Source organism: Novosphingobium malaysiense, from assembly GCF_000802225.1.
GTDB classification, from domain to species: domain Bacteria; phylum Pseudomonadota; class Alphaproteobacteria; order Sphingomonadales; family Sphingomonadaceae; genus Novosphingobium; species Novosphingobium malaysiense.
Map to the genome: position 1 here is coordinate 57,672 of NZ_JTDI01000006.1, position 230,686 is coordinate 288,357.

General features: G+C 63.2%; 200 protein-coding genes, 1 tRNA gene and 2 pseudogenes (2 of these 203 only partly in view). 109 read left to right on the forward strand and 94 right to left on the reverse strand.

Translation table 11 applies throughout. From position 1 onward, the window contains the following. Positions 1–483, reverse strand: partial view of a malate synthase G gene (locus tag LK12_RS18025; RefSeq protein WP_039287184.1) — the start only. It extends 1,584 nt beyond the left edge of the window; the window shows 483 of its 2,067 coding nt (coding positions 1–483); it begins with the start codon at positions 481–483; the stop codon falls past the left edge of the window. 462 nt (positions 484–945) lie between these two features. Between LK12_RS18025 and LK12_RS18030 the strand changes: the two genes are divergently transcribed. The 7 genes from LK12_RS18030 (at position 946) to dmpG (ending at position 6,869) form a co-directional block, all read left to right on the forward strand. Next, the gene (locus tag LK12_RS18030; protein WP_039287187.1) at positions 946–1,269 is read left to right on the forward strand and encodes a 2Fe-2S iron-sulfur cluster-binding protein; all 324 of its coding nucleotides are present in this window, start codon (positions 946–948) and stop codon (positions 1,267–1,269) included. A 3-nt stretch (positions 1,270–1,272) separates the two neighbouring features. Next, positions 1,273–2,487, forward strand: a complete 1,215-nt coding sequence (locus tag LK12_RS18035; protein WP_039287190.1) for an NAD(P)/FAD-dependent oxidoreductase — start codon at positions 1,273–1,275, stop codon at positions 2,485–2,487. A 94-nt stretch (positions 2,488–2,581) separates the two neighbouring features. Further along, positions 2,582–3,604, forward strand: coding sequence for a zinc-dependent alcohol dehydrogenase (locus tag LK12_RS18040; RefSeq protein WP_052223585.1), 1,023 nt, complete (start codon positions 2,582–2,584; stop codon positions 3,602–3,604). After that, the gene (locus LK12_RS18045; RefSeq protein WP_197063588.1) at positions 3,601–4,104 is read left to right on the forward strand and encodes a flavin reductase family protein; all 504 of its coding nucleotides are present in this window, start codon (positions 3,601–3,603) and stop codon (positions 4,102–4,104) included. The genes LK12_RS18040 and LK12_RS18045 overlap by 4 nt, the downstream gene beginning before the upstream one ends. Continuing rightward, on the forward strand, positions 4,101–4,877 hold the full coding sequence (locus LK12_RS18050) for a fumarylacetoacetate hydrolase family protein (protein WP_039287193.1): 777 nt from the start codon (positions 4,101–4,103) through the stop codon (positions 4,875–4,877). The genes LK12_RS18045 and LK12_RS18050 overlap by 4 nt, the downstream gene beginning before the upstream one ends. Before the next feature lie 10 nt (positions 4,878–4,887). Next, positions 4,888–5,832: an acetaldehyde dehydrogenase (acetylating) gene (locus tag LK12_RS18055; RefSeq protein WP_039287196.1), complete on the forward strand. Its 945-nt coding sequence runs from the start codon at positions 4,888–4,890 to the stop codon at positions 5,830–5,832. Then, entirely contained in the window at positions 5,829–6,869 is a 1,041-nt protein-coding gene (gene dmpG, locus LK12_RS18060; RefSeq protein ID WP_039287199.1) for a 4-hydroxy-2-oxovalerate aldolase, read from the forward strand. The genes LK12_RS18055 and dmpG overlap by 4 nt, the downstream gene beginning before the upstream one ends. Before the next feature lie 70 nt (positions 6,870–6,939). Here the strand turns inward: dmpG and LK12_RS18065 are convergent, their stop codons facing one another. After that, positions 6,940–7,863 (reverse strand): alpha/beta hydrolase, encoded by a 924-nt coding sequence (locus LK12_RS18065; protein ID WP_052223586.1) that lies wholly within the window; start codon positions 7,861–7,863, stop codon positions 6,940–6,942. A 104-nt stretch (positions 7,864–7,967) separates the two neighbouring features. Further along, positions 7,968–8,780 carry a metal-dependent hydrolase gene (locus tag LK12_RS18070; RefSeq protein ID WP_039287203.1) on the reverse strand — a complete coding sequence of 271 codons (813 nt, stop codon included), beginning with the start codon at positions 8,778–8,780 and terminating at the stop codon, positions 7,968–7,970. A gap of 260 nt (positions 8,781–9,040) precedes the next feature. Here LK12_RS18070 and LK12_RS18075 point away from each other — a divergent pair, with 260 nt between their 5' ends. The 3 genes from LK12_RS18075 (at position 9,041) to LK12_RS18085 (ending at position 11,939) form a co-directional block, all read left to right on the forward strand. Further along, positions 9,041–10,777: an N-acyl-D-amino-acid deacylase family protein gene (locus LK12_RS18075; RefSeq protein ID WP_039287206.1), complete on the forward strand. Its 1,737-nt coding sequence runs from the start codon at positions 9,041–9,043 to the stop codon at positions 10,775–10,777. Between the two features lie 195 nt (positions 10,778–10,972). Continuing rightward, positions 10,973–11,179: a helix-turn-helix domain-containing protein gene (locus tag LK12_RS25380; RefSeq protein WP_407938172.1), complete on the forward strand. Its 207-nt coding sequence runs from the start codon at positions 10,973–10,975 to the stop codon at positions 11,177–11,179. A 79-nt stretch (positions 11,180–11,258) separates the two neighbouring features. Continuing rightward, positions 11,259–11,939, forward strand: coding sequence for an SDR family NAD(P)-dependent oxidoreductase (locus LK12_RS18085; RefSeq protein WP_039287212.1), 681 nt, complete (start codon positions 11,259–11,261; stop codon positions 11,937–11,939). Positions 11,940–11,983: 44 nt separating this feature from the next. Here the strand turns inward: LK12_RS18085 and LK12_RS18090 are convergent, their stop codons facing one another. Both LK12_RS18090 and LK12_RS18095 read right to left on the reverse strand, forming a co-directional pair. Then, on the reverse strand, positions 11,984–12,721 hold the full coding sequence (locus tag LK12_RS18090) for a DODA-type extradiol aromatic ring-opening family dioxygenase (protein ID WP_052223587.1): 738 nt from the start codon (positions 12,719–12,721) through the stop codon (positions 11,984–11,986). Positions 12,722–12,824: 103 nt separating this feature from the next. Continuing rightward, positions 12,825–16,271, reverse strand: coding sequence for an indolepyruvate ferredoxin oxidoreductase family protein (locus tag LK12_RS18095; RefSeq protein ID WP_197063590.1), 3,447 nt, complete (start codon positions 16,269–16,271; stop codon positions 12,825–12,827). A 175-nt stretch (positions 16,272–16,446) separates the two neighbouring features. Here LK12_RS18095 and LK12_RS18100 point away from each other — a divergent pair, with 175 nt between their 5' ends. Then, the gene (locus LK12_RS18100; protein WP_082010633.1) at positions 16,447–17,184 is read left to right on the forward strand and encodes an IclR family transcriptional regulator; all 738 of its coding nucleotides are present in this window, start codon (positions 16,447–16,449) and stop codon (positions 17,182–17,184) included. Positions 17,185–17,289: 105 nt separating this feature from the next. Next, positions 17,290–19,851 carry a TonB-dependent receptor gene (locus LK12_RS18105; protein ID WP_082010634.1) on the forward strand — a complete coding sequence of 854 codons (2,562 nt, stop codon included), beginning with the start codon at positions 17,290–17,292 and terminating at the stop codon, positions 19,849–19,851. Between the two features lie 171 nt (positions 19,852–20,022). Here the strand turns inward: LK12_RS18105 and LK12_RS18110 are convergent, their stop codons facing one another. Beyond that, positions 20,023–20,580, reverse strand: coding sequence for a nuclear transport factor 2 family protein (locus LK12_RS18110; protein ID WP_039287222.1), 558 nt, complete (start codon positions 20,578–20,580; stop codon positions 20,023–20,025). 439 nt (positions 20,581–21,019) lie between these two features. Here LK12_RS18110 and LK12_RS18115 point away from each other — a divergent pair, with 439 nt between their 5' ends. The 3 genes from LK12_RS18115 to LK12_RS24720 all read left to right on the forward strand — a co-directional run bounded on the left by LK12_RS18115 (position 21,020) and on the right by LK12_RS24720 (position 24,746). Then, positions 21,020–22,801 carry a flavin-containing monooxygenase gene (locus LK12_RS18115; protein ID WP_039287225.1) on the forward strand — a complete coding sequence of 594 codons (1,782 nt, stop codon included), beginning with the start codon at positions 21,020–21,022 and terminating at the stop codon, positions 22,799–22,801. Between the two features lie 75 nt (positions 22,802–22,876). Continuing rightward, complete coding sequence (locus LK12_RS18120) at positions 22,877–24,523, forward strand: thiamine pyrophosphate-binding protein (protein ID WP_197063591.1); 1,647 nt, start codon at positions 22,877–22,879, stop codon at positions 24,521–24,523. 52 nt (positions 24,524–24,575) lie between these two features. Beyond that, a complete protein-coding gene (locus LK12_RS24720) occupies positions 24,576–24,746 on the forward strand; it encodes a hypothetical protein (RefSeq protein WP_156135554.1) in 171 nt (56 codons plus the stop codon). Positions 24,747–24,831: 85 nt separating this feature from the next. On the opposite strand, the gene LK12_RS18125 is transcribed toward LK12_RS24720, so the two are convergent. The 4 genes from LK12_RS18125 to LK12_RS18140 form a co-directional block, all read right to left on the reverse strand. After that, positions 24,832–26,442: a GMC family oxidoreductase gene (locus LK12_RS18125; protein WP_039287231.1), complete on the reverse strand. Its 1,611-nt coding sequence runs from the start codon at positions 26,440–26,442 to the stop codon at positions 24,832–24,834. A 97-nt stretch (positions 26,443–26,539) separates the two neighbouring features. Next, on the reverse strand, positions 26,540–27,619 hold the full coding sequence (locus tag LK12_RS18130) for an ABC transporter substrate-binding protein (RefSeq protein ID WP_039287234.1): 1,080 nt from the start codon (positions 27,617–27,619) through the stop codon (positions 26,540–26,542). Further along, on the reverse strand, positions 27,616–28,470 hold the full coding sequence (locus LK12_RS18135; protein ID WP_156135555.1) for a TauD/TfdA dioxygenase family protein: 855 nt from the start codon (positions 28,468–28,470) through the stop codon (positions 27,616–27,618). The genes LK12_RS18130 and LK12_RS18135 overlap by 4 nt, the downstream gene beginning before the upstream one ends. After that, the gene (locus tag LK12_RS18140; RefSeq protein ID WP_052223590.1) at positions 28,467–28,934 is read right to left on the reverse strand and encodes a nuclear transport factor 2 family protein; all 468 of its coding nucleotides are present in this window, start codon (positions 28,932–28,934) and stop codon (positions 28,467–28,469) included. Before LK12_RS18140 ends, LK12_RS18135 begins: the two co-directional genes overlap by 4 nt. Before the next feature lie 249 nt (positions 28,935–29,183). Between LK12_RS18140 and LK12_RS18145 the strand changes: the two genes are divergently transcribed. Both LK12_RS18145 and LK12_RS18150 read left to right on the forward strand, forming a co-directional pair. Then, a complete protein-coding gene (locus LK12_RS18145; RefSeq protein ID WP_039287240.1) occupies positions 29,184–30,320 on the forward strand; it encodes an acyl-CoA dehydrogenase family protein in 1,137 nt (378 codons plus the stop codon). Next, a complete protein-coding gene (locus LK12_RS18150; RefSeq protein WP_039287243.1) occupies positions 30,317–31,576 on the forward strand; it encodes an acyl-CoA dehydrogenase family protein in 1,260 nt (419 codons plus the stop codon). Before LK12_RS18145 ends, LK12_RS18150 begins: the two co-directional genes overlap by 4 nt. Positions 31,577–31,734: 158 nt before the next feature. Here the strand turns inward: LK12_RS18150 and LK12_RS18155 are convergent, their stop codons facing one another. Continuing rightward, positions 31,735–32,391 carry a TetR/AcrR family transcriptional regulator gene (locus LK12_RS18155; RefSeq protein WP_039287245.1) on the reverse strand — a complete coding sequence of 219 codons (657 nt, stop codon included), beginning with the start codon at positions 32,389–32,391 and terminating at the stop codon, positions 31,735–31,737. Between the two features lie 147 nt (positions 32,392–32,538). On the opposite strand from LK12_RS18155, the gene car reads away from it, so the two are divergent. Then, positions 32,539–36,081, forward strand: coding sequence for a carboxylic acid reductase (car, locus tag LK12_RS18160; RefSeq protein WP_039287248.1), 3,543 nt, complete (start codon positions 32,539–32,541; stop codon positions 36,079–36,081). 835 nt (positions 36,082–36,916) lie between these two features. Continuing rightward, on the forward strand, positions 36,917–39,838 hold the full coding sequence (locus tag LK12_RS18165; protein WP_052223591.1) for a TonB-dependent receptor plug domain-containing protein: 2,922 nt from the start codon (positions 36,917–36,919) through the stop codon (positions 39,836–39,838). A 396-nt stretch (positions 39,839–40,234) separates the two neighbouring features. Here the strand turns inward: LK12_RS18165 and LK12_RS18170 are convergent, their stop codons facing one another. Further along, entirely contained in the window at positions 40,235–41,944 is a 1,710-nt protein-coding gene (locus LK12_RS18170) for a tannase/feruloyl esterase family alpha/beta hydrolase (RefSeq protein WP_052223592.1), read from the reverse strand. 234 nt (positions 41,945–42,178) lie between these two features. Continuing rightward, positions 42,179–43,075 carry a LysR family transcriptional regulator gene (locus LK12_RS18175; protein ID WP_197063592.1) on the reverse strand — a complete coding sequence of 299 codons (897 nt, stop codon included), beginning with the start codon at positions 43,073–43,075 and terminating at the stop codon, positions 42,179–42,181. A 91-nt stretch (positions 43,076–43,166) separates the two neighbouring features. Here LK12_RS18175 and LK12_RS18180 point away from each other — a divergent pair, with 91 nt between their 5' ends. The 5 genes from LK12_RS18180 to LK12_RS18200 all read left to right on the forward strand — a co-directional run bounded on the left by LK12_RS18180 (position 43,167) and on the right by LK12_RS18200 (position 50,805). Continuing rightward, positions 43,167–44,375, forward strand: a complete 1,209-nt coding sequence (locus LK12_RS18180; RefSeq protein WP_039287254.1) for a CaiB/BaiF CoA transferase family protein — start codon at positions 43,167–43,169, stop codon at positions 44,373–44,375. Continuing rightward, a complete protein-coding gene (locus LK12_RS18185; RefSeq protein ID WP_039287256.1) occupies positions 44,372–45,688 on the forward strand; it encodes a serine hydrolase domain-containing protein in 1,317 nt (438 codons plus the stop codon). Before LK12_RS18180 ends, LK12_RS18185 begins: the two co-directional genes overlap by 4 nt. Before the next feature lie 3 nt (positions 45,689–45,691). Further along, positions 45,692–47,008 carry a CitMHS family transporter gene (locus LK12_RS18190; RefSeq protein WP_039287258.1) on the forward strand — a complete coding sequence of 439 codons (1,317 nt, stop codon included), beginning with the start codon at positions 45,692–45,694 and terminating at the stop codon, positions 47,006–47,008. Positions 47,009–47,128: 120 nt separating this feature from the next. After that, positions 47,129–49,354, forward strand: a complete 2,226-nt coding sequence (locus LK12_RS18195) for a beta-glucosidase (protein ID WP_039287260.1) — start codon at positions 47,129–47,131, stop codon at positions 49,352–49,354. Between the two features lie 134 nt (positions 49,355–49,488). Then, entirely contained in the window at positions 49,489–50,805 is a 1,317-nt protein-coding gene (locus tag LK12_RS18200; protein ID WP_039287262.1) for a sugar MFS transporter, read from the forward strand. 237 nt (positions 50,806–51,042) lie between these two features. Here LK12_RS18200 and LK12_RS18205 read toward each other — a convergent pair whose 3' ends face one another. Next, positions 51,043–53,469 carry a TonB-dependent receptor gene (locus tag LK12_RS18205; RefSeq protein WP_039287263.1) on the reverse strand — a complete coding sequence of 809 codons (2,427 nt, stop codon included), beginning with the start codon at positions 53,467–53,469 and terminating at the stop codon, positions 51,043–51,045. Between the two features lie 157 nt (positions 53,470–53,626). Here LK12_RS18205 and LK12_RS18210 point away from each other — a divergent pair, with 157 nt between their 5' ends. The 4 genes from LK12_RS18210 to LK12_RS18225 all read left to right on the forward strand — a co-directional run bounded on the left by LK12_RS18210 (position 53,627) and on the right by LK12_RS18225 (position 59,044). Continuing rightward, complete coding sequence (locus tag LK12_RS18210; RefSeq protein ID WP_082010636.1) at positions 53,627–54,316, forward strand: TetR/AcrR family transcriptional regulator; 690 nt, start codon at positions 53,627–53,629, stop codon at positions 54,314–54,316. 303 nt (positions 54,317–54,619) lie between these two features. Then, positions 54,620–55,831, forward strand: coding sequence for a DUF1254 domain-containing protein (locus LK12_RS18215; RefSeq protein WP_197063593.1), 1,212 nt, complete (start codon positions 54,620–54,622; stop codon positions 55,829–55,831). 65 nt (positions 55,832–55,896) lie between these two features. Continuing rightward, positions 55,897–57,285, forward strand: coding sequence for a DUF1254 domain-containing protein (locus LK12_RS18220; protein WP_197063594.1), 1,389 nt, complete (start codon positions 55,897–55,899; stop codon positions 57,283–57,285). 595 nt (positions 57,286–57,880) lie between these two features. Beyond that, positions 57,881–59,044 carry an isovaleryl-CoA dehydrogenase gene (locus tag LK12_RS18225; protein WP_039287265.1) on the forward strand — a complete coding sequence of 388 codons (1,164 nt, stop codon included), beginning with the start codon at positions 57,881–57,883 and terminating at the stop codon, positions 59,042–59,044. Positions 59,045–59,511: 467 nt separating this feature from the next. Here the strand turns inward: LK12_RS18225 and LK12_RS23965 are convergent, their stop codons facing one another. Both LK12_RS23965 and LK12_RS18235 read right to left on the reverse strand, forming a co-directional pair. Then, a complete protein-coding gene (locus LK12_RS23965) occupies positions 59,512–60,195 on the reverse strand; it encodes a TetR/AcrR family transcriptional regulator (protein ID WP_052223596.1) in 684 nt (227 codons plus the stop codon). Beyond that, the gene (locus LK12_RS18235; RefSeq protein ID WP_039287268.1) at positions 60,192–61,934 is read right to left on the reverse strand and encodes an N-acyl-D-amino-acid deacylase family protein; all 1,743 of its coding nucleotides are present in this window, start codon (positions 61,932–61,934) and stop codon (positions 60,192–60,194) included. Before LK12_RS18235 ends, LK12_RS23965 begins: the two co-directional genes overlap by 4 nt. A 331-nt stretch (positions 61,935–62,265) precedes the next feature. On the opposite strand from LK12_RS18235, the gene LK12_RS18240 reads away from it, so the two are divergent. From LK12_RS18240 to LK12_RS18255, 4 genes are all read left to right on the forward strand, one after another. Next, complete coding sequence (locus LK12_RS18240) at positions 62,266–63,300, forward strand: hypothetical protein (protein WP_039287271.1); 1,035 nt, start codon at positions 62,266–62,268, stop codon at positions 63,298–63,300. A 252-nt stretch (positions 63,301–63,552) separates the two neighbouring features. Then, a complete protein-coding gene (locus tag LK12_RS18245) occupies positions 63,553–64,323 on the forward strand; it encodes a helix-turn-helix domain-containing protein (RefSeq protein ID WP_197063595.1) in 771 nt (256 codons plus the stop codon). Between the two features lie 40 nt (positions 64,324–64,363). Further along, positions 64,364–65,509, forward strand: a complete 1,146-nt coding sequence (locus LK12_RS18250) for a sulfotransferase family protein (RefSeq protein ID WP_052223597.1) — start codon at positions 64,364–64,366, stop codon at positions 65,507–65,509. A 28-nt stretch (positions 65,510–65,537) separates the two neighbouring features. After that, a complete protein-coding gene (locus LK12_RS18255; RefSeq protein ID WP_039287274.1) occupies positions 65,538–66,731 on the forward strand; it encodes an MFS transporter in 1,194 nt (397 codons plus the stop codon). A 73-nt stretch (positions 66,732–66,804) separates the two neighbouring features. Here LK12_RS18255 and LK12_RS18260 read toward each other — a convergent pair whose 3' ends face one another. Both LK12_RS18260 and LK12_RS18275 read right to left on the reverse strand, forming a co-directional pair. Then, positions 66,805–69,336 (reverse strand): TonB-dependent receptor, encoded by a 2,532-nt coding sequence (locus LK12_RS18260; protein ID WP_052223598.1) that lies wholly within the window; start codon positions 69,334–69,336, stop codon positions 66,805–66,807. A gap of 407 nt (positions 69,337–69,743) precedes the next feature. After that, on the reverse strand, positions 69,744–70,355 hold the full coding sequence (locus LK12_RS18275; protein ID WP_197063596.1) for a TetR/AcrR family transcriptional regulator: 612 nt from the start codon (positions 70,353–70,355) through the stop codon (positions 69,744–69,746). Between the two features lie 77 nt (positions 70,356–70,432). Here LK12_RS18275 and LK12_RS18280 point away from each other — a divergent pair, with 77 nt between their 5' ends. Continuing rightward, complete coding sequence (locus LK12_RS18280) at positions 70,433–71,701, forward strand: cytochrome P450 (RefSeq protein WP_039287284.1); 1,269 nt, start codon at positions 70,433–70,435, stop codon at positions 71,699–71,701. A gap of 16 nt (positions 71,702–71,717) precedes the next feature. Here the strand turns inward: LK12_RS18280 and LK12_RS18285 are convergent, their stop codons facing one another. The 3 genes from LK12_RS18285 to LK12_RS18295 form a co-directional block, all read right to left on the reverse strand. After that, complete coding sequence (locus tag LK12_RS18285) at positions 71,718–72,812, reverse strand: LLM class F420-dependent oxidoreductase (RefSeq protein WP_197063597.1); 1,095 nt, start codon at positions 72,810–72,812, stop codon at positions 71,718–71,720. Beyond that, on the reverse strand, positions 72,752–73,747 hold the full coding sequence (locus LK12_RS18290) for an NAD(P)H-dependent flavin oxidoreductase (RefSeq protein ID WP_039287285.1): 996 nt from the start codon (positions 73,745–73,747) through the stop codon (positions 72,752–72,754). The genes LK12_RS18285 and LK12_RS18290 overlap by 61 nt, the downstream gene beginning before the upstream one ends. A gap of 96 nt (positions 73,748–73,843) precedes the next feature. Next, positions 73,844–74,851, reverse strand: coding sequence for a zinc-dependent alcohol dehydrogenase (locus LK12_RS18295; RefSeq protein WP_039287287.1), 1,008 nt, complete (start codon positions 74,849–74,851; stop codon positions 73,844–73,846). A 500-nt stretch (positions 74,852–75,351) separates the two neighbouring features. On the opposite strand from LK12_RS18295, the gene LK12_RS18300 reads away from it, so the two are divergent. Beyond that, the gene (locus LK12_RS18300; protein WP_039287289.1) at positions 75,352–77,811 is read left to right on the forward strand and encodes a TonB-dependent receptor; all 2,460 of its coding nucleotides are present in this window, start codon (positions 75,352–75,354) and stop codon (positions 77,809–77,811) included. Positions 77,812–77,983: 172 nt separating this feature from the next. Here LK12_RS18300 and LK12_RS18305 read toward each other — a convergent pair whose 3' ends face one another. Further along, the gene (locus tag LK12_RS18305) at positions 77,984–79,231 is read right to left on the reverse strand and encodes an acetyl-CoA C-acetyltransferase (RefSeq protein ID WP_039287291.1); all 1,248 of its coding nucleotides are present in this window, start codon (positions 79,229–79,231) and stop codon (positions 77,984–77,986) included. Between the two features lie 360 nt (positions 79,232–79,591). Here LK12_RS18305 and LK12_RS18310 point away from each other — a divergent pair, with 360 nt between their 5' ends. The 4 genes from LK12_RS18310 to LK12_RS18325 are packed head-to-tail and all read left to right on the forward strand — an operon-like array spanning position 79,592 to position 83,076. Continuing rightward, positions 79,592–80,716, forward strand: coding sequence for a hypothetical protein (locus tag LK12_RS18310; RefSeq protein WP_039287293.1), 1,125 nt, complete (start codon positions 79,592–79,594; stop codon positions 80,714–80,716). 46 nt (positions 80,717–80,762) lie between these two features. Continuing rightward, the gene (locus LK12_RS18315; protein ID WP_039287295.1) at positions 80,763–81,596 is read left to right on the forward strand and encodes an SDR family oxidoreductase; all 834 of its coding nucleotides are present in this window, start codon (positions 80,763–80,765) and stop codon (positions 81,594–81,596) included. A 17-nt stretch (positions 81,597–81,613) separates the two neighbouring features. After that, entirely contained in the window at positions 81,614–82,642 is a 1,029-nt protein-coding gene (locus LK12_RS18320; RefSeq protein WP_039287795.1) for a phosphotransferase family protein, read from the forward strand. Further along, positions 82,639–83,076, forward strand: a complete 438-nt coding sequence (locus tag LK12_RS18325; RefSeq protein WP_039287297.1) for a hypothetical protein — start codon at positions 82,639–82,641, stop codon at positions 83,074–83,076. Before LK12_RS18320 ends, LK12_RS18325 begins: the two co-directional genes overlap by 4 nt. A 26-nt stretch (positions 83,077–83,102) precedes the next feature. On the opposite strand, the gene LK12_RS18330 is transcribed toward LK12_RS18325, so the two are convergent. The 10 genes from LK12_RS18330 to LK12_RS18375 are packed head-to-tail and all read right to left on the reverse strand — an operon-like array spanning position 83,103 to position 93,765. Then, positions 83,103–84,650, reverse strand: a complete 1,548-nt coding sequence (locus tag LK12_RS18330; RefSeq protein ID WP_039287298.1) for an acyl-CoA synthetase — start codon at positions 84,648–84,650, stop codon at positions 83,103–83,105. 13 nt (positions 84,651–84,663) lie between these two features. Next, a complete protein-coding gene (locus LK12_RS18335) occupies positions 84,664–85,725 on the reverse strand; it encodes a phosphotransferase (protein WP_039287301.1) in 1,062 nt (353 codons plus the stop codon). Then, positions 85,722–86,933 carry an acyl-CoA dehydrogenase family protein gene (locus tag LK12_RS18340; protein WP_039287303.1) on the reverse strand — a complete coding sequence of 404 codons (1,212 nt, stop codon included), beginning with the start codon at positions 86,931–86,933 and terminating at the stop codon, positions 85,722–85,724. Before LK12_RS18340 ends, LK12_RS18335 begins: the two co-directional genes overlap by 4 nt. Beyond that, positions 86,933–87,481 (reverse strand): VOC family protein, encoded by a 549-nt coding sequence (locus LK12_RS18345; protein ID WP_039287306.1) that lies wholly within the window; start codon positions 87,479–87,481, stop codon positions 86,933–86,935. Before LK12_RS18345 ends, LK12_RS18340 begins: the two co-directional genes overlap by 1 nt. After that, a complete protein-coding gene (locus tag LK12_RS18350; protein ID WP_039287309.1) occupies positions 87,478–88,914 on the reverse strand; it encodes a 2-oxo acid dehydrogenase subunit E2 in 1,437 nt (478 codons plus the stop codon). The genes LK12_RS18345 and LK12_RS18350 overlap by 4 nt, the downstream gene beginning before the upstream one ends. 13 nt (positions 88,915–88,927) lie before the next feature. Next, on the reverse strand, positions 88,928–89,941 hold the full coding sequence (locus LK12_RS18355) for an alpha-ketoacid dehydrogenase subunit beta (protein ID WP_039287311.1): 1,014 nt from the start codon (positions 89,939–89,941) through the stop codon (positions 88,928–88,930). A 17-nt stretch (positions 89,942–89,958) separates the two neighbouring features. Beyond that, entirely contained in the window at positions 89,959–90,948 is a 990-nt protein-coding gene (locus LK12_RS18360) for a thiamine pyrophosphate-dependent dehydrogenase E1 component subunit alpha (RefSeq protein ID WP_039287315.1), read from the reverse strand. A 50-nt stretch (positions 90,949–90,998) separates the two neighbouring features. Continuing rightward, positions 90,999–92,207 carry an acyl-CoA dehydrogenase family protein gene (locus tag LK12_RS18365; protein ID WP_039287318.1) on the reverse strand — a complete coding sequence of 403 codons (1,209 nt, stop codon included), beginning with the start codon at positions 92,205–92,207 and terminating at the stop codon, positions 90,999–91,001. A 5-nt stretch (positions 92,208–92,212) separates the two neighbouring features. After that, positions 92,213–93,373 (reverse strand): thiolase family protein, encoded by a 1,161-nt coding sequence (locus LK12_RS18370; RefSeq protein ID WP_039287320.1) that lies wholly within the window; start codon positions 93,371–93,373, stop codon positions 92,213–92,215. After that, the gene (locus tag LK12_RS18375) at positions 93,370–93,765 is read right to left on the reverse strand and encodes a Zn-ribbon domain-containing OB-fold protein (protein ID WP_039287322.1); all 396 of its coding nucleotides are present in this window, start codon (positions 93,763–93,765) and stop codon (positions 93,370–93,372) included. Before LK12_RS18375 ends, LK12_RS18370 begins: the two co-directional genes overlap by 4 nt. A gap of 134 nt (positions 93,766–93,899) precedes the next feature. Between LK12_RS18375 and LK12_RS18380 the strand changes: the two genes are divergently transcribed. Continuing rightward, complete coding sequence (locus LK12_RS18380) at positions 93,900–95,525, forward strand: GMC family oxidoreductase (RefSeq protein ID WP_039287324.1); 1,626 nt, start codon at positions 93,900–93,902, stop codon at positions 95,523–95,525. A gap of 20 nt (positions 95,526–95,545) precedes the next feature. On the opposite strand, the gene LK12_RS18385 is transcribed toward LK12_RS18380, so the two are convergent. Next, on the reverse strand, positions 95,546–96,319 hold the full coding sequence (locus LK12_RS18385) for a helix-turn-helix transcriptional regulator (RefSeq protein WP_039287326.1): 774 nt from the start codon (positions 96,317–96,319) through the stop codon (positions 95,546–95,548). 147 nt (positions 96,320–96,466) lie between these two features. On the opposite strand from LK12_RS18385, the gene LK12_RS18390 reads away from it, so the two are divergent. Next, positions 96,467–97,585 carry an acyl-CoA dehydrogenase family protein gene (locus LK12_RS18390; protein WP_039287329.1) on the forward strand — a complete coding sequence of 373 codons (1,119 nt, stop codon included), beginning with the start codon at positions 96,467–96,469 and terminating at the stop codon, positions 97,583–97,585. A gap of 84 nt (positions 97,586–97,669) precedes the next feature. Here the strand turns inward: LK12_RS18390 and LK12_RS18395 are convergent, their stop codons facing one another. Further along, positions 97,670–98,485, reverse strand: coding sequence for a ThuA domain-containing protein (locus LK12_RS18395; RefSeq protein ID WP_052223599.1), 816 nt, complete (start codon positions 98,483–98,485; stop codon positions 97,670–97,672). Further along, on the reverse strand, positions 98,482–99,921 hold the full coding sequence (locus LK12_RS18400; protein ID WP_039287332.1) for an aromatic ring-hydroxylating oxygenase subunit alpha: 1,440 nt from the start codon (positions 99,919–99,921) through the stop codon (positions 98,482–98,484). Before LK12_RS18400 ends, LK12_RS18395 begins: the two co-directional genes overlap by 4 nt. Positions 99,922–100,068: 147 nt before the next feature. Between LK12_RS18400 and LK12_RS18405 the strand changes: the two genes are divergently transcribed. The 4 genes from LK12_RS18405 (at position 100,069) to LK12_RS18420 (ending at position 103,098) form a co-directional block, all read left to right on the forward strand. Continuing rightward, complete coding sequence (locus LK12_RS18405) at positions 100,069–100,851, forward strand: SDR family NAD(P)-dependent oxidoreductase (protein WP_039287335.1); 783 nt, start codon at positions 100,069–100,071, stop codon at positions 100,849–100,851. Positions 100,852–100,855: 4 nt separating this feature from the next. Continuing rightward, positions 100,856–101,674: a glucose 1-dehydrogenase gene (locus tag LK12_RS18410; protein ID WP_039287338.1), complete on the forward strand. Its 819-nt coding sequence runs from the start codon at positions 100,856–100,858 to the stop codon at positions 101,672–101,674. A gap of 110 nt (positions 101,675–101,784) precedes the next feature. Continuing rightward, positions 101,785–102,564 (forward strand): SDR family oxidoreductase, encoded by a 780-nt coding sequence (locus tag LK12_RS18415; protein WP_039287341.1) that lies wholly within the window; start codon positions 101,785–101,787, stop codon positions 102,562–102,564. A 30-nt stretch (positions 102,565–102,594) separates the two neighbouring features. After that, positions 102,595–103,098 (forward strand): VOC family protein, encoded by a 504-nt coding sequence (locus tag LK12_RS18420; RefSeq protein ID WP_039287344.1) that lies wholly within the window; start codon positions 102,595–102,597, stop codon positions 103,096–103,098. Between the two features lie 116 nt (positions 103,099–103,214). On the opposite strand, the gene LK12_RS18425 is transcribed toward LK12_RS18420, so the two are convergent. Then, a complete protein-coding gene (locus tag LK12_RS18425) occupies positions 103,215–103,973 on the reverse strand; it encodes an SDR family NAD(P)-dependent oxidoreductase (protein ID WP_039287347.1) in 759 nt (252 codons plus the stop codon). Between the two features lie 156 nt (positions 103,974–104,129). Between LK12_RS18425 and LK12_RS18430 the strand changes: the two genes are divergently transcribed. Continuing rightward, positions 104,130–104,492, forward strand: coding sequence for a putative quinol monooxygenase (locus LK12_RS18430; protein ID WP_039287350.1), 363 nt, complete (start codon positions 104,130–104,132; stop codon positions 104,490–104,492). A 19-nt stretch (positions 104,493–104,511) separates the two neighbouring features. Here LK12_RS18430 and LK12_RS18435 read toward each other — a convergent pair whose 3' ends face one another. The 6 genes from LK12_RS18435 to LK12_RS18460 all read right to left on the reverse strand — a co-directional run bounded on the left by LK12_RS18435 (position 104,512) and on the right by LK12_RS18460 (position 111,162). Further along, complete coding sequence (locus tag LK12_RS18435; protein ID WP_039287352.1) at positions 104,512–104,946, reverse strand: nuclear transport factor 2 family protein; 435 nt, start codon at positions 104,944–104,946, stop codon at positions 104,512–104,514. A gap of 87 nt (positions 104,947–105,033) precedes the next feature. Beyond that, a complete protein-coding gene (locus LK12_RS18440) occupies positions 105,034–106,383 on the reverse strand; it encodes an aromatic ring-hydroxylating oxygenase subunit alpha (protein WP_039287354.1) in 1,350 nt (449 codons plus the stop codon). 72 nt (positions 106,384–106,455) lie between these two features. Beyond that, entirely contained in the window at positions 106,456–107,010 is a 555-nt protein-coding gene (locus LK12_RS18445; protein WP_231568416.1) for a VOC family protein, read from the reverse strand. A 5-nt stretch (positions 107,011–107,015) separates the two neighbouring features. Beyond that, a complete protein-coding gene (locus LK12_RS18450; protein ID WP_039287357.1) occupies positions 107,016–108,353 on the reverse strand; it encodes an aromatic ring-hydroxylating oxygenase subunit alpha in 1,338 nt (445 codons plus the stop codon). Positions 108,354–108,367: 14 nt separating this feature from the next. Then, positions 108,368–108,922, reverse strand: a complete 555-nt coding sequence (locus LK12_RS18455; RefSeq protein ID WP_039287360.1) for a nuclear transport factor 2 family protein — start codon at positions 108,920–108,922, stop codon at positions 108,368–108,370. 20 nt (positions 108,923–108,942) lie between these two features. Then, positions 108,943–111,162: a TonB-dependent receptor gene (locus LK12_RS18460; RefSeq protein ID WP_039287363.1), complete on the reverse strand. Its 2,220-nt coding sequence runs from the start codon at positions 111,160–111,162 to the stop codon at positions 108,943–108,945. A 176-nt stretch (positions 111,163–111,338) separates the two neighbouring features. Here LK12_RS18460 and LK12_RS18465 point away from each other — a divergent pair, with 176 nt between their 5' ends. From LK12_RS18465 to LK12_RS18475, 3 genes are all read left to right on the forward strand, one after another. Next, positions 111,339–112,016 (forward strand): TetR/AcrR family transcriptional regulator, encoded by a 678-nt coding sequence (locus tag LK12_RS18465; protein ID WP_039287366.1) that lies wholly within the window; start codon positions 111,339–111,341, stop codon positions 112,014–112,016. Between the two features lie 149 nt (positions 112,017–112,165). Further along, the gene (locus LK12_RS18470; RefSeq protein WP_039287367.1) at positions 112,166–112,852 is read left to right on the forward strand and encodes an SDR family oxidoreductase; all 687 of its coding nucleotides are present in this window, start codon (positions 112,166–112,168) and stop codon (positions 112,850–112,852) included. Positions 112,853–112,865: 13 nt separating this feature from the next. Beyond that, positions 112,866–113,300 carry a nuclear transport factor 2 family protein gene (locus LK12_RS18475; RefSeq protein WP_039287370.1) on the forward strand — a complete coding sequence of 145 codons (435 nt, stop codon included), beginning with the start codon at positions 112,866–112,868 and terminating at the stop codon, positions 113,298–113,300. Positions 113,301–113,321: 21 nt separating this feature from the next. On the opposite strand, the gene LK12_RS18480 is transcribed toward LK12_RS18475, so the two are convergent. Genes LK12_RS18480 through LK12_RS18490 form a run of 3 tightly spaced genes read right to left on the reverse strand, consistent with a single transcriptional unit; the run spans position 113,322 to position 115,634 of the window. Further along, on the reverse strand, positions 113,322–113,681 hold the full coding sequence (locus tag LK12_RS18480; protein ID WP_039287373.1) for an EthD domain-containing protein: 360 nt from the start codon (positions 113,679–113,681) through the stop codon (positions 113,322–113,324). After that, the gene (locus tag LK12_RS18485; RefSeq protein ID WP_039287376.1) at positions 113,678–114,469 is read right to left on the reverse strand and encodes a sugar phosphate isomerase/epimerase family protein; all 792 of its coding nucleotides are present in this window, start codon (positions 114,467–114,469) and stop codon (positions 113,678–113,680) included. Before LK12_RS18485 ends, LK12_RS18480 begins: the two co-directional genes overlap by 4 nt. A 28-nt stretch (positions 114,470–114,497) precedes the next feature. Further along, complete coding sequence (locus LK12_RS18490; RefSeq protein WP_052223618.1) at positions 114,498–115,634, reverse strand: aromatic ring-hydroxylating oxygenase subunit alpha; 1,137 nt, start codon at positions 115,632–115,634, stop codon at positions 114,498–114,500. A gap of 180 nt (positions 115,635–115,814) precedes the next feature. Here LK12_RS18490 and LK12_RS18495 point away from each other — a divergent pair, with 180 nt between their 5' ends. Then, the gene (locus LK12_RS18495; protein WP_039287382.1) at positions 115,815–117,449 is read left to right on the forward strand and encodes an AMP-binding protein; all 1,635 of its coding nucleotides are present in this window, start codon (positions 115,815–115,817) and stop codon (positions 117,447–117,449) included. Between the two features lie 124 nt (positions 117,450–117,573). Here the strand turns inward: LK12_RS18495 and LK12_RS18500 are convergent, their stop codons facing one another. Beyond that, complete coding sequence (locus tag LK12_RS18500; protein ID WP_052223600.1) at positions 117,574–119,043, reverse strand: FAD-dependent oxidoreductase; 1,470 nt, start codon at positions 119,041–119,043, stop codon at positions 117,574–117,576. A gap of 5 nt (positions 119,044–119,048) precedes the next feature. Next, positions 119,049–119,852, reverse strand: coding sequence for an SDR family NAD(P)-dependent oxidoreductase (locus tag LK12_RS18505; protein ID WP_039287385.1), 804 nt, complete (start codon positions 119,850–119,852; stop codon positions 119,049–119,051). Positions 119,853–120,012: 160 nt separating this feature from the next. Here LK12_RS18505 and LK12_RS18510 point away from each other — a divergent pair, with 160 nt between their 5' ends. From LK12_RS18510 to LK12_RS18520, 3 genes are all read left to right on the forward strand, one after another. Next, positions 120,013–120,774: an SDR family NAD(P)-dependent oxidoreductase gene (locus tag LK12_RS18510; protein WP_039287387.1), complete on the forward strand. Its 762-nt coding sequence runs from the start codon at positions 120,013–120,015 to the stop codon at positions 120,772–120,774. Positions 120,775–121,036: 262 nt separating this feature from the next. Then, positions 121,037–122,437 carry an aromatic ring-hydroxylating oxygenase subunit alpha gene (locus LK12_RS18515; protein ID WP_039287390.1) on the forward strand — a complete coding sequence of 467 codons (1,401 nt, stop codon included), beginning with the start codon at positions 121,037–121,039 and terminating at the stop codon, positions 122,435–122,437. Between the two features lie 12 nt (positions 122,438–122,449). Beyond that, positions 122,450–123,634 (forward strand): aromatic ring-hydroxylating oxygenase subunit alpha, encoded by a 1,185-nt coding sequence (locus LK12_RS18520; protein ID WP_039287393.1) that lies wholly within the window; start codon positions 122,450–122,452, stop codon positions 123,632–123,634. A 72-nt stretch (positions 123,635–123,706) separates the two neighbouring features. Here LK12_RS18520 and LK12_RS18525 read toward each other — a convergent pair whose 3' ends face one another. The 4 genes from LK12_RS18525 to LK12_RS18540 form a co-directional block, all read right to left on the reverse strand. After that, positions 123,707–124,399, reverse strand: a complete 693-nt coding sequence (locus LK12_RS18525) for a hypothetical protein (RefSeq protein ID WP_052223601.1) — start codon at positions 124,397–124,399, stop codon at positions 123,707–123,709. A gap of 93 nt (positions 124,400–124,492) precedes the next feature. Continuing rightward, entirely contained in the window at positions 124,493–125,059 is a 567-nt protein-coding gene (locus LK12_RS18530) for an EthD domain-containing protein (RefSeq protein WP_156135556.1), read from the reverse strand. Positions 125,060–125,106: 47 nt separating this feature from the next. Further along, entirely contained in the window at positions 125,107–125,820 is a 714-nt protein-coding gene (locus LK12_RS18535; RefSeq protein WP_039287399.1) for an SDR family NAD(P)-dependent oxidoreductase, read from the reverse strand. After that, complete coding sequence (locus LK12_RS18540; protein WP_039287401.1) at positions 125,817–126,830, reverse strand: NADP-dependent oxidoreductase; 1,014 nt, start codon at positions 126,828–126,830, stop codon at positions 125,817–125,819. The genes LK12_RS18535 and LK12_RS18540 overlap by 4 nt, the downstream gene beginning before the upstream one ends. 155 nt (positions 126,831–126,985) lie before the next feature. On the opposite strand from LK12_RS18540, the gene LK12_RS18545 reads away from it, so the two are divergent. Both LK12_RS18545 and LK12_RS18550 read left to right on the forward strand, forming a co-directional pair. Then, entirely contained in the window at positions 126,986–129,253 is a 2,268-nt protein-coding gene (locus tag LK12_RS18545; RefSeq protein ID WP_039287403.1) for a TonB-dependent receptor, read from the forward strand. A 118-nt stretch (positions 129,254–129,371) separates the two neighbouring features. Continuing rightward, a complete protein-coding gene (locus LK12_RS18550; protein WP_039287406.1) occupies positions 129,372–130,136 on the forward strand; it encodes an SDR family NAD(P)-dependent oxidoreductase in 765 nt (254 codons plus the stop codon). Between the two features lie 4 nt (positions 130,137–130,140). Here the strand turns inward: LK12_RS18550 and LK12_RS18555 are convergent, their stop codons facing one another. After that, complete coding sequence (locus LK12_RS18555) at positions 130,141–130,941, reverse strand: ThuA domain-containing protein (protein ID WP_039287408.1); 801 nt, start codon at positions 130,939–130,941, stop codon at positions 130,141–130,143. Next, the gene (locus LK12_RS18560; RefSeq protein WP_039287410.1) at positions 130,941–131,948 is read right to left on the reverse strand and encodes an NADP-dependent oxidoreductase; all 1,008 of its coding nucleotides are present in this window, start codon (positions 131,946–131,948) and stop codon (positions 130,941–130,943) included. The genes LK12_RS18555 and LK12_RS18560 overlap by 1 nt, the downstream gene beginning before the upstream one ends. Positions 131,949–132,098: 150 nt before the next feature. Here LK12_RS18560 and LK12_RS18565 point away from each other — a divergent pair, with 150 nt between their 5' ends. Further along, on the forward strand, positions 132,099–134,576 hold the full coding sequence (locus tag LK12_RS18565; protein WP_039287414.1) for a TonB-dependent receptor: 2,478 nt from the start codon (positions 132,099–132,101) through the stop codon (positions 134,574–134,576). Between the two features lie 219 nt (positions 134,577–134,795). On the opposite strand, the gene LK12_RS18570 is transcribed toward LK12_RS18565, so the two are convergent. The 3 genes from LK12_RS18570 to LK12_RS18580 all read right to left on the reverse strand — a co-directional run bounded on the left by LK12_RS18570 (position 134,796) and on the right by LK12_RS18580 (position 136,666). Next, positions 134,796–135,224, reverse strand: a complete 429-nt coding sequence (locus LK12_RS18570; RefSeq protein WP_039287417.1) for a nuclear transport factor 2 family protein — start codon at positions 135,222–135,224, stop codon at positions 134,796–134,798. Positions 135,225–135,305: 81 nt separating this feature from the next. Beyond that, on the reverse strand, positions 135,306–135,662 hold the full coding sequence (locus LK12_RS18575; protein ID WP_039287420.1) for a Rieske (2Fe-2S) protein: 357 nt from the start codon (positions 135,660–135,662) through the stop codon (positions 135,306–135,308). Next, positions 135,659–136,666: an NADP-dependent oxidoreductase gene (locus tag LK12_RS18580; protein ID WP_039287422.1), complete on the reverse strand. Its 1,008-nt coding sequence runs from the start codon at positions 136,664–136,666 to the stop codon at positions 135,659–135,661. Before LK12_RS18580 ends, LK12_RS18575 begins: the two co-directional genes overlap by 4 nt. 112 nt (positions 136,667–136,778) lie before the next feature. On the opposite strand from LK12_RS18580, the gene LK12_RS18585 reads away from it, so the two are divergent. After that, positions 136,779–137,189, forward strand: a complete 411-nt coding sequence (locus tag LK12_RS18585) for a nuclear transport factor 2 family protein (protein ID WP_331454153.1) — start codon at positions 136,779–136,781, stop codon at positions 137,187–137,189. 53 nt (positions 137,190–137,242) lie between these two features. Beyond that, positions 137,243–138,211, forward strand: a complete 969-nt coding sequence (locus LK12_RS18590; RefSeq protein ID WP_039287425.1) for a quinone oxidoreductase family protein — start codon at positions 137,243–137,245, stop codon at positions 138,209–138,211. Between the two features lie 45 nt (positions 138,212–138,256). Here the strand turns inward: LK12_RS18590 and LK12_RS18595 are convergent, their stop codons facing one another. The 3 genes and pseudogenes from LK12_RS18595 to LK12_RS18605 form a co-directional block, all read right to left on the reverse strand. Then, positions 138,257–139,111 carry an SMP-30/gluconolactonase/LRE family protein gene (locus tag LK12_RS18595; protein WP_039287427.1) on the reverse strand — a complete coding sequence of 285 codons (855 nt, stop codon included), beginning with the start codon at positions 139,109–139,111 and terminating at the stop codon, positions 138,257–138,259. Between the two features lie 13 nt (positions 139,112–139,124). Beyond that, positions 139,125–140,922, reverse strand: a pseudogene (locus tag LK12_RS18600) (IlvD/Edd family dehydratase). A 17-nt stretch (positions 140,923–140,939) separates the two neighbouring features. Next, entirely contained in the window at positions 140,940–142,088 is a 1,149-nt protein-coding gene (locus LK12_RS18605; protein ID WP_039287429.1) for an aldose epimerase family protein, read from the reverse strand. 138 nt (positions 142,089–142,226) lie between these two features. Between LK12_RS18605 and LK12_RS18610 the strand changes: the two genes are divergently transcribed. Continuing rightward, entirely contained in the window at positions 142,227–143,549 is a 1,323-nt protein-coding gene (locus LK12_RS18610; RefSeq protein ID WP_039287432.1) for a sugar MFS transporter, read from the forward strand. Positions 143,550–143,632: 83 nt separating this feature from the next. Here LK12_RS18610 and LK12_RS18615 read toward each other — a convergent pair whose 3' ends face one another. Continuing rightward, complete coding sequence (locus LK12_RS18615) at positions 143,633–144,400, reverse strand: FadR/GntR family transcriptional regulator (RefSeq protein ID WP_197063598.1); 768 nt, start codon at positions 144,398–144,400, stop codon at positions 143,633–143,635. A 114-nt stretch (positions 144,401–144,514) separates the two neighbouring features. On the opposite strand from LK12_RS18615, the gene LK12_RS18620 reads away from it, so the two are divergent. The 10 genes from LK12_RS18620 (at position 144,515) to LK12_RS18665 (ending at position 158,834) form a co-directional block, all read left to right on the forward strand. Then, positions 144,515–146,041 (forward strand): aldehyde dehydrogenase (NADP(+)), encoded by a 1,527-nt coding sequence (locus LK12_RS18620; protein WP_039287436.1) that lies wholly within the window; start codon positions 144,515–144,517, stop codon positions 146,039–146,041. 59 nt (positions 146,042–146,100) lie between these two features. Next, a complete protein-coding gene (gene araD1 / locus LK12_RS18625; protein ID WP_039287837.1) occupies positions 146,101–147,096 on the forward strand; it encodes an AraD1 family protein in 996 nt (331 codons plus the stop codon). Positions 147,097–147,099: 3 nt separating this feature from the next. Beyond that, positions 147,100–148,026 carry a Gfo/Idh/MocA family protein gene (locus LK12_RS18630; RefSeq protein WP_039287438.1) on the forward strand — a complete coding sequence of 309 codons (927 nt, stop codon included), beginning with the start codon at positions 147,100–147,102 and terminating at the stop codon, positions 148,024–148,026. A gap of 24 nt (positions 148,027–148,050) precedes the next feature. Next, complete coding sequence (locus LK12_RS18635; RefSeq protein WP_039287440.1) at positions 148,051–149,616, forward strand: alpha-N-arabinofuranosidase; 1,566 nt, start codon at positions 148,051–148,053, stop codon at positions 149,614–149,616. After that, on the forward strand, positions 149,613–150,503 hold the full coding sequence (locus LK12_RS18640; protein WP_039287443.1) for a 2-dehydro-3-deoxygalactonokinase: 891 nt from the start codon (positions 149,613–149,615) through the stop codon (positions 150,501–150,503). Before LK12_RS18635 ends, LK12_RS18640 begins: the two co-directional genes overlap by 4 nt. Next, entirely contained in the window at positions 150,500–151,132 is a 633-nt protein-coding gene (locus tag LK12_RS18645; protein WP_039287445.1) for a 2-dehydro-3-deoxy-6-phosphogalactonate aldolase, read from the forward strand. The genes LK12_RS18640 and LK12_RS18645 overlap by 4 nt, the downstream gene beginning before the upstream one ends. Before the next feature lie 2 nt (positions 151,133–151,134). Next, positions 151,135–152,166, forward strand: a complete 1,032-nt coding sequence (locus LK12_RS18650; protein ID WP_039287448.1) for an arabinan endo-1,5-alpha-L-arabinosidase — start codon at positions 151,135–151,137, stop codon at positions 152,164–152,166. Positions 152,167–152,267: 101 nt separating this feature from the next. Continuing rightward, complete coding sequence (locus LK12_RS18655; protein WP_039287450.1) at positions 152,268–153,701, forward strand: glycoside hydrolase family 43 protein; 1,434 nt, start codon at positions 152,268–152,270, stop codon at positions 153,699–153,701. 182 nt (positions 153,702–153,883) lie between these two features. Further along, positions 153,884–156,673 (forward strand): TonB-dependent receptor, encoded by a 2,790-nt coding sequence (locus LK12_RS18660; protein ID WP_039287453.1) that lies wholly within the window; start codon positions 153,884–153,886, stop codon positions 156,671–156,673. 139 nt (positions 156,674–156,812) lie between these two features. Further along, positions 156,813–158,834, forward strand: a complete 2,022-nt coding sequence (locus tag LK12_RS18665) for an MGH1-like glycoside hydrolase domain-containing protein (protein WP_039287456.1) — start codon at positions 156,813–156,815, stop codon at positions 158,832–158,834. A 20-nt stretch (positions 158,835–158,854) separates the two neighbouring features. On the opposite strand, the gene LK12_RS18670 is transcribed toward LK12_RS18665, so the two are convergent. From LK12_RS18670 to LK12_RS23970, 3 genes are all read right to left on the reverse strand, one after another. Next, positions 158,855–160,627, reverse strand: a complete 1,773-nt coding sequence (locus LK12_RS18670; protein WP_039287460.1) for an adenylate/guanylate cyclase domain-containing protein — start codon at positions 160,625–160,627, stop codon at positions 158,855–158,857. A 27-nt stretch (positions 160,628–160,654) separates the two neighbouring features. Further along, positions 160,655–161,668, reverse strand: a complete 1,014-nt coding sequence (locus LK12_RS18675; protein ID WP_039287463.1) for a toll/interleukin-1 receptor domain-containing protein — start codon at positions 161,666–161,668, stop codon at positions 160,655–160,657. A 135-nt stretch (positions 161,669–161,803) separates the two neighbouring features. Then, complete coding sequence (locus tag LK12_RS23970) at positions 161,804–162,382, reverse strand: TetR/AcrR family transcriptional regulator (RefSeq protein ID WP_052223602.1); 579 nt, start codon at positions 162,380–162,382, stop codon at positions 161,804–161,806. A gap of 200 nt (positions 162,383–162,582) precedes the next feature. Here LK12_RS23970 and LK12_RS18685 point away from each other — a divergent pair, with 200 nt between their 5' ends. From LK12_RS18685 to LK12_RS18700, 4 genes are all read left to right on the forward strand, one after another. Beyond that, positions 162,583–163,743 carry an LLM class flavin-dependent oxidoreductase gene (locus LK12_RS18685; RefSeq protein WP_052223603.1) on the forward strand — a complete coding sequence of 387 codons (1,161 nt, stop codon included), beginning with the start codon at positions 162,583–162,585 and terminating at the stop codon, positions 163,741–163,743. A gap of 32 nt (positions 163,744–163,775) precedes the next feature. Next, positions 163,776–164,999: a cytochrome P450 gene (locus tag LK12_RS18690; protein WP_197063600.1), complete on the forward strand. Its 1,224-nt coding sequence runs from the start codon at positions 163,776–163,778 to the stop codon at positions 164,997–164,999. Between the two features lie 36 nt (positions 165,000–165,035). Then, positions 165,036–165,986: an SDR family NAD(P)-dependent oxidoreductase gene (locus LK12_RS18695; RefSeq protein ID WP_052223604.1), complete on the forward strand. Its 951-nt coding sequence runs from the start codon at positions 165,036–165,038 to the stop codon at positions 165,984–165,986. 165 nt (positions 165,987–166,151) lie between these two features. Continuing rightward, on the forward strand, positions 166,152–167,711 hold the full coding sequence (locus tag LK12_RS18700) for a tetratricopeptide repeat-containing sulfotransferase family protein (protein WP_052223605.1): 1,560 nt from the start codon (positions 166,152–166,154) through the stop codon (positions 167,709–167,711). A gap of 156 nt (positions 167,712–167,867) precedes the next feature. On the opposite strand, the gene LK12_RS18705 is transcribed toward LK12_RS18700, so the two are convergent. After that, complete coding sequence (locus LK12_RS18705; RefSeq protein ID WP_331454155.1) at positions 167,868–170,231, reverse strand: TonB-dependent receptor; 2,364 nt, start codon at positions 170,229–170,231, stop codon at positions 167,868–167,870. Between the two features lie 211 nt (positions 170,232–170,442). Next, a complete protein-coding gene (locus LK12_RS18710; protein ID WP_082010642.1) occupies positions 170,443–171,444 on the reverse strand; it encodes a sterol desaturase family protein in 1,002 nt (333 codons plus the stop codon). Between the two features lie 693 nt (positions 171,445–172,137). Here LK12_RS18710 and LK12_RS18715 point away from each other — a divergent pair. The 12 genes and pseudogenes from LK12_RS18715 to LK12_RS18770 all read left to right on the forward strand — a co-directional run. Beyond that, positions 172,138–172,581, forward strand: a pseudogene (locus tag LK12_RS18715) (CopG family ribbon-helix-helix protein); the annotation flags it as partial. 402 nt (positions 172,582–172,983) lie between these two features. After that, positions 172,984–174,066 (forward strand): putative urea ABC transporter substrate-binding protein, encoded by a 1,083-nt coding sequence (locus tag LK12_RS18720; protein ID WP_039287472.1) that lies wholly within the window; start codon positions 172,984–172,986, stop codon positions 174,064–174,066. A 35-nt stretch (positions 174,067–174,101) separates the two neighbouring features. Beyond that, the gene (locus tag LK12_RS18725) at positions 174,102–174,917 is read left to right on the forward strand and encodes an ABC transporter permease (protein WP_039287474.1); all 816 of its coding nucleotides are present in this window, start codon (positions 174,102–174,104) and stop codon (positions 174,915–174,917) included. After that, a complete protein-coding gene (locus LK12_RS18730) occupies positions 174,914–175,696 on the forward strand; it encodes an ABC transporter ATP-binding protein (protein WP_039287477.1) in 783 nt (260 codons plus the stop codon). The genes LK12_RS18725 and LK12_RS18730 overlap by 4 nt, the downstream gene beginning before the upstream one ends. A gap of 12 nt (positions 175,697–175,708) precedes the next feature. Then, the gene (locus LK12_RS18735) at positions 175,709–176,188 is read left to right on the forward strand and encodes a CopG family ribbon-helix-helix protein (RefSeq protein ID WP_039287479.1); all 480 of its coding nucleotides are present in this window, start codon (positions 175,709–175,711) and stop codon (positions 176,186–176,188) included. After that, on the forward strand, positions 176,185–177,009 hold the full coding sequence (locus LK12_RS18740; protein WP_039287482.1) for an urea amidolyase associated protein UAAP1: 825 nt from the start codon (positions 176,185–176,187) through the stop codon (positions 177,007–177,009). Before LK12_RS18735 ends, LK12_RS18740 begins: the two co-directional genes overlap by 4 nt. Before the next feature lie 14 nt (positions 177,010–177,023). Further along, a complete protein-coding gene (locus LK12_RS18745) occupies positions 177,024–177,659 on the forward strand; it encodes an urea amidolyase associated protein UAAP2 (RefSeq protein ID WP_039287483.1) in 636 nt (211 codons plus the stop codon). Further along, positions 177,656–181,252, forward strand: a complete 3,597-nt coding sequence (uca, locus tag LK12_RS18750) for an urea carboxylase (RefSeq protein WP_039287486.1) — start codon at positions 177,656–177,658, stop codon at positions 181,250–181,252. Before LK12_RS18745 ends, uca begins: the two co-directional genes overlap by 4 nt. Continuing rightward, entirely contained in the window at positions 181,249–183,018 is a 1,770-nt protein-coding gene (gene atzF, locus LK12_RS18755; protein ID WP_039287488.1) for an allophanate hydrolase, read from the forward strand. Before uca ends, atzF begins: the two co-directional genes overlap by 4 nt. A 44-nt stretch (positions 183,019–183,062) precedes the next feature. Next, entirely contained in the window at positions 183,063–184,001 is a 939-nt protein-coding gene (locus LK12_RS18760; protein WP_039287490.1) for a Vgb family protein, read from the forward strand. A gap of 227 nt (positions 184,002–184,228) precedes the next feature. Continuing rightward, complete coding sequence (locus LK12_RS18765) at positions 184,229–184,558, forward strand: antibiotic biosynthesis monooxygenase family protein (RefSeq protein ID WP_039287492.1); 330 nt, start codon at positions 184,229–184,231, stop codon at positions 184,556–184,558. 37 nt (positions 184,559–184,595) lie between these two features. Beyond that, positions 184,596–185,006 carry a group II truncated hemoglobin gene (locus LK12_RS18770; RefSeq protein ID WP_039287501.1) on the forward strand — a complete coding sequence of 137 codons (411 nt, stop codon included), beginning with the start codon at positions 184,596–184,598 and terminating at the stop codon, positions 185,004–185,006. Between the two features lie 69 nt (positions 185,007–185,075). Here LK12_RS18770 and LK12_RS18775 read toward each other — a convergent pair whose 3' ends face one another. Further along, positions 185,076–185,549 carry a hypothetical protein gene (locus LK12_RS18775; protein WP_052223606.1) on the reverse strand — a complete coding sequence of 158 codons (474 nt, stop codon included), beginning with the start codon at positions 185,547–185,549 and terminating at the stop codon, positions 185,076–185,078. A gap of 103 nt (positions 185,550–185,652) precedes the next feature. Then, positions 185,653–186,642, reverse strand: a complete 990-nt coding sequence (locus LK12_RS18780; protein WP_039287503.1) for a sterol desaturase family protein — start codon at positions 186,640–186,642, stop codon at positions 185,653–185,655. A gap of 179 nt (positions 186,643–186,821) precedes the next feature. Between LK12_RS18780 and LK12_RS18785 the strand changes: the two genes are divergently transcribed. The 4 genes from LK12_RS18785 to LK12_RS18800 all read left to right on the forward strand — a co-directional run bounded on the left by LK12_RS18785 (position 186,822) and on the right by LK12_RS18800 (position 191,682). Further along, positions 186,822–187,877: a MaoC/PaaZ C-terminal domain-containing protein gene (locus LK12_RS18785; protein ID WP_082010644.1), complete on the forward strand. Its 1,056-nt coding sequence runs from the start codon at positions 186,822–186,824 to the stop codon at positions 187,875–187,877. A gap of 274 nt (positions 187,878–188,151) precedes the next feature. Continuing rightward, positions 188,152–188,385, forward strand: coding sequence for a hypothetical protein (locus tag LK12_RS18790; RefSeq protein ID WP_039287505.1), 234 nt, complete (start codon positions 188,152–188,154; stop codon positions 188,383–188,385). 88 nt (positions 188,386–188,473) lie between these two features. Further along, on the forward strand, positions 188,474–190,654 hold the full coding sequence (locus LK12_RS18795; protein ID WP_039287507.1) for a TonB-dependent receptor: 2,181 nt from the start codon (positions 188,474–188,476) through the stop codon (positions 190,652–190,654). Next, positions 190,654–191,682 carry a PepSY-associated TM helix domain-containing protein gene (locus tag LK12_RS18800; RefSeq protein ID WP_039287509.1) on the forward strand — a complete coding sequence of 343 codons (1,029 nt, stop codon included), beginning with the start codon at positions 190,654–190,656 and terminating at the stop codon, positions 191,680–191,682. The genes LK12_RS18795 and LK12_RS18800 overlap by 1 nt, the downstream gene beginning before the upstream one ends. A gap of 125 nt (positions 191,683–191,807) precedes the next feature. Here the strand turns inward: LK12_RS18800 and LK12_RS18805 are convergent, their stop codons facing one another. Further along, entirely contained in the window at positions 191,808–192,077 is a 270-nt protein-coding gene (locus LK12_RS18805; RefSeq protein ID WP_039287512.1) for an usg protein, read from the reverse strand. 488 nt (positions 192,078–192,565) lie between these two features. On the opposite strand from LK12_RS18805, the gene LK12_RS18810 reads away from it, so the two are divergent. From LK12_RS18810 to LK12_RS18830, 5 genes are all read left to right on the forward strand, one after another. Beyond that, on the forward strand, positions 192,566–192,880 hold the full coding sequence (locus tag LK12_RS18810) for a co-chaperone GroES (RefSeq protein WP_039287515.1): 315 nt from the start codon (positions 192,566–192,568) through the stop codon (positions 192,878–192,880). 51 nt (positions 192,881–192,931) lie between these two features. Further along, positions 192,932–194,551 carry a chaperonin GroEL gene (gene groL, locus LK12_RS18815; protein ID WP_039287517.1) on the forward strand — a complete coding sequence of 540 codons (1,620 nt, stop codon included), beginning with the start codon at positions 192,932–192,934 and terminating at the stop codon, positions 194,549–194,551. Positions 194,552–194,998: 447 nt separating this feature from the next. Beyond that, complete coding sequence (locus LK12_RS18820) at positions 194,999–195,655, forward strand: SRPBCC family protein (protein ID WP_039287519.1); 657 nt, start codon at positions 194,999–195,001, stop codon at positions 195,653–195,655. Beyond that, positions 195,655–196,836, forward strand: a complete 1,182-nt coding sequence (locus tag LK12_RS18825) for a zinc-dependent alcohol dehydrogenase (protein ID WP_039287521.1) — start codon at positions 195,655–195,657, stop codon at positions 196,834–196,836. Before LK12_RS18820 ends, LK12_RS18825 begins: the two co-directional genes overlap by 1 nt. Positions 196,837–196,838: 2 nt before the next feature. Continuing rightward, entirely contained in the window at positions 196,839–197,630 is a 792-nt protein-coding gene (locus LK12_RS18830) for an SDR family NAD(P)-dependent oxidoreductase (RefSeq protein ID WP_039287529.1), read from the forward strand. A 432-nt stretch (positions 197,631–198,062) separates the two neighbouring features. Here LK12_RS18830 and LK12_RS18835 read toward each other — a convergent pair. Continuing rightward, positions 198,063–198,153 (reverse strand) — tRNA-Ser (locus tag LK12_RS18835). 77 nt (positions 198,154–198,230) lie between these two features. On the opposite strand from LK12_RS18835, the gene LK12_RS18840 reads away from it, so the two are divergent. Both LK12_RS18840 and LK12_RS18845 read left to right on the forward strand, forming a co-directional pair. Beyond that, positions 198,231–199,241, forward strand: coding sequence for a peptidylprolyl isomerase (locus tag LK12_RS18840; protein WP_039287530.1), 1,011 nt, complete (start codon positions 198,231–198,233; stop codon positions 199,239–199,241). Further along, the gene (locus LK12_RS18845; RefSeq protein ID WP_231568417.1) at positions 199,238–199,567 is read left to right on the forward strand and encodes a DUF1905 domain-containing protein; all 330 of its coding nucleotides are present in this window, start codon (positions 199,238–199,240) and stop codon (positions 199,565–199,567) included. Before LK12_RS18840 ends, LK12_RS18845 begins: the two co-directional genes overlap by 4 nt. Positions 199,568–199,586: 19 nt before the next feature. Here the strand turns inward: LK12_RS18845 and LK12_RS18850 are convergent, their stop codons facing one another. After that, the gene (locus tag LK12_RS18850) at positions 199,587–201,680 is read right to left on the reverse strand and encodes a RelA/SpoT family protein (RefSeq protein ID WP_039287532.1); all 2,094 of its coding nucleotides are present in this window, start codon (positions 201,678–201,680) and stop codon (positions 199,587–199,589) included. A gap of 282 nt (positions 201,681–201,962) precedes the next feature. Here LK12_RS18850 and LK12_RS24985 point away from each other — a divergent pair, with 282 nt between their 5' ends. Further along, entirely contained in the window at positions 201,963–202,376 is a 414-nt protein-coding gene (locus tag LK12_RS24985) for a PilZ domain-containing protein (RefSeq protein ID WP_052223608.1), read from the forward strand. A 58-nt stretch (positions 202,377–202,434) separates the two neighbouring features. Here LK12_RS24985 and LK12_RS18860 read toward each other — a convergent pair whose 3' ends face one another. Together LK12_RS18860 and hemF are read right to left on the reverse strand one after the other, a co-directional pair. Further along, positions 202,435–203,709, reverse strand: coding sequence for an MFS transporter (locus LK12_RS18860; protein ID WP_039287534.1), 1,275 nt, complete (start codon positions 203,707–203,709; stop codon positions 202,435–202,437). A gap of 354 nt (positions 203,710–204,063) precedes the next feature. Next, entirely contained in the window at positions 204,064–204,927 is an 864-nt protein-coding gene (gene hemF, locus LK12_RS18865; RefSeq protein ID WP_039287535.1) for an oxygen-dependent coproporphyrinogen oxidase, read from the reverse strand. 44 nt (positions 204,928–204,971) lie between these two features. On the opposite strand from hemF, the gene pdeM reads away from it, so the two are divergent. Continuing rightward, positions 204,972–205,664, forward strand: a complete 693-nt coding sequence (gene pdeM, locus LK12_RS18870; RefSeq protein ID WP_039287540.1) for a ligase-associated DNA damage response endonuclease PdeM — start codon at positions 204,972–204,974, stop codon at positions 205,662–205,664. Between the two features lie 169 nt (positions 205,665–205,833). After that, positions 205,834–206,355 (forward strand): translation initiation factor IF-3, encoded by a 522-nt coding sequence (gene infC, locus LK12_RS18875; RefSeq protein ID WP_039287543.1) that lies wholly within the window; start codon positions 205,834–205,836, stop codon positions 206,353–206,355. A 91-nt stretch (positions 206,356–206,446) separates the two neighbouring features. Here the strand turns inward: infC and LK12_RS18880 are convergent, their stop codons facing one another. Further along, positions 206,447–207,979, reverse strand: a complete 1,533-nt coding sequence (locus tag LK12_RS18880) for a DUF1570 domain-containing protein (RefSeq protein WP_156135558.1) — start codon at positions 207,977–207,979, stop codon at positions 206,447–206,449. Between the two features lie 393 nt (positions 207,980–208,372). Between LK12_RS18880 and LK12_RS18885 the strand changes: the two genes are divergently transcribed. Beyond that, positions 208,373–209,788, forward strand: a complete 1,416-nt coding sequence (locus LK12_RS18885; protein WP_039287550.1) for an SLC13 family permease — start codon at positions 208,373–208,375, stop codon at positions 209,786–209,788. A gap of 6 nt (positions 209,789–209,794) precedes the next feature. Here the strand turns inward: LK12_RS18885 and LK12_RS18890 are convergent, their stop codons facing one another. The 15 genes from LK12_RS18890 to hisB form a co-directional block, all read right to left on the reverse strand. Next, positions 209,795–210,328 (reverse strand): J domain-containing protein, encoded by a 534-nt coding sequence (locus LK12_RS18890; RefSeq protein ID WP_039287552.1) that lies wholly within the window; start codon positions 210,326–210,328, stop codon positions 209,795–209,797. 85 nt (positions 210,329–210,413) lie between these two features. Further along, entirely contained in the window at positions 210,414–210,932 is a 519-nt protein-coding gene (gene pal / locus LK12_RS18895; RefSeq protein WP_407938173.1) for a peptidoglycan-associated lipoprotein Pal, read from the reverse strand. 129 nt (positions 210,933–211,061) lie between these two features. Then, the gene (tolB, locus tag LK12_RS18900) at positions 211,062–212,435 is read right to left on the reverse strand and encodes a Tol-Pal system beta propeller repeat protein TolB (RefSeq protein ID WP_039287554.1); all 1,374 of its coding nucleotides are present in this window, start codon (positions 212,433–212,435) and stop codon (positions 211,062–211,064) included. Continuing rightward, entirely contained in the window at positions 212,432–213,340 is a 909-nt protein-coding gene (locus tag LK12_RS18905; protein ID WP_039287556.1) for a hypothetical protein, read from the reverse strand. Before LK12_RS18905 ends, tolB begins: the two co-directional genes overlap by 4 nt. Positions 213,341–213,365: 25 nt before the next feature. Then, on the reverse strand, positions 213,366–213,809 hold the full coding sequence (locus LK12_RS18910) for an ExbD/TolR family protein (RefSeq protein WP_039287560.1): 444 nt from the start codon (positions 213,807–213,809) through the stop codon (positions 213,366–213,368). After that, positions 213,809–214,519 carry a protein TolQ gene (gene tolQ / locus LK12_RS18915; RefSeq protein ID WP_039287563.1) on the reverse strand — a complete coding sequence of 237 codons (711 nt, stop codon included), beginning with the start codon at positions 214,517–214,519 and terminating at the stop codon, positions 213,809–213,811. The genes LK12_RS18910 and tolQ overlap by 1 nt, the downstream gene beginning before the upstream one ends. Then, the gene (locus tag LK12_RS18920; protein WP_039287566.1) at positions 214,519–214,977 is read right to left on the reverse strand and encodes a YbgC/FadM family acyl-CoA thioesterase; all 459 of its coding nucleotides are present in this window, start codon (positions 214,975–214,977) and stop codon (positions 214,519–214,521) included. Before LK12_RS18920 ends, tolQ begins: the two co-directional genes overlap by 1 nt. 113 nt (positions 214,978–215,090) lie before the next feature. Further along, complete coding sequence (locus tag LK12_RS18925; protein WP_039287568.1) at positions 215,091–215,468, reverse strand: histidine triad nucleotide-binding protein; 378 nt, start codon at positions 215,466–215,468, stop codon at positions 215,091–215,093. A 20-nt stretch (positions 215,469–215,488) separates the two neighbouring features. Next, the gene (locus LK12_RS18930) at positions 215,489–215,815 is read right to left on the reverse strand and encodes a phosphoribosyl-ATP diphosphatase (RefSeq protein ID WP_039287571.1); all 327 of its coding nucleotides are present in this window, start codon (positions 215,813–215,815) and stop codon (positions 215,489–215,491) included. A 53-nt stretch (positions 215,816–215,868) separates the two neighbouring features. Beyond that, positions 215,869–216,042: a PEP-CTERM sorting domain-containing protein gene (locus tag LK12_RS18935; RefSeq protein ID WP_039287872.1), complete on the reverse strand. Its 174-nt coding sequence runs from the start codon at positions 216,040–216,042 to the stop codon at positions 215,869–215,871. Positions 216,043–216,175: 133 nt separating this feature from the next. After that, a complete protein-coding gene (gene hisF, locus LK12_RS18940) occupies positions 216,176–216,937 on the reverse strand; it encodes an imidazole glycerol phosphate synthase subunit HisF (RefSeq protein WP_039287574.1) in 762 nt (253 codons plus the stop codon). After that, entirely contained in the window at positions 216,934–217,176 is a 243-nt protein-coding gene (locus LK12_RS18945; protein ID WP_039287577.1) for a DUF2542 family protein, read from the reverse strand. Before LK12_RS18945 ends, hisF begins: the two co-directional genes overlap by 4 nt. Next, a complete protein-coding gene (hisA, locus tag LK12_RS18950; RefSeq protein ID WP_039287578.1) occupies positions 217,173–217,904 on the reverse strand; it encodes a 1-(5-phosphoribosyl)-5-[(5-phosphoribosylamino)methylideneamino]imidazole-4-carboxamide isomerase in 732 nt (243 codons plus the stop codon). Before hisA ends, LK12_RS18945 begins: the two co-directional genes overlap by 4 nt. Before the next feature lie 4 nt (positions 217,905–217,908). Then, on the reverse strand, positions 217,909–218,538 hold the full coding sequence (gene hisH, locus LK12_RS18955; protein ID WP_039287580.1) for an imidazole glycerol phosphate synthase subunit HisH: 630 nt from the start codon (positions 218,536–218,538) through the stop codon (positions 217,909–217,911). A gap of 15 nt (positions 218,539–218,553) precedes the next feature. Then, positions 218,554–219,147: an imidazoleglycerol-phosphate dehydratase HisB gene (gene hisB / locus LK12_RS18960; protein ID WP_039287583.1), complete on the reverse strand. Its 594-nt coding sequence runs from the start codon at positions 219,145–219,147 to the stop codon at positions 218,554–218,556. Between the two features lie 172 nt (positions 219,148–219,319). Here hisB and LK12_RS18965 point away from each other — a divergent pair, with 172 nt between their 5' ends. The 7 genes from LK12_RS18965 to LK12_RS18995 all read left to right on the forward strand — a co-directional run bounded on the left by LK12_RS18965 (position 219,320) and on the right by LK12_RS18995 (position 223,115). Continuing rightward, positions 219,320–219,823, forward strand: coding sequence for an SspB family protein (locus tag LK12_RS18965; protein WP_039287586.1), 504 nt, complete (start codon positions 219,320–219,322; stop codon positions 219,821–219,823). A gap of 29 nt (positions 219,824–219,852) precedes the next feature. Next, positions 219,853–220,287 carry a hypothetical protein gene (locus LK12_RS18970; RefSeq protein ID WP_039287588.1) on the forward strand — a complete coding sequence of 145 codons (435 nt, stop codon included), beginning with the start codon at positions 219,853–219,855 and terminating at the stop codon, positions 220,285–220,287. Between the two features lie 88 nt (positions 220,288–220,375). Next, positions 220,376–221,062 carry a guanylate kinase gene (gmk, locus tag LK12_RS18975; RefSeq protein ID WP_039287590.1) on the forward strand — a complete coding sequence of 229 codons (687 nt, stop codon included), beginning with the start codon at positions 220,376–220,378 and terminating at the stop codon, positions 221,060–221,062. A gap of 93 nt (positions 221,063–221,155) precedes the next feature. Next, complete coding sequence (gene dapD / locus LK12_RS18980) at positions 221,156–221,989, forward strand: 2,3,4,5-tetrahydropyridine-2,6-dicarboxylate N-succinyltransferase (protein ID WP_039287593.1); 834 nt, start codon at positions 221,156–221,158, stop codon at positions 221,987–221,989. Between the two features lie 100 nt (positions 221,990–222,089). Then, positions 222,090–222,305, forward strand: coding sequence for a hypothetical protein (locus tag LK12_RS18985; RefSeq protein ID WP_039287596.1), 216 nt, complete (start codon positions 222,090–222,092; stop codon positions 222,303–222,305). A 19-nt stretch (positions 222,306–222,324) separates the two neighbouring features. Continuing rightward, positions 222,325–222,762, forward strand: coding sequence for a DUF1810 domain-containing protein (locus LK12_RS18990; protein ID WP_039287599.1), 438 nt, complete (start codon positions 222,325–222,327; stop codon positions 222,760–222,762). A gap of 149 nt (positions 222,763–222,911) precedes the next feature. Beyond that, complete coding sequence (locus LK12_RS18995) at positions 222,912–223,115, forward strand: hypothetical protein (protein WP_039287602.1); 204 nt, start codon at positions 222,912–222,914, stop codon at positions 223,113–223,115. Positions 223,116–223,404: 289 nt separating this feature from the next. Here LK12_RS18995 and LK12_RS19000 read toward each other — a convergent pair whose 3' ends face one another. Beyond that, complete coding sequence (locus LK12_RS19000) at positions 223,405–223,935, reverse strand: SRPBCC domain-containing protein (protein WP_197063602.1); 531 nt, start codon at positions 223,933–223,935, stop codon at positions 223,405–223,407. Next, positions 223,932–224,798 (reverse strand): LLM class F420-dependent oxidoreductase, encoded by an 867-nt coding sequence (locus LK12_RS19005; protein WP_039287607.1) that lies wholly within the window; start codon positions 224,796–224,798, stop codon positions 223,932–223,934. The genes LK12_RS19000 and LK12_RS19005 overlap by 4 nt, the downstream gene beginning before the upstream one ends. Before the next feature lie 153 nt (positions 224,799–224,951). Between LK12_RS19005 and LK12_RS19010 the strand changes: the two genes are divergently transcribed. Further along, on the forward strand, positions 224,952–226,538 hold the full coding sequence (locus tag LK12_RS19010; RefSeq protein WP_039287610.1) for a GMC family oxidoreductase: 1,587 nt from the start codon (positions 224,952–224,954) through the stop codon (positions 226,536–226,538). Here the strand turns inward: LK12_RS19010 and LK12_RS19015 are convergent. After that, positions 226,535–227,341, reverse strand: a complete 807-nt coding sequence (locus tag LK12_RS19015) for a sugar phosphate isomerase/epimerase family protein (protein WP_039287612.1) — start codon at positions 227,339–227,341, stop codon at positions 226,535–226,537. The two genes, LK12_RS19010 and LK12_RS19015, sit on opposite strands and share 4 nt — an antisense overlap. Positions 227,342–227,418: 77 nt before the next feature. On the opposite strand from LK12_RS19015, the gene LK12_RS19020 reads away from it, so the two are divergent. Together LK12_RS19020 and LK12_RS19025 are read left to right on the forward strand one after the other, a co-directional pair. After that, positions 227,419–227,865 carry a cupin domain-containing protein gene (locus tag LK12_RS19020; RefSeq protein ID WP_082010647.1) on the forward strand — a complete coding sequence of 149 codons (447 nt, stop codon included), beginning with the start codon at positions 227,419–227,421 and terminating at the stop codon, positions 227,863–227,865. 64 nt (positions 227,866–227,929) lie between these two features. Continuing rightward, positions 227,930–229,030, forward strand: a complete 1,101-nt coding sequence (locus LK12_RS19025) for a potassium channel family protein (RefSeq protein WP_039287618.1) — start codon at positions 227,930–227,932, stop codon at positions 229,028–229,030. Here LK12_RS19025 and LK12_RS19030 read toward each other — a convergent pair. The 3 genes from LK12_RS19030 to LK12_RS19040 all read right to left on the reverse strand — a co-directional run. Further along, complete coding sequence (locus LK12_RS19030) at positions 229,021–229,368, reverse strand: Rieske (2Fe-2S) protein (protein WP_052223609.1); 348 nt, start codon at positions 229,366–229,368, stop codon at positions 229,021–229,023. The genes LK12_RS19025 and LK12_RS19030 overlap by 10 nt on opposite strands. A gap of 186 nt (positions 229,369–229,554) precedes the next feature. Then, complete coding sequence (locus LK12_RS19035) at positions 229,555–229,890, reverse strand: hypothetical protein (protein ID WP_039287622.1); 336 nt, start codon at positions 229,888–229,890, stop codon at positions 229,555–229,557. A gap of 294 nt (positions 229,891–230,184) precedes the next feature. Beyond that, positions 230,185–230,686: the 3' portion of a DUF72 domain-containing protein gene (locus LK12_RS19040; protein WP_039287625.1), read on the reverse strand. Its footprint extends 245 nt past the window's final position; only the last 502 of its 747 coding nucleotides appear in the window; its start codon lies beyond the right edge, outside the window — the gene reads right to left on this strand; it ends in the stop codon at positions 230,185–230,187.

Consider the following 230,686-nt stretch of genomic DNA (forward strand, 5'->3'; position numbering starts at 1 on the left):
AGCGCCACGCGCCTTGTCGTATCCACCCGGCCGCGCAGCCGGCGCGTCGAGGGCATCCGTCCCGTAGAAGGCATCGTAGAGGCTGCCCCACCGGGCATTGGCCGCGTTGAGGACGAAACGCTCATTGAGCGCAGGCACGACCAGTTGCGGTCCCGCCATCGTCGCGATTTCAGGATCGACGTTTGCAGTGGAGATCGAAAACGGCGCGGGTTCCGGGAGAAGATAGCCGATCTCTGCCAGGAAATCGCGATAGGCCGCCATGTCCGTCACCGGGCCGGGGTGCGCGGTGTGCCATTCGTCAAGTTGCCGCTGAAGCTCGTCTCGCTTGGCAAGAAGCGCCTGATTTTCAGGAACGAACTTCTCGAGGATTTCCGCAAGGCCGTTCCAGAAAGTTTCCGGGTCGAGGCCCGTGCCCGGCAACGCCTTTTGCTCGACGAATTCTGCGAGCTGATCGAATACTTGCAGTCCTGAACGCTCAACCATGGATGTTTCGGCTTCCTGTTTTCTGTCTCTCGAGGGCGTGGCCAAATGCCGTTCGCACTGACGCGATCGGACGGTTGGCCTGAAGCGGCAGGCATAGGAAGCCGCATCGACCAGTGCGTCGTCTCAAAGGACGATGGGAATAGGCGGCGACAGATCGCCGGACCTCCCATTTCCGGTCAGCTTTCATCGTCCATCTGGACCATGCGGGCCGTTTCCGCTCGGGATAGTCGGTGGAGACTTACTTTTGGGCAGGTTCGGGAAAGCCTCTGGCGCGGTTCCTGAAGCTGATGAGGCTGCAAGCAAAGGGCGCCACTTGACTGAAACGGGCGGATTGGATTTGGCGGGATTGCGCCCTGCGCCACTTGCGAGATGCTGGCCAATGGACAAGAGCTGGCGGATTGCCGTTCAGGATGTCTGGCGGCGATAGTTCTATTCTATTTCAACATGTTACGGAATATTTTGATGCCGAAAATAGTTTACAAGACACATGAGGGGAAGGTCTACGAGGTCGATGTTCCCAGTGGCCGTTCGGTAATGCTGGGGGCCACCAGCCAGGGCGTTCCGGGGATTGATGCCGACTGCGGGGGGACGCTTTCGTGCGCGACCTGCCATGTTTACGTGGCTCAGGAGTGGGCGGAGAAGTTACCGCCCGTCGAAGAGATGGAAGACGAACTGCTCGAAAACACCGCTTGCGAGCGCAAGAGCAACAGCCGCCTGTCGTGCCAGATCGACGTAACCGATGAACTGGACGGGCTGGTCGTCGAGATTCCCGAGCGGCAGTTCTGAACCATGGCCGGCCTTGTCATCGTCGGCGGATCCTACGCGGGCCTGAACATGGCGCAGGCGGCAAGGCAGCATGGCTATGGCGAACCCATCGTCATGCTGACCGACGAGCAATATCTGCCCTATCACCGCCCACCCCTGTCGAAGGGATTTCTGACGGGCGATAGCGACGTGGAAAGCCTGCTGATCAAGGGCGAGAAGTTCTACGAAGATCAGCAGATAAATGTCGTGCTTGGCGCGCGCGCGGAGGCCGTGGAGCGCGAAGGCCGGGTGGTGACCAAGCGGGGAGTGTTCGCCTTCGATGCGCTCGGTATCGTGACGGGAACCCGCGCGCGGGAAATCCCGGTCCCGGGGACCGATCTCGATGGCGTGGTGTCCCTGCGCTCGCTGGCCGACGCGGAAGCGATAAAGGCGCGGATGGACAAGGTACGCGCGGTCGCCATCGTCGGCGGCGGCTTCATCGGTCTGGAGCTGGCAGCCTCGTTCGCGAAGTCCGGGATCGATGTACAGATTTTCGAAGCTGCGCCGCGGGTCATGGCACGCATCGTGGGCGAAACGATATCGGACTATGTCGAGCAGCGTTTCGCGAGCGAAGGCGTTGCCTTGTGCTGCGGCCTTGGGATCGAGGAAATCGAAGGGCGTAACGGCAAGGTCGCCGCCGTTCGTGACACCAAGGACAAGCGGCACCCGGTCGATATGGTAGTCATGGCCGTCGGCGCGACACCCAATACCGAACTTGTGGAACCGCTCGGTCTTGCCGATCAGTTCGGTGTGCGGGTCGACGTCAATGGCCGGACGTTGCATCCCGGCATCTACGCCGCCGGCGACTGCGCCTTTGGTCCCAATATCTTTGCCGGTCGCGACATGCGGCTTGAATCGGTCCAGAACGCTACCGATCAGGCCAAAGCCGCCGGGGCAGCGATTGCCGGTGCCGAGTTCGTGAACGACGCCGTGCCCTGGTTCTGGTCCGACCAGTTCGACATGAAACTGCAGATGGTGGGCTTCGTGGAGGGCGCCAATCGGCAGGTGGTGCGTGGCTCCATAGAGGACGGAAAGTTTTCGGTGTTCCACCTGAAGGACACGCGGATCGTCTGCATCGAATCGGTCAATGCAGTTTCGGACCATGTCGCGGGCCGAAAGTTGCTGAAACTTCCCCATTCGGTGGATCCGGAGATGCTGCGCGACACCTCGGTCAAGCTGCGCGACCTCGTCTCGACTTGAGGCCGGTAGTCTGCACAGACGATGGAAAACGGCGCATCAGCGGCGACATGTGTGATCGATAGATCAAGTAGTTCGAACGTTGGAGAGTGCCTCAATGCGGGCAGCCGTTTTTGAAGAGGCGGGCAAGCCCCTCAAGGTCGAACGCCTGCCGGACCTGGTGCCGGGGGCAGGGCAGTTGCTCCTGCGTGTGGCCCGATGCGGGATATGCGGCAGCGATCTGCATATGACGCAAGGCCATGGCTATACCGTTCCCGGTGGCACGGTGCTCGGTCATGAGTTTACCGGAGAAGTTATTGAAACCGGCGCGGGCGTCGAAGGGTTCGCAAAGGGCGAGCGTGTGGTCGCCATGCCGATCGCGGGCTGCGGGAAGTGCCGCTACTGCCTGGCCGGGGAGCCGGCCTGGTGCGAGGCCCTGGAGTTCCTGTCGGGCGGCTATGCCGAATATGCGCTGGTCAATGCGGCGACCGCCATGCGCTTGCCTGCCACGCTTTCGGATGCCGATGGGGCCCTGGTCGAACCGCTTGCCGTGTCGTTGCACGGCATCGCGATGGCGGGGATCAAGCCTGGCGCGCGCGTCCTTGTTCAAGGCGCAGGGCCTATCGGGCTCGCGGCCTTGTTCTGGGCCCGGCGCGTCGGGGCAGGTCGCGTCGACGTGATCGAAGGGGCGCCGGTGCGCGCGGCCATTGCGGATCGGATGGGCGCTGACAGCGTCACCGCTCCCCAGCCGCTCGATCCGGCAGGGTTTGCCCAGCGACCCGATCCGGAAAAGCTCTACGATGTCGTCGTCGAATGCGTCGGCCGTCCGTCGCTGCTGATGCAGGCCGTTTCCTTCCTGCGCCCGGGTGGGACCGTCGTCTCGCTGGGATACTGCTTCGAGCCGGACGGGATCGTTCCGGCCGTCGCGGGAGGGCGCGAGGCCAGGATGCTCTTTCCGCAACTCTATACCGTGGCAGAGTTCCGGCACGCGCTGGCGGTGCTGGATAGTGGCGCGGTCGAGCCACGGCACATGGTGACGCGTTCGGTGTCGCTCGATGTCTTGCCCGATGTCTTCGATACGCTTCGCAGCAATCCGGGCGAATGCAAGGTTCTCATCGATCCCTCGGCGGTTCTGAATTGACCGAGGCAGGCAAACTTCCAGCCGTCGACGAAGCCACGGTGGGCGAAATGTTTCGGCAATCTATGCGGCGCCTTGCCTCGTCGGTATCGGTCGTGGCCTGCCTTGCCGATGGCGAATGGGTGGGCATGAGCGCGACTTCGGTTACGTCACTGACCATGGACCCGCCGGCTCTGCTGGTATGCGTGAACAAGCAGGCGAGCATGGCTGCGCACCTCACGTTGGGAATGCATTTCTCGGTCAACCTTCTCAACCGCGAACACGAAGGGCTCTCGGCAGCGTTCGGCTCTTCCAAGCTGCGTGCCGAGCGGTTCAAGGATGGCGGCTGGGCTGCCGGCTCGTCGGGCGTTCCGGTGATGGGTGAGGCGCTGGCGGCCATCGAATGTACAGTCGACAAGATGGTCGAATACGGCAGCCACGTCATCGTGATCGGGCGCGTGGAAGAAGTGAGAATGGGCAACGAGGCCCATCCCCTGGTCTATTTTGATGGGAAATACAGATGAAGACATCGGTCCAGTTCGGCGAGCAACTCTTCGAAGCCTTGCGCGGCCGGCACACCATCACTCCGCTGATCGAGCAGTCGCCGGAACTGACGATCGATGACGCCTATGCGATCAGCCTCGATTTTCTTGCCCGCCGCATCAAGGACGGGGAGAAAGTCGTCGGCAAGAAGATCGGTGTGACCAGCAAGGCCGTGCAGGACATGCTGGGCGTGCATCAGCCGGACTTCGGTTTCCTGACTGACTGGATGTTCGTTGAAGGCGATATAGACGTCGATGCCAAGAAGCTTATCGCGCCGCGCGCGGAGGCAGAGATTGCCTTCATCCTGCAGGACAGTCTCAATGGCCCCGGCATCACGCCTGAGCAGGTGATCGCCGCTACCGAATTCATCGCGCCGTGTTTCGAGATCGTCGACAGTCGCATCGATGACTGGAAGATCTCGATCGTCGATACCGTCGCGGACAACGCATCCTGCGGCGTCTACGTCCTGGGTGAGGCGCGCGCGGATCCGCGCGGGCTGGACCTGCCCAATCTTCGCGTGACTGTCGAAAAGAACGGCGAGCCTCTGTCCGAGGGCCACGGCCACGCGGTGCAGGGCGACCCGGCCATGGCCGTCGCCTGGCTCGCGAATACGCTCGGTGCCTACGGCGTCACGCTTGATGCCGGCGACGTGATCCTCTCCGGATCGGTGGTCCCGTTGGCCCCGGCCGCGAAAGGGGATCGGTTTGAAATGACGCTGCACGGGATCGGTTCCTGCGTCGCCCAATTCGTCTGAAGGAAGAGCAATGACACCAGTCAAGGCAGCCATCATCGGTTCCGGCAACATCGGCACGGACCTGATGATGAAGATGATCAAGTATCCGCAGAACATGGAGCTTGCGGCAGTCGTCGGGATCGATCCGGATTCGGAAGGTCTCGCCATGGCGCGCGAGCACGGTATTGCCACCACCCATGAGGGCATTGACGGCCTCAGGAAGCTGCCGTGCTATCCGGAAATCGGCATCGCCTTCGATGCCACCAGTGCCTATGCCCACAAGGTCCACGACGAGGCCCTGCGCGCCGATGGCATTCAGGTTGTGGACCTCACTCCCGCGGCTATCGGCCCGTTTACGGTGCCACCGGTGAACATGGGGGCCAATCTCGATGCCCCCAACGTCAACATGGTGACCTGCGGCGGCCAGGCGACGATCCCGATGGTTGCTGCCGTCAGCCGCGTTTCAAGCCGCGTTCCCTACGCCGAGATCGTCGCCTCGGTGTCCTCGCGCTCTGCCGGACCGGGCACGCGCGCCAACATCGACGAGTTTACCCGTACGACAGCCAACGCCATCGAGAAAGTGGGCGGGGCCGAGAAGGGCAAGGCGATCATCATCCTCAACCCGGCCGAGCCGCCGATGATCATGCGCGATACGGTCTTCACCCTGTCCGAAGGCGCGGACGAGGACACCATTCGCCAGTCGGTGAAGGACATGGTCGCCGAAGTTCAGAAGTACGTGCCCGGCTATCGCCTCAAGCAGGAAGTTCAGTTCGAGCGGTTCGGCGACAACAACAAGCTCAAGATCCCCGGCCGCGGGGAGTTCACCGGTCTAAAGACCATGATTATGCTGGAGGTCGAGGGCGCGGGCGATTATCTGCCAAGCTATTCCGGCAACCTCGACATCATGACCGCCGCCGCCAAGGCCACCGGCGAACTGCTGGCCGAGCGGCGTATGGCCGCCAGGGAGAATGCATGATGGCCAAGTTCGATGTGAACGCAGGCGACAAGCTCTACATCCAGGACGTGACCTTGCGTGACGGCATGCACGCGATCCGTCACATGTATGGCATCGATCACGTGCGCGACATTGCCCGCGCGCTCGACCGTGCAGGCGTTGATGCGATCGAGGTCGCCCATGGCGACGGCCTTTCCGGAATGAGCTTCAACTACGGCTTCGGCGCGCATACCGACTGGGAGTGGATCGAGGCGGTCGCCGAGGTGCTGGACCAGAGCGTGCTGACCACGCTGATCCTGCCCGGCGTCGGCACCGTCGAGGAACTGCGCCGTGCCTATGATCTGGGCGTTCGCTCGGTTCGTGTCGCCACGCATTGCACGGAAGCCGACGTTTCGAAGCAGCATATCGGAATTGCCCGCGATCTGGGCATGGACGTCTCGGGTTTCCTGATGATGAGCCACATGATCGAGCCCGATGCACTGGCGCAGCAGGCTCTGCTGATGGAAAGCTACGGCGCGCAGTGCGTCTATGTGACCGACAGCGGCGGTGCGCTCGACATGGACGGCGTGCGCGATCGTCTGCGCGCCTACGACAAGGTGCTGAAGCCAGAAACGCAACGGGGTATGCATGCCCACCATAATCTCTCGCTGGGCGTCGCCAACTCGATCGTCGCGGCTCAGGAAGGCGCGGTGCGGATCGATGCCAGCCTTGCCGGTATGGGCGCCGGCGCGGGCAATGCCCCACTCGAAGTCTTCATTGCCGCTGCCGACCGCAAGGGCTGGAACCACGGCTGCGATGTCATGACGCTGATGGATGCGGCCGAAGACCTCGTGCGCCCGCTGCAGGACCGTCCGGTCCGCGTCGACCGGGAGACTCTCGCTCTGGGCTATGCCGGGGTCTATTCCAGCTTCCTGCGCCATGCCGAGAAGGCCAGCCAGGAATACGGCATCGACACCCGCGCGATTCTCGTCGAGCTCGGCCGCCGCAAGATGGTGGGCGGGCAGGAGGACATGATCGTCGACGTCGCGCTCGACATGGTCAAGGAACGTTCCGCCTGAAAGAAACTGGCGATTTCGGCGCAACTGGATGGGCCGGAATCACCCATTCTCCATGCGGAAGGGATCAGCTTCACGCCAGTTGCGCGATTGCCCTGCCAATCTCCTCGAAGGCGCTTCCGGCACTCGGGGCGAACTGGTAGAACGTCAGGAAACCGTGGGGCTGATCGCCGAAATGCAGGCATTCTGCAGTCACACCTGCATCCTTCAGCCTTTTCACGTAGGCCTGCCCTTCGTCCCTAAGGGGATCGAATTCGGCAGTGACCACGAGAGCGGGCGGCAGGTTTGACAGGTCTTTCGTCCGAGAAACCGACGCCCGGGGATCGTCGCGCATGGAGACGTCGGGGACATATTGATCCCAGAACCAGGCCATGTCCTTGCCGGACATCATTCCGCCGTTACCGCGTGTTCGGTAGGATTGCGTCTGCATGCCGGCGTCGGTGGCCGGATAGATCAGTACCTGGCCATCGAGCTCGGGGCCGCCGTGGTCACGGGCATGGATGGCCACCGCCGCAGCAAGGTTGCCGCCGGCGCTATCGCCGGCGATGAGCAGCGGCTTCCGCGTGCCGACAAGTTGTCCGGCATTGGCTTCGGCCCAAGCCGTGGCGGCTACCGCATCCTCGAGCGGGCCGGGGAAAGGCGTTTCAGGGGCCAGGCGATAGTCGATCGCCAGGAACGCCGCGCCAGAGCGAAGCGCGAGGCCGCGTATCGTCTTGTCATGGCTGGAAAGGCCGCCGAGCGCCCAGCCTCCGCCATGTAGGAACACGATCAGGGCGGTGGGATCTGCAGAGGGCAGGTACAGCCGCGCGGCAATTGGACTTGCCGGCCCCGGTATGACCAGATCGCGCACCTCGTGAAGCGGCTCGGCCTCGCCGAAGTCCATCATGTCCCAGCGAGCCCGGGCCTCTTCCAGCGAGAGGTCTGAAAGAGCCGGTGCTTCTGCCAGCTGCGCCAGCAAAGGGGTATAGTCTTCGGAGAGCTTCGGTTCGTCGGTCATGGACATCCTCGCCTGCGGTCGACCCGTCTCGATGCGGGCATCGTCCTGCCTATTGGCACGTATGAAGCGAGAAATCGTCTCGAAAGACTACCGGGGCCGGGCCATCACGCCAGTCGGGCTTCGATGGAATCCCGGTAACTGCGGAACATCTTCGGCTCTGCCACCTTGCGCGGCGTATACCAGGGCAGCATCGCCTTGAGCAGACGCGGCGCCATCGCCAGGCCCAGCCGCCACGTCACGCGCCGCAGCCTGCGCTTGGAGGCCTTGACTTCGGCGGGTGACATCGCCGCCCGGTCGCGTTCCAGCAGATGGGCCATCACCTTTCTGGTGAAACCGGACAACTGGAAGAACTGAAACCAGAAGCCGTACACGCGCAGGAAGTAGCCACCGTGGACGGCATGGAAGACGTCATGGCACACAGTGCGGTGCTCGTACTCTTCCATCAGGTGCCATTTCCAGAGCCGGACGACTTCAGCATCGGCGCCTTCCAGAAGGTCTTCCATTTCATCGAGCCAGGCGAGGGCGCCGGGAGGCCCCATCGTTTCGAACCCTTCGCAGTACGCACATAGAAAGCCCAGCGACTTGGTTTCGTACAGACGATCGAACTCAGCCTTGGCCTCATCGACGAATGGTTCGATGTCGTATCCGCTTCTGCTCAAGACTTCGTTGAAGGCTTCATGAGTCGCAAGATGGACCGACTCCTGCCGGATGAAGATCTTGATGTCCTGCTTCACGGCGCGCTCTTCAGGAGTCGTGTCGCCGAGATCCCGCGAAGCCCTGGTCAGCACCCTGTTCAGGAAACGCTCGAGGGAGGGGATCCACACCGAAGGGGCATTCACGTATTGTGCAAACTCGGGGTTTGCTGCCCAGTGTGCAGGCGTTGATGTGAAGTCGAATTTCGGTCTGCGAACCTGCATGTTCAATGTCCTTGCCAAGCCTCTCACCGGTCGCGGGAGGAGCCGCTTTTTCGCGTACAGGAAACCAAACGTAAGCGGGCCGATGCAACGTCCGGGGGGACTATGGGAAACGCTGGCCCAGTGCAGCCCCGCGCCTGCATAGTCTGCGAGGGTGATGGCAACCGGGTCGCCGCGGCCTAGGTCGGCAATCTGAAATTCAATGATCGCAAAGCCCGCAGCCGGCCTCGCCCCGGATGCGGCGCATGAGAGAGGTTTGCAACGTGTCGAAATTCGATTTGGTCATTCGCGGAGGAACTGTCTTCGACGGATCCGGAGGAGAACCGTTTGCCGCAGACGTCGGCGTCAACGGCTCGATCATCGCAGCTGTCGGTCAGGACCTGGACGGCAAGGAAGTGATCGATGCGAAAGGCTGCATCGTCACTCCCGGCTTCGTCGATCCGCACACGCACTACGACGGGCAGATCACCTGGGAAAACCGGCTTTCGCCGTCTTCCGATCATGGCGTGACGACGGTGGTAATGGGTAACTGCGCCGTAGGTTTCGCTCCGTGCCGCAAGGAAGACCGCCAGATCATGATCGAGGTCATGTCCGGAGTGGAAGACATTCCCGAAGTCGTCATTACGGATGGCGTTCCCTGGAAGTGGGAGACATTTCCCGAATATCTCGACTTTCTCGAGAAGCGAGAGTCCGACATCGATTTCGCGACCCTCGTTCCCCACGGCGCAGTACGGGTCTACGCAATGGGCAAGCGCGGTGCGGATCGCGAACTGCCGTTCATCGACGATCTGAGAGAGATGACGCGGCTGGTCAGGGAGGGGGTCGAGGCCGGTGCGCTGGGGGTTTCCAGTTCCCGGACCATGGCACATCGCGACAACAAGGGAAGGCTGGCGCCGGTCGAAACATCCGGCGATGCCGAGCTTCTCGCTCTGGCACGGGGCGTCAAGGAAGGCGGCGGAAGCTGTTTCGAACTCGTGGCCGATTTCAACGATGTGGAACTGGGCGGCCTTTCCGAGTTCGAGATCATCAGGAAGGTAGCCGAAGTCAGCGATTGCCCCGTGAATTTCACCCTCGTGCAGGGGCCGCACATGCCCGATGGCTGGCGCGTGATCCTCACGGAAACCGAAAAGGCCAGAAAGGAAGGTCTCGAACTCTTCGGCAATGTCTCGCCGCGCGGCGTCGGGATGTGTTTCGGCCTGAACCTGTCCTTCATTCCCTTCAGCTTCTGCGATGCCTATCGGGAAATTGCGAACCTGCCGCTGGAGGAGAAAGTGGCGAGGATGCGTGATCCCGAAGTGCGCAAGGCGATCCTCTCCGCGAAGATGGAGGATGCCAATCATACCATGGTCTGGCTCGCCGGCATGTTCGACAAGATGGTGCCGATGGACGACTCCTTCACTTACGAACCGACACCCGAGCAGACCGTCGAAGGGCGCGCGAAGGCGCAGGGACGGGACCCGCGCGAAGTCGCCTATGACCTCTTGCTCGAAGAGGATGGCAACCGGATCCTCTACCTTCCTGTCACCAACTACGTCGATGGGACGCTGGATGTCGCCCGCGAGATGATCGACAGTGACGCCACGGTGATCAGCCTCGGCGACGGCGGTGCGCACTATGGCCTCATTTGCGATGCCAGCTATACGACCTTTACGCTGACCCACTGGGGGCGTGATCGCAAGGAAGGCCGTTTCCCTCTGAACCGCCTTATCAACGAGTTGACCCGGCGTCCCGCGCTCGCAGTCGGCCTGACCGATCGCGGGTTGATCAAGCCGGGGATGAAGGCCGATCTCAACGTGATCGATTTCGACAACCTGACGCTTCACAATCCGGTCGTGCGCAACGATTTGCCGCATGGTGGGCGCAGAATGGTCCAGAAGGTCGATGGCTACGTGGCCACTATGGTTTCCGGACAGGTGACCTATCGTAATGGGGAACCGACCGGAGCTCTTCCGGGGCGGCTCGTGCGCGGCGGTTCGGCTAAACAGAGCAAGGCTGCCTGAGCAGGCCTTCATCGCCGGTCGGCACCCAAACCGGCCGGCGCGCTCACTTCGATAGCGACGGCGCTGCGCGGCGCCTCGCTCGTCTTCTCTCGATGGCATGCTTCATGCCGTCCTGCAGGGTTCTGCCGGGGCAGGGAGGCACGCTGTGCGCGCCACGGCGCCGTCCTTCGGTTCCGGTGTTTTCGGAGAGCAGAATTGATAGTCGTATGCCCAGCCAGGCTGCGTGCCTTGCGCAATCATCGTCGGCTTACCCTTGTTCAATTGGCGGAGCGCGCCCGTCTGGATCCCGGCACGGTCTATCGGATCGAGCACGAGGCTCCGAAAGCCCGGCGAACATTCACGGTCAGAAAACTCGCCGAGGCCCTGGACGTCGGGGAGCATGACATCGTCTTGCCGCACTGACGTCCGTCACGGGCTGATGGTCCTCCGTACCGGATTGGGCGAACGGGCTGACAGGCTCTGGAAAAGGTGAAAGAAATTCATGGCACAATCGATCGCTGTCACTGGCGGTTTCGGCGCTCTCGGCCGCGCGGTTGCAGAGCATTTTCTCTCTCTCGGCGCCTCGGTAGCCTGCATCGACTATGCGGCTCAGCCCACTGAGGCCCTGGCAGGCGCGCTCGATATCGGCGGCATTGACCTCACCGATCCGCAAGTGACCCAGGCCGCCCTGGAGACGGTGGCGTCCCGCCATGGCGGCCTCGACGTTCTCGTCAACGTGGCGGGAGGGTTCGCCTGGGAATTGCTGGAGAGCGGCTCCATCGAAACCTATGATGTCATGCACCGCATGAATCTGATGACATGCGTCACGGCCACCAAGCTTGCCTTGCCGATGATCAAGCATTCGGCGGCAGGGCGCATCATCAACATAGGCGCATGTGGCGCCATCAAGGCTGGCGCCGGGATGGGGGCCTATGCGGCCTCGAAATCAGGAATCCACAGACTGACGGAATCGCTGGCCGAAGAGCTGGCGGGTACGACCGTCACGGTGAATGCAGTGATGCCCACGATCATAGACACGCCAGCCAACCGCACCGCGATGCCGGATGCGGACGTCTCCGACTGGGTTTCGCCCCATGCCATCGCCCAAGTGATTGCGTTTCTGGCATCCAGCGCAGCGCGCTCAGTTTCGGGTGCGCTTGTTCCAGTCAACCGCGGAGGATAGCGGCGCCAGGTTGGTCCGCAAGACGGAGCTCTGTCACTCAACCGTCAGTCGAAGCGGAACCCCGACAGCGCTACCCGACCGGCAAGCTTCTCGCGGTAGATAACAGTCCCCGGCAGGTCTGACGTTCCGGCAGCGACCATGAGAGGTAGCAGGTGTTCCTCGCGCGGATGGCTGATCCGGGCGTTGGGGGCGCGTTCCCAGTTGCGCAAGGCCACATCGCGCCTGTCCGGCTGACTGGTCACGGCGTCATGCAGCCACGCATCGAAGTCGATCGAGCATTGTGCCAGAGCCGAGTCTGCCATAGCGCGCATGTTGTGGAAGCTCGAACCCGAGCCGACAATCACCACTCCTTCATCGCGCAAGGGCGCCAGCGCTCTCCCCGCGCGCAAGTGCAGGTCAGGGTCAAGGCTCCTGTCCAGTGACATGGCAAGGCAGGGAATGTCTGCATCGGGGAAGGCGACCTTCATCGGAACGAAGACGCCGTGATCCCACCCCCGCACGCAGTCGATGCTTGCGGTCAGGCCCGACACGTCCAGCATTTCCACCGCCCGCTGGGCAAGGTCTGGGTCCCCGGCGGCCGGCCAGGTGAGTGCATAGGTTTCCGGTGGAAAACCATGGTAGTCGTAGAGCAGGCCGGGGCGGTCGCATCCGCTGACTGCAAATCCGGCTGTTTCCCAATGGGCGCTGACCACCAGAAGTGCCCGGGGCGTTTGTGGTAAGGCCGGCGAGATGGCGCGCAGATGGGCGGCCAGTTGGGTCCATACCCCGCCGGTATCCGGCATGAAGAAGCACGGTCCGCCTCCATGCGTGATGAAGAAGGCTGGTTGGCGGACCGGCGTGCTTTGGCGTTCCAAGATCAGGTCGCTCGGGGGACGGTGCTTGTCGTCATGCTGCGACTGCGGTTTCGCGGCAGTTGTCGAAGGCTGCCCGCAGTTCAGGAAGTGATGCCAGCGTCTGCGCCATCGCCTGTTCCTTTACAGGGCCATAGCCGCGGATGGCTTCGGGCCAGCGCGCCAGGGCAAGCGCGGCGTCCATGTTTGCAGGAGAGAGGCGGTCCACGATGTCCTCGATCAGGCCTTCGTAGCGGTCCATTAGGGCACGCTCCGCACGGCGTTCCCGGGTGTAGCCGAAGGGATCGAACAGGGTGCCTCGCAACACCTTGCCCTTGGCCAGCCATCGCATGGCATGGAGCATCCATGGCCCGAACGAACGCTTCTTCGGGCGGCCGGTGGCCGGATCGATCCGCGACAGGACGGGCGGCGCCATGTGGAACCGGAGCTTGTAGTCTCCTGAAAACCCTTGCTTTACGGTGTCGAGGAAAGCGCCGTCGGAGAACAGGCGTGCTACCTCGTACTCGTCCTTGTAGGCGAGCAGCTTGTAGAAATTGCGCGCCACGGCATCGGTAAGATCGGTCGAACCGGGGACTGCCGCCTGTTCGCGTGCGCGAACGGCATCGACCAGCTTGCGGTAGCGTTCGGCCAGCGCGGCATCCTGATAGGAGACAAGATCGCTTTCCCGCCGCACTACGCGGTCTTCGAGGCTTTCCGACAGGATCACGCTGGCGCTTTCGGGTTTGGCCGCATCGGCGAGGGCCTGTACCGCCGTTCGATCATGGGCAAGCAGGCGGCCAAGCGCGAATACCTTGAGATTGGCTTTCACCGCGACGCCATTCGCTTCGATGGCCCGTTCGAGCGCATCTACCGGGACCGGCAGCCAACCCATCTGGCAGGCAAAGCCAAGCAGCATTACATTGGCTCCGATCGTATTGCCCGTCAGGCGCTCGGCGAGTTCGGTCGCTTCCACGAAGGTCACGCGTCCGCTTCCGCAGAAGCGTTCGATGGCTTCGCGCTGCGCTGCGACCGGCAGGGCGAAGTCCCTATTGCGGGTGAAGGCGCCGGTAACGGTCTCATGTTCGTTCACGACCGCGCGGGTCGAACCTTCGCGCAAGCGTGACAGCGATTCGTCCGATGCAGCGGTGACGATGTCGGCGCCGATCAGGAGATCGCATTGCCCGACCGACAGGCGCGTAGCCAGCAACTGCTCGGCATTGTCGGCGACTTTCAGGTGGCAGTAGACTGCACCGAACTTCTGCGCGAGGCCGGTGAGAGCGAGGGCCTGAACCGACTTGCCCTGCTCCTGGGCGGCGGAACCGATCAGATTGGCGATGGTCACAACCCCGGTGCCGCCGATCCCCGTGACCATGACTCCGAACGGTTTCTCGGTCGTGCAGACCTCCGGCGCCGGCAGGCCTGCGAACAGCGCGTCGTCAAGGACGACGCCAGAGGGCAATGCCAGGGAGCCTCCCTCGATCGTCACGAAGGACGGGCAGAACCCCTTTATGCAGGAGAAATCCTTGTTGCAGGCAGACTGGTCGATCATGCGCTTGCGGCCGAATTCTGTTTCCAGCGGCTGCACCGACAGGCAGTTGGACTGCACCGAACAGTCTCCGCAACCCTCGCAGACCCGATCGTTGATGACGACGCGGCGGGCAGGATCTTCGGCCAGCTTCTTGCCCCGCCGGCGCCGCAGTTCCGTGGCGCAGGTCTGTTCGTAAATGATGACCGATACGCCCTTTTCCTGGCGAAAGCGCATCTGGACGAGTTCGAGCTCATCGCGGTGGTGCAGCGAAGTTCCCGGCGCGAACTGGGATACCTCGAACTGTTCCGGACGGCTGGAGACGACTGCTACGTGATGCACGTCTTCGCCGCGCAATTCATGCGTGATCTGCGCGACGCTGATGGGCCCGTCGATGGGCTGCCCGCCGGTCATGGCCACGGCGTCGTTGTAGAGAATCTTGTAGGTGATGTTCACGCCGGCGGCGACCGCCTGGCGAATGGCCATCGATCCCGAATGGTACCACGTCCCGTCACCGAGATTGACGAAGATGTGTTCGTCTTCGAGGAAGTGCGCGGCGCCGGCCCACGTGGCTCCTTCGCCGCCCATCTGCGGGTATGTCACCACATCCCGGTCCATCATATTCGCCAGCCAGTGACAGCCGATGCCCGCCAGTTGCTTCGATCCCGAAGGGACCTTCGTCGAGGTGTTGTGCGGGCAGCCGGAGCAGAAGTGCGGCGTGCGCAACACGTTGTTGCGCGGGCGTGCAAGCTCGTGATCGACATGGTCGAGGTAGCCGACCCAGGCATCCATCGCTTCGGTGCGATGCACAGGCTCCAGCCAGCGATGGAGCACGCGCGCGATGATCACGGGGTCCAGCTCGCCATGGGACGGCATCCACGTCTCGCCCTGCGCATCGGTCTTGCCCAGGATGCGCGGCCTCCGGTCCGGGGGGAGGTTGAACAGGATGTCCTTGACCTGGGGCTCCAGTACCGGTCGCGATTCCTCGACAATCAGCAGTTCCGACAGGCCTTGCGCGAACTCGCTGACAGTCTCCGGCTCGAGAGGCCAGACCAGTCCGACCTTGAAAAGCGCCAGCCCCGAAGCCTCCATCTGCGCCTTGTCGATGCCTAGATCGGCGAGCGCTTCGAGCGTGTCCGACCAGCTCTTGCCCGCAGCCATGATGCCGACCCTCGGGCGCGAAGACCCATGGGTCACGCGGTTGAGCCGATTGAGCCGGGCAAATGCGTGAACGGCGGGGAGCCGCAGCTGCAGCATGCGCTGGTCCTGATCGACGGACCGATCCGGCCAGCGGGTATGGACGCTGGCTGTCGGCGGCGGAGGCAGGGTGATTGCCGTGCGCCCCGGATCGACGTCGATCGCCAGCCACGATTCGTAGATGTCGGAAACGCCCTTCACCGCGGTCCAGACACCGGCGTAGCGGGAAAGCTGCCAGCCGATCAGCCCGAAATCGTGGATGTCCTGCACGTTGGCCGCGTTGAAGGTCGGGATACACATCGATGCCAGCGTGTGTTCCGATTGCTGCTGGATCGAACTGGACCGAGCCATGGGATCGTCGCCCACGGCCATCACCACGCCGCCCTTGGGCGATGTGCCCCAGAGGTTGGCGTGGCGGAGTGCATCGCCCGATCGGTCGATACCCGGCCCCTTGCTGTACCAAAGACCGAAGACGCCCTCGAACTTGGGGGCAAAGAATCCGATCTGCTGGGTGCCCCAAACGGCAGTGGCGGCCATGTCTTCGTTGACGCCAGCCTGGAAGCGGACATCCAGGGAATCGAGGAGCGGACCGGCGCGAGTGAACTCCTGATCGAGGTGGCCCAGGGGCGAGCCGCGATATCCGGAGACGAAGCCGCCGGTGTTCAGTCCTGTCAGGCGATCCCGCCGCGCCTGCTCCACGGTCATGCGCACGAGCGCCTGATTTCCAGAGAGGTATACTTTCCCGTCAGTGGAGCTGTACTTGTCGTGTTCCGAGCTCATTGCCGATCCCATCCGTTCTTTCATTCGGGCGTCAAACTTACTGGCCGGAACATGGGAGAACCGGAAAGTCGACGACACGTCTGCATGCAGTACGATTGCTTCGGGATGGGCTTCTCGACAAACAGGTAAATGACCTTTACTCCCGCGAAGTGGGAATAAGGGGTTTTTTGGTGCCGTGCCTGAATTGATCGACAAGACCCTCGATGTGGTCGATTGCATCAACGAGGCGGGCGTGTGCTCGCTGGCGGATATCGCTGCTCGCTGCGGGCTGCCGTTCAGCACCGCGCACCGCATCGTTTCCGCCCTGGTGGCGCGCGGCTATCTGGCAAGCGCCAAGCGCGGGCAATACAGATTGGGCGGCCGGATATTGCTCGCCGGGAGCCGCCAGTCGCTCGCCTCCCTGATCGAGACGATCAGCCGTCGGCCTTTGCGCGATCTCGCGAGAATGACTCGGGCACACGCCCATCTTGCCGTCCTGGATGAGGACATGGTGACGTATCTGGTGAAGCAGAGCTGGGGGAGGGCGGTCGTCCATTCGCAGGAACACATGCAGTTGGAGGCCTACTGTACTGCGATTGGCAAGGTCCTGCTGGCCAACCTGCCACCGGATGAAATCGAAGCGTACCTGGAGGCCGGAGACTTCGTTCGGCTTACGCCTTTTACGATCACCGACGTGGAGACGATCCGGAACCACCTGTTGGAAACGCGCCGCTGCGGTTGGGCAACGGAAGTCGAGGAGACCGCGCCCCATCTCATGTGCCTCGCCGTGCCGATCGCCGATCCCAAGGGACAGGTGCATGCGGCCATTTCCGTCAGCATCGTGACCCGGCAGCCATCACATGCAGCGTTGCTAGATCGCCTTCCGGCCTTGCAGGAAACGAAGTCCGGGATCGAAGCCGCCTTGTTTCCATGACTTAGCGCCGTGCGGCGATGCTCGTCCGCCCGCCCCGGCAAGCACGTCAGCTTCCGTCTACGAATCCGAAATCGCGTGATGTGACGGACATAATCCTCAAGGACGATGGTTTCGATTCCAGAGCTGGCTAATTCGACACACGCAAAAGGTAAATGCCCTTCGCTCGGGGCGATCATGGGAGGATGCGATATGTCGAAGATTGGTGCGGCGACGTTGTTGCGGCAGGGGCGCTGCAGTTCTTTGATCGCTTTGGCCGCCGGATTTCTTGCTGCAACGCCTGCATTGGCTCAGGAGGTGTCTCCGCAGTCATCCGAAGGGCCGAAGGTTAGCTCCGGCGATATCATCGTTACTGCGCGTAGGGTCGAGGAACGGCTTCAGGACGTGCCGATCGCCTTGACCGCGATTTCTGGCGACGATTTCAGCAAGCTCAACATTCAGGGGGCGACCGACCTCCAGAATCACACATCCAATCTCTACATCCGCGCAGACTCGTTGGGTGGCAACTTGCAGCCCAGCTTCGTCCTTCGCGGCCAGGTCCAGACGCTTACGACGGACGAAAACGTCGCGCTTTACGTTGCCGACGTTCCACAATCGACGCGCAGTCTGTCTGGTTCGATGTACGATCTTGCGCAAATTCAGGTCCTGAAGGGGCCGCAGGGCACACTGTTCGGCAAGAATTCTAACAGCGGCGCCATCGTCGTCACGCCCAATCGTCCCACCTACGAGTTCGGGGGCTGGGTAGAAGGTCAGTACGGTGACTACGATTTCTACCAGTTAACCGGCATGTTGAATGCGCCGATCATTCAGGAGAAGGTTGCGCTTCGTCTCGCGGGACGCGTTACCCGTCAGGATGGGACGGTGAAGAATACGCTGCCCGGATATGCCGACTGGGATAACCAGCGCTACGAAAGCTTTCGTGCGTCGTTGTTGATCGAGCCCGCTTATGGTATCTCCAACCTGACGGTCTTTGACTACCTGCACCGCAGGGAAGTCCCCACGCCGTTTGTTACGCTGGCGTCAGGCACGTCTGCACTGGCTTTTGTATTCGACCAAGTCGTGCCGCAGCAGGAAGCCTTGGGGCCGTTCGCCCGGCCCGGCGTGACGGGCCTGAATGCCCGCGGACCGGACGGCGGCTATATCACCAACGCTCTGTACGCGAAGGTCTGGGGCGTATCCAATACGACTACCTTTGATGTCAGCGATGCGATCACGATCAAAAACATCTTCGGCTACCGGAGGGAGAAGGCATCGTCTGCCCTCGATCTTTCCGGTGCCCACGGTTACACCATTTATGCACCAGATCCGGTTCTGGTATCGCTGAACAATACTGTCGTCAGTCACGATTTGACTGCAAAATCAGACGAATTGCAGGTCATAGCCAATCTCTTTGGCGGCAAGTTGAATTTGATTGCGGGCGGTTTCTATTCGGATTCCGACGATCCCACCCGCACGTGGTCGGACTTGCAGATCGGCTACGAACTGCCAGGGCGTCCGGGGATCGATGACGATATCCAGTACTATAAATCGCGCGCCCTGTTCGCCGAGGGAACGGTGGATCTTTCCTCGCTCGTCGACGGTCTGAAATTCACATCGGGCGCTCGGTATACCTGGGACAAGCGCTCGATCGACAAGAGCTACTTCGTGGCGTCGAGGAGCAATTATTCACTTCCAAACGCGCTACCGCTGGATGCCCAGTATCCCGCCATGGGCGAATGCAGCCTGATCGATCCCAATACCTTTGGCTATCTGCCGGGTGTCGATCCCGCAACGTGCCGTTATACGGTGTCCGACAAGTACCATGGGTTCACGTACAACGAAACGCTGGCCTGGCAGGCCACGCGGGGTCTCAATCTCTACGCTTCGTACAAGAAGGGCTACAAGTCGGGCGGCATGAACCAGTACGCCGCGCGGACGGACCCCGACCTGACCTCCTACAAGCCCGAAACCCTGAAGGTATGGGAAATTGGCGCCAAGGCGGAAGGGTACTTCACCAACGGGCGCTGGAACTTCAACGCGGCCTACTTCAACGGCCGCTACAAGAACCTGCAGACTCAGGCCATTCCCGACTTCTCGGCAGACTTCGGACTGCCGCCGCAGAGCCAGATCATCCTGACCATCATCAACAGCGTAAAAGCCAAGATGCAGGGTATCGAACTCGATGGCGGGGTGACTGTAGGCAATCTGTCGGTGAATGGCGCTTTTTCCTGGCTCGATCAGAAGTACACGGCAGGTGCAATTCCTTCGAACGCCACGGAATTCCGCAACGGAACCGGGTACGATCTGGCCGGTACGACGTATCCAGGTGCGCCGAAGTATACCGCGAGCGGAACGGCGACTTATCGCATGTCGTGGATCCCGGAATCTGCCGGCGACGTGGCCCTCACCGGAAGCGTTTCGCATCACAGCCGTGCACCGGGCAGCGACGCCCCCGGTGCCAGCGTGTCCTTCGTGCCGGCCTACACCATTTTCGACCTGAATCTTGCATGGAACAACTTCATGCGGTTGCCGGTCGATCTTGGGTTCTGGATGAAGAACGTGACGGATGAGGCCTATGAGACGACCTGTCTCGATAATCGGGAGTCGCTCGGGTATCGCAGTTGCCAGTTCGGTCGCCAGCGGACTTTCGGTTTCTCGCTGAAGTATCGCTTTGGTGCGGAAGCCTACTGAGGCTTACGGCTCTGCCGTTTCGACAAAGGACAGGGGCGCCGCAATAGCGCCCCTGTTTTTTGCGTCCGGGGAAACGGGAAAATGTTCCGGTCGCATACGTAAAACGCGGCGGATCGGGTCCAGCAGTGTGCCGGGCCGATCCGTCGGAGCCCATGTCAGGCTGCCCGTGCTCTAGGCATGGCGATCGCGAACCAGGGGGCGCTGGTAGGAGACGTCCGATTTGTCCCAGGTGTTCGGCCCGGTGGACATGAGCTTCTCGCGCCATTCCTCCGGAATAGGCGCCTTTTCATAGTTTCCGGTAAGATCGTTGACGCAGACCCGGTAGGCGATGGCCCAATGGCCTTCCCGTTTTTCGAAACGATCGACGTATCGGCCGAAGGCAATCGTGGGCGGTCCTTCGATATTGTCGGCAAGAAACAGATAATAGGTTTCGCCATGGGCGACGTCGCCCTCGATCTCCACGGTATGGTTGGTGATGACGTGTTGGTGATGGGTCTGCCCCGCCTCATGCCATCCCAGTGCCCAGTCCACGAACTCGGGCGGCTCGTAACTCGCGACACCATGGTCGTCGAATGCGTCGGGATGATAGGCGGATAGCATCAGTTCGCGGTCATGGCGGTCCACGCCGCGGGTGTAGCGCAGCAGGCAGTCCATGATCTCCTTGCGGTCCTTCATTTCCTGCAGGAACGCCAGCAGATCGGGTGTAATGGCATCGGGGCTCTTCGACATTTCTTTCTCCCAAAAGGTCAAGGGCTTCGTATTGCGAAAAAGGGGTATCCGGCCCGGTTTGGCCTTCGCCAGGAGGCTGAATTTCTAGGATAATTCAATGGTTTGATTTTTCTGCCTGCGGAGTTTGTCCGCGTGTGTAGGGGGAGGATCGGCGTCGCCGGATGCCAGCCAGGATAGCCGCTGTTTCGTCATCTATCGGTGCGATCCGCCTGCAGGTAGCGCTGCAGGATAGGGAATCGCAATCAAGGCTCATCCTCTTGCCGGACTAGGGGTTTTTCTCGCGAGGCGAGGCGCGGCATGCTTTGGTTGCGGGAGGTTGTCAGTTCGATCTCATCCTGTGAGACGATGCTGCCGGAGCCGTGAATACCATAAGAAGCGCCGCGGGACTGCATGCAATGCCATGCCTCTACCGGTACGCAGCAAAAATTAGGGTGAGTGGATGACTGATTCGAATGAAAATCTGGGTTTCGACCCGGAGGAACTCGCGGCGAAATACAAAGCTGAACGCGACAAGCGCCTGCGGACCGACGGCAACGATCAGTATCTGCACATGCACGGGCAACTGGCCCGGTACATCGAGGACCCCTACACCGAACGGACGGAACGGGCGCCCATCGAGGAGGACGCCGAGGTCGTCATCATGGGCGGCGGTTTCGGCGGGTTGCTCGCCGCTGCGCGCCTCAAGGAGGCGGGCGTCGAAGACATCCGGATCATCGAGAAGGGCGGCGACTTCGGAGGAACCTGGTACTGGAACCGCTATCCGGGCGCCGCGTGCGACACCGAGTCCTACATCTATCTCCCGCTCCTTGAAGAGCTGAACTACATGCCGACCGAAAAGTACGCGCGTCGGCCAGAGATTTTCGCGCATGCCCAGGCGATCGGCCGTCACTATGACCTCTATCCCAAGGCGATTTTTCAGACGGCCATTACCGAGTTCCGCTGGGACGAAGACCGCTCCCGGTGGTTGACGCTGACCGATCGTGGCGATGAAATCCGCGCCCGCTTCGTAGTCATGGTGCCCGGTCACTACCAGGAGCCCAAGTTGCCCGGCATCGCCGGCGTAGAAAGCTTCGAGGGCCACAGTTTCCATACCAGTCGCTGGGACTTCGAATATACCGGGGGCGACGCGCTCGGTGGTCTGGACCGGCTGCACGACAAGCGGGTGGGCATCATCGGTACGGGGGCCACGGCGATCCAGTGTGTGCCGCACGTCGCGCGGTCCGCAAAGAAACTGTACGTGTTCCAGCGCACCCCGTCCGCCGTGGGCGAGCGCAACGACCAGCCAACCGATCCGGACTGGTTCAACCAGTTCAAACCGGGTTGGCAGAAGCGCCGCATGTTGAACTTCACCGGAGTATTCGCGGGCCGGATCGGGGACGCCGATCAGGTCAGCGACGGATGGACCAAGCCCTTTATCGAAATGCTGCGGTCGGCTGCACCGGACATGAGCGAAGAGGAGCGTGCAGAAGCCTTCCAACTGACCGACTACAAGATCATGGAGGGTATCCGGCACAGGGTAGAGGAAACCGTAAAGGACAAGCAGACCGCCGAGGCGCTGAAGCCGTGGTACAATCGCGTCTGCAAGCGCCCCTGTTTCCACGACGACTATCTTGAAAGCTTCAACAACCCCAATGTCGAACTGGTCGATACCGAAGGCCGGGGTGTGGAGCGCATCACGGAAAACGCCGTGATCGTTGGCGACAAGGAATACGAGGTCGATTGCCTGATCTACGCAACCGGGTTCGATCTTTCGCAGGCGGCGGGTTTTCCCGTCCCGATCATTGGGCGGCACGGTGAAGCCCTTTCGCAGAAGTGGAAAGACGGCGCGATTTCGCTGCACGGATTCCACACGCACGGGTTTCCCAACCTGCTGATCATGAGCACGATCCAGAGCGCGCTCGATGCCAATTTCCCCAATATGCTCGAGGAACAGTCGCGCCACATCGCCTATATTCTTTCCGAAGCGAAGAAGCGCGGGGTCACCGAAATTGAAGTAACGGAGGAAGCCGAGGAGGCCTGGCTGGAAGAGCATGAGCGGCATTCGCACATCACTATCCAGACATGGGAAAACTGCACGCCGAGCTACTACAACGACGAAGGGCACGTTTCGCGCCACCTGGCCCGCAATGGCGCGTTTGGACTGGGCCCTCTCGCCTTCATCGACATACTCGAAAAATGGCGCGCGGACGGCAAGTTGGAGGGTCTCGAGTTGCGCAAATGACGTGCTTATTTCCAGGCGTCGGTGCAGCGTCTTTGAGGCTCAATCCACATCGGCACGTAGCACGGGATGCCCACGGTGGCTGAGGTGGATGATGCGGCTGCTGTCAGCGGCAAGCGGGAATTGATCCGCCACCTCGTTGCGACGGGGCAGCGCCATCTTTTCGGCTTGCCGGGCAGTTCGATGGTGGCGCCACTGAACGAACTCCAGAGCACGGACATAGAGTTCGTTCCCGCAATTCATGAATCCGTCGCAGTGGCCGCTGCGGATGGCTATGCCCGCGTGGCAGGTCATGCGACGGTCTTGCTTTACATGCTACCCGGGATGGCGAACGGTCTGGGCAACCTCTACAACGCGTGGCGGGACGAATCTCCGCTGACGGTGATTGCCTCCCAGCAGGCCACGCGGCACCGCAGCATTGATGCTACTGTTGGCGAGGCTGATTTGGTCGGCCTGGCCCGGCCATTTACAAGACTGGCTCACGAGATAGCTCCCGGCATGGACCTCGGCTTCTGGCTGGAAAGGGCGCGCGCAGTGTCCACGGGACAGGTCCCGGGCCCAGTTTTCCTGTCGATCCCAGAGAACGTGTTCGACGAACCTGTCACGGTGACGAACTCCCGAGCATCCCGCAATGATTGCGCCATCGTGCCGGACGTGGCGAAAGTGGCCGAAGCCCTTGGAGAGGCAGAACGACCGTTGATTGTGGTTGGTGGCCAACTTCGCCGGTTCGGTGGTGCTCAGGTGCTCGAGGATCTCTCCGAAAAGCATGGTATCGCTGTGGCTTATGAGCCCGGCTTTCAGGACAGGTTGGGCATCGCGCCCGGCCATGAGAACGCCTTTGGCAATCTGTTGCTGCTGCCCGAAATGGAAGCGGAAGCAGATGTTGTCGTCGTGCTCGGTGGCCGCCTTTTGCTTGAGGCCCATCCACGCCCCGCTTGGTTTGCAGGTGCAACGTTTCTGGCCCATGTGAACGCCGACCCGTTCAAGCTCGAGGAGACAAAAGTCGCCGACTGGGCTTGTGCATGCGATCCTGCTCAGTTCGTCCGGACGCTGCACGGCACCATGACAGAATTTGAAGGGCAGGAGGCTGTTCGGGCGCGGCGAAAGGCTTGGCTCGATACACTTCGCGCTCAATCCGGATCAGGGTCAGGCGATCAGGCCTTTGCCAGCTATGCCTGCGTCGTCGGTGCTTTGCACGACGCGCTTGACCAGGGCTGGGTGGTAGACGAGGCGGTCATGGCCTCGCCTGTCCTGCACGCGGCCCTTTCGTCTCTCGACGGCCGGCGTTACGTGGGGACGGCGGGTGGTTCACTTGGCTGGGGGCCGGCTGCTGCTGCGGGCGTGGCTATTGCCTCAGGTGAGCCGGTAACCTGCATCGTAGGTGACGGAGCGCTGCGGTTCGGCGCGCTGGGATTGTGGACCATTCGGTCGTGCAACCTTCCTGTTACGATCGTCGTGCTGGACAATGGTGGCTATGGGTCGACCCGATTTTTCGAGCGTCAATATGTAGCCCGCTTGCAGGAACGGGGAGGGGGAAACCCGCCCGGATACTTGGGTAGTAATCTACGCGATGCAGGGTCAACGGTGGAAAGCATTATTGAGGGGTTTGGCATCCCGGTATCAGTGGTCCGTGAAGGGGAGGACCCGCGAGAGGCCGTGGAACGGGCTTGGGCCGCGCGCATTCGAGGACCCAATGCGGTCGTTGTCCAGATGGGTTTTGAGTAGCCCCTAGATTTCTGGACGCCTTCTATCCTAATTTTGAGGACAGGAGACGACGATGGGGAAGCCCGATTTCAGCGATGAGTTCAAGCGTGACGCGGTGGCACAAATCACCGAACGTGGGTACGCTATTGTCCCGCGAGATCCGACTGCACAGGCGGCACGTGACCAGCACAAGCTGGTTGATGAGAAAATGCTTGGCGCTGTTCCCAGAAATGAGGAGCCCTGACGACTGGACCTCTCCTTGACGTCGGGCGCGCCATCAAGCCTGTCGTCTGGAAATTTCGGTTTTCAGGCTAATCCGGTGGGGCTTCCTATGCGCGGGTGCCGAGGATATGCGCGGCGCCCTTCTCGCCGATCATGATCGTGGCGGCATTCGTGTTGCCCGAAGTGACTGTTGGCATCACTGATGCATCGATCACGCGCAGTCCTTCCACGCCGTGAACGCGCAGTTCGGGATCGACGACGGCGCACGCATCGCTGCCCATGCGGGCCGTGCCCGAGTAGTGCAGCGCGGTTCCGGCGACGCGGTCGATGTGCGCGTCGAGGGCGTCGTCATCCTCGCCGGTGAGGTCCGGCGTCACTTCCGCAACGCCCAATGCGCGCAAGGGCGCCGCGGCGGCGATGCGCCCGAGCAGCCGCAGACCGGCGCGGAGCACGGTGCGGTCCTCGCCGGAGGACAGCGAGTTGAACACGATCTTGCCCTCGACGCGCGGGTCTGCGGAAGCGATGCGGACATGCCCCCGGCTTTCGGGCCGCAAGTGATAGGCGGACAGCTGAAATCCCGAACCGGAGGCCAGCCCGCTGGGCGAGGCGGGATCGATCAGGAACGGGCTGAACCCGATCTGGAGATCGGGCGCTTCCAGTCCCGCCCGGCTCTTGACGTAACCGCCGACCAGCGAAGCGCCAAGCGCAAGCGGGCCGCTGCCGCTGGCGAGATAGCGCAGGCCCGCGCCGAGCATCTTCGCTCGGCTCGCCATCATCGCATTGACGGTATGCGGACTGTCGACACGGAAGCTGCGGCCGGCCTGGAGGTGGTCCATCAGGTTGGCGCCGACACCGGGCAGATCGTGGACGAGGGGAATACCATGTTCCACGAGCAGGTCGCCGGGCCCGATGCCCGAACGCTGGAGCAGTTGCGGCGAATGCAGCGCCCCGGCGCTGACGATGACCTCGGCCCCGGCTTGCGCGGTGATGTGCTCGCCATGGCGCTCGTAGACGACGCCGGTGGCGCGGCGACCGTCGAAGGTCACGCGCTCGACGAAGGCCTCGCTGACGATCGTGAGGTTGGGGCGGTTGCAGTTGGGGGCGAGGTAGGTCTGCCAGGTCGAGGAGCGGCGGCCGCGCCAGGTGGTGAGATGGTGGTAGCCGACACCGCCATGGCTGCCGGCGGCATGGTCGTCGTTGCGCGGAATGCCGACTTCCCCGGCCGCCGCGATGAAGGCATCGCCGAGTGGGGTCCGCCACCGCGTCGCCTCGACACCGAGCGGGCCCTCGCCGCCGTGCCAGGCGTCGGCGCCGGCGGCATAGCGCTCCGCCTTGCGGAAGTAGGGCAGGACCTCGTCGTAGTCCCAACCGACCGCGCCGAGCTGGCGCCACAGCGCATAGTCGTAGGGGAAGCCACGCACATAGACCATGCCGTTGACCGCGCTCGATCCGCCGACGATGTTCCCGCGCATCACCGATAGTCGGCGACCGCCAAGCGCGGCTTCGGGCTCGGACATGCCGGTCCAGACGTAGCGCGGGTCGCGCAGGATCTTGCCGAAGCCGAGCGGCACCTTCGACCAGGTGCTGCGATTGTCGGGGCCGACTTCGAGCAGCAGCACGCGTCGGCGCGGGTCCTCGCTCAGTCTTGCGGCAACGACCGCACCAGCAGAGCCCGAGCCGACGACGATGTAGTCGAAGCTTGCCGTCGTTTCGGTCATCCCATTCTCCCGGATTGGTCGTCCTGATCGGCGTGACATTCCGCGCCTTCGCGTGGCCTCGCCACGTCCATGGCCTGTTGTCGAAGGACTTGAACGGTCACGCCGGCACCGGGTGGAGGCCGTCGGCGGCGATTGCGCTGAACAGGAACAGGCGCGGCCCCTTGAGCGCCTTGCGCTCGTCCGGACCAAATCCCATCCAGCTGCCGGCGCCGCCGGTGGCGCAGGGAAGGCCGCGAACCGCTTCGAGACCGGCCCGGATGCCCGCGCGTGTCAATGCGGGCGCATGGGCCACCCCGGCGAGCATGAGCTGCATGAGGTCATAGCCGAAGCAGGCCGACGCGCCGGCAGGCCGGGTCCCGTGGTGTGCCGCGTAACGGTCGAACATGTCCGTAGCTACGGAATTGCAGGGATCTACCATGTCTGTCGCGATCCAGCCGGAAAGCGCCGCGCGCGCCTCGGCATCGCGGGCAGCGGCGAGCGCAAAGCCGCAGTTCCCGAAGCAGGGCACTTGCCAGTCCTGCGCGGTGATGGCGCGGGCCAGCGGCACGCCGAGGAAGAACAGTCCCATCGCCACGACCGCATCGGCGCCGCTAGCGCGAGCGGCGGCAACGGCCGCATCGATATCGCTTCCGTCCGGCGCAAGAGAAAGTTCGGCGGCGATGGCGATGCCGAGTGCTTCGGCCGCACGGCGGAACGGGCCGAGGTAGGCGGCGCCGTAATCACCGCTGCCGCGAAAGCAGGCGACCTTTCGCAGCCCCTTGTGCGCGGCAAGATAGGCGAGGGCAGGGCCTTCTTCGGAGAGCGATCCCGCCTGGAACTGGAAAGTCCACGGCCCGCAGGCGCGGTCGGTACCCGCCCAGTGGATCGCCGGCATCTCGCGCGCTTCGATCGAAGGATGGAGCGCGAGGATGCACGGTGTCGTCGAAGGGCCGATCATGGCCAGCACGCGCGGATCGTCGGCCAGCGCCTCCCACGCGGCCTGCGTCGCGGCGACGTTGGCATGGCTCCCGGCGGCGCTGCGCTGCGCCTCGGCAACGACCAGTTCGATGGGCCTGCCGTGCAGCCCCCCCGATGCGTTTGCGGCGTCGAGCGCGAGCCGCATCGCGTTCATGCCGAGATCGTGCTCGGGCGGCGTGGGCACATCGCGCAGCACGCCGATGCGGACCGGCGCGGTCACGCCGGGCCGATCGGGCGCTCGCCGGCGACGTAGCTTTTCTGCAGAACCCGCTCGCCGTGATAGTCCTGCACCGCGTAGTGCTGGAACGAGCGGTTGTCCCACAGCGCGAGGTCGTTGACGCGCCATTGCCAGCGCATGGTGAACTCTGGCGATTCGGCATGGCGCCACAGCATCCGCAGCAGGCTGTCGCTCTCGTGCGCGGAGAGGCCGACAACGGACTCGGTCCACAGTTCATTGACAAACAGCGCCTTGCGCCCGGTCTCGGGATGGACACGCACCACCGGATGGATGCTGCGCAGCTCTTCCTGCAGGTGGCCGGTGGCCTTGCCGCCGAGGAGCGGCAGCGTCTTGTAGGCCGAGTGCTCGGCCTGGAGCCCGTCGATCAGCCGCCTGATCGGTTCGGACAGCGTCTCGTAGGCGGCGATCATGCTGCCCCAGCAAGTGTCGCCGCCGCCGCTTTCGGGCAGCCGCAGCGCGCGCAGCGCCAGGAAGGCGGCCGGCGCCGGGGCCAGCGTCGAATCCATGTGCCAGATCGCCGTCGCACGGCGCTGCTGGTAGGTGGGCATGTCGTGGACTGTGGTCGCCTCGCTTGGCGGACTCAGCGCGGCGGTCGAGAACGGGTCGGTGGCAAGCTCGCCGAAATTGCGCATGAATGCGGCGTACTGCTCGCGCGTGAGATCCTGGTCGCGAAAGAACACGACGCCGTGCTCGATCACGGCGCGGCGGATGCGTTCGACCGTCGCGCCATCGAGCGTCTCGCACAAGTCCACGCCGGAGGCCACGGCGCCCACGGCAGGGGTGATCGGAGCGATGTCGAGCTGCGAGACGGCCGTGGTCATTGGCTTGCTCACCGGTTCGTACCGCCCATCAGATCGTCCTGGACGGCGTGCTTCTCGCTCCAGAGGAAGCGGATGTCGCGCGTGGCGATGAACCAGGCGTCGCCCTCGCGGGCGTAAGTGTCGTGGTAGCGGATGACCACGTTAAGCGAGGCGGACCGGTCGGCCAGCAGATGCCGCGCCGTGCACAGCACTTCGCCTTTGGCCCGGTCGCCAGAGACCTCGAAAAGGTAGTTGGTCATCATGTGCGTGGTATCGGCGTAGGCCCCGCGCATAGCTCGCGGGATCTCGGCCAGCTGCTCGTGGCCGGAGAGATCCGCGAATGGCTGTTCGGCATTGGGGTGAAAGCTTCGCAGACGCGCGTCCGGGAGGAACAGAGCCTGCAGTGCAGGTATGTCGCAGGCGTCGATAGCGGCCGCGTAACGGAAGGCGAGTTGATTCAGGGCGACGATGTCCTCGGTTTGGCCAGTCGACGTCATCGCATCCCCTCCTTCACGGTTCTTTCGGAGCAAGATGCAGATTGACCTCGGGGATGCAATATGGGGGCATCTTCCGGTACAGAAAAATCGCGGCAAAGCGGCCCTTCAGCGGTCTTGCTTGTCTTTCCGAAACTAACCCATGCTCAGCCACAGTACAGTTTCCACAACTTCCCACTGGCGTATCGGCAATCTCGCACCCTATGCTCTTTTGCAAAGAAAAGAATGGCGGTCTGGAGGGGCTGAAAGGCAATGCGTCATGTACTGACACCCGATCAGGAACTATTTCAGGATACGACGGCGCGCTTCCTCGCCGATCGCGCACCGCTAAGTCGGCTGCGCAAATTGCGGGACGACCCGGCAGGATATGAACCCGATTACTGGAGGGATGGAGGCGAGCTCGGCTGGTGCATGCCACTGGTCGGCGAGGACGAGGGGGGCGGTTCCGTCAGCGGGAGAGGCATAGTCGATCTCTCGCTGCTGGCATACGAGTTCGGACGCCACGCCGCGCCCGGCCCGCTCGTGGATTGCAACGTGGTTGCAGCTGCGCTCTCCGGACAGCCTGGCGAAATGCAGCAGAACGCGCTGGGCGAAGTGCTAACCGGCAAGGCGATTGCCGCATCCTGTCTTGGGGCTGCGCCATGGCAAGAGCTTGGCAAAGCCGGCGTGACAATCCGCAAGGATGGGAGCCAGCTGGTCATCTCGGGCTCTGTACGTCCGGTTGAATCGGCCTCGCAGGCGAGCTGGCTGCTGGTTACCGGGGCGAGTGATGGGGGGCGTACCCAGGTGCTCGTTCCCGCGTCCGCCACCGGCCTCGAGGTGAGGCCGCTCAAGAGCATCGATGTCACTCGCCGTTTCGGTCAGGTTACTTTCGCTGACGTGCATGTGCCCGAAAGCGCTATTGTCGGAACATTTGCCGAAGCCGAGGCGCAGATCGCCCAACAAATTCGCCATGCCGCAGTCATTCTCACTGCCGAATCGGTAGGGGCAATGGATTCGGCATTCGACATGACGGTGGACTGGGCGTTCGAGCGCTATACTTTCGGCCGGGCGCTTGCATCCTATCAGGCGCTCAAGCACCGCTTCGCGGACATGAAATCATGGTTGGAGGCCAGCCATGCGATCAGCGACGCTGCGGCCGACGCCGTGGCCGACGCGTCAGATACTGCGGATGAGGTGTGCAGTGCGGCCAAGTCCTATGTCGGCCAACAGGGAGTCGAACTGGCGCAGGATTGCGTGCAGTTGCACGGCGGCATTGGCGTTACATACGAACACGATCTGCATTTCTACTTGCGCAGGGTAACGCTGGACCGACTACTCTATGGAACACCGGCCGAGCACCGGCGCATGATCGGGTCAATGCAGATCAAGCAGGACGTGATGGCATGAGCGAAGAGATCGAACCTGTCGAGGCGTTCCGGCTGCGCGCGCGCGAATGGATCAAGGCCAATCTCGGGCCCATGCAGCGTTGGGACATGAGCCAGCACTGCGAATCCGATGAAGAGGAACTTGAAGCCGTCGCGCGTGACCGGATGCTGCAGCGCAAGCTCTACGACGGGGGATTTGCCGGAATATGCTTCCCGAAGGAGTATGGCGGCCAGGGCCTGACCCCGGACCACAACCGGGCCTTCAGCGAGGAACTGTCAGGGCACGAGTATCCTTCGCGTTTTTCTGTGCCGACCTTTTCTCCTTGCGCGTCGGTCCTGCTGGAATTCGGTACGCCCGAACAGAAGGCGGCCCATCTGCCGGCAATCCTAAAGGGAGAGGAAGTCTGGGTGCAGCTGTTGTCCGAGCCGGGCGGCGGATCGGATGTCGCGGGCATCACGACGCGGGCCACCCGGGATGGTGATCACTGGGTTCTCAATGGATCGAAAGTCTGGACTTCCCGCGCTTGGTGGGCGGACTGGGGGCTGATCCTCACGCGCACGAACTGGGACGTGCCCAAGCACCGGGGCATGACCGTGTTCATTCTGCCGCTGCAGCAACCGGGCGTCGAGATCTCACGTATCGAACGTCTGAATGGCGAATCCGAATCCTGCGAGGAATTCTTCACCGACGTGCGCATTCCGGACAGCGACCGAGTGGGAGAAGTCGATGCCGGTTGGACCATCGGTACGCGCTGGATGTATCATGAACGGCTGGGCCACAATTCGCCATATGTGACCACGCCAGTGGGTTCGAAAGGCCAAAAGTCTCACGAACCTTCGGTCGTCGAGATCGCTCGAAAGGCCGGCCGCCTCGACGATCCGGCCGCTCTCGAGCTTATCGGGGAGCATCGGGCCCTGGGGATCGTCACGCACGAGTTGCAGCGCCGCATCGGCGATGCCGCTGCGTCGGGCAAGGGCAACAAGGATCTGTCTTCCGTCGATCGCGTGTTTCGCGGCCTCGCCAGCGTGCGCCGCGCAACGATCGCCTTCGACCTTGCCGGCTCCGATGCGAGCGTGTGGGACGAAAACTGTGAGAATCCGACCGACGCCGTCGGCATGCAGTTCCTGATGCGGCAGGTGTCATGCATCGGCGGTGGCACGACTGAAATCTCGCGAAACGTCATTGCCGAACGCGTGCTGGCGATGCCGCGCGAACCTTCGGGCGACAAGGGAGTACCGTTCCGCGACGTGCCCAAGGGACCAAACCGGAGCCGCTAGCTCATGTGTCGCCTGCCCTCGTAAGGTTCGGCGGTGGCCAGGCCCGAGTGTCTAATGCGGTTTGGCGGGCCGAATGCGGACAAACCGCACCCGCGTCGGGCTGTCGGAAAGCTGCGCTCCGTTCATCCGATCGGGCCGGACCGGTATCGGCGAGCGGGTCATTTCTGGCTGGCGATGTATTCAGGTTTTCTGCGAGCGAAACCGGTGGTGTAGAGTTGGTTGAACTGTCTTGCGGTCGTTGACAGGTCCTCGCCGCGTTCGCTGAACCAACGCTGCAATGCCATGGCGAACATCATGCCGAAGCTGGCAAGGCCGAGGAATTCGGAAGATAGTCCTTCTTTCGCCAAAGGAGCGATGACTTCCCCTCGAGCGCGGATCAGCGGCTCCAACTGTTCCCTGAAGACCTGACGGCCGGATTCCAGGTCTGAAAACAGCGCAGTCGTCAGCAAGGGCAAAATTCGCTCCATGTCCTCAAGATGACGAATGGTGGATTCCTCGGCCAGCTTGCCCATCTGCTCCGCGGTCTCGGCGGTTTCGTATTCCTTTATCCGTCCGTGCATGCCCTGCATCGCTTCGATGAGCGGCTGCATCACCGCTGCCTGAAACAAATCGTCCTTGGTGGGGAAATGCTTGAACAATGTCGCCTGGTTCACGCCCGCGGCATTGGCGATGTCGCGCGTACGCGCGCCGGCGAAGTTGGAGCGGACGAATTCGGTTTGGGCCGCGGCAATGATTTCGACCCGACGCTCAGCGGCAGGGCGATAGTCGCGTCGGGCGTCAGCGGAACGTTTCAAGGGCGCGGATTTGGCTGGCATACTGTCCCTGTCATGCACGGAAGCTTGTCCAGGCCAGATCTAGAAAGCTTGCCGCTCAAACACAAGTAACCAGTTGCTTGTTTTTGTTCCACTGCCCGCTAGGACAAGGACAAACCAGCAAGAATCAAGCGATCGACGGAGAGCGACATGACCACCGCAGTTGCCGAAAATCCCAAGAAAACTGCCATCTTCACTGGCGGGAAGCAGACCAAATGGGCTGAAGAACGGCTGGAGAAGCTCAAGTCGGAAGATCGCCAGTTCATCGCCGCCCTCCCCGATCCGGCAGTGGTCGAGGCCAAGCGCCAGCCCGGATTGCGGCTCTCGCAGGTCGTCCAGACGATCTTCGAAGGCTATGCGGAGCGGCCAGCCATCGGTCATCGCGCCAACGAGCTTGTGTCGGATCCGGCCACCGGACGAATGAGCCTGCGCATGCTCGATCGGTTCGAAACCACCTCGTTCGGAGAGCTGTGGGCGGACGTGCAGGCAACCGCCGCCGAATGGCACCACGACACGCGCGCGTCCGTGAGGGCAGGCGATTTCGGGGCCGTGCTCGGCTTTGCCAGTGCGGGTTATGCCACCATGCAACTCGCCAATATTCATCTCGGCGTCGTGAACGTGCCGCTCCAGGCCAACGCCCCGACCGAGCAGCATGTCGCGATCATCGCCGAAACCGAGCCGCGGGTGCTGGCGGCCAGTATCGAACTGATCGATGCAGCCGTGGATGCCATTCTGGGGGGAACAGTCCCGCCCCGTCTTGTCGTGTTCGACTACGAACCGCGCGACGACGACCAGCGCGAACGGTTCGAGGCGGCCCGCACGCGACTGGAGGCCGCGAACTGTCCCATCGTGATGGATAGCCTCCAGGACGTCATTGCCCGTGGCCGGACCTTGCCTGCGCGTCCTGCCCATGTTTCCGAAGATCCGGACCCGCTCGTCTGGTTGTTCTACACGTCGGGAACGACCGGCACGCCCAAGGGGGCGATGTACACCGAGGAGACCGTCCGCAACACTTTCCTGTATTCCGCAGAAAAGCCGGCCATTACGCTTAGCTTCATGCCGATGAGCCACGCTGTCGGCTATGGCTATCTCTACCTGGCGCTGGCCAACGGCGGCTGCAGCTACTGCTCGCCCAAGAGCGACCTTTCGACGCTGTTCGACGATCTGGCTCTGGTGCGCCCGACCATGTCCTCGCTTGTCCCCCGGGTCTGCGAGATGCTCTACCAGCATTACCTCGGCGAAGTGGATCGCCGCATTGCCGCAGGCGCCGAAGAAGCCGAAGCACAGGGAGCGGTGAAGCTCGACATGCGCGAGAACCTGCTGGGCGGCCGCCTGCTTTCGGTCGGCTGCGGATCGGCGGTGCTCGCACCGGAAGTGCACGAATTCATGCTCTCGATGCTGGGCGTGCACATGGCCATCGGCTATTCCTCCACCGAAATGGCGACCGCGACAGTGACGGTCGACGGCAAGATCCAGCGTCCACCGGTGATCGACTACCGGCTCGAGGACGTGCCTGAGCTGGGCTACTTCACCACCGACAAGCCCTATCCGCGCGGGGAATTCCTGGTGAAGATCCCCAAGTTCATGGCCGGCTACTACAAGCGCCCGGACCTGACGGCGGAGAAGTTCACCGAAGATGGCTTCTACCGGTCGGGCGACGTGATGGCGCTGATCGGTCCCGACGAACTGGCCTATGTCGACCGCACGAACAACGTGCAGAAACTCTCCCAAGGCGAATTTGTCGCCATCGCCCGACTGGAGGCGCTGTACACGCAGAGCCCCGCCATTCGGCAGATCTACGTCTACGGCACCAGCGAGCGCGCGTTCCTGCTTGCCGTCGTCGTTCCCGCCGACGACCTGCTGTCCGACTTCGAAAAGGGCGGTGAGGCGGCCGAGCAGGTCAAGGCCAGCATCCGCCGCGGGCTGCATCAGGTCGCGGAGGAGCACGGCCTTGCCAGCTACGAGATCCCGCGCGATTTCCTGATCGAACCGGAAGGCTTCAGCCCTGAAAACGGATTGCTTACGGGCATCGGCAAGTTCAGCCGTCCCAACTTCAAGGACCGCTTCGGCGCGCGGCTGGAAGCCCGCTTTGCCGAGATCGCGCAGGAGCAGGTCGACGAATTGCGCGCGTTGCGGCTGGGCGGCGCCGACCGCCCCGTGATCGAAACCGTGTCACGCGCGGTACGGGCGACGCTGGGCGTTGCCGAAACGGATATATCGCCGCAGGCGCGCTTCACCGATCTCGGCGGAGACTCGCTGTCAGCCCTGTCGTTTTCCATGCTGCTCGAGGAGATCTTCGGTCTGGAGGTTCCCGTGGGCGTGATCATCAATCCGGCGGGCGATCTGGCCCTGGTGGCCGACTTCATCGAGGCCGCGCGGTCCGGCAACAAGCGCCCCAGCTTTTCGACGGTGCACGAGCCGGACAGCACCGTGGTCCACGCCAAGGATCTCAAGCTATCGAAGTTCATCGATCCTGATTTGCTGGCGGCGGCGCCGTCTCTCCCTCCGCCAGCCGATACCGTGCAGACCGTGCTGATGACCGGCGCCACCGGTTGGCTCGGCCGCTTCCAGGCGATGTCCTGGCTTGAACGGCTGGCAAAAACGGACGGCAAGCTGATCCTCGTGGTGCGGGGGGCAAACCCCGAGCAGGCGCGGCAGCGCGTGGAGGAGGTGCTCGATACCGACCCCGAACTCATCGATCACTTCCGCAAGCTGGCGGACGATCACCTCGAAGTACTGGCCGGCGACCTGGGCCGCGAAAGGCTGGGTCTCGACGAGGATACATGGAACCGGCTCGCGGGCGAGGTGGACCTCATCGTCCATCCGGGCGCCCACGTGAACCACAGGCTACCCTACAACCAGCTCTTCCCGTCCAACGTGGCGGGAACGGCCGAGCTGATCCGGCTGGCGCTCACCACGCGGCGCAAGCGTTTCGACTACGTTTCCACGATGGGCGTCATGCTGTTCGGCCCCGCGGACGAGGAATCGGACATCCGCGAGATCGCGCCTTCGGCGCAGCTCGATGACAGCTATGCCAATGGCTACAACGTTTCAAAGTGGGCCAGCGAAGTGCTGATGCGCGAGGCTTTCGACCTCGCCGGCATTCCGGTCGGCGTGTTCCGCCCCGGCATGATCCTCGCGCACAGCCGCTATGCGGGCCAGCTCAACGTGCCTGACATGTTCACCCGCATGCTGTTCAGCCTCGCGGTAACTGGAATCGCGCCGGCCACGTTCTACGCGCAGGATCTGTCGAACGGGCGCCCCAAAGCCCGCTACGAAGGCTTTGCGGTCGATTTCCTTGCGGACGCGATTACCGGCATCAGCGCGGCGCTGCCCGAGGGTTTCCGGAGCTACAATCTCGCGAACCCGGATGCGGGCTTTGTCGCCTTCGACGACTTCGTCGACTGGATGATAGAGGCGGGATGCGAAATCGAGCGGATCGACGACTACGACGACTGGTTCCGGCGCTTCGAAACGGCGCTCCAGGGCTTGCCGGAGGATCAGCGGGCGCAATCGCTCCTGCAGATAATCGAGCCCTACCGCCATCCGCAGCACCCGGGCATGGGCGAGGGCGTGGTCTGCCGGCGCTTTGCCAGGGACGCTGAAGCGGCGGGCTATCCGGTCGCGCGCCTCGATGCCCCGTTGATCCACAAGTACGTTGCCGATCTCAAGCACGTCGGGCTGTTGAAGTGAGTGTGTTGGAAGATGCTAGGTGTAGCAGTGCCCAGATGAGGCGAGTCCGCGACCACATGTGGCCGGTAGCTGGGAAAGGAACCTTGCATCTCCGCCGGGCAATTATGGAAATGCAACCAGCTTTCATCGCCCCATAACGGACCGCTGTCACCCCGGGTGATCCGACCGGCGTTGCGGCATCCAAGCGGAACAGCCAGGATCGTGCAGTGCTTGCCGTTCGGAAGATGGCGTGATCCCATTCAGGTGCGGCCAGAATGGGATACTCGTAACCCGGCGAAGCCGGGCACGAATGCAAGCGCTGCAAGGAGTTTTGGCATTTTTCATGAAAGTGCCTCTCGCCGCTAAACCCGGTTGCGTCGCGCACACCATTGGATGGCGGAAATTCAGGCCGTTTAGCGTTGCAGGTGAAGGGGGCGCGCGTGAAAATAGCGCCACAGTCCCTCCGCGTCTCGCGGAACGCTGGCAGTGCGATTGCGGACATTTTCGGTTTGTAGGTCGTGTCCGTTCAGCGGATCACGCCGACGCCGAAAAACCTATCACAAATAGCAGGGTAATTGTCTTGGACGCCCCTTCCGGGACTGCCTGATTCGTGATACGGGCGCAGAAATCATAAGAAAATTATATTATATTTATAGCTTAATAAGTAATTCGTATAAATGAGGGGCCTGGAAATTCATCACCTCCACACTGACGCCATGCGCGCTCCCGCTTCGGCGGCGCATACGCACTTATGCATTGCAGCATTGCTCCTGCCGGCGCTGTCGCGCGGCAATGTGGGGCGCTCCAAGAAGCTAGTGGAAAATTTTTGCGATACGGGATCTATGGGAGACAAATCATGAACCGTAACCTCTTGATGCTGGCCACTTCCAGTGTCCTGTCATTGGCCTGGTCAGCACCGGCTTGGGGTCAGGAAGCAGCCGATGCGACTGAAGCGACGGGCCAAGTTGTCCCCGCCGACGCAACCCCGAACGCCATCGTCGTGACCGGTTCTCGCATCGCGCGCGACGGCTATGAGCAGCCCACCCCGGTGACGGTGGCATCGACGGATGAGCTTATGCAGAGCACGCCGACGAACCTGCCGGACGCTCTTAACAAGCTTCCGCAGTTCCTCGGTTCATCCAGTCCGACCAACAACACCCAGACCAATGCCAACGTCCCGAGCCATGGAAACATTCTGAACCTGCGCAATGTTGGTGGTATTCGCACGCTGATCCTGCAGGACGGTGTGCGCGTTCCGCCCACGGCCTACACGGGGACGGTCGACACGAACATTATTCCGCAGATGCTGGTCGAGCGCGTTGACGTAGTGACCGCCGGTGCCTCCGCGGCCTATGGCTCGGATGCCGTAAGTGGTGTCGTCAACTTCGTGCTGGACAAGGACTTCACCGGTGTGAGGACCATTTCGCAATACGGCATCAGCGATCGGGGGGACAATGCCAACTGGCGTCTGGGCGGGGCCGTAGGCTTCGACGTCGGCTCGCGAGGTCACATCATTGCCAGTTACGAGCATTTTGACACCAAGGGTATCAAGAAGACTGACCGCCCACGCCTTGTCGGCGGCACGATGGCAGTGGGCAGTGTCCCCAACTGCGCGGCAGAGAATCCCGGTTTGACGGCCGACACGGCATTCCGGTGCAACCCTGGTGGCAGTCTCAATCCCTATAAGTTCTACGATGATCTCGGATTTGGCATCGCCACGTTTGGCGGCCTCGCGCTTAGCGGCCCCTTCGCCTACACGACGTGGACGAACCCGGGCGACTACGGGACCGTAAACTTCGGCACACCGACGGGCTCGGGCGGCTTCTTCCGTGACAGCGGATTCTACTACATCGCTGGCGACACGTCCCTCTCCTCGCCCCTGACAACCGATCAGGCCTTTGCGCGGGGCAGCTACGAGTTGACCGACGACATCACCGCCTTCGTTTCAGCCAGCTATGGCCGCTCGAAGGTTGACTACGACGTTCTTCCCAACCTCGTATTCTCGAGCATCTTCAGCGGAAATGCATTCCTGCCGCAGACACTGCAGGATCAGCTCACCGCCACCGGCACGCCGGCGTTCGTGTTCTCCAAGTCCTATCTCGACCTGCCGCTGCCGCATGCGGAGGAAGACAGCGAGAGCTACAACATCATCGGCGGCCTCGAAGGCAAGGTCGGTCGTTTCGACTGGAATGTGTCATATGTCTATGGGCACTCCAAGATGAAGATGGCCCAGTCCAACGTGCTGGAATTGGTGCCCTTCGCAGCGGCGCTCGATGCCGTGGTAGACCCGTCGACGGGCAATGTCGTCTGCAATGCATCGCTGAGCAGCGATCCGGCCGTTGCATCGCGGTATTCCAATTGCGTGCCCTCCAACCCGTTCGGCGTCGGTGCGGCAAGCGATGCGGCCATCAACTATGTCACCGGCGTTTCGCGTTACAAGGCAATCAACGAGAGCCACGATGTCATGGCCTCGATCTCTGGCGATCTTGTCGACCTGTGGGCAGGTCCCCTGTCGGTCGCCGTAGGTGCCGAGTATCGCGAGCAGTCGCTGAACATGACCAGCAACGCCGACCCGGCTGTCCAGTTGGACACAACGGGCGTGCGCGGCATCTCCCCAACGACCTCGCGGTTCTTCCTCACTAACCTGGGCGTCGCCGATGGGAGCTTCAACGTGAAGGAAGCGTTCGCGGAAGTCGCGCTGCCGTTAATGGTAGATGCTCCGTTCGTCCGCAACCTCGACATCAACGGCGCCGTGCGTGCGACCGACTACAGCACGAGCGGCACCGTCGTCACCTGGAAGGTCGGCGGCACCTGGAGCCCTGTCGATGACCTGACGTTCCGCATCACCCGGTCTCGCGACATCCGCGCACCAACCCTGTTCGATCTCTTCGCGGGCGAACAGTCCAACATTCAAGGTGCGTATGATCCGCATACCGACACATCGGGCAGTCTCCCGACAACGACTGCGGGCAACCCCAATCTCGATCCCGAGATTGGCAATACGCTGACATTCGGCGTCGTCTTCCAGCCAGCGTTCCTGCCAGGGTTCAGCGCCGCCATCGACTGGTACGACCTGAAGATCACTGACGCCATCGGCCTCCTCTCGGCGAGCCAGATCCTGCAGACCTGCGAGGATAGCGGTGGCACCTCCTCCGTGTGTGACCTGATTACACGTCCCAACGGTTTCGATGACCGCAGTCCGGACAATTATCCGACCGAAGTGCGCGTTGCCGGGGCGAACATCGCCAAGCTTGAAACCAGCGGTTTCGATGCCGAGGCGAGCTATCGCACCATGGTTGGCAATGGCAATCTCGCAATGCGCCTCTTCGTGAACTACACTGACCGCTATCGCACCCAGCAGACGGTTAGCGACCCGGTCATCGAAACTGCCGGTTACGGCGCACAGCCCAAGTGGCGTGGCACGCTCAACCTAAACTATGAGAATGGTCCTTTCGGGCTCTTCCTGCAGGAACGGTATATCGGCAAAGTGAAGTTCGGCAATCGCCGCCTCGGCGTCGCCGATGAAGACCAGACCGCGGTCTATGCCGAAGATCCCATCGATCCGGTGTTCTACACCGACCTCACTCTGACCTGGAAAGTCGAGCACGGAACCACCGGGCAGTACGAATTCTTCACCACGGTCAACAACCTGTTCGACAAGAAGCCCCCCTTCGCACCGCCAGCCGGTGGTGCTCCGGGCCTGCTTTATCCGACGATTCCCGCGCTCTACGACGTCGTGGGTCGTCGCTTCACGTTCGGTGTGCGTACGCAGTTCTGATCCACCGCAAACGACAGGTTCCAATATGCGAAAGGGGCGGCTCGAGGGCCGCCCCTTTTTCGTGCCTCGGTCCGGGCCACATTTCGTGGCCCTTGGCCCATGGGCGATGCAAGCTCCAGTCTCCCGTCATTTGCAGGGACCTGTTCGGAGCCTGCGACGACTGGCATAGCGATGAAGGATTGCTACATTCCGGGTCGTTGCCGACCATCGTGCCACTGGAACGCGCCGCCCCATGCCCGATGCGCGGGAGCATGTTTGGCCAGGGAATGGCGTTTTCCGCGCGGCAATATTCGGACTTCGGGAATTACAGTGCCCCACCAGTGCGTTGGGAGGAGAGTTGGCACTGGCGGGACACTGCTATCGCGACGGGCATGCATCGACACTCCGCACGAAAGCTCAATAGGCAGGATCGGTCCGCTTCCAGACGCGCAAGTATTCCGGCGCGGGCAATTCGTAGCGAGCCGAAGGGGCCTTGCTGCAGGTGAAGCTGGCGGCTTGCGAGGGATCGCCCTTGCCGTCGTAGCGGGCAACCAGAGGATAGGCGCAAAGCGGCCGGGAGGCTGTAACCCGCGGTTCGGCAGGCTCGGACGGCTCTGCGGCTGCCTCCTCCCCGTTATGCGACGCGACTGCAAATTTGCGGGCAATGACTTGATCGGGGGCCTTGCCGGTCTCGACCCAGCGATCGAGAGCGGCGAGCAGGTCGTGCCCGGCATCTGCGGCCGGAAATTCGGCGCCCTGGCCGAAGACGTCGGGCCCTTTCCCGCTCGTGCAATGCGACATGCCCGGGGCCATGAACAGGCGCGCATATTGCTGCTTCTTCATGCCGGACGCGTGCATGCGGTCGAAATAGATGATCGTATCGAGCGGACTGACGACCATGTCGGCCCAGCCGTGAAACAAGATGATCTTGCCGCCATGCGCCGCGAAGCGGGACAGGTCGGTATCCAGCGCGTTGACATAGGGCCCGAGCGCTTGATCCTCGCGGGCCATGTCCTTGTCGAAATCGAATGTCGCAGGATCCCACCCCGGACCGAACACCCAGCGAGAGAGATCCGCCGGCTCGGGCTGATCGGCCATCGCCGGATTGGTGAAAGCATAGGCCAGCATGGCTTCGGTACCGCGCACGGCCGGCGGATAGATCAGCGCGCCAGTGCGCGGATTGCGGGTGCCGTCATAGACCGAGGCCAGCGCATCGGCCTGTGCCTTTGTAAGGCAGGTCTCGCTCTTTTCACCCGGCTTGCAGATGAGCGCACGGGGCGAAAAGAGACACTGGGTAGGATCCGTCAGGAAAGCGTCCGTCGGCGCGCCGCCGTCCTTGCCCACGCATGCGCCCAGCATGGCCGCGTGCCAGGCATTGAACTGGCCGGGCGTGAAATAGGCACCGGGCCGCGACGCCTTGCGCTTGATATCGGCGAACATGGCATGGAGGTGCGTGCGATTGTGCCCGGGCGCGCCGGCTAGGATGGCGTCGAAGTCCTCGGGAAACTGCTGCGCCTCGGTCAGCCCCTGATGGCCACCGGTGGAGCAGCCTGAATAGTATGCCCTGCTCGCCGCACGATCATAGTAGGTGCTTACGATCTTCTTGGCGAGCTTGGCCATCTCGTGCGTGGCGCGATAGCCCCAGTCCTTCTGGATCTCAGGCCGGCCATTGCCCGCATTGTAGCCAATTCCCGGCAGCGAAGCCGGATAGGTCCCCATATCCGTGTTCGCCGTCGCGTAGCCGCGGCGGATGCCTCCTGCCAGGGCATCGTAACGCACGGCGCCGGCAAAACCGCCATTGCCGGTTGCCAGCAATTTGCCGTTCCAGTCCCCGGCATCGGGAAGCCATATCTCAATGACGATGTTCGAGGCGGAAGACGGGCGGGCCGTGGCGATGACCCGGCAGAATCCCGGCAAATCCTTGAATTCACGCTTGTCGGGCGTCGAAAACGATCCGCCTGCGACAGCCTTCGCGTCCAGTACTATGGCGTCGCCGATGCGCGTGCCCTCTCCCAGCGAGCGGCAGGAGGAAGTGGATGCAGGCGCCGCCAATGCCAACGTCGGCCAAAGGAACAGGAGGGCAAGGCAGAAACGGACAAACTGGCGCAAGGCGGGATCCTCATTCATTTTCTAATTATATAAAATGATATTGTTTTTTGATTTCCTTAATGATTCTGGTCCGCATATCACGAGTTCACGGGATAGAGAAGGATGTTGGCAATCAAGTTCACCCACGGCCCTTTCGCGCAGGATGCCGGCCTGCAGGCCAAGGCTGTTGCACGGCCCTTGCGGGCATGCACGGCCCGACGGGGGTGTGCGCAACGCGGGTACAAAGCAGCCGCTGCGATAGCGGAGCCGCGATCAAAGCGACTTCGAATGATCCAGCAGCATCTTGGTGAAGGCCGCGCTTGCCGGGGATTCCTGGACACGGCTTGCACGGAACACCGAAATCGTGCGCCGCGCTTCCGGATCGTCGATAGGACGGCAGACGACATCGGAGGGAAGCGTTTCCGGGATGCCGAAACCCGGCAGAATCGCAGCTCCGAGCTTTGCCGACGCAAAAGTGATCGCAGTCTGCATCTGGTTGGCTTCCAGCACGTTGCGAAGCACCACACCGGCAATCCCGGCCCGCTCGTCGGTGAGGCGGCGGACGGTCGTGCCATGGCTCATGGCAATCACGTCATGCTCGCTGATGTCCGCCCATTTGAGCGCCTTGGCCTCGGCAAGCGGATGCGAGGCGTGCATCACGACCTGCAGCGCATCTTCGAGAATGGGCGTGTGATGGAAATCGTCGCCGACCGGCAGATACCCGATGGCGACGTCCACCAGCCCGCTTTCGACCATTTCGAGCACGCCGTCGCCATGGGCATCGGAAAGGCTCAGCGCGATCGACGGGTAGGTTTCGCGAAACGCCCCGATGACGGGAGGCAGCACCCGGCAGCAGATCGACGGCAAGGCCGCAATGCGCAGCCGCCCCGCACGCAAAGCTGCCAGATCGGAAACGCGGGCAATGGCACGCTCGAAGCTGCTGAGCGTCTGGTTGCCTTCGACCAGGAAAGTGCGGCCGATCGGCGTCAGTTCCACCGAACGGGTGCTGCGGTTGAGCAAGGCAATGCCGAGATCGTCCTCGAGTTGCTTGATCAGGGTACTCAGCGCAGGCTGCGAAAGCCCCAGCGACGCGGCGGCGCGGGTGAAATGGCGATAGTTCGCGACCGCACGCAGCGCCTGCAGGTGCTTGATATTGATTCTTCTGCTCATTGCGGAACTTATAGCGAAAAAATATGAAACTACGAATAGACACTCGGTCGCGCCCACACCTAGCGCGCCGATCAGCAGAAAGCGCAAATGCATGTTGAAACTGCTCGCCGGTGTACGCGTGCTCGACCTTACGACAGTCGTTCAGGGGCCCTATGCCACGCAGATGATCGGAGACTTCGGAGCGGAAGTGATAAAGGTCGAGCCCCCCGCGGGCGACGCCTTCCGTGCGGTGAGACCGGGACGCAGTCCGTCGATGGGGGCGGGCTTTCTCAACTGCAATCGCAACAAGCGCTCGATCGTCCTCGACCTGACGAAGGACGAGGGCCGCCAGGCCTTCCTGCGGCTGGCAAAGAACGTCGACGTCATCGTCCACAACATGCGCGAAAGGTCCGCCCGCAAGCTGGGCATCGACTATGAAGCCGTCCGCGCCATCAATCCCGGCATTCTCTACTGCTACGCCAGCGGATACGGACAGAACGGCCCGCTGGCCGATCAGCCCGCCTATGACGACATCATCCAGGCCGCCTCGGGACTGGCCTATATCAATGCCACGCCCGATGGCACGCCGCGGTTCGTGCCCACCATCATTGCCGACAAAGTCGGCGGTCTCCATCTCGCTCTGGCCGTGCTGGCCGCCCTCGCCGCGCGGGGGCTCGACGGACAGGGCCGGTGTATCGAAATCCCGATGTTCGAAGGTCTCGTCTCGTTTCTGATGATGGAACAGCTCTCGGGCCGCTCTTTCCGGCCGGACCTCGGGGCGACCGGATACGCGCGGCTCAATTCTCCCAACCGCAAGCCGTTTCCGACCGCCGATGGCTTCATCAGCATCATTCCGTACACCACGGTGCACTGGAAGCGCTTCTTTTCGCTGATCGATCGTCCCGACATGCTGGAAGACATGCGGGTGATCGACCCCGTGACGCGCAGCGGCCACATCGACGAACTCTATGCCATGATCGACGCCGTCGCGCCGAAATACACGACCAAGCAATGGATCGCGATGCTGGAGGAAAACGACATTCCCTGCTCTCGCGTCAACCGGCCCGACGACCTGCTCGACAACGAACACCTCAGGGCCGTTGGCATGTTCCGGGAATTCGTTCACCCCAGCGAAGGGGACCTTGTTGGCGTCCGGTCGCCGTTCGTCATCGCCGGCGATGAGACCGAAGGGCAGGATCTGCCGGTCCCGCTGCAGGGGCAGCACACCGATGAAGTCCTGCTCGAATTCGGGTTTTCGGACGAGGAAATCGCACAAATGAGAGCGGCAGGCGCTCTCGGTCGAACAACGGAGACAGCATGATAAATCGGCGCACCCCCTTGTTCGCGGGCGTAGCCTGCTCACTCCTAGCGCTGCTTCCCGGTTGCACCGCCAGCGAAGGCGTGCCGCCGGTGGCCGCCGCCTCGCAAACCGCCGCTGCCAAGCCTTCCACCAATGATCCGCAGTTGCGCGCCGACGTGGAAAAGGCAGTGGCCGAAGGCAAGATTCCCGGGGCCATCGCGATCATTGCCAAGGACGGTAAGATCGTTTCGCGTGCCCGCTATGGCTACGCCAACGTCGCGACCAGGAAGCCGCTCGCGGAAGATACGCTTTTCCGCCTCTACTCTATGTCCAAGCCGATCACGAGCGTAGTCGTGATGAAGCTCGCAGAGCGCGGCCTGCTGGATATCGACGCCCCCGTCAGCCGCTATCTGCCGGAATTGAAGGACATGCGCGTCTATGTGTCCGGCGATGTCGACCACATGAAGACCAAGCCGGCCGAGCACGAGATAACGACGGCCGAGCTGCTTTCGCACAGCTCCGGCATCGTATACCACTTCACTGGAAACACGCCGGTGCACCAGTACTACCGCAAGCACGGCGTGCTACGCGATACCCCGGTGGGGCGCCTGCCCGGCGATGGCGAGCCCGCGCATTCGCTCGAACAGCTTGTGACCCGCATCGGCAAGGCGCCGCTTCTGTTCGAGCCCGGAGAACGGTTCCACTACAGTTATTCAACGACCGTACTGGGCCTGCTGGTCCAGCGCATCACCGGAAAACGGCTCGACGAGGCGCTGGCTGACGAATTGTTCCTTCCGCTCGGCATGACGGACACCGGCTTTTTCGTCGAGGATCAGGACCTGTCCCGTTTCCCGGTTCTCTACAAATTCACCGAAAGCGGCCTCGAGCCGGTGGAGACCCCGCAGGATTCCGACTACCGCGACCACGATCGCCTGCTCGACGGTGGCGGCGCCCTCGTCTCGACCGCTGCGGACTACCTTCGCTTTGCCGAAATGCTGGCGAATGGCGGCTCGCTCGATGGTGTGCGCATCCTCTCTCCGCAGAGCATCAAGCGGATGTTTACCCCGCGCGTGCCTATGGGCAGATTTTCGCCCTACCCCATGGAATTCGGTCTCGGATTTGCGATCGGCACGCCCGAGACTGAGAAGAATGACCTCATTCCCGCGGGAAGCTACAGTTGGTCAGGATCGGGCAACACGTACTTCTTCGTGAACCCGCAACACAATTCGGTCGGCCTGTTCATGACCAGCGTTCTCGGCAACAGCGAACAGGCGCCCACCTGGACGATCCATCGAATCATGGCGGCCGCCGCCCACCGCGACGGAGCCCTGTGATTCATGCTGGCGCTGGCGGGCCTACTGACAATCGCGATCGTCCTCGCCGCGATCCTGAGCAAGAAGGTTACGCCGCTCGTCGCGCTCGGCGCGATCCCGCCTGTCATGGCCCTCCTGCTCGGTTTCGGCAGCGAGACCGGCGCGATGATGGGGCAGGGGATGGTCAAGGTCGCGCCCATGGCCGCGATGTTTCTCTTTGCCATCCTGTTCTTCGGCATCCTGTCCGATGCCGGCCTTTTCCGTCCGGTCATTGCGGCGATCGTGCGGATGGCGAAAGACCATCCCGCGCGGCTCTCCATCGGCACAGCCGTGCTCACCAGCATCGTGCACCTGGATGGTTCGGGGGCCGCGACCTTTCTCATCGTCATCCCCGCTCTCGCGCCGGTCTATGACAGGCTCGGGATCGACCGGCTTACCCTGACCGTCGTGGTCGCCATGGCCGCCGGCGTCGGCAACATGCTGCCGTGGGGCGGCCCGACGATCCGCGCGGCAACGGCGCTCGACGTGCCGGTGATGACCCTCTTCAAGCCGATGCTCCCGGTGTACCTGACCGGCGTCGTGACCATGCTGGCGGTGTCGTGGTGGCTCGGGCATCGCGCCCTGCGCAGTGGCGCGGGCATTGACGGCCGGTCGCCGGATGCGGGCGGTTCCGCCTTCGCCGCCCCTGTGACCGCCGATGCCGAGAGCGACGCCCCGATGTCGCGCACGCGGCAGGCCATCGGCTGGTTCCTCGTGGTCTCGGTCCTGGCGGCAATGCTCAGCGAGGTTCTGCCTCCGGCTGCGGCCTTCATGCTCGGAACGATCGCGGCACTGCTGCTCTGCGCCGGAAGCGAAGCGCGGCAGAATGCGGCCTTGCGCGACCATGCTGCCAGCGGGATCTCGATGGTCGCGATACTCTTTGCGGCGGGATGCTTCACCGGCATCCTCAACGGTACCGGAATGATCGAAGCGATGGCGCATGGCGGAGCGAATTTGCTGCCCTCCGGCAGCGCCGCGCACCTCCCGGTACTTATCGGCGTCCTGGCAATGCCACTCAGCCTGCTGTTCGATCCGGATTCCTTCTACTTCGGCATCCTGCCGGTCTTGGCCGGCATAGCCGGCGCTTCGGGAGGAGACCCTTTAGCCGTTGGCCAGGCTGCGATCGTCGGGCAGATGACCACCGGCTTTCCGATCAGCCCGCTTACGCCCGCCACCTTCCTGTTGGTCGGTCTGGCCGGGGTGAACCTTGCCGATCACCAGCGTGCTGCCTTCGGCTGGCTGTTCCTACTGTCGCTGGTGATGACGGCGGCGGCCTACATGCTCGGAATTCTTGCGCCATGACGCCCATCTCCTCGACCGCCCCCTCGGGGAAACCGCCCGGCACGCAACGAGGCTGCCCACGTGTGAGACCGGGCACGACACCAAACACCACGACAGAATGAACGGATGGGAAGAGATACCATGATACTTTCGCGCGGCGCCCTGCTCTCGGGAGCAGCAATTCTCATGTCAGTTGCGACGGCGCCACTCCTGGCGGACGACAAGGGCGCCCCCCGCACCGCGCAGGAAGCCAGTGCCAAGGCAGCCGAAGTCGAGGGGCAGATGACGCCCGAGGAAAAGACCAACCTTACGCTCGGCTACATGGCGATGCCCATGCTCGGATCCACCCCGCCAGAGGGGGCCCGTCCCGGTGCCGGCTACGTGAAAGGCGTGCCGCGTCTCAATGTCCCGCCCCTGTGGGAGACTGATGCCAGCCTCGGCGTGACCTGGCTCGACGGGGCTCGGGGCACAGGCGGGACCCAGCTCCCCTCGGGCACGGCGCAAGGCGCCACCTGGAACCCGCAACTGCTGGAAGAAGGCGGCCGGATGATCGGCAGCGAGGCCCATGCCAAGGGTTTCAACGTCCTTCTTGCCGGCGGCATCAATCTCATGCGCGAGGCCCGCAACGGCCGGACTTTCGAGTACCTCGGCGAAGATCCGCTGCATTCCGGCATCATGGGCGGCGCGGTCGTGCGCGGCATTCAGTCGAACCCGGTCATTTCCACGCTCAAGCACTTCACCATCAACCCGCAGGAAACCGGGCGGCAGATCATGAATGCGAAGATCAGCGAGGCCGCGCTGCGCGAAAGCGACCTGCTCGCCTTCGAGATCGCCATTGAACAGGGCGATCCCGGCGCGATTATGTGCGCGTATGATGCCATCAACGGGCCACTCAGCTGCGGCAGCGAGTTTCTGCTGACCAAGGTCCTGCGCGATGACTGGGGCTACAAGGGTTTCGTCATGTCGGACTGGGGCGCGGTGGACGGCCTAGATTTCGCTATGGCCGGCCTCGATCAGCAGTCAGGATCGGAACTCGACCCCGAGCCCTATCTGGGCAAGCCGCTGCTGGAAGCGGCCAGGCGCGATCCAAAATGGGCCGCGCGCCTCAGCGAAATGGCACGGCACGTGCTGTGGCCGATCTACCGCTTCGGGCTCGATACCGATCCACCGACCGTAAGCAAGGTCGATACCGAGGCCGACGCGCGCGTGGCACGCAAGGTGGCCGAGGAAGGCATTGTCCTGCTGACCAATCCGGACGGTGTACTGCCCTTCGGCAGCGACGTGAAATCCGTCGCGGTGATTGGCGGGCACGCGGATGCCGGCACCCTGGTCGGCGGCGGCTCCTCCCGCGTGATGCCGGATGAAGGCCCGTCCATCACGGTGCCCCATCTGCGCGGAGATCACGCGGCATTCGCGGCCTTCATCGATGCGCAGTACAACCGCTCGTCGCCGCTGACGGCCATGCGGGAAGGCCAGCCGGAGGTTTCATTCACCTTCCGCGACGGACGATACACGAGCGAAGCCGCCGCGCTCGCAGCCCGCTCGGATGTGGCGGTCGTCTTCGTGACCCAGTTCCAGACCGAAGGCTACGACGTCCCCGACTTGTCGCTTCCCGGTAACCAGGATGCTCTGATCGAGGCGGTTGCGGCGGCCAACCCCCACACGATCGTCGTGCTCGAAACCGGCGGGCCCGTGCTGATGCCGTGGAAGGACAAGGTCGCGGGCATTGTCGAGGCCTGGTATCCGGGTGCACGCGGCGGCGAGGCGATTTCGGACATCCTGTTCGGCAAGGTGAACCCTTCCGGCCGCCTTCCGATCACGTTCCCGCAATCCGTCGCACAGCTTCCGCGACCCAAGCTGGATGGCCAGGGAACCATCGAGCCGAGTTTCCTCGGCACCGGCAAGCCCGGCGAAACCTTCGACGTGAACTACGACATAGAAGGGTCGGACGTCGGCTATCGCTGGTTCGCGAGAAAGGGCGAAAAACCGCTATTCGCGTTCGGCCACGGGTTGACCTATACGAGCTTCGACTACGGTCCGCTCAGAGTGCAGGGGGGCACTGACGGCATCGTCAAAGCCAGCTTCACAATCACCAACACAGGTGAGCGGGCCGGTGCCGAGGTGGCCCAACTGTATCTCACATCCGTCAATGGAAAACCTCGACAGCGCTTGGCCGGTTTTGCCAAGCGCGACCTCGAGCCCGGGCAGAAGGTCAAGGTCAACCTGACCGTCGATCCGCGCCTGCTGGCCAATTGGGAGGATGGCGGCTGGTCGCTCGCCGGGGGCGAATATGGCTTCGCGCTGGGCAAGGATGCCGAAAGTCTTGGTCAGGTCGTCACTATCCAGTTGGGTGCGCGTCGCTGGTAGGAGCGTCCGCGTTACAGTAGCCGCTTCCCGTCCGCTTGCGCTCGGCGGACCGGTTTCTTGGAATCCTGCCCGCCGCATAAATCTTGCCATCCCTCCATTGAAGGGCTCGGCGACCGTCACGAGAAGGATCTCAAATGGCAATTTCGCCTAGCGAGGCAAACAGCGGTACTCCTCCGATCCTGGAGGAGGCCGGCAGCCCGCATGTCGACGCACCGGAACTGCGCGCATTCGTCATGGCGCTGTTCTTCATTTTTGGCGGGATCACGTCTCTTAACGATGTGATCATCCCGAAACTGAAAGAGCTCTTCACGCTCAATTACACGCAAGCCATGCTGGTGCAGACCGCATTCTTCGCGGCCTATGCCATCGTCTCGATCCCCGGCGCCGCGCTGGTTAAACATATCGGCTACATGCGTGGCGCGGTGTTCGGGCTCGTGACAATGATGGTCGGCTGCCTGTTGTTCATTCCGGCGTCCGCTAGCGCCACATTTGGCGTTTTCCTTTTCGCACTGTTTGTCCTGGCAGCGGGCGTGACCATTGTTCAGGTCGTCGCCAATCCATTGATCTCGCTTCTCGGACCGGTCAAGACAACGCATTCCCGCCTGACGTTCGCGCAGGCGTTCAACTCGCTGGGCACTACGCTCTTTCCCTATTTCGGCACGATCGTGATGCTGGGCGGCCTAGCTACAGTCAGTGCCTCTGAACTTTCGGGACCGGCGCTGGATGCCTACCGGATCGCCGAAACCGCTGCCGTCGAGCGCGCCTATCTCGGGCTTGCAGCCGCTCTCGCCGTGATCGCGGGAGTGGTTTGGCTCAACCGTGACAGGCTCAAGGGTGAACGACACGAGAGTGGCTCCATTATCAAGAACTTCGACCTCCTGCGTCGCAAGCGTTTCGGTTTCGGGGCCGTCTCTATCTTCCTGTATGTAGGAGCCGAAGTCGCGATCGGTTCGCTGATCGTCAATTACCTCATGCAGGATCACGTTCTGGGCCTGGCCGAACGCGATGCCGGCAAGCTCATTCCGTTGTACTGGGGCGGCGCGCTGGTCGGACGGTTCATCGGCTCGGCCGTTTTGCGGGCTGTCAGTCCCGGCAAGGTCCTTGCCTTCAACGCGGTTTGTGCAATCGCGCTCATCCTCGTGTCGACGCTGGGGACAGGCGCCGTTTCGGGCTACAGCTATCTCGCGATCGGCCTCATGAACTCGATCATGTTCCCAACGATCTTCAGCCTCGCAAGCGAGGGCCTCGGCGATCGTCATGCAGACGGATCGGGCGTGATCTGCGTGATGATCGTCGGAGGTGCGATCATTCCGCCGCTGACTGGCCAACTCGCTGACCTTTCAGGCAGCCTCGCGATAGCCTTGGCACTGCCAGCACTCTGCTACGCGACCATCGCCACGTTCGGCTGGTATGCCCGAAAGCCAGTCGACACATATATCCCGAAGGATTGAGATCCGATTGCGATAAACCCCTTGCGCACAGAACCATGAAACCCTCAAGGGGCTTCTGCAACTACAGATCCTGAGCCTGATCAGATGGCTGGCAGCGCAAACTATACCATCCGATGAAGCGTCGGCGCGTGATGCTACGCGGCGCGACCTGGAAGACAACACCGTTAGTGTTGAACAAAAATCGCCCGCCCCGGCATAAGTGCCGGGACGGGCTAGAAGAAACCTGGCGCTGGGAGGTTAGTAGTGCCAGGTCAATTGAAGACTCACGCTGCGGGGGTTCGTAATCAGGCCGATCTGGTCGGCATGGATTCCGGCCGCCGTTCCCGTGCCCGAGCCGGTGCCCGGACCGTCGACTACGCCAGTGGCGATGAAGCGATTGGTGAGATTCTTGCCGATGAGGGCAATGTCCCAGTGTTCGCCGTACGAAAGCTTGGCGCTCGCATCGATGGTGACGAACGCGCTTTGCCGCGAGTAGGGGTTGCCGAAACCGGAAGGCAGGTAGTCATCGCTGTACTTGCTATCGACGGAAAGCGTCAGATCGCTGTTCTCGCCCACCTGCGTGTCATAGGTCACGCCTAATGTTCCGGTCCAGGCCGGGGCCATCGCCGTCTGCGTCCCGCTCAGATCCTGGAAGTTGCCAGCAAGCGTGCAGCCTTCCACCGGTGTTTGGCCTGCGTAGCAGGGCGCAAGGAAGTCTTTATAGCGTGCATGGTTGTAATTGACCGAACCGCGCAACGTCAGACCGGGAGCGGCGTAAGGTGCGTACTCCGCCTCGAACTCGATTCCCTTGGTGCGGACCGCGCCGGCATTGATCGTGTTGAAGGCGATCACGGCGCTGTCGAAGAAGTCGATCTGCAGGTTGGTATACTTGTAGGTATAACCGATCAGGTTGAGGCGAAGCTGCCGGTCGAGCAGCGTCGACTTGATGCCCGCTTCGAAGCCCTTCGCGCGTTCCGGTGCGAAGGTGAAATTGTCGACGGACGCGAGCAGCGAGTTGATGCCGCTGTTGGAAAACCCGCCAGACTTGTATGCGGTCTTGTACGACGCGAAGATATTGATGTCTCTGGTCGGCTGCCAACGGATCGTCGCTTCCGGCGACCAGTCGTCGAACGTCTGGTCTGCTGAAACCACTGCCCCCGGTGCGAATACCGCAAGCGCGGCATAGGGCTGGACGAACTGGCTCTTCTTCGTTTCATGCGTGTACCGCACGCCACCAGTCGCCTGGATGGTATCGGAGATGTCCAGGATCGCCTGTCCGTAGACAGCCAAGGTCTTGCCGTCGGTATAGGAATCCTTGACGAACCCGGCGTAGCGATAGGCCGGGTCGGCCGCCGCGTTCTCGAAACCGCCGTTGATCACGTATTGCATGAAGTCGCGTCGCGTGTCCTGAAACAGTCCGCCGACCATCACGTTGAGCGGGAAGTCGAAATCGGTAAGAGCACGCAGTTCCTCGCTGAAGGCCCGCCAGCGCGAGTCCTCGACCGCCCAGACGGCACCCGCCGTTGACGAGGCGAAGTCGCCGTCCACCAGCATTTCATTCTTATTGTGCTGATAGTTCGTTACCGATGTCACCGTGATGGCATCGCCAGTGTATTCGAGCGTTCCCGTGATCCCCCAGGAAGTATAGGTATTGTACTGGCTGCCATCACCAGCTCCTGGAATGTCGGCCGCAATGTCGGCAGGCATGTCGTTGCTGTAGGCGATGAAATCCTTGCCGCAGGGCAAATCGAGGTTGAACCACGTTCCGCCCTTGGCGCAGGAGTATGGCGTGCGGTTGTAGGCCGGGTTGTTGACCTTGAAGCGCGAGTAGGAGCCCTTGATCGTGGCGGTCAGGCTGTCGGTAAGTTCGCTCTTGACTGTCAGGCGCCCCATGATCGTCTTCTCGCCGGGAACTTCGCGCGGTCCGACCGGTTGCACATGGCTTGTCGCGATCGCCGTGCCCGTGGACCGATCGGTCGTCACGTAAGGCAGTTCCACGCCGTTATTGCGGAAGTAGCCGCCGCTCATCGTGCTGGCGCGCACGGCAAGCCGGACGCCAGTAGTATCGTTGAGCGGCGTGGAGATGATCCCTTCGCCATAAGTGGTCGCGGACTTGAACTCGTGTCCAATACGCGCCTTGGCTTCGAATACCGGGCCGGGGTCGTTGGTGGCAATGTTGATCACGCCGGCAGTGGCGTTTTTGCCGAAGAACAGCGCTTGCGGCCCCTTGAGAACCTCGATCCGACTGGCGTCGAAGAAGCCCTCGTTGATGATGCGGCCCTGGCCGTAATATACGCCGTCGAGCACGACTGCGACCGACTGCTCGATGCCGATCGAACTGGGCGCCGTACCAATACCGCGCAATGTAATCTGCGCGCCGGACCCGGTCGAGTTGCGACCGACGGTGAGCTGCCCCATGCTCGCGGCAACCTTTTCCAGGCTCGTCAGGTCGTAACGGTCGATCTGTTTTTCCGAGATAGCGGTGACTGCCACCGGCACGTCCTGCGAAGTCTCCTTCCGCTTGCGTGCCGTGACGACAATTTCGTCGATGCCGCCTTGGGGCGTATCGGCAGCGCTGCCCTGCGCGGGTGCAGCGGCCTGTTGGGCGTGCGCGCCAGGAGCGGCCAGCAGCGCGACAGGACAGACGGTCGCCAAAAGAATGCGGGCCGTGACGGAATGCCTCATCAAATCTCTCCCTGTTTGGCGGACTGGTTTACCCAACGCCCGCCCTCTGCCTCCCGTTCATACTGAGACACGTTGATTAATCCACCTGTCCTAAAAATGAGGGAGTGGCCGCCAGTGGTCACTGGTCTTTCTTTGTCCGTACCCTTATTCGTCGGACATGGCGAAAATCCTCGAAATGCAACCCGACCCTCCCCGTGAAGAGATCAGTGACACGCGGGTCAAAATCTTGCTGGCGGCTGAGCGCCTTTTCGGCGAGCGCGGAATCGACGCCGTTTCCCTCCGGCAGATCCGCCTGGAAGCAGGCCAGAGCAACAACAGCGCCGTGCATTATCATTTCGAGGACAGGGCGGACCTGATCCAGGCTATCCTGTCGTACCGCGTAGGCCAAATGGAACCTACGCGGCGCAGCATGATCGACAAGGTGGTCTGCGAGGGGCGCGCGCACGACTTGCGTGCTCTCTTGGAAATCCTGCTGCTGCCGCAACTTCAGATCAAAGATGAGCACGGCAGGCGTCCCTATGTGCGCTTCACGTCTGAGTATCTCGCGCGATTTCGTGCGACCGGTATTCAGCACCCCGGCGATAGCGAGAGCGAGGCGCCAGCGCTGGCCCAGTTGATGGAAATGCTCTACGACGCGCTGTTCGGCTTTGACCGGGACATAGCGTTGCTCCGCCTGACCTCAGCCACTCTCCTTTTCCTCAACCTGGTATCGGCATGGGAAGCCGGGCTGTCCTTTGTCGGAAAGCGGCACGAGCTGGACCTCATAGTAGACGAGGCGCTGACAATGGCCACTGCTGTACTCCAGGCGCCTCCAAGCCCCGCACTTCGCAACCGCTATCACAAGTAAGAGGTTTCCCGGTTTTCCACCTGAATAAGATACGTGTCTCAGAGCAGTGACGGATATTCGGGAGAGCGATAATTGCCTTTTAACAAGTCCATAGCGACAGGCGTTGCCCTATGTCTTGCAGCTTTGAGTGGACATGCCTTAGCGCGGGATAGCACCGCGGCCGGTCGAGGTGCCTATGACCCCAACCATGCCGACCAGTTTCAGTGGCCCGCACATCCCGACCTGATGCCGGCGACCGGCGAGAGTCGCCGCATCTATGCACAGACGCTTGCATACGATGCGACGCTTTATGGAACTAGCGCTGTGCTCGAATACGTACAGATGTATCAGCAGGCGATCGATCCGCAGTCGCCCGGTCACACGGGCTTCAACCGGTTTGCGCACGATAGGCGGCTGGCCAAGCCAGGCTATGCGCCGTTCAAGACGCCCAATGCCGATACGCTCTATTCCAACGCCTGGCTCGATCTCACCGACGGGCCGGTCATCCTAACAGTGCCGGACGCGGGAAAGACATATTTCACGGTCAACCTGATCGACATCTACGGCAATTCCTCGAATATCTCTGCACGGACACGGGGCTTCGGTCCGGGACGCTATGCAATCGTACCGGTCGGGTATGACGGTCCGATTCCCGAGGGCACCGAGCGCTTCACTGTTACGACCCCTTATTGCTGGATTCTCATGCGCGTCCTGGCACGCGATCTGGCCAATCCCGTGCGCGCCCAGGCGTTGCAATCCGGTTTCACGCTGTCTCCGACCAAATCGCAAGCAGCGGAAACTGATGCGTTCCCGGAGCCTGACACAAAGAGCGCGGCGGGCTTCATGCACATCCTCGATTGGGTAGTGCGCAATAACGGCTATCCCGAAGCGGAAGGCGCCTATGTGCAACGCCTGCGGATGATCGGCGTCGGCAAAGGGCCTGAGGCCATCGACGAGGCCATGCGCGATCCCGAGATCAGGGCCGGCGTGCAGCGAGGCTACGCCCAGGCTCAAAGTGCAATCAACGACTCTTCCCGGCTGAGTGGATACCCGGCCGGAACATGGAAAGTGCCCGCCGACATCGGAGCCTATGGGTACAACTACTTCTACCGCGCAGCTATCAACACACTGGGCACCGGCGCCAACGTCACGACCGAAAACTATCCCTTCAACACCTTCGCGGACAGCGAGGGTGACGCGCTCGACGGATCGAAGCACAAGTACCGCCTGACCTTTACGACTCCACCGCCTGCAAAGTTCTTCTGGTCGCTGACGCTTTACGATGCCCGCACCCGCGAACTCTACCCCAACGCAATCAACCGCTACATCGTCAACGACCGCACGCCGGGACTGGTGCATGGCAAGGACGGAACGTTGTCGATTGCCATCCAGCACACCAGGCCGGCCGATCCGAAGGCGAACTGGTTACCGGCTCCCGATGGCCCCTTCTATCTCGTCATTCGCGCGCAGGGGCCGGATGCGGATCTGCTCGAAGGGCGCTGGCTGCCACCAGGGGTCGAGAAGGTAGGCCAGTGATGCCGCATCGCCGGAAGCGCCTGTCACTGGTGTCGCCCCTTTTCGCCTCGTTTGCCCTTGCTGCCTTGGCACCCCCTGTCGGGGCGGCAGAGGCGAGCGATGCGCCCGCAACCTCATTGGCCGAAGCGGACAGCAACGAAGAAATCTTCGATCCTCGCCGCTGCGATGCTTATGCATCGATGGTGAAGGCATATGTCTGGGGCAAGCCCTTCGTCGATGCAGCGAAGATCAGGGTATTCTTCACAAGGCCGGCCGATCCGCTGCCACCGCGTGCGCCATCGGTGGCCGGCAATGCTCTCAACCGTTTCGGACATGGCCGCATCTTGGCCGATCCGGCCAACAAGTCGGGAGTAGGGCCGAACAACGATACACTGTACAGCAATGTGACGTTCGACGTGACCACCGGCCCTTTCGTCGTGACGACGCCCGATTTCGGGGACCGTTACTATACCTTCTCGGTCGCCCATCCCGACAGTTCGACGACGGCATCGTATGGCAGCCGAACCCATGGCGGCAAATTGCCTCCCCTGTTTATCCATTCCAGAGGATACGCGGGCCCAGTTCCCGCTGGAATGATCGATATAGAGACTGCGGACCGTTACCTGCATCTCTGGGGCCGCGTCCTGGTTCGCTCATCGCAGGATATTCCAGCGGTGCACAAGCTGCAGGACGCGATGAAGATTCAACGCTACGTCGACGGTCGCCTCGAACCGGTCGGACCACCGCCAGACCAGATACCCTTCCCGTCAGGCGATGGAGCCCGAGCGTTCCTGCGGCAGTTGGCTATAGCGGTGGAAGATATGGCGCTATCTCCGCAGGACCAGGCGGTATGGCGGCGCCTAGAGCCTCTTGTTGAGGCTGCGCAAGCCACCGACTGGCCCGCGGGATACGACACCGACACTATTGAACGGGGCCTTGCAGACGGCAAGGCGATAGTCACGCGCGCAGCCGCCAGCTTCGGGAAGGCTGCAGGCGGCTGGAGCGTCAATCTTGCAGGTGCGCGTTTCGGTTCCGACTGGCTTCTGCGCGCCGCGATCGCCAAGGACCAGATCTTCGTTACCATCCCCGAAGAAGCGATCTACCCCATCGCCCGCACTGCGGCCGATGGGAGCGTCCTCGATGGACACAATGCCTATCGCATTTCGATGACCGCGCCCCCGCCTGTGCGCGGCTTCTGGTCCATCACCCTTTATGACGACAAGGGCGCAATGGTCGCCAATCCAATCTCTCGGTATTCGGTTGGCAACCGTACGCCGGGGCTGAAGTTCAGTGCGGATGAGCCTACCGAGATCATCATCTCGCACAGCCGACCGCAGGAAGCCGGAGCAGTCTGGCTTCCGGCACCCAAGGGACCCTTTTATCTCATGATGCGTCTTTACGGCCCGGATAAGGCCATACAATCGGGTCAATGGCTGCCGCCTTCGATCCAGCCGAGCCGGAAATCGCTTCAGTGAGGTCCACTGGCAAGGAATGCTAGGCGCCGCTCGGGCCATCCCCAATACATGTGATCAACTCGCGCGCTCGGTCATGGAGGCGAGTGGGCTCTGGTTTGTTGGAGGTGGGAAATCGTGTGCTAGGGTGCGTCCCGATTACAGTGTGCAGCGGATTGGACTCAGGGGGGGCACAGAAAAAACACGGCTGCCGCGCAAAGGTCAGGGCGGCCAAGCCGTGCGAGAAGGGCTATAAGCTTTCAGACGAACATCCGCTCTACCTGCTCGTCACACCGAGCGGCGGAAAGCCGTGGCGGATGGATTTTCAAGTCGACGAAATGCGTAAAAGCCTGTCCTAGGGCCCCTCTTGAATGGCGGGTTTGGCAGATGCCCGCAACAAACCCGAAGAAGCTCGAAATCTGTTGAGGGAATCCCGGCCGTAAGGGCGGGTTGATGTGTGAAGCTGCCGGTATCGACGACGGCAAGGAACCGCCGGACATGTGTGCTTTTTAGCATAGAAAATGCCTATTCTTTGTGTGTCGCAATTTCAATTTTTCAATGGATGGTCCGTCTTGTATTCACAGTGGTGAATCTAGGTCCGAGCGCGAGAGGAACCCCCATGCGAGCCACACCGGAATTCGACTTCGGACTGAGCGAAAGCGCGCAGATGATCCGTGAGACGGTCGCGCGCTTCGCCGACGAACAGATCGCGCCGCTGGCCGCGAAAGTAGATGCGGAGGACTGGTTTCCCCGCGATCTCTGGCCGGCTATGGGCGAACTGGGCCTGCACGGCATCACCGTCGAAGAGGACTGGGGCGGGATCGGCCTCGGCTATCTCGAGCACGTCATCGCCGTGGAGGAGGTGAGCCGGGCATCGGCATCGGTGGGCCTGTCCTACGGCGCGCATTCCAACTTGTGCGTAAATCAGATCCGTCGCTGGGGTACGGATGCGCAGAAGGCAAAGTACCTGCCGAAACTGATCTCCGGTGAGCACGTGGGCAGCCTTGCCATGTCCGAGACGGGCGCGGGATCGGACGTCGTCGGCATGAAGCTGCGCGCCGAGGCGGTCGAGGAGGGCTTCCGGCTCAACGGCACCAAGTTCTGGATCACCAACGGCACATATGCCGATACCCTGGTGGTCTATGCCAAGACCGATCCCGCTGCCGGTTCGAAGGGGATCACGGCCTTCCTGATCGAGAAGGGCATGGAGGGCTTCTCGATCGGGCAGAAGATCGACAAGATGGGTATGCGCGGCTCGCCCACTTGCGAACTGGTGTTCACCGATTGCTTCGTGCCCGCAGAGAACGTCATGGGGCCGCTGCACGGCGGTGTGGGGGTTCTGATGAGCGGGCTCGACTACGAGCGGGTGGTGCTGGCCGGGCTGCAGATCGGGATCATGCAGGCCTGTCTCGACACCGTCATTCCCTACGTCCGTGAGCGGCAGCAGTTCGGCAAGCCCATCGGTGCATTCCAGCTCATGCAGGCGAAGGTTGCTGACATGTACGTCGCGCTGCAATCGGCGCGGGCCTATGTCTATGCGGTCGCACGGGCCTGCGATGCCGGGCAGACGACGCGGTTCGATGCGGCAGGCGCGATCCTGCTCGCCAGCGAGAACGCCTTCCGGGTCTCCGGCGAGGCGGTTCAGGCGCTGGGCGGCGCGGGCTATACCAAGGACTGGCCGGTCGAACGCTACCTGCGCGATGCCAAGCTGCTTGACATCGGCGCGGGCTCAAACGAGGTCCGCCGCATGCTGATCGGGCGCGAACTCATCGGCGCGGCCTGACCGAGGCCGGGGCTGTACGCATTCTGGCGAAAGACCTGCTGTTCCCCGAGGGCCCGGTCGCGTTGCCCGACGGGGATGTCGCGCTCGTCGAAATGGGCCGGGGAACGGCCACGGTCGTGGACCGGGACGGGGCTATCGAACGCCGTGTCGAAGTTGGCGGCGGCCCCAACGGGGGAGGTGACGGTCCTCTAGGGGCTGTCGGTGAGCGCTCCTAGATGATGCCCAATGATCTTGTCTTCGATGACAAGGGGGGCTTGTGGTTCACCGATTTCGGCATATCCGGTGCACGCACATGCCAGCTGGGGACTAAGGACCAATCACCCAGCGTCCGATGGCCTTCCTCGTTCCCGGCCGTTTACATCTCCCCGCTGATTCTTGAGGTATGGAACGGGGTATGAAATCCCGGATGTAGGTATCGTGTCTAACGGCACCGGCGGCTGACCAAAGGTGTAAAGGATATTGGCTGCTCAGTTCGATGGAGCGTGCGCCCGCTTTCCAACAAAGTTGATGAAATGGTCGGTCAGGATGTCGACGATCAGAAAGTCGGCGGCCAAACTTAGGCTGCGAGCCGCATGGTTGCTCTGGTCCAGAATCTCGTAGAGCAAAAGGGATGCCTCGACGTAGCGCCGCCGATCCGATTGTGCACGGGCGTCGAGCGCGAAGGCGGGGATAGTCTTGCCGAGTTCCTCGATGATAGCGTCGATGAAGGCATGTCCTTCCTGGGCAAAGCCGCTCTCGATGACGTTGGCCTGCATGAAGGCTTGAAGAATCGCGCGTTGTTCGCGGTCGATCGCGAAGATCGAGGCGATCCATTCCCGCACCGTGGAGCGGTCCTGAAAGTCCTTTTGGCCGATGGCGGCAATCATCGGCATGTGCGCGCGCGAATTGGCGCGAAACAGCTCGGATGCAATCTCTGCCTTGCCGCCGAAGTGGCGGTAGAAGGTCATCCGGCTGACGCCTGCGCCCGAGGCGATGTCCTCGACCGAGACCGGCGCATAGCCGCGTTCGCAGAATTCGGTCGCGGCGGCGCGCAGGAGCCGGCTGCGGGTGTCCTTCTTGCGGCGGTTCTGGAATTCAGCCAGTCCCGCAGGAACGGCGGCTGACGCATCGCCAGCCGCCGCCTCGTCAATCTGGGCGCCGTGGTCGCTCATTCCGCCGCGATCGCCAGCGGTTCCTGTGTTTCCGGTCCGACGAAGCGCCCCGGATAGCGGCCGGTGAATTCGCCGCGATCGAAGGTCGGCTCGCCGTTGACCAGCGTCAGGCGCATCGGCGCGGGATCGCGCGTATATCGGTAGGTGCGGCCGCCGGTGCCGTCCCAGACATCCCAGGTCTTCTTCTCGGGGCGCATTTCGATCTCATCGAGATTGAATACGGTGATGTCCGCGACTTTGCCGACTTCGATCAGGCCGCGATCGTGCAGACCGAAGAATTGGGCCAGCCGCCAGGTCAGCATGTGCACGCCCTGCTCGATCGAGATGATGTTCCGGTCGCGAACGTAGTCGGTCAGGAGGAACACGTTGTAGCCTGCCCCGCAAAACAGCTTGCCGTGTGCGCCGGCGTCGCTGACGTTGGCCAGCGAATGGGTATCGACGAGGAGCTTTTCGAGAATCTCCTCGTTCTTCTCCCACGACTTCTTGAGGATCACCGATTCCTGGCCATTGTTGAGCACCCATTCGGCCATGGCATCGGAAGCGTGCTCGATCCCGGTCTGCGCCATGTAGTCGGCGAGCGTCACGCCGATCGGGCCGTAGCCGGACTCGCTTTCGCGCAGGAACAGCGCGTCGGGCTGGTGCAGGTAGGAGTGTGCGAACTGGTTGTCCCAGGCCTTACGGGCCCGGGCGCGCCATTCGGGATCGTTCAGCATCGCTACCTTGGCGTCCCAACCGGGGGTGTTGACCAGTTCCTGCCAAACGGGATTGCCGTTCTGGCCGAACACCAGCGTGCGCCCGAAGTTGATTACCGAGGTTGGCGAAAGGACATTGAAGCTGGTGTAGATCGGCAGCCCCTCGGCCTTGAACTGCTCGTGCAGTTCCTCGGCGCGGGGCAACTGGGGCTTCATGTAGTCCAGCACGGGCATGCCGGCCCACTGCATCCGCACGCCCGTCTTCTTCGCAAGCTTGCCGAAGCGTTCGAGGCTGTCGTTGGCGGTATGGCGCATAAAGTAGTCGAGAATGACCTGCAGGGACGCGCCGGGATAGCGCGCGACCACGCGCATCAGCGCTTCGAGCTCGGCATCGTCGGCAAGCTGCGAGGGCAGGGGGCGTTCGTACTTGTCGTAGTCGAGGAAGTTGGACGAGAGCCCCATCGCGCCTGCCGCCAGCGCGTCTTCGAGCAGTCCGCACATCCGGGCGATCTCGTCCGGCGACGCGGCGCGCGACCAGGCATCCTGCCCCATCACCGCCAGCCGCAGCGGAATGTGGCCGCAGAACGCGCAGAAGTTCAGCGGCAGCCGGACCTTGGCCTCCATCGAAGCCTTGTATTCGCTCCACTTGGTCCAATCCCACGGCACGATGGAGCGCATCGGCTCTTCGGGGATGTCCTCGAAGTAGTTGAAGATGTCGATCACGTTCTGACGGTCTTCCTCGCTCGCAGGTGCGGGTGCCATCGAGAAGCCGCAATTGCCGTTGATCGAAGTCGTCGCGCCATAGGCCGGAAGCGGATCGAGGTTGGGGGACCACCAGACACCGCCGTCCCAGTGGTTGTGTGTCTCGATCAGGCCGGGCGTGACATAACATCCGCTGGCATCGAACACGCGCTCGCCGGTGCCCGGTTCCAGGTCCTTGCCGATGTCGACGATCTTGCCGCCGGCCACGCGAACATCGGCGGCATAGGCCGGGGCGCCCGAGCCATCCACTACCGTGCCGCCCTTGATGAGGGTGCGGATTTCCATCTGATTTCTCCCAGTTCGAATCGGCTTTGCCGTAAATACGTTACAATATGTCACGCATTACGTCCGGACAGGAATAAAATGCAATAGGTTTGATGTATTAATCGGTTCGGGATCATGCCGCCGAGGCAGTTTGAGGCTCTGCCCCGAGTTCCGTGCAGATGGAATTCCGCTGTTGGATTCCGTCATGACGGAACCGATACTTGGCGATCGTCCGAACCTGAAGGAAAGCAGTCTGGCCACCGTGCGACGTGCCGCAAGGGGGTGGGCGTGCCTGTCGTGACCGGAAGGCTTCACCTTGCGGCACGTGGCACGACACTGGGAGATCTGGACCATGACAACCGACCTGACCGGCGGCTTCGACCCGTCATCCGAATATGTGCTCACCGAGCCGCAGACGACGCCGGGCATGCAGGAGGGCGTCAACTGGTGGCTGTGGGATGATGACGGTCGGTTCGGCATGCCGCGCCTCGCGGTCGAGGCCTATGCGCCGGACTGGAACAATCAGCAGGTGCAGATCAACGTGATCGAGCCCGGCGGCCGTTTGCTGCGCAACTGGGATTTCGCGCCTGCCCACAAGGTTCTCGGCCCGGACGGCAAGGCGTCGCACTTTGGCAGTGGCGGCTTGTGGTTCGATTGCATCGAGCCGTTCAGGCATTACCGCGCGAAGTACTTCGGTGCCGCCTACGAGGGCACGTTCGCGGCCATGGTGAAGCCGGATTTCGCGACCGGGAAACTGGCCGGTCTGGCGTTCGACATAGAGGCCGAATGCGTCGTCCCGCCGTGGAAGCAGGGCACGATGTCGAGCGAGGCCTCCGAGCGCATGGCCAGCGGCACCGAGGCGGATTTCATGGGCGGCAAGCGTGTCGAACAGCTCTGCCGGATCAAGGGTACGGTCAACCTCGATGGCCGCAACCGCGCGTTCACGGGCGGCGCGCTGCGCATCCGGCGTACCGGGGTGCGCAAGATCACGGGCTTCTGGGGGCACTGCTGGCAATCGGCGGTTTTCCCGAGCGGCAAGGCCTTCGGCTATATCGCCTATCCCCCGCGTCCCGATGGCGCGCAGTCCTACAACGAGGGATACCTGTTCCTTGGCGATGGCGAACTGATCCCGGCTCGTGTCGTGCAGGCGCCCTGGCTCACCGAAATTCGCTTCTCGGGCGAGGATGTTGGCCTCGTCCTCGAAACGGCGGACGGTGCCCGTTACCAGATCGGCGGGGAGACCTTCGGCGGGATGCCCAGCATACACTCGCTGGCGGAAATGCCCCCGCTGCTGCAGTCCATCGTGCGCTACAGCTGGGACGGGGAGAGCGCCTACGGCATGATGGAGCGCTCCAACCTGGCCGAACGGGTCACGATGCCGGCATGAACCTGAATACACACGGGCCTTGCCCGGACGAACCCTCGCGCCTCCGCCCCGCCATCACCCGCACGAAGATCGGGGCTGACGCCTTGCACTCCGCATGCTTTTGGCCGACCCCTTGTATTGGCCGCCGGGAGTCGGTCGACAGGCAGGGATGTGCTTCGAAAGCTGGGCATGGAAACCACTCATCCTCAAGGCAGGCTCGATGGGGGAAGCCCCGCCGAAGCGGGATCGGGAACGCCGGGCAGGAGCGGGCTGGTGAGCGAGCGCAATCTGTCGAAGTCTGCGCTACGGGCACTGGAGTTGCTGGAGTTCTTCGCGGCGCGGCGCCGACCGGCACGGGCGAGCGAGGTTACGCGTTCGCTGGGGCTCAGCCATTCGAGCGCCGACCAGTTGCTCAAGACGCTGGCCTCCCGGGCCTATCTCATTTTCGATTCCACTCAGAAGCTATATTGGCCCTCGCCGCGGCTGCTTGCTTTCGCGGAAACGCTCGACGAGAGCTACTTTGGGGGCAACCGCTTGCAGATGCTGATGCAGTATCTGGTGGACAGGACGGGGTGCAGCGTCGCGATCTCGACCCCGGTCGGGCATGTGATGCAGTTGACGCATTTCCTCGCGCCGCCGGGCAAGATCTACGACCGTCCGCCGGGCGAGCTGTTCTCGATCTTCTCGTCCGCGGCGGGCGCGGCGATCATGGCGACCTGGCCCGTCGCGACCGTGCGGACGCTAATCGCCGAGGCCGCGGACGAGCTCGGCGAGATGGCGGCCCGGGCGGACACGATCATCGCCAATCTGGCCGAGGTGCGCGAGAACGGGCATGCGTTCGGCGGCCTGCATCGGCGTGCGGACACCTGCTCGGTGGCGATCGCGCTGCCGCAATCGGGCGTGAACAACGAACTGACGCTGAGCTTGCGCGGGGCCATACCGGTGATGGAGGCGCGGCGCTGGCATTATGCTGCAATGCTTCACGAGGCTGTGGCCAGCATCATCGCGCCTGCGCCACCCGAACGCTCCGCAATTTGGGAATGACGCCTCGCCGGAATGCCGGGGCTCCGTGGGGGACGCCGGCATGATGGACGTTTCCCAGCTGATAAAGGCTGCGAAAGAGGCCACGGGCCTGACGCAGTTCGGTGAGGATGGCTGGCAGGTGGGCCTGGAAATCCTGGTGCATTCCGCCAACCGCGAGGCAGGCCTGAACGCGATTGGCGCGGGCACGATCGAAGCGATGCTGGTCGGCTTGCTGGCGCAGCGCCTCCAGGTCGAGGACTGGTATGCGCGCCACCCGGAAATCGATGAGCAGGCGATTACTGCGCCGCTGATGGTCCTGGGGCTGCCGCGCACCGGTTCCACGGCCTTGCACAACCTACTCGCCGCCGATCCGAGCGTGCGCGTGCTGCGTAACTGGGAGTCGACCGCGCCGTGCCCGCCCCCCGAGACTGCCACGCAGCATACGGACCCGCGTATCGCGGCGATGGCCGAGCAGATGGTCATGCGCGATCTTGCGATGCCGCGCATGAAGCAGATGTTGCCGATGACGGCGACCTCGCCGATCGAGGACCAGTTCCTGATGGCTCTGGACTTCAAGTCCCAGGTCTTCATGCCGATGTTCCGCATCCCGTCGTATGTCGAGTGGTTCGACCACGAAGCGGATCTCGTTCCCACGTTCCGCTACGTGAAGCGGGTTTTGAAGTTGCTGCAGTGGCGCTGCCCGCCGTCACGTTGGCGATTGAAGAATCCGACGTATTCGCAATGCATCGAAGCGCTCGATACCGTGTTCCCCGATGCCCGGTACTGCATGACCCATCGCGACGTGGAGGACGTGATTCCTTCGGTTGCCGATCTCTATTTCGAGATGGCGCAAAGGAATACCGAACGCCCGGATAAGGCTTGGATAGGCGAAGCGACCGCAAGTAATTGCGAACTTGGCATGCGCCGCACGATCGCCTTTCGGGACAGCGGCAACGAAGACCGTTTCCTCGATCTTCATTTCAAGCCGCTGCAATCGGATCCGATTCCGCGCATCGAGCGGCTCTATGCCTTTCTCGGCGAACCGTTCAGCGAGGAAACGCGGCGGAACATGCTTGCCTGGCGGCAGGCGACCCCGCGCGACAAGCATGGACGGCACAAATACAGCGCGGACGACTTCGGGCTTGATAAACAGGCGTTGCGTGCGCGCTTCACGTTCTATTACGACCGCTTCGGCGCGTCCGGGTGAAGCGGGACAGAGGCCGCGGGGAGAGAATGTGACACAAGCCGGAGAGGAGTGGCGGCGCAGCTGGGCCCTGCCGGTTGTCGGCGCCATGGGTATCGCGGGAACGACGCTGTTCCCCGCCATCAGCGGGCTACTGCTGATACCGTTGACCGAGACGTTCGGCTGGAGCCGGGCCGAAGTCTCGATCGCGCTTCTGCTGCAGATGCCGATCGCGCTGATTGCCGGGCCCTGGTTTGGCAAGGTGATAGACCGTCGCGGTGCGCGGCGCGTGTTGCTGGCTGGCATTCCTCTCGCCGCCGTGAGCATGGCCCTGCTGGCCTTGGTCGGCCAAGCGATATGGCAGTGGTGGGCGCTGGTGGCCTTGATGGGGGTGGCTCTGGCTCCGGTTCTCCCGGTAGGCTGGATGGCGGCGATCATCAGCCGTTTCGATGCATCGCGCGGACTGGCGCTGGCGCTGGCGCTGGCCGGCGTCGGCATGGGGGCGGCGGCCTGGCCGGTTCTGGGGGCACTGGTGCTGGACAATTTCGGCTGGCGGGCGACGTTCCCGGTGCTTGGGCTAGGCTGGGGGCTGGTGCTTTGGCCGCTGGCCTATCTGACACTTCCGCGCGAGGCTCCGGCCAGCGAGGAGGGGGGCGCTGCGGCCCCGCGCATCGGCCCAATCCTGCGCACACGCGCGTTTCTGATGCTGACCGCGGCGGGCAGCCTGTTCATTGCGTCGATCTATGGCTTCAATCTCAATCTGGTGCCGATCCTGACCGGGCTCGGCTATACCATTCCCGCGGCGGCAGGCATTGCCGGGATGGCCGGGCTCACCGCGATCGTGGGGCGGATCATCACCGGCCTGCTGCTGGACCGGCTGCCGACACGCCCGCTCGCCACGGCCGTCTTTCTCGTTCCCTTGCTGGCTATCGCCCTGTTCCTGCGTGCGGATGAGGCGGGCTGGATGCCGGTCGTTGCCGTGATATTGATGGGTTTCTCGCTCGGTTCGGAGAGCGACATCATCGCCTATGTCGCATCGCGCCGGTTCGGGGGTGCCGTGTTCGGATCGGTCTACGCCATCGTCAGCGCCATTTTCGCCTTTTCCTCGGCGCTGGGGCCGGTGCTGGCGAACCACATCTACGACGGGCACAGCTCCTATCATCCCTACTATCTCGGTGCGATGCTCGCGATCATGCTCGGTGCCATACTGATGGCGCTTCTGCCTTACCGACAAAGCGCCGACTAAGCGCCTCGGCCCACAAAAAAGTCCCCCGGAGGGCATATTCCGGGGGACACTTGAGCCTGTTCGTGCAGGCTGGTCAGTAGTTGACGATGAAGTCCACGCCGATGGTCCGCGCCTGCTGGAAGCTGGCGTTGACGTTCTGGGCGCCGAACATCAGCATGTAGGACGCATCCTTGTTGTTGGTGAGGTTGCGCGCCCAGACTGCCAGTTCCGCGTCGAGCGGGCCGACCTCGATATCCCGCAGGGCGACACGGCCGTTCAGGATCCAGCGCGATGCGGTGTATTCCCAAGTCGCCTGTGCGGGATCGGAGGCGGTGTCGGCGGGGTGCGTCGCCAGATCGAGGAAGGGGGAATTGCGGTACTTGCCCTGGTAGTTCGCATCGATCCGGAACAGCATCGATGCATCGCCGAACAGCGGCGGGGTGATGTACTGCGCATTCACACCGGCCATCCACTTAGGCAGGGCCGTCGGCGCGACCGGCCGACCGCCATCGGTGATCTGGGGGCTCGGGTTCAGCCACTTGGTGTCGTTATAGGCGAGCGAGCCGCCAATGGTCAGGCCGGCAGCCGGCGCGACCGTGGCTTCAGCCTCGAAACCGCGAGAGCGCACGTTGCCGTTGGAGATCACGACCACGCCGTAAGCGGAGCACGAGACAGGATCTCCGGTGGTGCCGCAAGCGGCATCGATCACGTTGGAGCCGCTCTGGGCCGACTGCAGGTTCTTGTATTTGGCCGTGTACAGCGCGAGATTAAAGCGCAGGTGGTGGTTGAACCAGTCGGATTTCAGGCCGGCTTCCCACGAACTTACTGTCTCGGGCTGGAACACCAGCGGCCCCGAGGCGCCGCCGGAAAGATAGGCGGTCGAGTACTTGCCGTAGACCATGACCGAGTAATCCAGTTTGTAGTTCAGCCCGATCGAATAGCTCGGCTTGGTCTTCTTGAACGGGGTCGTCACCGAACTGGCGCCGACGACTGTTTGCGAGACTGGATCGTAGGTGCCCCCTTCGACGAAAGTCTGGGTCTTCTTGTCGCGCGTGATGCGGCCGCCCAGGACGGCGTCGAGCTTCGGTGTCAGGTGGAATTCCGCCTGCGTGTAAACCGCCATGGACTGGGTCGTCTGGTGCTTTTCCTGAACGTTCCCGAGCAGGAAAGGGCTTGTGGTATCGTATGACAGGTTGCTCAGGTAGACCGGGAAATTGCCCTGGGCCAGCGCGCCGAGGCCGACCAGGACGCCGAAGTTCGTCGGTGATCCCGGCAGGCCGGAGGCGAGTTCGTGCGACTTGAAGTAGAGCGCGCCGGCGGTCAGCGTCAGCAGACGCGAGCGGTACGTCACCTGCAGTTCGTCGCTGAACTGCGAGTACTTGCCATAATTCACGCCGACGTAGCCATCGATCAGCTGGCCCGCCTGCGAGGCGTTGTAGGCCGGGACCGTGAAGCCGGGCGCGAGCGTGATCGAGCCGAGATAGGCAATCACCGCCGGAGTGACGGTTAGCCCGTCGACGCCCATGATCGAGGAAATGCCCAAGGCCGAAGCCGTGCGCCATGCCGTGATATTCTTCACCGCAATGCTGTCGGTCGCCTGCCAGTTGGCGGTGATGACGTGACCCATCGACTTGTTGTAGCCGGGGGCCGCAAAGGCGTTGTTTACGGCATCGGGACGCTTGGGGCTGGAGGAGGCGGGAGGCTGGTAATAGCCGCCGTAGGTCGTGTCGCCGGCCTGCAGGGCAACGAGGCCGCTGAGCAGTGCGCCATTCCACAAGGGGACGCGCGCTTCCGGAGTGCTGTCGTTCTTGGTCCAGTCGAACTTGTACGTCAGGTTGAAGCTGTCGTTGGGCTCCATTTTCACAGCGGCGAACACGCTGTTGGCGTCCTTGCTGCCAAGCCAGTTGGGGGACTTGGTCTTGCCGATGATGTTGTGGAACGGACTGGTGAAATCCAGCGGGGTGCCCGCGCCCAGGTTGCGTATGTCGCCGCGCCTTTCATCGTGCACGAACGTGGCGAAGGCGCTGAATATCCCGATCTGCGGCGTGTCGATCGTGGTACGGGTGCGCAGCGAACTGTGGTTGCCGATCGAGATTTCCTGGCGAAGCTTGAGTTCGCCTGCCGGATCGCGCGTGGAGACGCTGATGGCGCCCGCCGTGGCGTTACGGCCGAACAGCGTGCCTTGAGGACCGCGCAGGACCTCGACTCGTTCGATGTCCGGCAAGTCGAAGACCGCGCCGCGAATGCCGCCGATATATACACCATCGATATACGTGGCGACTTCGCGATCCTGTGCCGGGTCCGATGCCGAAGCGAAGATGCCGCGCATTGAATAGCTTGGCGAAGCGATGCCGCCGGCGTTGGTGCGCGCCAGAAGACCGGGGGCCAGGCCGTTGAGATCCATGACGTTGGCAACGCGGTTTACCTGCAGCGCGTCCTGGGTCACTGCCGTCACGGCCACGGGCACGTCCTGCATGCTCTGCGCGCGCTTCTGCGCGGTCACGATGATTTCCTCGAGACCACCGGAGCCGCCTTCGGCCTGTTGCGCCCACGCCGGCGTTGCGGCCATTCCGCAGGCCATTCCGGCAATCACAGCGATCGAACTGGCACTGGCCATCGCTTTCATTTTCTGAATCTCCTCCCACGCTTTCGGGCATATTTGCCGTAGATGCTGCACGCACGCAGATGCCGACTAATGCCTCTTAATTTATGCATAACAATGCAACGATAAAGTTGCAAAGCATAAAATCACGGCATGACGAGTGGTTCTGGAAGCCGGGGACGCCCATGGAAATGTGGCAGCATGCAGGCGTCGCCGGTATTGCGTCGGGCAGCTGATTATTGCGGATGTTTTGTAGGATGTGGGAGAACGCGGGGGGCAACGCCGGAGCCGGGTCGCTCATGCTCAGTCCATGGTCTCGAACGCTCCGAAACAAGCGAGCAGTGGATAAGGCGCATTGCAATATAAGGGTGTGCGAATTTTGCGCGACACGCAAATGCGTACCTGCGATCAACCCGCAATCATGGGGATGGCTATGCTGCAAGACTCTTGCGGAGCATGGCAATGCTGGCCTCACGCAGCGGCTCGATTTCTGTGGAAGGATCGACGAGTAATTGCATTGAGATGCCGAACATCAGGCTGCCGATCATCAGGCCTGCATCGTGCGGGTCTATGCTGCTGCCGACGCTGCCGTCTTCCAGCCCGCGTTCCACCCATCGTTGCAGATGCGTCTTCACAACCGAATGTGTCTTGGCGAACGATGCGCGCAGGTCGCTGCCCTCGGCGACGGCAGAGGACAAGAGCATGAAATAGGCCTTGGCTTCATTGCGGTGCCCCATGTCTCTCAGACAGAGTTCGACGTAGCCCAGCACGGCATCGATGCCGCGCATGTCGTCGAAGTGATGTTGGCGGATGAGGGCTTCCTGGCGTTCGTGCAGGTGATGCAGGACGGCCTCGATCAGCCCCGACTTGGAGCCGAACCGGACGGTTGCGAGGCCTCGGCTCAGGCCGCTGGTACGGCCCAGAGCCTCGAACGTCACCGCGCCTACGCCGGCTTCAGCGATGACATTGATCGCGGCATTGAGAAGCGCAAGCTCCGATTCCGCCTTGCGTTCTGCGTGTGACCTTCGCTGTCGGGTTGCCATGGACATCTCATTTATTTGTTGGACGACAAGAAAATAAATGCTAGCGCAGCCATCAACGAAAATCCACGGAGGATGTCATGGCCGTACCCGCCGAAATCGCCGCGAGGGTCGTCGATCCGCGCACTTATGCCGATGGTTCCATTTTCGAGTCCTATCGCTGGTTCCGGCAGAATGATCCCTTCGCGCTGATCGAATCTCAGGATTTCGACCCTTTCCGTGTCGTCACCCGCCATGCGGACATCATGGAAGTCGGACGGCGCAATGACGTGTTCCACAATGGCCTGCGCCCGGTGCTCAACACCAAGGTCGGCGAACGCAAGATGCGCGAACTGACGGGCGGTGGACCCATGGTGAAATCGCTGATCCAGATGGATGACGAGGAGCACCGGAAATATCGTGGCCTTACCAGCGCCTGGTTCCAGCCGAACAACGTCAAGCGCATGGAAGCGGACATTCGCGCCATGGCGCGGGCCGCGGTCGATCGAATGGCGGCTTGCGGGGAGACGTGTGATTTCGTGAACGAGGTTTCGCTCCACTACCCGCTGCGCGTCATCATGAGCATTCTGGGCGTCCCCGAGGAGGACGAAGCCCTGATGCTGAAGTTGACCCAGGAAATCTTCGGTTCGACTGATCCGGACCTCAACAAGTCCGGCTACAATTCGCTCGACCTGAAAGACGAGGAACAGAAGGTCGACGTCTCGACCATCCTGAGCCTGATGGGCTATTTTCAAGAGCTGACGAAGCGCAAACGCGCGAACCCGTCTGACGATCTGGCCTCGGTCATCGCCAACGCGCAGGTAGACGGAGCCCCGATCCCGGACCTTGAGATGATGGGGTACTACATCATCACGGCAACCGCCGGACACGACACGACATCGTCATCGACGGCCGGCGCCATGTGGGCCCTGGCAGAAAATCCTGCCGAGTTCCGCAAGCTCAAGGATGACCCGTCGCTGATGGGCACCATGATCGACGAGGCGATCCGCTATACTTCGCCGGTGAAGCATTTCATGCGCACCGCGATGCAGGATACGCAGGTGGGTGACCAGAAGCTGAGCGAGGGCGAATGGCTCATGCTCTGTTTCGCTTCGGGGAATCGCGACGAGACTGTCTTCGAGGATCCCGATGCCTTCCGCGTCGATCGCAAGCCCAATCGCCATGTTGCCTTCGGCTATGGCGCGCACCTGTGCCTCGGCCAGTATCTCGGCAAGATGGAAATGCGCATCCTGTTCGAGGAACTGATCCCGCGGCTGGAATCGGTGGAGATCGATGGCGATGCGGCGATGAGTCAGGCCCTGTTCGTCAATGGGCCGAAGCGCCTGCCGATCCGCTACAAGTTGCGTTGACGGAAGCGCGCCCGGGTCAGCCTCTGGAGGCGATCCGGGCGATGCATTCCATCGCGGTGTCATCGGGATTGATCAGGCGAAGCAGCGTGATCCCGCTGTCCCGCCAGCGGGCGAAGCGCTCGGCGATGCGAGCTTCGGGGCCGATCAATGCTGCCTCATCAATATACTCGTCGGGCACGGCGGCTATGGCTTCGTCCTTGCGCCCGGCTAGAAACAGTTCCTGAATACGCTCCGCTTCCGCGCCGAACCCCCGTTCCACCATGGCGTCCTTGTGGAAGTTCTTCCTTTTGGCGCCCATGCCGCCGACATAGAGGGCAACCGTGGGCTTCGCTGAAGCAAGCGCGGCATGGATATCATCGGTCAGTTCGATCCGGGTATTGGCGACCAGTTCAAAGCTGGCGAGCGTTCGGCCATCGTCACGCCGGGCAAGACCTTCCTCGAGCAGCGCGAGCTTGGGCTTGACCGTCTGCGGGGTCAAATGCATCGAAAGCCAACCGTCCGCAATTTCGCCGGTCAGGCGGATATTGCCGGGGGTTGCCGTGCCCAGCAGGATGGGGATGTCGGGATTGCCATGCAGTATGCTTTTCAGGGGCTTGCCCAATCCCGTTGCATCAGGACCGCAGTAGGGCAGGGTGATTTCGGGGCCGTGGTGCTCGACCGGCGCATCGCGCCGCCAGACCTTGCGCATGATCGCCACATAGTCGCGGATGCGGGCAGCGGGCTTGCCCCACGGCTGGCCGTACCAGCCTTCGACGATCTGCGGTCCGGATACGCCGAGGCCCACGATGATGCGGCCGCGCCCGGCCAGTTCCTCGATCGTCTGGGCGGTCATGGCGCAACTGGCGGGCGGCCTGGCGGCTAGCTGGGCAATGCCGGTTCCCAGCCGAATGCGTTTGGTCAAGGCGGCGACATAGGCGAGCGGGCTGAAGGCATCGCTCCCGTAGGCCTCGGCGGTCCAGACCGAATCGAACCCGAGAGCCTCCGCCTTCAAAATCCGGTCGACGGGGAGAGCAAGGCGCGCCCCGCTATAGGCGAGATCCAGTCCCAGCTTCATGGGCTTGTTGCGTCCAGTGCCGCCTGCACCGTTGCCGACATGTCCGGCGCCCGGCATGCGGCAAGATATTCGCGTTGCAAGCGCTCCACGAGGTTCCCAACGGTGGGCACGTCGTCGATCAGGCCGAGACCCTGTCCGCCGCTCCAGATATCGCGCCAAGGCGCCTTGCCTTCGGGCAAGTGGTCCGTGTTGTGGCGTTTGGGTGCCGGGCCGAGATTGTCGGGATCGAGCCCCGCATCCCGCAGGCTGGCCTTGAGCCAGCTTGCGGGCATTCCATTCACGCTGGCGGTATAGATCACGTCATTCACGTCGCCTTCGACCAGCATGCGCTTGTAGGGCTCGGGTGCTGCGCTCTCGTGCGTGGCGATGAAGCGGGTTCCGATGTAGGCGAGGTCCGCGCCAAGCACTTCTGCGGCCCGGACGGCGCTTCCGGTTGAGATGGCGCCTGCCATCACGACGATGCCATCGAACATGGACCTGATGCGCGGCACGAAGGCAAGGTGGGAAATCGTACCGGCATGGCCGCCTCCGCCCGCGCCGATACAGACGATGCCATCAACCCCCGCTGCGGCCGCTTTTTCGGCAAAACGGATATTTGTGGCATCGTGGAAATGCAAAATGCCGGCATCCTGAACGAGCGGGGCATTGGCTGTCGGATCGCCGACCGATGTGACGATCACGTCGACGCCGAAACGCTTGCAGAGTTCAATCTGCGCGCGGAACACTTCCGAGCCAGTGTTGGGCGAAATGTTTACGGCAAGTGGTCCGATCACTGCGCCAGGATTTTCATCGGCATGCCGGGCGAGGGCTTCGGTAATGGACGTCAGTTGCGCTTCCAGTTCTGCATCGTCGCGGCAGTGATTGCGGGTAAGCGAGCCGATAATCCCGGCCTTGCAGCATGCTAGAGCAAGCTCCGGGCCACTGACGAGGAACATCGGGGCAGCCATGACCGGGAGGCTTAGCCGGCTCGACAGAGCAGAAGGAAGAGGCATCGAAGGGTCTCCGAACTGTGCGACGGAAAGACATGTCACGCCGGAACCGATGTCTCCATAGGACGGGCAGAAACATCGTCGGGCCGAACCGGTTCGTCAGGTGTCATAGCGAACGAGGACTTTGGCAGAGTTGTCGCAGTCTGCTGCTGCGGCAAAGGCGTCCATGACGTCTGCGCCACCGAAACGGTGGCTGATCAGCGGCTCGGGATCGAATCCTTCCTGAGCAAGCATGGCCAGCGCATCCTCGAGTTCGCGGGGGTAGCCCATGGCGCCGGTCAGGGTCAGCTCCTTGGTCATGACCTGCGCGAAGTCCATGTTCGCAGGCTTCTTGTGCAGCGCCACAACGCAGATCCGGGCGCGGGTGCGCGCGAGGGCGATGATCTCCTCCAGCACCGGGGCCCCCGACGCCTCGATGAAATGTGTTGTGGCAGGAGCCTCGCGGCGGAAGAGGGGCACGGTGCCGTGGTGCCGGGCAAGGGCGTCGCGCAGCGGGACCTCTCTTGGATCGAACACGGCCATTGCACCGAGTTGAAGCGCCCGCTCCCGGCGGAACGGGGAGAGATCGAACACGATGGTATCGGAAACTCCTTTGTGTCTGAGAGCCGCAAGGGCGCACAAACCGATCGGGCCTGCACCGAAGATGGCGACTTTGTCGCCTCCTTGGGCACCAAGCTGGTTGACGGCATGCATCCCCACTGCCAGCGGTTCGACCAGGGCGCCGTGATCCATGCTGATGCTATCCGGCAAGTGGAGCAGGGACTGCGGTTTGAGGTCCACATCGCGGATTAGCAACCACGGGGCGAACCCGCCCTCCGGGCCGCCGTTGCCGATCAGGTTTATCAGCGGATTCACTACCACCCGATTGCCGGGAGCAAACCCCGTGACGTCCTTGCCGACGTGCGCGACGACCGCTGTTAGCTCATGGCCTAGCGGTACAGGTGCCTCGCTAGGCCCGTTGGGGCCGCCAGCGGCGACATAGGCCAGATCGCTGCCGCAGACGCCGACCGTGCCGACACGCAGGACAACGTCGCCGGGGCTGGCACGAGGAGTAGGAACCTCGTTGAGGCGAAGATCGCCCGGACCAAAGACGAATGGGACCTGCATGAATTACCCCTAGCGATTGACGGGCCCCTTGGTTGTCGGAGCTCTCGGTGCGGTGTTGCAAGTAAAATAATGCATCGGATGCATTGTGATATTTTCCGCGCCGTTCGAGGTGCCCCGTTCGAGGGAGCGGAGGCACTGATCGATTGGTCGCGGAACCTACCTAAATGGCCGAAAAGTCTATAATTTACATGGTATTTGGAGCCGTTCCTTCGCGCTTAGTGATGCTGCGCGATACCGTGCTGGCGAAAAATTGAGGCACATTCAGTAATCGTCCGGATGATAATGGCGGCGCCCTTTGACAAGACCTCTGCGGCAGCTATTTACAGCAACAATGCAACGCAACGAGGGCATAAAATAAATTGCATCGCTGCATCGCTGACTGACAAACTGGGGTGGGAGCCTGCAGACCGTCTTGCCCGTCGCAAGACGGTCTGGCGGGGAGGGTTTCCTGTGTCCCGCGCCTTCGAGAAGCCGAACCCTCGGCACGGGAGATGTAAGTAATGAAGCGAGAATTCCGCACAATCTTGGCCGCCGGAACGATTCTGGTACCGCTGGCTATGATGCCGCAGCTGGCCTGGGCCCAGAGTGGCGAACAGAATGCGAGCGGTGGCCTGCAGGAAATCATCGTCACGGCCCAGAAGCGCGAACAGAGCGTGCAGGACGTGCCGATCGCCGTCACTGCGCTGACCCAGGATGCCATTGCTGCGAACCGAGTCACGTCCGTAAACGACCTTTCGGGTCTTGCGCCGGGCGTGACGGTTCGTGAAACTGCAGGCGGCGTGGGCGTGCCTTCGTTCTCGATCCGGGGAGTCGTCAGCTACGGCGTGGTTCCGGGATCCGACAAGCAGGTCTCTATTTACCTCGATGGCGTTTACATTGCCTCGCCGCGCGGTTCGATCTTCAACCTGCCGGACGTTGCGCGTATCGAGGTGCTTCGCGGTCCGCAGGGCACCCTGTTCGGCCGTAACGCCACGGCCGGCGCGGTCAGCGTGACGACGCGCGATCCTTCGGGTGACGCCGGCGCGCGGGCGACGTTCTCGGTTGGCAATTACGATCACTTTGGCGCGCGGATCAGTGCGGACCTGCCGCAGATGGGGCCTTTCAGCGCCTATTTCAGCTTCGCGCACGATTATACGCGCGGTGACATCGAAAACTCCGGCGCCGGCACGACCTGGGACCGCAGTGTCTCGACGTCCAATCTGGACGTGGTGCGTTCGCCGCGTTGGCTGGGCACGACCAAGACCGATTCCTACTTCGCGGCAGTCAAGTTCGAGCCGAGCTATGACTTCAACACCGTCGTCAAGTTCGACCGCAGCGAGGACAACGGCACGCCGGACGGTCAGGCCTTCGTCGGTTACGATGCAAGCACGCCGCTGATCGGCGACCTTGTCGGCGCACTGGTCAACTTCCAGCCGGGCGGCATCAATTCGGCGCCCGACGCCAAGCGTCCCAAGATCGTCGACAACTCCTTCGCCAGCCAGCGCTATCAGAAGGTTACCGGTGTCAGCGCCACCTCGACCTGGCAGGCGAGCGACGCGATCTCGGTCAAGAACATCTTCGCCTATCGCAAGTCGAGTGTGTTCACGGCCTCGCCGATCGATGGCTTCTCGGGCCTGAGCTTCACCCCGCAGGCCATTGGTCCCTATGCCACGCTGATCGCGTTCACCAATCCCGCATTCGAAGGGATGACCACCGAGCAGCGGATTGCCCTCATTCCCACGATCGCGGGCGGGCTCGTGCCGCTCGTCGGGCAGCCGTTCGTCGCGATCGGCTCGCAGTCGCTGGGTACCAGCAAGCAGTGGAGCGACGAGCTTCAGGTTACCTATACGTCCAACCTGCTGACCCTGACCGCTGGCGCGCTCTGGTTCCACGGCAAGGACGTGTCGGGCGGTCCGGAAGGCACGCAGGCAACCATGCAGTTCACGCCGGTGCCGGGTGGCATCATTCCCGCGGGCAGCCAGGCGATTTCATACAACAAGGCCACCTCCATCGCGGCCTACGCACAGGCGGAACTGCACGTCACCGACGAACTGACGCTGATGGGCGGTGCGCGTATCACCAAGGACAAGAAGTCCGGCCACTTCGATATCGGCTATGTCGGGGCGCTGACGTCGTTCCCGTTCACCTACAAGAAGACGAAGCCGAACTTCATGCTGGGCGTCAACTATCAGCCCACGCTGCACACGCTGATTTACGGCAAGTTCTCGACTGCGTTCGTGTCGGGCGGCAGCACCGCCGGTATCGAGTACAAGCCGGAAACCGCGACCTCGTGGGAAGCGGGGCTGAAGGCCGATTTCCTCGATCGCCGTCTGCGCACCAATCTGGCCGTCTACACCGTCACCTACAAGAACTTCCAGACGGCGCAGGCAGGCAGCACCTTTGTCGGTGTGCCCGGGTTCCCCTCGTTCATCGCCGCACTGCCGACCTTCGTCTATCCGCAGGGCGGGCCGGTGAAGGCAAAGGGCTTCGAGCTTGAAGTGACCGCGGCTCCGGTTACGGGCCTGACCTTCGGCGGCAGCGCCGGATACACCGACACCAAGTTCGAGGATGTCGATCCGCTTCTCGTCCTCGGTAACGGCGGCGCTTACGCGCCCTCGCTGCGTCCCAAGTGGAGCGGCACGCTTTGGGGACAGTACGAGACGCCGGAACTGATCGGGGACACGACCCTGCTGTTCCGTCTCGACGCGAACTGGCGCACGTCGATGGCGCTTGATGCCAATCCCGATCGCGGCGTCGATGCCTATCTGGCAGTGCAGAAATCGCCGGCGACCTGGATCCTCAACGGGCGCGTGGCGCTGCAGAACCTGCACCTCGGCGGTGTCGATGCGCAGCTCTCGCTCTGGGGCAAGAACCTGACCAATGATCGCTCGGCAGTCTACGCGCTGATCAGCCCGGTCTCGGCATCTGCCACCTTCCAGAAGGCCCGCACTTGGGGTCTGGATCTTACCGTCGAATACTGAACCCGACTCTCCCACTGAAATGGCGTCCGGATCCGCGTGATCCGGGCGCCTCTTTTTTGCCGGAAATCGCTAGGCATTGGTGGTGCAGGAAACGAAAAGGGGCGCCGGTTTCTCTCACGGAAACCGGCGCCCCTTGCGCAATTTACCGGGGCAGAGCCCCGGCGGAAAGGGATCAGACCCGTTCGATGATGATCGCCGGGGCCATGCCCGCGGCCGCGCACATCGTGATCAGGCCATAGCGACCGCCGGTGCGCTCCAGTTCATCGAGGGCCGTGCCGATCAGGATCGCGCCGGTGGCGCCGATCGGATGGCCGAGCGCGATCGCGCCGCCATTGGGATTCACCTTGCTGCGATCGAGATCGAGGTCGCGGATGAACTTCTCGGCGACAACCGCGAAGGCCTCGTTGATTTCCCAGACGTCGATGTCGTCCTTGGTCAGACCCGCCCGGGCAAGGACCTTGTTGGCGGCGGGGACCGGAGCATTGAGCATCAGCGTCGGACAGCCGCCCATATTGGCGGTCGCAACGATGCGGGCACGCGGCTTCATGCCATGGGCCTTGGCATATCCTTCGGATGCGAGAAGCAGCGCGGCCGAGCCGTCCACAACGCCCGAGGACGTGCCTGCGTGGTGCAGGGGCTTGATGTCCACATCGGGATAGACCTTGTTGATCAGCTGGCGGAACGTCGGTGCGTCCTTGCCCGAAGGCATGTCGGCCAGCGCCTCGAACGCGGGCTTCATCCCCGCAAGGATTTCCGCCGTCGTGCCCGAGCGCGGATATTCGTCGTGATCGAGCAGGACATTGCCCTCATCGTCCAGAACCGGGACGACGGACCTGGCGAACCGGCCTTCGGCAATCGCCACCGCTGCGCGCCGCTGGCTTTCCACGCCGAACGCTTCGAGTTCCTCGCGGGAGATGCCCTCGATCGCGGCGATGGCGTCGGCGCAGACGCCCTGATGGGACTGCGGGCGCTTGTCCTGCAGGCGCGCATTCGAGCCCATGCTGCCCGACAGTCCCGCCTGCATGAGGCGGCTGAGATAGTCGTTCTGCTGCGACATCATTTCCGCGCCGCCTGCGACAACCAGATCCTCCATGCCGGACATGATCTGGGCTGCCGCAAGCGCCGTTGCGGTGATCCCGCTGCCGCAGAAACGGTCGAGCGTGACGCCGCTGGCGGTCACTTCAAAGTCGGCATCGAGCGCGGCCTGCCGCCCCATGTCGCCGCCCTGCAGGCCGAACTGAGCCGAACAGCCCCAGATCACATCATCCACGTCCGCGGTGTTGAGGTCGTTGCGATCCTTGATCGCCTTGAGCGCGGCGGCGGCAAGGTGCTGGGGGTGCAGGTGCGACAGGGCCCCTTTGCCCATCTTGCCGATGCTTCGGGGGGTGCGCACTGCGTCGATGATGAAGGCCTCTGCCATTTTGTCTTCCCGTTCGTTGAGAGAGTCAGCCGTCGGCCGCGATGGCGTTTCGCGCTCTGTTGGCGGTGAATCCCGGTGGAACCGGGACAGTCCCGGCTTCCTGCAAGGAATAGCGGACATGCAGCCTGAAAATCCGCAATAATGCAATGTGTGGATTGCAATTCGTGGCGGCGATGTCGTGTTGGGGCATTTGGGCGGGCTAGCCCGAATTCTCTCAGTTTGCCGCAGAATTTCGGGCTATTTCGCCCATCGTCTGCAGGCTGAGGAATGACAGATTGATGTTGCAATAAGTGATTCGAGCCCGGACAAGGGTGCAAGAACGGACCAGCGCGAAACCACGCGGAGAGGGAGCAGGCATAGATGCTGAACCGGCTTGACGATTTTCCCATCCACCAGACTGTCGAGCCCATCGCCCACCCGGCCACGACGGACCGGAATGCCTATGACCGTTTCTGGTTCAATGGCTTCTCAATCGACGGCGAATGGATGTTCGGGATCGCAATGGGGCTCTATCCGCACCGGGGCATTCTCGATTGCGCATTCAGTTTCGTGCGCAAGGACGGGGTGCAGCATTCGTTTTTCGGATCGCGCCGCGCGCCCCGCGAACGCACCGACATGCAGGTCGGCCCGTTCCTGCTCGAGAACACGGTTCCGATGCGTCGCACGCGGATCGTTCTGGACGACAACGAGAGCGGTCTGTCCTGCGACCTGACGTTCTCGACGCGAACCGCAGCGATTGAGGAAGCGCGCCAGACACTCTGGAGTGGTCCGCGAAAGATCATGGATACCACCCGCTTCGATCTGTTCGGGCGCTGGAGCGGGACGATCCGGACACCGGAAGGCGAGATCCATGTCGATCCTGACACCTGCTTTGGCGTCAAGGACCGGTCATGGGGCGTGCGCAAGGTCGGTGAACCGGATACCGGCGGTGCGCCCAACCCGTATGGTGGGACCACGTTCCTTTGGGCGCCATTGTTCTGGGACGATCATATCAGCCAGGCCATCATTTATGACAGTGGCGATGGCATGGCGTTGCACCGGGATGTGCTAGTGGCGCCGCTCTATGCGGGCGAATACGATGGGCCTGAAGTGGAGGACGGACAGGTAAGGCGCCTCGCGACCTGCCGCCATCGCCTGAAGTGGCATCCGGGGACCCGGCTGGCCTCCGCCATGGAGGTCGATCTGGTCGATCACGATGGCTCTGCCCGGACCATCACCATGGACCCGATCCTGCGGTTCCAGATGCGCGGGATCGGTTACGGCCACCCCGAGTGGGGCCATGCGCTGTGGAAGGGCGAACTGGCACTGGGCCATGAGACGATAGACCACGCCAAACTCGACATGCTGCAGATGCCGAACTTCCACACCCAGCAGCTGGTGCGGGTCAGCGACGGGACGCAGACCGGCATCGGTGTTTTCGAACAGGTCCATCTCGGGCCCTACGCACCGGGCGGAATGACCGCGATGACGGATGGCGCGAAGTAGCACGATATCATCGCCAGCAATGGCGAGGGGAAAGAGGACAAGATTCATGGGCGAACATGTCGCCGGAAAATCGATAGTCATCACCGGGGCCGGTAACGGTTTCGGCCGTCTCACCGCCGGCCGGCTGGGAGCACTCGGCGCGCGCATTACCTGCATCGATATCGACGGCGACGCGGCCGGGCAGACCGCGCAGGCGATCCGCGATGCCGGTGGAACGGCCCATGCCGTGAAAGCCGATGTCACCAGCATCGAGGACATGCGCGGCGCCGTGGCAGAGGCGGTCGAGCAGTACGGTGCTATCGATGTCATGGTGAACAATGCCGGGACCATGCCCCTGGCCTTCATCGCCGATCACGCCAAGGCGCTTCCCGCCTGGAGCCGCTGCATCGACATCAACCTGAAAGGAACACTGCACGGCTGCGTCGCGGTGCATGACCAGATGATGGCGCAAGGGCGCGGGCACATCATCAATCTCTCCTCCATCTACGGCAACCATTCTGCGGCAGGCGCCGCAGTCTATGGCGCGACCAAGGCCGCGATCGACTATTTCACCCATGCCCTGCGGCAGGAAGCGCGCGGCAAGATCAAGGTCACGGTGATCAAGCCCACTGGCGTCATGAACACCGGACTTGCCGGAACCGTCGTCAATCAGGCTGCCGGTGTCGGCCTCATGGGCAACAATGTCGCGGCATTCTACGAGGATCTGAAAAAGTCCATGAGCGGCGAGGGCGGTTCCGTGGTCGATCCCGAAACCATGGACTATGCCTTCCTCGATCCCGAACCGATTGCCGATGCCATTGTCCATGTGATCGACCAACCCTGGGGCATCTCGATCAGCGACGTCACGGTCCGCGCTGCCGCCGAATACTACATCAACTGAACGGGCCGGTGGACAGCATGGCAAGTGAAGGCATCGCCCTGGAAACCCGTATCGCGGACTATCTCGCACACCGCATGCCAGGTGCGGCATCGCTCGAGGTGGAAGGTCTCGCCCGGATTCATGGCGGCAGCAGTCAGGAAACCTTCCGATTGCGCGCGAAGTGGCGCGAGGACGGCGAAGACCGTTCGCGCCAACTTATCCTGCGGCGTGCACCGGAAGCGGGGCTGGTCAATGCCGAGCACGATCTGGAGTTCAAGGTCTATTCGGCGCTGGCCGACCGGGGCGTGCCGGTGCCGCGCGCGCACTACCTCGAACTCGATCCGGCATGGCTCGACCGTCCGTTCTTCATCATGGATCTCATGCCGGGCAAGCCGGGGGAGATCTACGGCACGGACGATCCCTACGATGGCGACAGCGATGCCGTGGCGCACAATTTCTGGCGCCACATGGGCACGCTGGCAAGCCAGGACCACCTAGCACTCGGGCTGACCCACCTGCGCAATGGGGAGGCCGAAGGCGGGTTCGCCGCCAGCGAGCTGTCTTACTGGGAGGCCAAGCTCGACGAGGACGAGGCAATCGTCGAACCCGTCGTGCGCGGCGCGATCCGCTGGTTGCGGCGCAACCTTCCGGCCGATCCGGTCCATCCGGCAATCTGTCATGGCGACTTCCGCAGCGGCAATTTCCTCTACCTGCCCGGCGGCGAGATCAGCGCCGTGCTCGACTGGGAAATGTGCCATATCAGCGATCCGCTCGAAGACATGGCATGGGCGCTCGATCCGATGTGGACCATGGAGCGCCACATGACGCTGGACGAGGCTATCCCGCTCTGGGAGGAAACCAGCGGCATGCCGGTCGACCGCGCGGCGCTCGACTGGTGGCGCCTGTTCTCGATGGTCAAGGCCTGCTCGCTCTGGACTACGGCGGAAGCCAGTTTCGAGAACGGCACCAGCCGCGAAATGATCGTGGCGCTCACCGCGATGCGCGCCAGCAGCTTTCACCGCAGGCAAATCATCGGGCGCATGGCCGATCTGGGAGCAAAGGCATGAAACTGACCACTCCGACCCTGCTCGAGGGCGTTGCCGACGCCCTGCGAGATCAGATCGCCCCCCAGGTGAACGATGATTTCGCCGGACAGGCCGTGCGCATGGCGCAATCGCTGCTGCGCATCGTTGCCAGAAGCGCTGACGATGCCGCCCATGTTCGGATCACGGAAAACGCCGCCATCCGGGTGCTGCTCGGCGAGGGCGCGGAATTGGTGCAGGACCCTGCCTTCGCCCGGCGTCTGGTGGAGGCTGCCGAATCCTCGGAAACGGGATACCGCATCAGTGAACTGGACGCCGAGAGCGGCCGCCTGCGCACGCTGATGATCGAATTGCATGCCTGGCTTGAAGAGCAGCAGGACGAAGCCTGCCGCGCGCTCGACCGAACCATCTGGGACGCTATGGCCGAGGTTGAACAGGTCCGTATTCCTCTGGCCTGACCGCCGATCAGGCCTGGGGCTTGTTCTCAGGCCGGACTGCCGGCTTTTTCCCAGTACGGCGCGCGCAGCACCTTCTTGTTGAGTTTGCCCGTCGCCAGGCGCGGCATTTCGTCGATGAAATCGACTGAGCGCGGTGTCAGCTGGCGGCCCAGCTTTGCCTCCACGAATGTGCGGATCTCCTCCGCTAATGCCGGGGTAGGCTCCACACCTTCTGCCGGTTCCACAATGGCCTTGACCTCTTCGCCAAGGTCTTCGTTGGGCACGCCGATCACGGCAACGTCGGCAACCTTGGGGTGGAGGGCGAGGGCATCCTCGATCTGCTGCGGGTAAATGTTCACCCCGCCGGAGATGATCATGAAGGCCTTGCGGTCGGTGAGATAGAGATAGCCGTCTTCATCGAGGTACCCCACATCGCCGATCGAGCGCCACAGCGGGTGCTCGGGATGGGTGGCGCCCTGCGTCTTCTCTTCGTCCTTGTGGTAGCTGAACTTGCGCAGCTCCGGCACTTCGCCGTAGATCGCCCCGGGCTCTCCGATCGGCAGTTCACGGCCCTCGTCGTCGCAGATATGGAACGGCAGTCCTTGCGAGCGGCCGACCGAACCGGGGTGAGCGAGCCATTCCTCGCTGGAAATGCGGGTGAAGCCTGCCATCTCGGTCGAAGAATAGAATTCCTCGATCACCGGCCCCCACCATTCGATCATCTGCCGCTTCACGTCGATCGGGCAGGGGGCGGCGGCGTGGATGGCGCAGCGCAGGCTCGACATGTCGTAGCGGGCGCGTACGTCCGGGGGCAGCTTGAGCATTCGGACGAACATGGTCGGGACGAACAGGCCGTGCGTCACGTGGTGCGTGTCGATCAGCGACAAGGCGAGTTCGGCGTCGAACTTGTCCATCACGACGACCGTGCCGCCGCCCTGCATGACCGCTGCAGTGTATCCGGCCGGCGCTGCGTGATAGAGCGGGGCGGGGGAAAGGTAGACGGTCTCTGCGTCCATGTTCCACATCTGCGCGGTGGCGATCGAGCCGGGATGTCCGGCCGAAGGGTCGCCTTCGGGCAGTGGGCGCTTGATGCCCTTGGGCCTGCCGGTCGTACCCGAGGAATAGAGCATGAAACTGCCAAGCGACTCGTTGTCTACCGGCTCGGCGGGATAGCCGGCAATGGCCTTTTCGAGCGCCTCGAAACCGGGGACATCGCCTCCGGCCGACAGTTTGACCGGGCAGTGGCTGCAGAGGCGGCCCAGTTCCTCGGAATCCTTGAGCGCAGCCGATGCCACGAGGGCCTTTGCGTCGCAGTTGTCGACGATATAGGCGGCTTCGCTAGCGGGGAGGTGGCGGTTGATCGGCGTGATGTAGAGCCCCGTGCGCATGCCCGCGAGCACGACGTCGAAGAAGTCGAGCGTGTTCTCGAGGTAGATCGCGACGTTGTCGCCGCGCGTCAGGCCTTTTGCGCGCAGCAGGTGCGCCAGACGGTTCGAACGCTCTTCTAGCTCGCGGTAGCTGCGGGTTTCGCCCGTGGCGGGGCGGATGGCGGCAGCCTTGTCCGGATGCTGCATGGCCGTGTCGCGGATGTACATGGTATGTGTCTCCTCAGCCCTTGGTAAACCCCAGCGCCAGCCTTGCGAGTTCGGGGAAGGCTTCCGCGCGTTCCCTGGCCTGCGCGTTGGAGGCCGTACCGCGAATGACGCGACCCTTGATGCCGTGAAAGATCGCGGCGAGGCGGAAGAAGTTGAAGGCCATATAGTAGCGGTAGTCGGGCAGGTTCTCGCGGCCCGTGCGGCGGCAGTAGGCGGCGACGTAGTCCTCTTCGCTCGGGATGCCGAGCGCGGCAATGTCCGCGCCGCCCAGCCCTGCCACGATGTGTGGCGGCATGTGGTACATCATCGCGTGATAGGCAAAGTCCGCGAGCGGATGGCCCAGCGTCGAAAGCTCCCAGTCGAGCACGGCGAGCACGCGCGGCTCGGTGGGGTGGAAGATCATGTTGTCGATGCGGAAATCGCCGTGGATCACGCTGGAGGCGCCGTCATCCTCGGGCATGTTCGCCTCGAGCCATGCGATAACCGCGTCCATGGCCTCGTCGCGCCCCGCCGCCTCGTCCTCGCGGTACTGGCGCGACCAGCGGCCGACCTGGCGGGCGAAGTAGTTGCCCGGCTTGCCGTAGTCGCCAAGGCCGATGGTTTCGGGATCGTAGGAATGAAGCTGCGCGATCGTCGCGTTCATGGCGTCGAAGATCGCGGCACGCTCTTCGTTCGAGACGCCCGGCACGGTTGCATCCCAGAAGATGCGGCCCTCGACCATTTCCATCACGTAGAACCAGGTGCCGATCACGCTCTCGTCGGTGCACAGGCCGTAGACGCGCGCGACAGGGAAGCCCTGCGCGTGAAGCGCGGTGAGGACCTTCGCCTCGCGCTCCACGGCATGGGCACCCTTGAGGATTTCGCCGGGCGGCTTGCGGCGCAGAACATAGCTGCGCGCGGGCGTCACCAGCTTGTAGGTCGGGTTCGACTGCCCCCCCTTGAACTGCTCAACGCTCAGCGGTCCGGCGTAGCCTTCGACATTGGCCTTGAGCCAGCTTTCCAGCGCCGCCTCGTCGAAGCCATAGCCCTCGCGAACGGCGGTGGTCCCGGTATTGGCGTCGGCGAGATCGGTCATGCTTCCTGCGCCTGCTTCCACTCGCGCTTGATCTTCTTGGCGAGGCTCCACTTGTGGACCTCGGTCGGGCCGTCGTAGATGCGGAAGGCACGGACCTCGCGGAAGACCTGCTCGACGATCGTGCGGTCGGTCACGCCGGTCCCGCCCATCACTTGCACGCAGTTGTCGGCAATGGTCATCATCGCCTCGCTGACCGAGACCTTGGTCATCGAGCTTTCCACCGTGCCCAGCGATCCGGTGTCGAGCACCGAGGCGCACCAGTCGATCATCAGTTCACTCTGCTCGATGAGGATCTTGTTCTGCGCCAGCATGAAGCCGACGCCCTCGTGATCGATCAGCAGCTTGCCGAAGGCCTCGCGGCGGCAGGCATAGTCGGTGGCGATCTCGTGGGCGCGGATGCAGGCGCCCAGCCAGCGCATGCAATGCGAAAGACGCGCAGGCGACAGACGCACTTGCGCATACTTGAAGCCCTCGCCCGGCTGACCGAGCATCTGGTCGGCGGGAATGCGCAGATTGTCGAGCGTCAGCGTGGCATGGCCGCCCGGCATCGAGCTGTCGATGGTGTTGGGGATCTCGTCGATGCGGATCGCCTCGTCCGGCAGATCGACCAGGAACATGCAGGCGCCGCCCTTGGTATCCTCTTCCTCCGAGGCAGCCATGACGATGCCGACCTTGGCGCCCTGCGCGCCGGTGATGAAGGTCTTGCGGCCATTGACGATCCAGTGGTTGCCGTCGCGGCGGCAGGTCGTCTTCATCATCGAAGGATCGGAGCCCGCACCGCCCCAATCGGCGGGCTCGGTCATGAAGAAGGCCGAACGCGCGGTGCCGTCGATCAGCTTGTCGAGGAAGCGCTCCTTGAGTTCGGGCGAGCCGACATGACCGATCAGGTACATGTTGCCCTCGTCGGGCGCGAAGGTGTTGCAGGCCAGCGGGCCGAGCGGCGAGAGGCCGGACTTGATCAGGACATAGGCGGTCTCGCGCTGGGTCAGATGCGAGCCGTCGTCGCGAATGTGCGGCGTCAGCACGCCGGCGGCGCGCGCCTTCTCGCGCATTTCCATCACGAGTTCATCGGTCGGCGCGCCGTGATGATCGCGCCGCGGGTCCTTCTCGTAAGGCACGACGACTTCGCGCACGAAAGCCTCGACGCGCGCGCCCATATCACGTGCGTAGTCGGATATCGCAGAGGGATTGGTCTGAAGAACGGTCATTACTGGAGCACTCTCACAGGATCGGTGCCGTCCCAGTCGCGGGCGGCATCCTTCATCATCTGGAACAGGCCCTCGGAACCTGACATCGGCTGGAGATATTCGATCACGTAACCCGGCCCCTGGCCCGGATCGACGTAGATCACTTCTCCATCTTCACCCACCTTACCCTCGACGATCACTTCCGCGCCCGCCTCGGCACAAGCCGCTCGGGCGGCCTTTATGTCATCGACGAACACGCAGACGTGATGCAGCCGGTCCCGCACGGCGTATTCGCCATGATAGAGCGACGGCGCTGTACTGTCCGTCTTGATCAGTTCGATCTGGATGTCGCCCCAGTACCCGATGGCCATGGTGAACGGCGCATCGGTGGGCTGTCCCTTGTACTTCATCTCGCCGAGTTGGACGTCGTTGAGCACGAAGAACGGGCCCACCCCAACCGTCTCGATCCAGTACTTCATCGCCGCATCGAAATCGGTCGGGAAAAACGCGATCTGGATCACGTCGCCCAGCTTCTTGAGCGGCCCCGGTGCTGCAGGGTTCGGGATCATACGAAGAGTCCTTCCGGCTTCTCGATCAGGTCCTTGAGCGTGGCGAGGAACTGCGCGCCGGCAGCCCCGTCGATCGCCCGGTGGTCGACCGAGAGCGTGAACGAGATGCGGGTCTCGAAGGCAATGCCCCCCGCGGCAGTCTCGACCGGCTGACGCTGCGCTGCGCCGACGGCGAGGATTGCGCCTTGCGGCGGATTGATGATCGCATCGAAGTTCTCGATGCCGAACATGCCGAGGTTGGAGACGGAGAAGGTACCGCCTTCCATGTCTTCCATGGAAAGGCCCTTGCCCTGCGCCTTGTCGATCAGGCGGCGGGTCTCGGTGGCGATCTGGTCGATGCGCATAAGGTCCGCCTGTCGCACGACCGGGGTAACCAGGCCCTTGGGGCTGGCCACGGCAATCGAGACGTCGGCATGGGGAAAGCGATGAATCTCCTGACCGTGGACCTGCACGTTGACGTCCGGGTGATTGACCAGCGCCATGGCCGAGGCCTTGACGATCCAGTCGTTGACCGAAGCCTTGCAGCCCAGCACGAGGTTCGCGGTCTTGCGCATTTCCAGCAGCGCATCGGCACTGGCGGACATGCGCAGGTAGAAGTGCGGAAGCTCCTGCTTGGCCTGGGTGAGGCGCTGGGCCACCACCTTGCGGATGCGATCGAACGGCACGACCTCGGGCCGGTTCTCGCCGGGCACGAACTCGGGCGTGCCGACGCTGCCGCTCGCAGGCTTGGGCATCAGCGCCAGCACGTCGGCCTTGGAAATGCGGCCGCGTGCGCCGGTTCCGATTACACCCGAAAGCGCAATGCCGTTCAGCGCCGCGATCCGGCGGGCCAGCGGCGAGGCGAAGACCTTGAGGTCGTCTTCCTGCACCGCGACCGTGCCCTTGAGCGACGGCGAGGCAGGACCGCGAAGCGCCTTCACCACATCCTGATGCGTGATGCGGCCACCGCGACCCGAGCCCTCGATCTCGGCAATGTCGACGCCTTCCTCCTCAGCCAGGCGCAGGGCCTCGGGGCTGATGGGGCGGTTGGTGTCGATCTTGATGCGCTTCTTTTCGACTTCCGGCGGTGCGGCAACCGAAGGTGCCGGCTCCGGTTCGGCCTTGGCCTTCGAAGCGCCCTGCGCCAGGCCGCCCTCGGCCGGCTTGAAGTCCGCCACGAAGGCCTCGATGTCGGCGTCCGAATTGCTGCCATCATCGAAGACGGCCAGCAGCGCGCCGACGGGTTCGGCCTCGCTTCCGCCATCGACAACGATCTTGCGCACGGTGGCGTCGTATTCGGCTTCGACCTCGTTGGTGATCTTGGCGGTCTCGATCAGGCACAGCGTATCGCCGCGCTTGAAGGAGTCCCCTTCCTTCACCATCCATTCGGCAATCGTGCCCTCGGTCATTTCGATGCCCCACTTGGGCATCGTAAAGGCGCGGATACGGCTCATGTCCGGCCCCTCCTTAACGGTATTCGAGTGTCTTGCGAACCGCAGCGGCAACCTTGACCGGGCTCGGCAGGTAGGCGCCTTCCAGCTCGCGCGCGAAAGGCACCGGCGTATGCGGCGCGGTTACCATCTCGATCGGCGCCTTGAGGCTCGCGAAAGCCTTGTTGGCCACCAATGCGGAAATGTCGGTCGCCAGCGAGCAGCGCGGCGGGGCCTCGTCGACGATGACGAGACGGCCGGTAACCTCGACGGAATCGAGGATGGCTTCCTCGTCGAGCGGCGAAGTCGTGCGCAGGTCGATGACGTCGCAGCCGATGCCGTCCTGTGCAAGGTCGTCAGCGGCGGTCTCGGCGTAGCCGACCATCATGCCCGAAGCGACGATGGTGACGTCTTCGCCCGCCCGCGCCAGCCGCGCATGGCCGAAGGGCACGCAGAAGTCCGGATCGTCGGGCACTTCCCCGCTCATCGCGTATAGGAACTTGTGCTCGAGGAAGACCACCGGATCGTCGTCGCGGATCGCCTGGCGCAGCAGGCCGCAGGCATCGGCGGGAGTGGCCGGCATGGCCACCTTGATGCCCGGCATGTTGGTAACGAACTGGCTGATCATCTGGCTATGCTGGGCGGCGGCGTTGTAGCCCGCGCCGCATGGCATGCGGATCACGGCCGGGCAGACCGACTTGCCGCCGAACATGTAGCGGAACTTGGCGATCTGGTTCCACAGCTGGTCCATGCACACGCCGATAAAGTCGGCGAACATGATCTCGGCCACCGGACGCTTGCCCGCGAGCGCGAGGCCGCCGGCAGCGCCCATGATCGCGCTTTCGGAAATCGGCGTGTCGATCACGCGCTCGGGACCGAACGCATCGTAGAAGCCGGTCGAAGTCGACCAGATGCCGCCGATGGCCTCCGGGCCACCGGCCGTGCCCATGCCGCCGACGACGTCCTCGCCGAGGACGACAACGCGCTCGTCACGCTGCATTTCCTGGAAGATCGTGTTGCGAATGGCGTCGCGGTACATCAATTTTGCCATGTCTTCGCTCCCGCCGTTCAGTAGCTGATGTAGACGTTGTCGAGGACGTTCTCGGGCTGAGGACGCGGCGCCTTGCGCGATTCCTGAACAGCCGTCTCGATTGCATCGAGCGCTTCGGCATCGATCTTGTCGAGATCCTCATCGGAAAGCAGCTTCGCGCCGGTCACGCTCTCGCGGAACTTCTTGATGCAGTCGCGCGTGGCCCGCAGCCGGTCGAGTTCGCCCTCGCCGCGATAGCGCTGCGGATCGCCTTCGAAGTGACCGAAGAAGCGCTCGGTGTCGAACTCTACAGCCGCCGGACCGTTGCCCGGTGTGCGCACGTAGTCGAGCACTTCGCGCATGCAGTCGTAGACCGCAAAGAAGTCCGTACCGTCGGCGCGCCAAACCTTCATGCCGAAGGCTTCGGCGCGGCTGGCGATGTCCTTGCTCGTCCCGACGGCATAGGCGTCGCCGGTATGCTCGGAATAGTGGTTGTTCTCGAAGACGAAGATCGCCGGAGCCTTGGTCACCGCGGCCAGGTTCATCGCCTCGAAGGTGGTGCCCTGGTTGCAGGCGCCGTCGCCGGAAAAGGCGATGGAGATCGCGAGTTTTCCGTCGTCGTCCGGCCCGTCGATCTTGTTGGAGAGCGCCGCGCCCACTGCAATCGGTGCGCCCGCGCCGACGATGCCGTTGGCGCCGAGCATGCCCTTGTCGATATCGGCGATGTGCATGGAGCCGCCCTTGCCGTTGCACAGACCGTCCTGGCTGCCCCAGATCTCCTTCATCATCCCGTTGACATCGCAGCCCTTGGCAAGACAGTGGCCGTGGCCGCGGTGGGTGGAAACGATCTTGTCGCGCGGAGTCAGGTGCTCGCACACGCCGACGGCAACGGCTTCCTGACCGCAATAGAGGTGCGTGAAACCGGCGATCTCGCCGGTCTGGATCTCCTCGTGGAGACGTTCCTCGAATTCGCGGATCAGCTTCATCTGCCGATAGGCGCGGGTCAGCGCCTCGCGGTTCAGCTGCATGGGAGCATCCTCTCTTGTCTCGGGTTTGGGGCGGAGTGTTTCATCGTTCGTCAGAGGCCAAGCACCGACTTGGCGATAATCGTGTTCTGCACCTCGTTGGTGCCGCCGAAAATCGTCCAAGCGCGGCTGTTGAGATAGCGTGCCGCGGCGACCTGGGCGCCCTTCGATCCCATCGGCTCCGGAGCGTTCTCGCCGTAGAGCGGCCGCGTCGTGTCGAGCTGCAATCCGGCGAGGCCGTAGACATCGACGGCCAGAAGGTCGATTTCCTGACGCAGGTTTGATGCCAGAAGCTTGGTAAGCGAGGTCTGCGGTCCGGGCTGGCTACCCTTGGCGATCTCGGACACGATCTTGAGTTCGATCATGTCCAGCGCATTCACGCCAAGCCGCGCCTTGGCGACGCGGCGGCGCCAATCCGGCTGATCGGCCAGCTTGCCACCCTTGCCATCGCTCTCGCTTTGCGCCGCGACCTCGATCTGGTCGAGGTCGTAGCTCAGCTTGGGCGCGTGACAGGAGCCGCCGCGCTCGTTCTCGAGCAGAAACTTCGCAATCGTCCAGCCCTGCCCCTCTCCGCCGACAAGGTTCTCGGCCGGTACGACGACGTCTTCAAGGAAAACCTGATTGACCTCATGGTCGCCGGCATTGGTCAGGATCGGACGAACCGACACGCCGGGGGACGAGAGGTCGATCAGCAGAAAGGATATACCCGCCTGCTTCTTCACCTCGGTATTGGTGCGCACCAGCGTGAACATCATGTTCGCATGGTGGGCATGGGTGGTCCAGATCTTCGAGCCGTTGACCACGTACGTGTCGCCATCGCGCACCGCGCGGGTCTTTAGGCTGGCAAGGTCGGAACCCGCACCTGGCTCCGAGAAGCCCTGGCACCAGTAATCCTCTCCCGAGAGTATGCGCGGAAGATAGGTCTTCTTCTGCTCTTCGGAACCAAAGGTCCACAGCACCGGCGCCAGCAGCTTGAGCCCCAGCACGGTCAGGTTCGGCGCGCCGGCGGCTGCGCATTCCTTCTCGAACAGATAGCGCTGCAGCGGCGACCAGCCCGTGCCGCCGTGCTCCTGCGGCCACTGATAGCCCAGCCAGCCCTTTTCATGCAGGACGGCATTCCAGGCCTGCCCGATGTCCGGCTCGACGAAGACGGACGGGGTCGCGGCGGCACCCTCCTTCACATCCTGCGGGAGATTGTCGCACAGAAACGCGCGAACTTCCTCGCGGAATGCGGCATCTTCGGGCGAAAGTTCGATATCCATTGTTCTTATCGTTCCAGTATCGTCACCGCCGATACGCCGGGCGCGCCGTAGACGTGGCTGTACGCCGTCTTGGGATTGCCCGGGACCTGGCGGTCACCTCCATCGCCGCGCAGTTGCACGACGTTTTCATAGACCTGCCGCAGACCGGACGCGCCGATGGGTTCACCGCAAGCAAGGCATCCGCCATCGGTGTTGACCGGAAGCGCGCCACCGATTTCCGTGCGGCCTTCGGTCAGCCATTGCTCCTGCTCGCCATTGGCGCAAAATCCGTTCTCGGCCATGTGCATGATTTCGGCGCCCGCCTCCGTATCCTGAAGCTGGGCAACGTCGATGTCCCCCGGCCCCATTCCGGCCATGCGGAAGGCATCGGCCGAAGCGATCTGCGAGGCCGTGCCGCGCGGGCCGCTATCGTCCTCCACCACATCGATCGACGGGGCGAATACCTCGAAGCTGTGCGGCGGCCGCGTGCGCATCGTCGCGGCCTTGAGCCGGATCAGCGGCTTGCCCAGTTCGCGCGCCTTCTTTTCGCTGGCCAGGATCAGCGCCACGCCGCCCTCTCCCGGCGAACAGAACATGTACTTGCTGTAGGGATCGCTGACCATCGGCGCCTCGAGGATTTCCTCAAGGGAAACCGGCTGGCGACGCCAGGCGTGCGGCGTCCTGGCGCCGTTGCGAAAGGCCTTTTCCGCGACCCGCCCCAGCGATTCGCGCGAAATTCCGAACATGTGCATGTAGCGCATGATCTTGGCGGCAAAAAACTGCGTGGTGACCATGTAGCCGGCATCGCCGTACCAGTCCGGCAGGTTGTACTCGGCCGGCTTGGCATCGAAGGCGCCGCGCGGGTGCTTGTCGAAGCCCACGGCGAGGCCAATATCGAATTCGCCCGACTTGATCGCCATCTGCGCACTGAACAGCGCGGAGCCACCCGCAGCGCAACCATTTCGCACGTTGATGAACTGGACGCCCGTCAGACCGAGGCGGTCGACCATGGTATCGGGATTGCCGGCAGCATCGGAACTGCCATAGGCAAACTGTATCTGCGGCCACTCGATGCCCGCGTCGACCAAGGCCGCCCGCGCGGCATGGACGCCCTGATCCACGCCGGAAACGCCATCGGTGCGCCCAAACGGATGAATGCCGACGCCGACGATGCACACATCGCTCATGCCTTGTCTCCAATCGGTGCAAAGGCCGGAATCATAACGCTGTCAGGCGCCTCGGGATCGAGCGGGGCCTGCGTAAACCGCACCGGCATCCCGATTGTCACATCCTCGAACGCGACATCGACAAGCCGCGCCTCGACGATCACCTGTCCCGGTAGTTCGACATAGGCGACAATCCAGGGCGCAAAGGCCTCAGGTCCTGCATAGGGCGGAGACTTGGGCCGGAAGCGCTGGACAGTGAAAGACCACAAGGTGCCTTCGCTGGCCAGAGGAACGGCCTCGTACTGACCGCCCTCGGGGCAGGGAAAGACAATGCGCCCGGTTTCCCGGTCGCGCCCACCGATCAGCCGGGGCGGCGTCTCGTTGGTGAAAAGGTTTTCCGCAATCGCGCGCATCTCGCTCCCACTCCGGTATTCGAGTCCGGTCATGGGATTTGTTTAGGCGTGCAGGCCCCGCCATTGTGACTCATCAAAACGCTAGGGTGTTCATTCCGCTAGGTCATGCAACGCATGCGGCCGGGAGAAATTTCATGCCTGAGACCTGGGATTACATCATCGTCGGCGCCGGTTCTGCCGGGTGCGTCATGGCCGAGAGGCTGAGCGCGGACGGCCGCTCGCGCGTGCTCGTGCTGGAAGCCGGCGGTGAAAACGACAGCTTCTGGGTCACGCTGCCCAAGGGCGTTGCCAAGCTGGTGCAGAAGCCAGAGCACATGTGGGCCTACCCGGTAGCCCAGCCGCGCGAGGAAGGCGCGGAAAGCGGCGGAGAAGTGTGGATCCGCGGCAAGGGCCTGGGCGGCTCGTCCGCCATCAACGGAATGATCTGGAGCCGCGGCGAACCGGCCGACTACGATGCCTGGGAACGCGATGCCGGAGCCACCGGATGGAACGGCAAGAGCATGACCGAAGCCTTCCTGGAACTGGAAGACCATGCCGCCGGCCCCGGGCCGATGCGCGGCAGCGGCGGCCTCGTTCACGTCGACCCGGCCTGCTTCACCTATCCGCTCGCCGAAACGATGATCGCCTCCGGTGAAACGCTGGGGATGAAACGCGTGGACGATCTGAACGCCGCCACCGGCCCGCGCGTCGGACTGTTCAGCCATAACATCCGCGGCGGTAAACGCGAATCGTCCGCCCGGACCTATCTCGCCCGGGCCCGCAAACGCCGCAATGTCTCGGTGCGCACCGGCGTCATGGCCGAACGGATCGTGTTCGACGGTACCCGCGCCATCGGCATCGAGACGACGGTGAACGGCAGGCCGACCCGCTTCGACTGCGCCGGCGAAATCATCGTTTCGGCCGGTGCGATGGAAAGCCCGCTCCTGCTGCAGCGTTCGGGCATTGGCGATGGCGAAAGGCTGAAAGCGGCAGGCATCGCGCCGATCGTACACTCCCCCGATGTGGGCGAGCGCATGATCGAGCACCTCTCGTTATCCATGCCCTTTCGGCTCGAGCGCGGGCGCGGCACCAACAAGAGCTTCTTCGGCATCGGCGCCGCCCTGGCCATGCTGCGATATCTCGTGCGCCACGACGGCATCCTGGCCACCGGCCCGTTCGAAGTCGGCGCCTTCTGCAATGTCGCGCATCCGGACGGGCGCACAGACGCGCAGTTCTACCTTGGCGGCTATACGTTCAAGGTCGGGGACGACAACGATCCCGTCCCGCTCGACAAGATCGATCCGAAACCGGGGGTAACGATATATGGCCAGCTCCTGCGGCTCACCAGCGAAAGCTCCGTACGCGCCAGCGGCCCTTCTGGCAGTGACTTGCCCGACATCCGCCACAACTTCCTGACGACGGAACACGACCAACGCTCTGCCGTGGCCCTCGTGCGCAAGATGCGCGAATTCGTCGCAGCGCCGCCGCTCGGCGACATGATCGGCGCGGAACTGGTCCCCGGCGCACAGGTCGAAAGCGACGAGGACATCCTTGCCATGTTCCGCCGGCTGTCGAGCTGCGGCCTTCACGCCATCCGCTCTTGCCGCATGGGCAGCGACGACACGGCGGTCGTCGATCCGCGCCTGCGGGTGCAAGGCGTGAGCGGTGTGCGCGTGGCCGACTGCTCCATCATCCCCGGCCATGTCACCGGCAACACCAATGCCCCGGCGATGGCGGTGGGCCTGCGCGGCGCGCGGATGATCCTGGAAGATCGCGGCTGAAGGCGACCTGCCCTCGCCGCTCAACGCTGCAGGGAAATGTATCCCAGCTGGGCCGCCTTGAAAACGGTCTGGCTGCGGTTCACGGCATTGAGCTTTGTCGCCGCGTTGTGAATGTGGAAGCGCACCGTGGCACGGCTGCGCGACATGATCATGCTGATTTCGAGATCGGTCTTGCCGATGGCAGCCCAGCGCAGGCATTCGACCTCGCGCTTGGAGAGCCGCGATTCCGGCGGCAACGCCTGCACCGATCCCATCACCTGGACATAAGTGGCGATGAAAGTGCGCGCATAAAGGCCCAGCGCATCGGAAAGGCGATCGAACTCTTCGGCAAGATCCGTCTTGTTCTTGTCCAGCGGATTGAAGCTGACCGCGCCGATCTGACCGAACGGGAGGTGTACCGGCACGGCAATCGCCGCGCGAGTCATGGCCCGCTGCTCGAAATTATTGATATCGATGGATTCAAGATAGGCGTTAGGCTCTCGCGTCCGGAACCCCTCGGCATTGGCCCAGAACGGCTGCCCCTCGAAACGGCACGCCGTCGTCAGCGGTGAATCCAGGGCGATGCGCGAGTTGCGCCACCACACCCGGTCATCGTCGCTCCATCCAAAAACTTCCGTGGCAAGAATGTTGCCTTCGGCGTCAACAGGGGTCCGCTTGTCCGCGATATCGTGCGCTGGCGCAGCCCGCATGCCGTATTCCATGGCAATGCGGTGCAGTGCCTCGGCAGCAGTGCGAATACCTTCCGGCGACGCGACCCGGACAGCATCGATGTTCTCTTGTGACAACAATTGCATGACTTCCTCTCCCCGCCTTCCTTAGCCTGCCGAACTGTTCGGCACAATCGTTGCCCCGGTCCGAATCCGGGAATCTGCCCTAGTCTTTTGCGCAGCGGAGCATCGTCCTCGGGGATGATAGAGCGATCCGACAGACGGGAGTGGAACGTGAATTTCGACCTCAACGAAGACGAAGAAATGCTCAAGGCGCTCACCGAGCGCTTCGTCACCGACCATTATGACCACGACAGCCGTCGCGCATTTCTTAACGAAACCAATGGGTTTTCAAGCGACAACTGGGCGTTGCTCGGAGAACTGGGACTGATCGCTGCACCGTTTCCGGAAGAGCTGGGCGGCCTTGGTCTGGACGCCACGGGTATCGCCACTGTTTTCGAGGCATTGGGCCGCGGGCTGGTCGTCGAACCTCTTGCAGAAAATGTCGTCCTTGCAGGCCGGATCTTCGCAAGCAATGCCCCTGAGGGTCTGTTGAGCGACTGGATGGAGCCCGTGCTGACAGGCGAAAAGCGGCTTTCGCTTGCCCATGCCGAAGCCGAGTCCCGCGATGGCCAGGTGTGGGTGGAAACCCGCGCGACGGCCGATGGTGACGACATCGTTCTGGCGGGCACCAAGCCCTACTGCATTGCCAGCGGCGGCGCCGATGCCTTTATCGTCTCGGCCCGCCTGTCCGGTGCACCCCAAGACAAGGATGGTGTCGGCCTGTTTCTGCTTCCGGCCGATACGCCCGGCGTGTCCGCACGCACGTGGCGATTGGCAGATGGCAGCGTCGCCACGGCCCTGACTCTGGACGACGCCCGTATTCCGGCCGGCAACCATCTCGACGGCGGCCTCGAGGCAATCGACGAGGCCGAAGTGCTGGCCGCCTTGGCCCGCAGCACCGAAGCCCTCGGCATCATGGAGCGGCTGTTCGGCGAAACCATCGACTACCTGCGCACCCGCGACCAGTTCGGTGCGCCGCTGGGGTCATTCCAGGCCATCCAGCACCGCATGGTCGCGCAATATGCTGTCATCGAACAGAGCCGCGCGCTGGTCAATCTGGCCTTGGTGAAGTGGGGCTCGGACCAGTTCGAAAACGCGGTCTACGGCGCCCGCGCCTATATCGCCGAACATTCGCTCACGCTCGGCCACGAGATGATCCAGTTCCATGGCGGCATGGGCGTGACCGACGAGCTCGCCATTGGCGGCGGACACAAGCGGCTGCTCGTCCTGTCGCGCTGGCCGGAAGGCCCGCAGGCCGCGCTCGACCGTTACGCCGGCCTGCTCAACTAGCTATCCCTCCACCCTACGAAGAAGGGGCGGCCGGGAATGCCCGGCCGCCCCTTCTTTTTTGCCCTCATGGAGGGAGTATTGGTATCAGGCGTTCTCGCGCGCCTTGATCCAGGAAATGCCCCGGCGCAGCAGGTCGTAGAACACCGGAAGCTCCCAGGCGCAGCGATCCACGGTCGGCCACCAGTCGAGCATCGGCTGCAGGTCGTAGTGCCCCCGGCAGTGCCCCAGCGTATTGTAGAGCACCGCGCCCTTGCCGTGGCGCTTGATGTACATCACGGGATGCGTGCCCGGCGCATCCGCCGCTTCGACGAAGCCGGTGCCTTCCTCGGTGCACTCGGTCTCGAGCAGCACGTGCAGGTCGCCGTGACGCTCCATGTGGTAGAGTTCGTCGGTGGTATCGAACGGCTCGATACCTTTCGTCAGCTCATGGTCGGGATCGGCCACGGTGACAGTATAAGGCGCGATCGGCGGGTGCGACAGGAACTGCGTGCCGAGCAGGTCCATCATCAGCGGGGCCCAGCGCGGCGCGTCCCACAGCCCCTTGTTGGGTCCGTCCTCCAGCATGCGCAGCACGGAGTTGGTGCCATGTAGCGCATACCAGCGCCCGCCGGCCGTCAACCAGTCGCGCAGCACCTCCTGCGCCGCCAGCGAAGGCGTGACGTCGCAGGTATAGGTGATGAGGATATCGGCTTCGCGAATGGCGTCGAGCGTCTCGTAGTTCTCGAACACGCGCGTGCGCACACGTTCGTCCTCGGCCAGAAGCTTGAGCAGTTCCAGCCGCGCGAAGTCCATGTCGTGCCACACACCGCCGCAAACCAGCACGCAGTTGATGCGCGGGGGATGCTCGGGCCGCTTCTTCGGCGGCGAGATTTCGCCGCCGTATGCGCCTTCTCCGCTCATGCCTGGTTGTCCTTCCAGCCACCGAGTTCACCCTCGATGTACTTCATCATGGTGTCCTGGAACTGGCGAATGCGGATTTCCTGGTAGTTGCCGAGGTTGACCTTGCCCGTCTTCGAGACATGAAGACCATCCTGCACGTAGGGCAGGTTGTCCATGTCCTGTTCGAACACGTCGCCCAGACCACCCAGTTCGGGAGCCTCGGTCCATTTCTGGTCGAGCCGCAAAAACTTGCGGGGTGCAGCGCGCGGGATCGGCTCGCCCTTCTTCACGCGCGCAAGGATGCGCACTTCCATCACGCAAGTGTCGGGCGTCGTACCCGGCGACCAGCTGTAGACGATGTTCGGCATGAACCCGCCCCAGGGCCCGAAGTTGGGGAACACGTTGTAGACCAGCGCGTCGAGCACTTCGGCGTCGGTCGCGTCGGAATGATCGTAACCGGTCTGCTCGGAATAGACCTGCCGCATCCGGTTGCCGAGCGCTTCGCGCGCCTTCTGGCCCTCCGGCACCTCGATCTTCATCGGGTCGGCACCGGGATCATAGTTGTCCGAGCTGCGGCCGTTGTACTTGATGAACTCGTCGACGATCCACTGCTCGCCCTGCCCTTCCTCGATGTGCGGGCTCATCACGCCGAAGGGGACGAGGTTGACGTTCACGTTGTCGCCCCAGGTCCAGTAGGCCGCATTGGAATCGCCCGTAAAGGGGAGCAGTTGCGGATGCGTGACGATCGTGTGCCAGGCCTCCATGAAGGCCTCCATGCACACCTTCCAGTTGGCCGGGACTTCCTTGGCGACATGCATCACGGTCGCGCATTCCTCGTGCCGCCAGCGCTTGAAGTGCTCGGGCAGCGGCGCGAGGTATTCCTCCAGGCTCGGCCCGCCGCTTTCCTCGCGGATGAAGACGTAACCGGCCCAGCGGCCGACTTCGGCCTGCGGCAGGTCCATCCCATCCTTCTTCAGGTGCGGAAAATCCCATTCGCAGGGCATCTTGTTGAAGCTGGCGTCCTTGTTCCACGAAAAGGCGTGGAACGGGCAGGTAAACGTGTCCGCGTGGCCGTCCTCCGTGCGCAACTTGCGACCGCGGTGGAGGCAGACATTGTGGAAGGCGCGTATCGAGCCGTCGTCCTGCCGGCTGAGGATAAAGCTGCGCCCGGCGTTTTCGAAGACGACATAGTCACCGGGCTCGGGCAGCTCCTCTTCGCGTGCGGCGAACTGCCACACGTAGGGCCACATGCGCTCACGCTCCAGCTTCGCGAATTCCTCGCTGGTGTAGCGCTCGGCGGGAATGGGGTCGGAGCCGCGGTAGGTGTAGCTCTCCTCGCGCAGAAACTGGGGCGGCGGGACAGAGTCGCTCGCCATCAGCTCGGCCCAGCTCACGCCTTCGGAGCGGTCCTCGCCCAGCTTCATGTCGCCAGTCAGTTCGGGGTCGCGGTCGGCCATTGCTCTGCATTCTCCCAAGAATGGAATTTCCCTGTTTGGGCCCTGTTTGCATGCTGGCAAGGCCTGAGTCACCTTGCCGAAATCATAGGTTGCCGCGCGGGACCGATAGGCCATGTAGAGGGCCAATAGTCTAGATGGGAGATCGCCGTGAGTGGACGGCTTGAAGGCAAAGTAGCGCTTATCACCGGAGGAACCTCGGGAATCGGCGCCGGTACCGTCGAGCGCCTGAGCGCCGAGGGCGCCAAGGTCATCTTCACCGGCTCGAACGAGGCCGCCGCGCAACAGGTCTGCGCCGCGTCCGGGGCCGAATTCGTCAAACACAACGTCACCGATGCTGCCGCATGGGACGGGCTCATCGCCCATATCCTGGAAAAGCATGGACGGCTGGATATCGCTTTTGCCAACGCCGGCACCGAGAACGGCGACGGCTCGATCGAGGACATTTCGATCGAGGGCTGGAACAACGTGATGAGCGTGAACCTTACCGGCGTCATGCTCACCGTGCAGCACGCGATGCGGGCCATGGCCAAGAATCCGGACGGACCGACCGGTTCGATCATCGTCAATTCGTCGATGAACGCGCACCGGGCCATGGGCAATTTCGTGGCCTACTCGGTGTCGAAATCGGCCGTCATCGCCCTCGTCAAGTCTTCGGCGGTTCACGCCGGCAACCAGAAGTACAAGATCCGCATCAACGCGGTCCTGCCGGGCGTGGTGGAAACCTCCATGATCCGCAACCTGATCGAGAAGTCCGAAGACCCCGCCGCCACCCGCGGCGCCTACGAAGGTCTCTCGCCGATGGGCCGCATGGCCACGGTCGAGGAAGTGGCCGGCATAGTCGCCTGGCTCTCGTCCGACGAAGCAGCCTTCTGCTCTGGCGGAGAATTTACCATGGACGGTGCCAGCACCGCCGGCATGAACGGAGTCTGAGACCATGACCGATCTGGGTTCAAAGCGTCTGGAAGGCCGAGTCGCCCTCGTCTCCGGCGGGCTGCGCGGCATCGGGCTAGCCTGTGTCGAGCGGTTCCTGGCAGAGGGCGCAGAAGTCGTCCTGACCGACCTGGAAGCCGCCGACAGCGAACTGGCGACGTCAACAATGGCTCGCCTCGGACAGGCTGCCAGCTATGTTCGCGCCAATGTCACCAGCGAGGATGACTGGGCCGGCGTGCTCAAGGCCGTCGAGGAAAAGCACGGCAAGCTGCACGTCCTCGTCAACAATGCGGGCATCGACCTCACCGGTCCCGTCGCCGAAACCTCGATGGAGGGCTGGCGCCGGATCATGAGCATCAATGTCGACGGCGTGTTCCTCGGCGTTCGCACGTTCGTGCCGCTGATGGAAAAGAGCGGCGCAGACGTGAAGGGCGGCGCCTCGATCATCAACGTCAGCTCGATCATGGGCCTCGTCGGCATGAGCGAAGTCTCCGGCTATAACGCCAGCAAGGGGGCCGTTCGCCTCTTCACCAAGTCGATCGCGCTCGAATTCGCGGAAAAGAAGATGCCGATCCGGGCCAATTCGCTGCACCCCGGTTTCGTCGTCACCCCGCTGCTCAAGGAAGGCTTCCAGCGCTGGGTGGACAGCGGCGTCGCTGAAAAGGCGCAGGATCTGGTGGACATGGTCGCCGGCAAGACACCGATGGGCCGTCTTGCGGAGCCTTCCGAACTCGCCAGCGCCGTGTTCTTTCTGGCCAGCAGCGACAGCTCCTACATGACCGGTGCCGAACTGGTCATCGATGGCGGCTGGACCGCACAATAGGCTTTCTGGCTCGGCGGGCTTCGACAAGCTCAGCCTGAGCAGAGATAACGGAATTGCTCTCAATCTGTCGAAGCCCCGGCGGCATGAGAAAGCACGGAGAGTACAGAACAATGACCATTGCCCTGCCTGAAGTCGTAGCCGTCGTCACCGGAGCAGCCGGAGGCATCGGCCGGGAAATCGTGAAATCCATGAAGGCCGCCGGCGCCACCGTTGTCGCCACCGATCTCAAGGACAGCGCCGAGATCGAAGGCGCCGACCATTACCTCAAGCACGACGTCACGAGCGAAGCGGACTGGCGTGCAGTGGAGGCCCTCGTACGAGAGAAGTACGGCCGCCTCGATGCGCTGGTGAACAACGCCGGCTTCTCGATCGTCACCAAGTTCGAGGACACGCCGCTTTCCGAATTCCACAAGGTCAACGCGATCAACGTCGATTCGGCGATCATCGGCTCACAGATCATGCTCGACCTGCTCAAGGAAGGCGGCAAGGTGCGCAAGACCGGTGCCTCCATCATCAACTTCTCGAGCGTGGGCGGCATCAACGGCGCAGCCTTCAACGCGGCCTATTGCGTCAGCAAGGCGGCGATCCGGATGCTGTCCAAATGCCTCGGCGCCGAATTTGCCGCGCTCGGCTACAACATCCGCGTCAATTCGGTGCATCCCGGCGGGATCGAAACGCCGATGCTCCAGTCGATCATGCAGCGCTATGTCGATCTGGGGGCCTCCCCTTCGGTCGAAGCCTCGGTTCAGGCCATGAACACCACCCACCCCATCGGCCGCCTCGGCAAGCCGGAGGAAATGGCGGGCGGCGTGGTCTTCCTCGCCAGCGAGGCCTCCAGCTTCATGACCTGCGACGAACTGGTGATGGACGGAGGGTTTACCCAGGTCTGAGGTAGGCCCGTCCCTGTTGAGGAGAACGCCATGTCACGAAAACTGCCCGGCGTGCTCGGCGTCCACCACATCGGCGTTTCGGTACCCGATCTGGTCAAGGCGCGTGAATTCTATCTCGATATCCTCGGCGCCGTGGAGGAGGTCCAGCCGCTGGAATGGGCGGACAATCCCTTCATCGACAAGGTGGTCGGGCTGGCGGGCAGCGCTGCCCGCCAGTTCTTCTGCCGGCTCGGCAATCTGCAGATCGAGGTCTTCGAATACAGCGCTCCGCCACAGCAACCGCTCGATGCCGGGCGCGGCGTGAACGAATACGGCTACACCCACATTGCACTGCAAGTGGACGACGTAGCGGCCGTGCACGCGCGCATCGTCGCCGCGGGCCTGCCCGTCCACACCCCGCCGGAACTGTCGACCATCACCACCGATGCCGATGGCACGAAGCGGGGCTATTCGGGCACGTATTGCCGCGACTTCTTCGGCAACGTGTTCGAGATTCTGGAAATCCACCAGACGGACGAGATCCAGCCGATCTGAGGTAACGAGCGAATAGGTCGTCGCCGTCGCGCCAGCGCAGGCTGGGGCCGCTAACCGATGTGCCCGAACGCCTGCGATCCCAGCCTGCGCTGGGATGACGATTACAACGGCTAAACTTACAGCGACGATCCGCCATCCAGCACGAACTCGGCGCCCGTCGCGAAAGCGCTCTCGTCACTCGCGAGGTAGAGGCACAGCGCCGCCACTTCCTCCGGCTTGCCGATGCGCCCGACGGGATGAAGCGCCAGCCACTCCGCATAGAGCGCATTCGGGTCCTCGGCCTGGGCCAGCACCTTGTCGAGGATCGGGGTGTGGATGACGCCGGGGTGCACCGAGTTGCAGCGAATGCCGGTCCCGGCCTTGGCATAGTGCAGCGCCACGGACTTGGTCATGTGCGTAACGCCCGCCTTGGCGGCATTGTAGGCCACGAGATAGTGTTCGGCGCGGATGCTCGCCATCGAAGCGATATTGACGACCGAGCCGCCAGTCTTGCGCATCAGTGGCACCGCGTGCTTGCAGCCGAGGAACGGGCCAAGCAGGTCGACATCCAGCTCGTGGCGAAAGGCGTCGAGCGTCACCTCCTCGACCGATCCGTACGTCGTGATCCCGGCGCAATTAACGAGGACGTCCAGCCGGCCATGCCGCGCTTCGATCTCTTCGAAGGCGGCAATCCACTGATCTTCCCTGGTGACGTCAAGCACGACGAAAGATGCCCCTGCCCCCATTTCCGCGGCCAGAGCCTTGCCGTTGTCGGCATCGATGTCGGCCAGAACCACGGCCGCGCCTTCTGCGGCAAAACGCCGCGCAATGGCATCTCCAAGCCCCGAGGCAGCACCTGTAACGAGCGCCACCTTGCCTTCGATCCGTCCCGTCATTTCTGTCCTCTCCGTGCTTGTCTGCGCCAATTTTGCTGCGGCCACGAATGAACCCTTTCCCGGCTCGCGTGCACACCTGTGCAAAGTGCCAGCGGCGCTCGCCCCGCACCGTTCCTAGCCTCCCGGCCCGAAACGCAATCGCGAGAGGATACCTACATGCGCATCGTTGTAGCCGGCTGGCTGACTTATGCAGGCGACGAGACCACCTGCCGTGAAATCATCACCGGCGGCGCCGAGCACATCGCATCGGGTCGCGCCGAGGATGGCTGCGTTGCCTACAACTGGGCCATCGATCCGCTCGAGCCGGGCAAGATTCAGGTCTACGAGGAATGGGAAAGCGAGGAAGCCCTGCTCAATCACTTTCGCGGCGCCCCCTATGCGGCGATGCGTAGCCATCTTGAAAACTGGGAACTGACCGGGTTCGGCGTGCAGTTGTATTCGGTGAGCGGCGTGGAGCCGGTCTACGGCAACGACGGCTGGCCGCGCCGCGAAATATTCGGGGTGACGCTCGGCGATTGAGCCTCACCCCGGCGACAGCTTACTCCGCAGGCGGGATCAGGAAGTCCATCGTGTAGCGCGTGGCCTTCCACCCCGCCTCGGTGCGGATCACGTCGAAGTAGTAGCGGCCGTTCACGACGATATTGCCGCCCGCCTTGTAGTTGCCCATTCCGATCACATAGGCGCGAATGGACGCCTTGGAGCCCACCGAGCCGCCTTCGTAGGAGGTGATCGCGAAGTTCGTCAGGTAGTGGGCATGGGCGGACATCGCATCGAAGGTGTCCTCGAAGAACTTGCGGATCTCGGCATGGCCGTTGAGGCTCGGGAAGTTGATGCCCGACAGGTCGAACACCGCGTCTTCTACGAAGACATCGCAGATGCCGTCGACATCGTGCAGGCTGTCCACCGCGTGTGCATAGGCGATCAGCAGGTCCTGAATGGCAAGGCGGTCCTCGACGGGGCAGGCAACGGTCATTTCGGGTATTCCTCTCGGGCTAGGTCGTTCTTGAAGATCGGGCCGGTCGCCCCAACGGCGACCGGCCCTAGGGAGGAGCTCAGTAAATCAGCGGCGCCCTTCGAGGTAGTCGTTGATCACCTCGTGAAAGCGGCTGATACGGGTTTCCTGTTCGGCCAGATACGCCTGCTCGAAGCCCATCGAGCGCAAGCCCTGCTGCTGGGTGACGGCAAGCGACAGATCCTGCGCCAGGAAGTCGCCCTGCGCGATCTGCTGTCCTTCGGCGCCGAACAGCTCGGTCTGGTGCTCCGCCTCTTCGAAGGGGCGCATGCCATAGATCGTCGGGACTTCCGTCATGCCCTCGACCTCGGGAACCATGTACCAGTAGTCGAAGGTGGACCAGTTCGGATCGTCGGCATCCGGTTCGGTGCGGAACATGTGCAGCCCTTCGGGCGTGCCGGTCAGCGTCAGGTTCGGGAAGCCGGTGTGATGGAACTGGTCGGTCAATTCGTCGTCGGAGAGCTGCGCCATGTAGTGATAACCGCGCTCCGGCCCGAGCTTGCGGCGAGCCTGCTGCAGGGCCAGGCGCGCTTCCTGTGCACGCCCCTCGAACTCGGCCGGATCGAGATCCCATTCCTTGAGCACATCGGCCCAGAGCGGCATGACATTGACCGAGGTCTCATAGCGGCTGGACGGCTGCAGCTTCTCGATCATGCGGTTGTGGCCATTGGGGTACATCTCGAAGATCGTCGTCGAATAGTGATCGTCGATCATCGGCTGGAACTGCGGATGCACCGCCGGGATGTGATAGCTCTCGTTGAAGTTGTCGCTGGCGAACTTCCAGTTGGTGTTCACCCGCAGCGTCAGCCAGACGACGCGCTTCCAGTTCCTGAGGTCACGGTTCGCAAGCAGCGTGGGGATGGGATCGAGGTATTCCATGAGCGGCAGGGCATTGGGATCGAAGCTGAAGAACACGAAGCCGCCCCACGTCTCGCAGGGCACTTCCTTCATGCGCAGCTTGCCGCAGGGATTGCCCTGGGGGAAATCCTCCGGGTCCTGCACTTCGTCGAGTTCGCCGTTAATGTTCCACTTCCAGTTGTGGTACGGGCAGGTCAGGTGCTTCGCTACCCCACCCTCTTCCACATTGACGAGGCGGTTGCCGCGGTGACGGCAGACGTTGAAGAAGGCGCGGACCGAGCCGTCCTCCTGACGGATCATGATTACCGATTCATGCTTGAACTGGTGGACGATGAAGTCGCCCGTCTCTTCCAGCTGGCTTTCGCGGCCGCCCACGTGCCACACGCGTTTCCACATGTGCTCCCATTCGCGCTCGGCGAATTCCTTGGAATAATAGCGGTCGCCGGTGATCGCATCGCCGCGTGCCTTGGGAAACTGCGCGTCGGGATGGGTCGGGTACGTATCGGACTTGGTCGGGGTATCCAGGTAACGGGTCGCCATGGCAAAGTTCCTTTTGTCCCGGTCTTCTCCCCGGCGCACCGGGTGGTTGGTTTGTTATGCTTATCGGTCGTTTTATTGCGCCTCGGCCGGGAAGCCGGGGCGGATCGGATCGGTCACCCCGTCCCAGCCTTCGGCTGCGGCGGCGATGCGTTCGAAAAAGTCGGTCTGCAGCGGATTGGCCTCGATCAGTTCGACCATGCAGCCGATCGCCGCACTGGTATCGATGTAACTGAAGCGATAGCCGCCGAAGGTGCCGTCGACCGCGGCCACGAAGCCCTGGTCGACATAGCCGGCATAGGCCGCGTCGTAATCGTCGGTGTAGATCGCCAGGTGGTGAAAGCCCCCTTCCCCTTTGGCAATGGTGTCGCGATAGGCCGAGGGGCCGTCACTGTGCTGCTGCACAAGCTCGATCTGCACCCCGCCCGACTGGGCGATGGCGACCGAGAAATCGAGACCGGACGTTGTCTCGCCGCGATAGCCAAATTCCTCCAGAACCACGTGCGGGACGTGCAGGAAAGGCCCGATCCCGGTGGTCCGGGTCCAGTTCGCGCAGGCCGTCTCGATGTCATCGACCATCATCGCGACCTGCATGAAGTGTTTGCCGGGAACGCCGGGAGCGGGAACCATCTCGCTTACTCCTTGCCAGTCGGTTCGATGCCGGCGACGTAATCGTTGAGCAGTTCGTGGAAGCGCTGGATGCGCTTTTCCTGCCCCGGCAGAATGCAGCCCTTGAAGCCGCGCGAATTGAGGCCCTGCTGCTGGCTGGTGCCGATCGAGAGATCCTGATCCGCCACGAAGCCGAGCGAAACGCCGTCGCCGTAGACCGAGTGGCGCACCACGGCATCGTGCTCGAGCGGCTCGTTGCCGATCGGCGTGACCACTTCCTTCATGCCTTCGACCGGCGGATAGAGACACCAGTGCTGGAAGATGCACTTCTCGGGATCGGTCGGGTGCGGCTCGGTGCGCAGCACCTGAAGCTGTTCGGGGCTCATGGTGAGCGTGAGGTTGGGGAACAGCGTGCAGTGGAAATAGTCCACCAGCTGCTGATCGCTCATGTTCTCGTAGTTGGTGAAGCCGCGCGAGGGACCAAGCCGGCGCTTCGCCTCGATGATCGCTTCGCGCAGGTCGCCGGTATGCCCGTTGTAGTCTGCCGGATCGATATCCCAGGCGCGGGCCACGTCGTCGAGCGGGGCCGGAACCTCTGTCGTGTGATAATCGACGCGGGTCGTCGCCTGGTGCCCCTTCATCCACATCGCGTTGTGGCCCGAAGGATACATCTCGAACAGCGTGTCGGGCAGGCCATCGTTGATGAAGGTCGACAGTTCCGGATGGATCGTCGGCAGGTGGTAGCTCTCGTTGAAGTTGTCGCGGATGATCTTCCAGTTGAAATCCGCATCGCACGACAGCTTGAGCACGCGCACCCAGTTGTCGACGCCGTAACCCTTCAGGCGCTCGGGGAACGGGGCGAGCCATTCGTGCAGGGGGGCGACGTCATCGTCCATGCACCAGAACACGAAGGGACCCCAGGTGTCGCAGCGCAGTTCGGACAAGTGCACCTTTCCGCAGGGGCTGCCGCCCTCGAAGTCGTCGGGGTCCTGTACCTTGGCCAGCGTGCCGTCGAGGTCGAAGGTCCACGAGTGATAGGCGCAGGTGATGCGCGGAACGGCAGCCTGTTCGCCCAGGATCAACCGGTTACCGCGGTGCGGGCAGGCATTGTAGAACGCCTTGATCGAGCCGTCCTCCTGCTTGACCATGATCACGGACTCTTTGCCGAAGTTGTGGCGCACGATGTCGCCCGGTTCCTCGAACTCGGCGATGACCGCACCCAGGTGCCAGACCTTGGGCCACAGGTTCTTGGTCTCGAGATCCATCCACTCTTTCGAGATGTAACGCTCGGCCGTGATCGGATCGCCGCGGACCGGCATGTCGAAATCGGGCGAGTAGCGCGAGGCTTTGCTCTGGACGTTCATGGGGGGCTTCCTTTTCAGATCTTGGCTTGGGGGGAGGAGGTACGGGTCTGGCTGAGATCCGCCCCGCCCCGCGCGCCGCGCGGAGCAGAGGGATTGGCTGCGAAGAAGTCGAGCGAGCCGGGATCGTCCTTGACCCAATCGGTCACCAGCGTGCGGGCGGAAATGCGCCATTCGCCGTCGCGGCAGGCATAGTCGTCGATGTAGCGGCCAGCGATGAACAGGTCGCGCACCCCGCCATCTTCACCTGCAGTACGGTGCCAGGCCTGGAAGTAGCACTCGCCCTGTGCGGTCTCGCCATCCAGCTCGATGCGCACCTGACCGAGCAGATGATGCGTTGCATCCATGTCGGCCAGCAGATCCTGCGCAAAAGTGACGAATTCATCGACACTGCCTTTCATCAACCCGCAGTCGATCGTCGCGTCGGCATGAAAGGCGGTGCGTTGCAGGTCGGCATCGAGCCTGTCGAGCCCGCGCATGTAGCGCTGGACCGCATCCGTAATGTCCCGACGCGCGGCAAGGTCGCGAATCTCCGCTTCGAGATCGAATCCGGTTTCCGTTACCGTTGCCATTGTCGTGCTCTCCCGTTTTCTCAGAAACTGTAGCGGAAGTTCACGCCGTACTCGCGCGGCGAACCCAGCGACGCCAAGGTTCCGATCCCGGCGAGGCTCAGCTTCTGGTTGAAGTATTTTTCGTTGAACAGATTGCGCGCAAAGGCGCCGATTTTCCAGCCGGCATCGTCCGGGCCCCAGTTCATGCTGGCATTCACCAGCTCCACCGGGCCGACGCGCTCGACCGGCAGGTTGGTGTAGCTGGTGTATTTGGAGCTGGTGTAGCTGTACTGGCCCGTCGTGGTCAGGGTTCCGTTGCCCACAGGCTGCTTCCAGTTGAAACCGAAAGCCGCATTCCACTTCGGCGAGTTCATCAGGCTGTTGCCCGCATAGGAAGCGGGTACGAGCCCGCCCGTCGCCGGATCGAGAACCTGCGTGTCGTATTCCTTGTACTTGGCATCGAGGTACGCAAGCGAACCGGTGAAGGTCAGGCCATAGACCGGCACCGCGGTGACTTCGAGTTCGAAGCCCTTGGTGCGCGCGCTGCCGGCATTGGCGATCGAGGCCGAGTTGGCACCCGAAGGATAGGTGATGTTCTGGACCACCTGCATGTCCGAATACCAGTTGTAGAACGCGGCCAGGTTCACGCGCAGGTGACGATCGAGCAGGTCCGCCTTGAAGCCGGCCTCAATGGTATCGAGCTTTTCCGGATTGTAGGGACCGATGTCCTGCGCAATGGCGATACGTCCGGTGAAGCCGCCCGACTTGAAACCGCGCGCATAGTAGCCGTAGAGCATCACGTCCGGGTTGACCTTGTAGTCGAGCCCGACTTTCCAACCCACGTTGTCCCAGGACTTCTTGCCGCTTGCGACGATCAGGCTGCCCGGAATGATCGGATCGTTGAAGGTCGACTGGCCTGAAGCATTGAAGGTGTTGGCCGTGGTCGAGGTCGCCTCGGTCTTTTCGTGGCTGTAGCGAATGCCGGCCTGCAGCCGCAGGTTCTCGGTGATATCCTGATAGAGCTGCGCGAAGCCGGAGAGCGACCAGTTGGTCTGCTTCTGCGTCTGCGGCTGGCCTAGGCCCGGAAGGAAGCCGTCGAGCTTGCCCTGCTGATCGAGGGTATAGTGCTGGCGGAAATAGTACCCGCCCACGATCAGCCGGGTGGTATCCGTCAGATCGACAAGGTCGCGCAGTTCCTGGCTGAACTGGTGATGCTTGATGCGGCGATGAGTCTGCAGCCACACGTTGGTGGTCGCGTCGTCGTCCGAATAGAGGTCGTTGTCATACTCGCGATAGGCGGTGATCGAGGTAAGATCGCCGATGCCGGTCGACAGATTTTGGGTGAATGTCACCGCATAGGAATCGCGGTCGTTGGCGTCCGGCTGATCGTAGCTGAGCCCGCGCTTGAAATCGAACGGGTTGTCGGTCTGGCCAGGCACGTAGAACAGTTCACCCGGCCCGGCCACGATAATGCCGGTCTGCGACCCGTTGCGGCTACGCACGTACTGCCCGATCAGCGTGGCGTCGTAGTCGCCCTGCTCGTACTTCAGGTAACCGCGCAGCGTGGTGATGTTGCGCTCACCGATGCGGCGGTTGTCCGCATAGTTGCGGAAAAAGCCGTCCATCGAATTGTGCAGCATCGAGACTTTGCCCGAGAGGTTATCGGTAATCGGGAAGTTCAGCGCCGCATTGAGTTCGAGGTGGTTGTAGTTGCCGTACACCGCCTCGAATTCGCCGCCCAGTTCGCCGGTTGGCTGCTTGGTCACGACGTTGATGACGCCGCCGGTGGTGTTTGCGCCGAACAGCGTGCCCTGCGGCCCGCGCAGCACTTCGACGCGATCGATGTCGAACAGCGAGAGCAGCGCCGCGGTGTTCACGCCCACGACGACGCCGTCGACGACCACCGACACCGTCGTGCCGACGTAGGGGTCGGCATCGTTCACGCCGACGCCGCGGATGGTGAACACTGCGGAATCGGGCGAATTGGAGAAAGTGTTGATCTGAACATTGGGGATCGAGTTGGACATGTCCGCAATGTTGTTGACCTGGGCCTCCTGCAGCGAATCGCCCGAAACGGCGGTCACCGAAATCGGCACGTCCTGCTGGCTCTGCACCTGCTTCTGGGCCGTCACGACGATCTCCTGCAGGCCGCCCGACGCGCCGCCCTGCGGCGCCGTCTCCTGCGCCAGCGCAGGCGCGGAAACCGCAATGCAGGTCCCGGCAAGCAGGCAGGACAGATATTTCTTGGGTGCAGTTTTCATCGCTCAGGCTCTCCCCTCTCCCGACCGCCCGGATCATGCGGCCCGGACTGGCCTTGTCATGTCGGCATCAAAATAAACCGACTCATCTGCCGGTTTTTATGCTAGCTTGTTCGCGTCGCGCCCACCTGCCAATTTGGCTAGGTGCCCGCCGATAGCGCCGCAGATGAGTGGAAATCATGCAAAGCCAGACGACAGCGATCAGGGACCGCGTGCTCAGCGCCCTGCACCCGGAGCATGAATCGGAGCCGCCAGCCAAATGGCAACAGCGCAAGAGCGCGAGGATGCGCGAGCGGCTGGTCTCAGCCGCGGTCGATTGCCTGGTCGAGGATGGCTACCCCGGCCTGACCACCGCTGCCGTGGCCACGCGGACCGGCGCCTCACGCGGCGCCATGCACCACCATTTCCCCACGCGCATGGAGCTTGTCGCCGCGGTCGTCGATCACGTGGTCTATCACCGCATGCGCACGTTCCTTGCCGATTACTTCGAGGCGGTAGAGCTGCGCACCGACGAGCCCCTTATCGAGCTTGCATGCGAAGCGCATTGGCGCTCGGTGCAAACGCGCGACTACGCCGCCTGGCTCGAACTGACCGTCGCCGCGCGCACCGACGCGGAACTCGCCGCGATCTTCGATCCCGCGGCGCGCCGCTATGACGAAGTCTGGACCAGCGAGATGATCGAGGCCTTCCCGCAGTGGCAGGACCACTGGGACCTGCTCAAGCTGGCCAACGACTTTACCAGCGCCATCCACATGGGGATGTTGCTGCATACCCCGATGTTCGGATCGCCCGACCGGTTGGAGCGTCTCCAGCGTTTTGCCGCTCACACCATGCAGCAACTCTACGAAAACCGCTGAGCAGGCCCCTTCGGGGTTTCTCTCACAAGTGACAGGTAGCCCGCCCTGCCGCCATCTTCCAGACTTCCCGTGCAATCAGAAACGAATCTTGCGGCGCCGATACGCGGTGCCGCAAGAATTTCGTCGAGAGGACAGAGGAAAGGAACTCCATGGCCAACGTGGCAATCACCGGCGCCGGTCGCGGCATCGCGTTCGAACTGGCGAAGCAGCATCTGGCAAAGGGCGATCGCGTCTATGCGCTGGTCCGCAACCCTTCCGGCGCCGACGACCTCAACGCCCTTGCGGCCGGCTCAAATGGCAAGCTCACGGTCCACACGATGGACGTCGGCAGCGATGAATCGGTCAAGGCCGGCGCGGCCGCGACCGGCGACGGCCCGATCGACCTCCTCTACAACGTGGCCGGCATCGTCGGCGAAATGGCCCCGCAGCTCGACAAGGTCGACTGGAAGGATTTCGACGATGCGATCGAGATCATGCTCAAGGGGCCGTTGCGGGTGCTGATCGCGTTCCTGCCGCGCATGAGCGAGGGCAGCAAGGTGATGAACTTCTCCAGCCAGCTCGCCGCCTCGACCTGGCCCTATGGCGGGTTCTATCCCTACGTCGCCACCAAGGCCGGGCTCAACCGCATGATGCGCTCCGTTGCCATCGATCTGAAAGACCGCGGCATCGTCGTCGGCTTGATTCATCCCGGCTATGTCCAGACCGACATGGGCGGCCCCGACGCGGAAATCACGCCCGAGGACAGCGCCAGCCAGATCGTCGCTCTCGCCGAAGGCTGGAAGCTCGAGGACAGCGGCGAATTCTTCAAGTGGAACGGCGAAAAGCACGCCTGGTAAGGAGTTTTGCACCATGGCCTTTACTGGACCTGTAGATGACCGCCTCGCGATCCGCGAACTCATGGATACCCACGCCCACGGAGTAATGACGAAGGACCCCGAACTGTGGGGCTCCATCTGGGCCGAAGACGCCTATTGGGAATTGCCGGAATACCCCGACCTCGGTGGGTTCGACGGCAAGGAAACGATCGTCGGTGCCTGGACCGAATCGATGAAGCGCTACGGTCTCGAAAACATGTCGAAGCCGATGATCTACTTCATGCAGCCCGGCGCGATCGAGATCGAAGGCAACCGGGCAAAGACCGTCGCCTACACGATCGAGATCTACGACGATCCCGATACCGGCAAGCGCACGCGCACGACCGGCCGTTATGACGACGAACTGGAAAAGCGGGACGGCAACTGGCTGTTCACGCGCCGCGCCTACCGCTCGATCCTCAACGACTGACCCGGCACCCCGCCGTTCGCATCAGGCGAGCGGCGGCATGTCCGACTGGCTTTGGGTTACGTTGAACGTCCGCATTCGACTGCGATCGAACAGTTTTTCCTCATCCTCGACGATCATTGCCAGCGTTGCCGGTTCGCCAATCGCCGCAAAGCAGGCCTTGCGTGTGGCTTCGTCAGGAAAATCGATCTCCAGTATCACATCGAAGTCCTGGTCCTGGTCGATCCCGTCGGCCGGTTCGAGAAACCGGCGCACGTAGCGCGTGGCGTAACCGGACAGCACCTTCTCGCCGATGAGACGGTGATTGCTCTCGTAATAGGTGCGGAATTCTTCCCGGCTCGTGCCGGCCTTTCGCTTGAGAAGTGAGACAACAGTAACGGTCATGTCAGGCCCTCCAGCCAGCTACGCGTTGCCTCTAGCACCGCCTTGGCCCTCAGCGCGGGATGCGTAAACGCTTCGCGCAGGGTCGCGCTGCGCAGTTCGATCGATAGCGGTATGTTCACGGGCAGCGCCCGGAGCATCGCCGCCAGAGGCAGCACGCCCTCTCCGCATTGTTCCCGCAGGTCGATGGCATCGGTTATCACCGCATCGAAGTCGCCCGGATCGGGCCTTTCGCCGCGCGCATCGCAGATCTGCGCATAGGGCAGCAACGCCCGATCGATCGCCGCGATCTGCTCGACGCTCGCCCCCGAGCGGTCGACATGGATCGGATCGATCAGCACCGCGCGCAGGGGATGGGCCACCCGGTCGAGGATGGCGAGCGCCTGCGCCAGGTCTTTCACCTCGGTGAATATCCCGAACTCCAGGGCGACCCGCATCCCCGAACCCTCCGCATGGCGGCACAATGCCGCCAGCTTGTCGGCCGTGGCCCCGTGATCGGGGTCGGAGGAAACGCAAAGGACATTGGCTGCCCCCAGTTCCACTCCGACGTCGATCAACTTGCGATGGTCGTCGAGCGAGGAATCGGGCTTGATCCAGATGACCTCGACATCGAGCACCGGCAGTCCGGTCCGCGCGAGGGCGGCGCGCGTCTCACGGGTCGTCTGCGCCGTCCATTCGGATGGTTCGACCCACAGGCCGACCGCGTCATACCCCGCGGCACCACCCGCCTCCACGACATCGACGGCGCCGAATTCAGGCAGCACGCCCGATGCCAGTGACAGTTTGTGCATGCGTGCCCTCCCCCGGCGTTCCCGGCCCTTACATGGTCGGTTCGGGCGTAGAGGGATCGTCCTCCAGATACCAGTTCAGCCACTCGTGGAAATACTGGTTGCCGCGCTCGTTGCGGCCAAAGACGATTTCGTCGTGGGCTCCCGATTCCAGGCCCTTCTGGATCTCCATGCCGATGACGTAGTCTTCCTGGTAGGTGACGTCGCGAAAGAAGTTCATTGCCGCTTCCACGGCCTCGCGGTCGGCCTCGTCCTTAACCGGTTCACGGCGCAGGTAGTTGAGCACGGTGCGGTTCTTGTCCGGCGTCGGCCCGGGGAACAGCTGGGCTACCTGGGTGATTTCGGGCGCGATGAACACCGATACGTTCGGGAAGAAAATGCGCACGAAGTCGTAGCCCTCGTTCTCGCATTCGCCCCATTTCTCGCGCGGCACGTCCTTGAGCTGTTCGGCGATGGTGTGTTGTGGAAAGCCGATTCGCATGTTGGGGCCGAAACCCTCGTAATGCATGGTGTTGGAGGGCGTGCGCGGAAAGATCGTTTCCGGGTGGAGCGACTTGAAGTGATAGCCCTCGAGATAGCCGTCGAAGGCGATCTTCCAGTTGGCACCCTCGATCGTGCGATTGCCGAGATAGGTCCAGTTGGCGAAGTCGAGCGCCTCGAAGTCCTCCAGGTAGCCCCGGAAGTAGGTATCGAGATTCATCGGCGCATTGGGCGTCAGGCATACGAAGATCATGCCGGCGCGCTCTTCGCACGGCAGTTCGCGAAGTCCCATCTGCGACTTGTCGACGTCGCCGAAAGTATTCGCCTCCGAAATCCCGATGAGCTTGCCGTCCGAGCCGAAAGTCCAGGAATGGTACTTGCAGGTAAAGCGCGTGCAATTGCCCTTGCCTTCGGCCACGGGCGCGCCGCGGTGCGAACATACGTTCAGGAATGCGCGAACCTTGCCCTGCTTGTCCCGGTTGATCAGTACCGGCATGCCGACTGCTTCCATCGCCTTGTAATCGCCGGGATTGGGCAATTCCGCGGTAAAGGCCAGCATCAGCGGGGTACGCTTGAAAACGAGCTCAATCTCGGCGTTGAACTGGTCCTTGTCCGTATAGCTGCTCGACGGCACACGAAGCGGCTTGTCGGTCTGGAAGGTCTTCTTGTTCTCGACATAGTCGAGCATGATTTCTGCAACGTCACCGAGCTGTTTCAAGCGGTCCACGGTATTCTCCCGGATTAGGTTCTGAAACGGAGTCTGGGACAGCAGCCGATGGGCGACAAGCTGAACAAGGTGCTAGTTCGTGCAGCCATCTTGGCACTTTGGACAGTTGGCCTGCGAATCTTTGGAGGGCACTCAGCAGCCATGACGGAGAGGAAGAGCCCACCATGGGCATGGCTTGAAATTCCCCCACCCCACCTGGCCGCCTATGCCGGCAAGGGAGTGTGGGACGAACGCACCATCGCCGAGCAGGCAACCGCGCTTGCCGAAGCCGATCCCGGCTTCGCCGCCCTTGTCGAGGGCGAAACGCAGGTCACGCGCGAGCAGATCGTTGCCGATGCCGAAGCCCTCTCGGCCGCGATGCACGCACGCGGCCTGAGGCCTGGTGATGTCATTGCCTTCCAGGTGCCGAACTGGCGCGAAACCATGGTCATCAACACCGCGGCGGCCATGTCCGGTCTGGTCGTCAACCCGATCGTGCCCATCTACCGCGACCATGAGGTCACCCTGATGCTGGGCGACTGCGGCGCCAAGGCCTTCTTCGTGGCGTCCTCTTTCCGCAAGTACGATTTCGCCGCCATGGCGCAGCGCATCCGCGCGGACCTGCCTGAACTCGACCACGTGTTTACCGTGCGCGGCGAAGGACAGGACGATTATGCGGCTCTCGTCGCGGAAGGCCGCGCGTCGCGCTTCGCCAGACCGAAAGTGGATCCTCTCGGCGTAAAAATGGTGCTCTATACCTCGGGCACCACCGGCCGTCCCAAGGGTGTCCTTCACAGCCACGTCTCGATTGCCCGCATCCTGAAGGAAAGCGGTGCATACTGGGGGGTCCAGCCTGGAGAAGGCACGCTCATGCCGTCGCCGGTCACGCACGTCTCGGGCTATGCCAACGGCCTCGAGGCCCCCTTCATCTGCGGCACTCGCACGGTGCTGATGGAAAGCTGGAACGCCGACGAAGCGCTTGCCCTGATCGACCGGCACCATCTCGTCGGCACGGTCGCGGCCACGCCGTTCCTCGTCGAGCTGGCCGCAGCGGCCCGCAAGGCAGGCAATCCCCTGCCCAGCTTCCGTTTCTTCGCCTGTGGCGGTGCGGCCGTTCCCAACGACCTGATCCCGGCAGCGAATGCCGCTTTTGCCCATTGCCGCGCCTTCCGCGTCTTCGGCGCTTCCGAAGTCCCGCTCGTCACCTTCGGCTGGCCCAACGTGGAAACGCTTGCCGCCACGACCGACGGCGCCATCGTCGACTACGACGTACGGATCGTCGATCACGAGGATAGGGATCTCCCCAACGGGCAGGAGGGCGAAATCCTTGCGCGGGGGCCCGGGATGATGCTCGGATATGCCGACGAGGCGCAAAGCCGCGAGGCAATTACCACCGACGGCTTCTTCCGCACCGGCGACCTCGGCGTGCGTAGCGACGAAGGCGCGATCACCATCACCGGCCGCAAGAAGGACCTGATCATCCGCGGCGGCGAAAACATTTCCGCCAAGGAGATCGAGGACGTGCTGCACGCGCATCCAAACGTGCGCGAAGCCGCGGTCGTCGCCATGCCGCATGCCCGTCTCGGCGAAGGCGTGTGCGCCTATATCCTCTCCGAAGGCGAGCGACCTTCCCCGCAGGATCTGGCCGCCCACGTCGCCGCCAGCGGCCTTGCCAGGCAAAAGATACCTGAGCGTTTCGAGTATCGCGAAGACTTCCCGCGTACAGCTTCGGGCAAGGTCCGCAAGGACCAGTTGCGCGCGGACGTGAAGGCGCTGGTCGAAGCCGCCGAAGCCTGAGGATTTTGCAAGACGTCATCCCAGCGCAGGCCGGGATCGCGGGTTACCTTGCACGACGCCGAAACCGATCCCAGCTTTCGCTGGGACGACGGGGAGCGGCTATCGAGCCTCGGCGCCTTGGTGATTATCCCCAGTTGGCTCCGGCAGCATGCGCCCCGGCGCGGCGACCGAAATAGCTGCCTGGCCCCAGGCTCAGTCCGCTGGCATAGGCCTTGCCGGTGCGCGGGATATGCGCGGCGCTGGCACCCACGACATAGAGGCCCGGAATCGCATTCGACTTGAGATCGAGCGCCCGGCCCACTTCGTCGGTCTTGATGCCTCCGAGCGTGATGAACAGATAGCTCGACTTGTCGAAGCTGATGTCGAACGCGGCGAAGGCCCCCTTGTTAAGCGGCTTGATCCAGTCGGGATGCTTGTGGAAACGCGTGTCGACGCCCTTTTCCGCATCGGCGTTATACTGCGCCATCGTTCGTACGAGAGACCCGGCGGGCAGGTCCAGCCCGGCTTCCATCTCCTCGATCGTTTCCCAACCATCGACCAGCGTGTGATTGCTGAACGGATTTTCCGGATAGGCGAAGATTTCCTCGTCGAGGATCAGGTAGGCCGTCTGCCCCGGCTGTTCCATCACGAAGTTCGCCAGGCGCCCGTGATAGACGTCCTCGGCCACGAAACGCTCGCCGTTGCGGTTGACGATGATGCCCTTGATGAGCTGTGCGGGCGGATAGATCGAGGCCGTGGGGATCACCCCGTCCATCGCGATCGCATGGGCGCCCGCCGACATGCCCAGGCGCACCCCGGCCCCGTCGTTGCTGGGGATCGCCAGCGGCTCGCTGGTCTCGCTGAGCAGCGGCAAGTGCTGGTCGAGCAAAGGCTGGCACAGGTTGTGGCTGCCGCACGCGATGATCACGCCGCGGCGGGCCTTGACGAAGAACGTGCCGGTCGTCTGCTTCACCTTCACGCCGACGACGCGGCCCTCGGCGCTTTTCACCAGTGCGATCACGGCACTGTCGTAGATCGCCGCAATGCCCTCGTCCTCGCACCTCTGGATCAGCGGCTGCATGCCGGCCGCCCCGGCATTCTCGCCGGCGCCTGCCACCTTGTGCCCGCGCGGAGCGGGCCGTGCCGCTTCGCGATAGGGCCAGGCCTTTTCGTTGCCGGTCCACATCAGGCAGGTCGTATCCATCAGGAACACCGCCTTGCCGCCGAAATAGCTGCGCTCGAACGGCACGCCTTGTGCTTCCAGCCAGTCGAAATGCGCCTTGCTGTCCCTGCAGAACGCAAGCGCGGCATTGGGATCGAGCGGGTCGCAACTTGCCATGAGGAACGCGGCCATCTGTTCCGCATCGTCTTCATAGCCGGCGGCTTCCTGCACCGCCGTACCGCCGCCCAGATAGAAGATCCCGGACGACATCGCGCTTGCACCGCCGCCTCCGGAGGCGCGCTCCACGATCAGAACGTCCGCGCCGGCACGGTGCGCTTCCAGCGCAGCGCATGTCCCGGCAACACCCTGTCCGGCGACAACGACATCGACCTCCTGTTGCCAGTCGCCGACTTCGGCTTCGGGAATGATCTGCGGGACGTCAGCAGTGCTCATGGCAATCAGCCCTCCATCGCCGCGGCAACGGCGGCATCGATTTCGCTCTTCATCGGATTGCGGCGCAGCGTCAGGCCGCCGTTCACCTGCAGGTTCTCACCGGTCATGAAGCACTCGTCGCTGGCGAGAAAGACGGCTGCGGCGGCGATATCGTCCGACGTGCCGATCCGGCCGAGCGGGTAGCCGGCAAGAAAGGAATCGAAGAGCCCGGGTACCTGCTTGGCATCGGCCGTCATCGGCGAGTCCGTCAGGCCGGGCGAAATCGAATTGGCGCGGACGCCCTCGGAGCCGAATTCGTGCGCGATGCAGCGGATCACGTGGTCGGTACCGGCCTTTGTCCCCATGTACGCAGCATGATCGTTCAGCATGATCGTAGCCGTAGCCGAACTGATCTGGATGATCGAGCCACCCTGCCCGCCAGCCGAGCGCATCATCTTGCGCAGCATGGCCTGGTAGAAATGGAACGGCCCCACGTACTGCAGCATGGTCATCGCCACGAGGTCTTCGTGGGTGTTGTCGAGGAACGGCTTGAGCAGACCCCAGCCCGTCGCGTTGATGGCTATGTCGATGCCGCCAAGCTTCTCGCAGCCTTCATCGGCAAGGGTGTTCACGCTGGCTTCGTCGGTGATGTCGCATGCGGCCCATTCACAGCCGTGCTGGGCGGCAAAATCCGCAAGGACACTCTCCTTGCGCCCGGAGACAAGGACCTTTGCGCCCTCTTCGAGGAACCGCGTGGCGATGTGCTGCCCCATGTTGTCCGGGCTGCTGGCGCCCAGAATGACCGCGCGTTTACCCTGCAGTCTTGCCATGTCGCTCTCCTTCGTTTTTGTCTGGCCCGGAGGGCTAGCACGACAGCGAAGCCGGCATTCCTGACTAAAAGTGTAGTGGTCCGCTGGGCCTCAAGGGTTGAAAGGAACCACTCGCAAGGAACTTGGAACACGATTCCGGCAAAGGCAGAGGAACTGATCAATGGATCTCGGACTGAAGGGCAAGAAAGCCATCCTGCTTGGCGCCAACGGCGGCATCGGCCGCGTTGTCGCGCACACGCTGGCCAAGGAAGGCTGCGACGTCGCCATCTGCGGGCGCAGCCAGGGCAAGGTCGACAATGTCGTGGCCGAACTGTCCAAGATCGGCGTTAAGAGCTACGGCGAGGCGCTCGACGTTTCCGATGCGGAAACCGTGCCTGCCTTCGTCGAGAAGGCGGCCGGTGAACTCGGCGGCTGCGACATCTTCATCAGCTTTACCTCGGTCAATCCCGGCGAAGACACCGACGCCGCCTGGGAAACCGTGCTGGGCACCGACATCCTGCCCATGCGCCGCGGCATTGCCGCCGCCCGCCCGTTCCTCGCCAAGTCCGAGGACGGATCGGTCGTGTGCATCAGCTCGACCGGCGCCGTGGAAGAATTCATGGGCGTGCAGCCCTACAACGCGCTCAAGGCAGCGGTGATCAACTACGCCGCGGCGCTGTCGCAGGCGCTCGCCGCCGAAGGCATCCGCGCCAACTGCATCACCCCCGGCCCGGTCTGGACCGAGGATGGCCCCTGGCCGCAGATCAAGGAAGGCGCGCCGGAATTCTTCGACCAGATCGTCGGCGCCATCCCCGCCGGCCGCATGACCACCGGCGAGGAACTGGCCAACGCGATCGTCTTCACCGCATCGCCCGCCTGCAAGGCGATGACCGGTGCGAACATCGTGGTCGACGGCGCCTTCACCAAGCGCGTGCAGTTCTGATCGACTGATCGATCCTTTTCCCACCCTCACACAGGGCTTCTGGCGGCGGGTCCCGAAAGGGCCCGCCGCCTTTTTTTGCAGCGCAGGCCCTGCCCGAATCAAAAAAACGGCAGCTCTGTCTGTTAATGTATTCAAACCCGCCTTAGAGCAGCACTTCCTATCACAAATGTCAGGTCGGAATCGGCCCATTTCTTGACCTCGATCAAGCGCCGAAACGGACTTTGTGAGATTTCCTCTCCAACGAAGAAACGGAGAGGCAAGAATGGCTGATTTCGATTCCCGCGACGATTTCCTTCCCGCCCGCTGCCCCGGCCCTGGCTGGGAAGACATTCTTGCTGCAGACGACATCGCACCGCCGGACTTCGTCGCGCAGGATCAGTACCGCTACCTCGGCTCCGAGCCGATCGATGCGAAGCGCTACTACGATCCCGAGTTCTTCGCGCTCGAGAAGGAACGCATGTGGCCCCGCGTGTGGCAGTTCGCCGCCCGCGAAGAGGATCTGCCCGAACCGGGCGACTACGTTACCTACGAGAACGCCGGCCGTTCCTACCTGATCGTGCGGCAGGCCGACGGCGAGGTGAAGGCCTTCCACAATGTGTGCCTGCACCGCGGTCGCAAGCTCGCTACCGACAACGGCAATGCCGACCAGTTCCTGTGCCCTTTCCACGGCTTTTCGTGGAACCCGGACGGCTCGCTGCGCAACATCCCGTGCCGCTGGGACTTCGGACATCTCTCCGACGAGAAAATGCAGCTTCCCGAAGCCAGCGTCGGCCGCTGGCAGGGCTACATCTTTGTGCGCGAAAGCGACGAAGGTCCCTCGCTGGAGGAATTCCTGAGCCCGCTGCCCGAGTACTTCAAGCGCTGGAAGCACGAGGAATGCGTGACGGTCGCCTGGGTCGGCAAGGTCGTAAAGGCGAACTGGAAAATCACCATGGAAGCTTTCATGGAAAGCTATCACGCCTACGTCACCCACCCGCAGCTCATGCCCTTCACCGGCGATGCCAATGCGGCCTATCATGTGCTCTCCGACCACGTGAACGTGAACTACACGCCGTTCGGCGTCGTCAGCCCGCACATTGAGGACAAGAAGCTCTCCGAGCAGTGGATCATAGAGGAGTTCGGAAAGTACAACGGCCGTTCCGCCGACAACTACGATGGCGAGGACGATGCCGGAGCAGTCGAGGTGCCCGAGGGCCGGACAGCCCGGCAGGCGCTCGGCGAAGCCATGCGGGCCACGTCGCAGAAGATGTTCGGCGGCGACTATTCGCAGATCTCGGAATGCGAACTGCTGGACGCGCTCGTCTACAACGTCTTCCCGAACTTCGCGCCATGGGGCGGTTTCATGCCCAACATCGTCTACCGCTGGCGCCCTTGGCCCGATCAGGACCACTGCCTGATGGAAGTGCGCGTGATCGCCCGCGTGCCCGAAGGCGAACCGCGCCCCAAGGGTGTGCCGATGCATATGCTGGGTGAGGACGAGGACTGGTCCGATGCCCCGGAACTGGGTGTTCTGGGCGGTGTGGTCGATCAGGACATGTCCAACATGGAACTCACCCACGAAGGCCTGAAGGTCTCCAAAAACCAGCGCGTGGAACTGGGAGACTATCAGGAAGTGCGCATCCGCCACCTGCACCAGACACTCGACAAGTACCTGGCCGATTGAGGGAGCCCCCCGATGACCGAGAATTTCGACAAGTACGCGAACGCCGCAGAGCGGATGCTCAATTTCGTTGAGACCCGCACGACCGATCAGGCCCCCGAGGTCTTCCAGGTGCCCGTCAACAATTACCTCGACGGGGAACGCTGGGAGCGCGAGAAGGAACGCATCTTCAAGCGTGTGCCGCTGATGCTGGCGCTCACCATCGAGCTGCCGGAAGTCAACGACTACAAGGCCATGGACGTGATGGGCATGCCCGTCGTCATCACCCGTGCCAAGGACGGCAAGGCCCGCGCCTTCCTCAACGTCTGCAAGCACCGCGCCGCGCACCTCGCACCCGAAGGCCGCGGCAACTGCAAAGCCTTCGCCTGCCCCTACCACGGCTGGACCTACGCCAACGATGGCAAGTTGATGGGTATTGCCGAGGCGAGCACCTTCGGCGACGTCGACCGCTCCACCCTCAACATGACCGAGCTTCCCTGCGACGAAGTGGCGGGCATGATCTACGTGATCCTCACCCCCGGCCTCGAAATCGATGCGCGGGCCTGGCTGGGCGACATGTACGAGTACTTCGCCGACCTCGAACTCGAGAGGTGGTACTTCCACAAGAGCAAAGTCATGCACGGCGCCAACTGGAAGGTCGCCTACGACGGCTATCTCGAGGGCTATCACTTCCAGGCGGCGCACACGAACACCGTAGCCACGCGCTCGCCGTCAAACCGGGCGATCTACGAGGGGCATGGTCCGCATATCCTGATCGGCTTCCCGCAGAACGCGATCACCCGCCTGCACGACCTGCCGCGCGAGGAATGGGGCAAGCAGGAGAACAACGGCTACGACTTCATCCGCATGCTGTTCCCCAATTTCGCGCTCTTTCTGGCTCCGGAGATGTGCCAGTTCGCGCAGCTCTTCCCGGGCGATGCGCCGGACAAGAACGTGACGGTGATGAACTACTGCTTCCCGACGAAGCCCGAGACCGACGAAGGCCTCCAGTCCCTCGACGAGATGTGCGACTTCTTCTTCAACGTCGTTGAGGAGGAAGACTACCTGCTGGGCCTGCAGGTCCAGAACGGGCTCGAAAGCGGCGCGATGACCCACCAGGTCTTCGGCCGCAACGAGCCGGGCAACCAGTTCTTCCATAAGTGGGTGGATTACTATCTCGACGAAACCGGCCAGACGCCGGCCCCCGTGATGAAGGGGTAAAAACGGCTTTCACGAACTCTCCCAGCGAGGGCGGCGGGGCAACCTGCCGCCCTTTTGCCTTGCGCTGGCGGGTCAGAAGGACGTCGTGAAGCCCAGTCCCACCTGTTGCCGGTGCCGGATGGCTTGCCCCGGAGCAAGTGCCCTCGAGCCCACGTCCGCCTCGAGGCTCAGGGTAGCGGCGGTGTCGGCGATGGGAACCTCCAGGGTCGCCCGCACACCGCGGGCCCTGGGCGGTTCCCCGTTGGTCATGCGAATGGCATCGGCTTCGAGCGAACGTCCGCCCCACCCGCCCTGAAAGAACCATTCGCTCCTCAGCCGCCAATTCCCGCCTTGCGCCACGGCCAGCTGCATTCCGGCGTACCGGGCCTTCGTCTTGCCGGGAAAGATCGCCGACGTCCTGTCGAGCCGGCTGGCGGTGCCGGCAAAGACGGCCGCTCCGAGGACCGTGTCCGACGCCACCGTATGCCACGCCGTCAACTTTGCGTGGCGAACATGTACCTTCAAGCGGGTATTGGCGAGCGGCAGCACATCCTTGTGGGACGAATGCAGCGAAACATATTCGAGGCCCCACCCTTCGGTTCCACCGTCATTCGCAAAGCGCCTTGTCTTTGCCCTCTCGACGATGTCCTGATCGGTTACAGACCAGGAGACGCTCATCGGCATGGCGGCCTGGGCGGATGCGCCTATGGCCTTGGCCTCGTTCGCCAGAGCCGGCGTGGAGCAGGCCTGTACAGCCAGGCCGAAGACAACGAGACTCGTGCGCATGGATCCAGCCTTCCCGCAGTTGCAGATTTGCGATGGAATGCTGTTCAGACGCCGCAACAGGCACGTTGCCCCAGTGCCACACCCTCGATTGCGTCAGATATGCTCCCGATAGGCCCAGAACTGCGATCGGGAATGATCGATGAAGTTGCGCTCGTCTTCCAGGGCGCCCTTGGCGACGTCTTCCCGGGAAAGCTGACGCACAAGCGCTTCGATATCCGGGAAATGCACCTCTACGACACCGTCGAGCGTCGATGCGGCAAGTCCGGTGCCTTGCGCCAACTCGTTCGTTTCTGAAGAGGCGGTGTGCAGTTGGTGATAGCTGTACGGCGGAATCAGGCGCCGGCCGTAGTCGGCATGGTGGTTCAGCCAATAGTCCTGAAACGCGTCCTGGGTAAGCCGTGCGAGCCGGCGCAGGCCGAAGTAGAGGCGGACCGCATCGCGGCCCGGCAGGATCGCGTGGCGGCGAAATGCGAGCACAGAACTGGCCGCGTTATCCAGATCGTCGGCAATCGCGGAGAGGAAAGCCGGCGCCTCCTGCAAGCGGCACGTTACCAGTGCTTCGGGCAGGTCCGGCGCCATGCCGCCGGCATGCGCAAGCGCGGGAAGCGCATCCGCGGGCATGCAGGTGGCCAATTGCCCCCCATCTGGCAGCGCGCTCATCAGCCGGCCCGGCGACGGACCTGTCAAAAGCAGCAGCGCGTCGATGCTCAATGCCGCACCATTGCGCCGCCATCAACCCAGAGGCCGTGGCCGGAAACGAAGCGGGCATCCTCGCTGCACAGGAAAGCGACCACGTCGGCGATATCCTGCGGCGTGCCGAGGCGGCGCAGCGGCGCCTTGTTTTCCCAGAACGTCTTATATTCGGGCATCTGTTCAAAAGCAGGAGCGGTCATCGGCGTGGCAATCGCGCCAGGTTGTACGCACGTGGCGGTCACGCCGAACGGCCCCAGTTCGGCAGCGACCGACTTGGTAAAGCCGAGGACGGCATGCTTGGATGCGGAATAGGCACTCAGGCCCTCGTCCCCGTAAGCCGAGGTTGTCGAGCCGATAGTGACGATGCGCCCCGCCCCGTGCGCCTTGAGATGCGGCGTCGCCTCTCGGATCAGCCGGAACACGGCAACGAGGTTTACCTCCAGAACGCGCAGGAAATAGGCATCGTCGTGCCCCTCCAGCGGGTGAAAGGCGCTGATCCCGGCGCAGGGAACCACGGTATCCAACCCGCCCATTGCCGCGAGGGCCTTCGCTACGAGATCGGCATTCGCGTCCTTGCCGGTCAGATCGGCAGTGAAATCCACCTCACCCTGGAGATCGGCGGTGAAGACCCGAGCGCCGTCTGCGCTGAGCCTTGTGGCAACCGCTGCCCCTATGCCCGAGCCCGCCCCGGTAACGATGGCCCGGCGACCGTCGAGGCGCCCGCTCATGAGATCTTCAGCACCAGCTTGCCGGTATTGGCCCCGGTAAACAGCCGCATGAACGCCGGGTAGGCGTTCTCCAGCCCTTCCTGCACGTCCTCATCCATGCGCAGCTTTCCTTCGGCGAGCCACTGGGCCATCTGCGCGCCGCCTTCGGCGAACCGCTCGGCGTAGTCGGCGATCAGGAAGCCGTGGATGGTCGCGCGGCGGGCAAGCACCTGCCACAAATTCCTGAGGCCGACTTTCTCCGGCGCATTGTATTCGCTGATCAGGCCGCAAAGCACGATGCGGGCATGATGCGCGAGATTGAACATTTCGGCCTCCATGACCGGGCCGCCGACGTTCTCGAAAACCATGTTCACGCCGTCCGGAGCAGCCTCGGCAATGGCCGCAACCAGAGCCTCGTGATCCTTGCCCTTGTAGTCGATGGCCGCATCGAAACCGTAGTCCTCGAGCAGGCGACGGCACTTTGCCGGTCCGCCCGCGATGCCCACGACGCGGCAGCCCTTGATCTTGCCGATCTGCCCCACCGCCGATCCGACGGCGCCCGCTGCGCCCGATACCAGCAGCGTTTCGCCGGCCCGCGGCTTGGCCACTTCCAGCAGGCCGAAGTAGCCGGTGAGCCCCACGGCCCCCAATGCGGACAGATAGTTCGAGGGAGAGGCTACGGCATCGGGATCGATCGCCATGGTGAAGCCGCCCGGCATCGCCACGGAATAATCCTCCAAGGCGTTCAGGCCCATCACCCACTGGCCGACTGCGAAGTCCGGATTGTCCGATGCGTGGACGATCCCGACCGTGGTTGCCCGCACGGGATCGCCGAGCGGGATCGGCGGCATGTAGCTTTCCGCATCGTCCATCCAGCCGCGCTGCGCCGGATCGAGCGATGCGAAGCGGTTGCGAATGACAAGGCCACCCGGCGGCGGCACCGGTATGTCACTCGCCTCAAGCGCGAAGTCGCTTTCTTCGGGAGTTCCCTGGGGCCTGCGCACAAGCAGGAAGCGCCGATTTTCGGCCATGCATCATCTCCACCGTGTTTGGATGATTACCTCGGCAATCGCGGCCCAGACCGCACCTGATCATAGTGGCAGGTCTGTTTTGGCACAAAGCATTGCATAAAGACGAGGCAACAAGTCCGGCCACGACAATGTCGGGTCGCATGGGAGGAATCTGAATGGCATTCGCACGTCTTCGCGGAGCGTGGCTGCTCGCGCTCACCACAACTGCAATCTCCGGGTTTTCCGTTCCCGCCATGGCGCAGGACAGCGAGGACACCGCGGTTACCGATCCCAACGAAATCATCGTGTCGGCTCGCCGCCGCGAAGAAACGTTGCAGGACACGCCGGTGGCCATCACCGCCGTCAATGCTGCCATGCTTGAAAACAAGGCTGCAGTGAATATCGGCGACCTTCAGGGCGCAGCGCCGGGTCTGCTGATCACCCAGCAGAATTCGGGTGCCCAGGCAGCGAACATCTCGATCCGCGGCCTGACCTACGCCGATATCGAAAAGTCGCAGACGCCCACCGTCGGCGTCGTGGTCGACGGCGTGACGATCGGTACCAACACCGGCCAGCTTCAGGACGCCTTCGACATCGCCCAGATCGAAGTCCTACGCGGCCCGCAAGGTACGCTGTTCGGTGCCAACACCATCGGCGGCGTGATCAGCATCACCCGTACCAAGCCCACCATGGAACCGGGCGTGAAGGCAGAATTCACCTATGGCCGCTGGAATACCTGGGCGGCCAAGGCGATTCTCAACTACGGCGATGGCGAAAACTGGGGCATCAAGGCCTGGTATTTCCACAATGAGACCGACGGTTTCTACCACAACAAGCCGCGCGACACGAACGCCGGCTGGAGCAAGGGCGACAGCTACGGCGCCAGCCTGCTCTACCAGCCGATCGGATCCGCATTCGATGCGCAGTTCACCATCGAAAACGTAGAGCAGACCTTCGATCCGGTAGTCAGCAACCTGACCAACAGCACCGAGGTGTTCTGCGCGTTCGAGCCTGCCGAGGAATGCAACCGCAACAACACGACCGATCTCTACACGACGTTCGGCGATCCCGCGAAGAGCACGTATCACGCGCCGGATGCCACGCTTCACATGAATTACGATCTGGGTGACGTGACGCTCACCTCGATCACCGGGTGGCGCCATAGCCGCGAGAAGCAGACGCAGGACTTCGACGGCTCGACGACCGACCTGTACTACGTCGACCGCCGGCAGCACTACACCCAATGGAGCCAGGAACTGCGCGCTTCGGGCAACCTGTTCACGAGCTTCGACTACGTCGTCGGTGGTTATTTCTTCAATTCCAAGTACGACCTGAAGCAGTGGTCACGCGTTTTCGGCTTTGCGCCCGACGTCCCGCCCACCGAGTTCGACCAGAACCCGCAGTACGTCGAAGGCAAGACCACGAGCTATGCCGTGTTCGGCGACTTCAACTGGTCATTCGCCGACAAGTGGCGTCTGTCCTTCGGCGGTCGCTGGTCGCATGACAACAAGAAGCTGAGCAACAGCTTTGCACAGGTAGGCCTGATCGGTACGGGCGACGCCAACTTCAGCAAGTTCACGCCGAAGGTAGGGATCGACTATCGCCCCAACAGCGACATGATGCTCTATGCAAGCTGGTCGCGCGGCTACCGCTCGGGCGGCTTCAGTCCTCGCGCGGCCACGGCGGAGACGGCCAGCACGCCGTTCCAGCCGGAAACCGTCGATGCCTATGAAGTCGGCGCCAAGATGTCGCTGTTCGACCGCAGGCTGGACCTCAACCTCGCCGCCTATGTCTCCGACTACAAGAACATGCAGCAGAATCTGACGGTCCCCGGTGGTCCTACCGGGAACCAGACGATCACCGGCAACGTACCGGGCGGCGCCATCATCAAAGGCATCGAGTTCGACGGTTCGCTGCGCGTCTCGTCCCGCCTGCGGTTTACCGCTTCGGGCGCCTACATGAAGTCGCACTTCCGCGACTTCATCACCGACGGGGTCTATGGCACAGAAATCGTGCCGTTCGACTATTCGGCCAATCGCCTGATCTACGCGCCGAAGTTCACTGCCTCGCTCAATGCGGATTACGAAGTGCCGACCAGCTTCGGTTCGGTCGCGGCGACGGCTGGATGGCGCCACATCAGCCCCTACGACGAGCAGATCTCGGCCGCTTCGCTGACTCCGATCACCGACGGTTCGGGCAATGTCACGCAGGTCATCGTCAATGGCAACGACCCGCGCGTACGAACCACCACGCAGGATCTCATCGACGCGAGCCTGACTTTCAACTTCGAACTCGGCGACAAGGAAGCCTACTTCCGCGTCTTCGGTCGCAACCTGGCGAACGAGAAGACCACCACCCACGCATTCACGGTGGCCGGGCTCTGGTCGTTCGGCATGGCTCTCGAGCCTCGCACCTACGGCGCGACGATCGGGTTCAAGTACTGATCGACCGATGGCCTGACCAAAGGGTCCGGGTCGGTGTCAAGGAGGCGTGCGGCTTACTCTCTCGCCGCACGCCTCCTTTCTATTTGATGACATGAGAAACAGTCCAAGGAGCAAGCAGATGGGCCGTCTGGAAGGCAAGATCACCCTCGTGACAGGGGCCGGTAACGACCGTGGGCTCGGTGCAGCAACAGCGCACCGTTTTGCCGAGGAAGGCGCGTTCGTCTATCTCACCGACCTGGATGCCGGCGGGGCCGAAGCCGTCGCCGGCGCCATTCGCGAAGCCGGGGGGCAGGCGGAAGCCCTGCCCCACGACGTGACCAGCGAAGCGGACTGGGACAAGGTGTTCTCGGTAGTCGAAAAGGGTCACGGACGGCTCGACGTTCTGGTGAACAATGCCGGTATCGCCATCCTCAAGCCGCTGACGATGCTCACCGCGGCGGACTGGGAAAAGCAGAACAAGGTCAACCTCGACAGCGTTTTCTACGGCGCCAAACGGGCCGTCGAACTGATGCGCAAGGTCGGCCACGGCGGATCGATCATCAACCTGTCGTCGATCGGCGGCCTTGTCGGCGTGCCGGCCTGCGGGGCTTATGGCGCGGCCAAGGGCGGCGTGCGCATCTTCTCCAAGGTCGTGGCGATGGAGTGCGCGGCCGAGGGCATTCGCTGCAATTCGGTCCACCCCGGCATGATCGAAACCGCGATGCAGGACGTCGCCCGCCGCGACAACCCCGAAGGCTTCAAGGAAATCGTCGCCAGCGTGCCGATGAAGCGGCTGGGCACACCGCTCGATATCGCCAACATGAACCTGTTCCTGGCCTCCGACGAAGCCAACTACATCACCGGCGCGGAATTCACCGTCGATGGCGGCGTGACCGCGATGTGAACGCTCAGGTGGAGGGCGCGACCCAGCGGATCGCGTTCTCCACCAGCCGCCGGTAGTGCGGATTGTCGTAGGCCGATGGTCCGTCGCCCGGCTGCAGATAGACGAGCCGGCTGTTCATCACCTGCCGGGTCCAGCCGATGAGATCGCTTCCCGGTGGATGCTCCCAGCCATCGCGCGCGTACATTTGCCCCTGTACGGCAAGATCGGCCGAATAGAACCGATCCCGGGTATACGGCATGTCAGCGCGCAACAGCGGCTCGACCTCGTCCGTAAAGATCTGGGCCAGATAAGGTTCGTCGGTCAGCGTGAAGCGCGCGGGGAGTCCTCCCGTGACGGGATGATCTGCCAGGACCTCGACCTCGTAGGTGACGTCATGGGCATAACCGCTGTCCGGCACCGCCACGCCACGCACCTCGCCGGGATGATAGAGGAACTGGCCGCCCAGCCATTCGTGGTACTCGTCCCATGTTGGCCAGCCTGCCAGCGCATGATGCAACGCCACGACACCCTTGCCCGCCTCGAACAATGCGCGCATCCCCGGCGCAAGATCCAGCGGCGGCTCCAGATAGGCCGGGGCGCCCTCGCCCGCCTCGAAATCGAGACCGGGCATGTCGTAGAGAACCAGCACGTCGAAGCCACGCATGCCGTCGGGATTCATCAGCCGCGCAGCCGCCGGCTGGTCCACCATCGTCGCGCTGATGCCCTCCATGGCCTGGAACATTGTGTCGAAGGCGGTGCGATCGAACGGATGACCGCGCACGGCCACGAGACATTGCAGCGGTGCGCTGTGCCGGATGATCGGCATCAGAGCTTTACCAGGACCTTGCCCATGTTCTTGCCGGTCAGCATGCGCTCGTAGGCGGTCAGCACGTTTTCGATTCCCTGCGTTTCATCGAAACGCATCGTCAGCTTCCCCGCGTCGAGCCATTCCCGCAGCTGCGGCATGAACTCCGCGCCCCGCTCGAGGAAATCGGGAATGAAGAACCCTTCCACCCTCAGGCGCCGCATCAGGATCTGGTCGAAGCGGGCCGGGCCGGGCAAGGGCTTGTCGTTGTCGTAACCGGCCACCATGCCGCAGATGGCCACCCGGCCGTAGTGGGCCATGTTGGGCAGCACGGCATCGAGGATCGGCCCGCCGACATTGTCGAAGAAGGCATTGATGCCCCCCTCGATGGTTCCCAGCCGCGCTTCGACATCCTCGTTGCGGTAGTCGATCGCCATGTCGACACCGATCTCGTCGATGAGGAAGCGGCATTTCTCGGGGCCGCCCGCGATGCCGACGACCTTTGCGCCGAGAATGCGGCCAATCTGACAGGCCAGACTTCCGGTGGCACCGGCAGCCGCCGACACCGCCAGCCATTCGCCCTTCTTGACGGCGGCGACTTCCTTGACGCCGACATAGGCCGTCCAGGAATTCATCCCCAGCGCGCCGAAGTGCTGGCGCGGATCGGAGACGGTATCGTCGACCACTTCCAGCCCGGCCTCTTGCGGCGACACGATCGCCTGCTCGGCCCATTGCCCGAAGCCGCGCACCAAAGCGCCGACGGGAAAGGCCGGATCCTTGCTCTCGATGACGCGGCCAAGCACAAGTCCGACCATTTTCGAGCCGAGAGGAAGCGGTGGCTGGTACCCGTCTGTGCGCGGGCTCATCCACATGCGGGTGCCGGCATCCATCGACAGCCATTCGACCGCGATGCGCACTTCGCCGGGGTGAAGCGGGGCCGGCTCTTCAGTGCACAGCGTAAGTGCCTGGGCAAAGTTGGTGTTTCCCTCGGGGTGGCGATCAAGCCGCCAAAAACGAATGTCAGTCATGCATCTCTCCTCGCCCCAACTTCGCCCTCCAGTCTAGCCGCGCCACCTAACCAAACTGCTAGACCTAACCCTTTGCACAGGCCCTTTATCCGGGTGCGAAGCGTACGGAGCGCGCCAATAACCAAATGGATTACCAGGGAGGTATCTGAAATGCGCGTTTCCAAATCCGCATTGCTCGCCGGCACCGTTCTCGGGATGACGGCAATCGCCACTCCTGCCCTCGCGCAGGAAACCGCGACGGACGAATCCGTCGCAAAGCAACAGGGTGGCGTCTCCGAAATCGTCGTCACCGCACGTAAGCGACAGGAATCCGTTCAGGACGTTCCCGTGGCGGTATCCGCCATCTCGGCCGCTGAAATCGCTAACCGCGATGTCACCAGCGTCGAAAAGATCGCCGCGATCACGCCACAGTTCAACGTCGGCCGCGCTTCGAACGGTTCGGGCGCGCAGCTCACCCTGCGCGGCATCGGTTCGTCGTCGACTTCGATCGGCATCGAACAGTCCGTCGCCGTCGTCGTCGACGGAGCCTATTACGGCCAGGGCCGCATCATCCAGGAAGGTTTCTTCGACCTTGCCCGCGTGGAAGTGCTGAAGGGCCCGCAGGCCCTGTTCTTCGGCAAGAACGCCACAGCCGGCGTGATCTCGATCACGTCCGCCGATCCGACCCTGACCCCCGAATTCATGATGAAGGGCGGTTACGAATTCAAGAGCCAGCAGTACCGCGTCGAGGGCTATGCCTCGGGACCGCTAACCGATACGCTCGGCATCCGCGTCGCTGCACGCTATTCGAAGATGGACGGCGGCTATTACCGCAACGTCGCCGACGACGTCTACTACACGGAAGTTGACGCGGCGAGCCTGTTTGCCGGTGGCGACGGAGACCCGACCTCGCACCTCGCGAAGCCCGCCCCGCGCAAGGAGCCGGGCGAAGAGGAATTCCTGGCACGCGGTACTCTCAAATGGGAGCCGACGGACCGCCTGACGGTAAGCCTCAAGGGCAGCGTCGACATCAACACGGTGAACAACTCCTCTTGGAACTACGTCGCCTATGCCTGCGGCAACGGCTCCACCTCGCAGCTCAACGGCTATGCCTGCGACAAGGACTTCGTCACCCACCAGAACGACATGCCGGCCGACATCGCGTCGAACTATCCCTACGCCAAGAGCGACGGTTCGCTATACAACAAGTACCGCTCGGCCGCCGGCACGCTGAACGTCCAGTATGATGCCAACCAGTTGCAGATCTCGTCGGTCACCAACTACCAGTGGAACAACAACCGTTGGGCCTGCGCCTGCGACTTCCAGTCTTCGGATTCCTCCAACGGGATCGGTTCCACCTGGGCCACGGAGAACTCCTCGTGGCATGCTTTCAGCCAGGAACTGCGCGCCCTTACGCAATTCGACGGTCCGTTCAACATGATGTTGGGCGCGCTGTACCAGAAAACCAAGCGTGACTTCGAGCAGTACATCATGTTCGCCGGCGTTTCGAACTCCGCCGCGCCGGACGGCTTCGAATACGTGGCCACTTCCAAGTCGAGTTACACCAAGGGCGATACCATGGCCGTGTTCGGCCAGGCGACCTTCAAGATCCTGCCCTCGCTCGAACTCGCCGGCGGCGTGCGCTACACCGACGAGACCAAGAACAGCTTCTTCACCCAGCCCTACAACAACCCGCTGCTGCTGGGCATCTTCCGCGATCAGAACGATCCGGACGGCCTGGGCGAAGTCTATGGGCGCCAGCACTTCAAGAACTGGTCGCCTGAAGCGACGCTGACCTGGAAGCCGACGCAGGACATCATGCTCTACGGCGCCTACAAGACTGCCTACAAGTCGGGCGGTTTCTCCAACGGCGGCATCAACTCGAAGTTCTCGGCCGATCCCCAGGGCGACCTGACCTTCAACCCGGAAAAGGCCGAAGGTTTCGAAGTCGGCTTCAAGTCCACCCTGCTCGACCGCCAGCTGCGCTTCAACGTCACGGCGTTCACCTACAAGTACAAGGACCTGCAGGTCGACTTCTTCAACTCGCCGATCTTCGCGTTCCAGACGCTGACGGCCGATGCCCGGACCAAGGGCGTCGAGGTCGAATTCCAGTACGCGCCCTATGCGGTGCCGGGCCTCGATATCCACGGGTCGATCAACTACGACAAGGCGCGTTACACCAGCTTCCCGCTGGCGCCGTGCTACGCCGGTCAGACGCCGTCCGAAGGATGCAACCTTGCCGGCAACACTCGCCAGAACCTGACCGGCGCGCCGCTCTCGGTGGCACCGGAATGGACCGGCAGCCTGGGCCTGGGGTACCAGACACCGATCAGCGACTCGCTCAAGCTGGGCTTCAATGTCGACAGCAAGTATTCCGACAGCTACCTGGCTTCGGGCTTCGGCAACCCGCTCTCGAAGCAGGACAGCTATGTAACCATCGATGCCGGCATTCGCGTCGGAGCACAGGACGACAACTGGCAGATCGCGCTCATCGGCAAGAACCTGACCAACGAGTTCTACGTCACCGGCGTGGTCGATGGGCCTTCTACCGGCGGCGGCACCGGCACCCCGGCGGGCTTCAAGGCCGACCAGCTCGGCTTCGGCTCGCTTCCCCGCACGGTGATGGTCGAAGTCACCAAGCGGTTCTGACCACGGCATCCCGTAAACGGGTCGCAGGAAAGGCGGGGCTTCGGCCCCGCCTTTTACTGTTTGAGGAACCGGTGCGCACCGTGGTCGGTGCGGGTGCGGATAAGTCCATGGCAGAACAGAGGGCCGCCCTCTTCGTCCATGCCGCCGGACCCGCGTACAAAAAGGCCCCGCCACCACTCGGGTGACGGGGCCTTTTCGGCTTCGCAACTCAATCGATCGTCAGCAGCCCTTGGGCGCCCGCTGCCGGTGGATATTCCGGAAGGAGCGGGACTTGAAGTACCAGCGGCCAGCGATCTTCACGCAGGTATCCTCGTAGAGACCGCGATCGCGGACGGTCTCGTTTTCCTGGTCGTAGACCTCGGTAGTATAGCTGCGGATCTTGGCGTTGTCGCCGTCGATGTCGATAGCGCCGGGCCAAGCCTCGAACATGATCCCCGGATAGGCCTTCATCGCCTCGATCCACATGGCGACGATGGCGTCTCGCCCGCGCGTGGTGCCGATCTCGGGATAGTCGGGCAAGGACCATTCCGCGTCTTCAGCCCAGGTTGCGCCCCAGGCATCGGCGTCCCGCCGGGTCACGGCATCGGCATAGGCTTCAAGCAATTCCCGGATCGCAAGGCGGTCCTCGAAGGAGCCGGTAAATGTCATGTGCTGTTCTCTCCCGTTTTCGTTTTCCATGGATGATATGCTTCGCGGACGCGGCACGAACCTGTCACCGGTGAGAGAAATTCAGGTTCCCACCGGACGTTCGTTGGGGCCCGGCGGCGTGTCGGGCACGGCCACCTCGATAGTTCCGTCGCTCACGCGCACGTCGAAGCGGCGAAGATCCGCATAGGCACCGCCCAGGCAGCGTCCGGTCTTCACTTCGAAGCGGGCGCCGTGCAGCGGGCACATGATCGCTCCGCGCCGGACCCTCCCTGGCGACAGCAGGGCGGCCTGGTGCGTGCAGCGATCGTTCACGGCACTGAAACCGTCATCGGCGCGGACGACCAGGACGCTCCAGCCGGACAGTTCCTGTGCCAGCTTGCCGTCGTCGGGAAAGTCCGCCTCGAGGCAGAGCGGTGTCCACGTCGTCGCGTCGGTCATATCCGCACCAGTGTCTTGCCGATGGTCCGGCCGCTCATGAGGTCGATGAAGGCTTCGGGCAGCTTTTCGAATCCGTCGCGCAAGTTGGCTAGCGGCTTGAGCTTGCCTTCGGCCACCCAGCCGTCGAGTTCGGCCTGCGCCTTGTCGAGGAGTTCGGCATAGTCGAAGGTGATGAAGCCCTGCATCTTGATGCGGTTGACTACCAGCTGCCACAGCGTCTTGACGCCATAGGGGTGGTCGGCATCGTTGTACTGGCCGATCATGCCGCACACCGCGACGCGTCCGTGAAGGCGCATCAGCGGCAGGATGGCTTCGAGCATCTCGCCGCCCACGTTGTCGAAATAGACATCGACGCCCTCGGGCGCGACCTTGGAAATCTCCGTCGCAATGTCCGGCGTCGCGCGGTAGTCGATTCCCGCATCGAAACCGAGATCCCTGATCACTTCGATCTTCTCGGGCGAACCGGCGATGCCGATGACGCGGCAGCCCTTTGCCTTGGCGATCTGGCCGACGGTCGAGCCGGTGGCACCAGCCGCCGCACTGACGACGACGGTCTCGCCCGGCTTGGCTTCGCCAACCGCGAACAGCCCGACCCAGGCTGTCAGCCCGACAGGTCCCAATGCGCCCATGTAGTGGTGCAGGTCCACGCCCGGCTGCGGATTGACCTTCTCGATCCCCCAGGCATCGCCGGACAGAACGTAGTGATCGGACCAGTGCGCGAATGCGCGCACGAAGGTGCCGACCGGGTATTCCGGATTGTTCGACTCGACGACTTCGCCCAGCGACATGCCCTTGATCGGTTCGCCAAGCGCGACCGGTTCGATGTAGCTGGGCCGGTCGTCGAGAAAGCCGCGGATCGCCGGGTCCACCGATCCGACCCGCATCGCGACAAGGAACTCCCCTTCGCCCGGGACCGGCATTTCGGTCTCCGCCAGTTGGAAGTCTTCGAGCTTCGGCACGCCTTCCGGCCGCCGCGCCAGCAATATCTGTCTAACCTTTCCCATGAGTCCTCTCTAACGCTGCCAAGGCAAGGCGTAGGCTATTCGAATGGCTAGGTTCGGCAAACACATCCCCTTGCCACTATCCCGGTCGAGAAGAGAGGAGCTCGAAACAGCCATGACCATGACCCCCGAAGAAATCACCGCCTTCGTAGACCGCCTCTATGCCACCACCGGCGAGGGAAACTGGGAAGCGGCAGCCGAAATGCTGACCGACGACTTCGTGGCCCACGAAGCGGACGGCCTGCCGATGGCGGGCGAGTTCCGCGGCAGGAATGGGCTCAAGGACCTGTACAGCAAGGTCATGGGCATGGTCGATGTCGCCGCGCTCGAACGCTCGGCGCTTCCCGTAGGCGAAGACTGCGCCATCGCCGTCCTCACCATGCGCTTCGCGGATCCGGACCTGAAGCCCGCCGAACTGTGCGAAATGTTCCGCTTTCGCGACGGCAAGTGCTGCGAGATCAAGCCCTACTATTTCGATCCCGCACCGTTCATCGCGGCCTGCGAAGCCAAGAAGACTGCCGCCTGAGGCAAGCGGCGGGCTTGGCTTGCCCAGGCGCCCGGCGCTAGAGTCATCGCGTTATGAAAGCAGTGCACTACAGCCGCAACGGCGGCCCCGAAGTCATGGAATATGGCGACCTTCCCGATCCGGAAGTCGGCCCGGACACCGTGCTGATCGCCGTCGAATGGATCTCGATCGAAGGCGGAGACCTGCTCAACCGCATCTTCAGCCCACCGGCACAGACACCGTTCATTCCCGGCTATCAGGCTGCCGGCACGGTGAAGGCCGTGGGCGAAGCCGTCACGCGTTTCCGGCCGGGCGACCGGGTGCTCGGTTTCAACTGGAACGGCAGCCATGCCGAACTCTTCGCCGTGCCCGAGCGCTATGCCTACCCCGTTCCCGAAGGCATGGACCTGCGCCTTGCTGCGACGATACCCGTTGCCTTCGGAACCGCGCATGATTCGCTGTTCGAATATGGGGACATGAAACCCGGCGATTTCGTGCTGGTTCAGGGCGCGGCCGGCGGCGTCGGCCTGGCCGCGGTGCAGTTCGCATCGAAGGCGGGGGCTACCGTCATCGGCACGGCGTCCAGCCGGGAACGCCTCGACCGCATCAAGCCCTTCGGCCTGCACCACGGGATCGACTACCGCACCGAGGACATTGCCGCGCGCTGCAAGGAAATCACCGGCGGCAAGGGCGTGGACATCGTCCTCGATCTTGCCGGAGGACAGGGCAAGGACGCGCTGATGCGCGCGGTCAAGCCGCACGGACGCTACGCCGTGATCGGGGCCGCCGCGGGAACGCTACCCAGCTTCGGGTTCTTCGAACTCATTCGCAAGGCGCTGCACGTCGTCGGCATTTCGTTCGGCCGGGACATGCACACCCCGCGGGTGCACAAGCTGCTGGCAGAAATTACGCAGCAGATGGCTGACGGCGAACTGCAGATGCCCATCGCAGCGGAATATGCGCTTTCCGATGCCGTGGAAGCTCACAAGTACGTAGCCGAAGGTCATCCCTTCGGCCGCGTCCTGATGAAGGCGGGGGCCTGAGGCAAAGACAAGCGTCAAGCTGAGCTGGTCAGGCGAGCGCGGGACTTACCCCCGGTAGAGGCCGGTGGGCAGCCCTACTGCACCGCTGACCACTTCGAACAGCGCGCCGTCGTATTCGGACTCCGGTAGTCCCGTGGCTGCCGACGTGACGAACATGCGGTCCAGCGCCTCTCCTGCGAAGGTTATGTTGGTCACGCGTCGCGCCGGCAAGGCAATGGCGCGGTCGAAGCGCCCGTCGGGGGCAAAGCGGCTGATACGGCCGCCGTCCCAGTGCGCGACCCACAGGTAGCCGTCGCAGTCGGTCGTCATCCCGTCGGGGAAACCGTCGTTTTCCGCGAACCGGATGAAAGGCTGCTTCGCCGTAATGCCCGCATCCGTGATCTCGAAGCGGTAGATCGTGCGCCGCGCCGTGTCCGAATGGTAAAGCCAGTGCCCGCAAGGCGAGAAAGCGGGGCCGTTGGGCACCATGTAGCCGCGGTCCATCACTTTCCAGGAACCGTCCGGATCCAGCCGATAGAGCGAACCGCGCGCATGCTCTTCGGCCATGTCCATCGTCCCGCACCAGATCGCTCCGTCACGGTCGGCCTTACCGTCGTTCATCCGGTTCCCCGGCAGGTCTGGCTCCGGATCGGCGATGTGCGTGACTGCCATGCGATCCAGCGAGATGCGCCCGAAGCCGCTTTGAAAACCGCCGACCAGCTGGCCGCTTCCGTTTTCGACCACCCAACCGAGGGGTTCCGGCATCGTCCAGCGTTCCACACCTCCGTCAGCCAGCGACAGCCGGTTGAGCGCAGGCGAGAGGATATCCACCCAGTAGATGGCATTGTCCCGCGCGCTCCACATCACGCCTTCGCCCAGCGTGTCGCGAGTATCGCGCTCGATCTTGCGCCATTGTGTCACGAGTCAGCTCCAGTCAGTGATTGTCGCGCGGCAGACCCTTGGTCTGGGCGATACGCTGGTACTTCTCTGACCCTTCGAGAATGGCGCCGGTATTCATCTGACCCACGACATTGCGCTGCAATTCCTGCCACGGCGTTTGCGAAGCCGGATAGGGATAGCCCCCCCTTCGCTTCGAGCGCGGCCCGGCGGGCTGCGAGTTCCTCGTCGGAGATCAGCACGTTGACGGTGCCCTTGCGCAAGTCGATCCGCACCCTGTCTCCGGTGTCGAGAAGCGCCAGACCGCCCATCGCCGCCGCTTCGGGGCTGGCATTGAGAATCGAGGGGCTGCCCGAGGTGCCCGACTGGCGGCCATCACCGATGCACGGCAGCGCACTAACGCCTTCGGTGATGAGATAGGCCGGCGGCCGCATGTTCACGACCTCAGCCGCGCCGGGGTAGCCGATCGGGCCGGCGCCGCGCATGAACATGAGCGTCTCGGGCGTGATGCCGAGCGCAGGATCGTCGATCCGGTGATGGTAGTCTTCCGGTCCGTCGAACACGACGGCCGGTCCCTCGAAGGCATCGGGATCGTCGGGGTTCGAAAGATAGCGCTTGCGGAAGTCCTCGCTGATGACGCTCGTCTTCATGATCGCGGCATCGAACAGATTGCCGGTCAGCACCAGGAAGCCCGCTTCCTTGCGGAGCGCCTGCTCGAAGGTCTTGATGACGCGCTCGTCCTCGATCGTGGCGTCGCGGCAGTTCTCGCCCATGGTCCTGCCATTGGCGGTCATCGCGTCTTCCTCGATCAGGCCCTGCCCGATCAGTTGCGCCACGACGGCCGGTACGCCGCCGGCGCGGTAGTAATCCTCGCCGAGGTATTCACCGGCGGGTTGCAGGTTGACCAGCAACGGCACCTTGTGACCGAAGGTCTCCCAGTCCTTGAGCGGCAGGTCCACGCCGATGTGGCGGGCGATGGCGGCGAGATGGATCGGCGCGTTGGTCGATCCGCCGATCGCGGAATTGACGACGATCGCGTTCCTGAATGCTTCTTTGGTGAGGATGTCCGAGGGCTTGAGGTCTTCGTCGACCATTTCGACGACGCGCTTGCCCGTGTGATAGGCGCATTCCTGCCGGTCTCGATACGGGGCGGGGATGGCCGCCGAGCCGGGCAGCATCATGCCCAGGGCCTCTGCCAGCGAGTTCATCGTCGTGGCCGTGCCCATCGTGTTGCAATACCCGGTCGAGGGGGCCGAGGATGCGACGAGCTTGATGAAGCCTTCCTCGTCCAGTTCGCCGGCGGCCAGCATCTCGCGGCCTTTCCACACGATCGTGCCCGAACCGGTCCGCTCGCCCTTGTGCCAGCCATTGAGCATCGGACCGACGGACAAGGCGATGGCCGGAATATTGACGGTCGCCGCCGCCATCAGCAGCGCAGGGGTGGTCTTGTCACAGCCGGTGGTCAGCACCACGCCGTCGATGGGATAGCCATAGAGCGCTTCGACCAGGCCCAGATAGGCCAGATTGCGGTCCAGCCCGGCGGTCGGGCGCTTGCCGGTTTCCTGGATCGGGTGGACGGGAAACTCGATGGCGATGCCCCCGGCCTCGCGGATGCCCTCGCGGGTGCGTTCGGCGAGCACCAGGTGGTGGCGGTTGCACGGCGAAAGGTCGCTGCCGGTCTGGGCGATGCCGATGATCGGCTTGCCGGAGCGCAATTCCTCCAAGCTCAGACCGAAGTTGAGATAGCGCTCCAGATAGAGAGAGGTCATGTCGATGTTGTCGGGGTTGTCGAACCAGGCGCGCGAACGCAGCTTGGGTTTGGCGGAGTCTGTCATGGTAGTCCTGGTTTCGCTCAACGGTCGACGGACACGCGGTAGATCATGACATGCCGGTAGGGCTTGCCCGGATCGACGCGCGCCGAGACGAAATTGTCGTGATTGGGGGAATCGGGAAACTTCTGCGGTTCGAGCGCGATGCCGTCCCCCATGCGGTAGAGATGGCCGTGCTTGCCCACGAAGGTCCCGTCGAGGAAATTGCCGGAGTAGACCTGAAGACCGGGCTCGGTCGTCAACACTTCGAGCACGCGGCCCGAGGCGGGGTCTTCAAGGCGGGCTGCCAGTTCCGGTTTCTTGGTCACGCCCTTATCGAGGGCAAAGTTGTGATCGAAGCCCCGGCCATAGACGATCTGCTGGTTGGTGCCGTCACGAAGGCCTTCGCTGACCGGCTTGCCCTCGCGAAAGTCGAAGACCGTACCTTCCACGTCGCGCAGTTCGCCGGTGGGGATCAGGGCCGCGTTGACCGGCGTGTAGTGGCTGGCCGGGACCATGAGCACATTTTCCATCGCGCCTTGGGGGGCGCCCTCGCCCGCCATGTTGAAAATGGCGTGGTTGGTCATGTTGATGACCGTCGGCTTGTTGGTGGTCGCGGCGAATTCGATGCGCAGCGCACCGTTCTCGTCCAGCGAATAAGTGACGCGTGCGTTCACGGCACCCGGATACCCGGAATCGCCGTCCGGGCTCATCAGGGAGAATACGGCTCGGGCAACCGGCCCGGAGGCGACCGATTCCACTTTCCAGTTCTGGACATCGAAGCCCTTGCCACCGCCATGAAGCGAGTTTTCGGCGTCGTTCCGGGGAAGCTGATAGGTCGTGCCGTCGAGCGTGAAACGGCCTCCTGCGATGCGGTTCGCATAGCGGCCAATGGTGGCGCCCCAGTAATTGGGTCGGCTCTCGTAATCGGACAGCTTGTCGTAGCCGAGCGTGATATCGGCCATGTTGCCGTCACGGTCGGGAGCCATGAACTTTTCGAGTGTAGCGCCGAAGGAGAGGATAGTCGCCGACACGCCATTGTCGGCAGTGAGCGTGACAGCCGTGACCTGCGTACCATCGGAGAGCGCACCGGCCGGAGCCTGAGTCGCTTCCGCGGCCTGGGCAGTCGCCGCGAGCGTGCAGGACATCGCGAAAACCGCCGTCCCTGCCATGATCCTGGAGAGATTCCTCATTCCCAAAGTGCTCCCAATCGTGCTTGGAATTTTCCCGCCCCATTGACGAGGGCGTCGACCGCATATAGTCCGACAAATAGAAAGAGCGCAAGCCGCTTCGCATTTGCTGCGCGACGCGCCCTGATCGAGAGGATAGTCATGCCATCAGTGGTTTCTTCAGGCGGCCAGCCGACAGAGAATGCGCAGCAAACGGGCGGAAGCTACGGCCCGGCGCTTACGCTTCTTGCCAGCCTGTTCTTCATGTGGGGCTTCATAACGGTCATCAACAATACGCTGCTGCCACACCTGCGCAGCGTGTTCGACCTCAATTATACCCAGACCACATTGATCGAATCGGTATGGTTCATCGCCTATTTCTTTGCCTCGATTCCCTCGGCGAAGCTGATCGAGCGCGTGGGCTACAAGAAATCGCTGGTCATCGGCCTGCTCATCATGGCTGCCGGCGCCGTCGGCATGATGGCCGCAGCGAGCATTCCTTCCTACGGCGTGACGCTGGTTATGCTCTTCGTCATCGCCTCGGGCATCACCCTGCTGCAGGTAGCGGCCAACCCCTACGTCGCCGTTGTCGGCAAGCCGGAAACGGCTTCTTCGCGCCTAAATCTCGTGCAGGCAATGAATTCTGCCGGAACCATGCTGGCGCCTGCCTTCGGAGCCTACCTGATCCTTGGACGCTCGAAGAGCGGCACCTCGATGGCCGGAACCGTCCTGACCGACGCGGAGCGCCTGGCCGACGCGCATTCGGTGATCCTGCCCTACGGCCTGGTCGCTGCCGTGCTCGTCATCCTCGCCTTCATTATCGCACGCTTCCCGCTACCGGCGATGGGCTCCAATTCCGCAGCCGCGCGGGAAAAGCGCTCGCACCTCATCAATCCGGAGCTGTTCAAGCACCGCAATCTGGTGTTCGGCATTCCCGCGATCTTCATCTACCTGATCGCGGAAATCGGTGTCGCCAACCTGTTCATCAACTTCGTCAGCCGCCCGGACATCGGCAACATGACGCATGAACACGCCGGCAACTACCTCACCTTCCTGTGGGGCGGCATGATGGTCGGCCGCTTCGCCGGCTCGGCGATCATGCAGCGCTTCGATGCTGCCAAGGTCCTGGCCGTGTTCTCGATCGGCGCCTTCGTCGTCGCGATGATGGCCACGCTGACGCACGGCCCCGTCGCGATGTGGTCGCTGATCCTGATCGGCCTGTTCCACTCGATCATGTTTCCGACAATCTTCACCCTCGGCATCAAGGGCCTCGGTCCGCTGACCGAAGAGGGATCGGGCCTGCTGATCATGGCGATTGCCGGCGGCGCGCTGGTGATCGTGCAGGGCTGGATTGCTGACACCTACGGCCTCCAGACCTCGTTCCTGCTCACTGCGGCCTGCGAACTCTATGTTCTGTTCTATGCCCTGTGGGGCAGCAAGCCGACACACGTCGAACCTGACCCGGTGGCGGTCGAAACCGACTGAGGCCACTTGCGACCGAACAAAAAGGAAAGGCCCCGGGGGCGTCCCCGGGGCCTTTCCTTTTGCAGCCTCTCAAGCGCGCCGAGCTATTCCGCTACAGGCTCCACCATCGCGCTGCGGGTATCCTCGAGTGCGAGGTCGACGAGCACGTTCATGGCTTCGGCGGCGGCCTCCGCATCGCCGGCGGCAATGGCATCGTACACCCGCACGTGATCGGGAATGGGATTGCGCGGGAGCGCGCGCGAACGCTGCTTGAACTGCGTCGTCCAGTTCACCGCCGCACCGATGCTCGCACTCAGAACCATGAGGGCATCGTTGCGCGTCGCATGGAGAATTGCGTTGTGGAAATCGCGGTCTGCCGCCCGGCCCGCCTCCGTCGTCAGCGTGTGCTGGCGCATGGCGGCAAGCGCGTCCTTCATGATCTTGAGATCGGCCTTGTCACGGCGCTGCGCCGCCAGGCGGGCAGCGGCCGGTTCGACGATGGCGCGCAGTTCGAACAGGCTGCGCACGAATTCGACGTCGGGCTCCCCGGCGAAGGCCCAGCCCAGCACTTCCGGGTCGAGCAGGTTCCAGCGGTCACGCGGGAGGACGCGCGTACCGGCCTTGGGACGGCTGGCAACCAGCCCCTTGGCCGTGAGCACCTGGATCGCCTCGCGGTAGGCGCTTCGCGAAACCTTCAGTTCCTCGGCAAAGGCGACTTCACCGGAGAGAATATCGCCGGGTGCATATTTGCCAGACAAGATGTCGGTACCCAGCTTGTGGGCAATGGCACCATGCAGGCGCCGCCCCGGCCCGCGGGTTTCCTTCGCCGGCTTTCCTTGTGCGTCATCATTGGCAATTTCAGCTTCGGTCACGGTTTTTAGCACCTCCAAACAGCAACCTACCAGCCCTCGCAGCGCGAAGGAACGACAAACATTGCGTTTATCTCCCACACATAATATGTCGGAGTAAATAGGGAGACATAATTGATGACCGAATTCCGATCCGTGGCCGCCGAAACCGGTGAACCGCACGGCGACCCCCTTGCCGTCCATGGACCTGCCGATGTCGCGGCAGCCTGCGCCGCAGCCGACGCTGCCTTCGATGTTTATCGCGCCACGGGCCGCGAAGAGCGTGCCGCATTCCTCGAACGAATCGCTGACGAAATCATGGCGATTGGCGATTCGCTGCTTGACGCCTATCTGACCGAAAGTGGTTTGCCTCGCGGCCGTGCCGAAGGTGAGCGCGGCCGCACCTGCAGCCAGCTTCGCCTCTTCGCCGACGTCGTGCGCAAGGGCCAGTGGCAGGAACTGCGCATCGATCCGGCCCTGCCCGACCGCCAGCCTCCACGCCCGGACCTGCGCCTGCGCATGATCCCCGTGGGTCCCGTCGCGGTGTTCGGCGCCTCGAACTTCCCGCTCGCTTTCTCGACCGCCGGCGGTGACACCGCTTCGGCCCTGGCCGCAGGCTGCCCGGTCGTCGTGAAGGGCCATCCGGCCCATCCGATCACCGGTTCGCTCGTCGCCCAGGCCATCACCAGGGCCGTATCGGCCTGCGGTCTGCCCGAAGGCGTTTTCCAGCACCTCATTGGCCCGTCGAACGATCTCGGCGCGGCCCTGGTGCAGGATCCGCGCATTATGGCGGTCGGCTTCACCGGCTCGCGCGCCGGCGGCCTCGCCCTCGCCAAGCTGGCGCAGGAGCGTGAAGTGCCGATTCCGGTCTATGCGGAGATGTCCAGCATCAACCCCGTCCTGCTCCTGCCCGAAGCGCTCAAGACGCGCGGCGCAGACCTTGGTGCGGCCTTCGTGGGTTCGCTCACCATGGGCGCCGGCCAGTTCTGCACCAACCCGGGCCTCGTTCTCGCCATCGAGGGCGAAGGGCTCGACGCGTTCGTCGCCGCTGCCAGGGACGCCGTGTCCGGTGCCCAGCCCCAGACGATGCTGACCGCAGGCATTCGCGATGCCTATGCCAAGGGGGTGGAAGCCCTGTCCGGCTGCGCCGGCGTGGAAGCCGTCGCCAAGGGGGACGAAGGGGACCGCACGCATGGCGGCACCTATCTGTTCCAGACCACGGCAGAAGCCTTCCTGTCCGACAAGGCACTGGGCAATGAAGTGTTCGGCGCAAGCTCCATCGTGGTGCGCTGCAAGGACGAAGGCGAACTGGCCAAGGTCGTTGCCGGTCTCGAAGGCCAGCTCACCGCCACGTTGCACATGGACGAGGCGGACGAAGGCATGGCTGCCCGCCTGCTGCCGGTGCTCGAGCGCAAGGTCGGCCGCATCCTCGCCAACGGCTGGCCTACCGGCGTCGAAGTGTGCCACGCGATGGTCCACGGCGGTCCGTTCCCGGCTACGTCGGATGCGCGCACCACCTCGGTCGGCAGCCTGGCCATCGACCGCTTCCTGCGCCCGGTTAGCTATCAGAACCTGGCCCAGCCGGTGCTGCCGCCCGAACTGCGCGACGAGGCCAAGAGTGATGGCGCGCCGCGCCTGATCGACGGCAAGCTCACGCTCGGCTGACAAGACGACAACTCCCGCGGCGCGTGCAACCGATGGCGCGCCGCGGTTGGGAGGGAACGATGACGTATACTCGCCTGCTCCAGCATCGCGCGCCCGACGGCGCGCGCTCGGTCATCCTCGCAGAGGGTGACTCGGCCCATTTTCTCAAGGGCGTAACCACCGTGCGCGAACTTGCCCTTCGTGCCATCGCTACGGGCGAAACGCTTGCCACTACCGCCCAAGCCTGCCCGGCGGGCGATGCGGTCGACATAGCCGCGGAATTCGCGGCCGGCAGGCTGCTGGCACCGATCGACCACGAAGACCCCGCGCACCTGCTGATGACGGGCACCGGCCTCACACATCTCGGTTCGGCCGAGGGGCGCGACAAGATGCACAAGGCGGCTGCTTCGAGCGAGAACCAGACGGACTCGATGCGCATGTTTCTCGAAGGTCTCGAAGGCGGCAAACCCGCGGCCGGGCAAGTCGGCCAGCAGCCGGAATGGTTCTACAAGGGCGACGGGTCGCAGCTTGTCGGCCCGACCGATCCCTTCACCATGCCCGCCTTCGCGCAGGATGGCGGCGAAGAGCCGGAAATGGCCGGGATCTACATCGTCGGCGAGGACGGCACGCCCTATCGCCTGGGCCTGGCCATCGCCAACGAGTTCAGCGACCACGTGACCGAACGCCACAATTATCTGTGGCTGGCCCACTCGAAGCTGCGCCAGGCCTCGCTCGGCCCCGAATTGCTGCTCGGTACGCCGCCCGAAAGCATCGAAGGCACCAGCCGCATTCTGCGCGAAGGCAAGGCGATCTGGGAAAAGCCGTTCCTTTCGGGCGAGGCCAACATGTCGCACACGCTCGCCAACCTCGAGCATCATCACTTCAAGTACGACCTGTTCTGTCGCCCCGGCGACATCCACGTCCACTTCTACGGCACGGCCACGCTTTCCTTCAGCGACAGCGTGAAGACGCAGGAAGGCGACGTGTTCGAGATTTCGGCCGCCCCCTTCACCCTGCCGGTCGCCAATCCCCTCACCCGCGCCAAGGAGCGCGCGGTGGCCGTCAAGGTGCTCTGAGCCATGGAGCCGATCCGCATTGCCGTCGTCGGCGTGGGCAAGATCGCCCGCGATCAGCACTTGCCCGCCATCGCCGGCACGCAGGCTTTCAGCCTCGCGGCGACGGTCAGCCCGCACGATCCGGGCCCAAAAGGCGTCCCGCACCTCGCCAGCCTTGAAGAGCTACTGGAAAAGGGCCCCGCCATCGACGCGGTTGCGCTCTGCACGCCGCCGCAGGTCCGCTACGGCCTTGCCGTGCAGGCCCTGAAGCGTGGCATTCACGTCTTCCTCGAAAAGCCCCCCGGCGCCACCCTGTCCGAAGTCGTCGCCCTGCGCGAACGGGCGGACAAGGTCGGCGTGACCCTCTTTGCCTCGTGGCATTCGCGCTTTGCGGCGGGCGTTGCCCCGGCGCGCGCCTGGCTGGCCGAACGCAAGATAGAAAAGGTCTCGATCGTCTGGCGCGAGGACGTGCGCGTCTGGCATCCGGGACAGGCATGGATCTGGGAGCCGGGCGGTCTCGGTGTGTTCGATCCGGGCATCAATGCCCTGTCGATCCTCACCCACATCCTCCCCCGCCCTGTTTTCCTCAAGGCGGCGACGCTGAGCCTTCCCGAGAACCGCGCCGCGCCCATCGCGGCCGACCTGAGCATGTGCGATACCGGCGGCGCCAAAATCCACATGGACCTCGACTGGCGTCAGACGGGGCCGCAAAGCTGGGACATCGTTGTCGAAACCGACGCCGGCACGCTCAAGCTCTCGCAGGGCGGCGCCGTGCTTTCGACCCCCTCGGGCACCGAACACAACGAGGACCTGGAATATCCCGGTCTCTATTCGCGCTTTGCCAATCTCATCCGCGGCGGACGCAGCGATGTCGACATGGACCCGTTCCGTCTCGTCGCCGACGCCTTCCTGCGCGGCCGGCGCGAAACCGTAGCAGCCTTCAACGACTGATCCTCCGGGAGGGGATACGAGACCATGATCAAGACTCTGCGACACACCGCCATCGCCGCGCTACTGGGCGCCACAGCCCTCACCGGCGCTGCCCATGCCGATACCAACGGTCAGCCCACCAAGGCGGAAATCCACGCCGATGCGCCCGGCCCCGTCTATGACAAGCGGATTTTCACCCAGTTCGCCGAACACCTTGGCAACGGAATCTACGGCGGCCTGTGGGTCGGCAAGGACAGCAAGATCCCCAACACCAACGGCTTCCGCAATGATGTTGTCTCGGCCCTGCGCGAGCTTTCCGTGCCGGTAATCCGCTGGCCTGGCGGCTGCTTCGCCGACGAATACCACTGGCGCGAGGGCATCGGCCCGCAGAGCCAGCGGCCGGTCAAGGTCAACACCCACTGGGGCGGCGTGACCGAACCCAACACCGTGGGCACCCACGAATACTTCGAACTGCTGCGGCAGGTCGGCGCCGAGGCCTATATCTCGGGCAATGTCGGCGACGGTTCCCCGCGCGAAATGGCCGAATGGGTGGAATACATGACAGCGCCGGCCGGCAGCCTCGCCGACGAGCGGGCGAAGAACGGCCACAAGGAGCCCTGGAAGGTCCCCGCCTTCGGCATCGGCAACGAGCTGTGGGGCTGCGGCGGCAACATGCGGCCTGAATACGCCGCCGACGTCACGCGGCGCTACGCCACGTTCGTCAAGGCGCCGGAGGGCACCCGCATCCTGAAGATCGCCAGCGGTGCCAATGTCGACGACTACAACTGGACCGAAACCATGATGAAGGTCGCGGCGCCGGTGCTGGACGGCCTATCGCTGCACTACTACACTCTGCCAGAAGGCGGCTGGCCACCCAAGGCGGATCCCGTCAACTTCGACGAAACGGCCTGGGCCGACACGCTCCATGAAGCCTGGCGCATGGATGAACTGATCACCAAGCACTCCGCGATCATGGACAAGTACGATCCGGACAAGCGGGTCTTCCTGGCCGTGGACGAATGGGGTGCCTGGTATGCCCAGGATCCGGGCACGCATCCCGGCTTCCTGCGCCAGCAGAACACCCTGCGCGACGCGCTGATCGCCGCGATCAACCTCGACATCTTCGCCAAGCACGCCGACCGGGTGAAGATGACCGCCATCGCCCAGATGGTGAACGTGCTGCAGGCGATGATCCTGACCGACGGCGACAAGATGGTGCTGACGCCCACTTACTACGTCTTCGACATGTACAAGCCCTGGCAGGATGCCACGGTGTTGCCGATCGACATCGACACGCCGACCTATACCAAGGGCAAGTACTCCCTGCCGGCGGTGAGCGGCTCGGCCGTGAAGGGCAAGGACGGCAGGATCCATGTCGGCCTCTCCAACGCCGACCCCGAAAAGACCAACACCGTGACCATCAAGCTCGACGGCGTGAATGCGAAGACCGTCGGCGGGCGAATCCTTACGGCGCCGGCGATCAATGCGCACAACACCTTCGACGATCCCGATGCGGTCAAGCCTGCCAGCTTCTCCGGCGCGCGGATCAAGGGCGGCAACCTGGTGGTCACCCTGCCCGCCAAGTCGGTCGTGGTGCTCGACCTGCGATGAGCGAGACCTACGTCCTCGGCGACTGGGGTACGAGCCGCCTGCGGCTCTACCGCATGCACGACGGAGATATCTCCGCGCGGCTCAACGGGCCGGGGACGGGGGCGCTGGAAACCGGCGCCGACCGGGTGCTGGACGAGCGGCTGGACGTCTGGCTGGCCGAAGGGCCCGTCGCGGATGTGACGCTATGCGGCATGGCGGGGGCTCCCGGCGCGCTGGTGGAAGCGGGATATGCGCCCTGCCCCGCCAATGCCGAGGATTGGCTCGCTTCCCGGACTCGCACGACAGTCGCGGGTGTGCCCGTAGCCGTCATGCCGGGCCTGAGTTGCCGGAGTGAAGCCGGTGTGCCCGAGGTCATGCGCGGAGAAGAGACGCAGGTCTTCGGCGCAATCGCGATTCATCCCGAACTCGCCAAGGGCAAACACTTGCTTGTGCTGCCCGGCACGCATTCCAAATGGGTCGTGCTGGTGGACGGATCGGTCGCCCACTTTTCCACCCACCCCACCGGCGAACTCTTCGCGCTGCTGGCGGGGCAATCGACTCTGACCGGTCCCGACGCGCCGGGCGACGGCACTTTCGACGACGGGTTCGAGCGCGGGCTTGAACGCTGCGAAGAGAAGCTGACGGGCGCGCTCTTCGAAGCCCGCGCCGCGCGCATGCTCTACGGCCGGTCGAAGGACTGGTCGCGCGGCTATCTTTCCGGCCTGCTGATCGGCAGCGAGACGGCCGCACAGATCACCTCGGGGACAACCATAACCGTGATCGGCGATACCGCCCTTTCGGCCCTGTACCAACGCGCCCTGGCAAGCCGGGATTGCACGGTTCGCGTGCTCGACGGCGATGCCGCGGTGGTCGCGGGCCTGAAGCTTGCGAGAGGAAAGACCACATGAGGATCGAAGAGGCCCTGGCTGCGGGCGCCCCCCCCATCGCTGCCATCCTGCGCGGCATCGGGACTGCCGAAAGCGCCGCCATCGCGCAGGCACTGGTCGAAGCCGGCATCAGACTGATCGAAGTGCCGTTCAATTCGCCCGATGCTGCCGGCTCCATCGCCGCCATGATCGAAGCCGTAGGGGACCGCGCTGCGATCGGTGGCGGTACCGTCGTCACGCCGGCCTTTGCGGAAACGCTGGCGCAGGTCGGCGGCACCTTCATGGTTTCACCCAACGTCGACCCGCAAGTGCTATCCCGGTCCAGCGAGCTGGGACTCGATCTGTTGCCCGGTTTCCTGACCCCGACCGAAGCCTTCACAGCGATCGGCGCCGGGGCCCGGGATCTCAAACTCTTCCCCGGCTCCGTTCTCGGCTCTGCCTATATCAAGGCCATTCGCGACGTCCTGCCCACGGAATGCCGCGTCTGGGCGGTGGGCGGCGTCGGCGCCGCCAACCTGGCCGAATACCGCGCTGCCGGCGCCTTCGGCATTGGCGTGGGCGGCAGCCTCTACAAGCCCGGCTACGATGCGGACACGGTGAGCGCCAAGGCGGAGGAGCTTGTCGCCGCCTGGAACGCCTCGGAGGCCTGACCATGTCCCGCCCGCCAAAGTGCCTTGCAACCGGTCTGGCTCTCGCCGCACTCGCGTTCGCGGCGCCGACGCAGGCGGCCGAACCCGAAAACGGCGCTGCCGGCACGCTGAATGTAGAGCTTTCGGGCGACCTTACCGCCCACGACCCGGTCATCATCCGCCAGAGAGACACCTACTACGTCTTCAACACCATAGGCCGTTACATCGGAATCAAGACTTCGAAGGACCTCAAGCACTGGACCAATGCCGGCGCGGTCTTTCACGAAATCCCCGCATGGGCAAGGAAAGCCATTCCCGGCACCGAGGGTATCTGGGCGCCCGACATTTCCCGCGTGAACGGCGAGTACCGCCTCTACTATTCGGTCTCGACCTTCGGCTCCAACCGTTCGGCTATCGGCCTTGCCACCAACGCAACGCTCGATCCTTCGTCCCCGGACTACAAGTGGGTCGACCACGGGCCCGTCGTCATGTCCGACAAGAACGACGACTTCAACGCCATCGACCCCAATCTGGTCGTCGATGACGAAGGCCGCCAGTGGCTGACGCTCGGCAGCTTCTGGAGCGGCATCAAGCTGTTTCCGCTCGACCCCGACACCGGCAAGCCCAGGCCGGGGACCGAACCTTATGCCATCGCACGGCGGCTCGTCCCGGAAGGTGCGCCCGATCCCATCGAAGCGCCCTTCATCATCCCGCATGACGGCTGGTACTACCTGCTCACCTCCTACGACTACTGCTGCAAGGGCGTGAACAGCACCTACTACGTCGTCGTTTCGCGAGCGAAGACCATTACCGGCCCTTACCGAGGCAAGGACGGCAGCGAGGCGATGATGGGCGGTGGAACCATATTCCTGCGCGCCGATCTGCAGGAGAAACAACGCTTTCGCGGGCCCGGCCATGTCGGCGCCTTCACCGACAAGGACGGCACCACCTACGTCGTCTACCACGCCTACGACAAGCAGGCCGACGGTGCGCCGACCTTGCGCATCGCCCCGGTCCGCTGGGGCAAGGACGGCTGGCCCTACATCGAACACTGAGCCCACCTGCTGGCACCCCGGTCCCTCACACCGGGGTGCCCTTTTTATCGTCGGACCAACGGGCCCCGACACGACCAGAAAGCACATACGGAGAGGACGACATGCACTTCACACTTTCTCGGCGTGCCTTTGCCGCAGGAGCGGCCATGCTGCCCATGGCCTGCACCCATGCCGGCAAGACGATGCTGGCATCGGCTCCGGCCGTGCCGGTTCCCGCCATCACCAACCCGCTGGTCAAGCAGCGGGCCGACGCGCAGGTCTTCCGGCACGACGACGGCTACTATTACATGACCGGATCGGTCCCCGAGTACGACCGGCTCGTCCTGCGCCGGGCGCGCACGATCGCCGGTCTTTCCGATGCCGAGGAGCGCGTGTTGTGGCGCCACCAGGCGAGCGGGCCGATGTCGGGTTTCATCTGGGCGCCCGAACTGCACCTGATAGACGGCCGGTGGGTGATGTACTTCGCCGCCGGACCCAGCGGCGGCGGGGAGGACGTTTTCCGGATTCGCACATATGCCGTCGTCTGCGACGGTCCTGACCCGATGACCGGCAACTGGTCGGTACTTGGCGAATTCCAGGCGCCGTGGGACAGCTTCAATCTCGATTCCACGTCCTTCGTGCATCGCGGCACGCGCTACTTCGTGTGGGCGCAGCGCGAGCCGGGCCTCGAGACCAATTCCAACCTCTACCTCGCCCCGATGGCATCGGCCCTCACTCTCGCCGCGAAGCCGGTTCGCCTGACGGTGCCTACGCTTGACTGGGAAATCCGCGGCTTCAAGGTAAACGAGGCGCCGGCCGTGCTGGAGAAGAACGGCAAGCTGTTCATGACCTACTCGGCCAGCGCCACGGATGCGCGCTACTGCCTCGGTCTGCTTACCGCCGATGCGGACGCGGACATCATGAATCCGAATGCCTGGACCAAGTCGCCCGAGCCGGTGTTCACCTCGTGCCCGGAAACGGGGGTCTACGGCCCCGGCCACAACAGCTTCACCGTCGACGAACAAGGTCGCGACATGCTCGTCTACCACGGCCGCGACTACGAGCAGATCGAAGGCGATCCGCTGTTCGACCCCAACCGTCATACCCGGGTGCAGAGGCTCTACTTCCACGCCGATGGTACTCCGGACTTCGGCGTCCCGGTCGGCAACGGCCCCCTGCCCGAGCGCTTCGAGTCGGCCGGCCGTCCCGGTACCTGGCTGGCATACCAGGGATCTCGCCTGCTTGCCGGCACCGCCCCTTTGCCGAATACCCAGTTCCGCTCGCTCCCGAACGGCGACGATACCGTCAGGCTCTGCCCGATTTTGCTGCGCGATCGCTGCCTGACCGCCGACGCCGAGACGGGCGCAAGCCTTGCCTCAATGCCGGCCGGCAGCGCGCCCCGCAGCGCCGATCTATTCCGCCGTGTGCGCGGCCCCGTGCAGGATAGCGTCCGACTCGAGTCGGCCGCTTTTCCCGGCCAGGCCCTTGCCCTGACGCCGCAGGGGCTCGGACTGGCCGCTGCCAGCGATCCCGCAACCGTTTGGAAGCTGTCCTGAGCGGTCAACAACTCGGACTAAACCTTGCCATTTTCCACCCCGTGAGGCGGCAGTGTTACACTTCGCACAGGAATCTTTCTGCCTCCTCACTTTTTCCTTGCATATAATAACTCCGACAAATAACAGGCCGATCGAGATTTGAAGAGGCATGGTACGGGCCAGCCTCAATGGGAGGGTTGATCATGGCGCTCAAGCCAATCACATTCTGCACTGCATCCGTTCTCGCCCTGAGCCTGGCTGGCGTTGCCCATGCACAGGACAAGAAAAACAGCGATGTTTCGGACACTGACGCTCAGGAAATCATCGTTACCGGCGTTCGCGCATCGATCGTTGGCGCCCTGAACGTCCGCAAGGAATCGACCCAGATCGTCGACTCGATCGTGGCCGAGGACGTGGGAAAATTGCCGGACAACAACGTCGTCGAAGCGCTGCAGCGCGTGACCGGCGTGCAGGTGACCGACCGCGGCGGCGGCGAAGCGGCGACCATCACCATCCGCGGCCTTCCCGATGCCTTGACCACGCTGAACGGGCGCAAGGTCTTCACGGCCGCAGGCCGCTCCTTCGCGCTGCAGGACATCTCGGCCAACCTCGTCAAGCAGGTGGACGTCTACAAGACGCGTTCCGCCGACCAGATCGAGACGGGCCTTGCTGGCCAGGTCGACGTCAAGACCCGCCGCCCGTTCGATTTCGCCGGTTTTGCGGTGTCCGGTCTCGCCCGCGGCATCTACAACGAGCAGGCGGACTCCTATAACCCCAACGTCGCACTTCTTGTCAGCGACCGGTGGGAAACCGGCATTGGCGACATCGGCATCCTGGTCAACGCGAGCTGGAGCAAGACGAAGTATCGCAACATGTCGACCACGGCGGGCGCCTTCGTGCCCTTCGCCACCGAGAACCCGCCGGCCGGCTCCGGCTTGACGCCGCTCGAGCGCATTTTCCCGGGACCGGACAATATCAACTGGCAACCGGGCCTCGACTATGGCCTGCCCACCGAGCCGGGCTCGACGCTGAACATCAACGGTGTCGAGACTCCCTACTACCTCTCGCGCGATGCCGTCTTCTCATCGGACCTTTACGGCCAGCGTGAACGCCCCGCCGTGAACGTTTCGCTGCAGTGGGCTCCCAACGCCACCTCCGTCTACAGCGCCGAGATGTTCTATTCCGGCTTCCGCGGCCACACCTTCAACTCACTGCAGTTCAGCTTCGTGGACTGGTGGGGCAACCCCGGGCCGGTCGAGCTCTATGACGGCACCAACATCGTCAAGTCGCGCACTGTGGACGATGTCTATGGCTTCAACAGCGGCGACTATGCGACAAACCGTACCGACAGCTACGTCTATGCGCTGAATGGCCAATGGGACATTGCCAACTACCACGGCAAGATCATTGCCGATGCCGCCTACCAGACCAGCACCAACAAGACGACATTCATCGCCATGCGCACCGATCGCGTGGCCAACCAGATCACGGCGGACTTCAACGCTGGCGGCGGTATCCCGTCCTACCATTTCGCGGACGATTCGCTGCTGACCGATCCGAGCGTCTGGAACGTCGCCCAGCTCTACGACAACGCCGACAAGAACAAGGGCAGCGCAATCACCCTCACCCTCGACGGCTACTATGAGTGGGACGAAGGCTTCCTGCGCCGCATCAAGGCCGGCCTGCGTTACGACGACCGCAAGGCCTCGAACTACGTTCGCACCCAGGACGGCTATCTCGGCGCCTCTCTCTCGACGTTCCCCGAAGAAGCCCTCTTCACCAATTCGGATTTCATGAAGGGGATCGCCGACGTACCGCGCAGCTGGGTGCTGCCGGACGGAAGCTGGCTGCATAGCAACGCCGATCAGGTACGCGGCCTCTACGGCTTGCCGACGTCCGATGCGCTGTCGCTGGTCAAGACCTTCGACATCGACGAAGCGACCATGTCCGCCTACATCATGGCAGACGCGGAAGTCTCGATCTTCGGGCGCCCGCTGCAACTTCAAGGTGGCGTCCGCTATGTGTCGGTGACCACGGATTCGAACTTCTTCGATCGCTACAACAACGGCGCAGTCACGCGGTCGGGCAGCCAGTCCGAGAAGTTCCTCCCGAGCTTCACTGCACGCTACGAGATCACCCCGAACCTGCGCCTCCGTTTCAACTACGGTGAAACGCTGCGTCGTCCGAACTTCGGCGACATCAACCCCAACTACTCGCTGACCGGCGACCTTACCAATGTCGGCTACGGCAGCGGCACGGCCGGTACGGCCGACCTCAAGCCGACGCATTCGAAGAACTACGACCTTGCGCTCGAATGGTATTTCGAACGCAACAGCGCGATCTTCGTCACCGGCTTCCGCCGCGAGATCCAGGGCCTGGTCGTGCCGCTCACGGTGCTGGAGTACATCCCGAACAACGGCATTGTTGCCGGCGCGACGGACTACTTCGCGATCACCCGTCCGGTGAACGCTTCGGATGGCGTGTTGAAGGGCGTGGAAGTGGGCCTGACCTACTTCCCGACCTATCTTCCCAGCATCCTCGACGGACTTGGCTTCCAGGGCAGCGTGACCATCCTGGATTCGAAGCAGAACATTCCGATGACGGACTCGGCCGGCAACATCACCGGCGAATCCACTTCGCAGTTCTTCGACGTCTCGAAGCTCTCCTACAACGCCACGCTGGCGTACGACCGCGGCCCCTTCAACGCCCGCGTCTCGTACGTCTGGCGCAAGGGCTTCCTGCACAACAACGAGGCAAGGCTCTTCGCCAACCCGATCGGCGTCTGGTATCGTCCGGAAGACAGTCTCGACGTCCAGCTTACCTGGAACGTCACGGACAGCATCGGCATCACCTTCGACGCCACCAACCTGACGAAGTCGAAGCAGCAGAACTACTACAAGTTCGACAACGTGGGGAACTCCCAGCAGTTCAACCTGGGCACCCTGCAACTGGCGCGAACGTTCGCCCTAGGCGCGCGCTTCACGTTCAAATGATCTGACTGGTCGGGACAGGTGCCATTCCCTGTGTCCCGGCCAGCCATTGGCGGCCGCCTTCCGGCTCTCCCCCCTCTCCCTCGCCCGCGCGTTCGGAGGGCGGCCGCCAAGCCTCTCGATTGCTTCAGGGAGTAACGTCTTGCGCAGTTGGCTAGGTAATGCCGCGGCTTTGGCCGCCCTGGTTGCCGGTAGCGCCGCGACGCCTTCTTCCTTCCCCCTGCCGGCCGCTATCGATCACCACCGCGTGGCGGTCGAACGTTTCGGCAACGACGCCCCCTGGTATGAAGACCGGATACCGTTCTTCGAATCCGCCGACCCGCGTATCGACGCCGTCTATTACTACCGCTGGTCGATATTCCGCGCTCACCAGCGCGACCTGGGCGAAAAGGGCTATGTCACCACCGAATTCGCCGACGACGTGGACTGGCAGCGCGAACCCTACGCGACGCTCAACGATGCCAGCGGGTTCCACATTGCCGAAGGACGCTGGCTGAACGATCGCCGCTTCACCGACGATTACATCAACTTCATGTACGAAGGCGGCAACGACCGCCATTTCACCGATCACATGGCGGACTCCGTCTGGGGCCGCTACCTCGTCGACGGCGACCGCGCGGCCGTGACCCGCCACTTGCCGGTGATGCGCCACATCTACGGACTTTGGGAAGACCACTACGACTTCACCAAGGGACTGTACTTCATCGAGCCGCTGCTGGACGCCACCGAATATACCGTCTCGTCCATCGATGCCTCCGGCGGGAAGGACGGTTTTCGGGGCGGCGATGCCTTCCGCCCTTCGATCAACAGCTACATGTTCGCCAATGCCCGCGCCATTTCGCGCATTGCCGCTTTGGCTGGCAACGAGCCCCTGTCCCGCGCCTTCGCCAAGCGCGCAAAAGCACTCCAGGCGCGCGTCCTGGCCGACCTGTGGAACCCGGAGCTCACCCACTTCACCGACCGCTACAAGGTCGACAACGACTACGTGAACTACTGGGAGCCGATCCGCTCGCGCGAGCTTGTCGGCTATCTGCCGTGGATGGTCGATCTCGCGCCGGACGATCCCCGCTACGCGCAGGCGTGGACGCATCTGCTCGATCCCGCCTCGCTCGCGGGCAAGGCGGGGATGCGCACGGTCGAAAAGAGCTATCCTTATTACATGCGCCAGTACCGCTATCTCGGCACGGCGCGGGAGTGCCAATGGAACGGCCCGGTCTGGCCATACCAGACGACGCAGGTGCTGACAGCCATGGCCAACCTGCTCGACCATTACGACAACACCGCCCCCGTGACCCGCAGCGCCTACATGCGCCTGCTGCGGCAATATACCGCGCTGCATTACCAGGGCGACCGGCTGGACCTGGAGGAGGATTACGATCCGGCGTCAGGCAAGCCCATCGTCGGCCTGGATCGCAGCCACCACTATTTCCATTCGGGCTATATCGATCTGATCCTCTCGGGCCTTGTCGGCATCCGGCCGAGGGCGGACGACATGCTGGAGATCAACCCGCTGCTGCCCGATTCCGGCGATCCGCAGGCTTTGGCATGGTTTCGGGCCGAGGACGTTCCCTACCACGGCCACAAGATCGCCGTCACGTGGGATGCGGACGGAAGCCATTACGGACACGGCGCAGGCATCTCCGTCGACATCGATGGCAAGCGAGTTGCCACCCGCGCAACGCTCGGCCGGCTGACCGTCCCGATCACGCGCAAGGCAAATCCGCCGATCGCCCACGAGACCGACCTGGCGGTTCAACTGGTGCGCGGACAGTTTCCCAAGGCCAGTGCCTCGTCCGCCAGCGAACCTGAAAACCTGCACGACGCCATCGACGGCCGCGTCTGGTTCTACCCGGAATTGCCCAACGGTTGGGTCTCCGCACCTTCCACGCGGCGCCAATGGTACGAGGTGGACTTCGGAAAGCCCGTGGACGTCAGCATCGCCGAGCTCGCCTTTTTCGACGACGGAAAGCAATACTCAGCTCCCTCCGCAGTGGCTGTCGAACGCTGGCAGGATGGCCATTGGCAGCCCTTGGCTCGGGCTGTTCCCATAGCCAACGGCGTGACGCGCCTAAGCTGGCCGCGGGCCCCCATGTCGCGCCTCCGGGTGACCATGAAGCCCTCGCGTGGGCGCGCCGTCCGCCTCGTCGAGGTAAAGGCGTTCTAGAACGATCCCGCTCGTCGGATTCAGCTTGCAGGTGCGTTCTGCGAAAGGCGTGTCAGCCAGTACATCGGATAGACGCCATATCCCTTGGCAAGCTCGATACGCCCCACATACCGGCAGCGGTACCTTTCGACGGATTCGAGCGCGAGGATCGCCGCAAAAGGCTCTGTGACGAACACTTCTCCGGGCGGCGTGACCGGCTCGATCCGGGCTGCGCGGGACACTTCGGTACCATAGAAATTCAATTGACCGGTGATGTGGTCGATCATGCGATAGGCCGGGCCGTAGTGCGCACCGATGCGCATACCGGTGCCCTGCTCCAGGCCGAGCGTGGCATAGTCGAATCCCTTAAGCCTGTCCTGCAACTGCAGCGCTATGTCGGCCGCCGCCCGGGCGCTGGAGGCGATCGCGTAGAGCGCGTCGCCCCAGCTGTTCTTGGTAAGGACGTCGTCCCCATGTTCGTGCAGGACATCCGCGATGCTGCGCATCACGCCGTTCCAGAACGGCGGCAGCGCCTCTTCGGCAAGGCTCGAAAACCCCGGGAAATCGGTGAAGATAATCGCCGCCAGCGACCGTTCGTCGCCCGCAAATTCACGCGTCGGGGGGCGCTGGAACGCCCGATCGACACGGCCGGGATCGATCACGACGGTTTCCCCGCCGTACTTGCGCCAGACCGAAACGTCGGCCCCTGTGCCTGCCACTCCGTCGGCACCCTTGCCATCCCACACCGCAAGCTGCAGCGCGGAACTGCCGAGATGCTGGGCGCGCAGCGTGGCCAGCCCCATGGCAACCCGGCTGGCATAGGCGAATTGTTGCGGATCGCCGACATAGGCCATTTCGGTAGCCAGCGTCTGGCTGGTGGCGGCCTCCAGGCAGCGCTCGAACCGTCCCACCCACTCTTCACCGGCCGGCCTGACGGACTGCTCGACGAAGTCCCCTAGAGCGAACGGCAGCACGACATGCAGTTCTCCACCACGTGCGAGCACCGCCTCTGCAATGAGGATATCCGCGCCCGCCGCGACGGCGCCGTAGGCAAAGCCGATGTTGCGTTCCTCGAGAAACCGGTCGATCCCGCCTAGGATCGCGGCTTCCGCCTTTCTGTCGGACGCGAAGATATGGCCGCAGAAATGAAGCACGCGCGGCGGGCGGATCGGACGAAGCAAGCGGTGCGCGCGTTCGTTGTCGAGCCCGGTATGCCCTGCAAGCAGCTCAAGCTGGCGACAGGTGGTCGACGAGGCGCCAAAGTCGTTGCCGACCAGGCCGGCTGCCTCGTTCAGGGCCTCTGCGCATTCTTCGATCCGACCGGTCAGCAGCAGGGCTTCGGAACGCGTGGCGGCCATGTAGTAATTGCCGGGTTCGGCAACTTCGGGATCGGTCAGGATCTGCTCGGCGATCCCGATCGCCTGCCCGCCCTGCCCGCATAGCGCGGCAAGGCTCGCCGCGTTGATACCCGGATAGGAATCTGCCGTCTCCGTGAAGATGGCGAGATAGGCCTCGAACGCGGCTTGCAGGGCGGATTGCCGGGCCGGTCCGGGCGGCAGGGCCAGTGCGCGATCCTTGAGCAGGCGAGCGCCGATGGCCTGCTGGTGGGGATCGTCCGAACCGTCGAGATCATACGCCTCGAACAGTTCCATCGCTCGATCCGTATCGCCCATGCGGGCAAGCGCGAGAACCTGCTGGTGCCGAATTGCCAGGGAATCGTCACCCTCAGCAATCGCCGACACGGTCTCGTCGTATGCGGTTATGAGATCACCGCGGGCGATAGCGGCCTTTGCTCGCATTGCAGCGGGCGTCATCACGCATTCCTTTCTCGCGAGACAGGATCAGTCCTGAACGGCCAAGCCCTCCGATTCCCGCTCCAGCGCGCGGCGCTTTCGCAGGATCTTCATCGTGACGATCGCGGCGGGCACGAACAGTGCGGCAATACCGAAACAGATCCAGAAAACGTCGGTCAACGTGCCGCGACCATTGATCAACTGACCCAGCGGCCCCGAGCAGAACCAGATGGCAACGAACCACAGAAGACCGCACAAATAGAGCGCCAGCCTGTGGCCGAGCACGATGCCGAGCCCCGACAGGCCGCCATCGTCGAAGCCCGAATTGCTTCCCGACGCCCTTCTGAACCGAGCCAGTTCCCTTTCCGCCTCGCTCAAGCCACTTCGGGCATCGTCGAGTTCGCCGCGCAACCGCACCAGCTCCCTGGCGTTTGTAGCAATTTCCGTGGACCTCGCCTTAGATGCCTCGACGTGCTCTGCAAGTTCGGCTTCCAGGGCCGAACGTTTCGTCCGTTCGCTTGCGAGCTCTTGACGCATTCCGGGCATCGCCCGCTCCGCGATACCGTCGATGGCGTCGGGTGCCAGCGGGTCTTCGGGATGCTTTGCGAGCCAGCGTTTCCAGTCGTCGAGACTGCCTTCGGAACAGATGCGCGCATAGTCAGCCAGCCCCGGCCTTCCTACCAGCTCCCCGATACGCGAAAGAATGCCCAGCCAGGTGGAATTGGCAGTCCCTTCGGCACCTTCCGGAAGCACTTCGGCCTGGACTGAGCGGAATTCCAGCGGCAACTGGCACGGTTCGAGCTGGACCGCGATCAGGCCACTGCGCTCCTTGCCCGTGCGCGCTTCGTTGCGGACCCAGTCCGAGTCCACGGACTGGCCGGACCATAGTACGAGCAGCGCTCTGGAAGCTTCGATCTCGCGTTCGATCTCGCGGTCGAAGGATGATCCCGCACCTATCCCCGAATCCGACCAGACGCTGACCTTCAAGTCCTCGAGCGCCTTGCGGATCGCCAAGCAACGATCCCTGTCGCTCCGCGAATAGCTTATGAAAATATCTGCCATGATCCCCACCCACTGCCGGTCTTCTCGGACCGGGATAACATTCGCGGGACCTTGAGGACAATCGGTGCAAAAAAATAATCGATACAAAGATATGTGAGCGTGCCGCCGTCGCCCGCCGATAGAGCGATCACCTTTTCAAGGCGCTGCGAACCGTCCGACTATCCCGTTATGCGATTCCAACAGGATGTTGCGGATCTTTACTTCGCTCCACTGCTTCTGATCGACCAGAATCTGCAAGGCGATACCCTGCACTGTTGCATTCAGCAGTTCGACGGCCGGCTGCGTATCGCTGGCGTCGGGCCATGACCGGCGCACCAGACGATCGAGCAGGTCCATGCCCACGCTGGTACTGTTTGCCAGCAGCGAGGCCAGTTCCGGATCGCGAACGGCTGCATCCCAGAACGCCAGGTAGGCCTTCCAGCGCCGGACATTTGCCGGGCACCACGGGACCATGGTCAGCAGTGCCGGTACCGGGTCCTTGGCGGAGGCCGCCATGGCTTCTTCGAAACGCCTTTCTCCCTCTTCAGAGAGAAGCTGAAACGTCCAGACCAGCAGGTCCTGCTTGTCCACGAAGTAGTTGGTGATCGACGCCGTGCTCCAGCCGCCTTCGGCAGCGATGCGCCGGAACGTGGCTGCAGCCAGGCCTTCGCGCGCGACAAGGTCTATCGTCACCTGCGCGATGTCCTTACGACGCTTGTCCGGGTCGACCCTCATAGGCCGTGGTTTGCGCGAGCCTTCCGCAATTTGCAATCGGCCCCGCATGTCCCGTGCAGCACCGAAATGTGCTTCGTGAAACAAGTGTTTTTCAAACGTGCGCGGAATTCTTCTAGAACCGGCTCAATGGTCCGCAACGGGCGCCGCGGCCACGAAAGATCGCGGCACCCGGCAAGGGACTTGTGGGAGAGGAAAACGCAGTGTCCACGTTGCAGCACGGGCTGTTCATAGCCCCCTATCATGACGTCAACGAAAGCCCGACCATCGGCCTTCGGCGCGATCTGGAGATCGTCGAATGGGTCGATCGGCTCGGCTTCGCGGAAGCCTGGTTCGGCGAACATCATTCAACCGGCTGGGAAACCATCTGTTCGCCGGAACTAATGATTGCCGCTGCCGCCGAGCGCACCTCGCGCATCCGGCTGGGGACGGGCGTCGTCTCGATGCCCTATCACAACCCGCTGATGGTCGTGAACCGCATCCTCCAGCTCGATCACATGACGATGGGGCGCGTGATGTTCGGCATGGGCCCCGGCCTCCTGCCCACCGATGCCGACATGATCGGCGTCGACATCAAGAGCCTGCGCGAGAAGCTGACCGAAGTGGCGGAGATCATCGTGCCGCTGTTGCGCGGCGAGGAAGTGACGCACAAGACGGACTGGTACACGCTTAACAAGGCGCGCACGCACCTGTTGCCCTATACCCAGCCGCACCCGGAGATCGCCGTCGCCAGTGCCATCACCCCCTCGGGCGGCATGCTGGCGGGCAAGTATGGCTTCGGCATGTTGTGCGTCGCCGCGACCGAGACCGCCGGCTTCGATGTCCTCGACGAGAACTGGAAGATCGCCAACGAGGTCGCCGCCGAAAACGGCGTGGAGATGGACCCCGCCAAGCTGCGCCTTGTCGTCCCGATGCACGTGGCGGCGACGCGCGAAAAGGCCCGCGCCGACGTGGCCGAGGGGCTCGCGCGCTGGGTCGAGTATTTCGACCGGGTGGCGCCGGCAGGGATGCGCGGCATGTCGGGTGCCGGCGATCCGGCCGAACTGCTCGTGAATGCCGGGCGCGCCGTGATCGGTACGCCCGACGATGCCATCGCCATGATCGAGAAGCTGCAGGCCAAGCAGGGAGAGTTCGGCGTGGTCCTGCTGCAGGCGCATAACTGGGCGGAGTGGGAAGAGACCAAGAAGAGCTACGAACTCTACGCCCGCTTCGTCATGCCGCATTTCGCCGGCACCAACCGCAACCGGCAGTCCAGCTATGGCGATCTCACCAACGCCATCGACCGGCTCGAAAGCCAGCGCACGGCTGGCGCGGACGCGGCATTTGCCCAGTGGGAAAAGAAGACCGGACGCAAGGCAGGCTGACCGGCATAGAATAATATCGAAGGAGAAGGATGATGCAAAAAGGCCAGGACCTGGAGCTACCCTATCTCGAGATGGAGACCGACGATTTCGCCGCCGATCCCATCCCGCATTTCGAACGCGCGCGCGCGCAGCATCCCTGGCTGGCGCGCTGGGTGCTGGGCTATGTCGTGACCGACTACAAGGCGATGCGCGAGCTCTTCGCGCGCGAAGGCGAGATGGGGCAGCTCTATAACCAGATCGTCGAGATCATGGACGCCGAAGGCACCCGCTGGGGCGACTTCCAGAAGCGCCACATGCTCAATCAGATGGGGCCGGCCCACAAGCGCTATCGCGACATGCTGCAGGCCTCCTTCACGCCGCGCCGCATGAACGAACTGCGCCCGCTGATGCAGCGCACCATGACGGAGCTGCTCGACGAATGGGCCCCGCGCGGAAGCTTCGATTTCGAGGAGTTCGCCAGCTACTATCCGATCTCGGTGATGTGCCGGATGATCGGCGCGTCCCCGTCGGTCGTGCCGGGCCTGCGCTCGGCCATGGAAGCGATCGGCCTGTCCACCAGCATGGACAAGCGCTGGCTGCCAGCCATGCAGAAGGGCGTCGAACAGATGGAGCAGTTCGTCATCGATCTGGTCGCCCAGCGCCGCGCTTCGCCGCACGAGAGTCAGGAAGATCTGCTCGACATGCTGATCGCCATCCGCGACCGCGACGAGCTGACTGATCTGGAGCTGCACGAGCTGCTGATCTTCCTGTTCGTCGCGGGGTACGACACCTCGAAGAACATGACGACGCTGATCATGAACCTGCTGATCCCGCGTCCCGAAATCTACGAGCGGGTGGCACGCGATTTTGATTACACCAAGCGCGTGGTCGAAGAGGCGCTGCGCTACCATTCCACGACCTCGACCCAGCGCGTGCTGCTCGAGGACATGGAATACCAGGGGGTCGTTCTGGAAAAGGGCTCGATCGTCTGGTTCCCGATGAGCATTGCCGTCCACGACGATCGCTACGTCAGCGATCCCGACCGCTTCGATCCCGACCGCAAGGCCGAGACGAAGCACATCGCCTTCGGGCTGGGGCCCCATATCTGCCTTGGTCAGTACCTCGCACAGGCGCTCATTCAGGAGGGCCTGCACCTGATCGCCCAGCGCCTCGTAAACCCGCGCACGACCGGCGCGCGTGGCTGGCGTCCCTTCCCCGGCGCCTGGGGCATTCGCGGGCTGCCGGTCGAATTCGATCCCGTCGCGGTCGCAGCCTGATGGGGCTGACCAACGAGAATGGGCAAGGAGGATGAAATGAACGAACTGCGTTTCGACGGACAGACCGTGATCGTGACCGGTGCCGGCGGCAACCCCAGCCTGGGCCGCTCCTATGCACTGCTGTTCGGCCAGCGGGGCGCGAACGTCGTCGTCAACGATATCAGCCGCGATCCCGAAGCCCGCCACTATCCGGGCATGGCCTCGGCTGAGACCGTTGCGGAAGAAATCCGCGCGGCGGGCGGAAAGGCGATAGCCGCCGAAGGCTCGGTGGCGACTTCCGAAGGCGCGAAGGCCGTGGTCCAAAAGGCCACAGATGCCTTCGGTCGCGTCGACATTCTCGTGAACAATGCCGGTGTCTGCATCAATGCCCCGTTCGACGAGATCAGCGACCGCGACATCGAACGGCACGTAGAGGTGAACGTGCTCGGCTCGGTCTGGATGGTGCGGGCCGTCTGGCCGCTGATGAAGGCGCAGGGCTATGGCCGCATCGTCAACATCACGTCGGGCTCGATGACCGGCTATGTCGATCAGGTGATCTATGCGACGACCAAGGGCGGCACATGGTCGCTCACGCGTGGTCTCGCCGCCGAAGGGCAGGCCCACGGTATCAAAGTCAACGCGGTGAGCCCGGGCGCCTACACGCGCATGGTGATTTCCTCGTTCGAAGACGATTCCCCGCTGCTCGCGCACTCGAAGCAAAGCCTGCAGCCCGAACTCTGTGCCCCCGCCGTAGTCTTCCTTGCCCACGAAAGCTGTCCGGTGAACGGAGAGTGCATCGATTCCGTCGGCGGCGACGTCCAGCGTTGCTTCATAGCGCGAACCAAGGGCTTCAGCGACCGCGAGCAGACCGTCGAAACCATTGCCGAGCGCTTCGACGAAGTCATGGACGAGACCGGCGCCGAGACGGTCGGACTGGCTGCCATGGACACGTCCGAATGGGGCATTCGTCCCTACGAGGCGGCAGAGGAACGGCAGGAGCAGGCCTGACCGCGAGCAGCGGCCGCGCTCCCGAAAAGCAGGGTGGCGGCGATTGTCAGGACCGCCATGTGCGTTTACGCTCGTTTTTGTGATCGAGCGGAATCCCGGGACTTTGACCACCACCGAAACCTGTCGGGCAGACCCTGTTCGTCCGGTCTGCTTGCGGATTGCCGCGTGACGCAGTCTGCCCGCGAAGCATTGCAGCGAGGCGACCTTCCTGCCGCCGGTTCGGCAGCGCAGGCACTGATCCAGGCCCGTCCCCGGGATGGCGAGGGGTACTTCCTGCTGGCCTTGGTAGCCGCCGAGGCCGGACAGATGGGCAAGGCGCTCCCTCTCATCGAACAGGCGCTGGAACGCGATCCCGACAACAGCGAGTATCTGGCCCAGCACGCGCGCCTGCTGATCCTCCTCCGGCGCGACGGGGAGGCCGCCGAAGCGGTCCGCCGGGTGCTCGAACGGGGCAGCGACGATGCGCGCACGCTCGACACGGTGGGATGCGTGCTCGCACGGCTGGGCGATCACGAAACCTCGATCCGGCCTTTCGAGGGCGCCGTAGCGCGCGAGCCCGGCAATCTCGACTACCGTTACAATCTCGCTGCCGCTTGCGGGTTCACCGGACGCGTCGATGCCGCGCGCGAACACTACGAAGCCATCCTTGCCGCCGATCCGGGCAATGCCCGCAGCCACTATGGGCTGGCCATCCTCTCGCGCCAATCGCGCGAAGCGAACCACGTCTCGCGTCTCGAAGCCGCTGCAGCGCGGGCGCGGGACCCGCAGGATCTGGTGCGCCTGCGCTACGCGCTGGCCAAGGAACTGGAGGACATCGGCGAAGCAGACCGGGCCTTTGCGACGCTTCTGCAAGCCAACACCGATTACAAGCGGCAGATCCGCTACGACTTCGCGCAGGACGAAGCCAACTTCGATGCCATCGAGGCCGCGTTTGCATCGGCCGGTCCCGCAGCCTCTTCCGGCCTCTCGGACGCCTCGGCAATCTTCGTCGTCGGCATGCCACGGACGGGGACGACGCTCGTCGACCGCATCCTCTCGTCGCATCCCGAGGTGGCCTCGGCCGGAGAACTTCAGGCCATGCCGCTGGCGGTCAAGCAGGCTGCAGGCACCCGCTCCCGGCAGGTGATCGATCCGGAAACCGCGCAGGCGGCAATGGCCGCCGATCCCGCGAAAATCGGGCAACTCTACCTTGCCCGGGCCGCACACCACCGGCCCGCCGGCGCTGCGCGCTACGTAGACAAGCTCCCCGCCAACTTCCTGCATGTCGGCCACATTGTCCGCAGCCTGCCGAATGCCCGCATCGTGTGCCTGCGGCGCAATCCCATGGACACGGTCTGGAGCAATTTCCGCAATCTCTTCGCGACCCAGTCGGCCTACTACGCCTACTCCTACGACTTGCTCGACACGGCGCGATACTACGCCCGGTTCGACCGGCTCATGGCTTTCTGGGACCGGCTTTACCCCGGCCGCGTCCTGCAGTTCGGATACGAAGCGCTGGTCCTCGACCAGGAAGCGCAGACGCGCCGGCTGCTGGAACACTGCGGCCTGTCGTGGGCCCCGGCCTGCCTCGCCTTCCACGAGAACCGGGCTGCAGTCGCCACGCCCAGCGCGGCACAGGTCCGGCGCAGTCTCAATACCGAGGGCATCGGCCGCTGGAAGACCCACGCCGAGGGCATGGCAGAAGTGCGCGCATACTTCGAGGCGCAAGGCATCGCGATAGACTGAGCGCGGAATTTCGCGCTGCGCAACGCCGTGGCTACGGCCCCGTTCAGGCAGAATCCGGCCGTAGCCACGGCGTCGCTCGGTATGACGAAAAAGAGGCGGCACCGCTTGCGCGATGCCGCCTTTCAGTGTGGGTAACTGGGTGCGACCCTCAGGCCCTCAGTATTTGATGCGCGCCTCGAGACCGATGACACGCGGCGTGGCAACGCTTTGCGCGTAGTAGCGCGAGATGACGCCGTCGTTGACGAGACCCTTGCGGGTCAGGTCGTTGCTGACGCCGGTGATCGCGTACTTGTCGAAGATGTTGTTCGCGAAGAGCGACACCTCGTAGTTCTCGGCCTTGTAGGTCACGGTCGCGCGATGCATCGTGTAGGACGGCAGGCGCTCGCCGCCGCCACGAAGGCCCGTGCGGGTGTAGATGCCGCCCATGTAGGTAGCGGTCCAGCCCAGGACGACCGAGTTCAAGCCGACGGGGAATTCGTAGGTCGCGCCGAGCGCGCCGGAATTCTTGGTCGAGCCCGGCAGGCGGTCACCCGCATAGACGTCCACCAGATCGCCCCCGGCCACGGAAAGCAACTGGAGCACGTCCTCGGTCAGGTGCGCATCGAGGTAGGAATAGTTGCCGCGGATGTTGAAGCCGGGGAACGGGTTGGCGTTGAACGAGAAGTCGATCCCCTTCGAGACAGCCTTGCCGCCATTGACGGTGATGCCGATGGCGCCGTTGACGGTCTGACCCGCCAGCTGGATGCCGTTCCAGTCGACATGGTAGCCGGAGAGGCTGAACGAGAGCCTGTTGTCGAACAACTGGGCGCGGACACCGATCTCGGCGTTCTTCACCTTGTCGGGGCCGTAATCGAGCTCGTTTTCGAGCGCGCACAGGTTCTGGCCCGGCGGGAGCGGCAGGACGCAGGGCGCAACGCGGTTCACGCCGCCGATGCGATAGCCGGTCGAGTAGGTGCCCCAGACCAGCACGTCCGGCGTGACGTTCCACGAGGCGTTGATCTTGTACACAAGGCCGTCGTCGGAGGTGGAACCCGAGCGCGAACGGTAGTCGCTCTGCCAGTAGGGCAGGTAGCTGCCGCCATCGATCCAGGCGTCGTACTTGTAGTAGCGCAGGCCGCCGGTGATCTGGATGTCAGGCGTGAAATGCCAGGTCGCTTCGCCGTAGAGGCCTTTTTCATCGGTCTTGGTGCGCACGTACGACGAGTATTCGTGGTCCTCAGTACCGATATCGATGCCCCAGTTCTCCAGGGCCCAGGCGCCGAAGCCCGGCGTATATTCATCGTAGTTCGAGCGGTAGTTCTGGCGGTTCCAGAAGGCGCCGGCCACGAAGCTGAGCGGGCTGTCGAAGGTCGAGACCAGTCGGACTTCGTTGGTGTATTCGTATTCCTTCTGGTTCGACTGGTTGTAGCTCGAGAAAGCCGGGAACAGCTCGTAGTCGTAGTCGAGGTCGATCAGAAGGTCGGTATTGTCGCCGTGGTAGGACGTCTTGCGCTGGGTATAGGCGGAGACGAAGACCACATCCATGAAGTCCATCACGTTGCCCGTCGCCTCAAGCGAAATCAGCTGGCCTTCGCGCGTTGCCGGCTCGAGGTAGCGCCACGGGGCCTCGTACTTGCCCTCGCCGACCACGCCTCCGCCGGTGGCCTGGCGGCCGCCCGTCTTGGTCTTCTGATAGGCGTAGGTCACGAAGACCTGGAAGTCGTCGTCCACGAACCCGATCTGGTTTCGCGACGTGAACGTGTGGTCGTAGTTGACGTCCTTGGCTTCCTTGAAGTTGGCGGCCTTGTCCTCAGCGCTGCCAAGCGGATTGGCCAGCGTGCCGGGCTGCGGCAGCGAGACGCCGGGCGTCTGCAGGAGGTAGGGATAGTCGATGAAGCCGGGCGTATCGTAGTAGCCGGTGGTGGTGCGGAATGCGATCTTCTCGGCCAGCGGGATGTTCAGCGTCGCATAGCCGGAATACCCGACGTCGCCCGAGTGGGCCATGTCGAAGACACGGCCGCTGGCCTCGACCGAGAACTTCGTGGGATCGGGACGATTGGGCATGTACCGCATGGCGCCGGCCAGGGTGCCCAGACCGTAGAGCGTGCCTTGCGGGCCCAGCAGCACTTCGACGCGGTTCATGTCGATCAGCTTGAAGTCGTAGTACATCGGCACTTCGCCGAGGTACATGCCGATGGCGTTGTCGCCGTTGTTGCCGCCGCCTGCTGCGGTGTCGTCGGCAGACAAGCCGCGCATGACGATCGTGCCCGATGCGCGTGCGCCGTTGTCGATAACCGTCAGGCCGGGCGTAAAGGCGCTGAGATCGCGCATGTCGTCGATCTGTTCGTGCTCGAGTTCGTCCGCACCGATCGCGGAGATGTTGATCGGCGTTTCGATCAGCGTCGTGTCGCGACGGGTCGCCGAGACGACGATGGTCTGGCCTTCGTAGCCTGCCTCTGCCGCATCGTCGGCCAGTGCGGGCGTGGCGAGCGCGACGCTTGTGAATATTGTCGCGGACAGAAGCCCCGCCTTACGGTTCACTCGATACGACATATGCTAACCCCCTTTTTTTGGATAAAGTTGTCCCGTGCCCTGACTCCCTCGAGTCAGAACCTGAGCGTTCACTTCGTTTTGATCTCTGCGCGGCGGGCCGATCACCTTGGGCGGTGGCGGGTTGACGCGCGTATTGCTTGCAATTTTTTGGGCCCGTCGCGGCGTGCGATCCAAGGTCGCCGCGGACGAGCGCCTCGAATCAATGGGCTGTGGACGATGGTTGGTTACGTTTCGCCTGGATCCAGTCGATCATGGGTTTGAACGGAAAGATGAATTGCTCCCAGATCGACAGGCGCTTGCGGTCATCCTGACCGACGATGGCGGATTCACCCTCGCGATATGTACCCAACAAGCGATCGATCAGGATCAGCGAGTTGCCATAGTTGCAGCGGGTGTCTTCGTACGTCACCGAGTGATGCAGGCTGTGGTGCCGGATCGTGGTGAAGAAGAACGAGTAGAACTTGGGCGGATCGGAGCGCACGTTTGCATGGGCGAAGCTGGATACCGCGCCGGTCACGTTGAACGCACAGAACACGGCCGCTGGCTGCAGGTCGAACAGCGAAACCACGCTAAGACTGATGAGGAACAGCTCGATCGGGTTGCCCACCGCCCCTTTCATCGCGTTCAACTGCGTGATGTGGTGGTGCGGCGCGTGGGTAAGCCAGAAGGGATGCCAGTCGTGCATCAACCGATGCATCCAGTACTGACCGAATTCATAGAGGAAGATCACCAGGGCGACCTGGGCAAGGAATGGCATGTTCATGGCCCATTCCGTGGTGATGCCCAGCGTTTCCTTGGCAGACAGCAGCGGCTGTTCGGCCAGCGTGTCCGTCACCCAGGAAATGACGGTATAGCCGAGGATCACGTAAAAGAAGTCCGTGGCGAATTCGCGCCAGTTCAGACGCCAGCCGGCGTGGCGCTCGAAAAACCACTCGAGCGCTTGCACGAATGCCGTCGTGAGCCCGCCCGCGACGATGATCGACCACGAATTGTCGATCCAGGACTTGGGACCGAAGGCCCAGAACAGGACGATCACCGCCACGGTTGCTGGCGGCAGCAGATCGACAAGAAGCTTCTTGGTGGCGCTCCATTCGCGGTCACCGGAATTGTCCGCCGGTTCGCGGTCCCCATAGGACAGGGCGTCACCGGAGGGCGCTTTCTCGTCGCCCGGTGGCGCAGAATAGGCCGGCAATCGATCCATCGAAAATCTCCAATATCGAGCCGCGAACGGCCCAATGCTCCAGATTTTCTCTCCCAGTCGAAGTCGCTCTGACAGGCGATGTGTGACACGGTATCGATATTACGCTTTGCGTCAAGCGTATTAATTGCGCACTGCCGCAAGGAATTGCCGCAGCGCACAAAAACGTCATAAAAACGCCGTTTTAGCAGCAACGCGTCGGATCATGCCGCCAACACCGCTCGTCCTGAAAGGCGGATGCGCACGCCCGATGGTGCACATTCGCCACAGGAAGCCTCGTTCGCGGCGATTCGACTGCAGCGGCTCTTCATCTACTGCAGGTGCTATCGCCACCGACGATCTCCGGCATCGGCAGAAGCGGATCGGCGAGGCTGCCTTGTTGCTAGCGCACCCGCCATAACAAGGGGCTTGTGCGTCGCAGCAGTGCGTCCCGCTCCCGCCTTTGACATAAATCGCCGGAAAATATGCAAAATCTGGAGCCAGCCCTTTACCGTAGGCTTTCCCGAAAATAGACCCGGGGTTTGCAGACCGGTCCGATCTGGAGCCAATGCCACGGTACTACAAATTGCATTATTGGTAATATCAGTGCATAGGGGTGTTGGCCTGAGGAACGTTTCCCAGAAAACTGCCCTGCCCTCGCGCGCGAGGATAAATGATCGATACCGCGTCAAAGATAACGTTTGAGAGGACAGCGGCATGAGCAACGAATCCAGCAGTCTTGCACGGCTCAGCATGAGTCTTCCCGCCGATCTGTTTCGGCAGCTGGACGTCATGGTCGAAGAACGCGGACTGCCGTCCCGGTCGCAACTGATTGCAGAACTGATCCGCCACGCGCTTGCAGAGCACGAAGCCCGAACGCGGCCAGAAGACATGCTCGCCGGTACGATCACCCTGGTCTATCGAGGCGACAGGGGCCGGGTGCGCCAGCAGTTGGCCGATAGTCAGGTCGAATACCTGAAGGAAGTGATCTCGTCCCAGCACGTCTTCCTCGAGGACGACCAGTCGCTCGAGGTTCTGCTGGTACAGGGTCCGGCCGTCCGCTTGACGGAACTTTGCGATGCATTGCGCAGCGTTCGCGGCGTGCAACAGCTCCAGCTCGTGACCACGACAGCCCTGCTGCCGCCGTTGCACGAGCAGGACAACCTGCGAAACGGGACGGCGACGGCTCGCAAACTTGAGGCAGACAAGGCTGGTAACGGCGCAAAAACCCGCACCGCACCTGCGAAGAAGGCGAGTGACGGGAAGCAGGGTGCTGCGCGAAAGGTCGCCGAGGTCGTCCCCCTCTAGACACCGCAGGTAAAGGCTGCGGGCGACGAACAAGCTCCCCCCCGTCTCACCTTCGCGCTGGTTTCGAAAAGACCGCGATGCCCCTGCCTCGTGCGCCTTGCTCGAGGAATGGTAGCTGCCGTGCATGGCCCGCGCGACGGCATGCCAGGCCCGCTACGCCTGCCGTGGGTATTACATTTATTCACCCGCGTAATATTTTTCGATGGACAAGCTAGGCGAATCACGCAATGCTGCACTGCGAAAGGGGACCCCGACATGATCGTATCGATCCGCAAGGCAGCCATGGTCGCAGTGATGGCTGGCGCACTTCTCGCAACCGCTTGCTCCAAGCCCTCCGGCGAGGAATCCGGCGAGCGCCAGGAATTCAATATCGGTTGGTCGATCTATGCCGGCTGGATGCCCTGGCCCTATGCGCAGCAAGCCGGGATCGTGAAGAAATGGGCCGACAAGTACGGGATCAAGATCAACATCGTCCAGGTCAACGACTACGTCGAATCGGTGAACCAGTTCACCGCCGGCAAGCTCGATGGCGTGACCGTGGCGAACATGGACGCCCTCACCATTCCCGCAGCGGGCGGCAAGGATACCAGCGCCATCATCGTCGGCGACTATTCGAACGGCAATGACGGGATTGTGCTGAAAGGCTCCGACAACCTCAAGGACATCAAGGGCAGGCAGGTCAACCTCGTGGAACTCTCGGTTTCCCACTACCTGCTGGCCCGCGGCCTGAATTCGGTCGGCATGACGCTGCGCGACGTGAACACCGTCAACACGGCGGATGCCGACATCGTCGGTGCCTTCGCCAGCCCGGACGTGAAAGCGGCCGTCGCCTGGAACCCGCAGCTTTCCGTGATGAAGGAACAGCCCAGCGCCCACGAGGTGTTCAGCTCCGCCGATATTCCAGGCGAAATCCTCGATCTGCTGGTGGTCGACACCGATACGCTCAAGGCCAATCCCAAGCTGGGCAAGGCACTGGCGGGGATCTGGTACGAAACGGTTGGCCTGATGCAGCGCAAGGACGAAACCGGAAAGGAAGCGCGCGCGGCCATGGCCAAGCTGGCGGGAGCGACGCCCGAGGCCTTCGACAACCAGTTGGCCACGACATACCTCTATGCCGATCCGAGCGCCGCAGTGGCGGCGACCGAAGCGCCGGCGCTGATCACCACCATGACCCGCGTGCGCGATTTCAGTTATTCGAAAGGCCTGTTCAACGGCGCCACCTCGGCAGACGCGATCGGCATGGCCTTTCCGGGAGGCAAGACGCTCGGCGACCCGCAGAACGTGACGCTGCGTTTCGACGAAAGCTTCATGAAGATGGCGGCCGACGGCAAGCTCTGATTGCCTCAAATCCCTAGCCAAGGTGATTGCCAATAATGCGTTGGGTTAATCGTCAAGTTCGGCGAAGCGATCGCCTTTTGCTCGGGTCGCTGCCGATCCTGCTGCTGGTGGTGGTCTATCTGGTCATGGCGGCAAGCCGCCATGCCGCCAACCCGGCGGACAAGATACTGCCGCTGCCCGGCACCATGGCACAGAGCATGTCCGCCCTCATGTTCGAGCCGGACAAGCTGTCGGGACAGCTGGTTTTCTGGGCCGATACGCTGGCAAGCCTGGAAAGACTGGGCATCGGCCTCGGGATCTCGACACTGATGGCGCTAATGGTGGGGCTTGCCCTGGGCATACTGCCCCCCGTTCGCGCGACCTTCGGACCGCTGGTGACCGGAATTGCCGTAATTCCGCCGATCGCCCTGCTGCCGATACTGTTCATTGCCCTCGGCCTGGGGGAAACCGCCAAGATCGCCCTCATCGTGGTGGGCATCGCGCCGGTCATGATCCGCGACATCGCCGCGCATGTCGAAGCCCTGCCGCGAGAACAGATCATCAAGGCCCAGACGCTGGGGGCCAGCAGTTGGCAGGTGATGATCCGCGTCGCATTGCCGCAAGCCATGCCGCGCCTCCTGCACGCCATGCGTCTCGCACTGGGGCCGGCCTGGGTGTTCCTGATCTCTGCCGAAGCGATCGCCTCGGACGTCGGCCTCGGATACCGCATCTTCCTCGTTCGCCGTTACCTGTCGATGGACGTGATCCTGCCCTACGTGGCCTGGATCGCCCTGCTCGCGATCATCATGGACTTCACGCTCACCTATCTCAGCCGGCGATTGTTCCCCTGGGCGCATGGAGCGGGCCATTGAGCGCGCTGCTCAGCCTCCGCGACGTCTGGGTCGAATACGGCGACAGGATCGTCATCGAAAAGCTCGACCTCGACATCGCAGCCCAGGCCTTCGTCTCGATCGTCGGCCCCTCCGGCGCGGGGAAGAGCAGCTTCCTGCGCCTCATCCTCGGCCAGGAAGCGCCGACGCGCGGGACCGTTCTGCTCGACGGAATCCCGCTGGTACCGGAATGCGGGCCCGATCGCGGCGTGGTGTTCCAGCGCTATTCGGTGTTCCCGCATCTCTCGGTCCTGCGAAACACCATGTTCGGCCTGGAATGCCCGAAGGCCCCGCTGTCAGGGCGCCTGTTCGGTTCGGCCCGCCGTGCCGCGCGGGACGAAGCCGTCGCCATGCTCGAAGCGGTCGGTCTGGGAGACAGTCTCGACCTCTACCCGGCCCAGATGTCCGGCGGCATGCAGCAGCGACTGGCGATCGCGCAGGCCCTGGTGCAGCGCCCCCGCATCCTGCTTCTCGACGAACCGTTCGGCGCCCTCGATCCCGGCATTCGCGCCGACATGCACGCGCTCATCACCCGCCTGTGGCGTGACTATTCGCTGACCATCATCATGGTGACGCACGATATCCGGGAAGCCTTCAGCCTCGGAACCCGTGTGCTGACGCTCGACAAGCGCCGCCACGACCCACACGCCCCTCACCGCTACGGCGCGACCGTCGTCTACGACCTTCCTCTTCGCAACCGCACCGACGAAGCCGATTGCGAATCCGATAGTATTACCATTGACGATATTGGTAATAATTGAGAGAGGATGCACATGAGCTCCGAATCTTCCAGCCTGGCCCGTCTCAGCATGAGCCTTCCGGCAGACCTCTTCAGACAGCTCGACACGATGGTGGCGGAGCGCGACCTGCCGTCCCGCTCGCAGCTGATCGCCGAACTGATCCGCCATGCCCTTGCCGAGCATGAATCGCTCACGCGTCCCGACGAGATGCTCGCCGGCACGATCACCCTGGTCTACCGCAGCGAGCGCGGCCGCGTGCGGCATCTCCTGTCGCAGACCCAGGCCAACTATCTCAAGGAAGTCATCTCCTCGCAGCATGTCTTCCTGGAGGACGACCAGTCGCTCGAGGTTCTGCTCGTCCAGGGCCCGGCCGTAAGGCTCAAGGAGCTTTGCGACGCCATTCGGCGCGTCCGCGGCGTGCAGCAACTGGAGCTCGTCACCACGACGTCCCTCATGCCGCCCCTGTACGAACAGGATGGCGGCACCCCTACCGATATCGGAGCCAGCGCATGACCGAGACCTTGGCGAACCCTCTTGCCGCACGCGATCACGCGCGGGGGATGGAAGGCACCGTGACCGAAAGCATGCCGGTGCTGCCCCCGGTCGCGGACGACCTGCCCACGGGCGTTTCCGCGCAGGACCTGCTTTGGGAGGAAACCATCGCAGCCGGCGGCTATGCCACGCGGCGGCTTTCGCGCGGCACGCGCCTGCGGCTGATCGACCTCAAGGGCGACGCCTGCGCCTCGCTGCTCGTTTTCAACGCGGAAATGCCCACCGAACGGCTCAACGTCGCCGACACCGTGAAAGTGCAATGGAACGCCTATCTCGGCGCGGGAAAGCTGCTGCTGTCGGACATGGGACGCGTTCTCCTGAGCATCCTGGAGGACGATGCAGGCACCCACGACTGCTTCAGCGGAACGTCCAATGCGGCGACCAATGCCGCCCGATACGGCAATGGCCGCAACAGCGGCCCCTACCCCAGCGGCCGCGACCGCTTCCTGCTCGGGGCCGGCAAGCACGGCCTGGGCCGGCGCGACGTGCATCCCTGCGTCAACCTGTTCAAGGGCACGCGGATCGAATCCGACGGCACCATCACGCCGCTGGTCGGACCGTTCGAACCGGGGCGCAGCGTGGTGCTGCGCGCGGAAATGGACGTGATCGTGGTGATCGCGAACTGCCCGCACGTGCTCGATCCGCGCGAAGAATGGTCGGTCACGCCGCTGCGCGCCACCGCTTGGCGCGGGCCGTTAACGCCCGAAGACGATCCGATCCGCACCGACACGCCCGAAGGCCTGCGCGCCTTCAAGAACGTCGAAGACTACTTCCGTCGCTGAAAGGACAGGCAGCAATGAACGCCGATCCCCATCTGGCCAATCTCCCCGGTGCCGTCGTTCACGACGAGATCGTGCCGGCACGAGCGCCCTGGTTGTATCACGTCCCCGCCGGCCGCACGCTCCGCATCGTCGATCTGGAAGGCAACCAGGCTGTCGACTTCCTTCTCTACGCGGCCGAGGACGACACCGAGCGCTACAGCGCGCAGGACACGGTCGCGGCGCAGGGCAACCTGTTCCTGCGCACCGGAACCGTGCTGCGTTCCAACGAGGGCCGGCCGATGATGACCATCACCGACACCTCCGTCGCCTATCACGACACCATCGGCGGCGCCTGTTCGTGCGAGTCCAACACCTTGCGCTACGGCCACCACACGAAGGCGCAACATGCCTGCGTCGAGAACTTCCTCGAGGCGAACCTGACCGAAGGGCGCGGCAAGCGCGACATCGTGTCGAACATCAACTTCTTCATGAACGTTCCGGTCGAGGAGGATGGCTCGCTGGGCATTGTCGACGGCATTTCGGCGCCCGGCCTCACGGTCGATCTGCGCGCGGAGATGGACGTGATCGTCGTCGTCTCCAACTGCCCGCAGATCAACAACCCGTGCAACGGGTTCAATCCGACCCCCGTGCGGATGATCGTGGCCGCATGAGCTTCGACACTGTCCTGATCGCGAACCGCGGCGCGATCGCCACCCGCATCATCCGCACGCTGCGGCAAATGGGCCTGCGGTCCGTCGCCGTCTATTCGGAAGCCGACGAAGGCTCCATGCACGTATCGCAGGCCGACGAGGCCGTGTGCATCGGCGGCGCTCGGGCCTCGGACAGCTACCTCAACATCGAGGCGATCATCGAGGCTGCGCGCAGGACGAACGCCGGCGCCATCCATCCCGGCTACGGCTTCCTGGCCGAGAACGTGGAATTCGCCGAGGCCTGCGAGGCAGCCGGAATCGCCTTCATCGGGCCGACCACGGACAACATCCGCACCTTCGGCCTCAAGCATAGCGCCCGGGCGCTGGCAGCGGCTCACGAGGTGCCGCTGGCGCCCGGGACCGAACTGCTCACCGACGAGGCCGAAGCCGTCCGCGCGGCCCGCGAGATCGGCTACCCGGTGATGCTGAAGGCGACCGCGGGCGGCGGCGGCATCGGCATGCGCGTGTGCGAGACCGAGGCCGACCTGCGCGAGGGATTTGCCAGCGTTGTCCGCCAGGGCATGAGCAATTTCGGCGATGCCGGCGTCTTCCTCGAACGCTTCGTCAGGCGCGCCCGCCACATCGAGGTGCAACTGTTCGGCGATGGCGACGGCCGGATCATGGCGCTCGGCGAGCGCGACTGTTCGCTGCAGCGGCGCAACCAGAAAGTGGTCGAGGAAGCCCCCGCCCCCTTGCTGCCCGAACACGTGCGCTCGGCGCTCATCGCGGCAGCCGTCAGGCTCGGCGAGGCTGCACGGTACCGTTCGGCCGGCACCGTCGAATTCCTCTACGACGCCGAACGAGAGCAGTTCTTCTTCCTCGAGATGAACACCCGGCTGCAGGTCGAGCATGGCGTGACCGAGGCGGTGATGGGCATCGATCTGGTCGAATGGATGGTGCGCGGGGCGGCGGGCGACTTCGGCTTCCTCAATGGCGACGCGCCGACGCCGCAGGGCCATTCGGTGCAGATGCGCCTCTACGCCGAGGACCCCTCGCTCGACTATCGTCCCACGTCCGGAATACTCACCAATGTAGAGTTCCCCGCCGACATCCGCATCGAGACATGGTGCGCGCCCGGCAGCGAGATCACCTCGTGGTACGATCCCATGCTGGCCAAGCTGATCGTCCATGCGCCCACCCGGGCCGAGGCGGTCCGCGCCGCGCAGGCGGCGCTCGACGAGAGCCGGGTCGATGGCATCGAAACCAACCTGAGGTGGCTGCGCGAAGTCACGCGATCGCCGGAATTCGTCAGCGGACAGGTTTCCACCCGTGTTCTCGACGCCATAACCTACGAGCCGCGCGGCGTCCGCGTCATTGCCGGAGGCACGGCGACCACAGTGCAGGACTGGCCGGGCCGCCAGAGATACTGGGCCGTGGGCGTGCCGCCATCGGGTCCGATGGACGACCAGTCGTTCCGCCTCGGCAACCGGCTGCTCGGGAACCCCGAGGGCACGGCAGGCCTGGAAGTCACCGTCACCGGACCGACGCTGGCCTTTACGGCACCGGCGCGGATCTGCCTGATGGGCGCGGATTTCGGAGCGACGCTCGACGGCGAACCCGCTGCACGCGGGGTCCCGATCAATGTGGAGGCCGGACAGACGCTGGCCATGGGGCGGGCCACGGGCGGCGGCATGCGCGGCTATGTGCTGTTCGCCGGCGGGCTCGACATTGCGCCCTACCTGGGCAGCTGCAGCACGTTCGAACTCGGCCAGTTCGGCGGCCACGCCGCGCGCCGCCTGCTGGCGGGCGACACCCTGCATCTTGGAGATCAGCCGACCGAAGCGGTGCTTTCTGGCACCGAATTGCCCGAAATCGGGAACGAGTGGACATTGCGGGTTCTCTATGGTCCGCACGGCGCACCCGACTTCTTCACGGAAGAGGATATCGAGACGATCGTCTCCGCCGAATGGCAGGTGCACTACAACAGCAACCGCACCGGCGTGCGCCTCATCGGCCCCAAGCCGCACTGGGCCCGCACCGACGGCGGCGAGGCCGGATTGCATCCCTCGAACATCCACGACAACGCCTATGCCATCGGCGCGGTCGACTTCACCGGCGACATGCCGATCATCCTCGGGCCCGATGGCCCTTCCCTCGGCGGTTTCGTCTGTCCTTTCGTGGTCATCGCCGCCGACCGCTGGAAGATCGGCCAGCTCGCCCCCGGCGACAAGCTGCGCTTCGCACCGGTCGACATCGACGATGCGGCCACGGCGGACATGTCGCAGCGCGATCTGGTCGCGACCGGCCGGCCCTCCGCCCCCCTGCCCCCCCGCGACGTGACGATACTGTCGCCCATTCTCTCGGAGATCGCGGAAGGACCGAGCCGCCCGAGAACCGTCTATCGCCAGCAGGGCGACCGCAACATCCTCGTCGAGTACGGCCCGATCGTGCTCGACGTCGAACTGCGCATCCGCGTGCATGCCCTGATGACGGAACTGGAGCGGCTGGCGCTGCCGGGCATCATCGATATCGTCCCGGGCATCCGTTCGCTGCAGGTCCACTTCGATGGCGACGTCATGGATCAGCGCGCGGCGCTGGCGGCCCTGATCGATGCCGAGGAACGGCTGGGTGACCTGGAGGATTTCTCCATCCCCTCGCGCATCGTCCATCTCCCCTTGAGCTGGCGCGACCCGGCCACGATCGAGACGATCCAGAAGTACATGGGGGCCGTACGCGCCGATGCACCCTGGTGCCCGGACAACATCGAATTCATCCGCCGCATCAACGGCCTTCCCGACGCCGACGCCGTCGAGAACCTGATCTTCGATGCCAACTATCTCGTGTTCGGCCTGGGCGACGTCTACCTGGGCGCGCCGGTCGCGACGCCGGTCGACCCGCGGCACCGGCTGGTCACCACCAAGTACAACCCGGCCAGGACCTGGACCCCACCCAATGTCGTGGGGATCGGCGGCGCCTACATGTGCATCTACGGCATGGAAGGCCCCGGCGGCTACCAGCTGTTCGGCCGGACCATCCAGGTCTGGAACACCTATCGCCAGACCGAGGCCTTCACGGAGGGCAAACCCTGGCTGCTGCGTTTCTTCGACCAGATCCGGTTCTATCCGGTGAGCGCCGAGGATCTGACCGACTGGCGCCGCGAGTTTCCGAACGGCCGCCGCTCGATCCGGATCGAGCCTTCCGAATTCCGGCTTGCCGACTATCGGGCCTTCCTGGCCGAGAACGCGGATTCGATTGCCGCGTTCGAGGCACGGCGCCAGGCCGCCTTCGACGAGGAGCGCGCCGAATGGCAGCGCCGCGGTGAATTCGATCGCATCACGGAACCGGAGACCGCCGACGAAGCGCAGGCCATCGCCATCGACATCCCGGACGGGGCCCACGTCGTCGAGGCGCCTTACGGCGGAATCGTCTCGAAGCTGCTCGTCGCCCCAGGCGACGAGATCAAGGCCGGCGACCGGATCGCCGTGATCGAGGCGATGAAGATGGAATCGTCGGTCGAAAGCCCGGGCGAGGGCACGGTCGCAGCACTTTACATGCAGGAAGGAAAATCATTGCAACCCGGGGCACCGATGCTGGCACTGACGAGGCGCGCATGATGACGCTCGACCGTCGCAGCGCGACCGAGATCGCATCCGCCGTCAACGCAGGACGGACCAGTGCCGTCGCTGTGGCCGAGGAGACTCTCGCACGCGCCCTGGCCTACGACGCCATCCAGCCGCAAATCTGGATCAGCCGGGCAACGCAGGAGGAATTCCTGGCTGCGGCCGGCGCCGTCGATGCGCGTATCGCCGCCGGCGAGACCCTGCCGCTGGCCGGCGTCCCCTTCGCCGCGAAGGACAACATCGACGTCGCAGGCTTCGAAACCACTGCGGCCTGTCCCGACTTCGCTTACCGGCCCGAAGCCTCGGCCGGGGTGATCGAGCGCCTGACCGCTGCCGGAGCCCTCTGTCTCGGAAAGACCAACCTCGACCAGTTCGCGACCGGCCTCAACGGCTCGCGCAGCCCCTATGGCATTCCCCGCAACGCCTACAACCTGGCCTACGTCAGCGGCGGGTCCAGTTCGGGATCGTCGGTTGCCGTGGCGGCGGGCCTCGTGCCGTTCGCCCTGGGAACCGACACGGCGGGATCGGGCCGCGTCCCGGCCGCCTTCAATCACCTGATCGGATTGAAGCCCAGCAAGGGCCGCTGGAGCACGCGCGGCCTCGTGCCCGCGTGCAGGACCCTGGACTGCATTACCGTGTTTACCGACGACACGGCGGACGCCCGGTTGGTGGACGCCGTGATCGCGGGCTTCGACCCGGACGATCCCTTCTCCAAGGCGCTGGCCGACCGGCCGCTGACGCCGAAGACCATTGGGGTACCGCGCCGCGATCAGCGGGCCTTCTTCGGCGATATCGAATCCGAATACCTCTACGACCGGGCGCTGGAAAAGCTCGCTCGACTGGGCGAGATCGTCGAGATCGACTACGCCCCCCTGCAGGAAGCGGCCCTGCTGCTCTACGGCGGGCCCTGGGTGGCGGAACGCACGGCCGCCATGGCGGAAATCCTTTCCGACAACCCGGACGCAGTGGACCCGACCGTTCGCGAGGTCGTCGAAAAGGGTATCCCGATGACCGCCGTCGACCTGTTCAACGGCATCTATCGTCTTGCCGAACTCAAGCGCTATGCGGACACGCTGTGGACCGGGATCGACATGATGGCGTTCCCGACCACCGGGACGACGTACCGGGTTGCGGAAATGCTCGCGGCGCCGGTCGCGCTCAACAGCAACCTCGGCGCCTACACCAATTTCGTGAACCTGCTCGACATGTCGGCGCTTGCCGTGCCTGCCGGGATTCGCGCCAATGCCACAGGCTTCGGCATAACCCTCATCGGCCCGGCCGATGCCGACCGCGCCCTGCTGGATGCGGCCGATGCCTATCTTTCGCTTGCCGATCTTCCATCTCCGCCGCCGCTCGACCTGGAGGGAAAAATGCAGACCGTGAAACTCGCCGTCGTCGGCGCGCACCTGAAGGACATGCCCCTCCACTGGCAGCTCACTTCGCGCGACGCGAAGTTCGTGGGAGCCTTCGAGACGGCACCCAGCTACCGGCTCTATGCCATGGCCGACAGTGTCCCCCCCAAGCCGGCGCTCGTCTACAGCGAGGACGGCGCCGGGATTCCCGTGGAGGTCTATGAACTGGGCGTCGCCGAGTTCGGAAGCTTCGTGGCCGAAGTCCCCCCTCCCCTCGCGATCGGCACCGTGACGCTTGCCGACGGAACCAGCGTGAAGGGCTTCGTTTCCGAACCGCGCGCCACTGAAGGCGCGCAGGACATCACCGACCTGGGCGGATGGCGCGCCTACATCGCGCAGCTCGCCTAAGCCTTTCGCCGGACCCGGCAGCAGCAAGACCGAAGAGGGAAAAGATGAATAAGCTCAAGCTCATGTCGCTTACCGCCACGGCCGGCCTTGCCGCTCTCTCCCAGCCCGCCTTTGCAGAAGGCGAGGAAGTCATCACCGTACCCGGTTTTGCGGATTTCCTCGCTGTCGACGGCGACACCGTCTGGACCACCAACAAGGGCCGCGTCGAAGTCTGGTCGCGGTACGGCAAGTTGGGCGAAGTCGCGCTGGCGCGTCCCTGCGGCACCATGGCCATTTCGCACGGCTCGCTCTGGGTAGCCGAATGCACCGAAGGCACGCTCAACCGGATCAATATCCGCACTTCGGAGCTCGTCACCACGATCGCCACCGGAATTGCCAACCCCAAGGGCGAGCTCAATGTCGTGGCCGGCGCCGGCTCGGTCTGGGTGGCTAGCGACAACCAGGGCGTGGTTTCGCGTATCGATCCCGAAAGCAACGAAGTCATCGCCACCGTGAAGGTCGATCCCGGCACGTGGTACCTGGCGTATGGATACGGCTCCGTCTGGGCCGTGAGCGCCGAAAAGCAGACGCTGCAGCGCATCGATCCTGAAACCGACACCGTCGTCGGCAAGACACCGCTGGGCACCGAGCCCGGCTTTCTCGTCGCCGGAGCCGGCGCGGTCTGGGTGCAGGAGCAGGGCGACGGCACGGTCGCCCGGATCGACTACGAGAGCGGCGAAGTCACCGACCGCATCAAGGTTGGTGACAACCTGAAATGGGGCGATATCGATACCGGTGGCGGCAAGGTCTGGCTGCGCACAACCGATGATCAGGTGTTCGTGGTGATTGACAGCGAGACCCTCCAGATTGACGCGCGCATGGGCAAAGCCTCGGGAAGCGGAGCCCTGCGCTACACCCGTGACGGCGTTTGGACCACGGAACATGACCTGCACACCCTGACCTGGTGGCCAAAGTCCATGCTGGCGGAAAAGACGGAAGACTAGCTATCGCGAAGCCCGCGGGCTTCCATCGCTGGCGCTCCCGCAGACGATCGCCGCGCCATGGGGCGCGGAAAACAAGCGCTTGCCCTCCTTGCGAATGGCAGCGCCGGCCGCGGCGCCATTCGATCCGAGGCATTTCCTATCCGAGTCCAATGCCCTACGATGCCCGCAAGCGGCATTGTCGCCCCGGACGGCGCGTATCCCGGACCGGGAAAACGAGGAGAACATGCATGTTCATCGCCATGAACCGCTTTCAGGTCTTGCGAGGTGAGGAAGAGGCTTTCGAGACGGTCTGGAAAAGCCGCGAGAGCCATCTGGATGAAGTGCCCGGCTTTATCGAGTTTCACCTGCTTCGCGGGCCCGAGGCAGAAGACCACACGTTGTTTGCATCGCATACCGTCTGGCGTTCGAAGTCCGATTTCGAGGCCTGGACCACTTCGGATGCCTTCCGCAAGGCGCATGCAGGCGCCGGCGGCCACAAGCCGTTATACCTCGGCCCGCCGAAGTTCGAGGGCTTCGAGGTCATCCAGACCGTCGGCGCGGCGCATTCCGGCGGCTGATCCCGGCTCTGGCAGGACAGCAACCGATCGAATCCGCATGAACGAGACGAGTGCGACCTTGTTCGATCGCATCGGTGGGGCGCCCACCGTCGATTGCCTCGTGGAAACGTTCTATGCCCAGATGGACAGCCTGCCCGAAGCCCGCTCCATCCGCGACATGCACGCTGCCGATCTCACAGCAGTGAAGCGCGTGCTCAAGCGCTATCTCACGGAATGGCTGGGCGGCCCGAAGCTCTATTCGAGCGAGCGCGGCCATCCCCGCCTGAGGCGGCGGCACTTGCCATTCCCGATCGGGAATGCCGCCCGCGATGCCTGGATGCAGTGCATGGACGCCGCCCTCGTCGAAGCCGTGACAGACGAAGCTGCGCGGCAGGACATCCGCACGGCGCTCGCCAAATTGGCCGACTGGATGCGCAACCGGGAGGACAACGCGGACGTTCAGCTTTGACGCACGTATCTGAACGCGCTTACGATCTGCCCACCTACCCGGACCAGCCCCCCCCTTTCGCGCTACCCGTCAGGCCACGGGCCGCTCGCGGCCCGACATGGTGTTTCCGAGCAGGCTCTTGCGAAACTCCGACCTGATCAACCACGGCTCGAGTATGCGCCCGACCACGTACAGGAAGCTGAAGAAACCCGCGAAAACGAATGCCGGGGTCCGTGATTCCTCGAGCAGCCAGGCGATTCCCGAAAAGAAGAACGGCAAGGCGAAACAGAACAGCAGCGTGTTGCTGTTCAGGTCGTAAAGGAGAGTGGAGCTTGCGCCCTCGTCGGCAACCCTCAGCGTGCCGCGATTGAAGCTTGCCATCTTGTCCTGCGAGAGGGGATCCTTCTTGTTGAAGGTCAGCGTATCGCCATCGATCTCATAGGTCGTTCCTGCAGCCTGGAACAGGTGGTCGAGCTTTCCGAATGCTGTTGCCGGAGACTGTGGCGGATCGAGTGCCAGCGATCCGCGAACACGCCAGATCCGTTCGATGTAAGGCAAGTTCACTCAAATTTTCTCCAGAAGAGCCTCACAAAAAGGCGCGAAGGTCCATCTCGCCCCGACCGGGCCGGGGCGAGAGAGAAAGATCGAGCATCGCACAGGGCGTCGCTTATTCGGCCGGCACGGCGACCGGCTGCAGACGCCGCTGGATGAATGCCTTGGTCGACTTGTAGCCCTCGGTGAAGGGATAGGTCATCTGCTCGCGGATCGACATCCGACGCCCGCCTTCCATCCCGAGCAGCTCGGCCTCGCCGTCGACGCAGGTGCCGAACATGCGGTCGATGATGATGTAGGTGCCCGAATAGTTGCTGCGGGTGGCTTCATAGTCCTGCGAGTGGTGCAGACTGTGATGCTCGGTCGTGTTGAACAGGAACCGCCACCAGCGCGGCGTATTGAAACGCACGTTGATGTGCTGGTAGGTTCCGACCGCCAGACCGATGGAGCCGGCAAGCAAAGCGGCCCGCGGCAGGAAGTCGAAGAACCCGCCGATGCCGAGCCCGATCAGGAAGAGCTCCACCGGATTGCCCACGGCGCCCTTGTTGATGTTCAGCTGGGTTATGTAGTGGTGGACCGAATGGGTCAGCCAGAGCGGATACCAGTTATGCATTCCGCGATGCATCCAGTACTGGCCGAAATCGAACATGAACGAGATCGCGAAGGCCTGCACCAGCAGCGGCATGCCCGTAAACCAGGTCAGCTTCTCCCAATCGCCCAGCTGTCGCACGGCCTCGGCGATGGCGTCGCTGCCGATATGCTTGCCGGCATATTTGACCAGAGTGTAGCTGATGCCGACGTAGAAAAGGTCGGTGACGAGTTCCTTCCAGGTCAGCCGCCAGCTGGAGTGACGCGGATTCACCCATTCGAGGCCCAGCAGGAAGATCTTGAACCCGACACCGATACCGATTGCCGTCGAAGCCTTGGCTATCGAATCGGGGGCGTACATCCAGAACGCGATCAGAGCGAACAGCACGGCAGGCTGGAAATAGGTGAAGAACATTCGCTTCACCGGGCCGCCTTCCACCTTGGGAAGGTTTTCCCACCCGATGGTGACCGGTGCGTCAGCGCCAATCACCCGTTTCCCTACCCGCACTCCATTCATATTCCCTGCCCTCGTAATACCCAGCTACCTACCTCAGTAATACTTAATGAGAACATAGTAATACCATATATCCCGCCTGTCTACGCTTACGTGTGTGCAAGCGCACAAAACCTGCGAAGCCCTTGAATTCCAGCCAATCTTGTCACCTGCAGTCGGGCTCAGGGGCAGCCGGATGCTGCATGGGGCGCGACTTCGTAGCGGGCGCAGCCAATATGCGCCAGGCGTCCGCCTCGCTCGATGAGCGGCGCAAAGCGCCCCCACCTTCGCAATGCTCCGACGTCGGGCCGACCCAATCGTTCGTGAAGCAACTCGACTTGCGCGTGGATATTTTGTCTACAGCGCAAGAACGGGAGGATGAGGCGATGGGGCAGTACGACCACCTGATCGGAGAGGAACTGGTCAGCGGCACATGGAGCTGGGAATCGGATCGCGCCCTGCTCTACGCCGTTGGCGTCGGCGCCGGGCTCGACGACGCGCAGAAGGAGCTGCACTTCACGACCGAAAACACGCCCGGCCAACCACAGCAAGTGATCCCAACCTTCGCCACCCTCATGGGGCTCAAAAGCGATTGGGTCGAGCGGCTGGGCTGGGTCAGCGAGGGCCTTAGCCCGGTGGGGATGGTCCATGGCGAGCAGGCGGTGACGCTGGCGCGCCCTCTGCCTGTCCGTGGCAGCGCCCGGCTGTCGACAGTCCTGCGGGGCGTCTACGACAAGGGCTCGGGCGCGCTCGTCGTCAAGGAAACACGGCTTTCGCTTGCCGACACCGGCGAGTACCTCGGCTCCACGTTCATGCGCTTGTTCGCGCAGGGCAAGGGCGGATTCGGCGGGCCGCGTGCACCGGAGGGCGAGGTCCCTTGGGTTCATCCCGAGCGCGAGCCGGACGCGATCGTCTCGCTTCCGGTCGGTATCAACCAGTCGCTGATCTATCGGCTGTCGGGCGACCGCCATCCGCATGGGACCCAGGTTGGCCGTGCGCGACAGGATGGCTTCGAACGCCCCATCTTCTATGGTCTGGGTACGTTCGGTGTCGCATGCCGCGCGCTGCTGCGCGGCCTGTGCGATGGCGACGCAGCACAGTTCGGTCACATGGAAGGACGCTTTTCGAAGCCGGTCTTCCCCGGCGACCGGCTCGACACCCTCATCTGGCGTACGATCGACGGCGCGCTTTACCAGGTGCTTGCCAATGGCGAACGGATCGTTCTGGATCGCGGACGCTTTCGCTATCTGAAAACCTGACCGCGCGGCCTTCGCTGCTGACCCCAGCGCCGCAACGGTAAGCTTCGGTGTCCCTTCACCGTTCTGTCACGTGGCCAAGCTGTCAAAAACTTCCGAGTACAAACATACGCTTCCGTATCTACTGTTGCACTTAACCGTAATTTCTAAATGATGGGGCAGCGGAGCCAATGCCCTTCGGGTCGCCAGCCTCAATTTTTTGGGGTCCCGAAAGGCAGCCGTCGGTGGCGAGCCCTGATAAGCTTGGGCCTGTCATCGACGGCATCTCCGGTCGTCGATGCCGGTGGCGCAGATTAGCGGGCTGCATGTCCGTGATGGCGGCGATGTCGGCACGTCCGAAAGGACCGTCAGGAAGACGTCGTCGCGCAGCGTCGAGAGTTTTTTGCCAGTGAAGTTGGAATATGCCGAACAAGGGGACGAAAGCTTCCTCGATGCGGCGCCGAACGCGCGGCTCATCGCTTCGTCCGGGCGCTGTTTGGCGAACCTGCACGGGGCGGCGGCCAAAGGTTGAATTCGCGCCGTCCTCACATATCTTTTCTGCCATTCTTGCAATCAATTCGCAATAGCTATAAGCGCGCATCCTCGCAATAGGAGGATTCATGCGGTTCAGTCACATTCTTGCGTTTTCGGTTTCGGCCTTGGGCTTTGCAAAGCCGGCGGTTGCACAGGACATGGCGGAGAGCAGGCCAGGCCAGGAGGCCCCGGGAACGCGTGCATCCGATATCGTGGTGACGGCTGCCCGCACGCAACTGCCGGCGAGTGCGCTTCCCCTCACGATCGACGTGATCAATTCGCAGATGCTCGATCGCCAACTGGTGATTTCCGGTTCGACTGTAGACGCCGTATCGGCGCTTCTGCCCTCCTTCTCGCCCACCCGCGAAAAGCTGAGCGGCGCCGGTGAAAGCTTGCGCGGGCGCGCTCCGCTCTACGCCATCGACGGCATCCCCCAGTCCACACCCGTGCGCGACGGTTCGCGCGATGGCTACACGATCGATCCCTTCTTTATCGACCGGGTCGAGGTGATCTACGGCTCAAACGCCTTGCAGGGCATCGGTGGCACCGGGGGAGTCGTCAACCAGGTCACCGTGCCGGCACCGGAGAACGACGGCCTGAGAATCAGGACATTGCTGCAGGGCACTGCTGCGGATGGTTTCGACGGCGAGGCGCTGGGAGGCAAGCTCGCAGCGCTTGCGGGCTGGCGGTCAGGTGCATTCGATGCATCGGTTGGCGGCGCATTCCAGCGACGCGGGGCATTCGTGGATGGAAAGGGCAATCGCATAGGCGTCGATGGCACCCAGGGCGAGATCCAGGATAGCGACAGCTGGTCCGTCTTCGGGCGGATTGGTTACCAACTTACCGAAGATACGCGCCTAGAGCTGATTGCAAATCACTTCGAGCTCGAAGGCAACAACCATTATGTTCTGGTCCCCGGCGATCGTGCCGCAGGCATCCCGGCATCGAGCACCAGGGGCACCACGCAGGGCAATCCGCCATCCAACCGCGCCGACATGGTGTCGCTTGCGCTTCGCGACAGCGATCTTGCCGGCGGGTCCTTCACGTTGCAGGGCTTTTACAACCAGACGCGCGACACATTTGGCGGGGGCACGTTCGCGACGTTTCAGGATCCTATGATCGACCCGACGGGCCAGCTGTTCGACCAGTCGGCCAACAAGTCGCGCAAGCTGGGAGGAAAAGTCAGCTACGAACGGCCTGTCCCCGGGTTCGAAGACCTTGTCGTCACCATCGGTTTCGACGCCCTGCTCGACAAGACCCGACAGTATCTGGTGCAGACCGGGCGTGACTGGGTTCCTGAGACCGAGTTTCGCAGCTTCGCACCGTTCGCGCAGGCGAATCTGGCATTGTTCGATGGCCTCCTCCGCCTGGCGGGCGGGCTGCGCCATGAAGACGTGAAGCTCAAGGTCGGCGACTACGAGACCCTTGCCTCATACGGCGCAACCGACAGGGCGGACGTCTCTACATACCAGCCCGTGTTCGTTGCCGGCGGGAGCCCTTCATTCAGCGATACGCTGTTCAATGGCGGCGTCATCCTCGAACCGATCGATGGTATCAGGGCCTACGGCAGCTATGCCGAGGGATACACGATCGCCGACGTGGGACGCATACTTCGTGGAATCACGGAGCAAGGCGTCGACATCGACGATTTCCTGTCGCTGGAACCTGTGATTTCGAACAACAAGGAACTGGGCGTCGAAGTGGAACGCGGCCCCCTGAAGGCCAGCGCGAGCTATTTCTGGTCCTCCAGCAAGCTCGGTTCTCGCCTTGTCCTGAACCCGGACGGTATTTTCGAAGTCGTGCGCGCGCCCGTCGAGATCGAGGGTCTGGAACTGAGCCTCGCGACGCGAACTCCGGTTCCCGGACTCGATCTGTCGATCGGCTTCAGCCACCTCACCGGCCGCACGGACGATGACGGGGACGGCATCCTCGAAGCGGACCTCGATGGCGCCAACATCTCCCCCGACCGGGTCAATCTTGCCGCGGATTTCGAGAGTGGCCGCTTCAGCGCCCGCACGCAGGCCCGCTTCTACCTAAAGCGCGCCTTCGATGGCCAGCCTGCCGAAGCCAGCTTCTCCGGTTACACGGTGCTGGACGTCTATCTGGGCTACCGGACCGACTTCGGCCTCGTATCGCTCGGGATTCAGAATGCGCTCGACGAATACTACCTGACTTACGATAGCGACACCGTGCGCACATTCGACGACAATCGCTATTTTGCCGGACGGGGACGAACCCTCACCTTGTCACTGCAAAGCGAGTTCTAATGCGACTTCTGACCACATTGCATCGATGGCTTGGTGCAACGATGGGACTGATCCTGATAGTCACGGGCCTGTCAGGATCGGCCCTGGTCTGGGAGAGTTGGTGGATCGGCGTGCCGGGTGCAAGGGCGCCTGTCACGGGCTCCGTCGCTTCCCTGGCGAGGTCAGTCGATATCGCCCGTGACCATCACCCCGGCCTGACCCGCATAACCTTCGCAAGCGAAGATATCGGGCTCCATCAGGCCGCCTATCTCGATGGGAGCGGCGCCTATATCGATCAGTCCGGAAATATTGCGGCAAGCTGGTCCAGCATCTGGCAGCGGCCGGAACTGTGGCTCTTCGACCTGCACCATTATCTTTTTGCAGGCAGGTTCGGAGAGATCCTGGTAGGGACCGCAGGCCTGATCTGCATCTTCTTCGTCGTTTCCGGCATTATCCTCTGGTGGCGTACCCGCAGGACATTCTCTTTTCGGCTTTGGCCAAGGCGGCTCACGCGCAGTGCGATCGTTCGCCAGCACCGCGATATGGGCCTTCTGCTGGCCCCGCTCCTTCTCCTCGCGACGATTACCGGCGCCGCCATGATCTTTCCTCAGCTCTCGCGGGCCATTACCGCGCCTTGGCCAGATCGCATGGCGCACCCGCAGTCTTCGCCACGACGCATTGCGCACGACGATTGGGCGGCGCTGCTGACCGAGGCAAGACGCACGTTCCCTCAAGCGGAAATACGACGGCTGCAATACAGTGCAGGCAACGGCGCAGCAGCGACCCTTCGCCTGCGCCAACCCTTCGAATGGACGCCGAACGGGCGCACCTACTTGAAAGTCGACAGGTCGGGCACTGTGAAAATCGAGGCCCCCGATGGTTCCCTCGACAAGCAGGCGATTAGCGAAAAATTCTACCCCATCCACGCTGCGAAGGTCGGGGGATGGGTTTGGAAGGCGGTAGTTACGTGCGCCGGATTAGGCCTCGTCATGCTGGGCGCGCTTGCCACTTTCAGTTTCTGGCTTCGCGCGCCAACCAGAACGATTTGACGGCAGGATGCCCTCCCGAGCCTGAGCGAGCGAAGGCTCGGGACTGGTGCTGAACGCCAAGCCCCGCGCCCTGCCCACCTGATCGGCGCAATTTCGGCCAGACAATTCGGCCAGACAAAAAGCCTTCAATCCCAGCTGATCACGCCATCTGCCGACTGCCAACTTGCAGGCCTGATCATCTTGTCGTGGGCGATACGCACGGATCGTATTTCCGCTTCGATCTCGCGCCGCCAATGCTCGAGAAAGTCGAACAGGACCGGAAAGTCCGGCGCGGCATCGTACTCCTGCCAGGCGAACACCTGCAGCAGCGAGGGATGATCGGGCATGAAGTAACAGATCTCCGCTGTCGTCAGCCCGTATCCTGCGAGTTGAACGAGGAGTGCGCGATCGGTCATTGCACGCTCGCAGCGCCTCCCTGCTGGATCCTGCGGGGTTGCAAGGCCATGGATCCGTGGGTCGATGCGACCGGACAGGGGATTTCATCCGGCTTGCAGGCGGCGGCCCCTTCATGGCGCGCCTCTCGCTCGACGTTCCAGGACGCTAGAAGCGCTTGCCTCACTTCGGGTTCTGGCACGGGATGGTGTGGGATCTCGAAAGGATGAAGGTAGCGAGAGAAAGACTGCGACATCGTTTCGTCCTCCTTTCTGGCGCGTCGCTTTTCGCTCACAGCAGCTTTTGCCGAGCTTCTATATTTGTCACGCTCAAGGCCTCCGTCAATAACCCAGACAGGACCGCCTGGCACTTGGGAAGAAAGAGTGCCAAAAAATTTTCACAGGCCTCTTGAAGCCGCTTTGCCCTCTCCTAATTTTCACATCGCTCACTGCACCTAGCGTGCGGACAGGGCACCTGAATCAAAGCATTTTTTGTCATTGGAGGTTGTGCCATGCATTTCCGTCCCTTGCACGATCGTGTGCTGGTTCGCCGTATCGAAGCGGAAGAGAAAACCGCTGGCGGCATCATCATTCCCGACACTGCCAAGGAAAAGCCAAGCGAAGGCGAAGTCATCGCTGTCGGCCCCGGTAAACGCGACGAGTCTGGCAAGCTTGCCGAACCGGGCGTGAAGGCCGGCGACCGCATCCTCTTCGGGAAGTGGTCCGGCACCGACGTGCGGATCGAGGGCGAGGACCTGCTCATCATGAAGGAGAGCGATATCCTCGGCGTGATCGAAGCCACCGCCGAACTCAAGAAGGCGGCATAACATCAACCCAGTCTTCAACTCGTCTGAAGGTACAGAAAGGAACAGACCAAGATGGCTGCGAAGGAAGTCAAGTTTGCGTCGGACGCGCGTGATCGGATGCTGCGCGGCGTGGATACGCTTGCGAATGCGGTCAAGGTAACTCTCGGCCCCAAGGGCCGTAACGTGGTGATCGAAAGGAGCTTCGGTGCTCCACGCATCACCAAGGACGGCGTTACCGTCGCCAAGGAAATCGAACTCAAGGACAAGTTCGAGAACATGGGCGCCCAGATGCTGCGCGAAGTCGCCAGCAAGCAGAACGACAAGGCCGGTGACGGCACAACCACGGCCACCGTTCTGGCCCAGGCGATCGTCCGCGAAGGCGCCAAGGCGGTAGCTGCCGGCATGAACCCGATGGACCTCAAGCGCGGCATCGACCTTGCCGTCGACGCCGTGGTGAAGGATCTTGAGGGTCACTCCAGGAAGGTGTCGGCCAACAGCGAGATCGCGCAGGTCGCGACCATCTCGGCCAATGGCGATGAAGAGGTCGGCCGCATTCTTGCCGAGGCGATGGAAAAGGTCGGCAACGAGGGCGTGATCACCGTCGAGGAAGCCAAGAGCCTCGCAACCGAACTCGAGACCGTCGAAGGCATGCAGTTCGATCGCGGCTATCTGTCGCCCTATTTCGTGACGAACGCCGAAAAGCTGAAGGTGGAACTGGACGATCCCTACATCCTCATTCACGAAAAGAAGCTGTCGAACCTTCAGGCGCTGCTGCCGGTCCTCGAACAGGTCGTGCAGTCCGGCAAACCGCTGCTGATCATCGCGGAAGAGGTGGAAGGCGAAGCGCTGGCCACGCTGGTGGTCAACAAGCTGCGCGGCGGCCTCAAGGTGGCGGCCGTCAAGGCGCCCGGCTTTGGCGATCGCCGCAAGGCCATGCTCGAGGACATTGCCATCCTCACTGCCGGCAACGTCGTCAGCGAGGACCTTGGGACCAAGCTCGAGAACGTCACGCTGGGTATGCTCGGTCGGGCAAAGAAGGTCATCATCGACAAGGACAACACGACTGTCGTGGATGGTGCGGGCAACCGGGCCGATATCGATGCGCGCGTCAACCAGATCCGTGCCCAGATCGAAACCACGACCAGCGACTATGATCGCGAGAAGCTGCAGGAACGTGTTGCCAAGCTGGCAGGCGGGGTTGCCGTCATCCGCGTGGGCGGCGCCACCGAGATCGAGGTCAAGGAACGCAAGGATCGCGTCGATGACGCGCTTCACGCCACCCGCGCTGCAGTTGAGGAGGGCATCCTGCCGGGCGGCGGCATCGCGCTCCTACGCTCGCTCAAGGCGCTCGAAGGCCTCAAGGCGGCAAACGACGACCAGCAGTCCGGCATCGACATCGTCCGCCGCGCGCTACGGGCACCGGCACGGCAGATCGCAGACAATGCTGGCGAGGACGGCGCCTTCATCGTCGGCAAGCTGCTGGAAAGCGAGGACTACAACTGGGGCTTCAATGCCGCGAACAGCACGTATGAGGACCTGGTGAAGGCGGGCGTCATCGACCCGGCCAAGGTGGTGCGCACTGCGCTGCAGGATGCCGCGTCGGTCGCATCGCTGCTGATCACGACCGAAGCGATCGTCGCTGACCTGCCGAAGGAGGACAAGGCCGCGCCCATGCCGGCAATGGACTTCTGAAGCCGGACAACGGTTCTTGGCAGCCGAGCAGGCGCGTCCCATCGGACGCGCCTGCTTTTTTTCGTGCCTTTGAAAATTGTTTTGTCGATCTGTGACATTGCCGGGGCACGGTCCGCGATATCTGCTGGCGATCACCAAGTCGCAGCGCGCCCGGTTTCTGCAATCGGGAAAGCTCCTGTACGGCTGATCGGGCCTGACCGGTGTTGCAGAAGCATCGGCAAGCGGTTGGTCCAATCTCCGAAACGGTTCGCCGCCTTGGTGAATAGCTGAGAAACTATCCTCCCGTCGGCCTGTTCGGAAAGAGTACTTGCAGTGAACTGAGCGGCGCGCCTCCGGCCCCGTTGCCACCCGTTACATATGAAACGGGCTGCCGGGCGCAAATGCCGTTTGAGATCGCTGAGCAGCCCCCGTTTGCGGGCTCCGGACATCACGCGAAGGGAGACCCCCATGAGTAATTCCACCAGAAACCGACTGGAGGCGACGGCTGGAATTGCCGTCGCCCTGGGCGCCGCTGCGATCGGCGCAGTCGCTGCGAAACTGCAGGAAGGCCGCTCCAGCGACGATGCGCCCGGACGCACGGCGCGGCGCAGTTTCGGCAAGCACGCCGTTACGGGACGCACGGTAACCATCCGCAAGCCGCGGGCCGAGCTTTTCGCGTTCTGGCGGGATTTCACCAACCTGCCGGCTATCATGGAAAACGTCGAGAAGATCGCCATCAAGGATGCAGCCAAGGGCCTGGCCGTATGGACGATAAAGGCACCTGCCGGAAGGACGGTGGAGGTTGAAACGACCATCGTTCGCGAGGACGAAGGCCAGCTTATCGCCTGGCGATCGGTCGAAGGCTCGCAGATCGAAACCGAAGGCCGGGTGACGTTCGAAAACGCGCCCGGCAATCGCGGAACCCGCGTCACTCTCATAATCGCCTACAAGCCACCCGCCGGCGATCTGGGGCGGGCCGCAGCCAAGCTGTTCCTGCGCGAGCCGGCGGTCCAGGCCCGGCACGACCTCAAACGCTTCAAGGCGTTCATGGAAACCGGGGAAATCACAACATCGGCGCGCCGCCGCGAGGGCACGCGCGCTGCCAAGCAGATGGAGGCAGCCTGATGCGAGCGCTTACATGGCACGGTTCAAAGGACGTGCGCGTCGAGACAGTGGACGACCCCGAAATCGTCAATCCGCGCGACGCGATCATCAAGGTCACCTCGACCGCGATCTGCGGATCCGACCTGCACCTTTACGATGGGGTCATACCCGGCGTGAAATCGGGCGACGTGCTCGGCCATGAATTCATGGGCGAAGTCGTCGAGACGGGTGCCGGCAGTTCGCTGCGCAAGGGACAACGCGTGGTCGTGCCTTTCACGATCAGTTGCGGCGGCTGCTTCCACTGCGCGATCGAGCAGTATTCATGCTGCGAGAATTCCAACCCCGCCGAAAAGCAGGACATGTCGGCAACGCTCTATGGCCACCCAATGGCCGGGCTGTTCGGCTATTCGCACCTCACCGGCGGCTATTCCGGCGGGCAGGCCGAATATGTGCGCGTGCCCTATTCCGATGTGGGCCCGATCGGTGTCCCCGATCATCTGGACGACGAAAAGGTTCTTTTCCTCTCCGACATTCTGCCGACCGGATGGATGGGTGCGGAAAATGCCGATATCGGGCCGGACGACACCGTCGCGGTCTGGGGCTGCGGCCCTGTAGGCTTGTTTGCGGTTCAGTCCGCCATCGTGATGGGCGCCGCGAAAGTGATCGCGATCGATCACTATCCCCACCGGCTAGAACTCGCCCGGAAGATGGGCGCGGAGATCATCAACTTCCGCGAAACCAATGTGCGCGAAGCGCTGATGGAGATGTCCGGTGGGATCGGCGTCGATGCGGTGATCGATGCCGTCGGCATGGAAGCGCACGGTTTCGCCGTGGACAACATGCTCGATGTGGTGAAGCAGAAGGTCGGCGTTGGCGCGGACCGGGCCAGCGCGCTGAAGCAGGCCCTGCTGGCAGTCCGCTCCGGCGGACGCGTCTCGATCCCCGGGGTCTATGGCGGCATGACCGACAAGTTCCCGCTCGGCGCGCTGATGGAAAAGGGCCTGCAGGTCCGGACCGGCCAGACTCACGTCCAGAAGTACACCAAGCCGCTGCTCGAGAAGATCGAGGATGGGACGCTCGATACGACCTTCCTCATCTCTCATCGTCTGCCGCTGGAAGATGCGGCCAACGGGTACCGGAACTTCAAGGAGCAGCAGGACACCTGGACCAAGGTGGTCCTCAAGCCCGGAATGGAACACTGATCATGGCCAACGCAATCGAGAAACTGGAAGGCCTCGTCCTGCTGACCGGAGCTTCCAGCGGCATCGGATACGAACTGGCCAAGCTCGCTGCGGCTGACGGGTGCGATCTGATCCTCTGCGCGGATCGTGATCTGGACAAGGCCGAACGCGCCGCCCGCGACGCGGGGGCCTCTTCGGTAGAGGTGGTCGAGGCGGATCTGGCAACGCGCGAAGGTCTGCAGAAGCTGATGGAGGCCTTGGGCGACAGGCAACCCGATGTGCTGATGGCCAACGCCGGGCACGGGCTCGGCAAGGCCTTTCTCGATCAGGAGTGGGCGGACATCGCGCACGTCATCCACACCAACATTACCGGCACGACCTGGCTGATCCATGAGATCGGCCGACGCATGCGGGCGCGCAATGCCGGGCGGATTCTGGTGACGGGATCGATCGCGGGACACATCCCCGGCTCGTTCCAACTCGTGTACAACAGCACCAAGAGCTACGTCGATTACTTCTGCTTCGGCCTGCGCAACGAACTGAAAGACACCGACGTGACGATCACGTGCTTGATGCCGGGGCCGACGGAGACGGAATTCTTCAAGCGCGGCGATCTGGAGGATACCGGCGTCGGCCAGTCCGACAGCAAGGCAGATGCCGCCAAGGTCGCCAGGGACGGATACGAGGCTTTGCTTTCGGGCGATGCCCATACGGTGAGCGGCTTCATGAACAAGGTGCAGGACGCCTTTGCCGGCATCATCCCGGACACGATGCTGGCGCAGATGCACCGGAAGATGGCGGAGCCGCAGAGTTAGCTGTCGACCTGTCTGTGGCGACAAAGGCAAGGAGCCTAAGTCATTCACATCGAACATCGCCAAAAGACCGCATTCGCATACCTTCGGGTTGACCGAATTGGTTTACAAATTGCCGGCTTTTCCAAAACCATCGACCAATTGCGCCTCCAGCCGTCAGGTTACATGGTCTGGTGAGCAGATCGCGCGCAGCCATGCGGAATGCAGCGCGGATAGCAGCAGGGTCGGCGTTACTGCTCGCGGCTATGCGGCTGGTCATGCCGTGGGAGAGCAAGACAATCGCTGCGACAAATGACTGGCGCCTGCGCTGACGCTGCTCCTGTAAACAGGTCTCGATCGATCAAGCATCCATGTTTTTGATTTCCCCGACGAATATTCTCATGGGGCTTTGCGTACATTCGGGATACGAGTTCCTGCCGGCGCCGGAAGCGGCGTTGGCGGAGCGGGTGGGATTCGAACCCACGATACGGGGTTACCGTATACACACTTTCCAGGCGTGCGCCTTCGACCACTCGGCCACCGCTCCGCATCGCTGGTGAGCGCAGGCCCCTAGCGTGGCTTGCAGGGTTTCGCAAGCCGTCAGGCCATGGCATTCCCCTGGCCATGAACAAATTTTTCGGGGGCCTCGCGCCCATGCTCATGGCGGCGACCGCCCTGTCCCCAGCCCTGGCGGCCGACGAGACCGAGGCGCTCAGAACCCCGGCCCAGATCGTAGCGGCAGCGCCGCAGACCGACTGGGAGCGCATGGCGCCGGCCAACCTGCTGGTGATGGACCTCGCGCCGGATGCCCAGGGCAAGGCGCGAAGGGTGGTGATCCAGCTGATGCCCGCGCCCTTCTCGCAAGGGTGGGTGGAGAACATCCGCAAGCTCGTCGCCGCGCACTGGTTCGACGGGATCGCGGTCGTGCGCGTGCAGGACGACTACGTCGTGCAATGGGGCGATCCCGAGGGCGAGAATCCGGTCAAGGCCAAGCCACTGCCGGAGGGCCTCGCCGTCATGAGCGAGGCCGATTACGCCGCGCGCGCCAGCGACGCGACCGCGCCGGACCTGCGCGAAAAGGTGAAGGCGCTCGAGAGCCTTTCCCAGATGATGTCGAACGTGAGCGATCTCACGCCTTCCGAAGTGCTGCACGGGCGCGATCCCTATGCACTCGTCACCGGGTTCGAGGCGGGCTGGCCGGTGGCGTCCGACGGCAAGGAACTCTGGCCAACGCATTGCTACGGTTCGGTCGGTGTCGGGCGCAACCTTTCGCCCGACACCGGCACCGGCGCCGAACTCTACGCCGTCATCGGTCATGCGCCGCGCCAGCTGGACCGCAACATCGCCGTCGTCGGACGGGTCATTGCCGGGATGGAGAACCTGTCCTCGCTGCCGCGCGGGAGCGGGGAGATGGGTTTCTACGAAACGGCGGAAGAGCGCACGCCGATACTCTCGGTGCGCATGGGCGACGACGTTCCGGACTTGCCGGCCTACGAATATCTGGCCACGCAGAGCGCCAGCTTCGCCGCCTATCTCGACAAACGCGCCAACCGGAAGGACGCGTTCTACATCCAGCCCGCCGGGGGCGTGGACGTGTGCAACGTGCCCGTGCCGATCCGCGAAGTGAAACCGTGACCCGCGCGATGACCGAGCGCATCGTTCATACCGGCCGCCTGTGGCGCTGGACCGGGGCTTCCGGCAACGGCACCTGGCATTTCATCACTATCGACGGCGAGGCGGGAGAGGCGCTGTCCGGCACCGCGCTGATGCGCAAGCTCGAAGGCAATGCGCGCGGGTTCGGTTCGCTCAAGGTCAAGGCGCGCATCGGCGCCAGCACGTTTGCGACTTCGGTATTTCCCAGCAAGGCCGACGGCGGCTGGCTGCTTCCGGTCAAGCGCGCCATTCGCCGCGACGAGGACCTGGCCGAGGGCGACGAGGTTGAGGTGCTTCTGGAGGTGTAGGCGGCGAAGCGCAGCCCGCTCAGGCGCGAATGGCCTCGGACACCGCTTCGCTGGCGCGCAGCGCGCCGAGAATGCGCGTCAGGTGCGCGAGATCGGCGACTTCGAGATCGACCTCGTAGGTGCCGAAAGGATCGTCGCGCTGCACCATGTTGAGACTGGTGACGTTGGCACGGTTGGACGCGAATATCTGGGTCACTTCCGCCAGCGTGCCGGGACGGTTGTAGAGCACCAGCCGCAACCGGCCGACCGCGCCCGTCGTGCGCTCGCCCCATGACAGGTCGAGCCAGTCGACGTCGATGCCGTTTGCAAGCGTCAGGCAATCGATGGTGTGGACTTCCACCTTCTTGTCCGGACGGCGCAGCCCGACAATGCGGTCGCCGGGCACGGGATGGCAGCACTCGGCAAGCTCGAAGCCCATCCCCGCGGTCAGGCCCTTGATCGAGATGGCCCGTTCGCTGCGGCTCCATTCCGCTTCCTGAGGCAGTTCGGCAGTACTGCCGGGAACCAGCGCCTCCATCACTTCGCGGTCGCTCAGGCGGGCCGAGCCGATCGCGAACATGAGGTCTTCCTCGTCGCGCAGGTCGAGGCGCTTGATGGCGCTGTCGATCGCCTTCTTGCCGATGCGCTGCGGCAGCCGGTCGGTGATCTCGTCGAACAGCTTGGAGCCGATCTCGGCCACTTCCGCCCGCTCCTTGGCGCGCACCGCGCGTCGGATGGCGGCCCGTGCCTTGCCGGTGACGACGAAGCCCAGCCAGGACAATTGCGGTTCGGATACCTCGCTCTTGATGATTTCCACGACGTCGCCGTTGGCGAGCTGGGATCGCAAGGGCACGTGGCGACCGTTGATCTTGGCGCCGACCGCCGCATTGCCCAGGTCGGTATGCACCGCATAGGCAAAGTCGACCGCCGTCGATCCCTTGGGCAACTGGTGCAGCGCGCCCTTGGGGGTGAAGGCGAAGATGCGGTCCTGGTAGATCGCCAGTTTGGTGTGCTCGAGAAGTTCCTCGGCATCGTGGCTGGCATCGACGATCTCGATCAGGTCGCGCAGCCAGCCGACCTGTCCGTCCGGCCGGCTTCCCCCCTGCTTGTAGGCCCAGTGCGCGGCGAGGCCGAACTCGTTGAGGCGGTGCATCTCGCGGGAGCGGATCTGCACTTCCATGCGCATCGAGTTTTCGTAGATCAGCGCGGTGTGGAGCGACTTGTAGCCGTTCGACTTGGGGGTCGAGATGTAGTCCTTGAAGCGGCCCGGAATCATCTGCCAGGTCTGGTGCAGCACGCCCAGGGCCCGGTAGCAGTCGTCCGGCGTCTCGGTCAGGACGCGGAAGGCCATGATGTCGGTGATCTGCTCGAAGGTGACGTGGCGCTCCGCCATCTTCTTCCAGATCGAGTAGGGATGCTTTTCGCGCCCGGTCACCTCGACGTTAACGTCGGCCTCGGCGAGCGCCTGCTTGATGGCGAAGGCAATGGCATCGACCTGCCCGCCTTCCTGGCTGCGGATCTGCGCCAGGCGGCCGGCAATGGTCGCATAGGCTTCCGGCTCGAGCTGCTCGAAGGCGAGAAGCTGCATCTCGCGCATGTATTCGTACATGCCGACGCGCTCGGCCAGGGGCGCGTAGATATCCATGGTCTCGCGCGCGATGCGCTCACGCTTCTCCGGGTTCTTGATGAAGTGGAGCGTGCGCATATTGTGCAGCCGGTCGGCCAGCTTGACGAGCAGGACGCGCAGGTCCTCGCTCATCGCCAGCAGCAGCTTGCGCAGGTTTTCCGCCGCGCGCTCGCTCTCGGTCATGACCTCGATCTTCGAGAGCTTGGTGACGCCGTCGACCAGCCTGGCGACATCGGGCCCGAACAGCTTCTCGATCTCGTCGATCGTCGCCAGCGTGTCTTCGACGGTGTCGTGCAGCAGCGCCGTGATGATCGTCTGTTGGTCCAGCTTGAGCTCGGTCATCAGGCCCGCCACTTCGACCGGGTGACTGAAGTAGGGATCGCCGCTGGCGCGCTTCTGCGTGCCATGCTTCTGGACCGTGTAGACGTAGGCGCGATTCAGCAGGGCCTCGTCGGCCTCTGGCGCGTATTCCTTCACGCGTTCGACGAGTTCGTACTGGCGCAGCATGGCTGCAAGTCATGTCAGGATTTTTTACGCAGCGGCAAGAGGCAAGCGATATACTTGCAATCTTTGCAACCGCCACACCCACCTCCGCACAAACGCGTAGCCTCGCAAAAGAGCTTAACCCCCGCCCCTGTGCGCCGTCCTCTTGCAGGCAGGGGCAAGCAGATATCCCGCCGGGGGGCGGGGCACGCCCCGAACGACGAAACGAACAAGCAGGGGCGTATTGAAATGGGTGCCACAGCCCGTCTGAAAATCGCGGACACGGGAACAATTGCCGGGCCCTTGATGAGCCTGGCCCAGGCTGGCGAACACGAAGCGGCCCAGCACACGCCTCGCCCGCCGCGCCAACGCACGTTGATCCGCGCCGTCATGCGCGCACCGGGAGTTCCCGGGCACGACGTCATCGTGCGCAATGTTTCCGAACGCGGCATGCGCATTCTGTCTCGCGGCATCAGTCCCCATGTGGGTGAACGCCTCGTGATCACCTTGCCCGATGCCATCGCGGCCGATGGGGAAGTCCGCTGGGTCTATGGCGAGGAGTTCGGCATCGAATTGATAACCGATCTCGACCTGCGACGCCTCGGGCTGACCAACCAGCGCCGACACGCCGGCAATACCGGCAGCGTAATCCACTGGCTGGTCGACGAACGCCTGCGCCGCCCGGAACACCAGTCGACCGCGCATCTGCGCTGCTGCTGAAGCGAAAGCAGCTGTTGCGCGGGCGCCGGGGCAGGACCCGATTGCCGGATGACAGCGCTCAGGCGGTATCACGCGCCCCGTCGGGACGCGTTTCGGGTAGCTTCAACAGCACGGGCAACGTTCCCAACGCGACCAGGGCAATCATGATGCCCGGGGCAGCGGGCGCCCCGGACTCCTCGGTCAGCCATTGGGCAAGCCACGGCGTGAGGCCGCCAAACAGAGCCGTCGCCGTGGTCGCTCCGAGCGCAAGGCCGGACAGCCGCCCCTCGGCAGGCACCTGCTCCGCCGTCGCCACGGCTCCCACGGCACTGACTCCACCCGCCAGCATGGCAAGCAGGACCGCCCCGGTCAGCGCGGCTGCGGGCGTGGCGCCCGACAGCATGGAGAACAGGAGATAGGGCAGCGCCGCTGCAAGCAATGCCAGCCCGATCAGCACCGGCCTGCGCCCTACCCTGTCGGACAGCATGCCCACGAAAGGGGTCACCACGATCACCGCTATGCCTGCGACGGTCGCCAGTTGCAGGGCCTGCGCTTCGGTAAGGCTGCCGACGGACGTCAGGAAGACGGGTACATAGGTAATGCCGACGTAGTAGGTGATCGATCCGAGCGCCGATATGGCAAAGCCGCGAAGCACACCGTGGCGATGATGGCGCAGCGTTCGCGCCAGCGGCCGCTCGTGCAGCCGTCCCTCGTCGCGATGCATTTCGAACTCGGGCGATTCGTCCATCGCGGCCCGCACCACCAGGATCGACCCGGCGAGCGCGGCGCCGAAAAAGAACGGGATGCGCCATCCCCAACTGTCGAGCGCGACCGGCGGCAGCAGGCTGACCGTCAGCGCGGCGATGCCGGCGGCAAGCAGACCGCCGATTTCGCTCGTCGCTGCCGCGAGCGAAGTCACGAGTCCCCGCCGCCCGGGCCTTGCGCCCTCGAGCATATAGGCGACCACACCGGTATATTCGCCGCCGACGGCAAAGCCCATCACGCAGCGCAGGAGAAGCAGCAAGGTGCCGGCAAAAGGGCCGATCTGCGCAGTCGTCGGCAGACAGGCCGTGGCCAGCATGGCCGCAGTCATCAGCGCCATGGAAGCGAGCAACGTCGTGCGCCTGCCGTGCCGGTCTCCGAAATGACCGAAAACGACCGCGCCTACCGGCCGCATCAGATAGGCCACGGCAAAACCGGCCAGCGTGGTCAGCACCGCGGCTTCCCCGAGGAAGAAGACGCGGGAAAGCACGGTCGCGAGATAGAGATAGAGGGTGAAGTCGTACCACTCCACCACCGTCGAGAGAGCTGCCAGCGCCAGCGATCGACGGCCGAGCGGACGGATCACGGTCATGCCGCGAGCCTATCGGTGCAGCGCTCCGGCAGCAACCGGAGGTGCGCGGCAAGGCGTTTTCCTACTCGGCGCGAATGTGATGTGATGGGCCCCATGCATGCCCAACGCACGAACCGGCGAATTGATCGCTCCCTTCATCATTGCGAGGGATGGCAAGGTGACACATCACAATTGCAGACGGCGAAAGGTCACACGGCGGACAGCCGGAGCGCCCACAAGGTGACACTCGTGCAAGGCCTCAAGCCCTTGAAAAACAACCTATCAGCCAGACACAGGCCGCAAGATGACACCCGCCTGTCAACCGCACATTCCGCGCGCTTCGTGTCAACCGGAGCGTCACACCGCCCGGCGCCGTCAGCTCCAAGTCGCCTCGGGCGGCAGGCTCATCAGGATCGCGTCGATATTGCCGCCGGTCTTGAGGCCGAACAGCGTTCCCCGGTCGTAGACGAGGTTGAATTCGGCATAACGCCCGCGCCATTCGAGCTGTTGCGCCTTGTCGGCGGGCGTGAAGTCCATGCCCATGCGCCGGCGCACGATGCGCGGGAATGCGGCCAGGAAGGCTTCTCCCACGGCCTTGGTGAAGGCGAAATTGGCCTCCCATTCGGCTTCGTCGGCGCATTCCAGGTGATCGTAGAAGATGCCGCCCACACCGCGATGGACCTGCCGGTGCGGGATGTAGAAATACTCGTCCGCCCACGCCTTGAAGCGCTCGTAGTAGTCGGCGCCGTGCGCATCGCAGGCGGCCTTGAGCTCGGCGTGGAACTCGGCGGTGTCCTCGTCGTAGGGCAGCGGCGGATTGAGATCCGCCCCGCCGCCGAACCACGCCTTGGTGGTGGTAAGGAAGCGGGTGTTCATGTGGACGGCGGGCACATGCGGGTTCGCCATGTGTGCCACCAGGCTGATGCCGGTCGCCGAAAACTGGTTCTGTTCTTCGGAAGCGCCGTTGATCGTCGCGGCGAAATCCCTGGCAAGACCGCCCGCGACGGACGAGATATTGACCCCGACCTTCTCGAACACCTTGCCCTTCATCACCCCGCGGGTGCCGCCGCCGGTCTCGCCTTCCCCGCCTTCGACCGCCGCGCGCTTCCACGGCGTGTACTGGAAAGCCGCATCGGAACCGGCCTCGCGCTCGATCGCCTCGAACTCGGCGCAGATCCTGTCGCGCAGGGTTTGGAACCATTCGCTGGCGCGGGCGGTATAGGGGGTCCAGTCAGTCATCGCGTGCGCTTGCCAAATCGGGCGCGCTGCGGCAAGGGAAAGCCATGGTTCCCTTTTCGTTCCACAATCAGGAAATGCAGCTTGTCTCCGGCGCGCCCGGCAAGGCGAGTGCGCTCTACTGGCCGCGCGAACAGGCGCTGCTGGTGGCGGACCTGCATCTGGAAAAGGGCAGCTACTATGCCCGCACCGGCCAGATGCTCCCGCCCTACGACAGCCGCGAGACGCTGGAACGCCTCGCCTCGGCCGTGCGGATCACCGGCGCGCGGCGCGTCTTCGCGCTGGGAGACAATTTCCACGACAGCCTGGGGCCGGACCGACTCGAGCCGCATGCCGCGGGGATGCTCTCAGCCCTCACCCGCGCGCTCGACTGGGTGTGGATCACCGGCAACCACGATCCCGAACTCGATAAACGTGCGGGCGGAACATGCCTCGAAGACCTCGAGATCGGCGGCATCGTCCTGCGCCACATGGCACAGGCCGGCACAAGGAAGGCAGAAGTTTCCGGTCATTTTCACCCGCGTCTGGTCGTCGAGGCCCGCGGCCGCAGAATTGCGCGGCCCTGCGCGGTGAGGAGCGAGGAACGGCTGATCCTGCCCGCCTTCGGCGCGCTGACGGGAGGGATGAACGCGGCCGATCCGGCCATCCTGTCCGCGCTGCAACCGGCCGGGGCAATCGACGCTCTGGTGCCCACGCAGGACAGGCTTGTTTGCTATCCCCTCTGGCGAAAAGCGGCCTGAGGGGCCATAATGAACAAGTGGCCGGAATTTCGCGGCCGGGGCAAACTTGTGTAAGACGCGCAAAATCCCGCTTTGCGTGGGAGCGCGATTCGCATTAAGGCCCCCGAATCCGAGCCTTAGAAGACGACAACGATTCAGGAGAACGCTTATAGCACCCCCACCCCGGCGTATGATGACGCCACCGGTCAAGAGTGGACCGCGCTACAACCAATTCATCCAAGCCGACAAGGTCCGCGTGATCGACGAGAACGGCGAGAACCTTGGCGTCATGTACACTCGCCAGGCGATCGAAGAAGCTGCCGACGTCGGTCTCGACCTCGTCGAAGTGTCGCCGAACGCAGACCCGCCGGTGTGCAAGTTCCTCGATGTCGGCAAGTACCGGTATGAGGCCCAGAAAAAGGCCAATGCCGCGCGCAAGACGCAAAAGACGCAGGAGATCAAAGAGATCAAGATGCGTCCGAACATCGACGATCACGACTACGAGACCAAGATGCGCAACGTCCATCGCTTCATCGGCGATGGCGATAAGGTGAAGGTCACCCTGCGCTTCCGCGGCCGCGAACTCTCGCACCAGCAGCTCGGCATGAACCTGCTGCGGCGCGTGCAGGAAGACGTAGCCGAGATCGCAAAGGTCGAAGCCTACCCGCGCATGGAAGGTCGCCAGATGCTGATGGTGCTCGCGCCAAAGTAAGCCGCAGAGCCCACTATCCGGCACAGACGAAGGGCGCTCCCTCCGGGAAGCGCCCTTTGTTTGTTCGGGGGGCTTTCGGTTAGGCCAGTTCCTAGGGCGAAGACGGCTCTTCACCCTCGTCGCCGCCGGGCTGGGCGGCGGCAAGCAGCGTGTCCATGTCTGCACCGTTCCAGGCCGGATCACTCTCCAGCCGCTCAAGCATGAGCCGTGCAACTCCGGCAAGGCTGCCGCCATGCGGATTATAGGCGATGGGCCGCAAAGCGATCTTCGCTTCGTCCTGCCGATCAAGCCGGATCAGAGTTGTCGCCAGGGTCATCCGCAGCCCCAGATCGAACGGCGCCAGCTCCGAAGCCCGGATGAGCCCGGCCACGGCCAAATCTGGCGGCTCCTCACCCTGCTCGACGAAGCTCCGGTAGAAATACATCAACGGCAGCGGGTGGTCGTTCTCGCGGTGATTGAGCGCGATGAACGGCGCCCGAGCGCGCCGATATGCCGCAGGCTTGTCGTCGGCTTCGGCCGCCAGGCGGAACAGGGCGTAGCCCTTCTGCACGTATGCGTTGACCTGGGAAGGATCCACGGCCAGCGCCCTGTCCGCCGCCGTGACCGCTTCCTGATCGTCGCCGACGTCGTATTCCGCTTCCGCAAGCTCTGCCAGAACCGCAGGATCGTTGGGATAGCGCGCCGCAACTTCGCGGGCCTCGTCGAGAACTTCCTTTGCTTCCTCGGCATCGACACCGCGCCGGGACCGGATGCGGAGGGGCATGATCGCTGCCTCTCCATCACTCAGATGACGCAGCTGCACGGCGCCGATCTTGAGCAGATCCGGGGGGAGTTTCAGCGCCTGCATCCTGCGGCTATTGAGGTAGTGATCGAGTTCCTTTTCCAACGCGTCGAAATCGCCGAAAGCCTGAAGCCCCGCATCGCGCATGCTGCTGCCGTCACGAAGAAGTTCGAGATAGCGATCCAGTTGCCCGCTGCGGGCCTTCTCGAACGTCAGGTAATGATAGAGCAGCCAGCTCTTGCCATAGAAGGCGTCGTAGCTGCCACTGCTCCGCTTTTCGTATTCCGCGGGATCGAGCAGGTCCGCTACCTTGACGTCGGGCGCGTAGAACAACTCGGCTGCGCGGTGTTGCGCCGGTCGGCCGATCATCATCCCCCCGTCCTTGTCGAAACTGACCGACGCGAAGAATTCGGCCGCCCCTTCCGAAAGCCAACGTGGCATGGCCATGCTGTTCGCCGAAATCAGGAAGTGGTGGGCATACTCGTGCAGCAGCGTGACCATGGAAAAGTCAGCCACGCCATTGCCGGCATCGACCTTGGGCACGATGGCAAGAGACCCGCCCGCCCGCGGAATGTAGAAACCGCCGACGTATCTGTTCCCCTCGCCATAGAGCTGGCGTACCGCCCGCTGATTGCGAACGACGTACACGGTGACCCGATTGGACGGGCTGGGTGTGGCCGTCTTGCGCCGCAACACCAACGCGAGAGCGGCGTGATACCGTTCAAGCTGATCGGAAAACCGGGAAACGTCGCGTTCGCTGTCGTCGGCATAGATCACGAAGTGCTCGCTCGATGCCTGCAGCCAGTCAGCTCGAGCCGCAGACGGCCAGAGCGCGATAGCCATCAAACCCGCAATGAATTTGGCGCGCATGAATTCCCCCTTGCCCCGCGAACGCTAACGTACGCGGAACAGATGGCAATCCATGAAAAAATTGTAACGAGCCAGCTTCCGGGCATGCGGGGCTGACGTGCTCTTCAACCGCCAAGGAGAACACAACGAGGCCGCTCTTCAGGACGTCTCCGCCCACGGATCTCGCCTGGTCCTGTCCCGCCTCAATGCCCGAGGTTGGGAAACGGCGAGCCGGCAGGATACATCGCCCTTATCAAACGCCAGGCAAGACAGAAGTGCAGCGCGGTTCCGATTTGCCCGCTTGCAGAGCCGGCAGGCGGCTGGCTATCCCTGCGGCAGGGGTAGCGTTCATCACGAGCGCTGAAAGGGGATGGAACGGGCATCGGCATGAACGCCAGAACGATCGGGTTTGTCGCCGGACTGGCGATGTTCAGCGCGACGCTGATCTTGCCGGCGCCGGCCGGAATGGCAAGCCAGGCCTGGGTCGTGGCCGGCCTGGTCGCGCTGATGGCGGCCTGGTGGATGACCGAGGCCATCCCGCTGACGGCCACGGCGCTGATGCCGTTCCTGGTGTTGCCCTTTGCCGGGATAATGACGGCAAAGGAGACAGCGTCTTCCTATTACTCCCCTACCCTTTTCCTCATCCTGGGCGGCGCTTTCCTCGCTCTTGCCATCGAGCGCACCGGACTGCATCGGCGGCTCGCGCTCGCTCTCCTCGAAGGCCTGGGATCGTCGGGCGGGGCGTCGCGGCTGCTGTTCGCCTTCATGATGGCCGCCGCGATCCTGTCGATGGCGATTTCGAACACCTCGACCGCGCTGATCATGATGCCGATGGCCGTTGCCGTGATCGAGGCCGGCGGGATCGCCGAGGGCGAACGCAGGGGGCTGGCCGGTGCCCTGCCGATGGGCATTGCCTTCGCGGCTTCGATCGGTGGCCTGGGCACCATCGTCGGCTCTCCCACCAACGCCATTGCCGTGGCGCTTCTGGACACGACCATCGGCGTTCGCGTCAGCTTTGCGCAATGGAGCCTGATCGGCGTGCCGGCGGTGCTGCTGGGGATTCCGCTTGCCACCTGGATCATTTCCCGGACGCAAGCGGTCGCAGCGCATCCATTCGATATCGGCGGGGCGCGAGAGGCAATCCGCGTAACGCCGCGCTGGAGCACACCCGAAAAGCGGCTGGTTCCGCTTGTCGCGGTCGCATTCCTGCTGTGGATGGGAACGCCGCTGCTGGCGCCACTGCTGCCGAAGGGCTCGCTGACCGACGGGACCATCGCCATCGGCGTAAGCATGCTGTTGTTCATGCTGCCTGACGGGACCGGACGCAAGCTGCTGAACTGGGCCGAAGCGAACCGCGCGCCGTGGGACGTGATCATGATGTTCGGTGGCGGACTGGCTCTGGCCGAGGGCATGGGCCGTTCGGGGCTTGCCGATTGGCTGGGTCAATCGCTGTTGCCGCTTTCCGCGGTCCCTTTACCGCTAGTGGCGCTGGCGATCACCGCCATGGTGATCCTCATCACCGAGTTCGCCAGCAATGTCGCCACTGCCAGCGGCATCATGCCGGTCGTCGCCAGCCTTACGGTGGCGCTGGGGGTGGATCCGATCCTGCTGGCGATGCCCGCCGCGCTCGCAGCGAGCTGGGGGTTCATGCTGCCCGCCGGAACCGGGCCGAACGCCATTGCCTGGGCGACGGGCCGGATCGAACTGCCGCGCATGGTTCGCGCCGGGTTCCTGCTCGACGTGACCGGGGCGCCGATGATCGTCGCGGTAGTGTGGGCCATGGCCTCCCTGATGGGCGGCTAGGGCAGGCTAGCCTCGCCATTCCCGGCGTTCCTCGGCCGCACGCAATACCTCGTAGGCGAGTTGGTACGTCTGGAACGCCTTTGCCGCTTCGGCGTCGCCCGGCCGCACATCCGGATGTACCTCCTTGGCCTTGTTGCGCCAAGCCTTGCGCACCTGTTCGAACGTCGCGTCGGCTTCGAGATCGAGCGCTTCCAGCGCACGCAGTTCGTCGCGACTGCGGGTGCCGTCGCCCGAACCGGCCCAGCCGTAGTGCGCGGATTCCTGGTAGCCGGCGGTTTCGGCGCGTTCCTGCGCCTCGCGCTCTGCCGCCGCCTCCTTGTCAAGCCCGGCAAAGTAATCCCATCCAGCGTTGTATTCGGCGGCATGCTTCTGGCAGAAATACCAGCGCTCGGGGCTGTTCGGGCTCTTGGGTGCGGGGCAATCGCCGGGTTCGTTGCAGCCATGGCGATCGCACAGGCGTACCTGCGCTGCCTCGCGCGAACTGCCATACCCACGCCAGCGCGGGAAACCCCAGTCAATAGATCGGCGTGCTCGGCTCATCCGAAGGGCGATACGCTGCGACTCGAAGCCGATGCAAGTCTTGCCAGGCGCGCACCGGAGAGATTCCGGCGCGCGCCCATCAGTTTCAGTCCACCGTCACGGTCACGGCGCGGCGGTTCTGCGCCCAGGCCTGCTCGTTGGAGCCAAGCGCCACCGGGCGTTCCTTGCCGTAGCTGATCGTCGACAACCGCGAGGCATCGACGCCAAGGCTGACCAGATAGTTCTTGGCCGCATTGGCACGCCGTTCACCAAGCGCAAGGTTGTATTCCCGCGTGCCGCGCTCGTCGGCGTGGCCTTCGATCGTGGCGCGCTTGTTCGAATACTGCATGAGCCACTGCGCCTGCCTGGCAAGCGCCTGCTGGTCCTGCGCATCGATATCGTACTTGTCGGTATCGAAGTAGATCGTGTCCGCGCCCATCATCTTGGCGACGAAGTCTGCCTGGCTGCCGGCCACGGGACCGGTCGGCCCGGCTGGCGCCGTCGTCGTGGTGGCCGGACCCGGCTCGGGCGGCAATTCCTTGGGGGCAGTGGTCTTACAGGCGGAGAGCGCTAGCGCACCCGCCAGAAGGAGCATTGTCGCGCCAGTCTTGGAACGTCGGGTCATGATAAGGGAGCAAGGCATGGGCAATCTCCTAAGGTGCACGACCACACATAATGATCGGCGAGGACTGTAGTTCCGTTCAATTGTTGACTTAGTCAACCTGAACCGGTGGCAACGATGAGATCAAAGGGCTCAGGGGCGAACCGGCCCCCATGCGGGGTCGGACGCGCCCACGGGCGTGGGAAGCTTGCGCTCGTTGCGCCCGGTGAGGTCGACTTGCCAGATCGAGGTCACGCCGGAATTCTTCTCGGTGCGGAAGAACTGCACGATACGCCCGTTGGGAGACCACGTCGGCGCTTCGTCCTGCCACGAGTTGGTCAGGTAACGCATGTTGCGTCCATCCGGTGTCATCACGGCGATGCGCAGATTGCCGGCAATATGGGTAAAGGCGATCTGGTCTCCGCGCGGGCTCCATTCCGGCGTGGCCGAACGGCCTCCGAAGAAGCTGATGCGGTGCTGCTGGGATCCGTCCGCATTCATCACGTAGATCTGCTGGGTGCCGGAACGGTCGCTTTCGAAGACGATCTTGCGACCATCCGGAGAAAAGCTGCCACCGATGTCGATACCCGGGCTGTCCGTAAGCTTCTGCGGCTCGCCACCGGACGCAGGGATCTTGTAGATGTCGGTATTGCCGGCGATCGCCATGGAATAGAGGACCCACTTGCCGTCGGGCGACCAGCGCGGCGCGAACGTCGCGTTCCGGCTGCGCACCAGCAACTTCTGCGTGTTCGAATTCAGGTCGTAGACGTAGATGCTCGGCTCTCCATTGAGGTAGGAGAGATAGAGAATCTTCGAATAATCGGGCGAATACCGCGGGGTGAGCGCCGTGGCCTGGCCACTGGTGAGATAGCGCATGTTGGCGCCGTCCGAATCCATGACGGCCAGACGCTTCATACGGTGTCCCTTGGGTCCCGTCTCGGCGATATAGGCGATCCGCGAATCGAAGAACGGGCTCTCGCCGGACAGGCGCGAATAGACCATATCGGCGCACTTGTGCGCGGCGCGGCGCCAGTCGGCAGGGCCGACCTTCCAGCCCGCCTTGGCCAGTTGCTGCTTCAGCGCGACGTCGTAGAGATAGCAGCCTACGGTCAAGTCGCCGCCCGGATTGGCATGGACATAGCCCTGCACCAGCATGTCGGCACTGCGGTAGGACCAGATAGGATAGTTGGGAGCCTGGACTTCATCGAAGCTTGGCTGCGGAAGGCCGGCCGGACCGGAGGGCTTGAACAGACCGTTGTTCTTGAGGTCCGCCGCAACCACGGTCGCGAGCGCGCGCCCCAGAGCCGCGGTCGATCCCGCGTTCGTGCTCGTCGGCACGTCGGCATCGGTCGCGAAGGTGGTGATGGCGATCCCGAGATCCCGCCACTCGCTGTCGTCCGAAACCGTGACCTCGAGCCCCTCCGAAGGCGCCGCCGCCGGTTCGGTCGCCGGCGCGGGATCCTGCGCCAAGGCGGCGCTCGATACGGCCAGAAGCAATCCGAACGCAAAGTGATGAAAGGTCTTCATTGCGATAGCCTTCTGTCAAAGTTGGTCGTCACGACCTTCCAACCCTCATATAGATCCTTGGGCAGATCGAAAGGCGCGGCAAGCTTTACGGCCCGAACGGCCTGTTCCTGGTGGCGCTGGACCTGCGCCTGGTTGGCCGCGGTCTGCCCTGTCGTGCCCAGGACCTGCGGCTCGCCCGCCAGGCTTCCATCGGAGTTGAGACGAAAGCGTACGCGCGTGGTCAGCAGGTCCGCATCGGCACCCTGAGGAGCCTGCCAGTGGGGCTTGAGCTGGCGATTGATGGCCGCGGCCAGGGCCGAACGCTGCTGCGGTCCGATTTCCGCTGCAGGTGCACCCTTTCCGGATTCCGCACTCGCCCCCGGCGCGCCCTCGCCGAAAGCCTGCGCGAAGGAACTGGCCCCGGACTTCCGGGGCGCGGCCGAGCTCTTGCTGGCCGACGAATCGCTTTTCGGACTGGGCCGGGAAATGATGTCGTCGATTGCGCTCGACTTTCGGCTCGAAGACGTCTTCGGCGGCTCCTTGGCGGCAGGCCTGGGGCGCTCGGTCGCCCGCGGCGCGGGTTTCGGCTTGGGCTTCGGTTCCGGTCGCGAAGTGCGCTGCGGCCGTGGCTCCTCGGCAGCGCGAGGTGTCGGCTGCGCAGGTTCGGGCAATGCCGGCGCCGGCTCCGGCAACGGTGCGGCCTCGCCCAGGACCGGGCCGCGATCGGGCGCTGCCTGGCTGTTTGGATCGGGCGATGTCGAGGTCATGCCGTAAAGGTCGCTGATCGTTACTTCGATCCTCGCCGGCGGCTTGACCACGGAGTGCAACGGCGGGCGGATCAGCATCGCAGCCACCACGGCCGCGTGCAAAGCGACCGCAACGACAAGCCCGATGCGTTCTTCCTTCCCGAGGGCGATGGCTGACATCCGCGAAACCTTTATCCAGGTCGCCTTAACCGCCGCTGACGTCGGTCACGAGCGAGATCGACGTGAAGCCGGCGCGATTGAGTTCGCCCATCACGTCCATCACGCGTCCGTATTCGAGCGCCTTGTCGGCCCGAAGCGTCACCAGCGGCATCTTGCCGTCGGGCCCCGGCGATACCGACGCGAGCCTTTCGGGCAATTCGCCGGGTGCCAGCGGCGAGGTTTCATAGAAAATCACGCCGTCGCGGCGCATGCTGATAGTGATCTGCGCCGCTTCTTCGCTCATTGCCTTGGCGCGACTCTCGGGCAGTTCGATCGGCACCGCCGCCTTGAGCAGCGGCGCAGTGACCATGAAAATGATCAGCAGCACCAACATGACGTCGACCAGAGGCGTCACGTTGATTTCCGCCATCGGCGCACGGCTTCTCCCGCCGCGCCGCCCCCCGCCGGACGAGTGGACGCCCATGGCCATCAGCGCGACTCCAACTGGCGCGTCAGCGCGCCGTGCAGCTTGTCGGCAAAGCGCTGCAACCGCGCTTCAAAAGCATTGACGCGGTGAGAAAACCGGTTGTAGGCGATCACGGCCGGGATCGCCGCGAACAGGCCGATCGCCGTAGCGAACAGCGCTTCGGAAATGCCGGGGGCCACGACCGCCAGCGACGAATTCTGCTGCTGGCCGATCTGGAAGAAGCTGTTCATGATACCCCAGACCGTGCCGAACAGGCCCACGAACGGCGCCACGGAGCCGACCGTTGCCAGAAAATTGAGCCGCGTTGCGAGCCGGTCGGCCTCCTCGCCCACTGCTGAGTTCATGGCCATCGCAATGCGCTGGCGCGCGCCTTCGTGATCGATGGTTCTAAGCGAGGCATTGCGGCGCCATTCCGCCAGTCCAGCCCCGGCCACCTTGCCCATCGGGACGTCGCCGCGGCGACGATTCTTCTGGTAGGATTCGAAGTTCTCCGCCTCCCAGAAGCCGTCCTCGTATTCGTTGCACCGGCGCGAGACGCTGCCCATGCGCATCATGAACGTGAAGATGATGGTCCAGACCCAGATGCTGGCCAAGATCAGGCCCAGCATGATCGCCTGCACCACGATATCGGCATCGAGGAACAGCTTGATCGGGTTGAGCCTGCCGGACTCGCCAGCGAAATTCAGGGTCGAAGCGAGCAAATCGAGAGTCATTATTGTCCTTCCGAGCCTCCAGCAAACGAGGCGAAAGCGTCTTGCCAGGCGGCGGGTTGCCGGCGCGGTCGTCCTTCAGGGCCGATGAACCCGACCTTTACAGTGGCCTCGGCCAGACGCACATCGCCGCGCAAAGCAGTTTGATGGAGAGTGCAGGTCACCCGGCCGACTTGTCGGGCGAGGGTCTCCACGTGCACGATATCACCCAGCCGCGCAGGCGAGAGATAGCGGATATTCAATTCGGCGACGGTGTAGAGCCCCGTCCCATCGTCCAGTGCCGCGCGCTGGTCGATACCCAGCAGTTCCACCAGATCGGACCGCGCGCGTTCGAACCAGCGCAGGTAATTGGCGTGATAGACTACCCCTCCCGCGTCGGTGTCCTCGTAGAACACACGCAGGGCATAGCGATGCGTGTCGCCATCGATCATGCCGCGGTCGGGGTGGGGGAAAGCCGTCATGCGGCGGGTTCTGTAACGAGCCTGCGCAGCGCTGCAAAGCCGTAGCCGTAGCCGGACGGCGGCTTCGGCCACGAGTGCGGGCAAATTTCCGGTGGATAGAGCCTGAGCGTCGGTCAGTCGGCGATCATCTGGAAGAATTGACGCCCACCAAAGATGTGAACATGCAGGTGGGGCACTTCCTGATGGCCCGCGCCGCCCATGTTGACCATCAGGCGATAGCCCGGCCCGTCCAATTCGAGCTGACGGGTGACGTTACCCACGGCCCGCATGAACCCCGCAATCTCCGCATCGGACGCCTTGGCAGTGAAATCGTCCCACGAAACGTAGGCAGCCTTGGGAATAACCAGCACGTGGATCGGCGCCTGCGGCCGGATGTCGTTGAACGCCAGAGCGTGTTCGTCTTCGTAGACCTTCTGGCAGGGCAGTTCGCCGCGCAGGATCTTCGCGAAGATGTTGTTATCGTCGTAGGGCAGCTTTGGATCGATGGGCATCGGTCTCTCCTGGGAACGGATCAGGCTTTCGGCCGCGCGGCCTTCTCGGCAATGCCGGACATGCCCTCGCGGCGGTCGAGTTCGCTCAGGACATCCGCCAGAGCCACATCCTTGGCGCCAAGCAGAACCATGAGATGGAACAGCAGATCGGCCGCTTCACCGACCAGCGCCTTGCGGTCTTCGGTAAGCGCGGCAATCACCGTTTCGGTCGCTTCCTCGCCCAGCTTCTGGGCGATCTTGCCCAACCCCTTGGCGTTGAGCCTTGCGACATAGCTGGAATCGGGATCCGCACTGCGGCGGGCAGCGATCGTGGCCTCGAGGCGGGCGAGAGTGTCCGGACTGCTCATGCAGCCGCCATGCGGTGAAGGCTGCACGCGGTCAAGCCGTCAGAGCGCGGCGATCAATCCCGGCCGCGTTTCGAGGACATGTGACGGCCGACGACCACGCCGGCAACACCCAGGCTCAGCAGCAGCAGGCCACTGGGCTCGGGAAGCGGGGTACCGACGGAAGCATGCGCCGGGACTGCCACCGCAAGCGCCGGAATCAGGGCCGGCAGATATTTGAAGAAAGGCACGGGGGACTCCAGTGAGTCGGGAACTTGATTCGCTCCATCTTGCGCATCGACCATGGCGGCAAGCAGCTTTGCGTCGCTGTCCCGTTAAGGAGCACGGGTGAAGCCGAAAGTTTCGGCCCGCCCCGGGCGTCTTTCAGCCGCGCGCCGGCAATCCGGCTGCGCGCAAGGCCGCGTGCGCCTCCGCGATGGAGTGCTTGCCGAAATGGAAGATCGACGCAGCCAGCACCGCACTGGCATGGCCTTGCGTCACACCATCGACCAGGTGATCAAGCGTGCCCACTCCTCCCGAAGCGATCACCGGCACCGAAACGGCATCGGCGATCGTGCGGGTCAATTCCAGATCGTAACCGTTCTGCGTGCCGTCTCCGTCCATCGACGTGACGAGCAATTCACCGGCCCCATAATCCGACAGCTTCACGGCATGATCGAGCGCGTCGATCCCGGTCGCCTTGCGTCCGCCATGGGTGAAGATCTCCCACTTGTCCGGCCCGGTCCGGCGCGCATCGACCGACGCGACGATACATTGCGATCCGAACTTCTCGGCGATGTCGGCCACGACTTCGGGGCGAGACACCGCAGCGGAATTGACCGCGACCTTGTCCGCACCCGCCAGTAGCAGGGCACGCGCATCTTCTACGGTACGCACACCGCCACCGACGGTCAGCGGCATGAAACACACCTCCGCCGTGCGCTGAACAATGTCGAGCAGCGTTCCGCGCGCCTCGTGGCTGGCGGTTATATCGAGGAAACACAGTTCGTCCGCACCGGCCGAGTCATAGGCGCGGGCCTGCTCCACGGGGTCGCCCGCGTCCTTCAGGTCGACGAAGTTCACACCTTTCACCACGCGGCCATTGGCAACATCGAGGCAGGGAATGACGCGGACGCGGACTGTCATGGTTTCACCAGTATCAGGTACAGGCCGCCCGCCAGCATCAGCGCGAACAGCAGAATGTTAAATCCGAGATAGGCCCAGAACCGCTGCGGGTCGATCTCCCGCCGAGCCCGTACCGGGCTGCGCATGCGGCTGAACAGCATCAGGCGGACATTGCCGCTGCGATAGTCGTTCCAGGCCCAGAGCAGCCCCGGCAGCGTCGCCAGTATCAGCAACATACCGACGAGGCCGCTGTCATTCATGACGCACGCTCGGCGATGGCGATGGCGGAAGCGAGATCGAGGCGACCGTCGTAGAGCGCGCGACCGGTGATCACGCCCTCGATACCGTCTTCCGCATGAAGGGCCAGAATGTGAATGTCGTCCAGCCCCTTGACGCCGCCGCTGGCGATCACGGGCAGTTCGGTCTGCCGCGCCAGATCGACGGTAGCCTGCACGTTACAGCCCTTGAGCAGGCCATCGCGGCCGATATCGGTGAACAGCAGGCTGGCGACGCCCGCGTCCTCGAAGCGCCGTGCCATGTCGACGATAGACACGTCCGACACTTCGGCCCAGCCCTCCGTGGCAACCATGCCGTCGCGCGCATCGACGGCCACGACGATACCACCGGGGTACTCGCGGGCCATGTCCTTCACGAACTGCGGATCCTTGAGCGCGGCCGTCCCCATCACCACGCGCGAAACGCCAAGTTCGAACCACCCCTCGACCGCCTCCGGCGTGCGGATCCCGCCGCCAAGCTGGACGTGCCCCGGAAAGACTTCGAGAATGCTCTCGACGGCCTCCCGGTTCTCGGCCTTGCCAGCGAAAGAGCCGTCGAGGTCGACGACGTGAAGGAACTGCGAACCGGCGTCTGCAAAGAGCATGGCTTGCGCTGCAGGGTTGTCGCCATAGACAGTGGCGCGCGCCATGTCGCCCTCGGCAAGCCGCACCACCTGCCCCTGCTTCAAGTCGATGGCGGGAAAAACGATCATATCTTCAAGGCTTCCATTCGAGGAAACGGGACAGCAACGAAAGGCCGTAGACCTGGCTCTTTTCCGGGTGGAACTGCACGCCCACGACATTGTCCTTCGCCACGGCAGCGACAAGTCCGCCGCCGTGGTCGGTCATGGCGGCGACGGTATGGCCGTCATCCGGAGCGAAGTGGTAGGAATGCAGGAAGTAGGCCTCCCCCGGCTCGACCAGGCCGCTGGCGGGATCGTGCACGCCGAGCGCCACGTCGTTCCAGCCCATGTGCGGAATCTTGATGGCGCGATCGGTACGTTCGATCAACTGCACTTCGCCCGCGATCCAGTCGAGGCCCTTCGTGACGCCGTGCTCGAGCCCGCGTGTGGCAAGAAGCTGCATGCCCACGCAGATGCCCAGAAACGGCGCGCCGCCCACGTGCACGCGCTCGGTCATCGCATCGACCATGCCGGCTATGCCCCACAGCCCCTGCGCGCAGGACCGAAAGGATCCCACGCCGGGCAGCACGATGCGGTCGGCAGCGCGCACCACGTCTGGATCGGCCGTGACGGCCACCTTGGATGCCCCGGCCGCCTTGAGCGCGTTGGCAACCGAGTGGAGATTGCCGGCACCGTAGTCGATCAGGGCAAGGACTTCGCCCATTCGCCTTGTCCTTTCTCAGCCGCCAAGCTGCCCCTTGGTCGAAGGGATCGCCCCGCCCTTGCGCGGGTCGCGTTCGACGGCGCTGCGCATCGCGCGCGCAAAGCCCTTGAAGATCCCTTCGCAGATATGGTGGTTGTTGGTCCCGTAAAGCAGTTCGATGTGTAGCGTGATACCCACCGCCTGCGAAATCGAGTGGAACCAGTGTTCGACAAGCTCGGTGTCGAGTTCGCCCAGCTTTTCCTGAGTGAATTCGGCCTTCCACACGAAATAAGGCCGGCCGGAAATGTCCAGCGCAACGCGGGCGAGCGTTTCGTCCATCGGCGAATAGGCCTGGCCGTAGCGGCCAATCCCCGCCTTGTCGCCCAGCGCCTGCGCAATGGCCTGGCCGATGGCGATGGCGCTGTCTTCAGTCGTGTGGTGCTGGTCGACGTGCAGGTCGCCGTTGATCCGGCAGGTCACGTCTATCAGCGAGTGACGCGAAAACTGCTCGATCATGTGATCGAGAAAACCGATGCCGGTCGAGACGTCGAAGGTCCCTGAGCCGTCCAGGTTCACCTCGACGGCAATATCGGTTTCATGGGTTTTGCGGTTGATCGAAGCGGTGCGCATGGAAAGCGCCTATAGACCCGTGGGTGAGGGAATCAATTGTGCGAATTCCGGCGTGGCCCAGCGCGATGCTTGCAATGCTTAGGGTATTTCCTTGGTAAAAACGCAAGAGTTCGCGTAAAAACTGATGCCCAATGACTTGACCGTTAGATGAACGATGAGCACCTAGGGCGTGATGAACGATACGCCGCCAGATAGCCTGATACCTTATGACGAGATTGTGCAGGAAGCCCTGCGAGCCGTCGTGGGACGCGTGCTTGGCCAGGTAAAGGCCGCCAACGGCGTCCTTCCTGGTAGCCACCATTTTTACATCACGTTCAAGACGAACGCGCCCGGCGTGGACATTCCGCCAGAACTGAAAGCCCGTTTTCCGGATGAAATGACGATCGTTCTTCAGAACAAGTTCTGGGATCTGAATGTAACGGACGAAGGCTTTTCGGTGGGACTGAGCTTCAATCAGGTCCCGGCCCTGCTCAACGTGCCGTTTTCCGCAATCACGGCTTTCGTGGATCCCGCCGTCGACTTCGGCCTGCAATTTCAGGCTATCGCCGAGGACGAAGACGAGGACATGTCGGGAACTGCCGGCAACGACCAATCGGAACGAGACGTGGCCTCGCGCATTACTTCCACCGAGGACGGATCGAATGTCGTTTCGGTGGATTTCGGTAAAAAACCCTGAACGATCCGCGGCCTCCGGAGGAAACGGCCATGGCCACGAAGGCAGTGCAGGACAATATCGAAGACGCCGCAGACGCGGCGAAGGACACCGTGCGCAAGGCGAAGGCGAAGGTCTCGCCAGAAGAATTGCGCGGCCCGAGCCCCAACATCGCCACCAATCTCGCGATCGCCGACATCGCCCTGCGCGGCGGTTCCATTCTAGCGCGCGAAGCGGTGGAGCGGGCCTTCCTCGGCAAGAGGTACACGCCCTCCAAGGCCAAGAAGATCCTCAAGGGACGCACGATGGGGGAAAATCTGCTCCATCGTATGCTTGCCAAAGTGGCCCTGCGCTCCGTGCCCGGCGCCATCGTTGTCGGCGGCGCGCTCATGGCCAAGACGCTCTACGATCGCAGCAAGGCGCGCGAGGCCAGCCTGGAAGGCGAGGCAAAGCTCGAAGACATGGCCGAGGAAGGCGAAGAAGATTGATCCGGATGCCTGCGCGGCCCGGTTTTTCCCACATGCGGTCCACGCCTTCGGGTTGATTTGATCGGCCGGGCCGGTCATCGGAAAAGGCATGTCCGATTCCGCATCTTCCTCCCCGTCTACGGCGGAGACCGACACGCTGGCCCGTCGCGGCCTGATGTTCATCATGTCTTCACCTTCGGGCGCAGGGAAGACGACCATCTCGCGCATGTTGCTGGAGCACGATCCCCACATCTGCATCTCGGTCTCAGTCACCACTCGTCCGCCGCGCCCCGGCGAGATCGATGGCAAGGACTACCATTTCGTCGACCACGCCCAATTCGATCGCATGGTGGAAAATGACGATTTTCTCGAATGGGCCGAAGTCTTCGGCCACTGCTATGGAACGCCCAAGGCGCAAGTGAAGACCGGACTCAAGGAGGGTCAGGACTATCTCTTCGACATCGACTGGCAGGGCACCCAGCAGCTATACCAGAAGCTGGAGCGCGATGTCGTACGCGTGTTCCTGCTGCCGCCCAGCATCGACGAGCTTCGCCGCCGCCTCACCGGCCGCGGGACCGACAGCGCTGAGGTAATCGCAGGCCGCATGGCCCGTGCCCGCTCGGAGATCAGCCACTGGGACGGCTACGACTACGTCGTGGTCAACGACGACATCCAGACCTGCTTCGAAAAGGTCACCGAGATTCTCGCCGCCGAACGCATGCGCCGTGCTCGCCAAACCGGGCTGATCGGTTTCGTGCGCGAATTGATGCGCCCGGAAGATGGCATTGCGCCCTGAGCGGCACATACCAATCTCCCTTTTGCTTGTCCTCGTGCTCTTGGCGCGATAGGCGCCCGGCACGAAACTGACTCTATTCGGAGACTTTCAGCAATGTCCGGACTCGAAGCCGCCATCGAAGCCGCGTTTGATGCGCGCGACACCGTCACTCCCGCCAGCGACGACGTACGCAAGATCGTCGAGGAAGCGCTGGGCCTTCTCGATTCGGGCAAGGCGCGCGTTGCCGAGAAGGTGGATGGCGAATGGGTCGTCAACCAGTGGCTCAAAAAGGCGGTGCTGCTCAGCTTCCGCCTCAATGACAATGCGGTGATGGAATATGGCTCTGCCGGCGCCCCGGCGTTCGACAAGGTTCCGCTCAAGTTTTCCGGCTGGGACGAGGCAAAGTTCCGCGACGCCGGCATTCGCGTGGTCCCGGGTGCGGTCGTGCGCCGCAGCGCGCATATCGCCAAGGGCACGGTGCTGATGCCGAGCTTCGTGAACCTGGGCGCCTACGTCGGCGAAGGTTCGATGATCGATACCTGGGCGACTGTCGGCTCGTGCGCGCAGATCGGCAAGAATGTGCACATCTCGGGCGGAGCTGGCATCGGCGGCGTGCTCGAACCGCTGCAGGCAGGCCCGGTTATCATCGAGGACGGGTGCTTTATCGGTGCTCGTTCGGAAGTGGCCGAAGGCGTGATGGTCGGTGAGGGTGCCGTGCTTTCCATGGGTGTCTACATCGGCGCATCCACCAAGATCGTCGATCGCAATACCGGCGAAGTCCATATCGGCCGCGTACCGCCCTATGCCGTGGTCGTTCCCGGCGCGATGCCCGGAAAGCCTCTTCCCGACGGCACGCCCGGGCCTTCGCTCTACTGCGCCGTGATCGTCAAGACGGTCGATGCCCAGACCCGCTCGAAGACCGGCATCAACGAACTCCTGCGGGACTGATTCCCAAAAGGGAAGGTGGTTTGAAGGAACGCGGGCCGCCATGATGCGTTTTTGATGGAAACGGTCCTCTAGGGGGGCCCCAAGCTATCGGAGGCACACCATGGAAACCCAGGGACGGGAAGTTCACGTCGATCAGGACGAAGCGCGCGCCGGTTCGACACCGCGCATCGTGCGCTACGTCCTGCTCATCAGCCTTGCCCTCGCCGTGATCGCGCTTTCGGCGATCTGGATCATCGGCGCCCTCAGCGCACCCGAAAATCCGCGCTCCGTGGATACGACGACGCAGCAAGGCAGCGTCGACGTTCCGGGAAGCTGACGCTGCGGAGACGCGTGCCGTGGCCGAACTCGATCGCTTCGTCGACGCGCAGCGAGAGGTTTACGACAACGCGCTTGCCGAACTCGAATCCGGGACCAAACACACTCACTGGATGTGGTTCATATTTCCGCAGCTAGCGGGATTGGGCCACAGCCCCACGGCGCAATTTTATGCCATAAGCGGTCTCGACGAGGCACGGGCCTATCTCGAACACCCGCTGCTCGGTGCGCGACTGGCACAATGCACCGAGGCAATGCTGGGATGGACGGGCAAGCGTAGTGCGGTCGCCATCCTGGGCCAGGTCGATGCGCAGAAATTCCGCAGTTCGATGACCCTTTTCGAGGTCGCTGCTGGCGACCGGCCCGGGGCCCGCACATTCGCGGACGCGCTCAAGGCCTTCTGCGACGGGCAGCGTGACGAGCGGACACTGCACCTTCTCGGCATTGCAGACGGTTAGGCCCTGTTAGCCGATGGACAACTCTGGCACGGGCCGCTTTTTGTCATCCCCACGGGAACCTTCGTCACACTTGCTGCGTTAAGGCAGTTGGCCCGGCATGCAATCGTGGCCCCGAAAGCCGAACGCCGGGCAGACGGGAGAGCCAAAAAATGCAACGCATCGGTGATGAAGTTCATCTGGACAGCGACGAGGCGCGCGGGGGAAGCACGCCCAACATACTTCGCTATGTTTTGATCGTGAGCCTGATTCTTGCCATTCTGGCCATGTCGGCGATCTGGATAGGTCGAGCACTGGTGGATCGCCCTGCCCAGGGACATCCGGTAACTGCGGAAGAACACGCACTCGGCGGCTAAAAGGGCTGCTGATCAGGGTCGCTGGGCGATGAGAGCCGCCGACGAGAGCGAATTGCCGAAACGTACGCAAGCGTGCGTCCATTCGCTTTGGCTGGACAGATCGCCCCCCGACGATATGCCGTCGCCTGAACATCGGCGGCCCTTGTCAAAATCTGGCGACGAAGCCGCCATCCCCTGCACGTACAAGACTTATGTGCAATGGATTGCTAAACTCTTAAGACCTTAAGCACAGAGCGGAACGCTCAAGAGTTGCCGATCAGCGCCTGACGCAAAATAGGAGCGACGGGCTCTAACCGCCGGCGTGCGGTGTAGACGGTTGGCCGGACCATTTCATTTCCGCCTCTCTCTTGAGAGCCCGGTTCATTCCCTCCAGCCCCTTGCCGACTTTCCTGCCCATGGCGCGGGCGATCAGCGCTCCCAGGGCGCCGCCCATGATCTCGCCATTCGACACGGCGCACCGCGTGGGCGACACTTCCTCGATCTCGACGAAGCGAAAGGCCTTTACCAGTCCCCCGAAACTCGACAGCGCATATTCGAGCAGGTCGTTGGGTCGCACCGTGACGATGCGGGCGCTTCCCTTTTGCGGTTTCATGCCGTCAAGCTTTACCGCGAACCGGATCTGGCTGCCCGGTTCCGCATGACCGGAAGTCTCGACGTAGAGCGGATTCCACACGCTCCATCCTTCGAAATCGGCAACGAAATCCCACACCAGTTCGGGCGGCGCATCTATTTCGATCCTGTGACCGACACAGCACCCGGATATTCGCCCGGGTGCGTCGGGTCCATGGGGCAAAAGGTAGGAATCCTGTTCGGCGGTCACAGTAATGCCTCGGCGATGCGGCGCCACTTCGGCCTCAATACGTCAAAGCTGGCACCCTGCGGACCGCCGATGACCTGAAGACACACATGATCGGCCCCGGCATCGAGATGCGCCTGAACGCGGGCTGCCACCGCGTCGACGTCGCCGATGGCGAACAGCCCGTCAAGCAGCCGCTCGGAGCAGGAATCAATATCCTCTTCGCTGTAGCCGAGCCGCCGCCAGTTGTTCCGGTAGTTGGGCAGCATGCGATAGTGTTCGAGCGCCCCGAGTGCGAGCTCGCGAGCCTTGGCCGGATCCTTTTCCAGAATCACGCCTTGCTCGGGCGCAAGCATCTTGCCTGGGCCCAAGATCTCACGCGCCTGCGCAGTATGTTCGGGCGTGACCAGATAGGGGTGCGCACCCGAGGAGCGTTGTCCGGAAAGCGCCAGCATCTTCGGCCCAAGAGCAGCCAGGCAGAGGTTTTCTCGCGGCATTCCCGCTGCATCCAGCCCGTCCAGGAAACGCCGCATCACTGCCAGAGGCTTGCCCCACTGCTCGCCGATGATCGGCCCGTGGCTGACACCGATGCCCAGCAGGGTGCGCGCCTGCTCAGCGTCCGTCAGGCCCTCGAACCATGCCGCGAGGTCAGCCGGCTCGTGCTTCCAGACATTGAGAATACCCGTAGCGATCGCCGCACGCTTGGTAACGCCCAGCAGGCGCTTCACGTCGGCAGGAGCGCCATCATCGATGCCGCCGGGAATCCAAAGGGCACCGTAGCCCAGTTCGTCGAGTTCGGCCGCAGCCTCGTCCGATTGCCCCTTGTCGCCAAAGCGCAGTTCCAGAGACCAGATTCCGACTTTGCCGATTACAACGGGTACGGGCATGCCCCTCTCCTCCTCGTCATGTCATTTGACCTGCAACTTGAAGCGACCTCCTTGTCCCTTCAAGCGCTTTTGCGAGGCTATGGTCCCGGCATCGCCGGTGCGGGCTGCCCCGACACTTGATTGCCCGTGCGCAGGGGCCTAGCCGATCCGTTTATGGATGATTTCGATTTCATCATCGTCGGCGGAGGAAGCGCCGGCTGCGTCCTGGCCAATCGCCTGAGTGCAGACCCCCGGCACCGTGTCCTGCTGCTCGAAGCGGGCGGCAAGGACAACTACGTCTGGATCAAGGTTCCGGTCGGTTACCTCTACTGTATTGGCAACCCGCGCACCGACTGGTGCATGTCGACCGAAGCGGAAGCGGGTCTGAACGGCCGCGCGCTCAAGTATCCGCGCGGACGGGTGCTCGGCGGCTGCTCCTCGATCAATGGCATGATCTACATGCGCGGCCAGGCGGCGGATTACGACAGCTGGCGGCAGGCCGGCAATCCCGGCTGGGGCTGGGACGACGTGCTGCCCTATTTCACCCGCGCCGAGGACCACTACGACGGTCCGAGTCCGGTACACGGTGCCGGCGGTGAGATCCGGGTGGAAAAGCAGCGTCTACGCTGGGACATCCTGGAATCGTTTCGCGAAGCCTGCGGCGAGGCCGGCATCCCGCTGATCGACGACTTCAACACCGGCGACAACGAAGGCGCGAGCTTCTTTCAGGTTACCCAGCGCAGCGGCTGGCGTTGGAGCGCCTCCGACGCCTTTCTCAAGCCTGTGCGCAGTCGCGCCAACCTCAAGATCGTAACCGGCGCCCTCGTGGAAAGGGTCGTGGTCGAGCAAGGGCGGGCAGTGGCCGTCGCCTACAGCCTCGGCGATACCCGGCAGGTGGCGCGGGCAAGCGGCGAAGTGCTGCTGGCAGCCGGCGCCATCGGTTCGCCCGCCATTCTCGAACGCTCGGGGATCGGCGATGCGACTGGGCTTTCCGCGCTCGGTATCGATCCCGTGCTGGATGCACCGCATGTCGGCGCGAACCTGCAGGACCACCTCCAACTGCGCTGCGCCTGGCGCGTCTCGGGCGTGGCCACGCTCAACCAGCGCGCCGCGAACCTGTTCGGCAAGGCGTTGATCGGACTCGAATATGTCCTTCGGCGCACCGGCCCCATGGCCATGGCCCCCAGCCAGCTCGGCGTGTTCACCAAGAGCCACGACCGATACGCGACGGCCAATCTGGAATACCACGTGCAGCCGCTCAGCCTCGAAGCGTTCGGCGGCATGCTCGATCCGTTTCCCGCCTTCACCGCCAGCGTCTGCAACCTGCGGCCGGAAAGCCGCGGTACCAGCCGCATCACCAGCGCGGATGCGGGCGCCGCACCCAGCATCCGGCCCAATTACCTTTCGAGCGAGGAAGACCGCCGGGTCGCGGCGCAGGCTATTCGCCAGGCGCGGGAAATCGTTGCCCAGCCGGCCCTCGCCCGCTTCCAGCCTGAGGAAGTGCGCCCCGGCATTGCAGCGCAAAGCGAAGAAGACCTCCAGCGGGCCGCCGGCGATATCGGCACGACCATTTTCCACCCTGTCGGCACGGCAGCGATGGGAAGCGTCGTCGACCACGAACTGCGAGTGAAGGGGATGGACGGCCTGCGCGTCATCGATGCTTCCGTCATGCCGACGATCACGTCGGGCAATACCAATGCGCCGACGATGATGATCGCGGAAAAAGGCGCGGACATGGTTCGCGCCGCATCAAAGGCCTAGGCGAGCAATTCTCGCGTCTTGATGACGATCTCGGCGACGTATTCTGCCGCCGGACGGCCGCTCTCGGACTGCGACATGAGCGGCACCTCGAGCCCCAGCGTCTTTCCGCGCGGCAGGGCGTCGACGAACTCGCGCAAGGGCAACTCGCCTTCACCGGGTATCGTCCGACCCTTCATCGCCTCCTGAAGGTAGTCTCCCTTACCCTTGCGCGGCGCATCGCAAAGCTGGACGTGCCCGATCAGCGCCGGGTCGAGTTCGGCGATTTCGCGCACCGTGCCGCCCGAGCGGAAGAAGTGCATCGAATCTATCAACACCGCGGCCTTGTCCTCGCCGATATGACGCACGGCATCGAGAGCCTCGCCCAGACTGCCGATGGTAAATGCCGGACAGAACTCGACCGTGAATTCCATCTCGCGCTCGTTGGCCATCTCCGCCAGCCTTGCCAACTGGTCCAGGGCCCGCTCGCGCTCCATGCCCATGTCGACCGAATTGATCCGCAGCGCGCCGAGATCGGCGAAAATGTCCATGTCCGCGGCGCGTTCGGACGCGTCGATCTCGCTCGACACGCCCAACCCCTCGCCGATGGAAATCGCAACATTGCGATCACGCAACGCGGCCTTCAACTCGCGCCGCAGCCCAGCGTCGTCGCGCAGAGACCACGACGGATAGCCATGGGGATTGAAGGGAAGCTGGGTCAGGCCCATCGAGACGGCAGTGCAGCCCAGATCTGCGGCCAGTGCCACATGGTCTACCGGCCCCATTCCCAGGACCGTCAGCAGTTCGATACCTAGGGGATGTGGCATACCCCGATTCCTCTCCCGTCTATGAACGTTATACAGCACACCATCACGCCCGATACCGACAATTACCACAGGGGAACATGACGATGCCCACTGACCGCGACGAGGCGGCCGCCATGATCGAACGTCTCGACTTGGCGCCACATCCGGAAGGCGGCTGGTACCGCGAGACATGGCGCGCCGAGACCGTCGCCGGCACGCGGCCTTCGGCCACGGCCATCCATTTCCTGCTCGAAGCGCACCAGCGCTCGCACTGGCATCGGGTGGATGCCACGGAAATCTGGTTGTGGCATGCCGGCAGTCCGATCTCGCTCTCGATCGCGGCGCACGAAGCCGCCGTGGCTTCACGGCACTTCCTGGGGGGCGACGTGCTGAACGGCGAGGCGCCGCAGGTGCGCGTGCCCACCGGGCACTGGCAGGCAGCCGCGCCGATGGGAGGCTGGGCACTGGTCAGTTGCGTCGTCTCACCCGGTTTCGACTTCGCCGGGTTCGAACTCGCCCCGCCCGGCTGGGCTCCCGGCAATTGATCCAACCGCTGGACAAGCCTGACTGCTGCGCGCAGGTTCGGGCTTGAAAGGGTGGTCGCAGCCGATGGCGGGTGAATACGACAGGATAGACGGCGCTGCCGGCCGGGTGCTCGGCACCCCGATCCAGAATCTGGCCCGCGCGGCCGCGTTCGTGCTTGCCGTCTACGTGCTCGCTACTGCGGGGTTTGTGGCAGAGGGCTGGTCGCTGGGCGATGCGACCTACATGGTCACGGTGACGATCTTTTCTGTCGGCTACGGCGAAGTCCGCCCATTGGATACGACCTGGCTACGGACCCTGACCATGGCCACCATCGTGCTCGGCTGCACCGGCATGATCTTCTTCACCGGTGCCCTCGTCCAGGTCTTCGCACATTACCAGTTACGCAACATTCTCGGGATCGACCGCATGCAAAGCCAGATCGACCGCCTGACCGATCACGCCATCATCTGCGGATATGGCCGGATCGGAAAGCAACTCGCCATTGAACTCCAGCGGGCGCGGACGCCCTACATCATTCTCGATCGGAACCCTGCGAAGCTCGCCGAAGCAGAGGCGTGCGGGCACCTTACACTCAAGGGTGATGCCACCGACGAGGCCACGCTGCGCGCTGTCGGCATCGGGCGCGCACGGGTTCTTGCGACAGTGCTGCCGGACGATGCGCTCAACGTCTTCATCACGCTCTCTGCGCGCAACCTCAATCCACGCCTCGAAATCATCGCGCGCGGCGAATATCCCTCTACCGAGGGCAAGCTGATCCATGCGGGGGCGGACAAGGTGGTGTTGCCCACGCATATTGGCGCCGAACGCATTGCAGAACTGATCCTCTACCCCTCCACGGCCAAGTTCCTGGGCGAAGCGCCGCAGGTGCGGGACCTCAAACGCGGCCTGCATGACTTCGGGCTGGAGATCGAAGCCGTCACCGTGCCGGACAAGTCAGCCCTCGCAGGCGCTACCGTAGGCGAGGCGGAACGACGCGGAAACGGCGGCTTCTTCGTCGTCCAGATCGACCGTCGAAACGGGTCCAGCTATGTCCACCCTTCCGAAGAGGTGAAGATAGAGGCCGGCGATACGGTCGTTCTGGTACTTCGCGGCTCGCGGGTGTCCGCCGGCTCGGTTTTTTCCGAGATTCGGCAACCTTTGAAAATGGGTCGCAACTATCGCTGAGTCGCAGACGGCACTGCAACGTAGATATCGCCGTCGGTCTCCTTGACCGGGTAGGTCGTGAGATCGGTCTTCGCTTTCATCCCGATGAACAGCAGACGCGGGTCGCGCTCGATCTGGCCTGTCTTGAGGTCGAACTTTGCCTTGTGGAGTGCGCAGACCACAGATTCCCCTTCGATCTTGCCCCGGCAGAGATTGAATCCCAGGTGCGGACACTTGCGCTGGGTGGCGTAGTACGTGCCGCCAACTTTGGTCACCAGCAACTTAAGGCCTGCGGCTTCGACCGGCACCAGCGCGCCTTCGGACACTTGCGATGCGCTTGTCACCTTTACGTAGTCCATGATTGATTCCCCACTCCCGTTTTCGAGGATTATGCCTTCGCTGGCTGTGCAGTGTCCAGTCCTGCCGGAAAGCGCGAGAACGCCCAAATTCTTAAAAAAAAAGGCGCGACGGAGAACTCCGCCGCGCCTTCCTGCTTCTCCCCTCCCTCGGCCCGTGGAGCGACCCGAAGGGCTCTGAAGATGGTGTCAGGCCAACTTGCGTTGCAATTTCACCAGAGCCCTGTCGATCTCCGCCTTCGCGCTTGCGTCGATCGCGCCCTTGACCACCCGGTAGACGATCCGCCCATTGTCCAGCGAATAAGCCACCGTCGCCATGCCGTCATTGAAGCTGGCAAGGTAGAGCGCTGGCTTGCGCTGAAGCAGGGCGAGATCGTCCGCTCGGGGAACGAGGGTGTCGCGCATGTAGAAGGCGCCGGTCATCGCAGAGGGTTCGACTTTGCCGTCGTTCGCCCAACCGGTACCGGACAACGCCATCGCAAACAGGATAAGTCCTGCCCGCAATGCTGTCAGGAATTGCTTCATGACACCATCCTCTTCCCTGGCAGTACCGTGCATTGCGGTCCGCCTTTTTGTAGGATGTATGTGTACCATCAAGTGCCGGTTTCAGAAAGAAAACATTACTCAATTAGCTTAGCAACCGCCCTTATTTTGCAGCGCAATAGAATTGGCGTACCAACGGGTATTTCTCTTTTTCTTCTATTCCAATGGGCTTTGCCAAACCCGCCATCTTGTGCGGCGACGGCAATGCTGCATTTGCGGAAGCTAATGCAAGGGAGCGAGTCGCTTCCGACGGCCTGATTTTGGATAAATGGGATTTCAATCCAACCGCTGAATCAAAGCCTCGGCGGCCGCAGGAGCCCTTACTTTCGCGCCATTGATGAAGAACACGAAGACTTCGCGTCCACCAGCCGCCCAGTCGCGGGCTTGGCGCGCCCAACCATCGAGCGCGGCAGATGGATACCCTGTCGGCTCATTCTCCCGTGCATCCTGCAGGCGCGCATAGGTGAAGGCGCCCGTCTGCTCGGCCAGACAAGGATACTTTTCGGAATCGGCGTAGACCACGGCCACTTTTGCCTCGCGCGCCTGTGCGAAAAAGGCCGAGTCGTTGAAGCTTGCGTGCCGCGGCTCGATGACGTGACGCAGCGGCACCCCATCCTGCTGCTGTGGCAGAAGCGCGAGAAAAGCGGATATCTCATCGGGATCGAACGGCTTCGTCGCAGGCAACTGCCAGAGGATCGGACCCAGCCTGTCCCCCAGTTCGACCAGTCCCTGACCGAGGAACCTGGCGATACTCTCTTCCGCCTGGGCAAGGTCCTTG

Excerpts from the sequence above, each read along its gene's own strand:
- LK12_RS18030 (WP_039287187.1), top strand. The coding sequence starts at position 946 with ATGCCGAAAATAGTTTACAAGACACATGAGGGGAAGGTCTACGAGGTC.
- LK12_RS18035 (WP_039287190.1), top strand. The coding sequence starts at position 1,273 with ATGGCCGGCCTTGTCATCGTCGGCGGATCCTACGCGGGCCTGAACATG.
- LK12_RS18040 (WP_052223585.1), top strand. The coding sequence starts at position 2,582 with ATGCGGGCAGCCGTTTTTGAAGAGGCGGGCAAGCCCCTCAAGGTCGAA.
- LK12_RS18050 (WP_039287193.1), top strand. The coding sequence starts at position 4,101 with ATGAAGACATCGGTCCAGTTCGGCGAGCAACTCTTCGAAGCCTTGCGC.
- LK12_RS18055 (WP_039287196.1), top strand. The coding sequence starts at position 4,888 with ATGACACCAGTCAAGGCAGCCATCATCGGTTCCGGCAACATCGGCACG.
- dmpG (WP_039287199.1), top strand. The coding sequence starts at position 5,829 with ATGATGGCCAAGTTCGATGTGAACGCAGGCGACAAGCTCTACATCCAG.
- LK12_RS18065 (WP_052223586.1), bottom strand. The coding sequence starts at position 7,863 with ATGACCGACGAACCGAAGCTCTCCGAAGACTATACCCCTTTGCTGGCG.
- LK12_RS18070 (WP_039287203.1), bottom strand. The coding sequence starts at position 8,780 with ATGCAGGTTCGCAGACCGAAATTCGACTTCACATCAACGCCTGCACAC.
- LK12_RS18085 (WP_039287212.1), top strand. The coding sequence starts at position 11,259 with ATGGCACAATCGATCGCTGTCACTGGCGGTTTCGGCGCTCTCGGCCGC.
- LK12_RS18090 (WP_052223587.1), bottom strand. The coding sequence starts at position 12,721 with ATGCCGGATACCGGCGGGGTATGGACCCAACTGGCCGCCCATCTGCGC.
- LK12_RS18095 (WP_197063590.1), bottom strand. The coding sequence starts at position 16,271 with ATGAGCTCGGAACACGACAAGTACAGCTCCACTGACGGGAAAGTATAC.
- LK12_RS18105 (WP_082010634.1), top strand. The coding sequence starts at position 17,290 with ATGGTTTCGATTCCAGAGCTGGCTAATTCGACACACGCAAAAGGTAAA.
- LK12_RS18110 (WP_039287222.1), bottom strand. The coding sequence starts at position 20,580 with ATGTCGAAGAGCCCCGATGCCATTACACCCGATCTGCTGGCGTTCCTG.
- LK12_RS18115 (WP_039287225.1), top strand. The coding sequence starts at position 21,020 with ATGACTGATTCGAATGAAAATCTGGGTTTCGACCCGGAGGAACTCGCG.
- LK12_RS24720 (WP_156135554.1), top strand. The coding sequence starts at position 24,576 with ATGGGGAAGCCCGATTTCAGCGATGAGTTCAAGCGTGACGCGGTGGCA.
- LK12_RS18125 (WP_039287231.1), bottom strand. The coding sequence starts at position 26,442 with ATGACCGAAACGACGGCAAGCTTCGACTACATCGTCGTCGGCTCGGGC.
- LK12_RS18140 (WP_052223590.1), bottom strand. The coding sequence starts at position 28,934 with ATGACGTCGACTGGCCAAACCGAGGACATCGTCGCCCTGAATCAACTC.
- LK12_RS18145 (WP_039287240.1), top strand. The coding sequence starts at position 29,184 with ATGCGTCATGTACTGACACCCGATCAGGAACTATTTCAGGATACGACG.
- LK12_RS18150 (WP_039287243.1), top strand. The coding sequence starts at position 30,317 with ATGAGCGAAGAGATCGAACCTGTCGAGGCGTTCCGGCTGCGCGCGCGC.
- LK12_RS18155 (WP_039287245.1), bottom strand. The coding sequence starts at position 32,391 with ATGCCAGCCAAATCCGCGCCCTTGAAACGTTCCGCTGACGCCCGACGC.
- car (WP_039287248.1), top strand. The coding sequence starts at position 32,539 with ATGACCACCGCAGTTGCCGAAAATCCCAAGAAAACTGCCATCTTCACT.
- LK12_RS18165 (WP_052223591.1), top strand. The coding sequence starts at position 36,917 with ATGAACCGTAACCTCTTGATGCTGGCCACTTCCAGTGTCCTGTCATTG.
- LK12_RS18170 (WP_052223592.1), bottom strand. The coding sequence starts at position 41,944 with ATGAATGAGGATCCCGCCTTGCGCCAGTTTGTCCGTTTCTGCCTTGCC.
- LK12_RS18175 (WP_197063592.1), bottom strand. The coding sequence starts at position 43,075 with ATGAGCAGAAGAATCAATATCAAGCACCTGCAGGCGCTGCGTGCGGTC.
- LK12_RS18180 (WP_039287254.1), top strand. The coding sequence starts at position 43,167 with ATGTTGAAACTGCTCGCCGGTGTACGCGTGCTCGACCTTACGACAGTC.
- LK12_RS18185 (WP_039287256.1), top strand. The coding sequence starts at position 44,372 with ATGATAAATCGGCGCACCCCCTTGTTCGCGGGCGTAGCCTGCTCACTC.
- LK12_RS18190 (WP_039287258.1), top strand. The coding sequence starts at position 45,692 with ATGCTGGCGCTGGCGGGCCTACTGACAATCGCGATCGTCCTCGCCGCG.
- LK12_RS18195 (WP_039287260.1), top strand. The coding sequence starts at position 47,129 with ATGATACTTTCGCGCGGCGCCCTGCTCTCGGGAGCAGCAATTCTCATG.
- LK12_RS18200 (WP_039287262.1), top strand. The coding sequence starts at position 49,489 with ATGGCAATTTCGCCTAGCGAGGCAAACAGCGGTACTCCTCCGATCCTG.
- LK12_RS18205 (WP_039287263.1), bottom strand. The coding sequence starts at position 53,469 with ATGAGGCATTCCGTCACGGCCCGCATTCTTTTGGCGACCGTCTGTCCT.
- LK12_RS18210 (WP_082010636.1), top strand. The coding sequence starts at position 53,627 with ATGGCGAAAATCCTCGAAATGCAACCCGACCCTCCCCGTGAAGAGATC.
- LK12_RS18225 (WP_039287265.1), top strand. The coding sequence starts at position 57,881 with ATGCGAGCCACACCGGAATTCGACTTCGGACTGAGCGAAAGCGCGCAG.
- LK12_RS23965 (WP_052223596.1), bottom strand. The coding sequence starts at position 60,195 with ATGAGCGACCACGGCGCCCAGATTGACGAGGCGGCGGCTGGCGATGCG.
- LK12_RS18235 (WP_039287268.1), bottom strand. The coding sequence starts at position 61,934 with ATGGAAATCCGCACCCTCATCAAGGGCGGCACGGTAGTGGATGGCTCG.
- LK12_RS18240 (WP_039287271.1), top strand. The coding sequence starts at position 62,266 with ATGACAACCGACCTGACCGGCGGCTTCGACCCGTCATCCGAATATGTG.
- LK12_RS18250 (WP_052223597.1), top strand. The coding sequence starts at position 64,364 with ATGATGGACGTTTCCCAGCTGATAAAGGCTGCGAAAGAGGCCACGGGC.
- LK12_RS18260 (WP_052223598.1), bottom strand. The coding sequence starts at position 69,336 with ATGAAAGCGATGGCCAGTGCCAGTTCGATCGCTGTGATTGCCGGAATG.
- LK12_RS18275 (WP_197063596.1), bottom strand. The coding sequence starts at position 70,355 with ATGGCAACCCGACAGCGAAGGTCACACGCAGAACGCAAGGCGGAATCG.
- LK12_RS18280 (WP_039287284.1), top strand. The coding sequence starts at position 70,433 with ATGGCCGTACCCGCCGAAATCGCCGCGAGGGTCGTCGATCCGCGCACT.
- LK12_RS18285 (WP_197063597.1), bottom strand. The coding sequence starts at position 72,812 with ATGCCGGGCGCCGGACATGTCGGCAACGGTGCAGGCGGCACTGGACGC.
- LK12_RS18290 (WP_039287285.1), bottom strand. The coding sequence starts at position 73,747 with ATGCCTCTTCCTTCTGCTCTGTCGAGCCGGCTAAGCCTCCCGGTCATG.
- LK12_RS18295 (WP_039287287.1), bottom strand. The coding sequence starts at position 74,851 with ATGCAGGTCCCATTCGTCTTTGGTCCGGGCGATCTTCGCCTCAACGAG.
- LK12_RS18300 (WP_039287289.1), top strand. The coding sequence starts at position 75,352 with ATGAAGCGAGAATTCCGCACAATCTTGGCCGCCGGAACGATTCTGGTA.
- LK12_RS18305 (WP_039287291.1), bottom strand. The coding sequence starts at position 79,231 with ATGGCAGAGGCCTTCATCATCGACGCAGTGCGCACCCCCCGAAGCATC.
- LK12_RS18310 (WP_039287293.1), top strand. The coding sequence starts at position 79,592 with ATGCTGAACCGGCTTGACGATTTTCCCATCCACCAGACTGTCGAGCCC.
- LK12_RS18315 (WP_039287295.1), top strand. The coding sequence starts at position 80,763 with ATGGGCGAACATGTCGCCGGAAAATCGATAGTCATCACCGGGGCCGGT.
- LK12_RS18320 (WP_039287795.1), top strand. The coding sequence starts at position 81,614 with ATGGCAAGTGAAGGCATCGCCCTGGAAACCCGTATCGCGGACTATCTC.
- LK12_RS18325 (WP_039287297.1), top strand. The coding sequence starts at position 82,639 with ATGAAACTGACCACTCCGACCCTGCTCGAGGGCGTTGCCGACGCCCTG.
- LK12_RS18330 (WP_039287298.1), bottom strand. The coding sequence starts at position 84,650 with ATGTACATCCGCGACACGGCCATGCAGCATCCGGACAAGGCTGCCGCC.
- LK12_RS18335 (WP_039287301.1), bottom strand. The coding sequence starts at position 85,725 with ATGACCGATCTCGCCGACGCCAATACCGGGACCACCGCCGTTCGCGAG.
- LK12_RS18340 (WP_039287303.1), bottom strand. The coding sequence starts at position 86,933 with ATGACCGTTCTTCAGACCAATCCCTCTGCGATATCCGACTACGCACGT.
- LK12_RS18345 (WP_039287306.1), bottom strand. The coding sequence starts at position 87,481 with ATGATCCCGAACCCTGCAGCACCGGGGCCGCTCAAGAAGCTGGGCGAC.
- LK12_RS18350 (WP_039287309.1), bottom strand. The coding sequence starts at position 88,914 with ATGAGCCGTATCCGCGCCTTTACGATGCCCAAGTGGGGCATCGAAATG.
- LK12_RS18355 (WP_039287311.1), bottom strand. The coding sequence starts at position 89,941 with ATGGCAAAATTGATGTACCGCGACGCCATTCGCAACACGATCTTCCAG.
- LK12_RS18360 (WP_039287315.1), bottom strand. The coding sequence starts at position 90,948 with ATGCAGCTGAACCGCGAGGCGCTGACCCGCGCCTATCGGCAGATGAAG.
- LK12_RS18365 (WP_039287318.1), bottom strand. The coding sequence starts at position 92,207 with ATGGATATCGAACTTTCGCCCGAAGATGCCGCATTCCGCGAGGAAGTT.
- LK12_RS18370 (WP_039287320.1), bottom strand. The coding sequence starts at position 93,373 with ATGAGCGATGTGTGCATCGTCGGCGTCGGCATTCATCCGTTTGGGCGC.
- LK12_RS18375 (WP_039287322.1), bottom strand. The coding sequence starts at position 93,765 with ATGCGCGCGATTGCGGAAAACCTTTTCACCAACGAGACGCCGCCCCGG.
- LK12_RS18380 (WP_039287324.1), top strand. The coding sequence starts at position 93,900 with ATGCCTGAGACCTGGGATTACATCATCGTCGGCGCCGGTTCTGCCGGG.
- LK12_RS18385 (WP_039287326.1), bottom strand. The coding sequence starts at position 96,319 with ATGCAATTGTTGTCACAAGAGAACATCGATGCTGTCCGGGTCGCGTCG.
- LK12_RS18395 (WP_052223599.1), bottom strand. The coding sequence starts at position 98,485 with ATGAGCGGAGAAGGCGCATACGGCGGCGAAATCTCGCCGCCGAAGAAG.
- LK12_RS18400 (WP_039287332.1), bottom strand. The coding sequence starts at position 99,921 with ATGGCCGACCGCGACCCCGAACTGACTGGCGACATGAAGCTGGGCGAG.
- LK12_RS18410 (WP_039287338.1), top strand. The coding sequence starts at position 100,856 with ATGACCGATCTGGGTTCAAAGCGTCTGGAAGGCCGAGTCGCCCTCGTC.
- LK12_RS18415 (WP_039287341.1), top strand. The coding sequence starts at position 101,785 with ATGACCATTGCCCTGCCTGAAGTCGTAGCCGTCGTCACCGGAGCAGCC.
- LK12_RS18420 (WP_039287344.1), top strand. The coding sequence starts at position 102,595 with ATGTCACGAAAACTGCCCGGCGTGCTCGGCGTCCACCACATCGGCGTT.
- LK12_RS18425 (WP_039287347.1), bottom strand. The coding sequence starts at position 103,973 with ATGACGGGACGGATCGAAGGCAAGGTGGCGCTCGTTACAGGTGCTGCC.
- LK12_RS18430 (WP_039287350.1), top strand. The coding sequence starts at position 104,130 with ATGCGCATCGTTGTAGCCGGCTGGCTGACTTATGCAGGCGACGAGACC.
- LK12_RS18435 (WP_039287352.1), bottom strand. The coding sequence starts at position 104,946 with ATGACCGTTGCCTGCCCCGTCGAGGACCGCCTTGCCATTCAGGACCTG.
- LK12_RS18440 (WP_039287354.1), bottom strand. The coding sequence starts at position 106,383 with ATGGCGACCCGTTACCTGGATACCCCGACCAAGTCCGATACGTACCCG.
- LK12_RS18445 (WP_231568416.1), bottom strand. The coding sequence starts at position 107,010 with ATGGTTCCCGCTCCCGGCGTTCCCGGCAAACACTTCATGCAGGTCGCG.
- LK12_RS18450 (WP_039287357.1), bottom strand. The coding sequence starts at position 108,353 with ATGAACGTCCAGAGCAAAGCCTCGCGCTACTCGCCCGATTTCGACATG.
- LK12_RS18455 (WP_039287360.1), bottom strand. The coding sequence starts at position 108,922 with ATGGCAACGGTAACGGAAACCGGATTCGATCTCGAAGCGGAGATTCGC.
- LK12_RS18460 (WP_039287363.1), bottom strand. The coding sequence starts at position 111,162 with ATGAAAACTGCACCCAAGAAATATCTGTCCTGCCTGCTTGCCGGGACC.
- LK12_RS18465 (WP_039287366.1), top strand. The coding sequence starts at position 111,339 with ATGCAAAGCCAGACGACAGCGATCAGGGACCGCGTGCTCAGCGCCCTG.
- LK12_RS18470 (WP_039287367.1), top strand. The coding sequence starts at position 112,166 with ATGGCCAACGTGGCAATCACCGGCGCCGGTCGCGGCATCGCGTTCGAA.
- LK12_RS18475 (WP_039287370.1), top strand. The coding sequence starts at position 112,866 with ATGGCCTTTACTGGACCTGTAGATGACCGCCTCGCGATCCGCGAACTC.
- LK12_RS18480 (WP_039287373.1), bottom strand. The coding sequence starts at position 113,681 with ATGACCGTTACTGTTGTCTCACTTCTCAAGCGAAAGGCCGGCACGAGC.
- LK12_RS18485 (WP_039287376.1), bottom strand. The coding sequence starts at position 114,469 with ATGCACAAACTGTCACTGGCATCGGGCGTGCTGCCTGAATTCGGCGCC.
- LK12_RS18490 (WP_052223618.1), bottom strand. The coding sequence starts at position 115,634 with ATGCTCGACTATGTCGAGAACAAGAAGACCTTCCAGACCGACAAGCCG.
- LK12_RS18495 (WP_039287382.1), top strand. The coding sequence starts at position 115,815 with ATGACGGAGAGGAAGAGCCCACCATGGGCATGGCTTGAAATTCCCCCA.
- LK12_RS18500 (WP_052223600.1), bottom strand. The coding sequence starts at position 119,043 with ATGAGCACTGCTGACGTCCCGCAGATCATTCCCGAAGCCGAAGTCGGC.
- LK12_RS18505 (WP_039287385.1), bottom strand. The coding sequence starts at position 119,852 with ATGGCAAGACTGCAGGGTAAACGCGCGGTCATTCTGGGCGCCAGCAGC.
- LK12_RS18510 (WP_039287387.1), top strand. The coding sequence starts at position 120,013 with ATGGATCTCGGACTGAAGGGCAAGAAAGCCATCCTGCTTGGCGCCAAC.
- LK12_RS18515 (WP_039287390.1), top strand. The coding sequence starts at position 121,037 with ATGGCTGATTTCGATTCCCGCGACGATTTCCTTCCCGCCCGCTGCCCC.
- LK12_RS18520 (WP_039287393.1), top strand. The coding sequence starts at position 122,450 with ATGACCGAGAATTTCGACAAGTACGCGAACGCCGCAGAGCGGATGCTC.
- LK12_RS18525 (WP_052223601.1), bottom strand. The coding sequence starts at position 124,399 with ATGCGCACGAGTCTCGTTGTCTTCGGCCTGGCTGTACAGGCCTGCTCC.
- LK12_RS18530 (WP_156135556.1), bottom strand. The coding sequence starts at position 125,059 with ATGAGCGCGCTGCCAGATGGGGGGCAATTGGCCACCTGCATGCCCGCG.
- LK12_RS18535 (WP_039287399.1), bottom strand. The coding sequence starts at position 125,820 with ATGAGCGGGCGCCTCGACGGTCGCCGGGCCATCGTTACCGGGGCGGGC.
- LK12_RS18540 (WP_039287401.1), bottom strand. The coding sequence starts at position 126,830 with ATGGCCGAAAATCGGCGCTTCCTGCTTGTGCGCAGGCCCCAGGGAACT.
- LK12_RS18545 (WP_039287403.1), top strand. The coding sequence starts at position 126,986 with ATGGCATTCGCACGTCTTCGCGGAGCGTGGCTGCTCGCGCTCACCACA.
- LK12_RS18550 (WP_039287406.1), top strand. The coding sequence starts at position 129,372 with ATGGGCCGTCTGGAAGGCAAGATCACCCTCGTGACAGGGGCCGGTAAC.
- LK12_RS18555 (WP_039287408.1), bottom strand. The coding sequence starts at position 130,941 with ATGCCGATCATCCGGCACAGCGCACCGCTGCAATGTCTCGTGGCCGTG.
- LK12_RS18560 (WP_039287410.1), bottom strand. The coding sequence starts at position 131,948 with ATGACTGACATTCGTTTTTGGCGGCTTGATCGCCACCCCGAGGGAAAC.
- LK12_RS18565 (WP_039287414.1), top strand. The coding sequence starts at position 132,099 with ATGCGCGTTTCCAAATCCGCATTGCTCGCCGGCACCGTTCTCGGGATG.
- LK12_RS18570 (WP_039287417.1), bottom strand. The coding sequence starts at position 135,224 with ATGACATTTACCGGCTCCTTCGAGGACCGCCTTGCGATCCGGGAATTG.
- LK12_RS18575 (WP_039287420.1), bottom strand. The coding sequence starts at position 135,662 with ATGACCGACGCGACGACGTGGACACCGCTCTGCCTCGAGGCGGACTTT.
- LK12_RS18580 (WP_039287422.1), bottom strand. The coding sequence starts at position 136,666 with ATGGGAAAGGTTAGACAGATATTGCTGGCGCGGCGGCCGGAAGGCGTG.
- LK12_RS18585 (WP_331454153.1), top strand. The coding sequence starts at position 136,779 with ATGACCATGACCCCCGAAGAAATCACCGCCTTCGTAGACCGCCTCTAT.
- LK12_RS18590 (WP_039287425.1), top strand. The coding sequence starts at position 137,243 with ATGAAAGCAGTGCACTACAGCCGCAACGGCGGCCCCGAAGTCATGGAA.
- LK12_RS18605 (WP_039287429.1), bottom strand. The coding sequence starts at position 142,088 with ATGAGGAATCTCTCCAGGATCATGGCAGGGACGGCGGTTTTCGCGATG.
- LK12_RS18610 (WP_039287432.1), top strand. The coding sequence starts at position 142,227 with ATGCCATCAGTGGTTTCTTCAGGCGGCCAGCCGACAGAGAATGCGCAG.
- LK12_RS18620 (WP_039287436.1), top strand. The coding sequence starts at position 144,515 with ATGACCGAATTCCGATCCGTGGCCGCCGAAACCGGTGAACCGCACGGC.
- araD1 (WP_039287837.1), top strand. The coding sequence starts at position 146,101 with ATGACGTATACTCGCCTGCTCCAGCATCGCGCGCCCGACGGCGCGCGC.
- LK12_RS18630 (WP_039287438.1), top strand. The coding sequence starts at position 147,100 with ATGGAGCCGATCCGCATTGCCGTCGTCGGCGTGGGCAAGATCGCCCGC.
- LK12_RS18635 (WP_039287440.1), top strand. The coding sequence starts at position 148,051 with ATGATCAAGACTCTGCGACACACCGCCATCGCCGCGCTACTGGGCGCC.
- LK12_RS18640 (WP_039287443.1), top strand. The coding sequence starts at position 149,613 with ATGAGCGAGACCTACGTCCTCGGCGACTGGGGTACGAGCCGCCTGCGG.
- LK12_RS18645 (WP_039287445.1), top strand. The coding sequence starts at position 150,500 with ATGAGGATCGAAGAGGCCCTGGCTGCGGGCGCCCCCCCCATCGCTGCC.
- LK12_RS18650 (WP_039287448.1), top strand. The coding sequence starts at position 151,135 with ATGTCCCGCCCGCCAAAGTGCCTTGCAACCGGTCTGGCTCTCGCCGCA.
- LK12_RS18655 (WP_039287450.1), top strand. The coding sequence starts at position 152,268 with ATGCACTTCACACTTTCTCGGCGTGCCTTTGCCGCAGGAGCGGCCATG.
- LK12_RS18660 (WP_039287453.1), top strand. The coding sequence starts at position 153,884 with ATGGCGCTCAAGCCAATCACATTCTGCACTGCATCCGTTCTCGCCCTG.
- LK12_RS18670 (WP_039287460.1), bottom strand. The coding sequence starts at position 160,627 with ATGACGCCCGCTGCAATGCGAGCAAAGGCCGCTATCGCCCGCGGTGAT.
- LK12_RS18675 (WP_039287463.1), bottom strand. The coding sequence starts at position 161,668 with ATGGCAGATATTTTCATAAGCTATTCGCGGAGCGACAGGGATCGTTGC.
- LK12_RS23970 (WP_052223602.1), bottom strand. The coding sequence starts at position 162,382 with ATGAGGGTCGACCCGGACAAGCGTCGTAAGGACATCGCGCAGGTGACG.
- LK12_RS18690 (WP_197063600.1), top strand. The coding sequence starts at position 163,776 with ATGCAAAAAGGCCAGGACCTGGAGCTACCCTATCTCGAGATGGAGACC.
- LK12_RS18695 (WP_052223604.1), top strand. The coding sequence starts at position 165,036 with ATGAACGAACTGCGTTTCGACGGACAGACCGTGATCGTGACCGGTGCC.
- LK12_RS18710 (WP_082010642.1), bottom strand. The coding sequence starts at position 171,444 with ATGGATCGATTGCCGGCCTATTCTGCGCCACCGGGCGACGAGAAAGCG.
- LK12_RS18720 (WP_039287472.1), top strand. The coding sequence starts at position 172,984 with ATGATCGTATCGATCCGCAAGGCAGCCATGGTCGCAGTGATGGCTGGC.
- LK12_RS18725 (WP_039287474.1), top strand. The coding sequence starts at position 174,102 with ATGCGTTGGGTTAATCGTCAAGTTCGGCGAAGCGATCGCCTTTTGCTC.
- LK12_RS18735 (WP_039287479.1), top strand. The coding sequence starts at position 175,709 with ATGAGCTCCGAATCTTCCAGCCTGGCCCGTCTCAGCATGAGCCTTCCG.
- LK12_RS18740 (WP_039287482.1), top strand. The coding sequence starts at position 176,185 with ATGACCGAGACCTTGGCGAACCCTCTTGCCGCACGCGATCACGCGCGG.
- LK12_RS18745 (WP_039287483.1), top strand. The coding sequence starts at position 177,024 with ATGAACGCCGATCCCCATCTGGCCAATCTCCCCGGTGCCGTCGTTCAC.
- uca (WP_039287486.1), top strand. The coding sequence starts at position 177,656 with ATGAGCTTCGACACTGTCCTGATCGCGAACCGCGGCGCGATCGCCACC.
- atzF (WP_039287488.1), top strand. The coding sequence starts at position 181,249 with ATGATGACGCTCGACCGTCGCAGCGCGACCGAGATCGCATCCGCCGTC.
- LK12_RS18760 (WP_039287490.1), top strand. The coding sequence starts at position 183,063 with ATGAATAAGCTCAAGCTCATGTCGCTTACCGCCACGGCCGGCCTTGCC.
- LK12_RS18765 (WP_039287492.1), top strand. The coding sequence starts at position 184,229 with ATGTTCATCGCCATGAACCGCTTTCAGGTCTTGCGAGGTGAGGAAGAG.
- LK12_RS18770 (WP_039287501.1), top strand. The coding sequence starts at position 184,596 with ATGAACGAGACGAGTGCGACCTTGTTCGATCGCATCGGTGGGGCGCCC.
- LK12_RS18780 (WP_039287503.1), bottom strand. The coding sequence starts at position 186,642 with ATGAATGGAGTGCGGGTAGGGAAACGGGTGATTGGCGCTGACGCACCG.
- LK12_RS18785 (WP_082010644.1), top strand. The coding sequence starts at position 186,822 with ATGGGGCGCGACTTCGTAGCGGGCGCAGCCAATATGCGCCAGGCGTCC.
- LK12_RS18790 (WP_039287505.1), top strand. The coding sequence starts at position 188,152 with ATGCCGGTGGCGCAGATTAGCGGGCTGCATGTCCGTGATGGCGGCGAT.
- LK12_RS18795 (WP_039287507.1), top strand. The coding sequence starts at position 188,474 with ATGCGGTTCAGTCACATTCTTGCGTTTTCGGTTTCGGCCTTGGGCTTT.
- LK12_RS18800 (WP_039287509.1), top strand. The coding sequence starts at position 190,654 with ATGCGACTTCTGACCACATTGCATCGATGGCTTGGTGCAACGATGGGA.
- LK12_RS18805 (WP_039287512.1), bottom strand. The coding sequence starts at position 192,077 with ATGACCGATCGCGCACTCCTCGTTCAACTCGCAGGATACGGGCTGACG.
- LK12_RS18810 (WP_039287515.1), top strand. The coding sequence starts at position 192,566 with ATGCATTTCCGTCCCTTGCACGATCGTGTGCTGGTTCGCCGTATCGAA.
- groL (WP_039287517.1), top strand. The coding sequence starts at position 192,932 with ATGGCTGCGAAGGAAGTCAAGTTTGCGTCGGACGCGCGTGATCGGATG.
- LK12_RS18820 (WP_039287519.1), top strand. The coding sequence starts at position 194,999 with ATGAGTAATTCCACCAGAAACCGACTGGAGGCGACGGCTGGAATTGCC.
- LK12_RS18825 (WP_039287521.1), top strand. The coding sequence starts at position 195,655 with ATGCGAGCGCTTACATGGCACGGTTCAAAGGACGTGCGCGTCGAGACA.
- LK12_RS18830 (WP_039287529.1), top strand. The coding sequence starts at position 196,839 with ATGGCCAACGCAATCGAGAAACTGGAAGGCCTCGTCCTGCTGACCGGA.
- LK12_RS18840 (WP_039287530.1), top strand. The coding sequence starts at position 198,231 with ATGAACAAATTTTTCGGGGGCCTCGCGCCCATGCTCATGGCGGCGACC.
- LK12_RS18850 (WP_039287532.1), bottom strand. The coding sequence starts at position 201,680 with ATGCTGCGCCAGTACGAACTCGTCGAACGCGTGAAGGAATACGCGCCA.
- LK12_RS24985 (WP_052223608.1), top strand. The coding sequence starts at position 201,963 with ATGAGCCTGGCCCAGGCTGGCGAACACGAAGCGGCCCAGCACACGCCT.
- LK12_RS18860 (WP_039287534.1), bottom strand. The coding sequence starts at position 203,709 with ATGACCGTGATCCGTCCGCTCGGCCGTCGATCGCTGGCGCTGGCAGCT.
- hemF (WP_039287535.1), bottom strand. The coding sequence starts at position 204,927 with ATGACTGACTGGACCCCCTATACCGCCCGCGCCAGCGAATGGTTCCAA.
- pdeM (WP_039287540.1), top strand. The coding sequence starts at position 204,972 with ATGGTTCCCTTTTCGTTCCACAATCAGGAAATGCAGCTTGTCTCCGGC.
- infC (WP_039287543.1), top strand. The coding sequence starts at position 205,834 with ATGATGACGCCACCGGTCAAGAGTGGACCGCGCTACAACCAATTCATC.
- LK12_RS18880 (WP_156135558.1), bottom strand. The coding sequence starts at position 207,979 with ATGGCTATCGCGCTCTGGCCGTCTGCGGCTCGAGCTGACTGGCTGCAG.
- LK12_RS18885 (WP_039287550.1), top strand. The coding sequence starts at position 208,373 with ATGAACGCCAGAACGATCGGGTTTGTCGCCGGACTGGCGATGTTCAGC.
- LK12_RS18890 (WP_039287552.1), bottom strand. The coding sequence starts at position 210,328 with ATGAGCCGAGCACGCCGATCTATTGACTGGGGTTTCCCGCGCTGGCGT.
- pal (WP_407938173.1), bottom strand. The coding sequence starts at position 210,932 with ATGACCCGACGTTCCAAGACTGGCGCGACAATGCTCCTTCTGGCGGGT.
- tolB (WP_039287554.1), bottom strand. The coding sequence starts at position 212,435 with ATGAAGACCTTTCATCACTTTGCGTTCGGATTGCTTCTGGCCGTATCG.
- LK12_RS18905 (WP_039287556.1), bottom strand. The coding sequence starts at position 213,340 with ATGTCAGCCATCGCCCTCGGGAAGGAAGAACGCATCGGGCTTGTCGTT.
- LK12_RS18910 (WP_039287560.1), bottom strand. The coding sequence starts at position 213,809 with ATGGCCATGGGCGTCCACTCGTCCGGCGGGGGGCGGCGCGGCGGGAGA.
- tolQ (WP_039287563.1), bottom strand. The coding sequence starts at position 214,519 with ATGACTCTCGATTTGCTCGCTTCGACCCTGAATTTCGCTGGCGAGTCC.
- LK12_RS18920 (WP_039287566.1), bottom strand. The coding sequence starts at position 214,977 with ATGACGGCTTTCCCCCACCCCGACCGCGGCATGATCGATGGCGACACG.
- LK12_RS18925 (WP_039287568.1), bottom strand. The coding sequence starts at position 215,468 with ATGCCCATCGATCCAAAGCTGCCCTACGACGATAACAACATCTTCGCG.
- LK12_RS18930 (WP_039287571.1), bottom strand. The coding sequence starts at position 215,815 with ATGAGCAGTCCGGACACTCTCGCCCGCCTCGAGGCCACGATCGCTGCC.
- hisF (WP_039287574.1), bottom strand. The coding sequence starts at position 216,937 with ATGACAGTCCGCGTCCGCGTCATTCCCTGCCTCGATGTTGCCAATGGC.
- LK12_RS18945 (WP_039287577.1), bottom strand. The coding sequence starts at position 217,176 with ATGAATGACAGCGGCCTCGTCGGTATGTTGCTGATACTGGCGACGCTG.
- hisA (WP_039287578.1), bottom strand. The coding sequence starts at position 217,904 with ATGATCGTTTTTCCCGCCATCGACTTGAAGCAGGGGCAGGTGGTGCGG.
- hisH (WP_039287580.1), bottom strand. The coding sequence starts at position 218,538 with ATGGGCGAAGTCCTTGCCCTGATCGACTACGGTGCCGGCAATCTCCAC.
- hisB (WP_039287583.1), bottom strand. The coding sequence starts at position 219,147 with ATGCGCACCGCTTCGATCAACCGCAAAACCCATGAAACCGATATTGCC.
- LK12_RS18965 (WP_039287586.1), top strand. The coding sequence starts at position 219,320 with ATGAACGATACGCCGCCAGATAGCCTGATACCTTATGACGAGATTGTG.
- LK12_RS18970 (WP_039287588.1), top strand. The coding sequence starts at position 219,853 with ATGGCCACGAAGGCAGTGCAGGACAATATCGAAGACGCCGCAGACGCG.
- gmk (WP_039287590.1), top strand. The coding sequence starts at position 220,376 with ATGTCCGATTCCGCATCTTCCTCCCCGTCTACGGCGGAGACCGACACG.
- dapD (WP_039287593.1), top strand. The coding sequence starts at position 221,156 with ATGTCCGGACTCGAAGCCGCCATCGAAGCCGCGTTTGATGCGCGCGAC.
- LK12_RS18985 (WP_039287596.1), top strand. The coding sequence starts at position 222,090 with ATGGAAACCCAGGGACGGGAAGTTCACGTCGATCAGGACGAAGCGCGC.
- LK12_RS18995 (WP_039287602.1), top strand. The coding sequence starts at position 222,912 with ATGCAACGCATCGGTGATGAAGTTCATCTGGACAGCGACGAGGCGCGC.
- LK12_RS19005 (WP_039287607.1), bottom strand. The coding sequence starts at position 224,798 with ATGCCCGTACCCGTTGTAATCGGCAAAGTCGGAATCTGGTCTCTGGAA.
- LK12_RS19010 (WP_039287610.1), top strand. The coding sequence starts at position 224,952 with ATGGATGATTTCGATTTCATCATCGTCGGCGGAGGAAGCGCCGGCTGC.
- LK12_RS19015 (WP_039287612.1), bottom strand. The coding sequence starts at position 227,341 with ATGCCACATCCCCTAGGTATCGAACTGCTGACGGTCCTGGGAATGGGG.
- LK12_RS19020 (WP_082010647.1), top strand. The coding sequence starts at position 227,419 with ATGACGATGCCCACTGACCGCGACGAGGCGGCCGCCATGATCGAACGT.
- LK12_RS19025 (WP_039287618.1), top strand. The coding sequence starts at position 227,930 with ATGGCGGGTGAATACGACAGGATAGACGGCGCTGCCGGCCGGGTGCTC.
- LK12_RS19030 (WP_052223609.1), bottom strand. The coding sequence starts at position 229,368 with ATGGACTACGTAAAGGTGACAAGCGCATCGCAAGTGTCCGAAGGCGCG.
- LK12_RS19035 (WP_039287622.1), bottom strand. The coding sequence starts at position 229,890 with ATGAAGCAATTCCTGACAGCATTGCGGGCAGGACTTATCCTGTTTGCG.